181 protein-coding genes, 3 tRNA genes and 21 pseudogenes (2 of these 205 running past the window's edge) are annotated in these 230,686 nt (G+C 69.2%); 109 read left to right on the forward strand and 96 right to left on the reverse strand.

Annotated elements, in window-relative coordinates; translation table 11 throughout:
- The 5 genes from prsK to ACFJIX_RS26805 form a co-directional block, all read right to left on the reverse strand.
- Positions 1–1,491: the 5' portion of an XrtA/PEP-CTERM system histidine kinase PrsK gene (gene prsK / locus ACFJIX_RS26785; RefSeq protein ID WP_377155675.1), read on the reverse strand. Its footprint begins 648 nt before the window's first position; only the first 1,491 of its 2,139 coding nucleotides appear in the window; its start codon is at positions 1,489–1,491; the stop codon falls past the left edge of the window.
- A gap of 107 nt (positions 1,492–1,598) precedes the next feature.
- The gene (locus ACFJIX_RS26790) at positions 1,599–2,975 is read right to left on the reverse strand and encodes a TIGR03013 family XrtA/PEP-CTERM system glycosyltransferase (RefSeq protein ID WP_377155677.1); all 1,377 of its coding nucleotides are present in this window, start codon (positions 2,973–2,975) and stop codon (positions 1,599–1,601) included.
- Between the two features lie 546 nt (positions 2,976–3,521).
- On the reverse strand, positions 3,522–4,664 hold the full coding sequence (locus tag ACFJIX_RS26795) for a branched-chain amino acid ABC transporter substrate-binding protein (RefSeq protein WP_377155678.1): 1,143 nt from the start codon (positions 4,662–4,664) through the stop codon (positions 3,522–3,524).
- Between the two features lie 352 nt (positions 4,665–5,016).
- Complete coding sequence (locus ACFJIX_RS26800; RefSeq protein ID WP_377155679.1) at positions 5,017–5,445, reverse strand: DNA polymerase III subunit chi; 429 nt, start codon at positions 5,443–5,445, stop codon at positions 5,017–5,019.
- 55 nt (positions 5,446–5,500) lie between these two features.
- Entirely contained in the window at positions 5,501–6,961 is a 1,461-nt protein-coding gene (locus ACFJIX_RS26805; RefSeq protein ID WP_377155680.1) for a leucyl aminopeptidase, read from the reverse strand.
- 28 nt (positions 6,962–6,989) lie between these two features.
- Here ACFJIX_RS26805 and lptF point away from each other — a divergent pair, with 28 nt between their 5' ends.
- From lptF to ACFJIX_RS26830, 5 genes are all read left to right on the forward strand, one after another.
- Entirely contained in the window at positions 6,990–8,189 is a 1,200-nt protein-coding gene (gene lptF, locus ACFJIX_RS26810) for an LPS export ABC transporter permease LptF (protein ID WP_377155682.1), read from the forward strand.
- A complete protein-coding gene (lptG, locus tag ACFJIX_RS26815) occupies positions 8,186–9,349 on the forward strand; it encodes an LPS export ABC transporter permease LptG (protein WP_377155683.1) in 1,164 nt (387 codons plus the stop codon). Before lptF ends, lptG begins: the two co-directional genes overlap by 4 nt.
- A 61-nt stretch (positions 9,350–9,410) precedes the next feature.
- A complete protein-coding gene (locus tag ACFJIX_RS26820; protein WP_377155684.1) occupies positions 9,411–9,860 on the forward strand; it encodes a sirohydrochlorin chelatase in 450 nt (149 codons plus the stop codon).
- A gap of 7 nt (positions 9,861–9,867) precedes the next feature.
- A complete protein-coding gene (locus ACFJIX_RS26825) occupies positions 9,868–10,812 on the forward strand; it encodes a CysB family HTH-type transcriptional regulator (RefSeq protein WP_088408215.1) in 945 nt (314 codons plus the stop codon).
- Positions 10,813–10,820: 8 nt separating this feature from the next.
- Positions 10,821–11,990, forward strand: a complete 1,170-nt coding sequence (locus ACFJIX_RS26830; protein WP_377155686.1) for a pyridoxal phosphate-dependent aminotransferase — start codon at positions 10,821–10,823, stop codon at positions 11,988–11,990.
- Between the two features lie 10 nt (positions 11,991–12,000).
- Here the strand turns inward: ACFJIX_RS26830 and ACFJIX_RS26835 are convergent, their stop codons facing one another.
- The gene (locus tag ACFJIX_RS26835) at positions 12,001–14,100 is read right to left on the reverse strand and encodes a hypothetical protein (RefSeq protein ID WP_377155688.1); all 2,100 of its coding nucleotides are present in this window, start codon (positions 14,098–14,100) and stop codon (positions 12,001–12,003) included.
- A gap of 236 nt (positions 14,101–14,336) precedes the next feature.
- Between ACFJIX_RS26835 and ACFJIX_RS26840 the strand changes: the two genes are divergently transcribed.
- From ACFJIX_RS26840 to ACFJIX_RS26850, 3 genes are all read left to right on the forward strand, one after another.
- The gene (locus tag ACFJIX_RS26840; RefSeq protein ID WP_088408218.1) at positions 14,337–15,041 is read left to right on the forward strand and encodes a Crp/Fnr family transcriptional regulator; all 705 of its coding nucleotides are present in this window, start codon (positions 14,337–14,339) and stop codon (positions 15,039–15,041) included.
- A gap of 157 nt (positions 15,042–15,198) precedes the next feature.
- Positions 15,199–16,239, forward strand: a complete 1,041-nt coding sequence (locus ACFJIX_RS26845; RefSeq protein WP_377162006.1) for a phosphotransferase — start codon at positions 15,199–15,201, stop codon at positions 16,237–16,239.
- A 105-nt stretch (positions 16,240–16,344) separates the two neighbouring features.
- Positions 16,345–16,421 (forward strand) — tRNA-Pro (locus ACFJIX_RS26850).
- 55 nt (positions 16,422–16,476) lie between these two features.
- Here ACFJIX_RS26850 and ACFJIX_RS26855 read toward each other — a convergent pair.
- Positions 16,477–17,391, reverse strand: a complete 915-nt coding sequence (locus ACFJIX_RS26855) for a LysR family transcriptional regulator (protein ID WP_377155690.1) — start codon at positions 17,389–17,391, stop codon at positions 16,477–16,479.
- A gap of 180 nt (positions 17,392–17,571) precedes the next feature.
- Between ACFJIX_RS26855 and ACFJIX_RS26860 the strand changes: the two genes are divergently transcribed.
- Positions 17,572–18,675: an NADH:flavin oxidoreductase/NADH oxidase gene (locus ACFJIX_RS26860; RefSeq protein ID WP_377155692.1), complete on the forward strand. Its 1,104-nt coding sequence runs from the start codon at positions 17,572–17,574 to the stop codon at positions 18,673–18,675.
- 135 nt (positions 18,676–18,810) lie between these two features.
- Here the strand turns inward: ACFJIX_RS26860 and ACFJIX_RS26865 are convergent, their stop codons facing one another.
- Positions 18,811–19,377 (reverse strand): hypothetical protein, encoded by a 567-nt coding sequence (locus tag ACFJIX_RS26865; RefSeq protein ID WP_377155693.1) that lies wholly within the window; start codon positions 19,375–19,377, stop codon positions 18,811–18,813.
- Positions 19,378–19,985: 608 nt separating this feature from the next.
- On the opposite strand from ACFJIX_RS26865, the gene ACFJIX_RS26870 reads away from it, so the two are divergent.
- Positions 19,986–20,243 carry a hypothetical protein gene (locus ACFJIX_RS26870; RefSeq protein ID WP_377155694.1) on the forward strand — a complete coding sequence of 86 codons (258 nt, stop codon included), beginning with the start codon at positions 19,986–19,988 and terminating at the stop codon, positions 20,241–20,243.
- A 53-nt stretch (positions 20,244–20,296) separates the two neighbouring features.
- Here ACFJIX_RS26870 and ACFJIX_RS26875 read toward each other — a convergent pair whose 3' ends face one another.
- A complete protein-coding gene (locus ACFJIX_RS26875; protein ID WP_377162008.1) occupies positions 20,297–21,745 on the reverse strand; it encodes a putative bifunctional diguanylate cyclase/phosphodiesterase in 1,449 nt (482 codons plus the stop codon).
- Positions 21,746–22,138: 393 nt separating this feature from the next.
- On the opposite strand from ACFJIX_RS26875, the gene ACFJIX_RS26880 reads away from it, so the two are divergent.
- From ACFJIX_RS26880 to ACFJIX_RS26895, 4 genes are all read left to right on the forward strand, one after another.
- Entirely contained in the window at positions 22,139–24,124 is a 1,986-nt protein-coding gene (locus tag ACFJIX_RS26880; protein ID WP_377155696.1) for an OPT family oligopeptide transporter, read from the forward strand.
- A gap of 170 nt (positions 24,125–24,294) precedes the next feature.
- Positions 24,295–24,371 (forward strand) — tRNA-Arg (locus ACFJIX_RS26885).
- A gap of 265 nt (positions 24,372–24,636) precedes the next feature.
- On the forward strand, positions 24,637–25,515 hold the full coding sequence (locus tag ACFJIX_RS26890; RefSeq protein WP_377155698.1) for a hypothetical protein: 879 nt from the start codon (positions 24,637–24,639) through the stop codon (positions 25,513–25,515).
- Positions 25,516–25,736: 221 nt separating this feature from the next.
- A complete protein-coding gene (locus ACFJIX_RS26895; protein WP_377155699.1) occupies positions 25,737–26,264 on the forward strand; it encodes a phospholipase D family protein in 528 nt (175 codons plus the stop codon).
- Positions 26,265–26,280: 16 nt separating this feature from the next.
- On the opposite strand, the gene ACFJIX_RS26900 is transcribed toward ACFJIX_RS26895, so the two are convergent.
- The 8 genes and pseudogenes from ACFJIX_RS26900 to ACFJIX_RS26935 form a co-directional block, all read right to left on the reverse strand.
- On the reverse strand, positions 26,281–26,997 hold the full coding sequence (locus tag ACFJIX_RS26900; RefSeq protein ID WP_377155700.1) for a hypothetical protein: 717 nt from the start codon (positions 26,995–26,997) through the stop codon (positions 26,281–26,283).
- 153 nt (positions 26,998–27,150) lie between these two features.
- Positions 27,151–27,603 (reverse strand): hypothetical protein, encoded by a 453-nt coding sequence (locus tag ACFJIX_RS26905; RefSeq protein WP_377155702.1) that lies wholly within the window; start codon positions 27,601–27,603, stop codon positions 27,151–27,153.
- 39 nt (positions 27,604–27,642) lie between these two features.
- Positions 27,643–28,899 (reverse strand): RHS repeat domain-containing protein, encoded by a 1,257-nt coding sequence (locus tag ACFJIX_RS26910; protein WP_377162010.1) that lies wholly within the window; start codon positions 28,897–28,899, stop codon positions 27,643–27,645.
- A 135-nt stretch (positions 28,900–29,034) separates the two neighbouring features.
- Positions 29,035–29,352, reverse strand: a pseudogene (locus tag ACFJIX_RS26915) (hypothetical protein); the annotation flags it as partial.
- 184 nt (positions 29,353–29,536) lie between these two features.
- Positions 29,537–31,747: pseudogene (locus ACFJIX_RS26920) on the reverse strand (DUF6531 domain-containing protein); the annotation flags it as partial.
- Positions 31,744–33,294, reverse strand: coding sequence for a hypothetical protein (locus ACFJIX_RS26925; protein WP_377155703.1), 1,551 nt, complete (start codon positions 33,292–33,294; stop codon positions 31,744–31,746). The pseudogene ACFJIX_RS26920 and the gene ACFJIX_RS26925, both read right to left, overlap by 4 nt.
- A 13-nt stretch (positions 33,295–33,307) precedes the next feature.
- Positions 33,308–33,694, reverse strand: coding sequence for a hypothetical protein (locus tag ACFJIX_RS26930; protein ID WP_377155704.1), 387 nt, complete (start codon positions 33,692–33,694; stop codon positions 33,308–33,310).
- Positions 33,691–35,391, reverse strand: coding sequence for a type VI secretion system Vgr family protein (locus ACFJIX_RS26935; RefSeq protein ID WP_377155705.1), 1,701 nt, complete (start codon positions 35,389–35,391; stop codon positions 33,691–33,693). The genes ACFJIX_RS26930 and ACFJIX_RS26935 overlap by 4 nt, the downstream gene beginning before the upstream one ends.
- 270 nt (positions 35,392–35,661) lie before the next feature.
- Between ACFJIX_RS26935 and ACFJIX_RS26940 the strand changes: the two genes are divergently transcribed.
- Together ACFJIX_RS26940 and ACFJIX_RS26945 are read left to right on the forward strand one after the other, a co-directional pair.
- Positions 35,662–36,516, forward strand: coding sequence for a metallophosphoesterase (locus tag ACFJIX_RS26940; RefSeq protein WP_377155706.1), 855 nt, complete (start codon positions 35,662–35,664; stop codon positions 36,514–36,516).
- Between the two features lie 40 nt (positions 36,517–36,556).
- Positions 36,557–37,489: an SOS response-associated peptidase family protein gene (locus ACFJIX_RS26945; RefSeq protein WP_377155707.1), complete on the forward strand. Its 933-nt coding sequence runs from the start codon at positions 36,557–36,559 to the stop codon at positions 37,487–37,489.
- Between the two features lie 5 nt (positions 37,490–37,494).
- On the opposite strand, the gene ACFJIX_RS26950 is transcribed toward ACFJIX_RS26945, so the two are convergent.
- A complete protein-coding gene (locus ACFJIX_RS26950) occupies positions 37,495–38,307 on the reverse strand; it encodes a CPBP family intramembrane glutamic endopeptidase (protein ID WP_377155708.1) in 813 nt (270 codons plus the stop codon).
- A 137-nt stretch (positions 38,308–38,444) separates the two neighbouring features.
- Between ACFJIX_RS26950 and ACFJIX_RS26955 the strand changes: the two genes are divergently transcribed.
- The gene (locus ACFJIX_RS26955; protein WP_377155710.1) at positions 38,445–40,016 is read left to right on the forward strand and encodes a polyamine aminopropyltransferase; all 1,572 of its coding nucleotides are present in this window, start codon (positions 38,445–38,447) and stop codon (positions 40,014–40,016) included.
- A complete protein-coding gene (locus ACFJIX_RS26960; RefSeq protein ID WP_377155712.1) occupies positions 39,998–41,656 on the forward strand; it encodes a flavin monoamine oxidase family protein in 1,659 nt (552 codons plus the stop codon). The genes ACFJIX_RS26955 and ACFJIX_RS26960 overlap by 19 nt, the downstream gene beginning before the upstream one ends.
- On the opposite strand, the gene ACFJIX_RS26965 is transcribed toward ACFJIX_RS26960, so the two are convergent.
- Both ACFJIX_RS26965 and ACFJIX_RS26970 read right to left on the reverse strand, forming a co-directional pair.
- A complete protein-coding gene (locus ACFJIX_RS26965) occupies positions 41,653–41,868 on the reverse strand; it encodes a Fic family protein (RefSeq protein ID WP_377155714.1) in 216 nt (71 codons plus the stop codon). The genes ACFJIX_RS26960 and ACFJIX_RS26965 overlap by 4 nt on opposite strands.
- 168 nt (positions 41,869–42,036) lie before the next feature.
- Entirely contained in the window at positions 42,037–42,207 is a 171-nt protein-coding gene (locus ACFJIX_RS26970; RefSeq protein WP_377155716.1) for a hypothetical protein, read from the reverse strand.
- A 101-nt stretch (positions 42,208–42,308) separates the two neighbouring features.
- On the opposite strand from ACFJIX_RS26970, the gene ACFJIX_RS26975 reads away from it, so the two are divergent.
- Positions 42,309–43,121: an acyl-CoA thioesterase gene (locus ACFJIX_RS26975; RefSeq protein ID WP_377155717.1), complete on the forward strand. Its 813-nt coding sequence runs from the start codon at positions 42,309–42,311 to the stop codon at positions 43,119–43,121.
- Positions 43,122–43,215: 94 nt separating this feature from the next.
- On the opposite strand, the gene ACFJIX_RS26980 is transcribed toward ACFJIX_RS26975, so the two are convergent.
- The 5 genes and pseudogenes from ACFJIX_RS26980 to ACFJIX_RS27000 all read right to left on the reverse strand — a co-directional run bounded on the left by ACFJIX_RS26980 (position 43,216) and on the right by ACFJIX_RS27000 (position 48,747).
- Complete coding sequence (locus ACFJIX_RS26980; protein ID WP_297524171.1) at positions 43,216–43,467, reverse strand: MoaD/ThiS family protein; 252 nt, start codon at positions 43,465–43,467, stop codon at positions 43,216–43,218.
- A 26-nt stretch (positions 43,468–43,493) separates the two neighbouring features.
- Entirely contained in the window at positions 43,494–44,783 is a 1,290-nt protein-coding gene (gene glp, locus ACFJIX_RS26985; protein WP_377155719.1) for a gephyrin-like molybdotransferase Glp, read from the reverse strand.
- Complete coding sequence (thrC, locus tag ACFJIX_RS26990) at positions 44,776–46,185, reverse strand: threonine synthase (RefSeq protein WP_377155721.1); 1,410 nt, start codon at positions 46,183–46,185, stop codon at positions 44,776–44,778. Before thrC ends, glp begins: the two co-directional genes overlap by 8 nt.
- Positions 46,182–47,492: a homoserine dehydrogenase gene (locus ACFJIX_RS26995; RefSeq protein ID WP_377155725.1), complete on the reverse strand. Its 1,311-nt coding sequence runs from the start codon at positions 47,490–47,492 to the stop codon at positions 46,182–46,184. Before ACFJIX_RS26995 ends, thrC begins: the two co-directional genes overlap by 4 nt.
- A gap of 27 nt (positions 47,493–47,519) precedes the next feature.
- Positions 47,520–48,747 (reverse strand): annotated as a pseudogene (locus ACFJIX_RS27000) (pyridoxal phosphate-dependent aminotransferase).
- Positions 48,748–48,885: 138 nt separating this feature from the next.
- Here ACFJIX_RS27000 and ACFJIX_RS27005 point away from each other — a divergent pair.
- The 3 genes from ACFJIX_RS27005 (at position 48,886) to ACFJIX_RS27015 (ending at position 52,052) form a co-directional block, all read left to right on the forward strand.
- Positions 48,886–49,260: an Mth938-like domain-containing protein gene (locus tag ACFJIX_RS27005; RefSeq protein ID WP_377155726.1), complete on the forward strand. Its 375-nt coding sequence runs from the start codon at positions 48,886–48,888 to the stop codon at positions 49,258–49,260.
- A 194-nt stretch (positions 49,261–49,454) separates the two neighbouring features.
- The gene (locus tag ACFJIX_RS27010) at positions 49,455–49,934 is read left to right on the forward strand and encodes a peroxiredoxin (RefSeq protein ID WP_067270239.1); all 480 of its coding nucleotides are present in this window, start codon (positions 49,455–49,457) and stop codon (positions 49,932–49,934) included.
- A 384-nt stretch (positions 49,935–50,318) separates the two neighbouring features.
- Entirely contained in the window at positions 50,319–52,052 is a 1,734-nt protein-coding gene (locus tag ACFJIX_RS27015) for a PhoH family protein (protein WP_377155728.1), read from the forward strand.
- A gap of 95 nt (positions 52,053–52,147) precedes the next feature.
- On the opposite strand, the pseudogene mdtD reads toward ACFJIX_RS27015, so the two are convergent.
- Positions 52,148–53,612 (reverse strand): annotated as a pseudogene (gene mdtD / locus ACFJIX_RS27020) (multidrug transporter subunit MdtD).
- A 93-nt stretch (positions 53,613–53,705) separates the two neighbouring features.
- Here mdtD and ACFJIX_RS27025 point away from each other — a divergent pair.
- Positions 53,706–54,554, forward strand: coding sequence for an HAD family hydrolase (locus ACFJIX_RS27025; protein WP_377155730.1), 849 nt, complete (start codon positions 53,706–53,708; stop codon positions 54,552–54,554).
- On the opposite strand, the gene ACFJIX_RS27030 is transcribed toward ACFJIX_RS27025, so the two are convergent.
- Together ACFJIX_RS27030 and ACFJIX_RS27035 are read right to left on the reverse strand one after the other, a co-directional pair.
- Complete coding sequence (locus tag ACFJIX_RS27030; RefSeq protein WP_377155731.1) at positions 54,539–56,533, reverse strand: M3 family metallopeptidase; 1,995 nt, start codon at positions 56,531–56,533, stop codon at positions 54,539–54,541. The genes ACFJIX_RS27025 and ACFJIX_RS27030 overlap by 16 nt on opposite strands.
- Positions 56,534–56,645: 112 nt before the next feature.
- Positions 56,646–58,541 (reverse strand): propionate--CoA ligase, encoded by a 1,896-nt coding sequence (locus tag ACFJIX_RS27035; RefSeq protein ID WP_377155732.1) that lies wholly within the window; start codon positions 58,539–58,541, stop codon positions 56,646–56,648.
- A 291-nt stretch (positions 58,542–58,832) separates the two neighbouring features.
- Between ACFJIX_RS27035 and ACFJIX_RS27040 the strand changes: the two genes are divergently transcribed.
- From ACFJIX_RS27040 to ACFJIX_RS27050, 3 genes are all read left to right on the forward strand, one after another.
- Positions 58,833–59,987, forward strand: a complete 1,155-nt coding sequence (locus tag ACFJIX_RS27040; RefSeq protein WP_377155734.1) for a C40 family peptidase — start codon at positions 58,833–58,835, stop codon at positions 59,985–59,987.
- A gap of 165 nt (positions 59,988–60,152) precedes the next feature.
- The gene (locus tag ACFJIX_RS27045; RefSeq protein WP_377155736.1) at positions 60,153–61,553 is read left to right on the forward strand and encodes a hypothetical protein; all 1,401 of its coding nucleotides are present in this window, start codon (positions 60,153–60,155) and stop codon (positions 61,551–61,553) included.
- Between the two features lie 106 nt (positions 61,554–61,659).
- Positions 61,660–61,735 (forward strand) — tRNA-Ala (locus ACFJIX_RS27050).
- Positions 61,736–61,829: 94 nt separating this feature from the next.
- Here the strand turns inward: ACFJIX_RS27050 and ACFJIX_RS27055 are convergent.
- The 6 genes and pseudogenes from ACFJIX_RS27055 to ACFJIX_RS27080 all read right to left on the reverse strand — a co-directional run bounded on the left by ACFJIX_RS27055 (position 61,830) and on the right by ACFJIX_RS27080 (position 69,539).
- Entirely contained in the window at positions 61,830–63,125 is a 1,296-nt protein-coding gene (locus ACFJIX_RS27055; RefSeq protein WP_377155738.1) for an HD domain-containing phosphohydrolase, read from the reverse strand.
- Positions 63,122–64,027 (reverse strand): ATP-binding protein, encoded by a 906-nt coding sequence (locus ACFJIX_RS27060; RefSeq protein ID WP_377155740.1) that lies wholly within the window; start codon positions 64,025–64,027, stop codon positions 63,122–63,124. The genes ACFJIX_RS27055 and ACFJIX_RS27060 overlap by 4 nt, the downstream gene beginning before the upstream one ends.
- 9 nt (positions 64,028–64,036) lie before the next feature.
- On the reverse strand, positions 64,037–64,888 hold the full coding sequence (locus ACFJIX_RS27065) for an HDOD domain-containing protein (protein ID WP_377155742.1): 852 nt from the start codon (positions 64,886–64,888) through the stop codon (positions 64,037–64,039).
- Complete coding sequence (locus tag ACFJIX_RS27070) at positions 64,885–65,025, reverse strand: hypothetical protein (RefSeq protein ID WP_377155743.1); 141 nt, start codon at positions 65,023–65,025, stop codon at positions 64,885–64,887. Before ACFJIX_RS27070 ends, ACFJIX_RS27065 begins: the two co-directional genes overlap by 4 nt.
- Positions 65,022–67,901, reverse strand: coding sequence for an EAL domain-containing protein (locus ACFJIX_RS27075; protein WP_377155745.1), 2,880 nt, complete (start codon positions 67,899–67,901; stop codon positions 65,022–65,024). The genes ACFJIX_RS27070 and ACFJIX_RS27075 overlap by 4 nt, the downstream gene beginning before the upstream one ends.
- A gap of 166 nt (positions 67,902–68,067) precedes the next feature.
- Positions 68,068–69,539 (reverse strand): annotated as a pseudogene (locus ACFJIX_RS27080) (PLP-dependent aminotransferase family protein).
- A 640-nt stretch (positions 69,540–70,179) separates the two neighbouring features.
- On the opposite strand from ACFJIX_RS27080, the gene ACFJIX_RS27085 reads away from it, so the two are divergent.
- From ACFJIX_RS27085 to ACFJIX_RS27115, 7 genes and pseudogenes are all read left to right on the forward strand, one after another.
- A complete protein-coding gene (locus tag ACFJIX_RS27085; protein ID WP_377155746.1) occupies positions 70,180–70,632 on the forward strand; it encodes an Hsp20/alpha crystallin family protein in 453 nt (150 codons plus the stop codon).
- A gap of 37 nt (positions 70,633–70,669) precedes the next feature.
- A complete protein-coding gene (locus tag ACFJIX_RS27090) occupies positions 70,670–71,101 on the forward strand; it encodes an Hsp20/alpha crystallin family protein (RefSeq protein ID WP_377155748.1) in 432 nt (143 codons plus the stop codon).
- 508 nt (positions 71,102–71,609) lie between these two features.
- Positions 71,610–72,347: an endonuclease/exonuclease/phosphatase family protein gene (locus ACFJIX_RS27095; protein ID WP_377155750.1), complete on the forward strand. Its 738-nt coding sequence runs from the start codon at positions 71,610–71,612 to the stop codon at positions 72,345–72,347.
- Positions 72,344–72,748 (forward strand): annotated as a pseudogene (locus tag ACFJIX_RS27100) (phospholipase D-like domain-containing protein); the annotation flags it as partial. The gene ACFJIX_RS27095 and the pseudogene ACFJIX_RS27100, both read left to right, overlap by 4 nt.
- Positions 72,749–72,944: 196 nt before the next feature.
- A pseudogene (gene clsB, locus ACFJIX_RS27105) lies at positions 72,945–73,709 on the forward strand (cardiolipin synthase ClsB); the annotation flags it as partial.
- The gene (locus ACFJIX_RS27110) at positions 73,706–74,656 is read left to right on the forward strand and encodes a lysylphosphatidylglycerol synthase domain-containing protein (RefSeq protein ID WP_377155751.1); all 951 of its coding nucleotides are present in this window, start codon (positions 73,706–73,708) and stop codon (positions 74,654–74,656) included. The pseudogene clsB and the gene ACFJIX_RS27110, both read left to right, overlap by 4 nt.
- Positions 74,657–74,754: 98 nt before the next feature.
- A complete protein-coding gene (locus ACFJIX_RS27115; protein ID WP_377155753.1) occupies positions 74,755–75,867 on the forward strand; it encodes an alpha/beta hydrolase in 1,113 nt (370 codons plus the stop codon).
- A gap of 31 nt (positions 75,868–75,898) precedes the next feature.
- Here the strand turns inward: ACFJIX_RS27115 and ACFJIX_RS27120 are convergent, their stop codons facing one another.
- The 7 genes from ACFJIX_RS27120 to ACFJIX_RS27150 form a co-directional block, all read right to left on the reverse strand.
- Positions 75,899–77,221 carry an MgtC/SapB family protein gene (locus tag ACFJIX_RS27120; RefSeq protein WP_377155756.1) on the reverse strand — a complete coding sequence of 441 codons (1,323 nt, stop codon included), beginning with the start codon at positions 77,219–77,221 and terminating at the stop codon, positions 75,899–75,901.
- Positions 77,222–77,455: 234 nt separating this feature from the next.
- Positions 77,456–78,364: an ATP-binding cassette domain-containing protein gene (locus ACFJIX_RS27125; RefSeq protein WP_377162012.1), complete on the reverse strand. Its 909-nt coding sequence runs from the start codon at positions 78,362–78,364 to the stop codon at positions 77,456–77,458.
- Positions 78,365–78,384: 20 nt separating this feature from the next.
- A complete protein-coding gene (gene ssuC, locus ACFJIX_RS27130) occupies positions 78,385–79,215 on the reverse strand; it encodes an aliphatic sulfonate ABC transporter permease SsuC (protein ID WP_377155758.1) in 831 nt (276 codons plus the stop codon).
- A 1-nt stretch (position 79,216) separates the two neighbouring features.
- Positions 79,217–80,398 (reverse strand): FMNH2-dependent alkanesulfonate monooxygenase, encoded by a 1,182-nt coding sequence (gene ssuD / locus ACFJIX_RS27135; RefSeq protein ID WP_377155759.1) that lies wholly within the window; start codon positions 80,396–80,398, stop codon positions 79,217–79,219.
- 51 nt (positions 80,399–80,449) lie between these two features.
- Complete coding sequence (locus ACFJIX_RS27140; RefSeq protein ID WP_377155761.1) at positions 80,450–81,433, reverse strand: sulfonate ABC transporter substrate-binding protein; 984 nt, start codon at positions 81,431–81,433, stop codon at positions 80,450–80,452.
- Between the two features lie 92 nt (positions 81,434–81,525).
- Positions 81,526–82,137: an NADPH-dependent FMN reductase gene (ssuE, locus tag ACFJIX_RS27145; protein WP_377155762.1), complete on the reverse strand. Its 612-nt coding sequence runs from the start codon at positions 82,135–82,137 to the stop codon at positions 81,526–81,528.
- Between the two features lie 91 nt (positions 82,138–82,228).
- Positions 82,229–82,831, reverse strand: a complete 603-nt coding sequence (locus ACFJIX_RS27150) for a TetR/AcrR family transcriptional regulator (protein WP_377155763.1) — start codon at positions 82,829–82,831, stop codon at positions 82,229–82,231.
- A gap of 203 nt (positions 82,832–83,034) precedes the next feature.
- On the opposite strand from ACFJIX_RS27150, the gene ACFJIX_RS27155 reads away from it, so the two are divergent.
- Together ACFJIX_RS27155 and ACFJIX_RS27160 are read left to right on the forward strand one after the other, a co-directional pair.
- The gene (locus ACFJIX_RS27155; RefSeq protein WP_377155765.1) at positions 83,035–84,036 is read left to right on the forward strand and encodes an NADP-dependent oxidoreductase; all 1,002 of its coding nucleotides are present in this window, start codon (positions 83,035–83,037) and stop codon (positions 84,034–84,036) included.
- An 83-nt stretch (positions 84,037–84,119) separates the two neighbouring features.
- Positions 84,120–85,445, forward strand: coding sequence for an outer membrane protein transport protein (locus ACFJIX_RS27160; protein WP_377155766.1), 1,326 nt, complete (start codon positions 84,120–84,122; stop codon positions 85,443–85,445).
- A 145-nt stretch (positions 85,446–85,590) separates the two neighbouring features.
- Here the strand turns inward: ACFJIX_RS27160 and ACFJIX_RS27165 are convergent, their stop codons facing one another.
- From ACFJIX_RS27165 to ACFJIX_RS27205, 9 genes are all read right to left on the reverse strand, one after another.
- The gene (locus ACFJIX_RS27165) at positions 85,591–86,316 is read right to left on the reverse strand and encodes an ABC transporter ATP-binding protein (RefSeq protein WP_377155768.1); all 726 of its coding nucleotides are present in this window, start codon (positions 86,314–86,316) and stop codon (positions 85,591–85,593) included.
- On the reverse strand, positions 86,313–87,215 hold the full coding sequence (locus ACFJIX_RS27170; protein WP_377155770.1) for an ABC transporter permease: 903 nt from the start codon (positions 87,213–87,215) through the stop codon (positions 86,313–86,315). Before ACFJIX_RS27170 ends, ACFJIX_RS27165 begins: the two co-directional genes overlap by 4 nt.
- Positions 87,216–87,225: 10 nt before the next feature.
- A complete protein-coding gene (locus tag ACFJIX_RS27175) occupies positions 87,226–88,266 on the reverse strand; it encodes an aliphatic sulfonate ABC transporter substrate-binding protein (RefSeq protein WP_377155772.1) in 1,041 nt (346 codons plus the stop codon).
- Complete coding sequence (locus ACFJIX_RS27180; RefSeq protein WP_377155774.1) at positions 88,263–89,789, reverse strand: LLM class flavin-dependent oxidoreductase; 1,527 nt, start codon at positions 89,787–89,789, stop codon at positions 88,263–88,265. Before ACFJIX_RS27180 ends, ACFJIX_RS27175 begins: the two co-directional genes overlap by 4 nt.
- Positions 89,786–90,595: a MetQ/NlpA family ABC transporter substrate-binding protein gene (locus ACFJIX_RS27185; RefSeq protein ID WP_377155776.1), complete on the reverse strand. Its 810-nt coding sequence runs from the start codon at positions 90,593–90,595 to the stop codon at positions 89,786–89,788. Before ACFJIX_RS27185 ends, ACFJIX_RS27180 begins: the two co-directional genes overlap by 4 nt.
- A gap of 51 nt (positions 90,596–90,646) precedes the next feature.
- Positions 90,647–91,321, reverse strand: a complete 675-nt coding sequence (locus tag ACFJIX_RS27190; RefSeq protein WP_377155778.1) for a methionine ABC transporter permease — start codon at positions 91,319–91,321, stop codon at positions 90,647–90,649.
- Complete coding sequence (locus ACFJIX_RS27195; protein ID WP_377155781.1) at positions 91,314–92,207, reverse strand: methionine ABC transporter ATP-binding protein; 894 nt, start codon at positions 92,205–92,207, stop codon at positions 91,314–91,316. Before ACFJIX_RS27195 ends, ACFJIX_RS27190 begins: the two co-directional genes overlap by 8 nt.
- 14 nt (positions 92,208–92,221) lie before the next feature.
- Entirely contained in the window at positions 92,222–93,463 is a 1,242-nt protein-coding gene (locus tag ACFJIX_RS27200; protein WP_377155783.1) for an acyl-CoA dehydrogenase family protein, read from the reverse strand.
- A 210-nt stretch (positions 93,464–93,673) separates the two neighbouring features.
- A complete protein-coding gene (locus ACFJIX_RS27205; RefSeq protein WP_377155785.1) occupies positions 93,674–93,886 on the reverse strand; it encodes a hypothetical protein in 213 nt (70 codons plus the stop codon).
- 157 nt (positions 93,887–94,043) lie between these two features.
- Between ACFJIX_RS27205 and ACFJIX_RS27210 the strand changes: the two genes are divergently transcribed.
- From ACFJIX_RS27210 to ACFJIX_RS27240, 7 genes are all read left to right on the forward strand, one after another.
- Positions 94,044–94,748, forward strand: coding sequence for a response regulator transcription factor (locus ACFJIX_RS27210; RefSeq protein WP_377155787.1), 705 nt, complete (start codon positions 94,044–94,046; stop codon positions 94,746–94,748).
- 26 nt (positions 94,749–94,774) lie between these two features.
- Complete coding sequence (locus tag ACFJIX_RS27215) at positions 94,775–96,298, forward strand: sensor histidine kinase (RefSeq protein WP_377155789.1); 1,524 nt, start codon at positions 94,775–94,777, stop codon at positions 96,296–96,298.
- Between the two features lie 335 nt (positions 96,299–96,633).
- Entirely contained in the window at positions 96,634–97,833 is a 1,200-nt protein-coding gene (locus tag ACFJIX_RS27220) for a maltoporin (RefSeq protein WP_377155790.1), read from the forward strand.
- Positions 97,834–98,029: 196 nt separating this feature from the next.
- Complete coding sequence (locus ACFJIX_RS27225) at positions 98,030–99,283, forward strand: ABC transporter substrate-binding protein (RefSeq protein WP_377162015.1); 1,254 nt, start codon at positions 98,030–98,032, stop codon at positions 99,281–99,283.
- Positions 99,284–99,390: 107 nt separating this feature from the next.
- Positions 99,391–100,269: a carbohydrate ABC transporter permease gene (locus tag ACFJIX_RS27230; protein ID WP_067270156.1), complete on the forward strand. Its 879-nt coding sequence runs from the start codon at positions 99,391–99,393 to the stop codon at positions 100,267–100,269.
- Positions 100,270–100,285: 16 nt separating this feature from the next.
- The gene (locus tag ACFJIX_RS27235; protein WP_377155793.1) at positions 100,286–101,185 is read left to right on the forward strand and encodes a carbohydrate ABC transporter permease; all 900 of its coding nucleotides are present in this window, start codon (positions 100,286–100,288) and stop codon (positions 101,183–101,185) included.
- Positions 101,186–101,195: 10 nt separating this feature from the next.
- Positions 101,196–102,275: an ABC transporter ATP-binding protein gene (locus ACFJIX_RS27240; RefSeq protein WP_377155795.1), complete on the forward strand. Its 1,080-nt coding sequence runs from the start codon at positions 101,196–101,198 to the stop codon at positions 102,273–102,275.
- On the opposite strand, the gene ACFJIX_RS27245 is transcribed toward ACFJIX_RS27240, so the two are convergent.
- Entirely contained in the window at positions 102,190–103,059 is an 870-nt protein-coding gene (locus ACFJIX_RS27245) for a hypothetical protein (protein ID WP_377155797.1), read from the reverse strand. The two genes, ACFJIX_RS27240 and ACFJIX_RS27245, sit on opposite strands and share 86 nt — an antisense overlap.
- An 82-nt stretch (positions 103,060–103,141) precedes the next feature.
- Between ACFJIX_RS27245 and ACFJIX_RS27250 the strand changes: the two genes are divergently transcribed.
- From ACFJIX_RS27250 to ACFJIX_RS27290, 9 genes and pseudogenes are all read left to right on the forward strand, one after another.
- Positions 103,142–105,202 (forward strand): ATP-dependent helicase, encoded by a 2,061-nt coding sequence (locus ACFJIX_RS27250; RefSeq protein ID WP_377155799.1) that lies wholly within the window; start codon positions 103,142–103,144, stop codon positions 105,200–105,202.
- A gap of 234 nt (positions 105,203–105,436) precedes the next feature.
- Positions 105,437–106,480, forward strand: coding sequence for a serine hydrolase (locus ACFJIX_RS27255; protein WP_377155801.1), 1,044 nt, complete (start codon positions 105,437–105,439; stop codon positions 106,478–106,480).
- A 156-nt stretch (positions 106,481–106,636) separates the two neighbouring features.
- On the forward strand, positions 106,637–107,164 hold the full coding sequence (locus tag ACFJIX_RS27260; RefSeq protein WP_377155803.1) for a hypothetical protein: 528 nt from the start codon (positions 106,637–106,639) through the stop codon (positions 107,162–107,164).
- A 289-nt stretch (positions 107,165–107,453) separates the two neighbouring features.
- On the forward strand, positions 107,454–109,244 hold the full coding sequence (locus ACFJIX_RS27265; RefSeq protein WP_377155804.1) for an ABC transporter ATP-binding protein/permease: 1,791 nt from the start codon (positions 107,454–107,456) through the stop codon (positions 109,242–109,244).
- A gap of 104 nt (positions 109,245–109,348) precedes the next feature.
- Positions 109,349–109,916: pseudogene (locus ACFJIX_RS27270) on the forward strand (MgtC/SapB family protein).
- 1,150 nt (positions 109,917–111,066) lie between these two features.
- Positions 111,067–113,199 carry a hypothetical protein gene (locus ACFJIX_RS27275; protein WP_377155805.1) on the forward strand — a complete coding sequence of 711 codons (2,133 nt, stop codon included), beginning with the start codon at positions 111,067–111,069 and terminating at the stop codon, positions 113,197–113,199.
- Positions 113,084–114,706, forward strand: a complete 1,623-nt coding sequence (locus ACFJIX_RS27280; RefSeq protein WP_377155806.1) for a hypothetical protein — start codon at positions 113,084–113,086, stop codon at positions 114,704–114,706. The genes ACFJIX_RS27275 and ACFJIX_RS27280 overlap by 116 nt, the downstream gene beginning before the upstream one ends.
- Before the next feature lie 145 nt (positions 114,707–114,851).
- Complete coding sequence (locus ACFJIX_RS27285) at positions 114,852–115,088, forward strand: hypothetical protein (protein WP_377155808.1); 237 nt, start codon at positions 114,852–114,854, stop codon at positions 115,086–115,088.
- A 196-nt stretch (positions 115,089–115,284) separates the two neighbouring features.
- The gene (locus ACFJIX_RS27290) at positions 115,285–115,905 is read left to right on the forward strand and encodes a hypothetical protein (RefSeq protein ID WP_377155809.1); all 621 of its coding nucleotides are present in this window, start codon (positions 115,285–115,287) and stop codon (positions 115,903–115,905) included.
- Here the strand turns inward: ACFJIX_RS27290 and pdeM are convergent.
- From pdeM to ACFJIX_RS27305, 3 genes are all read right to left on the reverse strand, one after another.
- Positions 115,863–116,540: a ligase-associated DNA damage response endonuclease PdeM gene (gene pdeM, locus ACFJIX_RS27295; RefSeq protein ID WP_377155811.1), complete on the reverse strand. Its 678-nt coding sequence runs from the start codon at positions 116,538–116,540 to the stop codon at positions 115,863–115,865. The two genes, ACFJIX_RS27290 and pdeM, sit on opposite strands and share 43 nt — an antisense overlap.
- Positions 116,537–119,350 (reverse strand): DEAD/DEAH box helicase, encoded by a 2,814-nt coding sequence (locus ACFJIX_RS27300; protein ID WP_377162017.1) that lies wholly within the window; start codon positions 119,348–119,350, stop codon positions 116,537–116,539. The genes pdeM and ACFJIX_RS27300 overlap by 4 nt, the downstream gene beginning before the upstream one ends.
- Before the next feature lie 161 nt (positions 119,351–119,511).
- The gene (locus tag ACFJIX_RS27305) at positions 119,512–121,170 is read right to left on the reverse strand and encodes an ATP-dependent DNA ligase (protein WP_377155812.1); all 1,659 of its coding nucleotides are present in this window, start codon (positions 121,168–121,170) and stop codon (positions 119,512–119,514) included.
- A 1,236-nt stretch (positions 121,171–122,406) separates the two neighbouring features.
- Between ACFJIX_RS27305 and ACFJIX_RS27310 the strand changes: the two are divergent.
- Positions 122,407–123,699 (forward strand): annotated as a pseudogene (locus tag ACFJIX_RS27310) (ATP-binding protein); the annotation flags it as partial.
- Between the two features lie 935 nt (positions 123,700–124,634).
- Here the strand turns inward: ACFJIX_RS27310 and ACFJIX_RS27315 are convergent.
- Positions 124,635–125,688 (reverse strand): annotated as a pseudogene (locus tag ACFJIX_RS27315) (ligase-associated DNA damage response exonuclease).
- A 1,042-nt stretch (positions 125,689–126,730) separates the two neighbouring features.
- Between ACFJIX_RS27315 and ACFJIX_RS27320 the strand changes: the two are divergent.
- The 12 genes and pseudogenes from ACFJIX_RS27320 to ACFJIX_RS27375 all read left to right on the forward strand — a co-directional run.
- Positions 126,731–128,263: pseudogene (locus ACFJIX_RS27320) on the forward strand (ATP-binding protein); the annotation flags it as partial.
- A 154-nt stretch (positions 128,264–128,417) separates the two neighbouring features.
- Positions 128,418–128,723 (forward strand): annotated as a pseudogene (locus tag ACFJIX_RS27325) (response regulator); the annotation flags it as partial.
- A 312-nt stretch (positions 128,724–129,035) separates the two neighbouring features.
- Positions 129,036–129,740, forward strand: a complete 705-nt coding sequence (locus ACFJIX_RS27330; RefSeq protein ID WP_377162019.1) for an Hpt domain-containing protein — start codon at positions 129,036–129,038, stop codon at positions 129,738–129,740.
- 35 nt (positions 129,741–129,775) lie between these two features.
- Positions 129,776–130,891: pseudogene (locus ACFJIX_RS27335) on the forward strand (two-component system response regulator); the annotation flags it as partial.
- Between the two features lie 90 nt (positions 130,892–130,981).
- A pseudogene (locus tag ACFJIX_RS27340) lies at positions 130,982–133,603 on the forward strand (ATP-binding protein); the annotation flags it as partial.
- Positions 133,604–133,688: 85 nt separating this feature from the next.
- A pseudogene (locus ACFJIX_RS27345) lies at positions 133,689–133,994 on the forward strand (response regulator); the annotation flags it as partial.
- 36 nt (positions 133,995–134,030) lie between these two features.
- Positions 134,031–134,372 carry a hypothetical protein gene (locus ACFJIX_RS27350; RefSeq protein ID WP_377162124.1) on the forward strand — a complete coding sequence of 114 codons (342 nt, stop codon included), beginning with the start codon at positions 134,031–134,033 and terminating at the stop codon, positions 134,370–134,372.
- Positions 134,369–138,391, forward strand: a complete 4,023-nt coding sequence (locus ACFJIX_RS27355; RefSeq protein ID WP_377155813.1) for a response regulator — start codon at positions 134,369–134,371, stop codon at positions 138,389–138,391. Before ACFJIX_RS27350 ends, ACFJIX_RS27355 begins: the two co-directional genes overlap by 4 nt.
- A pseudogene (locus ACFJIX_RS27360) lies at positions 138,388–138,831 on the forward strand (response regulator); the annotation flags it as partial. The gene ACFJIX_RS27355 and the pseudogene ACFJIX_RS27360, both read left to right, overlap by 4 nt.
- Positions 138,832–139,024: 193 nt before the next feature.
- Positions 139,025–139,963, forward strand: coding sequence for a S1C family serine protease (locus ACFJIX_RS27365; RefSeq protein WP_377155815.1), 939 nt, complete (start codon positions 139,025–139,027; stop codon positions 139,961–139,963).
- Positions 139,964–140,116: 153 nt separating this feature from the next.
- The gene (locus ACFJIX_RS27370) at positions 140,117–141,121 is read left to right on the forward strand and encodes an LLM class flavin-dependent oxidoreductase (RefSeq protein WP_377155816.1); all 1,005 of its coding nucleotides are present in this window, start codon (positions 140,117–140,119) and stop codon (positions 141,119–141,121) included.
- Positions 141,122–141,286: 165 nt separating this feature from the next.
- Positions 141,287–142,744: a prepilin-type N-terminal cleavage/methylation domain-containing protein gene (locus tag ACFJIX_RS27375; protein ID WP_377155817.1), complete on the forward strand. Its 1,458-nt coding sequence runs from the start codon at positions 141,287–141,289 to the stop codon at positions 142,742–142,744.
- 82 nt (positions 142,745–142,826) lie between these two features.
- Here the strand turns inward: ACFJIX_RS27375 and purL are convergent.
- Together purL and ACFJIX_RS27385 are read right to left on the reverse strand one after the other, a co-directional pair.
- Positions 142,827–146,853 (reverse strand): annotated as a pseudogene (gene purL, locus ACFJIX_RS27380) (phosphoribosylformylglycinamidine synthase).
- 111 nt (positions 146,854–146,964) lie between these two features.
- Positions 146,965–147,261 (reverse strand): hypothetical protein, encoded by a 297-nt coding sequence (locus ACFJIX_RS27385; RefSeq protein WP_377155819.1) that lies wholly within the window; start codon positions 147,259–147,261, stop codon positions 146,965–146,967.
- Between the two features lie 278 nt (positions 147,262–147,539).
- Between ACFJIX_RS27385 and fusA the strand changes: the two genes are divergently transcribed.
- Complete coding sequence (gene fusA, locus ACFJIX_RS27390; RefSeq protein ID WP_377155821.1) at positions 147,540–149,642, forward strand: elongation factor G; 2,103 nt, start codon at positions 147,540–147,542, stop codon at positions 149,640–149,642.
- A gap of 139 nt (positions 149,643–149,781) precedes the next feature.
- Here the strand turns inward: fusA and ACFJIX_RS27395 are convergent, their stop codons facing one another.
- The gene (locus ACFJIX_RS27395; RefSeq protein ID WP_377155823.1) at positions 149,782–150,636 is read right to left on the reverse strand and encodes an SDR family oxidoreductase; all 855 of its coding nucleotides are present in this window, start codon (positions 150,634–150,636) and stop codon (positions 149,782–149,784) included.
- Between the two features lie 109 nt (positions 150,637–150,745).
- Here ACFJIX_RS27395 and ACFJIX_RS27400 point away from each other — a divergent pair, with 109 nt between their 5' ends.
- Positions 150,746–151,714 (forward strand): cupin domain-containing protein, encoded by a 969-nt coding sequence (locus ACFJIX_RS27400; protein ID WP_377155825.1) that lies wholly within the window; start codon positions 150,746–150,748, stop codon positions 151,712–151,714.
- Between the two features lie 2 nt (positions 151,715–151,716).
- Here ACFJIX_RS27400 and ACFJIX_RS27405 read toward each other — a convergent pair whose 3' ends face one another.
- Complete coding sequence (locus ACFJIX_RS27405) at positions 151,717–152,151, reverse strand: VOC family protein (protein WP_377155827.1); 435 nt, start codon at positions 152,149–152,151, stop codon at positions 151,717–151,719.
- Between the two features lie 291 nt (positions 152,152–152,442).
- Between ACFJIX_RS27405 and ACFJIX_RS27410 the strand changes: the two genes are divergently transcribed.
- Positions 152,443–153,075, forward strand: a complete 633-nt coding sequence (locus tag ACFJIX_RS27410; RefSeq protein ID WP_377155828.1) for an NAD(P)H-binding protein — start codon at positions 152,443–152,445, stop codon at positions 153,073–153,075.
- A gap of 49 nt (positions 153,076–153,124) precedes the next feature.
- On the opposite strand, the gene ACFJIX_RS27415 is transcribed toward ACFJIX_RS27410, so the two are convergent.
- From ACFJIX_RS27415 to ACFJIX_RS27425, 3 genes and pseudogenes are all read right to left on the reverse strand, one after another.
- On the reverse strand, positions 153,125–154,084 hold the full coding sequence (locus tag ACFJIX_RS27415; RefSeq protein WP_377155830.1) for a tetratricopeptide repeat protein: 960 nt from the start codon (positions 154,082–154,084) through the stop codon (positions 153,125–153,127).
- Positions 154,056–154,481: pseudogene (locus tag ACFJIX_RS27420) on the reverse strand (tetratricopeptide repeat protein); the annotation flags it as partial. The gene ACFJIX_RS27415 and the pseudogene ACFJIX_RS27420, both read right to left, overlap by 29 nt.
- On the reverse strand, positions 154,429–154,947 hold the full coding sequence (locus tag ACFJIX_RS27425) for a tetratricopeptide repeat protein (RefSeq protein WP_377155832.1): 519 nt from the start codon (positions 154,945–154,947) through the stop codon (positions 154,429–154,431). The pseudogene ACFJIX_RS27420 and the gene ACFJIX_RS27425, both read right to left, overlap by 53 nt.
- A 241-nt stretch (positions 154,948–155,188) precedes the next feature.
- Here ACFJIX_RS27425 and ACFJIX_RS27430 point away from each other — a divergent pair, with 241 nt between their 5' ends.
- Entirely contained in the window at positions 155,189–156,316 is a 1,128-nt protein-coding gene (locus ACFJIX_RS27430; RefSeq protein WP_377155834.1) for a TolB family protein, read from the forward strand.
- The gene (locus ACFJIX_RS27435) at positions 156,220–158,589 is read left to right on the forward strand and encodes an amidohydrolase family protein (RefSeq protein WP_377155836.1); all 2,370 of its coding nucleotides are present in this window, start codon (positions 156,220–156,222) and stop codon (positions 158,587–158,589) included. The genes ACFJIX_RS27430 and ACFJIX_RS27435 overlap by 97 nt, the downstream gene beginning before the upstream one ends.
- A 265-nt stretch (positions 158,590–158,854) precedes the next feature.
- Here the strand turns inward: ACFJIX_RS27435 and dut are convergent, their stop codons facing one another.
- The 13 genes and pseudogenes from dut to ACFJIX_RS27500 all read right to left on the reverse strand — a co-directional run bounded on the left by dut (position 158,855) and on the right by ACFJIX_RS27500 (position 170,031).
- A complete protein-coding gene (dut, locus tag ACFJIX_RS27440; RefSeq protein WP_377155838.1) occupies positions 158,855–159,304 on the reverse strand; it encodes a dUTP diphosphatase in 450 nt (149 codons plus the stop codon).
- Between the two features lie 60 nt (positions 159,305–159,364).
- Positions 159,365–160,594 carry a bifunctional phosphopantothenoylcysteine decarboxylase/phosphopantothenate--cysteine ligase CoaBC gene (coaBC, locus tag ACFJIX_RS27445; RefSeq protein ID WP_377155839.1) on the reverse strand — a complete coding sequence of 410 codons (1,230 nt, stop codon included), beginning with the start codon at positions 160,592–160,594 and terminating at the stop codon, positions 159,365–159,367.
- Between the two features lie 169 nt (positions 160,595–160,763).
- The gene (gene trmB, locus ACFJIX_RS27450; RefSeq protein WP_377155840.1) at positions 160,764–161,537 is read right to left on the reverse strand and encodes a tRNA (guanosine(46)-N7)-methyltransferase TrmB; all 774 of its coding nucleotides are present in this window, start codon (positions 161,535–161,537) and stop codon (positions 160,764–160,766) included.
- Between the two features lie 158 nt (positions 161,538–161,695).
- On the reverse strand, positions 161,696–163,015 hold the full coding sequence (deoA, locus tag ACFJIX_RS27455; RefSeq protein ID WP_377162021.1) for a thymidine phosphorylase: 1,320 nt from the start codon (positions 163,013–163,015) through the stop codon (positions 161,696–161,698).
- 154 nt (positions 163,016–163,169) lie between these two features.
- Positions 163,170–163,472 carry a hypothetical protein gene (locus ACFJIX_RS27460; RefSeq protein ID WP_377155841.1) on the reverse strand — a complete coding sequence of 101 codons (303 nt, stop codon included), beginning with the start codon at positions 163,470–163,472 and terminating at the stop codon, positions 163,170–163,172.
- Positions 163,472–163,933, reverse strand: coding sequence for a hypothetical protein (locus ACFJIX_RS27465; RefSeq protein ID WP_377155843.1), 462 nt, complete (start codon positions 163,931–163,933; stop codon positions 163,472–163,474). The genes ACFJIX_RS27460 and ACFJIX_RS27465 overlap by 1 nt, the downstream gene beginning before the upstream one ends.
- A 125-nt stretch (positions 163,934–164,058) precedes the next feature.
- Positions 164,059–164,568: a purine-nucleoside phosphorylase gene (locus ACFJIX_RS27470; protein WP_377155845.1), complete on the reverse strand. Its 510-nt coding sequence runs from the start codon at positions 164,566–164,568 to the stop codon at positions 164,059–164,061.
- Between the two features lie 395 nt (positions 164,569–164,963).
- Positions 164,964–165,410 (reverse strand): cytidine deaminase, encoded by a 447-nt coding sequence (cdd, locus tag ACFJIX_RS27475; RefSeq protein ID WP_377155846.1) that lies wholly within the window; start codon positions 165,408–165,410, stop codon positions 164,964–164,966.
- Positions 165,411–165,412: 2 nt separating this feature from the next.
- Positions 165,413–166,378: an ABC transporter permease gene (locus ACFJIX_RS27480; RefSeq protein WP_377155848.1), complete on the reverse strand. Its 966-nt coding sequence runs from the start codon at positions 166,376–166,378 to the stop codon at positions 165,413–165,415.
- Positions 166,371–167,528, reverse strand: a complete 1,158-nt coding sequence (locus ACFJIX_RS27485; RefSeq protein ID WP_377155849.1) for an ABC transporter permease — start codon at positions 167,526–167,528, stop codon at positions 166,371–166,373. Before ACFJIX_RS27485 ends, ACFJIX_RS27480 begins: the two co-directional genes overlap by 8 nt.
- Before the next feature lie 262 nt (positions 167,529–167,790).
- Positions 167,791–169,119 (reverse strand): annotated as a pseudogene (locus tag ACFJIX_RS27490) (ABC transporter ATP-binding protein); the annotation flags it as partial.
- A 25-nt stretch (positions 169,120–169,144) separates the two neighbouring features.
- On the reverse strand, positions 169,145–169,327 hold the full coding sequence (locus tag ACFJIX_RS27495; protein ID WP_377162127.1) for a hypothetical protein: 183 nt from the start codon (positions 169,325–169,327) through the stop codon (positions 169,145–169,147).
- Complete coding sequence (locus ACFJIX_RS27500; protein ID WP_377155851.1) at positions 169,249–170,031, reverse strand: BMP family protein; 783 nt, start codon at positions 170,029–170,031, stop codon at positions 169,249–169,251. The genes ACFJIX_RS27495 and ACFJIX_RS27500 overlap by 79 nt, the downstream gene beginning before the upstream one ends.
- 601 nt (positions 170,032–170,632) lie before the next feature.
- Between ACFJIX_RS27500 and ACFJIX_RS27505 the strand changes: the two genes are divergently transcribed.
- A complete protein-coding gene (locus tag ACFJIX_RS27505) occupies positions 170,633–170,953 on the forward strand; it encodes a ferrous iron transport protein A (RefSeq protein WP_377155852.1) in 321 nt (106 codons plus the stop codon).
- On the forward strand, positions 170,946–172,808 hold the full coding sequence (locus ACFJIX_RS27510; RefSeq protein ID WP_377155854.1) for a ferrous iron transporter B: 1,863 nt from the start codon (positions 170,946–170,948) through the stop codon (positions 172,806–172,808). Before ACFJIX_RS27505 ends, ACFJIX_RS27510 begins: the two co-directional genes overlap by 8 nt.
- Positions 172,809–172,814: 6 nt before the next feature.
- On the opposite strand, the gene ACFJIX_RS27515 is transcribed toward ACFJIX_RS27510, so the two are convergent.
- The 3 genes from ACFJIX_RS27515 to ACFJIX_RS27525 are packed head-to-tail and all read right to left on the reverse strand — an operon-like array spanning position 172,815 to position 173,786.
- Positions 172,815–173,036, reverse strand: a complete 222-nt coding sequence (locus ACFJIX_RS27515) for a hypothetical protein (RefSeq protein ID WP_377155855.1) — start codon at positions 173,034–173,036, stop codon at positions 172,815–172,817.
- Positions 173,033–173,437 carry a hypothetical protein gene (locus tag ACFJIX_RS27520; protein WP_377155857.1) on the reverse strand — a complete coding sequence of 135 codons (405 nt, stop codon included), beginning with the start codon at positions 173,435–173,437 and terminating at the stop codon, positions 173,033–173,035. The genes ACFJIX_RS27515 and ACFJIX_RS27520 overlap by 4 nt, the downstream gene beginning before the upstream one ends.
- Entirely contained in the window at positions 173,418–173,786 is a 369-nt protein-coding gene (locus ACFJIX_RS27525) for a helix-turn-helix transcriptional regulator (RefSeq protein ID WP_377155858.1), read from the reverse strand. The genes ACFJIX_RS27520 and ACFJIX_RS27525 overlap by 20 nt, the downstream gene beginning before the upstream one ends.
- Positions 173,787–173,922: 136 nt before the next feature.
- Here ACFJIX_RS27525 and ACFJIX_RS27530 point away from each other — a divergent pair, with 136 nt between their 5' ends.
- Together ACFJIX_RS27530 and ACFJIX_RS27535 are read left to right on the forward strand one after the other, a co-directional pair.
- Positions 173,923–175,770 (forward strand): DUF885 domain-containing protein, encoded by a 1,848-nt coding sequence (locus tag ACFJIX_RS27530; protein WP_377155860.1) that lies wholly within the window; start codon positions 173,923–173,925, stop codon positions 175,768–175,770.
- Complete coding sequence (locus ACFJIX_RS27535; protein WP_377155862.1) at positions 175,767–176,036, forward strand: SlyX family protein; 270 nt, start codon at positions 175,767–175,769, stop codon at positions 176,034–176,036. The genes ACFJIX_RS27530 and ACFJIX_RS27535 overlap by 4 nt, the downstream gene beginning before the upstream one ends.
- A 184-nt stretch (positions 176,037–176,220) precedes the next feature.
- On the opposite strand, the gene ACFJIX_RS27540 is transcribed toward ACFJIX_RS27535, so the two are convergent.
- A complete protein-coding gene (locus ACFJIX_RS27540) occupies positions 176,221–176,931 on the reverse strand; it encodes a glutathione S-transferase N-terminal domain-containing protein (protein WP_377155863.1) in 711 nt (236 codons plus the stop codon).
- A 100-nt stretch (positions 176,932–177,031) separates the two neighbouring features.
- Positions 177,032–177,712: a signal peptidase I gene (lepB, locus tag ACFJIX_RS27545; protein WP_377155864.1), complete on the reverse strand. Its 681-nt coding sequence runs from the start codon at positions 177,710–177,712 to the stop codon at positions 177,032–177,034.
- A 257-nt stretch (positions 177,713–177,969) separates the two neighbouring features.
- Here lepB and ACFJIX_RS27550 point away from each other — a divergent pair, with 257 nt between their 5' ends.
- The 3 genes from ACFJIX_RS27550 to ACFJIX_RS27560 all read left to right on the forward strand — a co-directional run bounded on the left by ACFJIX_RS27550 (position 177,970) and on the right by ACFJIX_RS27560 (position 181,557).
- Complete coding sequence (locus ACFJIX_RS27550) at positions 177,970–178,350, forward strand: DUF2946 family protein (RefSeq protein WP_377155866.1); 381 nt, start codon at positions 177,970–177,972, stop codon at positions 178,348–178,350.
- Positions 178,351–178,479: 129 nt separating this feature from the next.
- Positions 178,480–180,666: a TonB-dependent receptor gene (locus tag ACFJIX_RS27555; RefSeq protein WP_377155867.1), complete on the forward strand. Its 2,187-nt coding sequence runs from the start codon at positions 178,480–178,482 to the stop codon at positions 180,664–180,666.
- Between the two features lie 339 nt (positions 180,667–181,005).
- Positions 181,006–181,557 (forward strand): class I SAM-dependent methyltransferase, encoded by a 552-nt coding sequence (locus ACFJIX_RS27560; RefSeq protein WP_377155869.1) that lies wholly within the window; start codon positions 181,006–181,008, stop codon positions 181,555–181,557.
- A gap of 139 nt (positions 181,558–181,696) precedes the next feature.
- On the opposite strand, the gene ACFJIX_RS27565 is transcribed toward ACFJIX_RS27560, so the two are convergent.
- A complete protein-coding gene (locus ACFJIX_RS27565) occupies positions 181,697–182,746 on the reverse strand; it encodes an SRPBCC family protein (protein ID WP_377155871.1) in 1,050 nt (349 codons plus the stop codon).
- 106 nt (positions 182,747–182,852) lie between these two features.
- On the opposite strand from ACFJIX_RS27565, the gene ACFJIX_RS27570 reads away from it, so the two are divergent.
- The 3 genes from ACFJIX_RS27570 to ACFJIX_RS27580 all read left to right on the forward strand — a co-directional run bounded on the left by ACFJIX_RS27570 (position 182,853) and on the right by ACFJIX_RS27580 (position 185,259).
- Complete coding sequence (locus ACFJIX_RS27570) at positions 182,853–183,353, forward strand: MarR family winged helix-turn-helix transcriptional regulator (protein WP_377155874.1); 501 nt, start codon at positions 182,853–182,855, stop codon at positions 183,351–183,353.
- A gap of 149 nt (positions 183,354–183,502) precedes the next feature.
- Positions 183,503–184,486, forward strand: a complete 984-nt coding sequence (locus tag ACFJIX_RS27575) for an alpha/beta fold hydrolase (protein ID WP_377155876.1) — start codon at positions 183,503–183,505, stop codon at positions 184,484–184,486.
- A 179-nt stretch (positions 184,487–184,665) separates the two neighbouring features.
- A complete protein-coding gene (locus tag ACFJIX_RS27580) occupies positions 184,666–185,259 on the forward strand; it encodes a GNAT family N-acetyltransferase (RefSeq protein WP_377155877.1) in 594 nt (197 codons plus the stop codon).
- Positions 185,260–185,406: 147 nt separating this feature from the next.
- Here the strand turns inward: ACFJIX_RS27580 and ACFJIX_RS27585 are convergent, their stop codons facing one another.
- The 4 genes and pseudogenes from ACFJIX_RS27585 to ACFJIX_RS27600 all read right to left on the reverse strand — a co-directional run bounded on the left by ACFJIX_RS27585 (position 185,407) and on the right by ACFJIX_RS27600 (position 189,030).
- Positions 185,407–186,123, reverse strand: coding sequence for an ABC transporter ATP-binding protein (locus ACFJIX_RS27585; protein WP_377155879.1), 717 nt, complete (start codon positions 186,121–186,123; stop codon positions 185,407–185,409).
- Between the two features lie 24 nt (positions 186,124–186,147).
- On the reverse strand, positions 186,148–186,939 hold the full coding sequence (locus ACFJIX_RS27590) for an ABC transporter ATP-binding protein (protein ID WP_377155881.1): 792 nt from the start codon (positions 186,937–186,939) through the stop codon (positions 186,148–186,150).
- A gap of 22 nt (positions 186,940–186,961) precedes the next feature.
- The gene (locus ACFJIX_RS27595; RefSeq protein WP_377155882.1) at positions 186,962–188,095 is read right to left on the reverse strand and encodes an ABC transporter ATP-binding protein; all 1,134 of its coding nucleotides are present in this window, start codon (positions 188,093–188,095) and stop codon (positions 186,962–186,964) included.
- A 10-nt stretch (positions 188,096–188,105) separates the two neighbouring features.
- Positions 188,106–189,030, reverse strand: a pseudogene (locus ACFJIX_RS27600) (branched-chain amino acid ABC transporter permease).
- Positions 189,031–189,313: 283 nt separating this feature from the next.
- Here ACFJIX_RS27600 and ACFJIX_RS27605 point away from each other — a divergent pair.
- A complete protein-coding gene (locus tag ACFJIX_RS27605; RefSeq protein ID WP_377155884.1) occupies positions 189,314–191,200 on the forward strand; it encodes an ATP-binding protein in 1,887 nt (628 codons plus the stop codon).
- Positions 191,193–192,533, forward strand: a complete 1,341-nt coding sequence (locus ACFJIX_RS27610) for a sigma-54-dependent transcriptional regulator (RefSeq protein ID WP_377155886.1) — start codon at positions 191,193–191,195, stop codon at positions 192,531–192,533. Before ACFJIX_RS27605 ends, ACFJIX_RS27610 begins: the two co-directional genes overlap by 8 nt.
- Positions 192,534–192,767: 234 nt before the next feature.
- Here ACFJIX_RS27610 and ACFJIX_RS27615 read toward each other — a convergent pair whose 3' ends face one another.
- Entirely contained in the window at positions 192,768–193,142 is a 375-nt protein-coding gene (locus ACFJIX_RS27615; RefSeq protein WP_377155888.1) for a response regulator, read from the reverse strand.
- A 316-nt stretch (positions 193,143–193,458) separates the two neighbouring features.
- Between ACFJIX_RS27615 and ACFJIX_RS27620 the strand changes: the two genes are divergently transcribed.
- The 4 genes from ACFJIX_RS27620 to ACFJIX_RS27635 all read left to right on the forward strand — a co-directional run bounded on the left by ACFJIX_RS27620 (position 193,459) and on the right by ACFJIX_RS27635 (position 198,984).
- Positions 193,459–194,118: a biliverdin-producing heme oxygenase gene (locus ACFJIX_RS27620; protein ID WP_377155890.1), complete on the forward strand. Its 660-nt coding sequence runs from the start codon at positions 193,459–193,461 to the stop codon at positions 194,116–194,118.
- The gene (locus ACFJIX_RS27625) at positions 194,115–196,463 is read left to right on the forward strand and encodes an ATP-binding protein (protein ID WP_377155892.1); all 2,349 of its coding nucleotides are present in this window, start codon (positions 194,115–194,117) and stop codon (positions 196,461–196,463) included. Before ACFJIX_RS27620 ends, ACFJIX_RS27625 begins: the two co-directional genes overlap by 4 nt.
- Positions 196,464–196,527: 64 nt before the next feature.
- Positions 196,528–196,986, forward strand: coding sequence for a response regulator (locus ACFJIX_RS27630; RefSeq protein ID WP_377155894.1), 459 nt, complete (start codon positions 196,528–196,530; stop codon positions 196,984–196,986).
- A gap of 3 nt (positions 196,987–196,989) precedes the next feature.
- A complete protein-coding gene (locus tag ACFJIX_RS27635; protein ID WP_377155896.1) occupies positions 196,990–198,984 on the forward strand; it encodes a response regulator in 1,995 nt (664 codons plus the stop codon).
- Between the two features lie 175 nt (positions 198,985–199,159).
- Here ACFJIX_RS27635 and ACFJIX_RS27640 read toward each other — a convergent pair whose 3' ends face one another.
- Entirely contained in the window at positions 199,160–199,543 is a 384-nt protein-coding gene (locus ACFJIX_RS27640) for a type II toxin-antitoxin system RelE/ParE family toxin (RefSeq protein WP_377155898.1), read from the reverse strand.
- Positions 199,544–199,962: 419 nt separating this feature from the next.
- Here ACFJIX_RS27640 and ACFJIX_RS27645 point away from each other — a divergent pair, with 419 nt between their 5' ends.
- Positions 199,963–200,523, forward strand: coding sequence for a hypothetical protein (locus ACFJIX_RS27645; RefSeq protein ID WP_377155899.1), 561 nt, complete (start codon positions 199,963–199,965; stop codon positions 200,521–200,523).
- Between the two features lie 109 nt (positions 200,524–200,632).
- Here ACFJIX_RS27645 and ACFJIX_RS27650 read toward each other — a convergent pair whose 3' ends face one another.
- The 3 genes from ACFJIX_RS27650 to pmbA form a co-directional block, all read right to left on the reverse strand.
- Entirely contained in the window at positions 200,633–201,019 is a 387-nt protein-coding gene (locus ACFJIX_RS27650) for a hypothetical protein (protein WP_377155901.1), read from the reverse strand.
- Between the two features lie 150 nt (positions 201,020–201,169).
- Positions 201,170–202,252: a TRAP transporter substrate-binding protein gene (locus ACFJIX_RS27655; protein WP_067270047.1), complete on the reverse strand. Its 1,083-nt coding sequence runs from the start codon at positions 202,250–202,252 to the stop codon at positions 201,170–201,172.
- A 105-nt stretch (positions 202,253–202,357) separates the two neighbouring features.
- Positions 202,358–203,725 carry a metalloprotease PmbA gene (gene pmbA / locus ACFJIX_RS27660; RefSeq protein WP_377162023.1) on the reverse strand — a complete coding sequence of 456 codons (1,368 nt, stop codon included), beginning with the start codon at positions 203,723–203,725 and terminating at the stop codon, positions 202,358–202,360.
- Between the two features lie 122 nt (positions 203,726–203,847).
- On the opposite strand from pmbA, the gene yjgA reads away from it, so the two are divergent.
- From yjgA to ACFJIX_RS27675, 3 genes are read left to right on the forward strand one after another with little or no spacing between them, the layout of a single operon-like run.
- On the forward strand, positions 203,848–204,450 hold the full coding sequence (gene yjgA / locus ACFJIX_RS27665; protein ID WP_377155903.1) for a ribosome biogenesis factor YjgA: 603 nt from the start codon (positions 203,848–203,850) through the stop codon (positions 204,448–204,450).
- Positions 204,437–205,063: a molybdopterin adenylyltransferase gene (gene mog / locus ACFJIX_RS27670; protein WP_377155905.1), complete on the forward strand. Its 627-nt coding sequence runs from the start codon at positions 204,437–204,439 to the stop codon at positions 205,061–205,063. The genes yjgA and mog overlap by 14 nt, the downstream gene beginning before the upstream one ends.
- Before the next feature lie 58 nt (positions 205,064–205,121).
- Positions 205,122–205,625, forward strand: a complete 504-nt coding sequence (locus ACFJIX_RS27675) for a peptidylprolyl isomerase (protein WP_331617172.1) — start codon at positions 205,122–205,124, stop codon at positions 205,623–205,625.
- Between the two features lie 104 nt (positions 205,626–205,729).
- Here the strand turns inward: ACFJIX_RS27675 and cysE are convergent, their stop codons facing one another.
- Together cysE and ACFJIX_RS27685 are read right to left on the reverse strand one after the other, a co-directional pair.
- Positions 205,730–206,497 carry a serine O-acetyltransferase gene (gene cysE, locus ACFJIX_RS27680; protein WP_377155907.1) on the reverse strand — a complete coding sequence of 256 codons (768 nt, stop codon included), beginning with the start codon at positions 206,495–206,497 and terminating at the stop codon, positions 205,730–205,732.
- Positions 206,498–206,618: 121 nt separating this feature from the next.
- Positions 206,619–207,423, reverse strand: a pseudogene (locus ACFJIX_RS27685) (RNA methyltransferase).
- Positions 207,424–207,577: 154 nt separating this feature from the next.
- Between ACFJIX_RS27685 and ACFJIX_RS27690 the strand changes: the two are divergent.
- From ACFJIX_RS27690 to ACFJIX_RS27745, 12 genes are all read left to right on the forward strand, one after another.
- Positions 207,578–208,555 carry an inositol monophosphatase family protein gene (locus ACFJIX_RS27690; RefSeq protein ID WP_377155908.1) on the forward strand — a complete coding sequence of 326 codons (978 nt, stop codon included), beginning with the start codon at positions 207,578–207,580 and terminating at the stop codon, positions 208,553–208,555.
- A 163-nt stretch (positions 208,556–208,718) separates the two neighbouring features.
- Positions 208,719–209,204, forward strand: a complete 486-nt coding sequence (locus ACFJIX_RS27695; protein WP_377155909.1) for a Panacea domain-containing protein — start codon at positions 208,719–208,721, stop codon at positions 209,202–209,204.
- A complete protein-coding gene (locus tag ACFJIX_RS27700; protein WP_377155911.1) occupies positions 209,201–209,623 on the forward strand; it encodes a hypothetical protein in 423 nt (140 codons plus the stop codon). Before ACFJIX_RS27695 ends, ACFJIX_RS27700 begins: the two co-directional genes overlap by 4 nt.
- Positions 209,624–209,733: 110 nt before the next feature.
- Positions 209,734–212,334, forward strand: coding sequence for a DNA mismatch repair protein MutS (gene mutS, locus ACFJIX_RS27705; protein ID WP_377155913.1), 2,601 nt, complete (start codon positions 209,734–209,736; stop codon positions 212,332–212,334).
- Positions 212,335–212,369: 35 nt separating this feature from the next.
- Positions 212,370–213,197, forward strand: coding sequence for an alpha/beta fold hydrolase (locus ACFJIX_RS27710; protein ID WP_377155914.1), 828 nt, complete (start codon positions 212,370–212,372; stop codon positions 213,195–213,197).
- Between the two features lie 60 nt (positions 213,198–213,257).
- On the forward strand, positions 213,258–214,934 hold the full coding sequence (locus tag ACFJIX_RS27715) for a CTP synthase (RefSeq protein WP_377155916.1): 1,677 nt from the start codon (positions 213,258–213,260) through the stop codon (positions 214,932–214,934).
- A 52-nt stretch (positions 214,935–214,986) separates the two neighbouring features.
- The gene (locus tag ACFJIX_RS27720) at positions 214,987–215,274 is read left to right on the forward strand and encodes a DUF1330 domain-containing protein (protein WP_377155918.1); all 288 of its coding nucleotides are present in this window, start codon (positions 214,987–214,989) and stop codon (positions 215,272–215,274) included.
- Between the two features lie 201 nt (positions 215,275–215,475).
- On the forward strand, positions 215,476–216,762 hold the full coding sequence (eno, locus tag ACFJIX_RS27725; RefSeq protein WP_088405489.1) for a phosphopyruvate hydratase: 1,287 nt from the start codon (positions 215,476–215,478) through the stop codon (positions 216,760–216,762).
- Positions 216,763–216,815: 53 nt separating this feature from the next.
- On the forward strand, positions 216,816–217,124 hold the full coding sequence (locus ACFJIX_RS27730; protein WP_377155920.1) for a septum formation initiator family protein: 309 nt from the start codon (positions 216,816–216,818) through the stop codon (positions 217,122–217,124).
- 41 nt (positions 217,125–217,165) lie between these two features.
- Entirely contained in the window at positions 217,166–217,798 is a 633-nt protein-coding gene (gene pnuC / locus ACFJIX_RS27735) for a nicotinamide riboside transporter PnuC (RefSeq protein ID WP_377155922.1), read from the forward strand.
- Positions 217,799–217,862: 64 nt separating this feature from the next.
- Positions 217,863–218,534, forward strand: coding sequence for an AAA family ATPase (locus tag ACFJIX_RS27740; protein WP_377155924.1), 672 nt, complete (start codon positions 217,863–217,865; stop codon positions 218,532–218,534).
- A 113-nt stretch (positions 218,535–218,647) separates the two neighbouring features.
- Positions 218,648–220,420 carry a bifunctional metallophosphatase/5'-nucleotidase gene (locus tag ACFJIX_RS27745; protein WP_377155926.1) on the forward strand — a complete coding sequence of 591 codons (1,773 nt, stop codon included), beginning with the start codon at positions 218,648–218,650 and terminating at the stop codon, positions 220,418–220,420.
- 5 nt (positions 220,421–220,425) lie between these two features.
- Here ACFJIX_RS27745 and ACFJIX_RS27750 read toward each other — a convergent pair whose 3' ends face one another.
- Together ACFJIX_RS27750 and ACFJIX_RS27755 are read right to left on the reverse strand one after the other, a co-directional pair.
- A complete protein-coding gene (locus ACFJIX_RS27750; RefSeq protein WP_377155927.1) occupies positions 220,426–221,406 on the reverse strand; it encodes an Hsp33 family molecular chaperone HslO in 981 nt (326 codons plus the stop codon).
- 20 nt (positions 221,407–221,426) lie between these two features.
- Complete coding sequence (locus ACFJIX_RS27755; protein ID WP_377155929.1) at positions 221,427–221,972, reverse strand: gamma carbonic anhydrase family protein; 546 nt, start codon at positions 221,970–221,972, stop codon at positions 221,427–221,429.
- A gap of 29 nt (positions 221,973–222,001) precedes the next feature.
- On the opposite strand from ACFJIX_RS27755, the gene ACFJIX_RS27760 reads away from it, so the two are divergent.
- On the forward strand, positions 222,002–222,787 hold the full coding sequence (locus tag ACFJIX_RS27760) for a ferritin-like domain-containing protein (RefSeq protein WP_377155931.1): 786 nt from the start codon (positions 222,002–222,004) through the stop codon (positions 222,785–222,787).
- A gap of 118 nt (positions 222,788–222,905) precedes the next feature.
- On the forward strand, positions 222,906–223,799 hold the full coding sequence (locus ACFJIX_RS27765) for a DMT family transporter (RefSeq protein WP_377155932.1): 894 nt from the start codon (positions 222,906–222,908) through the stop codon (positions 223,797–223,799).
- Between the two features lie 10 nt (positions 223,800–223,809).
- Here ACFJIX_RS27765 and ACFJIX_RS27770 read toward each other — a convergent pair whose 3' ends face one another.
- The gene (locus ACFJIX_RS27770) at positions 223,810–224,283 is read right to left on the reverse strand and encodes an Lrp/AsnC family transcriptional regulator (RefSeq protein WP_377155933.1); all 474 of its coding nucleotides are present in this window, start codon (positions 224,281–224,283) and stop codon (positions 223,810–223,812) included.
- 154 nt (positions 224,284–224,437) lie between these two features.
- Between ACFJIX_RS27770 and ACFJIX_RS27775 the strand changes: the two genes are divergently transcribed.
- Positions 224,438–225,757, forward strand: coding sequence for an aspartate aminotransferase family protein (locus ACFJIX_RS27775; protein ID WP_377155934.1), 1,320 nt, complete (start codon positions 224,438–224,440; stop codon positions 225,755–225,757).
- 93 nt (positions 225,758–225,850) lie between these two features.
- On the opposite strand, the gene ACFJIX_RS27780 is transcribed toward ACFJIX_RS27775, so the two are convergent.
- Positions 225,851–226,291 carry a DUF3052 domain-containing protein gene (locus ACFJIX_RS27780; protein WP_377155936.1) on the reverse strand — a complete coding sequence of 147 codons (441 nt, stop codon included), beginning with the start codon at positions 226,289–226,291 and terminating at the stop codon, positions 225,851–225,853.
- Between the two features lie 37 nt (positions 226,292–226,328).
- On the opposite strand from ACFJIX_RS27780, the gene ACFJIX_RS27785 reads away from it, so the two are divergent.
- The 5 genes from ACFJIX_RS27785 to ACFJIX_RS27805 form a co-directional block, all read left to right on the forward strand.
- On the forward strand, positions 226,329–227,330 hold the full coding sequence (locus ACFJIX_RS27785; RefSeq protein ID WP_377155938.1) for a DMT family transporter: 1,002 nt from the start codon (positions 226,329–226,331) through the stop codon (positions 227,328–227,330).
- 205 nt (positions 227,331–227,535) lie between these two features.
- The gene (locus tag ACFJIX_RS27790; RefSeq protein ID WP_377155940.1) at positions 227,536–228,474 is read left to right on the forward strand and encodes a PIG-L deacetylase family protein; all 939 of its coding nucleotides are present in this window, start codon (positions 227,536–227,538) and stop codon (positions 228,472–228,474) included.
- Positions 228,475–228,604: 130 nt separating this feature from the next.
- On the forward strand, positions 228,605–229,600 hold the full coding sequence (locus ACFJIX_RS27795; protein ID WP_377155941.1) for a succinylglutamate desuccinylase/aspartoacylase family protein: 996 nt from the start codon (positions 228,605–228,607) through the stop codon (positions 229,598–229,600).
- 22 nt (positions 229,601–229,622) lie between these two features.
- The gene (locus ACFJIX_RS27800) at positions 229,623–230,315 is read left to right on the forward strand and encodes a DsbA family protein (RefSeq protein WP_377155942.1); all 693 of its coding nucleotides are present in this window, start codon (positions 229,623–229,625) and stop codon (positions 230,313–230,315) included.
- 301 nt (positions 230,316–230,616) lie between these two features.
- Positions 230,617–230,686 carry the beginning of a recombination-associated protein RdgC gene (locus tag ACFJIX_RS27805; RefSeq protein WP_377155944.1) on the forward strand. 977 nt of this gene lie beyond the right edge of the window, so 70 of the gene's 1,047 nt are visible here — the first part of the coding sequence; the start codon lies at positions 230,617–230,619; its stop codon lies beyond the right edge, outside the window.

A 230,686-nucleotide genomic window follows, 5' to 3' on the forward strand; every position in this document is an offset into this window, starting at 1 on the left:
CACGAAGGCCGACATGCGGTTGAAGGCCTCGAACTTGCGCGCCTCCAGCAGCGCTTCCGCCGCCTGCATCTGCGCGAGGTAGCTGGCGGCCTGCTGGGCGGCGGTGCGCAGCAGGTCGCGCACCTCCCAGTTCAGCTCCAGCCGGGTGCGCGGCTGGCCCAGGATCACCCAGCCCGTCAGCGCGCCCGCATTGAGCAGCGGGATCAGCAGCCAATGGCGGGCATCGCCGGCGATCGCCTCGGGCAGCGGCGCATGTTCGTAGGCGGCCGGGTCGCGGCGCCACTCGTCGAGGTCGACGATCCACGCGCGCTCCTGCAGCAGTCGCAGCAGCGGCTCGTCGGCGGTCAGCGGCTGGCGGTCGTCGTTGAGGTTCCAGCGCGCGGCCTGCTGGTACTCCGCGGCTGGCGCCGCCACCGGCGCGCGACGCAACCACAGCGCGCCGGCCGGGCTCTCCACCAGATGGGCCAGCCCGCGGATCACCGATTCGCCCAGCTCCGCCGGCGACGCGCTGGCCGAGAGCATCGCGGTGAAGCGCAGCCATTCCTGCCGGTAGTCGTAGCGGTAGCTGAAGAAATGCTTGCTGATGTAGACGCGCAGCTTGGCGCGCAGCGAGCCCGACAGGCCCATCGTCAGCAGCGCCAGCACGCCCACCGCGAGCAGCACCTGCTGCAGCGCGCGTCCCCATTCGCCGCCGGTGTAGCGGACGTAGTAGCCGATGCCCGACACGCCGAGCAGGTACACGCCGACGATCAGCAGCGTCGCCGAGTGGAAGGCCGCGGTGCGCGAGACATGCAGCTTGTCCAGCCACTTCTTGTGCCGGCGGCTGGCCAGCCACAGCAAGGGCACGGCCAGGCTGTGCACGGCGGCGCGCACGCTGAGGGCGTCGCCGTCGAACTGCGCGAACAGCGAGGCCTGCGAGAACACGAACACGTCGAACGCGAACACCGCGCCCAGGCCCAGGCTGACCGGCTTGGCGTTCCAGCGCGCGTCGCTGTCGATGTTGCGCAGCATCTGCTCGATCAGCACCAGCCCGAACACGCCCAGGCCCAGCCAGGCCATCGTCATCGGACGCTGCATCGTGACCAGCGGCGCGTCGCCCCAGTAGCGCCACAACGGCAACGCGACCGCGGTGACCACGCCGGCCCACGCGAGCCATTGCAGCGGCCGCGCGACGCCGGCGCTGCGCGAGCGGCCGTCGTCGTCGCGCGATTCGATCAGCGCCAGGATGAAGGAGAACCACGCGCCGTAACGCAGCGCGTCGCAGATGGGCAGGAGCACGAGGGCGGGCCACTGGTGGCCGCCGAGCCAGCCCTGCTCGACCGCGGCGTCAAGACCGGCCCACAGGGCCGTCAGCAGCAATGCGGCCTGCAGTCGCAGCGCGCGGCGCCGGTGCTGGCCGAACTGGGGCAACACCACGACCGCCAGGGCCAGATGCGCGAATACCGCGACGATCCCCGACGCGGCGCCGAGGCTCAGGGTGTTGGCCCACATGGATCAATGTCCCGACGCGCGGGCCGCGATCAGGAACGGCCGCGGACACCGGCGCAAAAATGGACGCAGAAACGGGACGCCGGGAGCGCAACGCTCCGCCGTCGCGCTCAGCGCGCCCCCCGGCCCGTCAGGACCACCGCCACCGTCTCGAGCATGATCAGCAGGTCGAGGAACAGCGTGTGGTTCTTGACGTAGTACAGGTCGTACTGGAGCTTCTCCAGCGAGTCCTCGATGGTCGAGCCGTATTCGTAGCGGACCTGCGCCCAGCCGGTCACGCCCGGCTTCACGCTGTGGCGCACCGCGTAGTACGGGATCTGCGCGACCAGCTCGTCGACGAAGAACGGGCGCTCGGGACGCGGGCCCACCATGCTCATCTCGCCGCGCAGCACGTTGATCAGCTGCGGCAGCTCGTCGATGCGGACCTTGCGGATGAAGTTGCCGACGCGCGTGACACGGGCGTCGTTCTTGGTCGCCCACTGGGGGCGGCCGTCCTTCTCGGCGTCGTTGCGCATGCTGCGGAACTTGATCACCTTGAAGGTCGCGCCGTTCAGGCCGACGCGTTCCTGCGTGTAGAAGATCCCGCCGGGCGATTCCAGCTTGATGAGCAGCGCGGTGACGGCCATGATCGGCGCGGTCGCGACCAGCAGCACCAGCGAGGACACGAGGTCGAAGGCGCGCTTGACGGCGCTGCGCAGCACGCCCTGGTTGAAGCCGTCGCCGAAGATCAGCCAGCCGGCGTGGACGTGGCTGATCTTGATCTGCGCCAGCGTCTTCTCGAAGTAGGTGGCCAGGTCCACGACGCGGATGCCGTAGAGCTTGCAGTCCAGCAGCTGGCGCAGCGGCATGCTGCCGCCGCGGCGCTCGGACAGCGCCACGACGATCTCGTCCACGCCCAGGCGCATCGCCGCGTCGGTCAGGCTCTCGGCGGCCAGCAGTTCATGCGCGGGCACCTGCGGGTCGATCTCGTTCGGGCCGGGCAGGAAGCCGACGATGTGCGCATGCGGATCGGCGGCGCGCAGGCTCTCACTGACGGCCAGCGCGGCATGGCCGCTGCCGAAGATCAGGATCTTGGTCCGGCCGGCGCCCTGCGCGCCGGAGTGCGCGGCGTACACGCGGTGCACCATGACCAGCGCGACGGCCAGCATGGCGGTCGTGGTCAGCAGGTCGCGGTGGGAGACGGTGGCGGGGATCAGGCTGAACAGGCCGTAGGCCAGCGGCAGGCCGATCAGCAGCGCGAAGAGCGCGCGGGCGCAGGACTGCGTCAGCGAGCGCTTGTGGGATTGGGAGTAGAGGCCGGACGCGGAGTTGATGACGAACATGCCGCCGGCCAGCGAGAGCCCGTAGGACGCGGCGAAGGTCACCATGTGCTCGCTGCTGCCCTGGCTCAACGCGACCGCGAACACCGCCGCCACGATCAGGCCCAGGTCGAAGAGCACCTGGACCAGGGTTCGACGATGGAGGTAATGGTTAAAAATTCGAATCATGCCCGTCCCCAAAGCTGGTCACGGCATCCTCTCGGGATGCTGTCGCCGACCCGGGTGAACCTCTCAGGACCGCTCGTCGCGAACACGTCCTCCGCCAGAGGAGGCCCCATTCGCTGCGGGGGGCATCATGCCTCCCACCCCCAGGCTTGAAAGCCCCCTGTTTGCAGGGGCGTTCGCCTTGCAATCCGGCTCGGTTGAACCCGTCTCGCCGACCGCCGCAGAATCCCCGAATCGACCCCTTGGCGCGTTGACCGGGGCCATTGTCTGTAGGCCCTGTTAGGTGCAAACCCCCTGACTGAATGCTTTGAGGGGCTCTCGTGCGGGAATGCACGTGAGTGAGGGGGGTGCCCCCTCGATCAAGGGACAGGCCCGCGTCGTCCCGACGTCGGCTTGTCAGAGAGGAACCGTGAAGGGACGACCAGGGAAACGACGGACGAAAAAAAACGCCCACCGAAGTGGGCGTCGTTTTGACGTCGCATGACCGTCGCATGACCGTCGTGTGACAGCCGGATCCCTCTCCCGAGGGCCCCGGCCTCGCGCCGACGATCAGCGCACGACGGCGATCTGCTCGCGGTTGCCGCCCTTGTACGTGTACAGGGTCAGCGCGCCGTTCTTGATGTCGCCCTTGGCGTCGAACGCGATCGTGCCGGTCACGCCCTTGTAGTCGGCCGTCTTGGCCAGCACCGGCAGGTAGACCTTCGGATCGGCGGACTTGGCCTTGACCATCGCGTCGACCATCACGTTGACCGCGTCATAGACGTACGGGGCGTAGATCTGGACCTCGACCTTGTACTTGTCCTTGAACTTGGTCTTGAAGGCGTCCAGCGACTTCTTCGACTCGCCTTCCACGCCGCCCGCTTCCGCGCAGACGACCTGGCTGTCGGCCAGCGTGCCGGCGGACAGCTTGGGCAGTTCGGCCGTGCAGATGCCGTCGCCGCCCATGAACTTGGCTTCGATGCCCAGCTGCTTCATCTGGCGCAGCATCGGGCCGGCGACGGCGTCCATGCCGCCGAAGAAGACGACGTCGGGCTTCTTGCCCTTCAGGGAGGTCAGGATGGCGGTGAAGTCCGTGGCCTTGTCGTTGGTGAATTCACGACCGACGACCTTGCCGCCGGCGGCCTTGACGCCCTTCTCGAATTCATCGGCGACGCCCTGGCCGTAGGCCGTGCGGTCGTCGATGACGGCGATGGACTTGCCCTTCAGCGAGGTCACCGCGTACTTGCCCAGCGTGCCGCCCAGGTGCACGTCGTCGGCCACGACGCGGAACGCCGTCTTGTAGCCGTTGCGGGTGTACTTGGGGTTGGTCGCCGACGGCGAGATCTGCGGGATGCCGGCGTCGCTGTAGATCTTGGACGCCGGGATCGTCGTGCCGGAGTTCAGATGGCCGATGACGCCGTTGACCTTCGAGTCGACCAGCTTCTGGGCGGCGGCGGTGCCCTGCTTCGGATCGCCGGCGTCGTCTTCGGCCAGCAGCTCGAACTTGACCTTCTTGCCGCCGATCGTCACGCCCTTGGCGTTCAGCTCGTCGATGGCCATCTTGGCGCCCAGTTCGTTGTCCTTGCCCAGGTGCGCGATGGCGCCGCTGGTGGGACCCACGTGGCCGATCTTGACCACCGCATCCTGCGCCAGGGCGGCGCCGCTTGCGGCAATGGCGATTGCGCCCACGATCACATTCAGCTTGGATTGCATCTAGGAACCTCCGACTCGGGAATATGTGGAATGACGTTGAGTTCTCAACGCGAGCGACCATACCCCGAAAGACGGAAGCGTTTCCATAGTGAAAATGCTGTGAACGCGGTCACGGCGCAGACGTTGTCGCGCCCCTGTCACCGGGGCAAACCCGGATGGTTTTCGCAGGAGTGCGACGGCGTGCACACAGGCCGCACGCGAAGTGCGGATTTCCGCCCAGTCGATCGCGCATCAGGGGGATTCGCGCCCTGCCCATGGGCTTCGCGGCACCACGACGGCGCAACGCGTCATCGGCCTGGCACCAGCCCGGCGCGGGCTTCGCCTGGCGACGAAATGACAAGAATCAGTCGGCTCAGGCCGACATGACGTGGTGATTCAGCGTCAGGCCGAGCGCCTTGTAGGCCTTGAATCGTCCGCGTCCCGCGGCGACCTGGTCGGCGTCGGTGGAGACCAGCTCCAGCACGCGCTCGAAACGCTCGAGGCCGGGCGGTACGCCGGGCTCGAAATTGAGCAAGACCTGGCACCCGGCCAGCGCATCGAGCTGGTCCGAGAGCAGGATCGGGGTGCGCGCCCGCAGCGCCGTCGGGGTGTCGGCGCGCAGCAGCAGGTGCGGGAGGAATTCGCCGGGCTCGAAGGTCCAGAGCGTCTGGTCCAGCCGCTCCAGCAATCGCATCGGGCCCCAGATGCCGACGGTCAGTCCCGCCGCCTGCGTCTTGCGCAGCAGGCGGCAGGCGTAGACCTGGCGGTCGGGCACGCCGGTATAGAAGTTGACTTCCGTCACCGGACCCGCCCTTCCCTCGTCAGCTTGCGGAAGTTCCGAAGAACGCCGACGGCGTTCAGCGGACCTGCGACAGCACGAAGTGCGTCAGCAGACCGACCGGCCGGCCGGTCGCGCCCTTGGCGCCGCCGCCCTTCCAGGCGGTGCCGGCGATGTCCAGGTGGCCCCAGCGGTACTTGGACGCGAAGCGCTGCAGGAACTTCGCGGCGGTGATGGAACCGCCCTCGCGGCCGGCGACGTTGGCGACGTCGGCGAAGTTGGTCTTCAGGCCGTCGGCGTAGTCGTCGTCCAGCGGCAGGCGCCAGCACGGGTCCAGCGCCGTCTCGCCGGCGGCGCTCAGCGCGGCGGCCAGTTCATCGTCGCTCGCGTACATGCCCGAACGCACGCCGCCCAGCGCGATCACGCAGGCGCCGGTCAGCGTCGCGACGTCGACGACGGTCGCGGGCTTGAAGCGCTCGGCATAGGTCAACGCGTCGCACAGGATCAGGCGGCCTTCGGCGTCGGTGTTCAGGATCTCGATGGTCTGGCCCGACATCGAGGTCACCACGTCGCCCGGCTTGACCGCGCGGCCGCTGGGCATGTTCTCGCAGGCGGCGATCAGCACGACCAGGTTGATCTTCGGCTTGAGCTCGACCACGGCGCGCAGCGTGCCCAGCACGGAGGCGGCGCCGCCCATGTCGAACTTCATCTCGTCCATGCCGGCGCCCGGCTTCAGCGAGATGCCGCCCGAGTCGAAGGTGATGCCCTTGCCGACCAGCACGACCGGTGCCTGGGTCTTGGCGGCGCCTTCGTACTTCGCGACGATGAAACGCGGCGGCACGTCGGAGCCCTTGGCCACCGACAGGAAGGAGCCCATGCCCAGCTTCTCGATGCCCTTCTGGTCCAGGACCTCGACCTTGATGCCGTGGCTCTTGGCCAGGGCCTTGGTCTGGTCGGCCAGGTAGGCCGGCGTGGCGACGTTGGGCGGCAGGTTGGCGCATTCGCGCGCGACGGCGATGCCGGCGCCGATGGCCTGGCCGCGGGTCAGGCCGGCCTTGACCGCCTTGACGTCGTCCTTGCCGTGCAGCAGGGCGATCTTCGTCAGCTTCGACGCGGCGGGCGCGCTGGGCTTGGTCTCGCGGTAGACGTAGGTCGCTTCCAGGGCGGCGAGCACGGTCTGCTCGGCCAGGGACTCGGTCAGCTCGGCACCGAAGCCGGCGTAGGCCACCGAGGCGCCCGTCGCGCCCTTGCCCTTGAGCTGGCCCAGCGCGGCGCCCAGCGCGCTGCGGGCGGCCTTGAGCGAGGCGCCGCTGGCGGCGACGATCAATCTGGGGGCCTTCAGGCCGGCGGGACGAACCAGGGACAAGACCTGACCCGCTTTCAGCTCGAAGTCGCCGAGCTTGACGGCATCCTTGACCAGGGCGGTGACGGTCTTGTCGAGCGAGGCCGGCAGGCTGTCGCCCGCGACGACCAGCACGAGGGCGTCAGCGCCGTGCGACGACAGGGCGTCGAGGGAAACGAGCTGAGAGCGGAAGTCCATAATGCCGAGAAGTAGATAAAGTGCCCGGATGTTATTCGATTCAACCGTACGCAAGGAACTGGCCCGCAGTTTCGGATTGGCCTTCGTGGTCATCCTGACCATCGTCGTCACGATGCTGCTGGTGCGCTCGCTCGGCATGGCGGCCAAGGGCACGGTGGCCCCGCAGCACGTGCTGCTGTCGCTGGGTTATCTGGCCCTCGCCCAGTTGCCGGTGATGCTGAGCCTGTCGCTGTTCGTCGCCGTCGTCATGTCGCTGGGGCGCATGTACAAGGAATCGGAGATGACCATCTGGTTCGCCAGCGGCCTGGGCCTGACGCGCTTCGTGCGGCCGGTGCTGACGATGGCCTCGCCGGTGCTGGTCGTCGTGACGGTGCTGATGACCATCGTCTGGCCCTGGAGCAACGAGAACAGCGTGCAGCTGCGCGAGCAGTTCGAACAACGCAGCGACCTCTCGCGCGTCGCGCCCGGTCAGTTCCAGACCTCCAACGACGGCTCGCGCGTGTTCTTCATCGAGCGCGACCCGGCCGATGAATCCGCCGCCCGCAACGTCTTCATCATGAACAACACCGAGCACCTGGAGTCGGTGACGACCTCGGCGCGCGGCGCGCTGCAGTACAAGGACAACCAGCGCGTGCTGGTGCTGGATCACGGCCAGCGCAACGACGTGGACCAGCGCAACGGCGACAAGTCGGTGGCGCGCTTCCAGCAGTACCAGGTCGTCGTCGACGACGAGGTGATGCGCGCCGGCGGCACGCGCCCGCCCAAGACCCGCCCGACGCTGGACCTGCTGGTCGACCGCACGCCCCAGAACGACGGGGAACTGGCCTGGCGCTTCGGCATGATCCTGGGCTGCGTCAACCTGGTGCTGCTGGGGATCGGCATCTCGGCGACGAATCCGCGTCGCGCCAGCAACTGGAACCTGCTGTTCGCGCTGCTGGCCTTCATCGTCTACTTCAACCTGATCAACCTGACCCAGACCTGGGTGGTGGGCAACAAGATGAAGCTGGGGCCGGCGCTGATGGCGCTGCACGGCGGCGCCTTCCTGGTAACGCTGCTGCTGCTGCTCTGGCGCGAACAGGGCGCGCGACTGGGCGCCCCGCGCAGCGGCGTGCTGCCGGCCCCGCCCGAGAACCCGGCGTACGCGGAGACGGTCTTCGCCGCGCCCCCGGCCGGCATGGTGATCGCGCCGGCGTCGATGTCCGGCTCCACGCCGGGAGTGCCCACATGAGAACCGTCCGGCGGCTGCTGTACCGCGACATCCTCAGCTCCTTCACCCTGGTCATGGCCGGGTTCCTGGCGCTGTTCTTCTTCCTGGACTTCATCGACGACCTGGACCGCTTCCAGCGCCTGGGCCTGGGCATCGGGCTGGCGGTCTGGTCCAGCGTGCTGAAGCTGCCGGGCCGCTTCTACGAGCTGATGCCCATCGCGGTGCTGATCGGCACCATCTTCAGCATGGCGCGGCTGGCGCAGTCCAGCGAGTTCACCATCCTGCGCACCGGCGGCCTGGGTCCGCAGCGGGCGCTGGGCCTGCTGAGCGTGATGGCGCTGGCCTTCGCGGTGCTGGCCTTCGTCGTGGGCGACTTCGTCAACCCGTGGGCGGACCGCCAGGCGCAACTGCTCAAGTCCAGCGCCAGCGGCGGCGTCACGAACGCCCAGGGCGCCTGGTTGAAGGACCGCATCGGCGACTACAGCTACGCGGTGCACGTCGGCCGGGCCCGCGCCAACGGGACGATGGAGGACGTGCTCGTCTTCGAGTTCGACAGCAAGGGTGCGATGGCCACGCGGATGACCGCGAAGAATGCGACCGTCGACCCGACCGGCCGCTGGCTGATGAACGACGTGCGGCTGATGCAGTGGTCGCGCGCGCCGACGCCGCTGAACCAGCCGGCCCTGGCCGCGCCGCAGCACGCGGACCCGGCGGCGCCGCAGGACAAGCTGGCCGAGAACCCGGCCGTGCGCGAGATCCTGCTGCCGAAGTATGAGTGGCAGAGCCAGCTCCCCTCGGGCGTGGTGGCGGCCGCGGTGCAGCCGACCTGGAACATGTCGACGCTGGAGCTCTACCGCTACACGCGCCATCTCTCCTCGCAGGAGCAGTCGTCGGCGCAGCCGGAGATCCAGTTCTGGCGCAAGGCCTTCTATCCGTTCGCCTGCATGGTGATGGTGGCGCTGGCGCTGCCCTTCGCCTACCTGCATTTCCGCTCGGGCGGCATCAGCGTGAAGGTCTTCGGCGGCATCATGCTGGGCATCAGCTTCGTGGTGCTGAATGCGATCACCGGTCACCTCGGCCTGCTGCGCGACTGGACCCCGTGGCTCGTGGCCTCGGCGCCGAGCCTGCTGTACCTGGGCATCTCGATGGGCGCCTTCTACTGGCTGGTGCGTTATCGATGAGCGGCGGGATCGCCGCCTGCCGGGCCCCACGCGGGCCCTGTCGCCTGAGGGAGAACCGCTGATGGACAGTCTGCTGCTCTTCGCCCACGGGGCCCGCGATCCGGCCTGGGCCGGCCCGTTCCAGGCCATCGCCGCGGAACTGCAGATGCGCTGCCCGGACCTGCCGATCGCGCTCGCCTATCTCGAGCTGATGACGCCGGACCTGGCCACCGCCGCCGGCGCGCTGGTCGCCGTGGGCGCCACGCGCGTCCAGATCGTGCCCATGTTCCTGGGCGCCAGCGGCCATGTGCGCCGCGACGTGCCGCCGCTGGTGGAGTCGTTGCGCGGCGCAGCACCCGGGCGTGCTGTTCGTGCTGCACGACGCCATCGGCGAACAGCCCTCGGTGATCCGCGCGATGGCGGGCGCGACGCTGGACCTGATCTCGTCCGTCACGCTCCCCGCCGATCCGCTCAACCCCGCCACGCCGACCGTGCTGGCCCAGTCCTGACGCTCCGACGAGCCCCGCACTGAACCCGCCATGAACCTCCACCAGTTCCGCTTCGTCCAAGAGGCCGCGCGCCGCAACCTCAACCTGACCGAGACGGCCAAGGCGCTGTACACCTCGCAGCCGGGCGTCTCCAAGGCGATCCTGGAGCTCGAGGAGGAGCTCGGCGTCGACATCTTCTCGCGCCACGGCAAGCGGCTGCGCAGCATCACCGAGCCCGGCCGCCAGGTGCTGAAGTCCATCGAGATCATCATGCGCGAGGTCGGCAACCTCAAGCGCATCGGCGAGGAGTACTCCAAGCAGGATGTCGGCACGCTGTCGATCGCCACGACGCACACGCAGGCGCGCTACGTGCTGCCGGGCCCGGTCACGCAGCTGCGCAAGCAGTTCCCGCAGGTCAACATCGGCCTGCACCAGGGCAGTCCGGACCAGGTCGCGAAGATGCTGATCGACGAGACGGCCGACGTCGGCCTGGCGACCGAGTCGCTGTCGCAGTTCGAGGAGCTCGTCACCCTGCCCGCCTACGAATGGCAGCACGTGCTGGTGATGCGCGCCGAGCATCCGCTGGCGCAGCTCGAACGCATCGACCTCGAGCACCTGGCCGCGCAGCCGCTGGTGTCCTACCACCCGAGCTTCACCGGCCGCACCCGCATCGACCGCGCCTTCGCGCAACGCCAGCTCAAGCCCAACATCGTGCTGGAGGCGATCGACTCCGACGTCATCAAGACCTACGTCCGGCTGGGACTGGGCGTGGGCATCGTGGCCGAGATGGCGGTGCGCGAGGACCCGCCCGGCGGGGAACTCGTCTCGCGACCGCTGGGTCACCTGCTGGGACAGAACGTCGCGCGCATCGCCTTCAAGCGCGGCGCCTACCTGCGCAACTACGTCTACAGCTTCGCCGAGCTGCTGTCCGATCGCCTGAATCGCACGCTGCTGCAGCGCGCGATGAGCGGCGAGGCCAGCGACTACGATTTGTGAGCCCCACCATGCGCATTCACACTCCCGTTCCCGCGAGCCGCCTGCCCCAGCTGGGCGTGACGGTCTTCAGCGTCATGTCGGCGCTGGCGCAGCAGCACCAGGCGGTCAACCTGGGCCAGGGCTTCCCTGATTTCGAAGGCGATCCGGCGCTGCTGGACGCCGTCGACGCCGCGATGCGCGCCGGCCACAACCAGTACCCGCCGATGCCCGGCGTGCCGGCGCTGCGCCAGGCGATCGCCGCGAAGATCGAGACGCTCTACGGGCACTCGTACAACCCGGACACCGAGATCACCGTCACCGCCGGCGCGACGCAGGCGATCCTGACGGCGCTGCTCGCGATCGTGCATCCCGGCGACGAGGTCATCGTGCTGGAGCCGGCCTACGACAGCTACGCGCCCAACATCGCGCTGGCCGGCGGCGTCAGGGTGCCGGTGCCGCTGGATCCGGCGAGTTTCCGTCCCGACTTCGACCGCCTCCGCGCCGCGCTGACGCCGCGCACCCGCGCGATCATGATCAACAGCCCGCACAACCCCAGCGGCGCCGTCTGGAGCGCGGACGAACTGCGCCAGCTCGCCGAACTGCTGGACGGCACCGACGTGCTGGTGATCAGCGACGAGGTCTACGAGCACATGGTCTACGACGGCCAGACGCACCAGAGCGTGTCGCGGCTGCCGGAACTGGCCGCGCGCAGCTTCGTCGTGTCGAGCTTCGGCAAGACCTACCACGTGACTGGCTGGAAGGTCGGCTACGTGACCGCGCCGGCGCCGCTGATGGCGGAGTTCCGCAAGGTCCACCAGTACAACGTGTTCACGGTGAACTCCGCGATGCAGCACGGCATCGCGACCTACATGCGTGACCCCGCGCCCTACCTGGGCCTGAGCGATTTCTACCAGCGCAAGCGCGACCGCTTCCGCGCCGGACTGGCGGGCTCGGCCTTCGTGCTGCGCCCCTGCCCCGGCAGCTACTTCCAGTGCGTCGATTACAGCGCGCTGCCGGCGCCGCTGGCCGCGATGGGCGACATGGAGATCAGCCAGTGGCTCACGCGCGAGATCGGCGTCGCAGCGATTCCACTGTCGGCGTTCTACGGCGGCGGCAGCGACGCGAAGGTCATCCGCTTCTGCTTCGCGAAGAAGGACGAGACCCTGGACCTCGCGCTGGAGCGCCTGAAGAAGATCTGAGCCAGGACGATCAGCGTCCCTTGGGCTCGCGTGGCGCGTCGTCCTCGACGAGCGACAGATCCAGATCCACCGACTGCGTGAGTGGCGTCCGCGACGCGGCTGGCGACTGCCAGACCATCGTGGCCATCTGGTCCGCCGGCGCGGTCGCATCCAGCGGCAGCACGACGTCGATGGACGACCCGTCGATCTCGTGCTCGGCGCGGTCCCGCGCCACCGCGTACAGCAGCAACAGGTCGCGATAGGCCGGCAGCCCCAGGTCCCCGCTGTACTCCTGGTGGTTGGACAGCAGGTCCTGCAACAGGCTCATGCTGCCCTCGGGATCGGACCAGGCGGCCTCGAGCCGCTCGATCAGTTCCCCGTGGGTCTCCAGCGCCTCGCCCTGGTTCAGGTCGTCGCTCCACGACGGCGCACGGGCGTGGAACTGCTCGGCGAAGCGCGCCCCGACGCGGTCGAAGGCCTCGCGGTCGCCGCGACGCTGATAGAGCTCCATCAGCTTCAGGAACGGCAGGCCGCTCGCCGCGTCGCGGTGGTTCAGGCGCGAGGACAGCAGCTCGATCGCCGCGTCGTCCTGGCCCAGCACCATGAAGAAGTCGACCTGCTGCTCGAGGTCGATGAGTTCCTCGACCGTCACGGTGACACCGCCGACGCCCAGGTCGGCCGACAGCGGTGCCGGCCGCGTATCGCCGCGCTCGAACTGCAGGCTCAGCGGCTCCAGCGCATCGAGCGCGGCCAGGGCGTCGAGCGCGTCGTCCGCCGCCGTGGTCGGCGCCCGGGCCGGCCGCTGGACGGAGGACGCGGGCGGCGTGGGCGACATCAAGGGCGCGGGACGGGTCGGCTCCTCGTTGAGGCTCAGCGGCATCGGGATCGTCGACGGCGCCAGGGACGCCACCGGACCGTCGCTCGACAGGTGCGACATCAACGGCACCGGCGAGCTGTGCGGATCGGTGGGCGTGAACGGGGACGGACCGGTCGGCACCGGCGGCAACACCGTCTCGGCCCCTTGCAGATCGTGGCGGGAGTCGCCCAGCCAATGCTGGCCCGCTTCACGCTTCTGCACGCGGTTGCTGCGCCACAGCAGCAGGCTGCTCGCGGCCAGCGCCAGGCTCAGCAGGCTCAGGCCCAGTACCCAGACGGACGACGACGCGTTGCCCCCGCTCGCGGCATGCTCGCGCGCGGCCTGCAACTCCTGGCGCAGCGTGGTCATCGCGGCCATCGTGCGCTTCTGCTCGGCCTGCATGTCGGCGAGCTGCTTCTGCATCGCCAGCATCTGCTGGCGCGCGTCCTCGGCGGCGCTCGCGGCACTGGCGGCGGCCTCGGCGGCCAGCAGCGCGGGTGCCGTCGGCTGCAGCGCTTCCATGGGTTCCAGCGACAGGCGCGGCGTCGGAGCCCGCACCACGCGGGCGTCGCGCGCCTGGGTGCGGTTCTGGCTCTGACGCGCCTCACGCGACGGGTTCGAACGGACGCCGTCGGTGCCAGGACTTGCCTCCGCCGTACGACGCTGGGGGCGACGTGGCCGCTCGGCCGTGCTGCCCGAGGCACCAGGCGTTGCCGCGGCGGCGATCGCCAGCTCACTGCCGACGCGCGGTGTCGACGGACGGGGGACCGGCGCCTCTGGCGGCCGTGCCTGCTGGTTCTCCTGCAGAGCCTGCAGCGCGGGCGACACGGTCGCCGCGGGCGGCGGGCCGGCGTCGGCCATCGGCTCGCCATTCAGGCCCGGCGGGTCGATGAAGGCGGTGTACTGGCGTGTCAGCCGCGCCGGACAACCCACGCTGAGCTGCACCGAGACGATGGGCTCGTCGATGCGTTGCGCGCTGCGCAGCCGCACGCCGGTGACGCGCGCGCCGTCGCCCTCGACCTGCCAGTGCAGGCCCGACGTGGCCAGCGCGTTCTCCCCGGCGCTGACTTCCGCGCGCACGCACTCGGGCGTGACGGTCTCGCCGGGGTTGAGCTGGACGGGGAACAGCAGGTTCAGCGGCTGGCCCAATGACGATGCCGCCTGGGGGCGGCCGACACCGAGGCTCCAGGCCGGCGCCGACATCATGAGGATGGCAAGCACGAGAACGCTGTGCGGCGGCAACGCGCCGCGCGGGTCGTGATGATCTCGATCCATTCCCGCTGTTGTTGCTGTTGGTGTGCGTTTCACTCTAGCACGGCGCTTACAGGGACAAACCCGGAAAAGCGCCCCTTCCTCCCCCGGATGCGCATCGCCCGCGCATCATGCGCGGATGGTCGCGGCGCCCACGGGCATGCCGCGGGTCCCTCACAATAAGCCGGAAGAAGCCGCGACGCACGCGGTCCATCCGCACATTTCAGGAGACCGCTGGCTTGTCACGCCAGCGACAAAGCATGAACAGCTCGGTTCTTACAATTTCCGAACGCAACAACATCGAGACGGGGCCGTGGTTTTCCAAACTGTCACTGCCGCTGCGCAGCGACATTCTGGCGCGCGCCACCGTGAGACGCCTCACCGACGGCGCACTGATGTCGGTGCGCGGCGAACCGGCCGAGGAATGGATCGGCGTGGCCAAGGGCGCGGTGCGGGTGAGTTCGGTCTCGCTGTCGGGCAAGCAGGTCACGCTGACCTACGTCGAGCCCGGCATCTGGTTCGGCGACATCGCCCTCTTCGACGGCCTGCCGCGCACGCACGACGCCAGCGCGCATGGCGAGACCACGCTGCTGGTGATCCGCAAGCCCGACTTCCGCGATCTGCTCCAACGCCACACCGAGCTCTACGAGGCGCTGCTGCGGTTGAACTGCCGCCGCCTGCGGCTGATGTTCGACCAGGTCGAGGACCTCAACACCCGACCCCTCGCCTCGCGGCTGGCCAAGCAGATCCTGCTGCTGGCGCGCAGCTACGGCGTATCGCAGGGCGAGGAGGTCCGCATCGGCCTGCAGCTGGCGCAGGAAGACCTGGCGCAGTTGCTGGGCGCCTCGCGGCAGCGCGTGAACCAGGAGCTCAAGGGCTTCGAGCGCGAAGGCGCGGTGCGCGTGGAGCCGACCCGGCTGGTGGTGTTGAGCAAGGAAAAGCTGCTGGCCATCGCCAACCGCTGAGCGTCGGGGGAACGTCGACACAATCGACACGGTCGACGGGGTCGACACGGTCGACGGGGTCGACCCGGTCTCCAGGACGCTCGGATCACGAATCACGACAACTTCAGGAGACCTTGTGGACGATGCTTTCACCGGCACCCGTGCCCCTTCGCAATCGATGGATGCCCAGGCGCTCGCCGCCTGGCTGGCGCGCGAGATCGACGGCTTCGCCGGCCCGCTGACGATCGAGCAGTTCAAGGGCGGCCAGTCCAATCCCACCTACAAGCTGATCACGCCGGGCGCGACCTACGTGATGCGCGCCAAGCCGGCGCCGGTGGCCAAGCTGCTGCCGTCCGCGCACGCGATCGAGCGCGAGTTCACCGTGATGCGCGCCCTCGCCGGCACCGACGTGCCGGTGCCGCGCATGCTGGCGCTGTGCGAGGACGAATCCATCGTCGGCCGCGCGTTCTACGTCATGGAGTTCATGCAGGGTCGGGTCTTGTGGGACCAGACGCTGCCGGGCGCGTCCACCGACGAACGCAGCGCGATCTACGAGGAGATGAACCGCGTCATCGCCGCGCTGCACCGGGTGGACTTCCGCGCGCTGGGGCTGGAGGGCTACGGCAAGCCGGGCAACTACTTCGAACGCCAGATCGGCCGCTGGAGCAAGCAGTACCAGGCGACGATCACCGGCCCGAACGAGGCGATGGACCGCCTGATCGAGTGGCTGCCGGCGCACATCCCCGAGTCGGCGCGCGACGAGCGCGAGGTCGCCATCGTCCACGGCGACTACCGGCTGGACAACCTCGTCTTCCACCCGACCGAGCCGCGCGTGCTGGCGGTGCTGGACTGGGAGCTGTCGACGCTGGGCCATCCGCTGGCGGACTTCAGCTACCACTGCATGTCGTGGCACATCCGCAAGAGCGGCGCGGCGCGCGGCCTGGGCGGCGTGGACCTGGCGCCGCTGGGCATCCCGAGCGAGCTGGACTACGTGCGCCGCTACTGCGAGCGCACCGGCCGCGGCGACGCGGCGACGGTGATGAAGGACTGGAACTTCTACCTCGCCTACAACCTGTTCCGCATCTGCGCGATCCTGCAGGGCATCGCCAAACGCGTCGAGGACGGCACCGCGTCCAGCCAGCAGGCCCGCGAGGCCGGTGCCGGCGCGAAGCCGATGGCGGAGCTGGGCTGGCAGTTCGCGCAGAAGCTGTCGGGCTGAGCGCGAAACGAGCGGCGGCGATCGCGCCTCGACCCGCTGCTTTGGGAGCAGAGGGTCACGAGTTCCGGAGCGGGCAGATTTTCAGGCTAGAATGCAAGGCTCAGTCGGGGCGTAGCGCAGCCTGGTAGCGCATCTGCTTTGGGAGCAGAGGGTCGCGAGTTCGAATCCCGCCGCCCCGACCAACCATCTCGAAAGCCGCGAGGAGTCCTGCTCCTTGCGGCTTTTCCTTTTGGCGAACTACTTCGACGACGTCCGCTTCGGACTCGCCAGCTTCGGCGCCATCGCGCCGACGGTCTTGCGCAGATGCTCGACCACGTGCTGCGCGCGCGCCGACAGCGGCCATTCGGCGCGATGGATCAGCCACAGCGTGTCCACCACCGGCGAGCCGCAATCGAGCACCCGGATCTCGTCCTGGCGAGGGAACGCGCGGCGCGCATGCTGCGTCAGCACCGTGAATCCAAGACCGCGCGCCACCGGCTCGAGCAGCAGGCCGATCTGGTTGCTGAAGCCACGCACCGGCAGGTCGCGCACGCCCGGCGAGCCGGGGAAGTGACGGCTCAACAGACGCCCGGCCATCGCCTGTCCGTCGGGATGATCGATGAAGCCGATGCGGCGCAGGTCGTCCCACTCCGCGCACTTCTCCGCCGCCGGCAGCACGAGTTCCAACGGCTCTTCCAGGAAGGCGCAGCTGGCGAGCCGCGCATCGTCCGGTCGCAGCGTCACCAGGCCCAGTTCATAGCGGTTGTCCAGCACCGCCTGCAGCACGTCGGGATCGGGCGCGAAGCGATGCCGCACCACCAGTCCGGGACGTTGCGCCTGCAGGTCCAGCAAGTGCGGGTACACGAACAGCCCGATGCCGCCCGGCGTGATCATGCCCACCTCGCCCTGGCAGGCGTCCTCGTCGGCCAGTCGGCCACGCAGGCGCTGGTCGGCCTCGTCCAGTTCGCGCCAGTAGTCCAGCGTCGCCTTGCCGGCCGGAGTCAGCTCGATCGCACGCGGGCGGCGGATCAGCAGCGGCCCCAGCGAGCTCTCCAGATGCCGCACGTGCTGGCTGACCGCCGCCTGCGTCAGGTCCAGCGCCTCGGCGGCGCGCGTGAAGCTGCCCAGCCGCGCCAGGGTGGCGAAGCTGCGCAGCCATTGGGGATTCAGCATGGGGTACTCGGCTCGAACATAAGAAAATCTTATCGCGGTGATAAGGCCGCAGTACTTTTCATTATGGGTCCGACTTTCTAGACTGCCGTCTCCGCAGGTCTTTCCCTGCGCCCTCTTCCCCCCTTTCCCCCCCTCCTCCCCCTCCCTCCGGCGGCTCCCGCTTTTCCGATCAAGGTCTCCATGTCCAGCTTGTTCTCTCCATTCACCCTCAAGGACGTCGTCCTGCGCAACCGCATCGCCGTGCCGCCGATGTGCCAATACAGCGCCACCGACGGCCTGGTCAACGACTGGCACCTCACGCATTACGCCGGCCTGGCGCGCGGCGGCGCGGGCCTGGTGATCGTCGAGGCCACCGGCGTTTCGCCGGAAGACCGTATCACGCCAGCCTGCCTGGGTCTGTGGAACGATGAACAAGCCACCGGCCTCGCCCGCGTGGCCGCGTCCATCGCCGCCGCCGGCGCCGTGCCCGGCATCCAGATCGGCCACGCCGGGCGCAAGGCCAGCGCCCACAAGCCCTGGGAAGGCGACGACCACATCGCCGCCGGCGATCCGCGCGGCTGGGCCACGCTGTCGCCCTCCGCCGTGCCTTACGGCAAGGGCCTGCCGCAGGTGCCCAAGGCCATGGACAAGGACGACATCGCCCGCGTTCAGGCCGACTTCGTCGCCGCCGCGGTGCGCGCCCGCGACGCCGGCTTCCGCTGGCTGGAGCTGCACTTCGCTCACGGCTATCTGGCGCAGAGCTTCTTCTCCGTCCACGCCAACCGGCGCGACGACGAGTTCGGCGGCAGCGCCGAGAACCGTGGCCGCTTCCTGCTGGAGACGCTGCGCGCCGTGCGCAAGGTCTGGCCCGAGCATCTGCCACTGACGGCCCGTTTCGGCGTGATCGAATACGACGGCCGCGACGAGCAGACACTGGCCGAAGCCATCGGCCTGACGCGGGCGATGAAGGCCGAGGGCCTCGACCTGCTGAACGTCAGCGTCGGCTTCACGACGCCGGAGGCGCAGGTCCCCTGGGGCCCGGCCTTCCTGGGCCCGATCGCGCAACGCGTGCGTCGCGAAGCCGCTCTGCCGGTCGCGGCCGCCTGGGGCTTCCACACGCCGCAACTGGCCGAACAGGCCCTGGCCGACGGACAGCTGGACCTGGTGATGATCGGACGCGCGCTGCTGGCCAACCCGCACTGGCCTTACCAGGCCGCGCAGGAGCTGAAGAAGGACAAGCCGACCTGGGTGCTGCCCGCGCCGTACGCGCACTGGCTGGAGCGCTATCAACCGCAACGCGGTTGAGTCCCCCTCGACGAACGCCCTGACGATCGTGCACGGAGCCGGGCATGCCGGTACCCCCGGGAGCGAATTCCGAGCGGCGAGGAGGAGATTGAGCGGACGGGGGTACCGGCATGCCCGGCGGGCGCTCGGTCCCCGTCAAAGCGGATACGAATACCCCTGCTGGATCGCGCGCTCATAGGTGCAGACCTCGATCGCGTCCCGGCGGCTGTCCAGGTAGTCCAGCAGCGCCGTGAACTTCGCGAACTGCGCCGCGTTGCCCGCCGGGATCACGTGGAAGACGAAGATGGCCAGCCCCCGGCTGGCCGCCGCATAGCTCGCGAAGTTGATCAGGTCGGCGCCGGTGTTGACGTTCAGGTCGATGCCCAACGCCGTCACGTAGTTCGGATCGGCGATCGGGAAGGTCTCCGGCAGCACGGCCTTGGCGGTGATGGAGCCGCTGGCACCGACGTTGAACCCGCGCATCCCCATCGGGAAGTTGGTCCTGCGCGCCGCCTTCCAGTCCAGCGCGTTGGGCGAGTTGTTGGAGAAGTAGGAGCCCATCCCTCCCCCGTTGAGCCCCAGCGCCACCCACAAGGCGCGTTGCGACGCCATCTCGGACATCGCCTGGCTGCCGCCGAACGAGGGGTTCTCCGTCGACCAGGCCTGGGACGCGACCTGCCAGCCGTGCAGCCGGCAGAGCTTCTGCATCTGCGCGACGCTCATCTGGAACTGGTCCGGGACCCGCGCGCAGCATCGCGGCGACCGCGCCCGGGAACAGCGAGCCCGGGAAGCCGCGCCTGGCCATCTCGAACGAGGCGTCGGTCCAGGTGTCGGCCCGGCAGTCGTCGAAGGCGATCACCGCGGCGGCACGGCCCAGCTGTTTGGGACAGATGAACAGCCCGCCCAGCGCGATCTGCGTGCTGACGGTGACACCGCCGAGTCGCGCGCCCGCATGCGTGATCGCCGTGATGTCGCTCAGCTGGGCGGCGCCCACGGCCACGAAGTCCTCGATCGCAAATCCCAGCACCTGCCATTCGAGCGTGGCGTTCCAGTTCACACGCGTGCATTGCAGGTAGTTCCCGCCGCTCGCGTTGACCGTCCCGCCGGTGTAGAGACGCACGCCCGCCGTGATGCTGCCCGGGCCGGACGCGCCGCCCGGCAGCACCTTGAAGGCGAGGTAGACGTTGCAGCCCGTCAGGTTGAGCGCGGTCAGCGGCACCGCGCTCGGGATCGCCGTGACGGCGCCGCCCGAGCCCAGGGTGATGAGCGGGCTCGTGCCCATGTTGGCCGGATAGGCGCTGGCCGCGGTGTTGCCGATGTAGGGATCGGCGGTGTCGTTGGTCTTGGTCGCGCCGCCGGTCAGCGCGGTCACCGCGGCGGCGGCCGTCGTGAAGAGCCCGAGGTTGCGCTTCTTCGGCCAGAACGTCGGCGGCGGCGCGGACGGGCCGGAGGTCAACGGCATCTCGAAGGCGCCGGCCACGACGTTCGGCGGCGTCAGCAGCGTTCCGGTCGACACCTCGGACTCGAGCGCGTTGGCGGTCGGCGCGGGGAACGGCATCAACGCGCGCTGCTGCACGCCCACGACCTGACCGAAATCATCGACGACGCATTGCAGTTGGCGATGGGTGTCGTCGGCCATGGTTCAGCGTCTCGCCACGTCCAGCGGCACCGCCGCGGTCTCGACGAAGATCGACGGCCGGAAGCCCTCGGTGTGACCGCTCGCGGCCTTGCCCGAATCCGAGGCCAGCACCTCGATCGCGAAGGCCGACATCGGCTTCGCGAACAGGAAGCCCTGCAGCTCGTCGCAGCCCATCGCGACGAGCTGGTCGCGTTGCGCCGGCGTCTCCACGCCCTCGGCGACGACTTTCAGGTGCAGGACCCGTGCCATCTCGATGACGGCGCGCACGATGGCCTGCGCCTCGACGCTGGTCGCCACGTCGGCGACGAAGCTGCTGTCGATCTTGAGCTCCTGCGCCGGCAACTGGCGCAGCGCGGCCAGGCTCGAGTACCCCGTGCCGAAGTCGTCGATGGACACATGCACGCCCAGCGCGCCCAGCCGCTTGAACGCGCGCCCGGTGACGGTGGCGTGTTCCATCGCGACGGATTCGGTGATCTCGCAGGTGAAGCGCTCGGGCCGCAGACGGTGCTTCTTGAGGCCCTTCTCGAGCCGGAGGATGAAGTCGTCCGAGCGCATCTGGTAACCCGACACGTTGATCGCCACGCGCATCCGCAGGCCCATCTCGCGCCAGCGCGCGGCCTGGGTCAGCGCGGTATCGGCGACCCAGTCGCCGATCGCGTCGATCACGCCGTAGCGCTCGGCGATCGGGATGAAGCGCGACGGGCTCACCATGCCCAGCGTCGGATGCCGCCAGCGCAGCAGCGCCTCCACCGCGGTGACCTGCATCGTCTTCGCGTCCATCTTCGGCTGATAGACCAGCTCGAGTTCCTTGTTCTTGATCGACTCGCGCAGCTCGCGCGCCATCGTCAACTCCTCGCGGAGTTCCTCTTCCTGCACCGCGTCGAAGAACGCATGGCCATTGCCCCCGAGGCGTTTCACCGAGCGCATCGCCGTCTGCGCGCGCCGGATCAGCCGGATCGAGCTGCCGTGCTCGGGCGACATCGCCACGCCCACCGACAGTCCCGTGCGCAGCGGCGTCGTGCCGATCACCACGGGTTGGCCCAGGCTTTCGAGCACCTGGCGCACCAGTGCATCGGTCTGCGACGGTGACACCTCGCTCCAGAGGGCGAACTCATCCCCCGCGAGCCGTCCGACCAGGGCCTTCTTGCCGCCGATCTGCCGCAGGCGCTCGGCGGTGCGGACCAGCAGGTGGTCGCCGAACTCCTTCCCGTGCTCGTCGTTGACGAGGCGGAAGCCGTCCAGTCCGATGTACAGCAGGCAGCCCTGCCCTTCGCGGCGTTGGAGGCCCTCGAGCATCGCGGCGAACTCATCCTCGAAGCGGCGCGCCAGCAGCAGGCCCGTGAGGCGGTCCCGCTGGCGCCGGCGACGGGCACGACCGAGCCGGCCCTGGACCGCCATCAGCAGGGCCAAGGTCAGCGCGACGCCCAGCAGGACGCCCAGGAGAACCCACATCAGCGTCAACAACGGCTCCGGAATCGGCGGGGGAAGTACGCATGCTAGGCGCTGAATGCGCTTCCGTGCGATCTCAGCACCGGAATGCGGGGGCAGGTCTGACCAGCGGCGACCGGAGGGCGTGACGAACTCGGCGGGGGCCGGGCCTTGCGCGCGAGAGGGGCCGGCGCGGCGCGGCGTTCGCGCGACACCCCACCCGCAGGGGCGATAGGCGCGATGGGCAAGCACCGATAGGTGGAAACCCCATGCGCACGGACCTGTCAGCACGATGTCAGGCAGAGACAATGCGCGCTGTTTTTTTGTTTCAAAACAGCGCCTTTTTCCTGTTCTCCTGGTCACGAGCCGGGAGGCGGGCGGGGCAACGGGAACGAACCCGGAAAGATCGAGCACAGCATGGCGCTACAGCATTTGACCGACGAGCAGGTGCAGACCTGGTCGCGCGCGCAGAAGGACGAGTGGTGGTTCAAGAACGTCTTTCGCGGCGACATGGCGCAGCTCTCGCTGCGCTCCGGCTTCACCGGCTTCATGCTGGGCGGCATCCTGGCGGCGACCTCGCTGTACATCGGCGGCAAGACCGGCATCAGCGTCGGCGTGGGGCTGACCTCGGTGATCCTGGCCTTCGCGATGTTCCGCATCTTCGCGACGCTGGGCTGGGCCTCGGACTACACGATCCTCGAGAACAACTGCACCCAGTCCATCGCGACGGCCGCGGGCTACGTGGTGTCGCCGCTGTTCTCGTCGCTGGCGGCGTACATGCTGGTGGTGGACCACATCGTGCCGTGGTGGCAGATGATGGTCTGGATGGTCGTGATCGCGATCCTGGGCGTGCTGGTGGCCTTCCCGATGAAGCGGCGCTTCATCAACGAGGACCAGCTCCCCTTCCCTGAAGGCCGCGCCTGCGGCGTGGTGCTGGACTCGCTGTACACCGGCGAGGGCGGCGAAGGCATGTACAAGGCCAAGCTGCTGGCCAAGGTCGCCGGCGGCGCCGCGCTGTACCAGGCCGTGGTGAGCGACGGCTGGATGAAGCTGCTGCAGTTCAAGATCCTGCGCATGGACCAGTGGGCCGGCATGACCGAGCCCTGGACCTTCCACGAGCGACTGGACCAGTACTACTACGGCCTGGCGGCCAAGGCCGAGATCTGGATCCCGAAGATCCTGGGCACCGACATCCGCGCGCTGGGCCTGCGCCTGACGCTGGACGCGGCGATGCTGGGCGTGGGCGGCCTGATGGGCATCGCGGTGGCGACGAGCTGCCTGCTGGGCGCTTTCGTCAACTTCGTGGTGCTGGCCCCGATCATGATCCAGGCCGGCGACATCGTGCAGCGCGTGGGCCCGACGGGCGCGCTGATCCCGATCTCGCGCGTGGAGATCGTCAACCAGTGGTCGATGTGGTGGGGCGTGGCGATGATGGTCGCAGGCTCGCTGACGACGCTGCTGGCCAAGCCCGACCTGTTCCTGGCGGTGTTCAAGGTCTTCAAGAAGAAGCCCGCGGGCCAGAGCGAAGGCAGCGACCTGCTGAACCACATCGAGGTGCCGCTGTGGATCTCTTACGTCGGCGTGCCGGTCTTCGGCGTGCTGGCGGCGTGGACCTCGCACGCGTTCTTCGGCGTGCCCTTCCTGATGGCGCTGATCTCGCTGCCGCTGATCTTCGTGCTGACGGTGATCTGCACGAACTCGATGGCGCTGACCTCGTGGACGCCCACGGGCGCGCTGTCCAAGATCACGCAGTTCACGATGGGCGCGATCGACCGCTCCAACCCGGCGTCCAACCTGGTGCCGGCGGGGATGACCGCCGAGATCGCGTCGAACGCGGCCAACCTGCTGAGCGACATCAAACCGGGCTACATGCTGGGCGGCAAGCCGCGCCACCAGGCGATCGGTCACATCATCGGCGTGGTGGCGGGCGTGCTGTTCTGCGTGCCGCTGTTCTTCCTGCTGTTCGTGCCGAAGAACGCCGAGGGCGTGCGCACGACGGCGACGATCATCTCGGACCAGTTCTCGATGCCGGCCGCGGTGCAATGGCGCGGCGTGGCGGAGATCATCGCCAACGGCCTGCACAGCCTGCCGGCGTCGGCGCTGATCACGATGGCGATCGCGGCGATCTGCGCGGTGGTGATCGAGGTGATCAAGATGGCGACCAAGGGCAAGTTCCCGCTGTCGTCGGTGGCGATCGGCCTGGGCGTGGTGCTGCCGCCGGAGTCGACCTTCGCGATGTGGGTCGGCGCCATGATGTTCTTCGTCATGGGCAAGCTCTACAAGACGCCGGGCACCAAGGGCTGGAAGCGCTGGGTCGACGGCTGCGAGCCGATCTGCGCGGGCCTGATCTCGGGCGCGGCGCTGATGGGCATCGGCAACGCGATCGTCAACGTGCTGATCTGAGTTTGAGCTTATCGACAGTCGATCGGACAAAGATCGATATCGAACCATTCCACGGGCGCCGGTAACGGCGCATCGCATGGCACAATTCGGGCCCTTCGGCAGGCGTGGGAACGCTTTCCGAAGGGCCCGACGTCATTCTGGACGCGGGCCGTCGGTCTACCGATTTAAGTCTGCCCGTAGCTCAACTGGATAGAGCAGCTGCCTTCTAAGCAGCAGGTCGGGGGTTCGAGTCCCTCCGGGCAGGCCATGCAGATCAAGCACTTGTGGCTCGAGACGTCAGCCGCCGAAGCCGCGAAGTTGGACAGCGTCCAACTCACCGTCCTGTCAGCGCGGCTGCACAGCCCGCATCGCACTGTTCGGCCAGTTCGCAGGCCTTGCTTTTGCAGCCCCCGTCCGAGTCTTCAGTGGCCGGCGTCCAAGGCGGACAGTTGGCGCAGACGGGTTCGCATGTCCAGCCAATCGTTCGCTCCTCACGGCCGAACTCACGGGAGGACCGCCGATATCATTTTCGAATGCAAAGCCGCCCCATCAACAACCCACCTGGCAGCGTCAACCCCGCGTTGTCTTCGGCCCCCGCCACAGCCGCAGATGCGCCTGCTCGAACTTCTGGCGAGAGCGTTCGATCCACCGGCAATCCCCATGGCCTGCCGACACGGGTCTCGCCACGATCAAGCCCGACCGGAAGTCGCGTCAGCCTCCCATCGTCGTCCAGGGCACCAGGCACAGGTGCCAGCGCTACGCCGAACCTGCGACAGGCTGCGAATTTTTTCGAGGGGATCGCGGAGAAGCCGAGCCAGGTAACGTCATTTGCAGCGGCCGCCCAAGGTGGTAACGCAGAGTCGCTGATGTTTGTCGCGCGGAACGTCAATCCGAATTACTACACTGGGGCGATTTCCAATGGGATTGGTGCATTGATGGGCGGTCCAAAGGCATTGAGGCAAAACTGCGTGTATTGTTCGAAGGCCGTTGATCAAAACCTCGAGGCACTCGCCTCTGGAACGCCAGCGAAATTCTGGGTGGCCACCGACACGTCTGCAGCCAACCTGCCGCACGAGAACAACGATCCCAAGGCCGTCAAAGCGCAAGTCAGCATTGAAGAGATGATCAAGGCGGAAATCGAGCCGGGTCGGCGCGGCATCATCAGCGTGCCGCAGCGCAAGGCAAAGGACAATCACGCGATGAATGTGGTGCGCGCGGATAGTGGGGCGATCCATGTGATCGACGGCCAGAATGGCAGGCTCTACGACCTGTCCAATCAGCTTGATCAGCAAGACTTCAACACCACCTTCGGCCACAACGGCGGTCCATGCATGGCACGGTTCTTCGACACGGGGGAAGCGCCCAAAGCGCCCACCCAGCAATCGTTGACCGAAGATTGGGTGAGGGTTTGAGCGATCTGCTGTCGCAATGCTTCTCCCCAATTGACTCTCAACTGTTTCACGCAAGCGGTGGGGCCGCGCCCGCCGCGCGACGTGTTTTCGCCGCTGCCCACCCGACAGTTCTTGCATTGCCTCGTCGCCGGTCGAGCTGCTGCCATCAGCGCGGCGCTGTCGCCATCTGAAGCAACGGGGGACCTCCCTTGACACCGATTCGATGCCTCGCGCTCGCAGCCTTGCTGAGCGTTTCCTTTGCCGCTCATGCCGAACCCGAGATCCAGGTCGGCTTCTCGCCCGAGGGTTCGGCGCGACAGCTCGTGCTGGAGACCATCAGCGGCGCAAAGGAGCGCATCCAGATCCTGGCCTATGCCTTCCAGGCGCCCGACATCATGCAGGCGCTGGTCGATGCCAGACAGCGCGGCGTTCAGGTGCAGGTGGTCGTGGACAGGAAGCGCAACCAGAACAAGCCGAGCAAGAGGGCCATGGACTTCGTGACGAGCAAGGGCGTGGAGCTGCGCACCAACGACCATTTCCACATCCACCACGACAAGACGATCATCGTGGACGGCCACACGGTGGAGACGGGCTCGTTCAACTTCGCGCCGTCGGCGGAAACGCTCAACTCGGAGAACGTCGTGGTGATCCGCAACGCGCCCGAGATCGTCCGCCAGTACGTCGCGCACTGGCAGTCACGGTGGGACCTCGGCAAGCCGTACGACGCCAAAGCGCTTCCCGACAAGGCACCTCCTCCGCCCATGCCCTGATGGTGGCTGCCAGCCGTCAGCGCGCCGCGCGATCCTGCGCCCATTCCGCGGCTCGCTCCGCCGCCAACACCATTGCCGCGCGGCGGTCGCTCACGATGCAATGGATGCCGGCACCTCGGTAAGCATCCACCTGGTTGGGTTTCGCGATCACGACGATCGGCGACCGCGCGCCACGGAACTTGTAGGTCCCGACCTGCAGATCATTTCCGTATTGATAGTCCAAGTCGGAGAGGTCGACGACCATGCCGTCCGGGTCGGTCATGACAGAGAACATGTTCAGGACACGTCCGATCAGTACCGCGTCATCCAGACCTTCCGACCCCGGTCGATAGATCCCGCGGAACCGGACGAACCCGATCTTCATGCTTCCCTCGCCGTGGATCTCGGCGGCGGACTGGATCGTCGGCGAATGGCTGTCCATCACAAAGACGCCAGCCGTCGAGTCCAGGTCCCGTGGATCGACAGGACGTCCCTTCTTGGTCCTGAGCTTTCGCTCGACACACACCTGCATCAAGCCTTGCCACTCGGCCGGGCTGACGGATGCGAATTCTTCTCCCGCCTCCACTACAACGCAATTCAACAGCCCGAATGGCTGACTGACGATTTCCGCCCGGCCGGCAGTCGAAAACTTCTTCGAAAAGGAAAGCGCGCCACCAGCGCGGTTCTCTGAAGAATCAAAGCATTCGCCCAGAGCCAAGTTCGCCAGCTTGGGAGCATCGTGGACGAAACTCATGTCGTCGACCTTCACCAGCGAGACGGATCGCCCATCTCCAAGATGGAAGTCCAACAGCGGTACTGAAAGCCTCGGAAAAACTACATAAGTCATTTCGATCACCCGCCAGTATCCGCACTTCGCGAGTCGCCCTGCCGAGATCAATCCTATTTGTCATGACGAGGACGAGCCGAGCGCCTCGGCCGTCAATTCCATGACTCGAATCATTTCGTAGGCCGTGATCTCGGTGATGAGCGGCGACATCTGCTCGGCTTCATCCCCAGGACTGACCTGACTGGCCAGATACAGCCGATTGCGGCGAGGAATCAGGAAGCTGAGTGACCCATCCGTGGTGGCTCCGAAGTCCAGGACGCGACATGCACTGAACAGCTCACCTTCATCCTGGGCAAGGAGCCGATACGCCTCCTCAATCGAATGATCGAAGAAGACAGCGTCGTACTTCGCGTAGTCGATTTTCTGCTTCAGTGCTTCAGAAGCCCGCCGGATGGACGTGACGAACTGAGGAATATAGACAGTATTGTCAAATTCACTGATGTTCGTCCCAGCCACATAGATATTCACCACACGCATCGATGGATTGACCGGATCAAACGACCCGACTTCCATCGAGAATCTCCGAATATCACCAATATTTTTCATGATCAATCACCCGCAACCTGCAAAGAGCGCTTTGACTTTCTGGTCAACAACCTTCCCCAGCTTTTTACCCTTCTTCGTCTCCCCATTGGTTGATCCGGCCCAATGGAAGTGGAAATCTCCGCTATCCTGGAACTGATGGAAGTTTCCATCGCTGTCCTTCGCCCATCGATTACCCTCAAAGAAGACACTACCCTGGAATAGCTCCACATGATTGGCCGGCAGGACGCTCTTGTTTGGATTGTAATCCACCGCCCCTCGGAGGGGGGCATTCCTATTTGGGTCATGATGACCCGGATTCTCATAATAATGCCATCCCACCAATCGTCCCTTCGTCGATGGTTTCGACCCCTCAACCAAGTACGAAATATTATCTCCATACTCAACCCTGGAGTTGATGGGATGCCCATGCTTGCCAACTTGGCCGATATCCAGGGGAGAGAGGCCGAGCGGGTCGATCCACACCAGCGCGTTGGGCGCAAACTTATATAAATTAAGCCCTGCAGCCAGCTTGAGCAGGTCGGGAGAGATAAAAGAACCGCTAATCGGATCGAAATAGCGGCAGAGGTTGTAATGCAGTCCGGTTTCGCGGTCCTCGTACTGCCCCTGCAGCCGTATTGGATTGTCGAGACGGTTGATCAGAACGTTCGCCCGCCCCCAAGCCTCGGAACGAGCTGCCCATACGACCTGCCCGTCATCCTTCGTCAGCCGCGTGGGGCAGCCATTTCTATCGGTGTGATAGCGATAGCTGTTCTTCCCATCCACCAAGGCCAGCGGTACGAAGCCACCGGGGTAATAGAGATACTCGCGCCATGACTCGGTCGAGCCCTCGGCAACCAGCGAATCGCCATCCCAGCCGAACCGAGTCGTCTGGTCGTTGGTGCGCTTGAAAACACGCCGCCCCAACGGGTCATAGCCGTAGACGGTTTCAACCGTTTCCGCTTCGACGCCGCCGAACGTCGGCCTCGCGCGACTGCGCACCAGGCGCTGGTTGGCATCCCACGCCAACGCGAGCGTCTTCGGCGCCTCCGCGGCTTGCGCAGTTTCCAGATCCCGCTCGTCACGCCGCTCGACCAGGTTGCCCGCCGCATCGAAGCGGTAATGCACGCCCTCGCACCAGCCTTCGCGCCGCCATGGGCCCTCTGCCTGCTTCACGCCGGTCGTCAGGCGATCCCCCGCCGGGTCGTGGAAGAAGCGCTTGAGCTTGCCCTGCGGATCGACATGCTCGACGATCTGCCCCAGCGGGTCGTAGCGGAACTGGTCCACCCCGTACTGGCTGTCCTTGCGATGCGTGAGGTTGCCCACCGAGTCGTAGGCGTACTGCGTGCTGAACAGCCACTCGGCCTCGCGTCTGACGCCCTGCCCCGTGAGGCGGCCTTCGCCGTCGTACTGGTACTGCCGCTCCAACGCCGGCGACAGCGTCTCCTTGACCACCTGCCCCGCCGCATCGCGCTCGATCGTGATCGGCGGCTCGTCGTTGATGCGGATGGCCGTCGGCTGCCCGAGCACGTCGTACTCGTAGGCGATCGTGTTGCCCGCGCTGGTCTCGCGGCGGATGCGGCGCCCCAGCGCATCGAAGTCGTTCCTGACGACGAAGTCGCCCTGCTTCTCTTCGACCAGACGCCCTTCGACATCGAGCGTCCGCTGCACCGTGACATGCTCGTTCGCGCATGCGGTGAGATTGCCGTTGGCATCGAAGTCGAAGGTCTCTTCGAACATCCGCCCCGCCGCGAACGGATGCTCGAATCGCTTGCGCCGGACACGCCCGAGTTTGTCCGTCGTGTACTCGATGACCCCGACCCAGTGGATCCACGCTCTGCTTCAGATGCCCGGAGAGATCGAAGCCGTAACGCGTGACCTGACCCCAGTAGTCCACCTCCTCGACCACCCGTCCGAGCGCGTCGCGCCTGAGCTCGTACATCTCGCCGCGCTGGTTGCTCACGCCGACGAGTTGCTCTTCCGTGTCGTAGTGGTACTGCACCACATGCCCGTCGGGCTGGTGGCGCCTGGCGATCAGTCCTTGCCCGAAGTACTCGAAGCTCGTGCGCGCGCCGTTCTCGTCCTCGTGGTGCGTCAAGTTGTCCTGCGCGTCGTAGGCACAGCGGATGCGCGTGCCCGCCGGCAAGCTCGCCTCGACGAGCCGGCTCTTGCGGTCGTAGCGGTAGCGCGTGCCGCGTCCCAGCGGATCGGAACGCCCCAGCACGTTGCCCAGCAGGTCGCGCTCGAGCCGGGTCACCTGCCCCAGCGCATTCCGCACGCTGACCAGATAACCGTCGGTGTCGTAGCCCAGCCGCGTGGTGGCCTTCAACGCATCGGTCACGCCCAGCAGAAGTCCGTCCCCGCTGTATTCGTAGCGCGTCACCGCGCCCAGCGGACTGATCTGCTCGGCCAGCAGTCCGCGCTCGTCCCAGCGCTGGCGCCAGCTCGCGCCGTTGGGATCGGTGATGGCCACGGGCTTGTCGCGCGCATCCATCTCGACCGCCATCGCGCTGCCGTCCGGGCGCGTGAGCCGCAGCAGGTTGCCGCGCTCGTCGTAGACGTACTCGGTGCGTCGGTTGGCCGCGTCCACCACGGCGGTGGTGCGGCCCACCTCGTCGTACTCGAAGATCGTGCGCCCGCCCAGCGGGTCGATCTCCAGGATGGGCAGGCCGTTCTCGTCGCACTGGACCGTGGACACCTGCCCCAGCGAATCGGTGATGCGCACCTCGTGGATCGCCGGCCAGTAGGCGAAGCGGTAGTCGTACAGCCCGCCGTCGCCCCACGCGTGGACCACCTGCCACGCGTCGCCGCTCTTGTCGTACTCGTAGTGGAACGAGAGCCCGGTGCGGTTGGTATGCCGCACCATGTGGCGGCCGTCGTAGGCGAAGCGGTAGGGGTGGTCCAGCTCGTCGCGGACCGCCACGAGGCAGCCCGCCTCGTCGTGCTCGTAGGTCACGAAGGTGTGGCTGAAGTCGGCCTCGGGCACGTACAGCGAGAGCGCCCGGATGAAGCGCCCCACGTACTCGACCAGCAGGTGGCGCCCGCCCGATTCGCGGATCGCGCTCAGCCGGCCTTCCACCCATTCGTAGAGCAGCCAGTTGCCGCACAGGTCGGTGACGCGGCCCAGCGGCACTTCCCGCACGTCCTCGGCCGTGAGGACGGCCAGCGACTTCGGGAAGTGATAGACCAGATCGCCCTTGGTGCGCACGCGCCACTCGTCGCCGTGATCGCTGAGCCGCGCGCCGTCCATCAGCTCCAGCACCGCCGCCGCGTCGCCAGGCTCGACGGGCAGCGCGGGGAAGAGCGCCGGTCCTTCGTCGGGATGCAGGAACACCACGCTGCCGTCGGCCGCGTCGATCTCCAGCCGCGCATCGGCGGGGCTCTCCCAGCCGACGCCGCAGGCGCCGACACGCTCGCGACCCGAGGCGTAGCTGCGCCCCCATTCCAGCGGGACGCGCCAGGGCAGGCGGAAGTCGCTCTGCTCGACGCTGACCTCCCCCGTCAGGATGTTCACCGGCTCCGCGCGCAGCACCTTGCACTTCAGGAAGCCGGGGTCCATGTTCTTGAACAGCTTCTGCCGGAACTTCTTGAAGCGGGCGCCCAGCGCCTTGCCGAGCCGGGACTTGGCCAGCTTGCCCAGTCCCGCGAAGGCGCCGCGCGCGATCATGCCCGCCATCGAGATGGTCGGCGCGCCGCCCACCTTCACCGTGTTGGGGATCGCCAGGTTGAAGCTCGTGGGCAGCAGGTTGGGCAGCTTGAGCTTTTTCTTCTTCGGCCGCAGCGGGCTGGGCATGCCGGCCACCTGGCAGCCCAGCACCGGCAGCGCCTGGTACGACATCGGATCGCCGTCCGCCACGACGGTGGCGCTGCCCATGAACAGCTCGTCGTCCTTCTCCGGAATCATCGGGGCGAAGGGGAAACCCGGCGGGATGTGCACGACGATGGCCGACGTGCCCGCCGTCGCCCGCTTCATGCCCATCACCTTCACCGTCGCGCCGATGAAGGGCAGGTAGTCGAAGGGATCGAACACCACCGACAGGTGGGGCGTGGGCAGCGGGATCGGTCCCGCCGGCGTCGTGCACAGGTGGATGTCGATGCCCAGTTGCGGGTCACCGTGCTTGGCGGAAAGGCTCATGCGGCGACTCCTTCGGCCTTTGCCGCGCCCGGTCCCGGGCCGGGTCCGATCGCGCCGTGCATGACGACCGGCCACGTCGGCCCGAACAGGCTGCGCGCCTGCGCGAACAGCGCGACGAACGCGGCGTCGCCACCGGCCGCCTCACGGTCCGCGCCTTCCTGGGCCTGCAGCGCCAGGGCCTCGCGCTCGTCCAGGTGTTGCTGCTCGACATGCCGCAAGGCCGCGACGTCGGACGACGCCTCCAGCGCCGCGGCCTGCGCGTCCAGGCGCCCTCGCCTGTGCGTCTGTTCGTGTTCGAGCGCATGACGGATCGCCTCGATGCGACCGGCGCGCTCGGGCTCGATGAGCCGCAGCATCTCGAAACAATGCAGCGGCAAGGTCGTCATCGGCCGCGATGCAGGCCGGAGCTTCTCTCCGACCGTCAGCGCCGATTGCCCGAACGCCAACGCGGCCTCGGTGTCCCCGGCGCGCGCGAGGCAGAACGTGCCCATGCGCAGCGCCTCGATGCGCATCAGCGGGTTCGGCAGGTCGGCGGCCAGTTGCTCGGCGGCCTGGTAGCACGGCGCGGCCGCCTGCGGCTGCCCGGCCGCGAGCAGGGCCGCGGCCTCGCCGAACCACGTCTGCAGCACCAGTTGACCGCCCGCCGGATGCCCGGCGGCACGCGCGGCCTCGGCGGAGGTCCGCGCATGCCGGTAGTGGTTGACGGCCTCGTCGCAGCGCCGCTCCTTGAGCATCACGCCGGCCGTCAGCAGCCGCACCGCCACCTCCTGGTCGGGCCAGCCCTGTCGATGCGCGAAGGCCAGGGCATCCCGCGCCTTCAGCAGCACCTGATCGGCCGAGCCCTTTTCGGCGAGCGCGAACAGGCCCGTCAGCAGATTGCGGAACACGCCGCCCGGCCCCACCGCGGGTTCCTGCGCGAAGGTCTCCTGTGCGATGGACCAGGCATCCAGCGACAGCGCCTGCACCAGCACCTCGGGGTGATCGGCTTCCGCCAGGCGCTCCAGGCGCGATGCGCCGTCGACGTCGGGCACGAGCAGGCGCACGCCCTCGGGCACGCCGGCCTCGAGCACCCGGGTCACCCAGGCGGCCCAGGCCTCGTCGTCGCTCACGCCCGCGGGCGACAGCACGGCCACCAGATGCCCGAACACCGCGTGATGCCCGGCCAGCGACGCCAGCGCCCGCACGAACGCGGCGGCGGTGTCGGGAACCTCGTCCGGCTCGAAACGCCAGTCCGGCACCTGCCCGGCCTTGCGCAGCTCGTCGTGGCTCGCGGCGTACTGGCCCGCGAGCGTCTCCTTGAGCGCACGCGAGTAGCCGATGGCCTGCTCGAAGGGCGCGTCGAAGACGATGAAGGTATCGCCGCTGGCGCCGCTCGTGGCGCCGCCGTCGGGGTCCTCGTGCCGCTGCATCTCGAAGAAGGCGTCCAGCATGCGCTGGCCGCCGTCCGCCACCTGCCACAGCAGCAGGCGCTTGTCCGGCAGGGCGATGAACGCCTGCCAGTGCTGCAGCAGCTCCGCGAGCCGGCGCTGCACCGGATTGATGGCCATGGCCACCCTTTCTTCAGCAGTTCAGGGAGATTTCGGTGCCGTTGACCGACACGCCGCCGGCATCGATCTTGATGACCGAGCCGCCGGCACTGATCGTGATGCTGCCCGCGTCGATTACGACGGTCGATGCGCCCACGCCGAGGGTCAGCGAAGCGGCCGAGGTGTAGGAGCCCGCCCCGGTCGCGTGCAGCGACATGGTCGCGGTCGCGCCCTGCGTCACCGCGCCGGTCGTCTGGACGTCCAGCGGGCCCGTGACGGCCTGCGTGTAGCCGCCGGTCACGGTCAGCCGCTTGCCGGCGCTGACGGTCTTCTCCTCGCCGGCGGTGACCGTCTCGACGAAGTGGCCGTTGACGGTGTTCTCGCGCTTGCCGTTGACGGTGTTGGTCAGGTCGCCGGTCACGGTGCGCGTCGTCGCTCCCGTGATCGTCTGGGTGTAGCCCCCGCGGTGACCGTCACCTCGTGCCCGGCGTTCACGGTCTCGGCCAGCTTGCCCACCACGCTCATCGTGCGGTCGGCGTTGACGGTCAAGGTGTCGTTCACCGACACGGTGGTGGTGCGGTTGTTGTTGACCGCGTTGGTCTGGTCGTGCAGCACCGTCGTCGACATGTCGTACTGCGCGTGCAGGGTCATCTGTTCCTGCCCCGCGGTGTCGTTCATGGACAGCTCGTTGTAGCCCGTGCCCTTGTGCGTCTTGGACTTGATGCCGCTGACCATCGCGCCGTCGGGCAGGCCGTACGGCGGCATCTGCTCGGCGTTGTAGAGACGGCCGACGATCAGGGGCTGGTCCGGATCGCCCTCGAGGAAGTCGACGATGACCTCCTGGCCGATGCGCGGGATGGAGACGCCGCCCCAGCCCTTGCCCGCCCAGGGCTGCGAGACGCGGATCCAGCACGAGCTGCGCTCGTCGCGGCGGCCGCGGCGGTCCCAGTGGAACTGCACCTTCACGCGGCCATAGGCGTCGGTGTGGATCTCCTCGCCCCCCGGCCCGGTCACCGTGGCGGTCTGCGGGCCCGCCACCAGCGGCTTGGGCGTGCGGCGCGCCGGCCGGAACTGCTGGGCCGCGGGGATCGCGACGAAGTCGCAGCGAAGCTCGGTCCGGCCGCTGCCGGATTCGCTCGCGGCCTGCCGCACCGACAAGCTGGTCGACGTGATCAGGTAGCGGCCATTCTGGTCGTCGCGCGGATGCCGGCTCAGCGACAGCAGCCGGCCCACGCACACGCCCTGGGCGTTGGTGCTGCCCGTGAGGACGTTGAAGGCGCTGTGCAGTTCGTCCAGGCGGTCTTCCGCGTATTGCGTGCCGTCGGCGGACTGGCGGTAGCCCCCGGGGAAATCGAAGATCTCGCCGTCGGACAGGTCGTAGCCGCGCACCCGCGACTGCTCGGTCTGCAGGGAGGTCGACGGCCGCTCGAAGTCATAGTCCGTCAGCACCACCTTGCCGGGCTGCAGGCGTTGCTCGCAGGTCCATCGGCTGATGTGCTCCAGCGCGGGCGGCGCCTGCTCGACGTTGCCGTAGAAGGGCAGCGACTCGCAGCCCGGCACGCTGTCGTGCGCGCCCGCCGCATCGCAGAGCACCAGCTTGTGGCCGCGTTCATCGTGCTCGAGGTACCAGTAGATGCCTTCCTGCTCCAGCAGGCGCGCGACGAAGTTGAAATCCGTCTCGCGGTACTGCACGCAATAGGTCCAGGGCCGGTACGGGCGCATCAGCTTGAACTCGAAGCGCGCCACGGGATGGTCCTGGAACACGGCCGCCACGATGTCGGGCACGTTCATGTCCTGGAAGATGCGGCAGTCGGCGGTGCGCGTGAGCAGCCACGGCCAGGGCTTCAGCGTCATCTCGTAGACGCCGTGGCGACCCTCGAACCCGCCCTGCACGAACCGGGCGACGTGGCCGCTCAGCCTGCGGGTGTCCGTGTCGCGCAGCGCGATGATCACCGACACGGGCTTGCCGAGCAGATCGTTCGGGGCGATGTCCATCTGCTCGCTGAGCAGCCGGAGCCGGATCTCGCCCAGTTCGCTCAACGATTCTGCGGCGTCGCACTCGTGCACGCGGAACGTGCCGTCGGGCAGCGGGGATTCAAGCCGGATTGAAGCGGTCATGTCACGCAATGCTCGGTGGGGCCTGCATTAGAGGCAGCACCCCCAGAGGGGTAAAGCGACGAAAGTCACCACCTTGGCAACGTGCCCGCGCGACGCGTCCGCCGGGCATGACCTTCCGCATGGGGGGCTCGTGTCGTTCCAGTTGCCGCAGGGTCCTCATGCGCGACGGCCCCTGTTCCGGGCCGGGTCACAGGGCTCGGGAGATCCGTCGATACTGCCTCGTCCCGATTCGATCCACGCCCGTTCCCGACACCTTTGCCCACGCCTCCGATGCTGCTGTCCGCGCTCCGCAAGTTTTTCAAGTTCCTCCTCTGCCTGCTGCTCGCCCTCGCCTTGCTGGCGGTCTGGGGCCTTCTGATCGAGCCCCGCTGGGTGGCCCGGCGCGACATCCCCGTGGAGGTGCCCGGCTGGCGCGGACCGCCGGGACTCAAAGTCGTGGTCGCCTCCGACTGGCACATCGCGCACGAGTTCAAGCGCGTCATGACCATCGCCCGCGCCAACGCCATCGTCGACGAGATCAACGCCGCCAGGCCCGACGTCGTGCTGCTGCCCGGCGACTTCATCTACGGCCGCGGCGAGGACGGCACGACGCCGGAAGACGTGGCCGCCGTGCTGGGCCGGCTGCGCGCCACGCGCGGCGTCTACGCCGTGCTCGGCAACCACGACTGGTGGACCGACGGCCCGAGGTTCAGTCGCGCGCTGGGCGCGGCCGGCATCCAGGTGCTGCTCAACGAGGCGGTGCCCTTGCCCGGCACTGACCTGTGGGTACTGGGCATCGGGGACAGGACGTCGATGCAGAGCGACCCGGTCCGCGCGGCGCGCCAACTGCCCGCCGGCGCCCAGGCGCTGACGCTGATGCATGACCCCGCCAGCGCACTCGCACTGCCGCCGGTGCCGGGTCTTGCCGTGGCCGCGCACACGCATGGGGGTCAGGTCTGGATCCCCTTCTACGGCTCCGCCGTCGCGCCGCACGGCTGGCCGAAGGACAAGACCCACGGGTGGGTGGACGTCGGCGGTCGGCCGGTCTACATCACCAGCGGCCTGGGCGTCAGCATCTATCCGGTCCGCATCAACATGCGGCCGGAGTGGGTGATGTTCAGCGTCAGGGGCACGGCCCGCGATTGAGGGAGGCCGTCGCCGCCATGCCGGCGCTAGCATCGCCGCCATGTGCTACAGCGCCCGCATCCGCCAGGAATGGAAGACCTTCTGCGCCCGCCTGGGCGTGAAGATCTCGCTGGCCGATTACATCGAGCTCTTCTGGGAACGCGCCGACGGCCGCAAGCTGCCGCTGCCCAAGACGATGGAGGCGATGTTCGCCGACCCGCGCACGGACGACGAGCAGCGCGCCTGGGACGCCGTCGTCCGCTACCGCGAATCACGGACCGGGGAGATCGAGCAGGAACTCTTCGAGCTGCGCCGCCGTGTCGCCGACGCCGAACGCAAGCTCGCCGCGAAAGCGACCAGGACCGCCGAGGACAGCCGGCGGATCGCCCTGAACAAGATCGACCAGCGCCTGCGCTGGCTCGGCGACCTGCGCCGCGATCTGCCGACCGAGGAACAGGACTCGCGCATCTACCCCGGCTGGTACGTGCCCGTCCTGGTCATGGAGAACGGCCAGCGCGTGCTCAAGCCGATGCGCTACCAGTGCCGCCCGGCCGGCAAGCCCGCGTTCTTCGACACCAAGTTTCCAGGCACCTACAACGCGCGCCGCGACGGACTCGACGGCTTCTGGAAGGGCCAGTTCGGTGTGAGCCACGGCGTGATGGTCGCGGACGCGTTCTTCGAGATCGTCGAGCGCGACGGCCGCAAGGTGGTGCTCGAGTTCCGACCGCAAGGCCACGGGGACATGCTGGTGGCCTGCCTGTGGTCACGCTGGGAATCGCCGGACGCGCCCGGCGAGCCGCCGCTCCTGTCCTTCGCCGCGATCACCGACGACCCGCCGCCCGAGATCGCGGCCACGGGACACGACCGCTGCGTGATCCCGATCAAGGAGGCCCACCTCGACGCGTGGCTGAACCCGCAAGGCGATGTGGCGGCCATGCAGCGCCTGCTCGACGACCGCGAGCGACCGTTCTACGAGCACCGGCTCGCGGCCTGATCAGCTCATCGCCGCCACAGACCGAGCAGCTTGTGCAGCGCCAGCGCGCCGATCACGGCCGCGATCAGGGCCGTCAGCCACAACAGCGAGCCCGCCGAGGCGCCCGCCGCGATCGCCGACCCGGCGTCCGACGTCCCCTCGCCAGGATCGCTCAACAGGAAACCCGTCGTGTTGAACGCCGCATGCAGCGCGATGCAGGGCATCAGCGAGCGGCCCCGCTCGTACAGCAGGCCGAGCAGCAGCCCCAGCAGGAAGGCCAGGCAGAACTGGTAGATGTTCAGGTGCGCGACGCCGAAGTACAGCGCGGAATAGCCGATCGCCAGACCTCTTGGATAGCGCTGCAGGAACCCGCGCAGCAGCACGCCCCGGAAGAGCATCTCCTCCACGACCGGCGCCACCACGCAGACCATGAGCGCCATCGACAGCGAGGGCTGATGGAGCTCGGTGAACGCCCGCGCCTCGTAGTCCGAGAGCGGCAGCACGGCCTGCAGGCCGGTGAAGAGCACCGAGTTCAGCAGCAGGAGCAGCGGGGTGAGCAGCAGCACCGCGGGCACGACCAGGACGAGCGTCGGCAGCAGCGACGACAGGTCGGGATGGACGACCTCCCGGTAACCGACGCCCTGCATCTGCATCGCCACGGCGATGACGATGCCGTCGGCCAGCACCGTGACGAGCACGGTCATCTGCTCGAGGCTCAGTCCCAAGGTCTCGCGGAAGTCGTAAAGCGCCGCGCCCACCAGTTGCTGGAGCACCAGCGTGGCCAGCAGGAGCAGGCCCGCCTGCAGGGCGGAAGGAAAGGGCGACTTGTTGTCCGGCATGGGATCCGGACTGTAGGGCCCGTTTGTTGCTGATCGGTATCGGGATCGAACGGGATTTCCCCCAGTGGGGGGAGGCGCGCCCGAGGCCGCGCGCCAAGGCTGAAACCACCCTCGCGCGCGTGATAGCCTCGCGCCCCATGTCTCAAGAGCCCACCGTCGACGACGCCCCCGCGCGCGCCTCGCTGCCCGAGGTGCTGCTGCTCGCCAGCGTCTTCGTCATCGCCGCCTGCGGGCTGGTCTACGAACTCGCGGCCGGCGCGCTCGCGAGCTACCTGCTCGGCGACTCCGTCCTGCAGTTCTCGACCATCATCGGCGCCTACCTCTTCGCGATGGGCGTCGGGTCCTGGCTGTCGCGCTACATCGACCGCCAACTGGTCGCGCACTTCCTGCGGCTGGAGCTGCTCGTCGGCGTCATCGGCGGGCTGATGCCCGCGGCGCTCTTCACCGCGCACAGCCTGCTGCCGCCGTCGCAGGTCGCCGCCTTCCGCGTGCTGCTGTACGGGCTGGTGCTGCTCGTGGGCATGCTGGTCGGCCTGGAGATCCCGCTGGTGATGCGCATCCTCAAGCGTCATTTCCGCCAGCGCTACGCGCTCAAGGAACTGGTGTCGCAGGTGCTGACCTTCGACTACCTCGGCGCGCTGCTGGTCGCCGTGGCCTTTCCGCTGCTGCTGGTGCCCCACCTCGGGCTGGTGCGCACGGGGCTGTTCTTCGGGCTGCTGAACGTCGCGGTCGCGGTGTGGGCGCTGTGGCTGTTCCGCGCGGAGCTGCGCGGCTGGCGCTCGCACGCGCTGACCTGCGCGGTGGCGATCGGCCTGCTCGCCGCGGCGATGGCGGGCGCCGACCGGCTCAGCACCTGGGCCGAGGACCGCTTCTACGGCGAGCAGATCGTGTTCAAGGAAAGCAGCAACTACCAGCGCATCGTCGTCACGCAGGGCGCGGCGGGCACGCGGCTGTTCCTGAACGGCAACCTGCAGTTCCACTCGCGCGACGAGTACCGCTATCACGAGGCCCTCGTGCACCCCGCGATGGCCGCGCAGGGCGCGCCACGCAAGGTGCTGGTGCTGGGCGGCGGCGACGGCATGGCGGTGCGCGAGATCCTGCGCTATCCGTCCGTCGAGCAGGTCACGCTGGTCGAGCTCGACCCGCACATGACGACGCTGTTCTCGACGATGCCGCTGCTCAAGGACCTGAACAAGGACGCGCTGCTGAGCCCGAAGCTGCACATCGTCAACGCGGACGCCTTCAGCTGGCTGGAGACGACCGACGAGATCTTCGACGTCATCGTCATCGACTTCCCCGATCCGAGCAATTTCGCGCTCGGCAAGCTGTACACGGCCAGCCTCTACAAGATGGTCGACCAGCATCTGAGCGCGTCGGGGTACGCGGTGATCCAGTCGACCTCGCCGCTGGTGGCGCCGCGCGCGTTCTGGACCGTCGTCAACACGGTGGAGTCGGTCGGCCTCACCGCGACGCCGTACCACGCCCACGTGCCGAGCTTCGGCGAATGGGGCTTCGTGCTGGCGAGCCGGCGTCCGTGGTCGATGCCGAGAAAGCTGCCGGACGGGCTGCGCTTCCTGAGCATCGACGGCATCCCGGCGCTGATGAGCTTCCCGCCGGACATGGCGCGGCCGGAACACCTCGAAGTGAACCGCCTGTCCAACCAGGTGCTGGTCCACGAGTTCGAGCGCGAATGGGGCAAGTTGCATTGAAGCGGCGTGACCTGCTGACGCGCACGCTGGCGGCCTCGCTGGCCACATCGCTGGTGCCGATGCTGTCGGCTTGCGGGCGCGATGCGCGGCCGCTCGCCGATCGGCTGGCCGAGCGCCTCGTGGAACTGCCCGGCGGCTGGACCGGCGCGAACTGGGAGCGCGGCCATCGGCTGCGCGGCGCCCGGCCCGTCTGGTCGGCGGCCACGGGCGCGCCCCAGCGCGCGCAGGTGCTGGTGCTCGGCGCGGGGATCGCGGGACTGGCCTGCGCGCGCCGTCTGCGACTGCAAGGCGTCGATGTCGCGCTGCTCGATCTGGAGGATGCCCCCGGGGGCAACAGCCGCGGGCATCGCATCGGCGCAGGCCCGGCGCTCGGCGAAGGGCTGCGCTGCCCGCTCGGCGCGCACTACCTGCCCACGCCGGGGCCGGAGGCCGTCGAGGTGCGCGCGCTGCTGGAGGACCTCGGCCTCGCCCGCCAGGAACATGGCCGCACCGTCTACGAGGAACGCTGGCTCTGCCACAGCCCACAGGAGCGGCTCTGGTGGCACGACCAATGGGTCGACGGGCTGCTGCCGCCGGCCGAGTCGCCGGAGGTGCAGGCGCAGTACCGCCGCTTCGGCGAGCTGGTCGACCGGGCGCGGCATGAGGTCGGCTTCGCCATGCCGAGCACCCATCGCGCATGGACGCCGGCGCACCAGGCGCTCGACGCGAAGACCTTCGCCGCGTGGCTCGACGAGCACCAACTGACCGCCGCGCCGCTGCGCTGGTACCTCGACTACTGCTGCCGCGACGACTACGGCGCCGATGCGACGCAGGTGTCCGCGTGGGCGGGGCTGCACTACTTCGGCAGCCGCCACGGCTTCATGAGCGGCGAGGAACGCGAGGCCGTGCTGACCTGGCCGCAAGGCAATGGCTGGTTGTCCGAGCGCCTGGCCGCGCCGCTGGCGGAGACCTTCCACGGCGGACGCACGGCGCTGCGCGTGCGCGAGGAGCGCCATGGCGTGCAGGTGCTCGTCTGGAACGACAAGGACCAGGTGGCGGAGCAGTGGGCCGCCGATCAGGTCGTGATGGCGATGCCACTGTTCATCGCGGCGCGGCTGCCGGAGCAGCCTCCGTCAGCGCTCATCGAGGCCGCGAACGGCATGCGCTACGCGCCGTGGCTGGTGACGAACCTGCTGCTCGACGCGCCGCCGCTGGAGCGGCTCGGCGCGCCGATGTCCTGGGACAACGTCGCCTACGGTGGCGAGGCCCTGGGCTACGTCAACGCGAACCAGCAGGACCTTGATCCGAGCCGTGGTCCGATGGTGCTGACCGCCTACCGCTCGCTGCGCGAGTCACAGCGCAAGGACCTGCTGCAGGACGACTGGCGCGCGTGGGCGGCGCGCGTGCTCGCGGACATGGCGCCGATGCACCCGGACCTGCCGGAGCGGCTGCAGCGCATCGAGTTGATGCGCTACGGACACGCGATGAGCATTCCGCATCCGGGGCTGCGCGGGTCACAGGCGCTGACCGCGCTGCGCGAGCGCCCGCAAGGGCGGCTTCATTTCGCGCATGCGGATCTGGCGGGGTACTCGGTGTTCGAGGAGGCGTTCACGCAAGGTGAGGTGGTGGCGGCGCGCTTGACGCGCCGACCTCCTCGCTAGAAGCGCGGTGCGTGATGCAGCGCTTGCAGAATTTCAGCAAACCCTTTTTCGTCCAAGGATCCCTCCGCAACGCAAACCATAGCCTCTTCAAGTTGAAGACACCTCTGCAGGTCGATTCCCTCCCTGCCCAGATAGGTCAACGCAGCGACGAGGCCGGTCCTCTTGTTTCCGTCATTGAAGACATGCCCCCGAGCGACTGCCACCGCATACATGGCTGCAATCTCTCAAAGACATCTCCGATCTCTCCGTACTGAAGCCGGTGGCTGACGCGTGCCAGCGCACCGTCCAGAGAACCGACATCGCGGTCACCTGGCAAGCCACCCTCATTCAACAGGATGGACTCATGAAAGTCGCGGACCTCTTGCTCGCTGAGCATGACGTCATCGCTTGGCAAGGGCGCGAAGAACGTCCCGATGCACTTCCATGACCTTCTTCGCCGCAGCCATCGTCTCCGGATCGATACCCTCCCGCGGCGTCATGTGCTTGGCGGGATGCATGATCCGTTCCTTCAATGCCGGAATGCCGATCCGCTTCCTGATCGCTTCATCCATCGTCGTCACTCCTGATGTCGTTGATGAGGGTCAGATCTTGCGTGAGGCCTCCTCGAGCGTCCATGACTCGGATCAGTAAGAATTGGCCTCAAGGAGCCCGCATGCCTCACGACCTCGACCAAGCCATCCTGCTCGCCCCTGCCGGCGGCCACCGCTTCGCCGGTGCGACGAATCCGGCCTACGCCAACATGGTCGGTCCGTTCGGCGGCACGACCGGTGCGGCGATGCTCAACGCCGCGTTGCTGCATTCGGAGCGCATCGGCGAGCCGATCGCGCTGACGATCAACTTCTGCAGCCCGCTGGCCGACGGCGCCTTCGAGGTCGAAGCCCGACCCGCCCGCACGAACCGGTCGACCCAGCATTGGGTGCTCGAGCTCACGCAGAACGGCGAGGTGGCCGCCACCGGCAGCGCCGTCTTCGCGCAGCGTCGGGAGACCTGGTCCGCGAAGGAGGCCGAACTGCCGGCGGGCATCCCGCCCGCAGCGGAACTGAAGCCGCTGCCGAAGGTCGGTTTCCTGCCCGCCTGGGTCTCGCGCTACGACATGCGCTTCCTGCCCGGCTTCGGTCCGGGGCCGTTCGACGGCCAGGAGCAGCCGCATTCGATCAGCCGCTACTGGGTCCGCGACGAGCCCGCGCGCCCGATGGACTTCCCGTCCCTCGCCGCGATCTGCGACAGCTTCTTCCCGCGCATCTTCGTCCGCCGCCGCAAGCCCGGCGCGATCGGCACCGTCACGCTGACGACCTACTTCCATGCGGACTCGGTCATGCTCGCGCAGCAGGGCGACCGGCATGTGCTCGCGATGGCGAAGGCGCTCAACTTCCGCAACGGCTACTTCGACCAGACCGCCGAAGTCTGGAGCGACGACGGCCACATGCTGGCCAGCACGCACCAGATGGTGTATTTCAAGGAGTGAGGCGGCACTCGCCGCTGCGGCGATCAACGGCCACGTTCATCCGCCGCCTGACCTTGAACGGCGGCCGAGCCCGTCCGCCGGATCGGTCACCGATTCAACCGCCCGTGACTGGCGGGAAGAACGCCACTTCCGCGCCGTCGTCGACGGGCGTGTCCTCGGGCAGGATCTGCTGGTTCAGCGCGCAACGGATCGCGCGTCCGCGCGCCAGCGCCTCCGCGTGCGCCGCGTCGCTGGCGATCAGCGCATCGCGGATAGAGCCCAGCGTCGCGCCGGCGTGGTGAGGGAAGCGTTCGTCTGTCCCCAGGGCCTCGCGCAGCGAGGCGAAGTAGCGCACGGTGATCGTCATCTCGGGTCGATTCGTCAGAACAGACGTCAGAACAGCTCGTTGAACGGAATGAAGCGCAAGACCTGACCCGGCGCCACCGTGCTGCCCGGCGGCAGGTCGATCAGGCCGTCGGCCCACGCCGCCGAACTCATCACGCCCGAACTCTGGTTGCCGAACAGCTGCAGCCCGCCCACGTCGCTCAGCTTCGCGCGCAGGAACTCCCGGCGCTTGTCGGCCTTCGTCCAGGTGAACTCCGCCCGCAGCGGCAAGGCGCGCGGCGTCAATTGCGTCGCGCCCTGCATCCGCAGCAGCACCGGCCGCACGAACAGGAGGAAGGTCACGAAGCTCGACACCGGGTTGCCCGGCAGTCCGATGAACCAGGTGCGCCCGCCGGTGCTGGTCACCTCGCCGAACGCCAGCGGCTTGCCGGGCTTGATCGCGATCTGCCACAGGTCCAGGCGGCCTTCGCGCTCGAGCGCGGGCTTCAGGTGGTCTTCCTCGCCGACGGACACGCCGCCGGAGCTGAGGATCAGGTCCGCATCCTTCGACGCCTCGCGCAAGGCCGCGCGGGTCGCCTCAAGCGAGTCGGGCACGATGCCCAGGTCGCGCACCTCGCACCCCATCGCCAGCAGCAGCGCGTGCAGCGTCGTGCGGTTGGAGTTGTAGATCTGGCCGGGGCCTAGCGGCTGACCCGGCAGCACCAGCTCGTCACCGGTCGAGAACAGCGCGACGCGGGGGCGCGCCGCCACCGTCAGCGCCGCCGCGCCGGCCGTCGCGGCCAAGCCCAGCGAGGCCGCATTCAGGCGCATGCCGGCGCTCAGCACCGGTTGACGGACGCGCAGGTCTTCGCCTCGACGGCGGATGTGCAGGCCCACCGTCAGCGGCCCGTTGATGCGCACCTGACCGAGACCGCCCGACGCGCCCGTGGCATCGGCGATCGCCTCGCACTGCTCCTGCATCAGCACGGAGTCGGCGCCCTCGGGCACGGTCGCGCCGGTGAAGATCCGCGCCGCCGTGCCGGGCTGCAGCGGCTGCGGCACCGATCCCGCCGCCACGCGCTGCGACACCGGCAATACCGCGCCCTCGCCGCCCAGCGCCGCGACGTCGGCCGCGCGCATCGCGTAGCCGTCCATCGCGCTGTTGTCGTAGGGCGGCACGTCCAGCGGCGAGACCAGGTCCTGCGCCAGCACACGACCGCGCGCCAGCGGCGTCGTCACCGACTCGGTCCGCCCCAGCGACGTGACCTGCGAGAGCAGGCGCTCCAGCGCCTCCTCCATCGGCATCATCGGCGCGCGCGGTGTGGCAGCGGCGCCCGGGACGTTCTTCGCGTCAGACATGGTCGACGATGAACTGCTTGACCTGTTCCACCGAGACCGGCATCACGCTGACGCGCTTCGGACGCGTCTCGAGATCGTCGAGCGCGGCCGGGCGCGGCGGCACGATGCCGAGCGCTTCCTCGATGGTGACGGCGAACTTGGCCGGCAGCGCCGTTTCCAGCACCAGCATCGGCACGCCCGGCTCGCGCTTCGCGAGCGCGACCTTCAAGCCATCCGCCGTGTGCGTGTCGATGACGACGCCGTACTGCTGATGGCACAGACGGATCGTCGCCACGCGATCCTCATGCGTGCTGCGCCCCGAGACGAAACCGTAGCATTCGCTGATGCGGGCGCGCTCCTCGGCGGTGATCTCGAAAAAGCCCTTCGAGGCCAGTTCCTCGCCGAACAGCCGCTTCACGCGCGAGGCGTCGCGGTCCAGCAGATCGAACACGAAACGCTCGAAGTTGCTCGCCTTGGAGATGTCCATCGACGGGCTGGAGGTCTCCAGCGTGTGCTCGGCGCCGCGCGGGCGATAGACGCCGGTGCGGAAGAACTCGTCGAGCACGTCGTTCTCGTTGGTCGCCACGACCAGGCGCTCGATCGGCAGGCCCATCCTGCGCGCCACGTGGCCCGCGCAGACATTGCCGAAGTTGCCCGACGGCACGGTGAAGCTCACGCGTTCGCCGTCGGTCTTCGTCGCCTGGAAGTACGCGGCGAAGTAGTAGACGACCTGCGCCAGCAGCCGCGCCCAGTTGATCGAGTTGACGGTGCCGATGCGGTGGCCGCGCTTGAAGTCGAGGTCGTTGGACACCGCCTTGACGATGTCCTGGCAGTCGTCGAACACGCCTTGCACGGCGATGTTGTGGATGTTGGGGTCCTGCAGGCTGAACATCTGCGCCTGCTGGAACGGGCTCATGCGGCCGTGCGGGCTCAGCATGAAGACCTGGATGCCGGCCTTGCCGCGCATCGCGTACTCGGCGGCGCTGCCGGTGTCGCCGGAAGTCGCGCCGAGGATGTTCAGCGTCTCGCCGCGGCGCTGGAGCTCGTACTCGAACAGCTGGCCGAGCAGCTGCATCGCCATGTCCTTGAACGCCAGCGTCGGGCCGTTGGACAGCGCGACCAGCGCCAGACCCGGCTCCAGCGGCTTCAGCGGCGTGATCTGCGGCGTGCCGAAGACGGCTTCGGTGTAGGTCCGGTGCGCGATCGCCTTCAGGTCGGCGGCAGGGATGTCGTCGATGTAGAGCGACAGGATCTCGAACGCCAGGTCGGCGTACGACAGGCCGCGCCAGCGGCCGAGCGTGGCGGTATCGATCTGCGGATACGCGACCGGCAGATACAGCCCGCCGTCGGGCGCCAGGCCCTCCAGCAGGATGTCGCAGAAGTGGCGCTCGGCCTTGTCGCCGCGGGTGCTGAGGTATTTCACGCCAGCTCTTCCTTGCGCAGCTTCACGATCGGCGCCAGCACGGTCTGCAGCGCCTGCATCTTCGCCAGCGCCTCGCTCATGCGGCCTTCCTGCGTGTCGTGCGTCAGGATGATCAGGTCGGTCTGGCTCTCGCCTTCGGCCGACTCGCGCTGCAGCACCGCGTCGATGCTGATCTCGTGCTCGGCCAGGATGGTCGTGATGCGCGACAGCACGCCCGCCTGGTCCGCCACCCGCAGCCGCAGGTAGAACGCCGTCTGCACCTGCGCCATCGGCAGGATCGGCGTGTTGTTCATCGCGTCCGGCTGGAAGGCCAGGTGCGGCACGCGGTGGTCCGGATCGGCCGTCGCCAGACGCGTGATGTCGACCAGGTCGGCGATCACCGCCGAGGCCGTCGGCTCCGCGCCCGCGCCCTTGCCGTAGTACAGCGTCGTGCCGACTGCGTCGGCCTGCACCAGCACCGCGTTCATCGCGCCTTCGACATTGGCGATCAGCCGGCCCGACGGGATCAGCGTCGGATGCACGCGCAGCTCGATGCCGTTGTCTCTTCTGCGGGCGATGCCCAGCAGCTTGATGCGGTAGCCGAGTTGCTCCGCGTACTTGATGTCGGTCGCCTGCAGCGCCGTGATGCCCTCGACATGCGCCTGATCGAACTGCACCGGGATCCCGAACGCGATCGCGCTCATGATCGTCGCCTTGTGCGCGGCGTCCACGCCCTCGATGTCGAAGGTCGGATCGGCCTCGGCGTAACCCAGCCGCTGCGCTTCCTTCAGCACCGTCGCGAAGTCCAGCCCCTTGGAGCGCATCTCCGACAGGATGAAGTTGGTCGTGCCGTTGATGATCCCGGCGATCCACTCGATGCGGTTGGCCGTCAGGCCCTCGCGCAGTGCCTTGATGATCGGGATGCCGCCGGCCACCGCCGCCTCGAAGGCGACCATCACGCCCTGCTCGCGCGCCGCGGCGAAGATCTCGCTGCCGTGCACCGCCAGCAGCGCCTTGTTGGCCGTCACCACATGCTTGCCGGCCTTGATCGCGTCCAGCACCAGCGTGCGCGCGATGCCGTAGCCGCCGATGAGCTCGACGACGATGTCGATCTCCGGGTTCGCGATCACGTCGCGCGCGTCGGCCACCACCGGGCAGGCGTCGCCGACGATGCTGCGGGCGCGCTCGACGTCCAGGTCGGCCACCATCGCGATCTCGATGCCGCGGCCGGCGCGGCCGCGGATCTCCGCCTGGTTGCGGCGCAACACCTGGAATGTGCCGCTGCCCACGGTGCCAATGCCCAGCAGGCCAACTTTGATCGGGTTCATCGTCTTGTCTTTCAGAAGGTCGGGAGGTCAGCGTGCGTGGCGTTTGCGGTATTGCGCCAGGAATCGCTCGATGCGGCCGATGGCTTCACGGAGATCGTCCGTGTTGGGCAGGAACACGAGCCGGAAATGATCGGGAGCTTTCCAGTTGAAGCCCGTCCCCTGGACGATCAGCACCTTCTTCTTCGGCCAGCAGTTCGTAGGCGAACTGCTGGTCGTCCTCGATCGGATAGATCTTGGGGTCGAGGCGGGGGAACATGTACAGCGCGGCCTTGGGCTTGACGACGCTCACGCCCGGGATCTGCGTCAGCAGCTCGTACGCGAGGTCGCGCTGGTGGCACAGCCGGCCGGTCGGCGCGACCAGGTCCTTGATGCTCTGGTAGCCGCCCAGCGCCGTCTGGATCGCGAGCTGGCCCGGCGTGTTGGCGCACAGGCGCAGCGAGGCCAGCATGTTCAGGCCCTCGATGTAGTCGCGGGCATGGCGCTTCTCGCCCGACACCACCATCCAGCCGGCGCGGTAGCCGCAGCTGCGGTAGTTCTTGGACAGGCCATTGAAGGTCACGAACAGCACGTCGTCGGCCAGGCTGGCCATGCTGGTGTGGGTGTTGCCGTCGTAGAGCGTCTTGTCGTAGATCTCGTCGGCGAAGACGATCAGCTCGTGGCGCCGCGCGATCTCGATGATGCCCAGCAGCACGTCGTCCGGGTACAGCGCGCCGGTCGGGTTGTTGGGGTTGCAGACCATGATGCCGCGGGTGCGCGGCGTGATCTTCGATTCGATGTCCTGCAGGTCCGGCAGCCAGCCGGTGCCCTCGTCGCACAGGTAGTGCACCGGGCGCCCGCCCGACAGGCCGACCACCGCCGTGTAGAGGGGGAAATCGGGCGACGGGATCAGGATCTCGTCGCCGTCGTTGACCAGCGCGTTGATCGCCATCTGGATCAGCTCGGACGCGCCGTTGCCCAGGTAGACGTCGTCCACCGACACGCCGCGGATGCCCTTCTCCTGCGTGTAGTGCACCACCGCCTTGCGCGGCGCGAACAGCCCCTTGCTGTCGGTGTAGCCGCCGGCGTCGGCCAGGTTGCGGATCATGTCCTGGACGATCTCGTCCGGCGGCGTCAGCCCGAACACCGCCGTGTTGCCGATGTTGAGCTTGATGATCTTCTGCCCCTCTTCCTCCATCTGCCGCGCCTTGTCCAGCACAGGCCCGCGGATGTCGTAACTGACGCTGGAAAGCTTGCTGGACTTGGCGACGGTTCTCAAGATGACTCCGGGCGAGGTAAGGTTCCGCAAGGGGAACACACAGGGGAAAATCGGGGCCATCGATTTAAACACAGGGTTATCGCGGGTAATCCCACGCCCGCGGGGAGACACCCTCCGTCGCTGCCAGAATCACCCTCAATGAAATTTCAACCCGACCAGCCGCTCGGCGGCAACATGATTTCGGCCCACGACCTGAACCACGTGTGGGTCAACGGCGTCGAGCAGGCCCACAGCGTGCTGGTGCCATGGCAAGGGCAGCCGGAGAACTGGGATGTCACCCGCTTCGAGGACCTCACCGAGGCGCACTTCGAGCGCATCCTGGCACTCAAGCCGGAGCTGGTGATCTTCGGCAGCGGATCGAAGCTGCGCTTCGCCAGGCCCGCGCTGTACCGGGGCCTGATCCAGGCCCGCATCGGCATGGAAACCATGGACATCGGCGCCGCCTGCCGCACGTACAACGTGCTGGCCAGCGAGGGCCGCGCGGTGCTGGCGGCCCTGCTGATCGAGCCATGAGCCCGGCGTGATCGCGTCCTGATCGCGTCCTGAACGCCCGCCCCGGCCCCCGCGAACCCTGCCGCCGCCGCGGCTTGCCTCCCTCTCTCTGGGAGGCTGCCTACTCGTCCATGTCAGAGGGGGCGAGGAACGACCCATTCAACGTATAATCGCTGGCTATGCCCACCCGGGCACATCTCTCTGAAGAACGCCACATGACGCCAGCGCTCAACAAACCCCTCCCGGACATTGAAGCTCTTGCCACGGGAGGCGTGAAGTTCACTCCCAAGGAATTCCTGGGTCGGGTCGTGGTGCTGTACTTCTATCCGAAGGACAACACCCCGGGCTGCACGACCGAAGCGATGCAGTTCCGCGATCACCACAAGGAATTCGTCAAGGCCGGCGCCGTCGTGCTGGGAGTTTCCCGCGACAACATGGCCTCGCACGACAAGTTCAAGCAGAACCTGGAACTGCCGTTCGAACTGATCGCCGACACCGAAGAGAAACTCTGCCACATGTTCGGCGTGGTGAAGAACAAGATCATGTACGGCAAGAAGGTCAAGGGCATCGAACGCTCGACCTTCCTGATCGACGCCCAGGGCATCCTGCGCGAAGAGTGGCGCGGCCTGAAGGTCGCCGGCCACGTCGAGGAAGTCCTGAAGGCCGTCAAGGCCCTCAAGAAGGAAGCCGCCTGATCGTCTGCGCGGCCCGCGCCAGGACGTCCTGAGGGCCGCGGAACTTCGCATCGGACCATCGAATCCGATCGCCGACACCTCGGGTTTGCGCTGAGCCGCGCACGGCGGCGTCTGACAGCAACGCCGCCATGCGTCCGTCACGGGCGGACGCCGCGAGTTGTGCATAATCAGCCGCATGCCCCTGTGCCTGATCGCAGCGAATGAATTCCCAAGGACGAGCCGCACCGCCCCCGGTGCGGCTTTTTGTCTTCTGGGATCCGCGTGCGAGTTCGAGGCCCCCGATGCCGCCGATACCTCCGGCATCGCCACCGCCCGTCAGGCCCGGGGCATGACCCCTGGTCCGCATCGACCCAGGCTCATCACGCAAGCCCGTCACCCCCGCACATGCCACTGCCCAAGCCTCCGACCAAGCGCGCCAGCCGCCTAGATTCCGACGCCTTCGCGACCGACCTGTCGCCCAGCAAACGGCTCCCCCAGAACGAGGCCAGACCGTCCGCCCCCCTCGCCGCCCCGATCGCGGCGACCCGGCACGAGCCCGAGGCCAGCCATTCCGCCGCCGCTCCCGCACAGCCGTCCGCGGCCAGCGCGCGTGCGCGCACGGAGCCCGTCGAAGCCCGCGGCGGCAATTCGCCGTCGCTGGCGCTGGTGTCGCCGGCCCCGTCCAGGGCCCCCGCGAAGAAAACCGCCCCGACCCGCGCCAAGGCGCGCAAGCCGGCCGGTGACCCCAAGCTGTTCGTGCTCGACACCAATGTGCTGATGCATGACCCGATGTCGTTGTTCCGCTTCGAGGAACATGACATCTACCTGCCGATGATCACGCTCGAGGAGCTGGACGGCCACAAGAAGGGCATGACCGAGGTCGCCCGCAACGTGCGCCAGGTCAGCCGCGACCTGGACGCGCTGGCCACCAGCCTCAAGTCGAGCACGATCGAGGAAATGTCCAAGGGCCTGCCGCTGGACCAGACCGGTCATCGCGAGGCCGGCGGCAAGCTGTTCTTCCAGACGACCCTGTTCGAGGCCCCGCTGCCGCAAGGCCTGCCGCAGGGCAAGGCCGACAACCAGATCCTGGGCGTCGTCCAGGCGCTGAAGCAGCAGCAGCCCGGCCGGGAGGTGGTGCTGGTGTCCAAGGACATCAACATGCGCATCAAGGCCCGCGCGCTGGGCCTGCCGGCGGAGGACTACCGCAACGACAAGACGCTGGAAGACTCCGACCTGCTCTACACCGGCGTGCAGGCACTGCCGGCGGACTTCTGGGAGCGCCACGGCAAGACGATGGAGAGCTGGCAGCAAGGCGGCACCACGTTCTACCGGATCAGCGGCCCGCTGGTGCCGACGCTGCTGGTGAACCAGCTCATCTACCTGGAAGCGCCGGGCGCCGCGCCACTCTATGCCAAGGTGCAGGAGATCACCGGCAAGACCGCGGTGCTGCGCACGCTGAAGGACTTCGGCCACCAGAAGCATTCGGTCTGGGGCGTCACCGCGCGCAACCGCGAACAGAACTTCGCGCTGAACCTGCTGATGGATCCGGACTGCGACTTCGTCACCCTGACCGGCTCGGCCGGCACGGGCAAGACGCTGATGACGCTGGCCGCGGGTCTGTCGCAGGTGCTGGACGAGCGCCGCTACACCGAGATCATCGTCACCCGCGTCACGGTCCCGGTCGGCGAGGACATCGGTTTCCTGCCCGGCACGGAAGAGGAAAAGATGGGCCCGTGGATGGGCGCGCTCGACGACAACCTGGAAGTGCTGGGACGTGGCGACAGCGCCGCCGGGGAATGGGGTCGCGCGGCCACCAACGACCTGGTGCGCAGCAAGATCAAGATCAAGAGCCTGAACTTCATGCGCGGGCGCACCTTCCTGAACAAGTACGTGATCATCGACGAGGCGCAGAACCTGACGCCCAAGCAGATGAAGACGCTGATCACGCGCGCGGGTCCGGGCACGAAGATCGTCTGCCTGGGCAACCTGGCGCAGATCGACACGCCCTACCTGACCGAGGGCAGCTCCGGCCTGACCTTCGCGGTCGACAAGTTCAAGGGCTGGGCGCACAGCGGGCACGTCACGCTGGCGCGCGGCGAGCGCTCGCGGCTCGCGGACTTCGCCTCCGAGGTGCTCTGAGCGGCGGGCCTGCCGGCCCTTCCCGCTCCCGCCAAGCCACCCTTCGGGGTGGCTTTTTCATTCCCGCGTCGACCCCGCTTTCGGGCGAGCGCGCCCTACTCTTCGGGGGTCAGTTTCGACTGGACGGTTTCCTCGGCGGCACCTTCGTCGCGGCGCAGCTGGTAGAAGATGAACGCCGCCAGCGCAGCCATGGCGCCGAGCGCAAGATAGGTGCCGTGGAAGGCGGGAACGATCGCGGCGCCCTCGGTGCGCGGCAGCCCGTGCGAGAACAGCAGCAGGAAGGCACTCGAGGTCGCCACGCCCAGGCTCATCGACAACTGCATCACCACGGCCAGCAGGCTGTTGCCGGGACTCGCGGTGCGTTCGTCGAGATCGCCCAGCGTCAGCGTGTTCATCGCGGTGAACTGCATGCTGTTGACCATCCCGAACAGCCCGAGGTGGATCGCCAGCCAGACATGCCCGACGCCGCGCGGGATCAGCGCGAAGCTCGCGATCAGCACGCCCAGCAGCAGCGTGTTGACGATCAGCACGCGGCGGTAGCCGGCACGCTTGATCAGGCGGATCGCCAGCGTCTTGGTGAACATCGCGCCGAGCACCGACGGGATCATCGACAGGCCCGCTTCGCTGGGCGAGAAGCCCAGCCCCACCTGCAGGAACAGCGGCGTCAGGAACGGCGTCGCGCCGCTGCCCAGCCGCGCGAAGACGTTGCCCAGCAGCCCGATGCGGAAGGTCGGCACGGCGAAGAGCGCGGGCGTAAAAGAGCGGCTCCTCCGTGCGCGTCGCATGCAGCCAGTAGGCCATCATGCAGGCCACGCCGGCGATCAGCATCACGAAGCACACGGCGACGCTGACCATGTGCTCGCCGAAGCCCTGCAGCGCCAGCGACATCAGCATCAGCCCCACGCTGAACAGCCCGTAGCCGCCCCAGTCGAAGCGCTTGCCGATGGGGCCCTTGATCTCCGGCATGAAGCGGCGGCAGGCGAAGGCGCCGGCCAGCCCGACCGGCAGGTTGATCAGGAAGATCCAGTGCCAGCTGACGAACTCCACCAGCACGCCGCCCAGCGTCGGCCCGAGCAGCGGTCCGACCAGCCCTGGCAGGCTGATGAAGGTCATCACCGCGAGGAACTCGGCCTTCGGGAAGGCCCGAAGCACGACCAGCCGTCCGACGGGCACGAGCAGCGCACCACCGACGCCCTGCACCACCCGCGACGCGACCAGCACGTGCAGGCTGGGCGACACCGCGCAGGCCAGCGAACCCAGGCTGAACAGCCCGATCGCCCACAGGAAAACGGTCCGCGTCCCGAAGCGGTCCGCCAGCCACCCCGACGCGGGGATCAGCAAGGCCACCGTCAGCAGGTAGGCGACGACGGCGGACTGCATCCGCAGCGGGTCTTCGCCGAGGTCGCGCGCCATGCCCGGCAGCGCGGTGTTGAGGATGGTCGTGTCCAGCGTCTGCATGAAGAACGCCAGCGCGACGACCCATGGCAGCCAGCGGCGGGTGGCGTCATCGAGGATCGGGCGACCGAGCACGTCGAGCGGCGTCGTCGAGGAGGAAGGCATGGGCGGCATCCGGCAAGTATCGGACCCCGGCGGCGTAGGATGTGCGCTTGTCGCGGCGCGCGGACGCGCCCCGGACCTCGCTGCCCAGGACCCATGCGCTTCTACGTTTCCGATCTCGACGGGACCCTGCTCGATCCGCAGGCCCGCCTCTCCGCCGCCACCCGCGCGGGCCTCACCGAACTGCTGGCCGAGGGCCTGGCCTTCACCGTCGCCAGCGCGCGGCACGTGGTGTCGATCGCCCGCATCCTCGAAGGGCTGCCCATCTCATTGCCGGTGGTGTCGTCCAACGGCGCCTACATCAGCGACCTGCGCACCGGCCGGCATGAGCTGGTCAACGCGATGGAGCCGGCGCTCGGCCAGGCCATCTTCGCGCTGGTGCGGCGGCACGGCCTGATGCCCTTCATCGCGACGCACGGCGCCAAGGGCGACCAGCTCTTCTGGCAGGAAGTGCAGAACGAAGGCCAGCAGCGCTTCGTCACCGAGCGTCAGCGCAACGCCGATCCGCGGCTGCGCCACGTCGACCGCCTGCAGGACCAGTTGGACGATCCGCTGGTCACGCTGCTGGTGGTCGGCCGCGCGGAGCCGCTGGAAGCGTTGCAGGCCGAGATCCTGAGCACCTGCGGCGATCTCGTCACGACGCACCTGGCCGAGGACCTCTACATGCCGGGTTGGCCCTGGCTCAACGTGCACGACCGCCGGGCCAGCAAGGACCAGGCGATCGCGACGCTGGCGCAGCGCTACGCGTTGCATGAGCGCGAACTCGTCGTCTTCGGCGACCAGGTCAACGACCTGACGATGCTGAAGGCGGCGCATCACGCCGTCGCGATGGCCAACGCCAGCGACGACGTGAAGCAGGCGGCGCACCGCATCATCGGCTTCCACCATGAGGACGCCGTGGTGCAGTTCATCCGCGACGACTGGCGGACCTACTTGCGCAAGTAGTCGTAGAACGCGTTGGCATTGGCATCGCGACCGAGGAAGTCGCGCACCAGTTCCGGCGCCGGTTTCTCCGCGCCGCGCGACAGCACCGCGTCACGATAACGGCGGCCCACGGCGGCATCGAGCTTGTCGGCCGCGAACGGCGTGCGCAGGTCCATCGCGACGACCAGGCTCCACAGGTAGCCGTAGTAGCCCGCGCCGTAGCTGCCCGCGATGTGCGCGAAGCGCGACGGGAACATCGTGCCCGCCACGTGGCCAAGCGGCGTGTCGCCTTCCATCCTGGCCCACAGCGCCAGCGGATCCTGGATCTCCGCGCCGTGCAGCGCGAGGTCATAACTCGCATACAGATGCTGGCGGCCGAACTTCGTGCCCTTGGCGAAGTCGCGCGCCTCGCGGGCCTTGCCGACGAGTTCGTCGGGCACCGGCTTGCAGGTCGGGCAGACCTCGGCCATCAGCTTGAGCACGCGCGGGTCGTAGACCCAGTCCTCGAGCATCTGCGACGGCGCCTCGACGAAGTCGTGCATCACCGCCCATTGCCCCAGCGACACGTCGCGCGTGTGGGCGAGGTTGTTGTGGACCGCGTGGCCGAGCTCGTGCAGCAGCGTCTCCAGCTCGTCGAGCGACAGCCCGCCGCGATCGAGGTTGACGACCAGCGCCGCCGCAGGATGGCGCCCCAGGCGCGTGCTGCTGGAGCGCAGCGGCCAGACCGCCGCGTGGTTGTACTTGCCGTCGCGCGGGAAGGGATCGACGTAGAGCGTGCCGAGCGCCTTGCCCGTGGCCGTGTCGCTGACGACGTAGGCCTTGACGTCGGGATGCCAGAGGCCGGGCAGCTTCACCGCGGTGTGCGTCACGCCGAGCAGCCGGTCGACGACGCGCAGCGTGAAGGCGAGGCTTTCGGCGGGCGGGAAGTACGGGCGGAAGGCTTCCTGGTCGACGGTGAAGCGCTGCTTGCGGATGCGCTCCGCGTAGTAGACGCCGTCCCATTGCGTCACGGTGGTGGACTCGACCGCGGTCCCGAGATGCGCGGCCTTCGCGCGCCGGAGCTCCTCCAGATCGGCGCGCTCGCCCTGCTGGACGGTGCCCTTGACCTCGCCGAGGAATCGCGTCGCCGTGGCCCCGTCCTTGGCCATCTGGCGACGCAGGTTGAAGTCGACGTAGTTGTCGTAGCCGAACAGCCCGGCGTACTCCTTGCGCAGCGTGATGATCTCGGTGAGCAGCTTGAGGTTGCCCTCGCCGCCCTCGTTGGTCTTGGCGCGCCAGATGCGCTCGCGCGCGGCGCCGCTCTCGGCGGTCTGCATCAGCGCGGTGTAGGTCGGGTTGTCGACGCCGAGCAGATAACGCCCCTGGTCGTCGCGCGGCTTGTCCTTCCAGACGCCGTCGGGCACGCCGCGCAGTTCCTCGGCGGTGAACGCGACGCGGATGTTGGCGTCGCGGATCGCCTTCGAGAACTGCTGGTCGAGCGCGGAGAGCCGGTCCAGGATCTGCTTGGCGCGCGAGCGCTTGTCCTTCGACAGGCCGACGCCGCTGTCCTCGAACAGCCCCAGCGCGTTGCGCTTGAGTTCGCGGTCGATCGCGTCTGCGGCGGGCGCGGTCTTCAGGCCGCGATAGATCTTCTCGTTCTGCGTCAGCGCGGTCTGGAAGTCGGTCCAGCGCAGCGCGCAATCCTGGGCGGCGTCGCGCACGGCCTTGTCGGCATGCACGTTCTGAACGAATTCGATCGGGAACCGCGCATCCTCGTGATGCGCGATCACCAGGTCGTAGGCGGCGAGCCAGCCCTTGTCGACCTTGCGCCTGGCCAACTGGGCGACCTCGCGGTTCAGCGCCTTCAGACCGGCATCACAGGCCCGGTCCACGGCCTTGCCGTCGACGAAGCTGGGAAACGCCGGCGTGGGCAGCGCGGGCGCCCGAGCCTCGGATTGAGCGAACGCCGGCGCGGACACGATCGCGCAGGCCGCCAGGATCAACGCATGCGTCGAGGCCATCGGAAACTCTCCAGGAATCGGAATGGCGGGGATTCTCGTCCCCGCCCTCACCCATCCCGAAAGTCGTGCCCGCATCCTGGGGCAGAGGAAACCCGACCCCGCGCTCGCTCCATCACGCCAACAGATCGCGGATCTGCTGCAGCGCGGCCGGATCGTCGAGGGTGATCAGGTCGCCGGGGTCGCGATGCTCGCAGACAGCCTGGATCGCGCGCCGCAGCAGCTTGCCCGAGCGCGTCTTGGGCAGCAGCGCCACGAAGCGCACCCGCGACGGCCGCGCCACTGCACCCAGGCGCTGGTCGACGCGCTTCAGGATCTCGCCTTCGAGTGCCAGCGCGTCCTGCGGCGTCGCGGCGCGCGCCGGGTCCTTCAGCACCGCGAAGGCCATCGCGACCTGACCCTTGAGCGCATCGGCCACGCCAACCACGGCGACCTCCGCCACCGCGGGATGGCCGGCGATGCATTCCTCGATCTCGCGCGTGCCGAGCCGATGACCGGCGACGTTGATCACGTCGTCGCTGCGTCCGAGGATGAAGTAGTAGCCGTCCTCGTCGCGCAGGGCCCAGTCGAAGGTCGAGTACACCTGCCGGCCCGGCACGCTCTCCCAGTAGGTGCGGATGAAGCGTTCGTCGTCGCGCCAGACGGTCTGCATGCAGCCGGGCGGCAGTGGATACGCGATCGTGAGCAGGCCCTTCTGGTTCGGCGCCTCCAGCACGTCGCCGGTGCGCTCGTCGAGGAGCTGGACGCGGTAGCCGAACATCGCCACGCCCGGCGAACCGAACTTCGGCTCGGCAGGCTCGACGCCGCGCGCCAGCGTCAGGATCGGCCAGCCGGTCTCGGTCTGCCAGTAGTTGTCGACGATCGGTTTGCCGATGGCATCGGCGATCCAGCGCGCCGTCGGTTCATCGAGCGGCTCGCCGGCGAGGAACAGCGCGCGCAGCGACGACAGGTCGTGCCGCGTCAGGCAGGCGGGGTCCTGCTTCTTGAGCACCCGCACCGCGGTCGGCGCGCTGAACATCACCGTGACACGGTGCCGCTCGACGAGCTTCCACCAGATCGCCGCATCGGGGCTCACCGGCGTGCCCTCGTACATCAGCGTGGCCATGCCCGCGATCAGCGGGCCGTAGACGATGTAGCTGTGGCCGACGACCCAGCCGATGTCGCTGGTGGAGAAGAAGGTCTCGCCCGGATGCCCGTCGTAGATGTGCGTCATGCTCGCGGCCAGCGCGACGGCGTAGCCGCCGACGTCGCGCTGCACGCCCTTCGGCCTGCCGGTCGTGCCGCTGGTGTAGAGCGTGTAGCTGATGGCATCGGAGGGCAGCCATTCGCAGGGCACGCGCGTGCCGACCAGTCGCCCACGTTGCTCCGCGTAGTCGAGGTCGCGGCCGTCGACGCGCTCGAACGCGCTGAGCCCGCGATCGACCATCAGCACCTTCGCCGGCTTGTGCGCCGCCAGACGGATCGCCTCATCGAGCAGCGGCTTGTAGGGCACGATCTTGCCGTTGCGACTGCCCGCATCCGCGCTGACGATCAGTACCGGCTCGGCATCGTCGATGCGGTTGGCCAGGGCGTGGCTCGCGAAGCCGCCGAACACCACCGAGTGGATCGCGCCGATCCGCGCGCAGGCGAGCATCGCGAAGGCGGCCTCGGGAATCATCGGCAGATAGATGAGCACGCGATCGCCGATGCCCACCCCCTGCTCGCGCAGCATCGCGGCCATGGCCTCGACCTCGTCCTTGAGCGCGGCGAAGCTGAAGACGCGTTCCTGGTCGACCTCGCTCGACACCCAGATCAGCGCCGCGTCGTCCGGCCGCGCGGCCGCGTGGCGGTCGACCGCGTTGTGGCACAGGTTGGTCCGCCCGCCGACGAACCAGCGCGCGAACGGCGGCCGGCTCGTGTCGCAGACCTGATCGAACGGGCGCTCCCAGTCGATCAACGCCGCCTGCCCGGTCCAGAAGCCGTCCGGGTCGTCGATCGAACGCCGGTACATCGCCGCGTAGCTGTCGGTCATCGGGGTCTCCTTGGATGTTGGTATTGAATGCGCGAATTCCGCACGGATCCTCGCATCGGCAGCTTTTCTGAAACTTTCGTTCACAGCCTTGCGTCATGGGGCTGTGGTCCAATCCGGGTTTTCCTGGGAACGGTCTCGCGGCCACGCCCGGACTTTCCCTAGCCAAGCGCGGTCCTGCGGGCATTCGCGCTTGACCGGTACGGAGATGGTGCCTAGTCTCCGCGCCCAACACCGATGAGTACTGTTCGTCCTTCCCGCTCCGCTCCCCGACACAAGAAGCTCCAGCGCGCCATGGCCGCACTGGGGCTGATCTGCGTCTTCGCGAGCGGTAGTTGCTGGGCGCAACAGTCGACCTCGTCCACCAACGAGTCGCACGACAAGCCCAAGGCGCAGGCCAAGGCGGCGCCGTCGAAGGCCGCCGCCAAGCCGGCCGCGAAGAAGCCCGCCGAGTCGAAGCAGGCCGCCAGGTCCTCGAAGGACGGCAAGGCCTCGAAGCCGGTCGCGGCCAAGGACACCGGCAAGGACCGCAGGGCCAAGGCCGATGAGGACAAGTCCCCGGCGACCGAGATCGCCGCCGACAAGCCGGCAGGCACCGACAAGATCGTATCGGCGAAGGCGGAAACGAAGGCCGAGACGAAGACTGAAACGAAGACCGCGGACAAGGCCGCGCCGGCGAAGGCCGACGCGAAGGTCGCGGACACGAAGACCGACGTCGCGCCGCCCGCCGGCACGATGATGGGCGCCTATGGGCAGAGCCTGATGCGCTCGCCCGCCGGCGCCGCGGCGGTCGCGACGACCGTCGCCGCCGCAGGCACGGCCGCCGCGCTGGTCGCGCCGGCCCTGCCCGCCACGAACACGACCGCCACCCCGACCTCCTCGCTGCCGCCGACCGCCCTGATGGGCGCCGCCGCCGGCAACACGAACGCCAGCGAGTCCGTCGCCCGCTTCCTGCAGCAGCGCGGCATCGTCGCGCAGGCCCAGCAGACGCCCGCCTCGCCCGGCGCCGATGCCTCCGCGCCCGGCCTGCTGAACCGGGTGCGCGACAACGCCTCGGACCTGGTGCTGTCGGCGATGAATTTCCTGGGCGTGCCGTACAAGCGCGGCGGCAACTCGGTCAACAACGGCTTCGACTGCAGCGGCTTCACGCGCCACATTTTCGAGATGAGCGTGGGCCTGGTCCTGCCGCGCCGCGCCGACGAGCAGGCCAAGCTCTCCAGCCTGGTGCCGATCAAGAAGGAAGACCTCAAGCCCGGCGACCTGGTCTTCTTCAACACGATGCGCGCGACCTTCTCGCACGTCGGCATCTATGTCGGCGAAGGCAAGTTCATCCACTCGCCGCGCGTCGGCGGCGCGGTGCGCGTCGAGGACATGCGCGAGGCGTACTGGGCCAAGCGTTTCACCGGCGCCCGCCGCGCCGATCTGAACCAGGCCAATCCTGGCACCTGAGCCACCACGCGAGCGGGTCCCTGCGCCCGCCGCCGACGCCCGCGATACGGGCGCCCCGCGCACCTTCCGGCGCGATCCTCCTGAAGACAAGTCCTGACACGGCAGCCCGGTGATCCCGGCTATGCTGCGCCCCAGCGCCGTCGCCGCGATCCTCCGCGATCCACCTTGTCCGCCGTCCTCGATCCCGCCCAGACACCGCTGCACCGAGTCTCCGACCAGATGGGTCAGGCCCTGCTGCTGGCCGTGCTGCTGCACGTGCTGCTGCTCGTGGCCATCGGCAACGCGCCCGGCGGATCGGCCAAGCCCGGCGAAGGCGCCTGGGGGCCGCTGAACGTGAGACTTCAGGGCGATCGCTACGAGCCGGGTTCGGGCGAGCCCGCCGTCGTGCTGCCCGAGCGCGGACCGATCGGCGAAGCGAAGCAGCCCCGCTCCGGCGGCGCGGTGCGGGAACGGCCGCCGACGCCGGAAGAACAACGGGCGCCTGGCGCCGCGCGCCAGGGGCAATGGCGGCAACAGCCCGGCGACGAACTGACCGGCGACGCGCCCGCCGACCGCAGCGCACCGCCGGCCACGACGGCTCCGGTGCCCTCGCCGACACCGACTCCGACTCCGATTCCGACGCCGGCTCCGCCAGCGCCGACACCCATTCCCGCGCCAACGCCGGCACCCACACCAGCCCCGCCGACGCCGACGCCTCCTCCAGCGCCCTCGCCCACGCCCGCCGTCGAGCCTGCGCCTGCGATCACGACGCTCACGACGCCTGTCGAAGCCACCGTGACGGCACCCACGCGCATCGCTCCCGCGCGAGAGGCGACGCCCGCGCGGCCGACAGCGCCGACGGATCCGCTGCAGGCGCCTTCGCCGCTGCAGTTGCCGGAGCGCCCCGCGCCCATCCTCAGCGAGACGCCCACGACGGTGAGACGCATCGACCGCACGCCGATCGAGCGGACACTGACACCCCCCGTGCCATCGGAACTGAAGGCGCCCGCCGAGCTGCCGCCGCTGACGCCAGCGCCTGCGCCGGCCCCTTTGCCCCAACCCGCGCCGACGCCCGTACCGACGCCGCCAACGCCCGCGCCGCAGGTGGCGCCGCCCGCTCCTGCGCCAACACCCACCGCCGCACCGACGCCGCCCGCGGCGGCCACGCCCGCGCCCAGCCCTGCCCCCACGCCGCAGCCGCGCGTGTCGACCACGCCTTCACCGACACCAGCCAGTCGGACATCGCTCGACGGCTCGACGACGCCCACGACGACCCAACCGAGCGTCGGCGCGCCGGACGCTGGCGCACGCACCGGCCATGACGTGGCGACCCCGGCCTCCACGCCCCCGAACGCGCCGAAGCTGAACCTCGACCTGAACGCCGCGCGGGGTCCGATGCGCCCGCGCGGGACGCCCTCGGGCGTGATCTCGGCGGTGCCGAAGCCGCCGGAGGACAAGGACGCCCTGGCCGAGAAGATGCGCGAGGCCGGCCAGCAGGAATGCCGCAAGGCGTACGCGGACAAGGGCCTGCTGGCGGTCGTGCCGCTGGTGCGCGATGCCGCGCGCGACAAGGGCTGCCGTTGGTGAAGGCCGCGAGCCGCGATGGCCGCACCACGTGTCGTGCGAACTCCGTTCCGGTTTCCGACGCAACGGCGAGCACCGTGAAATCTCTGCTATAGTCGATGTCTTCGTTGGGGGGGTAGCTCAGCTGGGAGAGCGTCGCGTTCGCAATGCGAAGGTCGGGAGTTCGATCCTCCTCCTCTCCACCAACAGATCCGAAAGGGTCGCACCGAAAGGCGCGCCCCGACTCATAAAGCTGCCTATATGGCAGCTTTATGTTTTTCTGGCCTATCAATCACCGTTTCATCGTCCGGCTTCCGCTGGCACTTGCACCGCCAGTGTCAGCGCCCGCCCATGCTTTTTCTCAAAGGCGACGATGCGGGTGATCAGGTCCTCATTCAGCCGCTGGCCGGAAGACAGCAGCAGCACGCCCTCCGGGGAGACGAAGTCCTGCAGGAGGACCTGACCGGCGCGCAGGTCCGCAGTGCGCAAGTGCTGCAGCGGCACTGCGGTCTCGGGTGACGCGATCGAGAACAGGCTCGCGAAGGCGTCGACGACGCTCGGGTCGAACTGGCTGCCGCGGCCGGCAAGCACCGCCCGGCGAGCCTCGGACGGACTCAATGCCTCACCGTCGATGCGACCGCCACGCAGGTCCTCGTAGGCGTCGGCCACGGCCAGGATGCGGGCGCCGAGCGGAATCGCCGTGCCGCGCAGGCCATCGGGGAACCCCTGCCCGTCCCAGCGCTCGTGGTGCGCGCGGATCAGTGGCGCCACGCCCTGCATGTCGTCGCAGGCCAGCAAGGCCTGCTCGCCGAGCACGGGGTGCTGCCGGTAGCGCCGCAGTTCGTCGGGATCGAGCCGATTCAGCGGCCGCGCCAGCAGCGCGTCGCTGAGGCCAATGTGGCCGATGTCATGCAGCAGCGCGGCAATCGGAAGATCGTGGGCAGTGCCCGCATCCAGCGTCATCGTCTGCGCGATCCGCCGCGCCAGGTCGGCCACCTGACGCGCGTGTCCGACCTGCGTCTTGCCACGCATCTCGATCAGCGCGGTGAACGCCTTGATCGACGTCAGGTAGTTGCGCTTGAGCCTGCCGTTGGCGGCAGCCAGCTCCTCGGTGCGCGAGGCGACACGGACCTCCAGTCCGGCGTTCAGTGTCTTGAGCTCGTCGTTCTGCGACTGCGTCAGCCGCTCGAGCGCCTGCTTGTCCGCTTCGAGCTGCTGCCTTTCCTCGACCTGACGCAGCGTCATCACCAGTTCGTCGTCGTTCCAGGGCTTGGCGATGTAGCGGTGAATGCCGCCGCGGTTGACGGCGGCGATCGTCGAACCCAGGTCGGCCTGGCCCGTCAGCAGCAGCCGCGCCGCATGGGGCCAGCCCTGGCTGATCCTTTCGAGCAATTGCACACCGTCCATTCCCGGCATGCGCATGTCCGACAGCACCGCATTGACGGGCTCGGCGGCGAGCAGCGACAGCGCCTCCTCGGCGTGCCCCGCCGTCAGGATGCGCCAGCCCGTGGCGCGAAACAGGCGCCGCAACGCGGCCAGGATGTTCGGCTCGTCGTCGATCGCCAGCAGCGTCCACTGCTGGATGTCCGTTGTCATGGCGCAGTCCCTTCGACGCCGGGACGTCGTACGGGCAGCGTGACGCGGAAGCAGGCGCCGTGGCCGGGTTCACTGCGCAGGTCGATGCGGCCCTGATGCTTCTGCACGATGCCATAGGCCAGCGACAGGCCCAGGCCGGTGCCGCGACCGACCGGCTTGGTCGTGAAGAAGGGGTCGAAGACACGCGCCAGATGGTCCGGCGCGATGCCGCAACCATCGTCCTCCACCTCGACCCAGACCCTGTCCCCGGCGTGGCCGCTGCGCACGACGATCAGGCCGCGCTCCGGGCCGACCGCATGGGCCGCATTGACGAGCAGGTTCAGGAAAACCTGGTTCAGTTCCGACGGCAGGCATTCGATGTCGGGCAGGTCGCCGTACTCGCGGCGGACCTCGGCCCGGTACTTGATCTCGTTGGCCACGATGTTCAGCGTCGAATCGATCCCCTGGTGCAGCGAGGCCCAGACCCATTCCCGGTTGGTGTCCACGCGCGAGAAGTCCTTCAGGTCCTGGACGATCTGCCGCACGCGCGACAGTCCCTCCTTCGACTCGCCCATCAGCATCGGGATGTCCTGCTTCAGGTAGTCCAGCTCGATCCGCTCACGCAAGGCCGCCAGCCGCGTCGCCACGGCGCTGCCCGCCAGCGCAGGCTCGGCCTGTTCGTAGGCTTCGAGCATCTCGAAGACGCGCTCCAGGTAGGCCTGCAGCGTGCCGAAGTTCGAGAAGACATAGCCGATCGGGTTGTTGATCTCGTGCGCCACGCCCGCGGCGAGCTGCCCGATCGACGCCAGTCGTTCGGACTGCAACAGCTGGTCCTGCGCGGCGCGCAGGCTGTCGTTCAGGGCGCGCAGCTCCTGGTTGGCACGTTGCAGCGAAATGAGTTCGGAGTTGGTCATGGTGGTCATGGTGGTCATTCAGTGAAGGATCGCCTCGCAGACGGTCTCGAACTGGGCCTCGGCGTGCGCGAACACCCGCATGCAGGCGGCGTCATCCAGACCGCAGGCGGCCCACAGCGACGGCACCAGGGTCGGCACCGCCTCGTCGGCGTCGCCGGCCAGACCCAGCGCATGGGCGATGGCATCGGCCACGTGAGCGATGCTCGTCAGCGTGAGCCCGGCCGCGGCCGGCGGTGCGTGGTGCTCGCGGATGGCGGCGACGATGGCCGGGGCGAAGTTCCAGTGGCTCGCGATCAGCCCGCCGACTTCGGCGTGATCAACGCCGAGCACGGCGCGCTCGGCTTCTCCGGCGGCGCAATCCTGATCGCGTCGCCACCGCTGCGCCTCGGCGTAGGCCGGTGCGAACGAGCAGGCCAGCGCCAGTTGGCCGACGTCGTGCAGCAGACCCACCGTGAACGCCAGGTCGGCGTCTTCGCGCCGCAGTTCACCGGCCAGCGCCTGGGCACACAAGGCGCTGCCTATCGAGTGGCGCCAGAAGACCTCGTGGTCGAAACCGGGGCTGCGGCGGAAGCTGCCGGCGAGCCCGGCGGCCGTGACGACACTGCGCACGGTACGCAGGCCCAGCACGCCGATCGCCTCCGCCACCGCCCCCACCTGCCGGCCTCGGCCGTAGAAGGACGAGTTGGCCAGGCGCAGGGTCTTGGCGGCCAGCGCCTGGTCTTGCGAGATCTGGGTCGCCAACTGCGTGGCGCCGAGTTCCTCGCGGCCGAGCGATTCAATCAGTTCAAGCACCACCGAAGGAAGCGGGGGCAGGTCACGCAGCCCCTTGAGCAGTTCGTCGTGGGTGATCGGTTGCAAGGCCGTGCTCATCGCGGTGACTCCTGACGGTAGCGCCGCACGAGGTGCAGCAGTGGATGGACCTGTCCGTCGCGCAGGCTGTGGCGGAACAGGTGCGCCAGCTCCGCCGGCGCCACGGGCGCCTTGTCGGGAACGGATGGCGTACTCATTGCGAGCCCCCTGCCTGCGGCAACAGCACCAGCAGCCGCCCCTGCGCGCTGCCGTTCAACAGCCGGCTCATCGCCCACCAGCGGCGCCCGGCCAGCCAGACCAGCATCGGATCGCCCTCCACCGCCTGCCGCAAGGCCTGCGGCAGTTGCTCGGACGCGGACGCACCGAGCAACTCCCCCGCCATGCCGCAAAGCGACAGGGCCGGCGCGTTGGCAAACGCCAGCAGGCCTTCCTCGTCGATGCCGAACACGGGCACTGGCATGGCATTCAGGAGCTCCTGCGCCGCCTCACGGCTGCCGATCTCGCGCAGGTTCTGTTCGCGCTGTGCGTTCAACAGCGTCTGGAGTCGCCGGTTCAGTTCGGCCAGTTCGCGATTGGCGGTCTGCACCTCGTGGTCGAGGCGCCGGTTCTGATCGGCCATCTCCTTGAGCGCGAAGGCCTCGCGCAGATGAGCCCGCAATTGCTCGTCGTCCCAGGGCTTGGCGAGGAACTTGTAGATCGCCCCCTCGTTGATCGCGTCGGTGATCGCCTGCAGCTCGGTGTAGCCCGAGAGCACCAGCCGGATCGTCTCCGGGCACAGCTGCCTGGCCCGGCGCAGCAGCTCGACGCCCGTCATGCCCGGCATGCGCTGATCGGACAGGATGACGTCGACCTCGTGTCGCGCCATCAACTGCAGCGCCTGTTCGGCGCTGGTGGCGCTGAGCACCAGCCAGTCCTCGACGCGCAGCAGGCGGCGCAAGGCGGCGATGATGTTTTCTTCGTCATCGACCAGCAACAAGGTGCGTCGACGCGAACGCCGGCCCAGGAGCGACGCATCGATCTGCCGGCCGTCGCGCAGCAGCGTTTCGATCGCTGCCGCCGGCACGGCGGCGCTGAACCAGTAGCCCTGCATCTGGTCGCACCGGTTGGCGGCGAGCAGGGCCGCCTGGCCTTCGCTTTCGACGCCTTCGGCGACCACCTTCATCTGCAGCTGATGCGCCATCGTGATGATGGCGCGCGTGATCGAGACGTCTTCCGCCGGCGCGCTGACATCGGGCACCAGGGAGCGGTCGATCTTGACCACGTCGACCGGCAAGCGCCGCAGGTAGCTCAGGCTCGAGTACCCGGTACCGAAGTCGTCGAGCGACACCTCGACGCCGAGCGCTCGCAGCGCCTGCAGATGTTGCACCGCCTGATCGAAGTTGGCGATCAGCATGCTCTCCGTGACCTCGACACCGAACAGCCTCGGGTCGAGGCCGGTGGCTGCCAGCAGGCCTTCGATGCGCCGGGCCAGGTCCGGCTGGAGCAGTTGGCGCGCCGACAGATTGACCGCCATGCGCAGCGGGGGAAGCCCGGCACGCTGCCATTGCGCGGCCTGCTCGATGGCGCGGCGCAGCACCCAGTCGCCGATGACGACGATCAGGCCGGTCTCTTCGGCGATCGGGATGAAGCGATCCGGCGCGATGCGGCCGAGCGTCGGGTGTTGCCAGCGCAGCAAGGCCTCGACGCCGACGATGCGGCCATGCCCGAGGTCGACCTGCGGCTGGTAGTGCAGTTCGAACTGCTCGTCGCGAAGCGCATGGCGCAGCGCGGTCTCCAGCGCCAGTCGCTCCGGATCGTCGTCGTGGTGCGCGCCGGCATAGACGCTGGCCTGGTTGCGGCCCGACAGCTTGGCCTGGTGCAGCGCGGCATTGGCGCGACGCAGCAGGGTGTCGGCGTGGTCGCCGTCATCCGGCGCCGTGGCGACGCCGATGCTGCAGGTGATGTGGATCTCGTGCCCCTCGATGCACATCGGTCGGGCGATGGCACCGAGCAGCGCCTGCGCCGTGTGCAGCTCCGGTATCGAAGGGGCCGGCATCACGATCACGAACTCGTCCCCGCCGCGGCGCGCCACCAGGTCGGTGCTCCGTACGGTGGCGGCGATACGCTGTGCCGCCTCGCGAAGCACCGCGTCGCCGATGTGCGTGCCGAGGCCGTCGTTGATGCGCTTGAAGCGATCGAGTTCCAGCACCAGCACCACGGTCTCGGTGCCGGCCTGCAAGATCGCGCTCAGGCGCTCGAAGAGCAGCTGGCGGTTGGGCAGTCCCGTCAGTTCATCGAACTGCAGCAATTGACGGATGCGGCGTTCGGCGGCGCGGCGTTCGCGTAGATCGTCGATGCAGACGTGGGCGAATGTCTCGGCGTCGGTCGTCACCAGGCTGACGGAGACGTCGGCCGGAATCTCATGGCCCTCCTGGTGGCGGATGCTGGTCTCGAAGCGCAGGGAACCGCGCTCGCACAACTCGCGCCAACGATGCGGCCACTGTGTGTCGTCGGTCTGCGTGTCGATGTCGGGCACCCGCAGCCGCAGCAACTGGTCGCGCTCCAGGCCCAGCAGTCGGCAGGCCGCCGCGTTGGCATCGCGGAAGGCCCCATCAGGCCCGACCTGCAACAGCGCGTCGTTGGCCTGTTCGACCGCATGGCGGGTCAGCAGCAGCTGATGCTGCGCCTGTTCCCGTTCGGTCACGTCGCGCGCCGAAGGGATCAGCCAGGCCACGCTGCCGTCCGCACCGTAGAGCGGCAACAGCGAAAAGTCCATCGCCAACGTCGCCCCCGAGCTCGTGGCCACGCGCACGTCGAAGCGCGAAGCCTCGCCGCGCAAGGCGCTGGCCAGCGCCTTCTGCAGCCGCTGCTGCGACAGCTCGCAGGCCTGCCACCAGGGGGTGGCATCGAAGCGCCTGCCCAGCACCTGATCCGACGTGCGGCCGATGGCCTGCAGCGCCGCCTCGTTGGCGTAGCGCAGCACACCGTCGGTGTCGAGCAGGCCGGCGAAGATGGAAGGCCCCAGCCGGTCCAGGACTTCACGCAGGACGTTCTCGAAGTCTGGTGGCGCAGGATTGACGACCGTCGGCGCCAACGCGGGGACGGGCGACCGTCGGCGACAACGCAGGACTGGCGACCGTCGGCGCCAACGCAGGACTGGCGTCGCAGCAGGAGTGGAGCAGGTGGGGCTTCGTCATGCCTGCAGTCTGCCGGGCAGCCCGCGGCAGCGGCGTGATCAGTTGCGGCCCCCGACGACAGGATCAGATGGCGGCAGGCGCAGGCAAGACGGCGCGCGCCGCGTCGTCGACCAGGCGCGCCAGCGTGCGCGTGGCGCGCTCGAGCGTCGCGTCCCAGGGCGTGCCGCAGGTCAGCCGGATGTGGTGCTGGAACTCGGCACGCGCCGAGAACATCGGCCCCGGGGCCACGCTGATGCCTTGCGCCAGCGCGGCGCGGTACAGCGCCATCGCGTCGACCCCGACGGGCAACTCGACCCAGATGAAGTAACCGCCGGCCGGCCGCATCAGGCGCGTGCCAGCGGGAAAGTGCCGGGTCACGGCCTCGAACAGGCTGGTCCGCTGCGCCTGCAACGACTGGCGCAAGCCTCGGAGGTGATGGTCATAGCCGCCCTCCTGCAGGTACTCCGCCACGGCGGCCTGGACCGGGATCGAACCGGACAGGCTGGTCATCAGCTTCAGCCGTCGGACCTCCTGCGCCCAACGACCGGGGGCTGCCCAGCCGACGCGGTAGCCCGGCGCCAGGCACTTCGAGAACGACGAGCAGTGCAGCACCAGACCGCGTCGGTCGTAGGCCTTGGCAGGCAGCGGCGCCACGTGGCCTTCATAGAGCTCCGCATACACGTCGTCTTCGATCATCGGCAGGTCGTGGCGGGCGAGCAGTTCGACCAGGTCTCGCTTCTTGACCTCGGGCATCAGGCTGCCGAGGGGATTCTGGAAGGTCGTCATCAGCCAGCAGGCCTTGGGACGGTAGAGCTCGATGACCTGCGCGAGGCGGCCGAGATCGATGCCTTCGCGGCTGTGCGTCGGCACCTCGATGGCATGCAGGCCCAGCCGCTGCAACGCCTGCAGCGCCACATAAAAGGTGGGGACTCCACCACGACCGCATCACCCGGCCTCGTGACCGCGTTCAGGCACAGGTTCAGCGCCTCCATCGCACCGTGGGTCAGCACGATCTCGTCGGCGGCAACGGCAAGACCCTGGCGCAGGTATCGCTTGGCGATCTCACGCCGCAGCCGCAGGTTGCCCGGCGGCAGGTCCTCGACCATGTGCCACGGCTCGAGCCGCCGGGTACTCGAGATCAGCGCGCGGCGCAGTCGATCCAAGGGGAACAGCAGCGGGCTGGGGAAAGCCGAGCCCAAGGGCACGATGTCGCGTGCCCGCGCCGAGCCGAGGATCCCATAGACCAGGTCGTTGACCTCGACGGTCTGCGAGCCGGCTGTCGGCTCCGAGGTCGCCGGCTCCGCGAGCAGCGCGCCGTCTGCACGCGCGGCAACGAAGTAGCCTGATCGGGGTACCGCGCGAATCAGTCCGCGGGACTCGAGCAGGTAGTAGGCCTGGAACACGGTGCTGGGGCTGAGGCCCCGGCTTGCGCGCGTCTGGCGCACGGAAGGCAGACGATCCCCGGGGCGCAGCACGCCGGCCGCGATCTGCTGCTCGAGTTCTCGAGCGAGCAGCTCATACCTCGCATCGGAGGCGGTGAGCGGAGGATCGCGCATGGGGTTGGCACCGCGCCTCGGTCGACTGCCGACTCCGTGGGGTGACGTTCAGGCAGTCTAAGGTTTGCGCGGTGCGATGCAAGCGCCGTCGCGCGGCGCGCGCAGGCCTTGGCCCGAGCCATGCGCCATGCGCCATGCGCCTGGCGTCGACGTCCGCCGTGGCGCCCAGTCGACCAAGGGTTTTCACCTAATCGATCCGCTCTTGAAGTCGCCCCTCCGAATTCCTAAATCCGTGTCGAACCGCCATCTATCGATTCGGATGAGGACTGGATCATGGCCCAACAGCAACCCGACACGTCCGGCGCTCCAGTGGAACGCGCTTCGCGACGCCCCCGGCTCCCATTGAGCCCATCGCAACTTCAAGCCTACCTGCTCGCACGCGAGACGCTGCGACGCCTGAAGTCTTCGACGCGCCCCTGTTTCGCGCGCGACCCCTCAGCGCTGCGGGGCGCCAGCAGGCGCCCGCCCGCCGAACGCTGACTGCTGACTGCTGACCGCTGCGCGGCCAGCACGTGCGCCGCTTGATCGTCGTCGGCGATCTGCAGCCCGCGCCGCGGAGCCACCCGTCAACGCTTCATCTCGATCGACGCGCGAGCGTCGACGTCCTCCATCGACCATCGACCAAGGAAAGGAGCTTCTGATGTTCGACACCGTGTTCCACCGTCCCCAGGGCTTGCTGGAGCAGCTCGCCCAACTGCAACAGGCGATTTCGCGATCCCGGTCGGCCGACGGATTGCCGGATGGCATCCGGTCCGCGGTGGCCGGGAGCTTTCCGCCGATCAACATCGGACGAACCGAGCGCTCCATCGAGGTCTATGCCTTCGCGCCGGGCCTGGAGGCGCAGGCCATCGACGTCACCGTCGAGCGCGGCGTCCTGCGGATCTCCGGCGAGCGTCCACCGACGGACCGCCGCGCCTCGGATGCCGTGCAGTGGTATGCGGCGGAGCGCTGGCACGGCCGCTTCAGCCGCGCGGTGACCCTGCCCGAAGAGGCCGATACGGGCAGCGTCGAGGCGCAATACCGCGACGGCGTCCTGCGCATCAAGGTGGGGCTGCGCGAAGCGGCTCAGCCACAGCGCATCAACGTCCAGTGAGCGGTCGAACCACGATTGGAAATTGGAAGGAACCATCATGTCTGATCACACCCAACTGACCCGCAGCGAGGCCGGCCGCGCACCACTCCCCACGTCCGATGCGAGTTCGCCGACGGCCAGACCGGGGCGTCACGCGCGCGACGTCGCGGAGCCCGCCGTTGAGATCTTCGAGGACGCGGGGGGCATCACCCTCCTGGCCGACATGCCGGGCGTCCCGCGGGACGGCCTGGATGTCCGGCTGGACGGCGAGACGCTGGTGATCGAAGGCGACGTGGCCGTCGTGGCGCCCGAGGGCATGCGCGGCATGTGGGCCGAGGTCAATGTGCCTCGCTACCGGCGTGCCTTCACCCTCAGTCGTGAACTCGATACCGCCCGGATCGAGGCCGGGGTGAAGGACGGCGTGCTGACGCTGCGCATTCCGAAACAGGCGCATGCGCAACCGCGGCGTATCGCCGTGTCCACCGCCTGAAGACGGAGCGCCAGACGACGGAGCGCCAGGCGACTGCCGCCCGTCGCGCCATGGCGTGCGATCGCATCCAGGGACCGCCGCGCGTGCGCCTGGCCTGGGGGGCCAGGCGGCGCCCTGCTCCGCGTGACCCGCTCCTCCTTGGCGGACGCGTACGGCACGCCGAATGCGCAGGACCGCCCCGGAGCACGCCCGGAAGGATTGCGCAACCCGGGCTCGGAATCCCCCCGAACGGGCGGTGGGTCACCGCCGTCCGCGATTGCGGCGGCGGCGCCGACAGGTCTAGTATCGATCGCTCCCACCCGGCATTCCGAGCCTTGCGCCCGGAGCGCCGGGAGCCCGCCGCGACGCGGCACCGCCACCAGGAGCACCCCATGCTTGAACTGATCGGCGCGATCCTCGTGGGCGCATTCGCCCTCACCTTCGGGGTCCTGTGCATCGGCCCCATGATGCTCAAGCCCGACGACCTCTGAGGCGATGACGGGCACAGGGCTTGCCGCTAGGGCAAGCCATGAAATTCACCGTCCTCACCGTCAATCTCCACAAGGGTTTCGGCTTCTTCAACCGCCGCTTCATCCTGCACGAGCTGCGGGAGGCGGTGCGAGCCGTCTCCGCCGATGTCGTCTTCCTGCAGGAAGTGCTGGGCGAGCATGAACTGCATGCGGCCCGGATCGCCGACTGGCCGCGGGGCCCCCACTACGAGTTCCTCGCGGACAGCCTGTGGACCGACTTCGCGTACGGCCGCAATGCGGTCTATCCGCAGGGTCACCACGGCAACGCGCTGCTGTCCAAGTTCGCGATCACGCGACACACCAACCACGACGTGTCCATCGAAGGTCCCGAGCGCCGCGGCCTCCTGCACAGCGTCCTGAAACTCTCCGACGGCCGCGAGCTGCACGCGATCTGCGTGCACCTGGGCTTGCGCGAGTCGCACCGCCAGCGCCAGGTCGAGCGCCTGTGCCATCTGATCGACAGCCTGCCCCCGGGCGACCCGGTGGTCGTCGCTGGCGACTTCAACGACTGGCGCCAGCGGGCGCACAAGATGCTGAGCCGCTGCGCCGGTCTCGCGGAGGTCTTCGTGAAGTCGTACGGCTCCGCGGCGCGGACCTTCCCGTCGCGCTTCCCGCTGCTGGCGCTGGACCGCATCTACGTGCGCGGCGCGTCGGTGCAGCATCCGATCGTGCTGCCGCGCCGGCCGTGGTCGCACCTGTCCGACCACGCGCCGCTGGCCGCGGAGATCCGGCTGTGAAGCGCCCCGACTGGAGCGCAGGCAACGACCTCGAGCTGCTCGAGAACGGCGAGGAGTTCTTCCCCGCCGTCTTCGCCGCGATCGAGGGTGCGAAGCACGAGGTTCTCATCGAGACCTTCATCCTCTTCGAGGACAAGGTCGGCCTGGCCTTGCGCGAGGTCCTGATCGCGGCCGCGAAACGCGGCGTGCGCGTGGACATGACGGTGGACGGCTTCGGGTCGCCGGAGCTGTCGATGAACTTCGTGAGCGGACTCACCGACGCGGGCGTGCGGCTGCACGTCTTCGACCCGCCGCCCAAGCTGTCGCGGCGGCTGAAGCCGTTCCGCAGGCTGCATCGCAAGATCGTCGTCGTCGACGGCGAGACGGGCTTCATCGGCGGCATCAACTACTCGGCGGATCACCTGATCGATTTCGGCCCCGAGGCCAAGCAGGACTACGCCGTGCGCGTGCGCGGGCCGGTGGTCGCGCAGCTGCGGCGCGTGACGGGGGAGATCCTCGCCACCGCGACGCCGGCAGACGCCGTCCGCCGGGTCGGCGGGACAGCGTCGCTGGTGGCCGAGCCGCGCGAAGGAACCGCGCAGGAGCACCCCCTCGACGGGTCGCCCGGACGCATCGACGGCCGGCCAGGCCAAGGCGGTCGTCGTCACGCGCGACAACCACCGCCACCGCGACGACATCGAGCGCATGTACCGCCTCGCGCTGCACGCGTCGCAGCGCGAGGTGATCATCGCCAACGCCTACTTCTTCCCGGGCTTCCTGCTGCTGCGGAGCATGCAGCGTGCCGCGCGCCGCGGCGTGGACGTCCACCTGATCCTGCAGGGCCAGCCCGACATCGCATGGGCGCGCTGGGCGGCGCAGCTCGTGTACGACCAGCTGATGCGGGCCGGCGTCCATATCCACGAATACTGCGAACGACCGATGCACGGTAAGGTCGCGCTGGTCGACGACCACTGGGCGACGGTGGGTTCGAGCAACCTCGATCCGCTGAGCCTGTCGCTGAACCTCGAAGCCAACCTGATCGTCGAGGACCGCGACTTCAACCGCGCCCTGCGCGACAAGCTCCTGCCGCTGATGAAGAACCAGTGCAAGCTGCTGAAGCTCGAGCACACCAATGCGCATCGCTGGTGGTGGCGCCTCGGCATGGGCACGCTGGTCTTCCACGTGCTGCGGCATTTCCCGCGCTGGCTGGCGCGTCTGCCGCGGCAGACGCAGCCGGTGATGCCGGCGGCGGAAACGCCGGTGGTGGTGAGCGCCTCGCAGACACCGGCTGCTGAAGCCTGGTCATGGCAAGACGGGACCGGCGAGCAGCGCGGGCAGGACGCTCACGGCGTGAAATGCATGAGCAAGGAGACGGCCGAGTGAGTGCCACGCCGACGCCGGACGCCGCGGGGCAACGCCCGGCGCGCTGGCGTTGGGGCCGATGGCTGAGCGGCGTGTTCGCGGTCGCCGTGGTGGCCCTGCTCGCCTGGGCGGCGCGGCAGGTCGACTGGGACGAGGTCGGCGACGCGCTGCGGCAACTGCCCCTGGGCGTGCTGATCGCCGGCGCGGCGCTGTGCGCGCTCAGCCACCTGATCTACAGCGGCTACGACCTGATCGGCAAACGCTGGGCGCATCACGCGGTGCCGACGCGGCGGGTGATGCTGATCACCTTCATCAGCTACGCGTTCAACCTCAACCTCGGCTCGCTGGTCGGCGGCGTCGCGATGCGATTGCGGCTGTATGCGCGCGAGGGGCTGAGGCACCCGGTGCCGGCGAAGATCCTCGCGCTGAGCATGGCCTCGAACTGGCTCGGCTACGGCCTGCTCGCGGGCGGGCTGTTCCTCTTCGGCTGGCTCGCGCCGCCGCCGGAGTGGCGGATCAGCGCCGCCGCGCTGCGCGGGCTGGGTGCGCTGATGTGGGTGATCGTCGCTGCCTATCTGGCGCTGTGCGCGTTCTCCAGACGCCGCGAGTTCCGGCTGCGCGGCCACGACTTCTTCGTCCCGAGCCTGCGCATCGCGCTGATGCAGCTGGCGATCTCGTCGGCCAACTGGCTGACGATGGGCGCGGTGCTGTGGGTGCTGCTGCAGCAGGGCGTCGACTACGGCCACACCCTGTCCGTGCTGCTGGTGGCCGCGGTGGCCGGCGTCATCGCGCACGTGCCGGCAGGCCTGGGCGTGCTCGAAGCTGTCTTCGTCGCCTTCCTGGGCCCGACGCTCGGCCACGGCCAGGTCCTCGCCGCGCTGATCGCGTACCGGGCGCTCTACTACCTCGCGCCGCTGTCGATCGCGGCCATCGCCTACTTCGTGCTGGAGGCGAAGGCGAGGACGTAGGAGGCTCAAGCGCTCCTCCGAACCCAGGCACCCGCCTTGCTGAGCCCTCCGCGAGCATCCGCATCGGATGCGCCGCACCGCTCTACAAGGATGTCGCCATGCTCCGCCTTCACTTCCAGGTCGCCGCGCTGAGCGCGCTGCTGTTCACCCTGCCCTTCGTCCACGCCGCCGACGACGCGGGCAAGGGCACCGGCAACGAGCAGCCCGGCAAGTTCAAGACCGCCATCGCGAAGACCGTGGGCAGGATCCGGCTGGATGGCGACATGCTCGCCGTGCTGAAGGCGCATGAAGGCCTGCGGCCCAAGGCGATCGAGAAGATCGACGTGACCGCCGCCCGCGCGAATCCCACCCTCGCCGACGCCGTCAACGCGCTGCTGCGCCAGAACGGCCGCAGCACCGATCCCGCGCAGCTCGTGCCCGGCGTGACCAGCATCGACGGCACGGTGCAGGGCGGCGCGGGCATGATCCCGGCGCGCTTCTACACGCCCGCCGGACCGGGCCCCTTCCCCGTCGTCGTCTACTTCCACGGCGGCGGCTGGGTCATCGCCGACAAGCAGGTCTACGACGCCAGCGCGCGCGGCATCGCCAGGCAGGCGCAGGCGGTCGTGGTCTCCGTCGACTACCGGCAGGCGCCGGAGAACAAGTTCCCGGCCGCCTGGGACGATGCGCTGGCCGCCTACCAGTGGACGCTGGCGAATGCCGCGAAGTTCAAGGGCGACATCAGCCGCGTCGCGCTGGCCGGCGAAAGCGCCGGCGGCAACCTCGCGCTGGCCACCGCCATCGCGGCGCGCGACGCGGGCCTGCAGAAGCCGGCGCACGTGCTGGCCATCTATCCGGTCACGCAGACCAGCCTCAACACCGAGTCCTACCTGGAGAACGCCGCCGCCCAGCCGCTCAACCGCGCGATGGTCGAGTGGTTCATCGACAAGCTGCTCGACAACAAGGAACAGTTGAAGGACTGGCGCCTGAACCTCGTCGACGCGAAGCTGACCGGCCTGCCGTCGGTGACGCTGATCAGCGCCCGCGTGGATCCGCTGCGATCGGACAGCGCCAAGATGGAAGACGCGCTGAAGAAGGCCGACGTGCTGGTCGAGCGCCGCGACTACGAGGGCGTCACCCACGAGTTCTTCGGCACCGCCGCCGTCGTCGAGAAGGCCCGCAACGCGCAGGCCTTCGCGGGCGAGCGGCTGCGCAAGGCGTTCGGGAACTGAGGGCGGTCCCCGCTGATGCCCAAACGAAGGATCAGCCGCCGTTGGGCAGCAGACTGGTGATCAACGGCGCGACCAGTTCACGCAAGAGCACGCCGAGTCCGCCGGCCACCGCGATGGCCACCATGGCCAGCGCCAGGCGGGCGATGAGCCGCCGGTGGCCCGTCTTCAGGATGAACGACAGGCTGAAGGCCAGGCTGGTCATCGAGGCCAGCACCGCGCCGTTGGCCGCGACGTCGAAACCGATCGCGCCCTGCGCCGCCATGCTCGCGGCCGCCGCCACCGCGCTGGCGCTGGAGAGCAGCCCGCCGATCACCGTGACCAGGTAGAAGCCGCCTTCGCCGAACTCGCGCTGCATCAACCGGCCCACGACATGCAGTGCCAGGAACAGCACGCCATAGCGCAGGGCCACGGGCAGCGAGAACGGCAGCTCCAGCTTGATGTCGGTGACGTCCTCGACGGCGGCGCCGTTGCGTCGCGCGATCAGGCTCAGCACCACGAAGCCCGCCGCGGACAGCACCATGAAGCCGAAGGCCGCCGCGGCGTTCACGAAGGCCAGCGGTGTGAGGATCAGCAGCAGCACCGCGTTGCGCATCACCATTGCGGCGACGGCCACCAGCACCGCGCGATACGCGCCTTCGGCGAAGCGGCCGGAGGTCTCGCGCACGCGCGTCGCCATCTCCACCACCGTGAAGTTGCTGTTGACCAGGCCGCCGAAGAACGCGGACAGCTCCGCGCCCTTGGAGCCGTAGAGCTTCCACAGGATGTAGTTCACGAAGCCGATGCTGGCGATCAGGATCACCGTCACCCAGGCGGCGCGGGGCTCGATCAGGTGCCAGGGTCCGATCGGCCCGGCGGGCAGCGCGGGGTAGATGACGATCGCCAGGATCGCGAGCAGCAGCGCGGAGCGCACCTCGCCCTCGGTCAGGCCCATCGACAGGCCGGAGAGTCGTTCCTTCCACGCGAGCAGCGCGGTCGTGCTGACCATCACCGCCGCAGGGGTCACGGTGTGCCCCAGGCCGCAGAGGATGCCCGCCATGCAGGTCACCAGCATCGCCGCGGAGGTGGTGAGTTCAGGACCGTGGCCGCCGCGCATCGTGTGGACGTTGAGCGGCACCGCCAGGCCCGCCGCGAGCAGCAGGCTCAGCAGCGCGTAATGCTCGCCGAGCGAGCCGCCGAGCGCGCCCAGCAGCGCAATGAAGCCGAAGGTCCGCAGGCCGGCTTCCTTGCCGCGCCGCTCTCGTTCCAGCCCGAGCAGCAGGCCCAGGGAGAGGGCCAGCGCCAGGCGGATCAGGATCTCGAGATAAGGCCACTCGGCATTGGGGAGTGGCGTCGACGTCGGAAGCACTGGAGTCATCTGCCCCAGGTTATCGCAACCCTTCGCACCGCGAAAGCCGCCGCCCCGATCGACCGCCTCTCTGATCGGCCGCCGCCCTGATTTGGGTGCGCGGCTAGGCGCGAACCGGAGCCATAGCAGCGCTATGGCGAGGATTCGCAACGACGCAGCGCGCCCAAATCAGGGCGGCGCGAGGCCGTCGGTGTGGTGGAAGGCCCCCCGGCCCTTCAACTACCGACGGCCCGCGCTGCACGCCTACACCGCCCAGCGCAACATCGGCGCGGCGACGGAAAGTGGAGCCGGCTGGTGAGCGACGTCGGGCTCGCGACCGGGCGTGCTCAGCACGCGGTCGAGCAGCCGCTGCTCCAGCGAGGCGAAGGCCGCGTCGCGTCGACGCGGACGCGGCAGATCGATGCGCAGGTCCAGCGCGAGCCGGCCGTCCTCGATCAGCAGCACGCGGTCTGCCAGCGCGACCGCCTCGGCCACGTCGTGCGTCACCAGCAATGCCGTGAAGCGATGGCGCGTCCACAGCGTCTCGATGAGGCGCTGCATGTCGATGCGGGTCAGCGCGTCCAGCGCGCCGAGCGGCTCGTCGAGCAGCAGCAGCTTGGGCGCATGGACCAGCGCGCGCGCCAGTGCGACGCGCTGCCGCTGACCGCCGGACAGGCGCGCGGGCCACTCGCCGGCACGGTCCGCGAGACCGACCTGCGCGAGCGCCTGTCGCGCCCGCTCACGCGCATCGGCACCTGCCAACCCCAGCGCCACGTTGTCCAGCACCCGCGCCCACGGCAACAGCCGCGCGTCCTGGAACATGAAGCGTGTGTCCTCACGCTCGCCCGCTTCGAGCGCGCCGGCGCTCGGCGTTTCCAGCCCCGCGAGCAGGCGCAGCAGCGTGCTCTTGCCGCAGCCGCTGCGGCCGATGATGGCGACGAACTCGCCGGGGGCGATGTCCAGGTCGATGCCATGCAAGACCTGGCGCTCGCCGAAGGCCTTGCCCAGGCTGTCCAGCGTCACGGCCTGCCCGTTGGCAGGGAGCTTCGCGACGGCCTCGCGTCGCACCGGCGCCGCGTGCTGTGACGCCGCATGCTGCGATGCCGCGGGTGGCAGCGCCGCGGGCTGCGAGTCCTGCCATTCGGTCAGGACGTCGATCTCGGTCACGCTCATCATGTCTCACCCATCCTGTTTCAGCCTCGGACCTGATAGCCCGGATGCCAGCGCAGCCACGCGCGCTCCAGCGCCTGCGCCGCGACGTCGGCCAGCTTGCCCAGCAGCGCGTAGATCAGGATGCCGACCAGCACCACGTCCGTCTGCAGGAACTCGCGCGCGTTCATCGTCATGTAGCCGATGCCGCTCTGCGCCGAGATGGTCTCGGCCACGATCAGCAGCACCCACATCAGGCCGAGCGAGAAGCGCAGCCCCACCAGGATCGACGCGATCGCGCCGGGCAGGATCACCTGCCGGTACAGCGACCAGCCGCTCAGCCCGTACGAGCGCGCCATCTCGATCAGGTCGCGGTCCACGCCGCGGATGCCGTGGAAGGTGTTCAGGTAGACCGGGAAGAACACGCCCAGCGCGACCAGGAACAGCTTGGCCGTCTCGTCGATCCCGAACCACAGGATCACCAGCGGGATCAGCGCCAGCGGCGGGATGTTGCGCAGCATCTGCAGCGTCGTGTCCAGCGCCGTCTCCGCCCAGCGCTGCGATCCGGTCAGCAGGCCCAGCAGCAGCCCGAGTCCGCCGCCGATCGTGAAGCCGATGAAGGCGCGCCCGGTGCTGACGGCCAGGTGCCGCCACAGCTCGCCTGAGAGCGCCAGCTCCCAAGCGGCCTTGGCCACCGAGGACGGCGCCGGCAGCACCCGCGTCGACAGCCAGCCCGCCTGCGCGCTCAGCTGCCACAGCGCCAGCACCGTCAGCGGCACGATCCAGGGCACGAGGCCCTTGAAGGCGACGATGCCGCGGCCCGGTGTCGCCTGGGAACTGGCCTGGGCCTGGGCCTTGATAGCGACGGTGCTCATCTCAGCTCGCCGCGGCCAGCTTGGCCGGACCGGGCACGAAGTTGTTGGCGACGATCTCGCCGAAGGGGCCGGTCAGTTTCGGTGCGCTGAGCTTCTCGCGCACGTCCAGCGGCAGCAGCGGGAAGACCAGCTCGGCGAAGCGGTAGGCCTCTTCCAGATGCGGATATCCGCTGAGCACGAAGTACTCGAGACCCAGCGCCGCGTACTCCTGGATGCGATCGGCCACCTGCTGCGGATTGCCGACCAGCGCCGTGCCCGCGCCGCCGCGCACCAGGCCCACGCCGGCCCACAGGTTGGGCGAAATCTCCAGGCCCGCGCGAATGTCGTTCTTGTCGAAGCGACCGCCGTGCAGTTCCGCCATGCGACGCTGGCCGACCGAGTCCATCGATGCGAACTTGGCTTGCGCTGCAGCGATGACGTCCTCGTCCAGATGCTTGACCAGATCGCCGGCGGCGGCCCAGGCCTCTTCCTCGGTCTCGCGCACGATGACGTGCAGGCGGATGCCGTACTCGAGCTTGCGGCCCTTGGCTTCAGCAGCCGCGCGCACCTCGTTGATCTTCTCGGCGACGGCCTTCGGCGGCTCGCCCCAGGTCAGGTAGGTGTCGACCTGGTCGGCCGCGAGGTCGATCGCCGGTCCCGACGATCCACCGAAGAACACCGGCGGATAGGGCTTGTTGATCGGCGGGTACAGCAGCTTGCCGCCCTTGACGCGCAGCTGTTCGCCGTCGAAGTCGATGGCCTCGCCCTCGTGGCTGGCGCGCAGCACGTCGCGCCAGACGGTCAGGAATTCGGTCGAGAGCGCGTAGCGCTCCTCGTGCGGCAGGAACAGGCCGTCGCCCGCGAGTTCATCGGGATCTCCGCCGGTGACCAGGTTGACCAGCAGCCGGCCGCCGGACAGGCGGTCGAGCGTGGCCGCCATGCGCGCCGACTGCACCGGCTGCACCAGCCCCGGCCGCAGCGCGACCAGGAACTTCAGCCGCCGCGTCGCGTCGATGAGACTGGCCGCGACGATCCAGCTGTCCTCGCAGCTGCGGCCGGTGGGCAGCAGCACGCCCTCGTAGCCAAGACTGTCGGCGGCGATGGCGATCTGGCGGTAGTAGTCGAAGTCCGCGACGCGCGCGCCCTTGGAGGTGCCGAGGTAGCGTGAATCGCCGTGGGTGGGAATGAACCAGAGGATCTTCATGGGGGGAAGCTCGTGTGAGGAACCGACGTCGCGGCGGTGGGCTTGCGGCGCTTACTTGGCGGCCGTGGTGATCGACTTCGGCAGCGCGTCGGCGATGCGGATCGGCCTGGGGATCAGCTTCAGCGCATGGAACGCGTCGGCGATCTTCTGCTGCTCGGCGGCGATGGCCGGCGTGATCGGCTGGATGCCGTAGGCGAAGCGCGCGGCGGCGACCTCGGTCGTCGCAAGGTCGAGCCCGATCTGCGGCGCGAGCAGCGCGGCCACGGCGGCGCTGTTGTTCTCGGACCAGCGGTCGAGTTTGGCAAGTTCCTCGATGATGGCCTGGACGACTTGCGGGTACTTCTCCGCGTAGCCGCGCTCGGCCAGGTAGAACTGATGGTTCGCGACGACGCCCTTGCCGTCGGCCACCACGCGCGCGCCGAGCTGACGTTCCGCCGCGGCCAGGAACGGATCCCAGATCACCCAGGCATCGACCGCACCGCGCTCGAACGCAGCGCGCGCATCGGCCGGCGGCAGATAGACGACGGTGATGTCGGTGTACTTCAGGCCCTGCTTCTCCAGCAGCTTGACCAGCAGGTAGTGGACGTTGGAGCCCTTGTTCAGCACGACCTTCTTGCCCTTGAGGTCGGCGAGCGTCCTGATCGCCGAGTCCTTCGGCACGATCAGCGCTTCGGCGGTCGGCGCGGGCGGTTGATTGGCGACGTAGACCAGGTCCGCGCCGGCGGCCTGCGCGAAGATCGGCGGCGCCTCGCCGACGGTGCCGAAGTCGATGGAACCGACGTTCAGCCCCTCCAGCAGCTGCGGGCCGGCGGGGAACTCGGTCCACTTCACGGCGATGCCCTGCGCGCTCAGGCGCTTCTCCAGGTCGCCCTTGGCCTTCAGCACGGTGAGCGTGCCGTACTTCTGGAAGCCGATGCGGACCTCCGTCGGCTTGGCCGCCGTCTGCGCGCTGGCGACACCGGCGAACAGGCTGAGCGAGGTGGTCAGCGCGGCGGCAAACGCGAGGGCCCCGCGGCGGTCGAAGAAGAACGTCATGGTGGTGGTCCTGGAGAGTGAAGAGTCGGGAGGAATCGGGAGGAATCGGAGGCGTCAGGCTCGCGGAGCGCGCGCGAAGCGTTCAGGGGTGCTCAGAGCACCAGCGCGGGACGCGAGACCGGCTCGACGGCCTGCGGCGTCGGCACGCGGTCCAGCACCTGCGACGCACCGACGAGCAGGCGGCGGGCGATGTCGTCGTTGATGCGGTAGTCGCCGACGGCGTCCTTGGCGATCTGCGCGTCGCAGGCGTAGACGCCGTCGACATGCGAGCGCGCGCCGAGCGCGGACAGGACGGGCAGCAGGCCGTAGTCCAGCGCCAGCAGATGCGCCATGCTGCCGCCGGTGGCCAGCGTCCACACGCTCTTGCCCGCGAGGCCGTCCTGCGGCAGCAGGTCGAGGAAGACCTTCAGCAGCCCGCTGTACGCGGCCTTGTAGATGGGCGTCGCGAGCACGACGACGCGCGCCTCGGCGACCGCGGCCAGCGCGGCGCGGATCTCGGCGTCGTCGAAGTCGGCGTGCAGCAGCGGCTGCGCCGGCAGATCGCGCAGACGCAGCGTGCGGGTCGCGAGTCCGTGGTGATGCAGCCGCTCCGCGGCGGCGCCGAGCAGCGCGCCGGAGCGCGATTTCACGCTGGGGCTCGCGGCGATGAGCAGGACGGGCGAGCCCGGAAGATCGGCGGTCGAGGCGGTGGCGGAGGCGGTCATGGCGGGGGGAGGAAGCAGGAACCGCCTCATTCTGCGAACCGCCCCGCCCTCGCCGAACGAAGGAGATCGTCGATGCTTAGGCGCTTTGCGGCTATCGCTTGCGCACGGGTGCCGACGGCTTCACGGCCGGCGTGAGCGACGCCAGGGCCTCGTTGCGGCAGGCGACCAGGATCTCGTCCGCCAGCGGCGAGTCGTCCGGACAGGCGCGCGACATCACCATCGCGCCGACTGCCCGCGCGAAGAGGTCCAGCGACTTGGCTCGCGCCTCGTCGGCGCTCGCGTGCTCCAGCACGGTCCCCTCGAGGTTCAGTGCCGCCAACAGACTCTCGATGCCGTTCGCAAACGTGGCGCGCACGGCGTCCGATTGACGCGCCGCATCGCCGCCGAGCGCCGCCATCGAGCACCCCTCGCCCCGCGCGTCGCGATGTTCGCGCGAGAGATAGAACCGGGCGAAGTCCGAGACCGTCACGCCGGCCGCCAGGGCCACCGTCTGCGCGATGCCGCAGGCCGCCGACTCCGCCATCAGTTCGGCCTTGGATTCGAACTGCTTGTAGAAGCCGCCGTGCGTGAAGCCGGCCGCGGCCATCAGATCGACGACGCCCACGCCGTCATAGCCGCGCTCACGGAACACCGTGGACGCCGTCTGCACGACGTGCTCGCGATTGGCCTGCGCCTGTGCCTTGCTGACCTTCATCTGTCGTCCATGCGCGTGGAGAGATCCACGGGCGTCACTATACATAGATGCTGATCATCATCAAAGTCTTGACTTTTTGGATTACAAACATAATCATTGCCATCGATCCTGCGGCGCCGTCGGTGGACGTAGTCCAGACGAAAGACGCCATGTCCACCGATTCAACAGGCCTTCCCGGTCCACCCCCAGTCATGAAGACGACGATGAAAGCATTTGTCCTGGAACGCTACGGCAAGCAGAGCACGCTCCAGCCGGTGGAGATGCCGACGCCGGAACCCCGGGATGACGAGGTGCTTGTCGAGGTCCATGCCGCTGGCGTGAACCTGCTGGATTCCAAGCTCAGGGATGGCGAGTTCAAGCTGATCCTGCCCTACCGCCTGCCGCTCGTGCTGGGACACGACGTGGCCGGCGTGGTGGTCCGGGTGGGCTCGCGGGTGCGCCTGTTCAAGCCGGGGGACGAGGTCTACGCGCGGGTGGACGATTTCCGGATCGGCACCTTCGCCCACTTCGTGCCGGTGAAGGAGTCGTCGCTGGCGCTCAAGCCCGCGAACCTCACGATGGAAGAAGCCGCCTCGATCCCGCTGGTCGGCCTGACCGCCTGGCAGGCCCTGGTCGAGAAGGCCGACCTGCAACGCGGCCAGAAGGTCTTCATCCAGGCCGGATCCGGGGGCGTCGGCACCTTCGCCATCCAGCTGGCCAAGCACCTCGGCGCGACGGTCGCCACGACGACGGGCACGACCAATGTCGCGCTCGTGAAGGGACTCGGCGCCGACGTCGTCATCGACTACAGGAAGCAGGACTTCGACGGCGTCCTGCGCGACTACGACGTGGTGCTCAACAGCCAGGATGGCACGACGCTTCAGAAGTCGCTGGGCGTGCTGCAGCGCGGCGGCAAGCTCATCTCCATCTCCGGCCCGCCGGACCCCGAGTTCGCCCAGGGGATCGGAGCGCCCGGCTTCGTGCGACTGATCGTGCGCCTGCTGAGTGCGGGCATCCGTCGCAAGTCGCGCCGCCAAGGCACCGGCTACTCGTTCCTCTTCATGCGGGCCGATGGTGCGCAGTTGCGCGAGATCACCCGCCTCATCGAGGCCGGCGTCATCCGGCCGGTGATCGACCGGGTCTTCCCCTTCGAGTCGACCAACGACGCCCTGGCCTACGTCAAGGCCGGCCGTGCCAAGGGCAAGGTCGTCATCAAGGTCAAGTAGATCCCGACCCCCCACACGCCTCCGCCAAAGGACGCGGCGGCGCCATCGACGGGCTCAGAGGCCCAACCACAGGAGACAAAAGAATGACATTGATCCCGGTCCATCGCCCCTCCCTGCTCGTGCTCGTCGCCGGCTTGGCCTGCGCCGGCCTGGCTCACGCCGCGGCCTTCAAGCTCAAGGAGCAGAGCGCCGCCGGTCAGGGACGCGCCTTCGCGGGGTCCATCAGCGAAGGCGGGGATGCCTCCGTGATCGCCAACAACCCCGCCGCGATGACCCTGCTCGATGGGCGACTCGTCCAGGCGGACGGTGCGGTCGTGGCCTATTCGGCCAAGTTCGACGGCTCGGGTCGTGACGCCCTGGGCCGCCCCCTGGCGGGCGGCAATGGCGGCGATGCGGGACAGACCGCGGTCATTCCCTCACTCTACTTCCATGCGCCGGTGACCGACCGGATCCATCTGGGTTTCTCCGTGACGGCACCGTTCGGATTCAAGACCGAGTACGACGACGGATGGGTCGGGCGCTACCAGGGCGTCAAGACCTCGCTGAAGGTGATCGACGCCGGCGTGTCGGGTGCCTACCAGGTCAATGACGTCCTGTCGCTGGGCGCCTCCGTGTTTGCGGAGCGCCTGGACGTCAAGCTGCGCAATGCCGTCGACTTCGGCGCGCAGCTGGCGGCCGCGCGCGTGCCGGGATTCCTGCCGACGAGCGCGGACGGGTACCTGGACGTCGAAGGCGACAACACCAAGGTCGGCTACACGCTGGGCGCGCTGCTGCGTCCCGTCGACGGGACGACGGTGGGCCTGGCCTACCGCTCCGAGGTCAAGCACAAGGCCAAGGGCGTGGACGCGCGCTTCTCGATTCCCGCCGCGGCGAACGCGGTGCTGTCGGTGGCGGCCCCCAACACCTTCGTGAACACCACGGTGGACACCGAGTTGACGATGCCGGCGTCGTGGACGCTCAGCGTCAGCCAGCGGCTGAATCCGCAATGGACGGTGATGGCCGACTACTCGCGCACCGCGTGGCACAAGTTCGACCAGGTGGTCCTGGACTTCGCGTCCAACCTGCCCAGCCAGACGCTGGACTTCGGCTATCGGGATTCGTCGTTCTACTCGGTGGGCGCGGAGTACCGGATGAACGACGCCTGGACCTTCCGCGGCGGCTTCGCCTACGACCAGACGCCGGTCACCGATGCGGTGCGCGATGTCCGCGTTCCCGACGTCAGTCGCCGATGGCTGTCGCTCGGCGCGACGTGGCGGGCCAGCAAGCAGCTGGCCTACAGCCTGGGGTACACGCATCTGTTCATCAAGGACACCAGCGTCAACCTGACCTCGCCCTCCGCGAGCACCCTGCAGGGCTCGTACAAGGTGGGCAGCGACATCCTGGCGGTGTCGGCGCAATACAGCTTCTAGGCGCGTCGACATCCGCGCCGGTTTGCGCCGATTCGCGCCGGCCTGCGTCGGTTCGCGCCGCAGCGAATCGCACGGTTCCAGGGGTTGTCGTGCATGGCTTTGCACACGACCCATTCGCCTCGGACGGCAACGTCCGGGGCGTTTTTTACGACAGGCGCTCCAGCTCCCTCAGCACCTCGCCCCGCAGGTCCGCCACCGCCGCGCTCCCGCGCCCGCGCGGATGCAGCAGCGGCACCTCGATGCGCCGCACGATGCGGCCCGGCCCGGCGCCGAGCACCAGCACGCGGTCGGCCAGCAGCACCGCTTCCTCCACGTCGTGCGTGACCAGGATCAGGCTGGTGCCATGTCTTGCCGCGACCTCGCGCACGAGGTCCTGCAGCCGCATCCGCGTGAAGGCGTCCAGCGCGGAGAACGGCTCGTCGAGCAGCAGCACGCGCGGCCGCGTGTAGAGCGCCCGCGCGATCGCGGCGCGTTGCGCCTGGCCGCCGGACAGTTGACGCGGCAGCGCCTCGCCGAGCTCGCCCAGGCCGACCTCGCGCAGCAGCGTGTTCACCCACGCTTCATCGTGGCCCTGGCCCAGGTCGAAGCCGACGTTCTCGGCCACCGTCAGCCACGGGAACAGCCGCGGTTCCTGGAACACGACGCCGATGTCGCGGTCCGGTCCGCGACGCGCGCGACCGTCGAGGCGCACTTCCCCGTCGAAGTCCGGATCCAGCCCGGCGGCGATGCGCAGCAGCGTGCTCTTGCCGCAGCCGCTCGCGCCGACGAGGCCGAGGACCTCGCCCGCGTTCAGGTCGAAATGGACGTCCTGCAGGATGGGCAGGTCGCGGGCGAAGCGCTTGGCGCGCACGGACACGGTCAACAGGCTCATGCGTGGCCTCCGAAGCTGTCGCGCCAGTGCAGCGCACGTTGTTCCACCGCGGCCATCAGGCTGTCGGTCAGTTTGCCCAGCAGCGCCAACAGCACGATCGCCGCCATCACCAGGTCCGCGCGGCCGGTCTCGCGGCCGTCGGTCAGCAGGTAGCCCAGGCCACGGCTCGCGGCGATCAGTTCCGCAGCCACCATGAACATCCACGCCAGGCTCAGTCCGTTGCGCAGACCCGTGAGCAGCGCCGGCAGCGCGGCGGGCAGCAGCACGCGGCGCGCGAGCGCCACGCGGCCGAGTCCGCGCAGGCGCGCAACCTCCACCAGCTTGCGGTCCACGTCGCGGAAGCCCGAGGACACGCCCATGTAGACGGGGAAGAAGGCCCCGATCGCGATCAGCGCGATCTTGGACGCCTCGTCGATGCCCAGCCAGAGCAGCAGCAGCGGCACCCAGGCGAGCGAGGGAATGGCGCGCAGCGCCTGGAAGCTCGGCGTCAGCACGGCTGCGGCCAGGCCCGAGAGGCCGACCAGCGCGCCGAACAGCACCGCCAGCACCGCGCCGAGCGCGAAGCCACCCGCCACGCGCAAGGTGCTCGCGAGAACGTGTTGCGTCAGTTGGCCGTCGCGCAGCATCTGCGCCAGCGCCGCGGCCACATCGCTCGGCGCCGGCAGCAGGTTGGGCGCGATCCAGCCGAGCCGCACCGCCGCCTCCGCAAGGGCGAGGACGGCCACGGGCGGCAGCGCGCCGAGGAGCCACGTCGGCCATCGCCACGCGACCCGCGTCTGCGTCTGCGTCTGCGTCTTCGTCTGTGTCTGCGTTGATCGCGATCGAGCCGACGCCTGCTCCGGCAAGACCGGCCCGAGCGACGAGACGGCGCGCGCGATGAGGTCGGGGTCGGCGCTCATCGCTCCGGACTCACGCCTTGATCAGGCCGTTGGCGAAGCGCGTGTCGACCAGCTCCGCGATCGTGCGGTTCAGGTCCACGCCCGGCTTCACCAGCTGCTCCGCGTTCAGGATCGGCGCCGCCGCCTGCAGCGCCTTCACATGCTCGTCCGACGGCTGCGGATGCGAGAAGTCGCTGCGCAGCTTCACCTGCAGCAGGGCCACCGGCAGGCTGACCTTGGCCTCTTCGGACAGGATCTTCGCGGCGTCCGACGGGTTGGCCAGCGTCCACGCACGCGCCCGCTCGTAGGCCGCGATCACGCGCTTGACCGTCTGCGGGTGGCGGTTCAGGAACTCCTCCCGCACGTTGAGGAAGCCGTAGGTGTTGAAGCCGACGTTGCGGTACAGCAGCTTCGATCCGGCATCGAGCTCGCTCGCCGCCATCAGCGGATCGAGACCGGCCCACGCATCGACGCGGCCCTGCTCCAGCGCCGCGCGTCCGTCGGCATGCTGGAGCGCGACATGCTCGATGTCGCCGCGCTTCAGGCCCACGGTGTGCAGCGCGCGCAGCAGGAAGAGATAGGGATCGGTGCCCTTGGTCGCGGCGATCTTCTTGCCCTTCAGGTCCGCGAGCGAGCGGATGCCCGAGTCCGGACGCACGACCAGCGCCGTCCATTCCGGCCGCGAGAAGATGTAGGGCGCGCGGATCGGATTGCCGTTCGCGCGCGCCAGCAGCGCGGCCAGGCCGGCCGTGGAGCCGATGTCGATGCTGCCGGCGTTGAGGTACTCCAGCGCGCGATTGCTGCCGGCGCTCAGCACCCAGCGGACCGAGGTGCCATCCTTGGCCAGGTCCTCCTCCAGCCAGCCGAAGCGCCGCAGCACCAGGCTGGTCGGCGAGTAGTAGGCGTAGTCGAGCTTGAGCTCCTTCGGTGCCGCCGTGCCTTGCGCCCGCAGCGGGCCGGCGGCCAGTCCGGCCGCAAGGCCCGCGCCCAGCACCAGGGCGTCGCGACGCGTCGGATGGCTGTTGTCGTTCTTGTCGTTCTTGTCGTTCTTGGAATCGATCTTGCGGGTCATGCGACGGGCTCCGTCAGGGGAATGTCCAGGGAAGTCAGCGTGGGGCCGCGACCGTCGGCGGTCGCTGAGGCAGGGGGCGCGGGTTCGGTCGGTTCGGCGGCTGCGTCGGTGCCCGGTTCGCCGAGGCGGACACGACGCCCCGCGTGCGTCGGCTTGAGCCCGTCGCCTTCACCGAACAGCCGCGCACGCAAGGTCTTCGGCGTGGCGTCGACGTCCGCGCCCTCGCCCTCGCCCGCTTCGGGCCGATAGTGACCGCGGCGGCGGAGTTCAGGCACCACGAGGTCCACGACATCGCGGAAGGTCTCGTGCGCCAGCGCGAAAGCCAGGTTGAAACCGTCGAGCCCCGTGGCGTCCTGCCAGGCGATCAACTGGTCCGCGATCTCCGATGGATCGCCGACGAAGACCGGCCCTCGACCGCCCAGGCCGATGAACGCGGCCGCCTCGCCCACCGTCCAGCGACGCGTCGGATCCGCGCTGCTGAACGAGGCCAGCGCCGTGCGCCCCGCCTGCGTGTCGAGGTAGTCGATCGTGGCGTCCAGCGGATAGCGGCTGAAGTCGACGCCGGTCCAGCCCGACAGCAAGGCCAGTGCGGCCTCGATGTCGACGTGGGACTTCAAGTCCTCGTGCTTGGCGTGGGCCGCGGCACTCGTCGGCGCGGTGACGATCAGCGCCTGACCGTAGATCAGCACGTCGTCGCGCGCGCGGCCCGACTCGGCGACCGCATCGCGCAGGCCGTTCACATAGCCCTTCACCACGGACGTGCTGGGACCGCTCACGAAGACGCACTCCGCATGCCGGCCGGCGAAGGCGCGGCCGCGGCTCGACGTGCCGGCCTGGAACAGCACCGGCGTGCGCTGCGGCGACGGCTCGCAGAGATGCACGCCGGGCACGCGGTAGTGCTCGCCGCGATGGTGGATCGCGTGGACCTTCGTCGGGTCCGTGAAGACACGCCCCGCCTTGTCGCGCTGGACCGCGCCGTCCTCCCAGCTCAGTTCCCACAGCTTGTAGACGACGTCGAGGTACTCGTCGGCCAGGTCGTAGCGCTCGTCGTGCGCGCGTTGCCCGGTGTGGCCGAGGTTGCGCGCCGCGCTGTCGAGGTAGCCGGTGACGATGTTCCAGCCGATGCGACCCCGCGTCAGGTGATCGAGCGTCGACATGCGCCGCGCGAAGCTGTACGGCGGCTCATAGGTCAGCGCCACCGTCACGCCGAAGCCGAGGTGCTTCGTCACCGACGCCATCAGCGGCACCAGCGCCAGCGGATCATTGAGCGGCACCTGCACCGCATGGCGCAAGGCCGCGTCGGGCGAGCCGCCGTGCACGTCGTAGACGCCCAGCACGTCGGCCAGGAACACGCTGTCGAAACCGCCGCGCTCCAGCAGCCGCGCCAGCTCGATCCAGTAGTCCGGGTCGGTGTAGCGATGCGACTCGTCGCGCGGATGCGTCCACAGCCCCGGCGACTGGTGCCCCACCGTGTTCATCGCGAAAGCGTTGAAACGGATCGGCTTCAACCCGCTGGCGCTCATCGCAGGAACGCCGGCCGCGCGTAGCCGGGGAACTTCTGCACCAGCACCGCCTTGAACTCCGGCGCGCGGAAGGCATCGGCCAGCGCCTTCGTCCACGGCTGCTGCTTGTCCTTGCCCTTCACCGCCAGCACCAGCATGTAGTGGTCGGGCGTCTTCTCCAGCAGCAGCGCGTCGGTGAGCTTCAGGCCGCTGGAGATCGCGAAGTTGCCGTTGACGATCGCGTACTCCGCGTCGTCGAGCGTGCGCGGGATCTGCGCCGCCTCGATGGGCTGCAGCTTCAGGTTCAGCGGGTTGCTGGCGATGTCCTTCTCCGTCACGCGGATCGGATCGGCGCCGGGCTTGAGCGTCAGCAGCTTCTGGTCGGCCAGCAGCGCCAGGCCGTGCGCCAGGTTGGCGGGATCGTTGGCCAGCGTGATGCGGTCGCCGGACTTCACGTCGGCCAGGCTCTTGCGCTTCTTCGAGTAGATCCCGAACGGCGCCATCGGCCCCTGCACCACCTCCACGATGTCCAGCCCGCGATCCTCGCGGAAGCGGTTGAGGTAGGTGATGTGCTGGAAGAAGTTGGCGTCCAGCGCGCCCTGCGCCAGCGCGATGTTGGGCTGCACGTAGTCGTTGAACTCGACCAGCTTGACCGTGTAGCCGCGCTTCTCCAGCAGCGGCTTGATGCCCTGGCGCAGCACCTCGATGTTGGAGCCGGCGGTCGCGCCGATGGTGATCTCCTTCTTGTCCTGCGCGTGGACCACGGGCGAGGAAAGCGCGGCGGCGGTGAGCGCGAGGGCCAGCAGGGTGCGGCGGGCAAGAGTCATCGGGAAGTCCTTGGAGGTCCGGAAGGGATGAAGAGGAAAGGAGTGCCGTGCTCAGCGCTTGTCGAGCCGTCGCGCCACGCGCTGACCGGTGAACTGGATCAGCTGCACGAGCACGACGAGGATCGCGACCGTCAGCACCATGACGTCGGTCTGGAAGCGGTAGTAGCCGTAGCGGATCGCGAGGTCGCCGATGCCGCCGCCGCCGACGACCCCGGCCACCGCCGAGTACGACAGGAAGCTGATCGCCAGCACCGTCAGCGCGCCCACCAGGCCGGCGCGCGCCTCGCGCACCAGCACGCGCAGGACGATCTGCGTCTCGGAGGCGCCCATCGCGTGCGCGGCCTCGATGACGCCGCGCGGCACCTCGCGCAGGCATTGCTCGACGAGACGCGCGAAGTACGGGATCGCGGCGAAGGACAGCGGCACCGCGGCGGCCAGCGGACCGATCGAGGTGCCCGCGATCACGCGCGTGATCGGCACCAGCGCGACCAGCAGGATGATGAAGGGGAAGCTGCGCACGGTGTTCACCACCGCGTTGATCAGGCGATGCAGCAGGCCCGCGCCGCGATGGCCCGACAGCGACTGGCCCGGGCTCAGCAGGAACAGCAGCACGCCCAGCGGGCCGCCGAACAGCACGGCCGCGCCGAGACCGATGGCGAGCATCAGGCCCGTCTGGCCGAGCGCGGTCCAGATCTCGGGCAGCAGCCCGATGAGGTTCTCAAGCATGGCGGACCTCCCGGCGTCCGATCGACGCGATCACTTCGGAGGTCGCCAGCGCCGAGGCGTCCAGCGCGGCAAGGTTCGCCGCCTGCCGCTGCAGCCGCGCGAGCTCCAGTCCCAACGGCGAGGTCGCCACGCGCGTCGCGTCGACGACATCGAACTGCTCGACCAGCTGGCCCTCCGCGATGACCGCGGCGCGTCGGCACAGCGCCTGCACGACCTCGAGTTCATGCGTGACGATCACGATCGTGACGCCCAGCCGCTCGTTGATGTCGGCCAGCGTGGCGAGCAGCTCGCGCGTGGTCTCGGCATCCAGCGCGGAGGTCGGCTCGTCGCACAGCAGCACGTCGGGTTGCGGCGCCAGCGCCCGCGCGATCGCGACGCGCTGCTTCTGCCCGCCGCTGAGCTGCGCCGGGTACTGGTCGGCCTTGTCGGTCAGCCCGACCAGCGCCAGGCACTCGGCGACGCGATCGGCGATCTCGTGGCGCGAGCGGCCGGCGTGCAGCCGCAGCGGGAAGGCGACGTTCTCCGCCGCGGTCGCGTTCTGCAGCAGGTTGAACTGCTGGAAGATCATCCCGAGCCGCTGCCGCTCGCGGCGCAACTCGGCCGGCTTCAGCGCGGTCAGCTCGCGGCCGGCGACATGCACCCGGCCCGCGTCGGGACGCTCCAGCAGGTTGATCAGCCGCAGCAGCGTGGACTTGCCCGCGCCGCTCTTGCCGATCAGGCCGAGGATCTCGCCGGGACGCACGGACAGGCTCACGTCGCGCACGGCCTCGAAACGCCGCCCGTCGGGCAACGCGAAGGACTTCGACACGCCGTCGAGGCGGATCAGCGGGTCGTTCTTTGGGGCGCTCTTGGGGATGCTCTTTGGGGTGCTCTTCTGGTCGCTCATCGGGAACTCCTCGATCAGGAATACGCCGTCGGATCGGGGATCCGGCCGTCGAGGAAGAAGCGGCCCAGGTCGCGCAGCTTGTAGTCGACCGGGTCGTGCAGCGTGTGCACCCGCGCGTTGCGCCAGAACCGGTCCAGGCCGAACTCGGCCGACGTGCTGCGCGCGCCGGTCAGCTCGAACAGCTGGCTGCCGACCTCGACGCCGGCGCGGTGCGCGAGCACCTTGGCCTCGGCGCCGGCGACCGCGACCTCGCCGCGTTCCTGCGCGGTCAGGGCCTCGCCGCGATCGAGCGCGCGGCGCAGGCGTTCGACGGCCTCGGCGGACACGGCCTGCGCCGCCCTCACCTTCAGCCACAGGTCGCCGTAGCGGTGCTGCACCAGCGGATCGTCGACCGCGCGCGACACGCCCGAGGCCGACCAGGCCCGGCCACGCGTCGCCGTGTAGCGGCGCGCCTCGTCGAAGGCGCCCTCGCCGATGCCCAGGTACAGGTGGGTCATGATCAGCTGAGCGATCTGCGAGCGCAGCGTCGCGCGCGGGGTCGGGCTCTGGCCCGGCACCTGCAGCAGTTCGTCGTCGTCCAGCCGCACCGCGTCGAAGCGCACCGTGCCGCTGTCCGTCTGGCGCTGGCCGAAGGCGTCCCAGTCCTGCTCGACGCGCACACCCTCGCGCCGCGTCGGCACGATGCCGATGAGGAAGCCGCCCTCGCCCGTCGTCGCCGAGACCGTCAGCCGGTCCGAGCCCAGCGCGCCGGAGCAGAAGCTCTTCACCCCGTCCAGGCGCCATCCGGCGCCGTCGCGCGCCGCCGTCAAGCGCGTGTCGGCGGGATTGAGCGCATTGCCCCAGAACAGGCGCTGCTCGGCGGTCTCGCGCAGATGGCGCGCGCCGTGCGCCGTCGCGGCCGGGCCCCCATACAGCGACACGCCGTAGAGCTGCAGATGGTGGAAGGCCAGCACATGGGCCAGCGCGCTGTCGACGCGGGCGAGCCGCCGCACGGCGTCGAAGAACTCGGGGATGCCGCCGCCCAGGCCGCCATGGGCCTCGGGAATCGTCAGCGCGAGCAGGCCGCTGGCGCGGATCAGCTCGCGCTGCTCGGCGGCGTGACCGCCCTCGCGGTCGCGCTGCACGGCCGTGGCGGCCAGCTGCTCCACGACGTGGTCAAGTCCTGACCCCAGGAGCTGGGCCAGCGGGGATGCGGCAGGGGTGGTGGAGGAAGTCGGGGAGGCGTCGTCGAGACGCCGCAGCACGGGAGCGGTCATTGGCGGGGAGACACTCGGGGGGCGGCAATGCGCGATGACGCCGAGTGTTCCTGTCCGGCCGCGCGGACCGAAGCGAGAAATTCGTCTGTGCTTATGCGGTGGCCGGTACCGCACCCGTACCGTGCCACGCGACCCCGGGGCGGGGTCGGCCGAGGTCGGCCGAGGTCAGCGGAGATCGGCCGAGTTCGGCCGAGTTCGGCTGACGTCGATTCAACTCGACCAGGTCGATTCGTTCTTCGCCGCCTGCGCGTTGCTCTGGATGCCGACGTCCTGCGAGAGCATCGCGCGCATCGCCTGCGCGCATTGTTCGACGTGTCGCTTGTCGGGATGCCACGGTCCCGCCGCATCGCCGTTGCTCTGCAGGTTGGCGCTTCTGACGTAGACGACGCGCCAGAGCGTCTGTTTGAGGTCGCTGGCTTGCATGTCGGGGAGTATTCCGAATCGACCGGGCCTTGCGCGAGACGGCATCGCCGTCACCGCCTGTCAGCCACTGCCCTACAGCGGGGCACGCAACCCCGAATCTACGCCTCGGGCTTGCCCCGAGTCCAGTGCAAGAGGCCGGGCTGTTAATCTTCCATTCATGAACCTGCTGCTCGCCGAAGACGACGCGATCCTGGCCGACGCCCTGTGCGAACAGATGCGCGCCAGCGGCTTCACCGTGGAGCACGCGCCCAACGGAGCGGTCGCGCAGTACCTGCTCGCCAAGCAGCAATTCGACGTGGTGGTGCTGGACCTGGGCCTGCCGATGGTGGGCGGCATCGAGGTGCTCAGACAGCTGCGCCAGACGGATGCGTCGCTGCCGGTGCTGATCCTGACCGCGCTGGACAGCCTGGAGGACCGCGTCGCCGGCCTGAACGCCGGCGCCGACGACTACCTGACCAAGCCCTTCGACTTCCCCGAGCTGGAGGCGCGTCTCCGCGCCCTGCTGCGTCGCAGCCGCGCGCTGAAGGCGAGCACCGAGCTGGGCCAGCTCAGCATGCAGCGCGAGACCCGCAGCGCGCAGGTGCGCGGCGAGATGCTGGAGCTCAGCCCGCGCGAGTTCGACCTGCTCGACCTGCTGCTCACGCACCAGGGCCGCGTGATCACGAAGGAGCAGATCAACCAGGCCTGGTCGGGCGACCGCAACGGGACCGCCGCCGGCGCCGCCAGCCCCGTGGATAGCGGCGCGGCGACCAACGCCGTCGAGGTCTACATCCACCGCCTGCGCCGCAAGCTCGAAGGCTCGCAGGTGGCCATCCGCACCGTGCGCGGCCTGGGCTATCTGCTGGAGCTGGAACGCGCCTGAGGGCGCGCGCCCTCCACGCCCTCCCCATGGCGCCGTCCCGCTTCTCGCTCAAGCGCCAGCTCCTGCTGTGGCTGCTGCTGCCGCAGGTCGTGCTGTGGCTCGCGGGCGCGGTGTTCAGCTACCGCCTCGCGGGCCGCTATGCCAACGAGGCCGTCGACGCCACGCTGCTGCAGGCCACGCGCTCGCTCGCGCGTCAGGTCAAGCCCATGGGCAACGGACTGCTGATCGACTTCCCGCGCGCGGCGCAGGACGTGCTCGAGGCCGACCCCAGCGACAAGCTGCTCTACACGGTCAGTTCACCGCCGGGCAAGTTCATCCTCGGCAACCGCAACCTGCCCAGCCCGCCCGCGGTGCCGGCCAGCGCGCCGCTGGGCCAGGCGCAGTTCTACGACGGGGAGATCGACGCGCAGGAGTCGCGCACCGCCTCGCCGGTGCGGGTCGCCGCGCTCTACCTGCAGTTCGGCGAGAACCCCAAGGCCCAGCAGACGATGCTGGTGCAGGTGGCCCGCTCCAGCGCCAACCGCGAGCTGCTCGCGCGCCGGCTGCTGATCGACACGATGCTGCCGCTGTCCATCCTCATCGTGCTGATGAGCATGATCGTGTGGGCCGGCGTCGGCGCCGGGCTCGCCCCGATCGCGCGGCTGCGCCGCCTGGTCGAGGGCCGCAAGCCCAACGACCTGCGCCCCATCGAGCTCGACGCCGCGCCGCAGGAACTGCGCTCGCTCGCGCAGGCGATCAACGACCTGCTCGAGGCCGTCCGCCACAACGTCCAGGGCCAGCGCCGCTTCATCAGCGACGCCGCCCACCAGTTGCGCACGCCGCTGGCGGGGCTCAAGAGCCAGAGCGAACTCGCGCTGGCCGAAGCGCCCCCCGGTCCGCTGACGGTGCGTCTCGCCCGCGTGCATGAGAGCGCCACGCGCAGCGCCCACCTCGTCAACCAGCTGCTGGCGCTGGCGCGCACCGAGCCGGAGTCGCTGACGCGGCAGACGCCGGTGCGCTTCGACCTCGGCCGGCTGGCCCGCGAGGTCACCGCCGAACTCGTGCCGCGCGCGCTCCAGCAGAACGTGGACCTGGGCTACGACGGTCCGGACAGCGATCCGGACTGCGCCTCCGCCTCGCAGCTCGAGGAGCCGCTCACCGTCCCCGGCCTCTCCCGCGAAGAGCAAGCGCAGAAAGAGGGGCGCGAACAGGGGCAGGAGGACCGCCCCGTCGAGGTCACCGGCATCCCGCTGCTGCTGCGCGAGGCGCTGGTCAACCTCGTCGACAACGCGCTGCGTTACGCCGGCCGCGGCGCCCGGGTCACCGTGCAGGTGCACGGCGACGCCGACCGCGCGGAGCTGGTCGTGACCGACAACGGCCCCGGCATCCCCGAGGACCTGCGGGAGCAGGTCTTCGAGCGCTTCTTCCGCGCCACCCATGAGGGCAACGGCTGCGGACTCGGCCTGGCGATCGTCAAGGAGATCGTCGAGCGCCACGGCGGCCGCATCGTCCTGTCGACCGCCCGGCCGCGCGGCCTGCGCGTCTCGATGAGCCTGCCGCTCGCCGCCTGAGCCCCCCGCCCGCCCTGGCGCAGGCACGACCTGGCCCCGGCCGGTCATCACACGTCCTTCCTCGCAGGACTTGCCACCGCGATCGCTTCCCCGGACCTGCGCGCTCGGCGCCGCCCCGCGCGCACCAAGACTGCGCCGATCACACGCCAGGCGCCCGACATTGCCGCCACGCGCCCGAACTCCCCGCCTTTCGTGCACCACAACGCTAGTGGTAAGCACCAATATAGATTCATTAATGAATTATTAAAGTTCAGCCCGCATGCAAGAAAGATAAACGTCCGATTAACGGCGGCACGCCCGGAGCACCGTTGCTCGGAGACAACCGGAGACTGAACATGACACGCACCTCGCGCTTGCGCACCACCACGCTGTCGACCCTGTCGACCGCCGCCGGCCTGCTGATGGCCGCCGGTTCCGCCCATGCCCTGGACTACACCGGCTACTTCCGCGCCGGCCCCGGCGGCACCACGGACGGCGGCGCCAGCCGCGCCTGCTACGCCCTCAACGGCGGCACCAGCGGCATGAAGTACCGCCTCGGCAACGAGTGCGACATCTACGGCGAGTTCCAGCTCGCCCAGGGCTTCAAGAAGGACGGCATCGACTACAAGGTCGTGCTGATGACGGACTACTTCAATCCGCATTCGGACGCGGACGACGCCAAGCACCTGCGCCTGGCGCAGATGTACGCCGAGGCCAAGGGCTTCGACTTCGCGCCGGAAGCCACCGTCTGGGCCGGCAAGGAACGCGGCCGCCGCGGCGACGTGCACATCGTCGACACCTACTTCACCGAGATGGCCGGCATCGGCGCCGGCTTCAAGGGCCTGAACGTCGGCCCGGGCAAGCTCGGCGTCGCGTACTACACCAACGACAAGGACAACAACCAGCGTCCGGCCCACCGCGGCAACGTCGAGTACGTCGACATCAACTCCAACACCGACGGCACGCTGGCCTTCTTCGGCACCGCCACCAAGTCGCAGTTCGCCGGCGGCACCAACGGCTGGGGCCTGACCGCCAAGCATGTCCAGGCCAAGCTGTTCGGCTCGGACTTCAACAACGTGCTGTGGGTGCAGTACGCGCAGGGCTCCACCGGCCTGAACTCCAACTTCGGCAACCAGACCGACACGTCCGCGGCCAAGAAGTTCCGCGTCGTCGAATCGGTGAACTTCCAGCAAGGCGCCTGGGGCGGCATGGGCATGCTGCTGTGGGCCAACGAAAAGGACAACGCCGGCAAGGCCACGGTGTCCACGTCGGTCGGCGGTCGCCTGTCCTACGGCGTCACCCGCAACTTCAAGCTGCTCACCGAAGCCGGCGTCTCGCAGTACAAGCCCGACGGCGGCCAGCGCGCCCGCCTGACCAAGGTGACCTTCGCCCCCACGCTGTCCACCGGCCCGGCGCTGATGGACCGACCCGAGTTCCGCCTCTATGTCACCCACGCCAAGTGGAACAAGGCGGCCGGCAACGTGACCGGCGTGGCCGGCTACGACGGCGAGACCTCGGGCACCAGCTTCGGTGCGCAAGTCGAAGTCTGGTTCTGACGCCCGGTTCCGATCGGACGACGACTGAGGGGCGCGACGCGCCCCGCCTCATCCGACATCCCATGACAACATCGCACCCACTCACCGCCCGGCGCGAGCCGGATGCGATGCCCGGAAGGTGATGCCGGACGCGACACGAAACGCGATGCGAACCGTGATTCGAAACCCAATTCCAGACGACATGGAGACCCCCCCGATGATGAAGCTCAAGCAACTGTCCCAGGCCGCCGCGCTGTGCGCGCTGATGGCCGCCGGCGCGGCGCAGGCCGGCGAGGTCGAAGTCCTGCACTGGTGGACCAGCGGCGGCGAGGCCAAGGCCGCCACTGCGCTGAAGGCCACCCTGCAGAAGCAGGGCCACACGTGGAAGGACTTCGCGGTGGCCGGCGGCGGCGGCGATTCCGCCATGACGGTGCTGAAGTCCCGCGTGGTGTCGGGCAACGCCCCGGCCGCGGCGCAGATCAAGGGCCCGTCGCTGCAGGAATGGGCGGCCGAAGGCGTGCTGACCAACGTCGACACCGTCGCCAAGGCCGGCAAGTGGGACGAGGTGATCCCGCCGGTCGTCGCCAACATCATGAAGTACCAGGGCCACTACATCGCCGCGCCGGTCAACGTGCACCGCGTGAACTGGCTGTGGGTCAACCCCGAGGCGCTGAAGAAGGCGGGCGCCAAGCTGCCCACGACCTGGGACGAGTTCTTCGTCACCGCCGAGGCGCTGAAGAAGGCCGGCATCATCCCCGTCGCGCACGGCGGCCAGAACTGGCAGGACTTCACCACCTTCGAATCGGTGGCGCTGGGCGTCGGCGGCGTGGACTTCTACAAGAAGGCGCTGGTGCAGCTGGACCCGGCCACGCTGACCGGTCCGCAGATGGAGAAGGTGCTGACGACCTTCAAGCGCATCAAGGACTACACCGACAAGAACGCGTCGGGCCGCGACTGGAACCTGGCCACCGCGATGGTGATCAAGGGCGAGGCCGGCATGCAGTTGATGGGCGACTGGGCCAAGGGCGAATGGGTCGCCGCGGGCAAGACGCCGGGCAAGGATGTGCTGTGCGCCGCCGCCCCGGGCACGCAGAAGGCCTTCACCTTCAACATCGACTCCTTTGCGCTGTTCAAGCTGAAGAACGCCGCCAATGAGAAGGCCCAGCAGGACCTGGCCACCGCGATCATGTCGCCGGAGTTCCAGGAGCTGTTCAACCTGAACAAGGGATCGATTCCCGTGCGCACCGGGATGAAGATGGACAAGTTCGACGACTGCGCCAAGCAGTCCGCGACGGACTTCGCCGCCGACGCCAAGTCGGGCACCCTGGTGCCGTCGATCGCGCACGGCATGGCGGTTCCCGCCGCGGCCGAAGGCGCGATGAAGGACGTCGTGAGCCAGTTCTGGAACAGCGACAAGATGACGGCCAAGGACGCGCAGACCAAACTGGCGGCCGCCGCGAAGACGAAGTAAGCCACCAGCGAACGCTGGCCCCGAAGGGGCGGACCGATCCCGGACCGCCCCCGATCCGTTTCTCCCGACGCGCCGTCCGCGGCGCGTCCTCAGGTCCGCTCCTCCGCATGTCCGCTTCCCGAGCCCCCCGCAGTCCCTGGCTTCCCAAGCTGGTGGTCGCGCCGACCTTCCTCGTCTCCTTCCTCTTCATCTACGGCCTGATGGCCTGGAACGGCTACCTGTCGCTGTCCGCGTCGCGGCTGCTGCCGAACTACGAGTTCGTCGGCCTGGACCAGTACCGCGCGCTGTTCGACAACGAGCGCTGGTGGCTGGCGCTGACCAACCTCGGCATCTTCGGCGCGCTGTTCATCGGCGGCGCGATGGCCGTGGGCCTGCTGCTGGCCATCCTGCTGGACCAGAAGATCCGCGGCGAAGGCGTGCTGCGCACCGTGTACCTGTACCCGATGGCGCTGTCCTTCATCGTGACCGGCACGGCGTGGAAATGGATCCTCAACCCCGGGCTGGGCATCGAGCACCTGATGCAGCAATGGGGCTTCGAGAACTTCAGCTTCGGCTGGCTGGTCGACCCGGACATGGCGATCTACTGCGTCGTCATCGCCGGCGTGTGGCAGTCCGCGGGCTTCGTGATGGCGCTGTTCCTGGCGGGACTGCGTGGCATCGACGACTCCATCATCAAGGCCGCGCAGGTCGACGGCGCGTCCCTGCCGCGCATCTACTGGCGCATCATCATCCCGACGCTGCGGCCGGTGTTCTTCTCGACGCTGATGGTCGTGGCGCACATCGCCATCAAGAGCTTCGACCTGGTGATGGCGCTGACCGCGGGCGGCCCCGGCTACGCCACCGACCTGCCGGCGACCTTCATGTACACGATGGCGTTCTCGCGCGGCCAGATCGGCCTGGGCGCGGCCAGCGCCACGGTGATGCTGGCCACGATCGCCGCCATCGTCGTTCCCTACCTCTATTCCGAGCTCCGCTCGAAGCAGTAACCGCGAGCGCCGCGACATGAGTACCCTCACCTCCCCTTCCGGTCCTCCCTCCTCGGGGGGATCCCGCAGCCTGACCGTGCAGCGCGTGCTGCTGTGGGCCGTGCTGCTGGTCTTCGCCTTCTTCTTCCTGCTGCCGCTGTACGTGATGGTCAGCACCTCGCTCAAGAGCATGGACGAGGTGCGCAACGGCACCCTGCTGTCCGTGCCGATGGCGCCGTCGCTGGCCGCCTGGTCCAAGGCCTGGACCAGCGCCTGCACCGGCACCGACTGCGGCGGGCTGAAGCCCTTCTTCATGAACTCGGTGCTGATGGTCGTGCCGGCGGTGCTGATCTCCACCGCGCTGGGCGCAATCAACGGCTACGTGCTGACCAAATGGCGTTTCCGCGGCAGCGAGCTGCTGTTCGGGCTGCTGCTGTTCGGCGTGTTCATGCCGATGCAGGTCGTGCTGCTGCCGATGAGCCAGGTGCTGGGCACGCTGGGCATCGCCAGTTCGGTGTGGGGCCTGATCCTGGTCCACATCCTGGCCGGCATGCCGTCCACGACGCTGTTCTTCCGCAACTACTACGCCGGCCTGCCCGACGAGCTGATCAAGGCGGCGACGCTGGACGGCGCCTCGTTCTTCCAGATCTTCTGGCGCATCGTGGTGCCGCTGTCGACGCCGATCCTGGTGGTGACGCTGATCTGGCAGTTCACCTCGATCTGGAACGACTTCCTGTACGGGGTGGTGTTCTCCGGGGCCGACAGCAAGCCGATCACGGTCGGGCTGAACAACCTGGCCAACACGTCCAGTTCGGTCAAGGAATACAACGTGGACATGGCCGCGGCGCTGATCGCCGCGCTGCCGACGCTCGTGGTCTACGTGGTCGCGGGCAAGTATTTCGTGCGCGGGCTCACCGCCGGCGCCGTCAAGGGTTAAGGAGTCAAGCATGGGCGCGCTCGCCATTTCTCAAGTCCGCAAGAGCTACGGATCGGCCGACATCCTCAAGGGCATCGACCTGTCGATCGATGCCGGCGAGTTCCTGATCCTGGTCGGCCCGTCGGGCTGCGGCAAGTCGACGCTGCTGGCGATGATCGCCGGCCTGGAGCACCCGACCTCGGGCGCGATCCACATCGGCGACCGGGACGTCACCTACCTGCCGAGCAAGGACCGCGACATCGCGATGGTGTTCCAGAGCTACGCGTTGTATCCGAACATGAACGTCGCGCAGAACATCGCCTTCGGGCTGGAGATGCGCAAGGTGCCGAAGGCGCAGCGCGAGCAGACCGTGCAGCGCGTCGCGAAGATGCTGCAGATCGACCATCTGCTCGATCGCAAGCCGGGCCAGCTGTCCGGCGGCCAGCGGCAGCGCGTGGCGATGGGGCGCGCGCTGGCGCGCGATCCGAAGCTGTTCCTGTTCGACGAGCCGCTGTCCAACCTGGACGCGAAGCTGCGCATCGAGATGCGCGCCGAGATCAAGCTGCTGCACCAGCGCACCAAGACCACGACGGTCTACGTCACCCACGACCAGGTCGAGGCGATGACGCTGGGCGACCGCATCGCGGTGATGCGCGACGGGCTCGTGCAGCAGTTCGGCACGCCGGAAGAGATCTACACGCGGCCGGCCAACCGCTTCGTGGCCGAGTTCATCGGCTCGCCGACGATGAACTTCGTCCAGGCCGAGCGCAACGGCGGCGGCGCGCTCGCCGCGCAAGGCGTGACCCTGCCGGTGAACGCGGCGCAGCAGGCCTCGATCGACGCGGCCGGTGGCGTGCTCTACGGCGTGCGTCCGGAACACATCCGGCTGGCCGAGACGACCGACGCGGACGCGGGCGGCATGCCGGGCGTGCTGAAGATGAGCGAGCCGACCGGTCCCGAGACCTACCTGCTGGTGGACACGCCGTCGGGCCCGATGACGGCGCGCGTCTCGGGCAACCCCCACCTCAATGTCGGTGACGCGGTTCGCCTGCAATGGGCGGCGGAGTCGGCCCACCTGTTCGACGCGAAGGACGAGCGCCGCCTGGCCTGAGACCGTCGGTGGGACCGGCAGGTCTCATCCGCAGCCAGAGGGTCTGCGCCGCGAGCACCGCGGCCAGCACCAGCGCGATCCAGGCGGAACCGTCCGAGCCGCTCATCGGCGAGGCGGTCTGCTTAACGTACACGCCCACCAGGCCCCACACCGCCGCGCCGGCATAACCAAGCGCGGCGGGACCGGTGCCCGGCGCGTGAAGACGCGCGTTGGCGACCAGCAGCAGCAACGCGGCCAGGGCCCACAGCACCAGCGTCCAGGGCAACTGGTCCTGCGTCGGCAGCATCTGCGCGGCGACGACCGTCTGCGCGGTGTCCAGGAACGCGGCCAGCGACAGCCAGCCCGCATGCAGCGCCAGCGGGAACACGGCGAGCCAGGACTGCGCACCGCGCGGCATCGCGCGCGCGACCAGCATCAGCGCCCACAGCAGGCTCGCCAGCGCGGCCCAGATGACGGCGAGCGCCAGACCGAACCATTGCTGCGAGAACACGATCATCCAGCTCGCGGTCAACGCGAAGCCGACGATGACCAGCCAGTGACAGCGATGCGAGTCGCGATGCCCTTCCCTGTCCGGGACCGGCTGGCCGCGCAGCAGCCAGGCGGCAAATACGAGATCGAGCAGGAAGATCACCCCCCAGATCGAGAACGCGTAGCCGTCGGCGACGAGCAGGGTCGGAAAGCGGTCGGAGATCGCGCCGTTGTCGGGCCCGAACACGCCGCGCTGGGACGCCCAGGCCACCAGGGGCATGGACAGCGCGCTGAGGATGACGAGGATCTGAAGCATGTCCCATCATGGGCAAGGCGCATTCCGCCTACCGCGAACGCGGGGAATGACTGGGTTTGCATACAGCTTATGATCCGGCGCCATGTCCACCGCCGACGTCTTCGCCGATCTGAATCCCGAGCAGCGCTCCGCCGTCGAGCACGGCCTGGATGAAGGCGCACAGGGCCACGGACCGCTGCTGGTGATCGCCGGTGCGGGATCGGGCAAGACGAAGACGCTGGCGTCGCGCGTGGCGCGCCTGATCCAATCCGGCGCGGATCCGCAACGGCTGCTGCTGCTGACCTTCTCGCGGCGCGCCGCCGGCGAGATGGAACGCCGCGCGGGCCGCGTGCTGCATCGCGCGCTCGGCCTGCGCGCGACGCAGGCGCCGCCGCGTTTCCCGTGGGCCGGCACCTTCCACAGCGTCGGCGCGCGGCTGCTGCGCGAGTACGCGCATCGCATCGGCCTCGCGCCCAACTTCACCATCCTCGACCGCGCGGATGCCGAGGACCTGATGGGCCTGCAGCGCCAGGCGCTCGGCCTGGCCGAGACCACCGACCGCTTTCCGCTGAAGGCGACCTGCCTGAACATCTACTCGCGCGTCGTCAACAGCGAGGCGCGGCTGGACCAGGTGCTGCAGGAGCACTTCCCCTGGTGCTTCGCGGTCCATGACGAGCTCAAGCGCCTGTTCAAGGCCTACGTCGAAGAGAAGCAGCACCAGCAGCTGCTCGACTACGACGACCTGCTGCTCTACTGGTCGGAGCTGATGAGCGACGACACGCTGGCCGCGGAGCTCGGCGAGCGCTTCCAGCACGTGCTGGTCGACGAGTACCAGGACACCAACCGGCTGCAGGCGACGATCCTCAAGCGCCTCAAGCCGCGCGGGGACCGGCTGACGGTGGTCGGGGACGACGCGCAGGCGATCTACTCGTTCCGCGCGGCGGAGGTGCGCAACATCCTGGAGTTCCCGGCGCAGTTCGACCCGCCCGCGCGCGTGGTCGCGCTGGAGCGCAACTACCGCTCGACGCAGACCATCCTGGATGCCTCCAACGCCGTCATCGCGATGGCGCGGGAGCGCCACGAGAAGCGCCTGTGGACCGACAAGACCTCGAGCGAACTGCCGCACCTGGTCACCGTCGACGACGAGGCGCGACAGGCGCAATGGGTCGCGGACAAGGTGCTGGAGCGCCGCGAGCAAGGGCTGAAGCTGACGAAGCAGGCGGTGCTGTTCCGGACCTCGAGCCACGCGGCGCCGCTGGAGCTGGAGCTGACGCGACGCAACATCCCGTTCGTCAAGTTCGGTGGCTTGAAATTCCTCGAGAGCACGCATGTGAAGGACGTGCTGAGCGTGCTGCGCTGGGCGGAGAACCCGCGCGGTCGGCTGACGGGTTTCCGCGTGGCGCAGTTGCTGCCGGGCTTCGGTCCCGCGAGCGCGAGACGGCTGCTCGATGCAATGACCCCCGCGACCGATCCGGCGCAGGCGCTGCGCGATTTCGAGCCGCCACGCGCCGCGGCGTCCTCCTGGACGGCGTTGCGCGAACTCATGCTGCAGCTGATCTCAGGCTCCAGTTGGCCGATGGATCTGGAAGAGGCGGTGCAGTGGTACGCGCCACATCTGGAGCGGCTCTACGACGATGCGCCGGTGCGTCTGTCCGACCTGGAGCAGATCACGCGCATTGCGCAGGGCTACGGGTCGCGGGAGCGGTTCCTGACGGAGCTGACGCTGGATCCGCCCGACGCGAGCAGCGACGAGTCGGGCGTACCGCTGAAGGACGAGGACTACCTGATCCTGTCGACGATCCACTCCGCCAAGGGCCAGGAGTGGAATGCGGTGTACCTGCTGAACTGCGTGGACGGCTGCATGCCGTCGGACCTGAGCACGGGCGCGCAGGCGCAGATCGAGGAGGAGCGGCGGCTGCTCTACGTCGCGATGACGCGCGCGAAGGACCACCTCGCGGTGATGGTGCCGCAGCGCTTCTACGTGACGCAGCAGACGCGCAACGGCGATCGGCACCTCTATGCGAGCGTGTCGCGTTTCCTGCCCGGCAAGGTGGTTCGCCACTTCGAGAAGGTCGGCCCCGCCAATCAGGCACAAGCACCGCTGCCGGAGCTCGTGAAGCCGGCGATGGACGTCGCCGCGAAGCTGCGCAAGGCCTGGGACTGAGCTCCCCCATCGGTGACTCAAGCTTTCATGACCTGCGAACACCGCGTCAGAGCTGCTGAAGACAGGCTGCAAACGTCGTGCAGTCGCCCGCGCGTAACGCACGTTACGGCAAGCCCGGATGGCGGTCCGACGCGAAGAACTTAAACTCCGCGACGGTCAAACCCTGACCCCGCGCTTGCCGGAAGATCTCCGGACAAGTTCCCGGACCCAGCCCGCCAGCCCCGCCCGACCGCCGTGACGATCCGCGACACCGTTCTCCGCACCCTCGCCCATACCAACTGGAAGCTGGCGCTGCCGGCGCTGATCCTCACCTGCGGTTGCCTGATCGTGCAGGCCGCCAGCGACGACCCCGAGGTCGTCGTCCCGACGACCGCCCCCACCACCGCGGCCATCAGCCCCAACGGCGTCGTGACGCCCGCACCGGCGCCGCCCGGGGGTTCGTCCGCCCCGTCGCCGACGCCGGCCGCCTCCTCGCCCCTGATCGCCAAGTCGCCCGGCACGGTCGTCGCGCCCACGCCATCCGACGAGCCGCTGATGAAGCTGCCCGTCAACGCCCGCCACATGCTGGTCGTCGACGACACCGGCCGCGTGCTGATGGCCAAGGAGCCGGACACCGTCGTGCCCATCGCCTCGCTGACCAAGCTGATGACGGCGATGGTCGTGCTGGACGCGAAGCAGGACATGAACGAGGAAATCAAGATCGACGACGCCGACGTCGACCGCCTCAAGCACAGCAAGTCGCGCGTGCGCGTCGGCGCCACGATGACCCGCGAAGCGGCGCTGGAGCTGGCGCTGATCTCGTCCGAGAACCGCGCCGCGTCGGCGCTGGCCCGCCACTTCCCCGGCGGCCTGCCGGCCTACGAGTCGGCCGTCGCCGCCAAGATCCGCGCGCTGGGCCTGTCGCACACGGCGCTGGCCGACCCGACGGGCCTGTCGCCCAACAACACCTCGACGGCCGCCGAGGTCGCACGCATCGCCGCCGCCGCGTCGCGCTACCCGGTGATCGCGCGCATCAGCAGCGACAAGTCCAGCGAGGTCGAGGTCAACGGCCGCCCGCGCGAGCTGCGCAACACCAACCACCTGGTCGGTGCCAAGGGCTGGGACATTCGCCTGTCCAAGACCGGCTACACCGAGGAAGCCGGTCGCTGTCTGGCGATGCGCATGAAGAGCGGCGGCCAGACCATCACGGTCATCCTGCTCGATGCCGACGGCTCCGCGCAGCGCCTGCGCGACGCGGCCGCGATCCGCAAGTCGCTGGCGAAGATCGCGGCGGCCTGACCCCCTCATTACGCCTGGAATCCCCCTCGCGGGGACGCGAGCAGGTTCTTTGAGGCTGGTCAAACAACCATCAGATTCGGCATTGGCGCCACGCCTTTGGTGTCCGATCACTCCTAGCATCTGCGGCTCCTCTCACCGCATGTCTGGAGTAGACGCATGCACCCTCACTCCCCGCAAATCACCAACGTCACGCCGATCCCGAACGCTCAGCCCGACCTCCATCACGTGATGTATCGGCTCGACCTGCTCTCCGCCGAGACTCACAAGCTCCGCCAGGAAATGCAGGAAGGCTTCACCTCGATTCGGAAAGATCAGGAAGTCTTCAGGAAGGAGCTCAACGACCAACGCCAGGACTTCACAAAGGAGATCAACACGGTGCGTCTCGAGATGAACGCCCAACGCCTCGAGTTCAAGGCTGAACTCAATGCTTGTCGGCACGAGTTCAAGCAGGAACTGCATGACATGCACGAGAAGTCCAGGAAAGAATTCGATGCCACGCTCGATCGCGCGAGGATCAACGTGAAGGAAATGCTCGACTCGGTGATCGCCACCGTCGACGATCGCATCAAGATGAGCGGTCAGGCCTCGGACCTCCGGCTGCTCAAGTGGTGCGCCCGCGCCGCGCTCAGCTCGTCCGCCGCCGCCGGCAGCCTCGCGTACGCGGTGTCGAAGCTCATGCCGTGACGGGCGCCTCAGGGAGGCGTCGCGTTCGCGCCTCCCTCCGTCACCCGCAGTAGGCCCCGTCCTACCCGCCCCATGAGCCACCGGAGCTACTGTCGAACCATCCTCGGCAGACTCGGTCCAGCCCTCATGGTTTCTCCCTCCTCCCCCGCGACGGACCTGCCGCCGTCCGCCTCTTCGGGCCCGCGCTCGTCGTCCTCGACCAGCCCGCCCGCGCCTCCGGTCGCCCCCCAGGAAGAAGCACAAGCGCCGCCGCCCGCCGCGCCTGTCCGCCGCCGCCTGGCGGCAGTTCATGCAGATCGCCAAGCCCTACTGGCTCGGCGACCAGCGCAAGGCCGCCTGGGGCCTGCTGCTGTTGATGATCGTGCTGATGCTGTGCGAGACCCAGCTCGCCGTCATGCTCAACAACAAGACCGGGGAGATGACCTCCGCGCTCGCCGAACGCAACCACGCGCGCTTCTGGCTCGCCGTGCGCGACAGCCTCATCGTGCTGGGCTTCGCGGTGCCGGTGTACGCCTTCTACTACTACATGCGCGACGCCTTCTCCAACCATTGGCGGCGCTGGCTCACCGGCAAGTTCCTCGACGGCTACCTCGACGGCCGGAAATATTACGAGATCGGTGCCGGCGCGGCGGGCGACATCGACAACCCCGACCAGCGCATCTCCGAGGACATCAACACCTTCACCGGCCGCTCCACCCACTTCATGCTGCTGATGCTGGGCTCCGCGATGCAGCTGGTGGCCTTCTGCGCGGTGCTGTGGTCGCTGTCCAAGCTGCTCGTCGCCTTCCTCGTCGTCTATGCCACGGTGGGCACCTTCCTCGCGCTCTACGTCTTCGGCTCGCCGCTGATCCAGCTCAACTTCTGGCAGCTGCGCCGCGAGGCCGACTTCCGCTTCGGGCTCATGCGCCTGCGCGAGAACGCCGAATCCATCGCGTTCTACCGCGGCGAGCCGCAGGAGCGCGCCCACATCGAGAGCCGCTTCGAGTCCGTCTACCAGAACTACTGGAAGCTGATCCGCAAGCAGCGCGCGCTCAACCTCTTCCAGCGCGGCTTCAGCCAGCTGACGCTGGTCGTGCCCGCCGTGATCCTGGCCGAGCGCGTGCTGTCCGGCGACCTGGAAGTCGGCGCGGCCGTGCAGGCCGCCGGCGCCTTTGCCGCGGTGCTGACCGCCGTCTCGCTGATCGTCGACAACTTCGAGAGCCTCAGCCGCTTCGTCGCCGGCATCGACCGGCTGCATGCGCTCTCCGAGGTCATGCACAAGCGCAAGCCCCGCGACGAACGCGCCCGCGAGAAGATCGAGACGAAACACGCCGACCAGCTCGCGTTGCGCGACCTGACGCTCTACACGCCGCAGTTCGACCGGCTGCTGATCGAGAAGCTCGACGTCGCGCTCAAGCCCGGCGAGAGCCTGCTGATCACCGGCGTCAGCGGCTGCGGCAAGAGCTCGCTGCTGCGCGCGATCGCCGGCCTGTGGCGCAGCGGCGAAGGCACGATCGAACACCCGCCGCTGGAGGACGTCTTCTTCCTGCCGCAGCGCCCCTACCTGCAGCCCGGCACGCTGCGCAGCCAGATGATCTATCCGGACACGACGACCGAGCTCGACGACGACGCGCTGCGCGCCATCCTCGACGAGGTCTGCCTGCCCGAGCTCGCCGACCGCGTCGGCGGCCTGGACGCCTCGCAGGACTGGGAGAAGCTGCTGTCGATGGGCGAGCAGCAGCGGCTGGCCTTCGCCCGGGTGCTGGTACGCACGCCGAAGATGGTCATCCTCGACGAGGCCACCAGCGCGCTGGACAGCTGCAACGAGCGCCGTCTCTACGAGCGCCTGTGCCGCGACGGCGTCACGCTGGTGAGCATCGCGCACCGCCACGCGGTGCTGCAGCATCACACGCATGTGCTGCGCCTCACCGGCGGCGGCGCGTGGCAGCTGCATGCGGCCGAGGGCTACGACTTCGACGCGGTCGAGGCGGAGGCCGAAGCGGCGCGCGAGGCGGCCCTGGAAAGCGCACTGGAAGCCAGGCACGCCACTGGCGCCGACACGGGACCGGTCGCGAAGCCCGCCGAGAAAGAGTCGCCATGAGCGCCGCCAGTGCCGCCGCCAGTGCCACCGCCACTGCAAGCGCAACGGCCAACGCCGCATCGAACGCCGCTTCGAACGCCGGAGCCTCCTGGACCGACGAAGTCATCGAGACCGTGCGGTCCGAGTTTTCCGACGTGCCCGACGTCGCGCAGATCACGCGCATCGCCGTGCGCCTGCTGCTGGCGGCGCTGCTGGGCGGGATCCTCGGCTACGAGCGCGAGCACCACGGCAAGGCGGCGGGCATCCGCACGCACATGCTGGTGTCACTCGGGGCGGCGCTCTTCGTGCTGGTGCCGCAGCAAGGCGGCATGGCGCTGGCCGACATGAGCCGCGTGCTGCAGGGCGTCATCGCCGGCATCGGCTTCCTCGGCGCGGGGGGCCATCCTCAAGCTGAAGGACGAGGAACAGGTCCACGGCCTGACCACCGCCGCCAGCATCTGGATGACAGCCGCCATCGGCATCGCCTGCGGGCTGGGCCGCGAGGCGACGGCCGTCTTCAGCATGCTGCTGGCCCTGTTGATCCTCGCGGTGCTGCCGCTGTTCACGCGGCCGCATCCCCGGACGGACGAGGACCTGACGGACCAGGGTCGGACGGACGAACATCGGAAGAGCGAGCCCCGGAACGAGGACGACCGGACGGCGGATGACCGGAAGGCGGACGCCCTGCGCTGATTCGCCTTTCCCACGCAGCGCCCCTGCCCATGGCACGCGAACCCGGCTGCTGCCGGAGCGACTGAGCCCGCCCCGACTGCAAGGACCCGCATGCTCCCCCTCCGCAGCCCCGCGAGCCTCGTCGCCGCATCGATTGACGACGCAACGATCGATGCCCGCTTCGACGGCGCGCGCCCCACCACGATCGATCCCACGCCGCTGGCGCGCCAACTCGCGACCACGAGGGACGCCCTCCTCCGATCGATGGCACGCGACCATCTCGCGCTCTGCCCCGAGGTCAAGGCGTTCCCCGACAGACCGGGAACGCACGAGTACGAAGCGCATTGCTTCAAGAGGCTCGTGGCCTATGCGAATGAGCGCCTGGCGTCGCCGTCGGCCGAGCCGCCGTTGGCTGCCACCGCATGGGAGCGGAAGCTGGATGCCCCCATGGAAGCCGAACGCTTCGTGAGCCGCGTGGCGCCGCGATTGACGGAAGCGGCGGTCTGCCGGGCGTTGGCGCGGCAGCTGCGGCGCGGCGCCGACGCCCACAGTGACGCCCACAGTGACGCCCACAGTGACGCCCACGGCGACGCGCACGGCGACGTCGTCCTGTCGGCCCGGTCGCTGTGGCGCGAGGCCCGAGCCACAGCGGGCGCTCCGCAGGCCGCCATCGTCATCGCGCCCCTGCCGGGGTCGCCGTCGCAGCAACTGCGCATCGAAGGCGATGAATGGGTCAGCATCACCGGACCCGCCCGCATGGAACGCTCGGTGCGCGTGGGCGATCTGGCGCTGATCGATCAAGCCGAGGGTGTTCGGTCCCGCCTGAGCGCCCATGCGCGCGAGCGCGTGGCGCTCACCGCCATCGACGCGTCGTCATCCGCCGACCTGCAGGCCTTTCCCGCCGCCTGGGTCTGCACGTCCGGTGTCGCAGCCGCATTGCTGGAGCGGCTGGACGACCACGAGATGTCGCAATGGATGGCGCGCCAGGCGTTGACGGAGCAACCGGAGATCGCCCGGCGGATTGCCGCGAGCGGCGTCGACGCCTGGCGTCATGGGCTCGTGGCCGTCAGCGCTGATCGACTCGGCAGGACGGTCGTCCTGGAGAGCCTGAACGCACGCGCCAGCGGCCACGCGGACAACCGATCCCTGACCGCGGCGCGTTCACTCGGCGATGCCGGGACGGGTCCGCGACCTCGTCGGCGGCGTGCTGGGCGGCATCGGCAAGGGGCTGACCGCGGACGAGGCCGTGTCCATCCTCTGGCGCGAGGACGACGTCGAGCCCTCACGGCCCGTTCTCCGGGGCGAGGAGGACGAGTGGCCCTCGCCGGCTCACCGGCACGGGCACCGGTACAACGCAGCCTTCCTCGACGCGCTGGCGCCTGCGTTGCGGGACGGCCGGCTGTCGGCCGTCCAGGCGACCGAACTGCTGGACAGCGGCACGCCGTCCCGGCCCATCGTGACGGGGTCGACCGCGGACATCGCCCACTGGTTCGGTGCGATCTTCAAGCTGTGGCGCGACGAGCGGATCAGCGCCGGACAGGCCCGGTCCTTGATGCTCGGTCTCGATCGCCGCGGATCCTCCGTGTGGCATGCGGCGCTGCGGCATCCCGTGGACACGTCGAATGTCTCCACCGTCCTGTCCCTGGTGCGGGCCTGGGACAGGGCCATCCGTGCGGGCCTCCTGCCGTGCGAGGCGCTGCGCGACGGGCTGCTCTCGCGAGCGCCCGACGGGGAACGAAGCGAACTCGCCCGCGCATCGGCCGCTCGCCATTCGCATTGCCTCTCCGCCGTGTTCAGGGAACTGGGTCGGCTTCAACGCCGAGGCGTCCTGCCGGAAGCCGACCTGCGCCTGATCCTCGACACCACGCTGGATACCGGAGGGATGGCGGAGGACGTGGCGGAGGAGCCTCTGGTCGACCTCATCCCGCACCCGGCACTCATCCGGTCGATTGCGCAACGTCAGTTGGCGACCTTCGAACGATTGATGAACCAGTGCCTCCACGCCCGGGTCATCGATGGCGCGTCGGCCGCACGGTTTCTCCTGGCGCGGCCCGACGGCCAGACCTCGCGATCGGTGCGGGCGGCGGGGTGCGCCGGTGGGGGACACCGACATTCATCGACGGATGCTCGACGACGCCGTGCACCGTGGCGACCTGTCCCCCGCGCAGAGGACCGAGGCCCTGCAGGCGGCCGGACGTCATGCCCTGGCGATCTACCCGCGACACGACTCGCCGCCGACGGCCGCCGGCGCCTGAGCCTTCCACCGAAGCGTCCAGGCCGGGCAGGCGGCGCGGCCCTCGCTCCTCGCCGTCGCATACCGCCACCGCATGCCGCCGCCGCATGCCGCCACCGCATGCTGCCTCCGCACGGCACCTCCACGTGCCACGCGAACCTGGCCCTCACCGGGACGACTGAGGCCTGCCCTGCCTCGAGGACCTGCATGCTCCCCACCAGCACCACCGCGAGCCAGATCGCCGCAGCGATCGACGACACGACGATCCCTGCGCCGCTGGACCTCGCGGGTCCCCCGGGCTCCGGCACCACGCCGCTTGCCGACGAACTCGCCAGCACCAGGCAGGCGCTCCTCGAGTCGATGGCACGCGAGCACCTCGCGCTCTGTCTCATGGTCAAGCGGTTTCCCGACCAGGTGGAGGACGTGGACGAGCATGAGGCGGACTGCGTCGCCCGGCTGGTGGCGTATGCGACCTCCGCGCTGGCCATGCTTCCCGGCAAGCCGCCGTCGTATCCGGCGTCATGGGACTGCTCCGCAGCGCACGACATGCGAGCTGCTCTTTTCCTTCATCGCGCGGCCCCGCAGGTGACGGAGGCCGCTGTCTGCCGGGCCTTGGCGCGCCGTCTGCTGAGCGAGATCGGTGCCGCCGGTCCGGACGGTCTCCCTGCCGACGCGGGCCTGCTGAAAGCGCGAGCGGCCGGGCTGGCACGGAGGCTGGGGGTGCGGATCCCCGAATCCTGCGTCCTTGCGCCGGACGCGGCGACAGGAACGGTCGGCGTGCGCGGCGACGCCACCCTGCTGGGTCAGACCTTGTGGCAAGCGGGACGTCCCGCCGACGGTGCGACGGAGGCCGCGCCGGTCACCATGCGGCTGCCGGGGCCGTCATCACGGCAACTGCGCATCGATGCGCAGGAATGGGTCCCGCATCGTCGGGCCCGATCGGCAGGAGACCTCGGTGCGCGCGGCCGATCTGGCGCTGATCGATCAGGCCGAGGGACGCCGCTCCCGACTGACGACCCGCGAGCGGGAACGGGTGGCGCTCACGGTCATCGAGTCGTCGCCTTCCGCTGAACTGATGGCCTTACCTGCCGCCTGGGTCTGCTCGTCCCGCGTCGCCGCCGCGTTGCTGCAACGGCTGGACGACGACGCGATGTCGCGCTGGATGGCGGACCAGGCCCTGACGCAGCAGCCGGACGTGGCCGCGAGGATCGCCGCCGCCTGCGTCCTGGCCTGGTGTCATGGGCTGGTGGCGGGCAACGTCGACAGCCTGGGCAAGGCGATCGTCTGGAAGAGCCTGACGGAGAAGCCCAGGCAATGGCACGACGAACGATGCCTGACCTGGGCCAGTTGCCTCGGCGATGCCGGGCGGGTCCACGCGATCGCCTCCGGCGTGCTGGGCGGCATCGGCAAGGGGCTGACGGCGGACGAGGCCCTGTCCATCCTCTGGCGCAAGGAGGACGTCCTGCCGCCGCTGGCCAACGGTCACGGGCATCGTTGCGCGGCGGCTTTCCTTGACGCGCTGGCGCCTGCGCTGCAGGACGGCCGGCTGTCGGCCGAGCAGGTGACCCGGCTGCTCGGCGGGGGTACACCGACTCGGGCCGGCCTCGGCCTGGGGCCGGTGTTCATCGACGGCTACTGCGGCGAGGCCAGACAGTTCCTCGCCGCACTCCGGCAATGCCAGGGTCCGGGTGGGCTGAGCGCGGAGCAGCAAGGCAGGATCATCACGGGGACGGTCCATGGCCGGCCGCCGCCTCGCCTGTCCTTCTCGCTACAGACCGTCATGAAGGGGTCGTCCACGGACATCGCGGACTGGTACGCCGAAATCCTCGCCTTGTGGCAGACACAGCGGATGCCCGACCAGGACGCCAGGCGCCTGATGCTCGGTCTCGACCGCGACGGATGGTCCGCGTGGCACGCCGCGTTGCGGCGCGAGCCGCGCGGGTCTGATGCCGCCGTGGTACTCGCCCTGGTGGAGGCCTGGGCCGTCGCCATCCAGGAGAACCTGCTGCCGCGTGGCAGCCTGCGCGACGGATTGCTCTCGCAGTCGCCGCGCACGAGGCAACGCGAACTCGCCCGCGCGGCGGCGAATACCGACACCCGTCGGCTCTCGGAGCTGTTCCGCCGGCTGGGCGAGCTGAATCGCCTGGGCGTCCTGCCAACCGCCGATCTTGTCGAGATCCTCGACGCGACGGTCGACGTCGATGGATTGACGCAGGCCGTCGCGGCGGAATATCCGCACCTGGACACCACGAGGCGCGCCGGCTGGCGCAGGATCGCCGCACAGCGCCAGCTGATGAGCTTCGAACGATTGCTGAACGAGTGCCTCGAGGCCGAGGTCCTCGACAGCGCGTCGGCGGCCCGCCTGCTCCTGGCCCGGCCCGACGGCCGGACCTCGAGATCCGTTCGCGCGGCCGGGATGGCCGGCGGTCACAGCGACAGCCATGTGCGCCTGCTCGACGACGCCGAACGCCGCGGCGACCTCTCCGCCGCGCAGAAGGCCGATGCCGTGAGCGCGGCCGGGCGCCTTGCACTGGCGAACCCGGAACATGGCGCCCCGCCGGTGGCGGAAGGCGGCTGAGGGGCGACTGAAGGGCGGCTGCCCCGTCCCATCGCCGTTTTACCCTGCGGCGCGACCTGTTCCGGCGACTTGGGCATGACAGTTGCCGTTCGATGCGCTAGGGTCGCCGATCCGGAGGCCACCCGGAGACGACCCGGAGCTCAGCATGGATCTCGATACCGTCTCATACGTTTTCCAGAGCCTGGACGGCACGTTCACGATCAAGCCGCGGCTGTCGCGGCGCTGGCGCGTGAAACACGACAGCATGCCGTGGGGGGATTCCTTTGCCTCGGCGGAGGAAGCCGCGAAGGCGCTGTCGGCGCGCTTCGCCGTGCCCGCCGACCTCAACGAGTGGACGGAAGTCGGTGACTTCCACACCGACGTCGGGGGCTTCAACCTCTGAATCCGCCCACCCCTCGGCACCCGTTTGACCAGGTACCGATGGCGCACATCGCGATGCACAGGGAACCCGTCGATCCTGGCGACAACTGAGGCTGTCCCTCGGATCGAAACGTCCAGACATGCCTGTGCATCACGCCTCTCCCGCCTTCTCCACCGCGCTGGTCTGCGCGGCCCCCTCGGCTTCGGCGCCCTCCCCTGTGGCTCAGACCGACTTCGAACGTCTGGCCGAGACGCTCTGCTCCGGCACGCTGACCCGCGATGACTTTCTGGAGGCCCTGCTGGCGCGCTCGCCCAACGGACAATCGTTCCTTGGCATGACAGCCACTCAAGCGGGAGGCCTCGATCGGCTCCTCGAAGGCTTCTCGCTTCTGGGTGACCTGTTTCATCGACAGCTGTTGGGCGAGGCTGACGTGGTACGACTCCTCCAGGCCACGTTGGATCGTCCCGACGAGCAAGGGCAGCGGGCGATGTCGCACGCCCGGTTGGCGGACATGGCGGCTGACCAGTTGGGGGCCTTTGCGAGCCTGCTGAGCGTGTTGGTCCACGACTCAGTCATCAGCCACAAGACGGGCCGCTTGATGCTCTTCGGAGAAGGTCGCGAACAGACGCGCTTCCAGCAGACGAAAGCGCTGGCGGAACGATCGGAGTTCAGCTATCTCCATCTTCGGCTGGCCGGGCTGCCGCGTGAACTCCTGGCCCCCGCTCCTCGGCAAGAAGGCTCGTCGACGCGACGTCCGTGGATGAGTCGGGTGTCAGAGGCCTTTCATGGCCTCGTTCAACGTCGCTCCGACCAGACCCGTCCGCCGCCGATCGCGTGACAGCGTGAGCCTTCGGGCAGCCCGGCCAAGGTGGTGCCGGTGAACGCGCCGAACGCGGGCAGGATCATCAATCCCTCGGATTCGCAGAAACACGGCAGCCGATGATGCTCGTGCGCCCGCCCGCGCAAGGTCATCGCCGGATGCAGATGCCCGGCGAGCACGTAGGCATCGGCCACGCGGCGCGGATGGTGGCAGGCGGCGAACGGTCCCATCGGATGCGGTTCGTCGACGATCTCGAAGCGCAGCGACGGCGGCGGATCGCCCGCGCGACTGTCGTGATTGCCGCGGATCAGCAGGCAGCTCACGTCCGCGTGCCGCTCGCGCCAGTGGTGCGCGGGATCGAGCACCAGCGGCTGCTGCGCCGCGGCCGCATGCAGGAAGTCGCCGAGCACGGCCAGCCGCGCGGCGCCCAGGGCGTCGATCAGTGCGCTCAGGCGGTCGAGGTTGTCGCGCGTCGTCCCGGACGGCACCGGCTGGCCCATCGCGCGGAAGCTCGCGGCCTTGCCGAGGTGCACGTCGGCGACGAACACCGTGCGCGTCGCCGGCCACCACAGCGCGCGCCCGGGCAGCAGGTCGACGCGCTCGTCCGCCAACGTCACCGTGAGCGCGCCCGACCGCGGATCGGCGTCCGTCATCGTCTTCTCCTGCGGCCGGTATCGCGTCGTTTCGCAGGGGCCTCGCCACGCGTCTCCAACGCGAGCGACTCCCGCACCGCCTCGACCGCAAACTGCGGTGAATCCTTCTTCGCGAACACCGCCAGCGCGCGCTCCGCGGGCTCGCGCGCGGTCCCGACCGCATCGCCGCCGGCGCTGCGTTCCAGTTCCGACACCATGCGCGCGATGCGGTCGCCGAGCGGCTCGTTGCTGAGCTTCTCGCGGAAGCGCTCCACCATCAGCGGAAACGCCAGCGGCGTCGGTTGCTTCAGCGCATGGATCTGGAGCGTCTGCCGGCCCATGCGCTCAAGCGCCGCGGCGAGCTGCCGCACATCCAGCTCTTGCGTCAGCAGCTCCCGCTCCGCCTGCGCCAGCAGGCGGTTGCCCGGATCGTGCTGCTGGAACACCTCGAAGAACAGCGTCGCCGAGGCCTGCAGCTGCCGGTTGCTGCGCCGCTCGCCTGGGTGGCTCTGGAAGATCAGGCCGGCGATGCGCGCGATCTCGCGGAAGCGCCGCCGCGCCAGCTCGGTGGCGTTCAGGCTCGCGAGCACCTCGCGCAGCAGCGTGTCGATCGGCGGCAGCGTCAGCAGCGACGGCAGCCGCTGCGCCCAGTCGATGGGCTTGGCGCTGAGCAGCTCGATGCCGTAATCGTTCAGCGCGATGGAGAAGGTGCCGGTCTCGGGCTGCGCCGCGCGCCACGCGATCAGCCCGGCCAGGCCCAGGTGCACCTGCCGGCCGGCGAAGGGATGGAGGAAGAGGTGCCAGCCCTCGCGCGACTTGAGCGTCTCCGCCACCAGCACGTCCGGACCGGGCACGCCGGACCAGCGGCGCTGGATGTCGATCAGCGGCCGCACGCACTGCATCTCGGGCGAGTCGAAGCGGCCGGCGTCGGCCGCGGCCAGTTCGTCCAGCACCGCGTCGGCGAGCGTGCTCGACAGCGGCATGCGGCCGCCGTTCCAGCGCGGCAAGGCGGCGCGGCCCGAGGTGGCGCGCCGCACCAGCGCCGTCATCTGCTCGACGCGCACCAGCTCCAGCAGCCGGCCGCTGAACATGAACGCGTCGCCCGGCTTCAGGCGCGCGATGAAGCTCTCCTCGACGCTGCCCAGCTTGCCGCCGCTCAGGTACTGCACGCTGATCGACGCGTCGCTGACGATGGTGCCGATGTTGACGCGGTGGCGCCGGGCCAGCCGCGCGTCGGGCACGCGCCAGACGCCCGTCTCGTCGGGCACGACGCGGTGGTAGTCCGGATACGCCGTCAGCGACGGCCCGCCCTGGCGGACGAAGTCCAGGCACCACTGCCAGTTCTCCAGGCCGAGGTCTTCGTAGGCGACGGTGCCGCGCACCTCATCGAGCAGTTCCTCCGGCCGGAAGCCGCCGCCCAGCGCCACGGTGACCAGGTGCTGGACCAGCACGTCCAGCGGTTCGCGCGGACTGCGCCGGGCCTCGATCCGGCCGGCGCGGACGGCATCGCGCGCGGCGGCGGCCTCGACCAGTTCCAGGCTGTGCGTCGGCACCAGCGTGATCCGCGACGGCCGTCCCGGTGCGTGGCCGGAGCGCCCCGCGCGCTGCACCAACCGGGCCACGCCCTTGGCCGAGCCGATCTGCAGCACGCGGTCCACCGGCAGGAAGTCCACGCCCAGGTCGAGGCTGGAGGTGCAGACGGCGGCCTTCACGCGGCCTTCCTTGAGGCCGAGCTCGACCCACTCCCGCACCTCGCGGTCCAGCGAGCCGTGGTGCAGCGCCAGCACGCCGGCCCAGTCGGGCCGCGCCTCCAGCAGCGCGCGGTACCAGCGCTCGGCCTGCGAGCGCATGTTGGTGAAGACCAGGCAGCTCGCGCTGGCCTCGATCGCCTCGACCACCTGCGGCAGCATGCGCAGGCCCATGTGGCCGGCCCAGGCAAAGCGCTCGGCGGTCTCCGGCAGCAGGGTGTCGATGACCAGCGTCTTGTCGGTCTCGCCCTGCACCATCACGGCGTCCGTGGCGGCGTCCGCGGTGCCCTGCAGGGTCCGCATCGCTTCGTCGAGATTGCCCAGGGTCGCCGACAGCCCCCAGATCATCAGCGTACTTCGCCGGCCGCTGGCCCTCACCCCTGCCCTCTCCTGCAAGCGGGAGAGGGCGTGCGCGGAACCGTCACCGGACTCGGAAGCGGCGCTTGAATCGCTCCCTCTCCCGCTTGCGGGAGAGGGCGGGGGTGAGGGCCTGCGCTCTCCGCAATGCTCCTGCCTGAAGCGGCGCAGCCGCGCCAGCGCCAGCTGCGTCTGCACGCCGCGCTTGTTGCCCATCAGCTCATGCCACTCGTCGACGACGACGAGGCGCACCTGGCCGAGCTGGTCGCGCGCATCGGCGCGCGACAGCAGCAGCGACAGGCTCTCCGGCGTCGTCACGAGCACGGTCGGCAGACGTCGATCCTGTGCGGCCCGCTGCGCCGACGTCGTGTCGCCGCTGCGCAGCGCGGCGGTCCAGCCGGGACACAGCGCCGCCATCGGCGTTTCGAGCGCCCGCAGCGTGTCGGCGGCCAGCGCGCGCATCGGCGTGATCCAGAGCACCGTCAATGGCGGTGCGATCGACTTGCCGGCGTGCACGCGCGCTTCGGCGCCGACCTCGTCGCGCAAGGCCGCGAGCGCGCCCAGCCACACCGCCAGCGTCTTGCCGCTGCCGGTGCTCGAATGCAGCAGACCGCCGCGGCCGCGCGCGATCTCCTCCCAGACGCGGCGCTGGAACGGAAACGAGGTCCACCCCTTCTCCGCGAGCCACGCGTCGATCGCCGCCACGCCGATCGCTGGTACGCCCATCGCCGGTACGCCCATCGCCGGTACGCCGATCGTTGTCACGCCGATCGCTGGTACGCCGATGGCGTCCCCACTTGGACTCCCTCTCCCGCTTGCGGGAGAGGGTGGGGGTGAGGGCCAGCGTCCGTGCCTGTCCGCCCCGTCGTCGCCGTCGCTCCCGCCGGTCACGCGCCCTCCTCCGGCAGCAGGGCCTGCAACGTCTGCAAGGTGTCGGCCTCTTCGACCGGTTTGTCCTCGCGCCGACGCAGCATGCGCGGGAACCGGACCGCAATGCCGCTCTTGTGGCGGCCGCTGCGCGCGATGCCTTCGAAGCCCAGCTCGAACACCATCGTCGGCGTGACGCTGCGCACCGGGCCGAAGGTCTCGGTCGTCGTCTTGCGGATCACCGCGTCGACATCGCGGATCTCGGCATCCGTGAGCCCCGAATACGCCTTCGCGAACGGCACCAGCTGCCGGGCCGGATCGTCCGGCGGGCCGTTCCAGACGGCGAAGGTGTAGTCGGTGTAGAGGCTGGCCCGCCGCCCATGGCCGCGCTGCGCGTAGATCAGCACCGCGTCGACCGACAGCGGATCGATCTTCCACTTCCACCAGACGCCGACGTCCTTGGTCCGGCCGACGCCGTATCGCGCGTCCCGGCGCTTGAGCATCATCCCCTCGACGCCGAGCGCGCGCGCCTGCTCGCGCTGCCGGGCCAAGTCGTCCCAGTCCGCGCCGGCGATCAGCGGACTGGGCTCGAGCCCCGCCAGCGGGTGCGCGGCGACGAGGCGCTCCAGCCGCGCGCGCCGCTCATGCTGCGGGCGATCACGCAGATCCTCGCCGCCCTCCTCGAGCAGGTCGTAGACGCACAGCGCCACGGGCAGCTCGCCGAGCAGCTTCGCGCTCAAGGTCTTGCGGCCGATGCGCTTCTGCAACTCGGCGAACGGCATCGCGCGGCCGTCGCGCCAGACGAGGATCTCGCCGTCCAGCACGACCCCGTCGGGCAACGCCTCGCCCATCGCGCGCAGCTCGGGAAAGCGGTCGGTGACCAGCTCCTCGCCGCGCGACCAGATCGCCACCTCGCCACCGCGTTTCACCAGTTGTGCACGGATGCCGTCCCACTTCCACTCAATGAGCCACTCCGACGCCGGCCCGATCGCGGCGTCGAACTGCCCGACAGCCAGGTTGAACGGATGCGCGAGGAAGAACGGATACGGCTGCAGCCCGCGACCGACGCCATCGGCGCCTTCGAGGTCCGCGGGCGCGATGAGCGCGGCATAGTCGGCGGCGGTCGGCGTCGCGCCGAGGTGGGTGTAGCCCATCAGCCGCTGCGCGACGAGCTTGGCGTCCAGCCCGCCGACGGCCGCCAGCGCCTGCGTCACCTGCAGCTTCGACACGCCGACGCGGAATGCGCCGGTGATCAGCTTGAGGTGGACGAAGCGCTGCTCGACCGCCAGCGCGGCCCACTGGCTCTGCAGCTGGACGGCGAGCGACTCCGGCGGCTGCCCGCGCAGCGGCAGCAGGTACTCCGTCATCCAGACGGACAGCGGCCGCTCGATCACCTGCGCGGGCTCGGGCAGGAGCAGCGAGATCGTCTCGGCCAGATCGCCGACGGCCTCGTAGCTCTCGTCGAAGAGCCACTCGGGCAGCCCGGCCACCAGGCGCGCCTGCTCGCGCAGCAGCCTGGTCGGCACCAGCTGGCGCGGCTTGCCGCCGGCCAGGAAGTACACGGCCCACGCGGCGTCCTCCGGCGGCGCCAGGCGCAGGTAGGCCTGCAGCGCGGACTGCTTCGAGAGGCTGGACGTCGAGGCGTCCAGGTCGCGGTACAGCGCGGCAAAGGCTCTCATGCGGGCGATGCTAGCGAGCGCCGCGGTCCGACGCTGTAGGACGCGGGCGCGTTCTCAGGTTGACAAGCGCCGGTCCGCCCTCCAACACTGGGCCGGCTCCCACGCGGCACAGGCACTCGGCGACGCATCGCCGAAGCAGTCCGGAGCGGCCCGGGCCCGCCCGGAAGAACTCAACCGGTCCGGGGGGAGATCGTGATGGCGCAACCGCCGCGGAGCAAGAAGTCGCAGGGCTGGCGGGGCGCCGTGGTGGACCGGCCGCGCCTGGCCTGGCTCCTCATCGGCGCCGCGACGGCGGCGGCCGCCTGGACCGCGCAGTTCGGCTACACGGCCTGGGCCGGATACGAGGCGCGGCTGGAGCTGGAGCGGTCCGCGCGCGGGCAGGCCTTCCTGCTGAACCGTGTGACGATCACCGGCCCCGGGTCGGGGGCTCTGCTCATGCTCGGCCGCCTCGGCGACGAGCTCAAGCACGCCGCCCGCCTCGAGCGCGTCGAGCGCCCTCCCGCCGAACCGCTTGCCCGCCGCACGCTCAGCGTCCTGGCCCAGAGCCCGGAAACCGAAGTGGCCTTCGTGGCGAACCGTCGCGGGCTCGTCGTCGAGAGCTGGAGCAATCCGGGGCAGGAATCGCCGCTCGGGCAGGACGTCGGCCTCAGCCCCTACTTCCGGCGCGCGATGACCGGCGAGATCGCGGTGAGCGTCGGCATCAGCGCGTCGAGCGGCCGGCGCGCGTTCTTCACGGCCGCGCCCATCTGGCCGGAGGAAGGCGGCCCCGGATCCGTCGCCGCGGTCAAGCCGCCGGACCGGCCGATCGGGGTCGTCGCCCGGCGCTTCTTCCTGGACGAGGTGGACCGCTTCCTGGCCGACCCGCAGTTCGATCACGGGCGATCGGTCTCGCCCGACGCCCGGTACGCCGGCGGCCTGCTGATCTCCCCCGACGGCGTGGTGCTGGCGGCCAGCGAAGCCGGCTGGCGCCTGGCGGTCGTCGGTCCCTTCGACACGGCACGCGCCGCGGCGCTGACCGCCAGCCGCCAGTACGGCAACGCCTTTCTCGACCCGGCGCGGACGCGCCGCCTGTCCTTCGATCCGGAGCAGCCGACGATCGAGGTCGGCCGTCGCCGCCTGCTGACGGGCCGCGCCGACGTGGACTGGGGCGATCCGCGCGGCCCGTGGCGGCTGGTGCTGCTGAAGGACGAGACCCTGGTCGCCCCGATGGGCGAGCGGCTCGCCGCGGCCGGCGTCATGGCGCTGCTCTGCGGGGCGCTGCTGATCGCGCTGCAGCGCGCGACCGCCCACGGCGTGGCCACGCGCCGCGCGAAGGAGGCCGCCGAAGAGGCCACGCGCGCCAAGTCCGATTTCCTGGCCAACATGAGCCACGAGATCCGCACGCCGATGAACGCCATCCTCGGCATGTCCGAGCTGGCCCTGCGCACCGGGCTTGATCCGCGCCAGCGCAACTACATCGAGAAGGTGCACCGCTCGGCCGAGCACCTGCTCGGCCTGCTCAACGACATCCTGGACTTCAGCCGCATCGAGGCGGGCAAGCTCCAGCTGGAGTCGGTCCCCTTCCGGCTCGACGACGTGCTGAGCCACCTCGTCGACCTGATCGCCCTGCGCATCGAGGACAAGGGCCTGGCCCTGCGGCTGAACGTCGCGCCCGACCTGCCGCCGCGGCTGCTCGGCGATCCGCTGCGGCTCGGGCAGGTGCTCGTCAACCTGGGCAACAACGCGGTCAAGTTCACCGACCAGGGTGAGGTCGTCGTGGCCGTGGAGCGCGCGGACGAGGCGCCGATGTCCCCCGGCGGCACGACGCCGGACCGCGCGGCGTCGGACGGCATGACGCACGATGGCACGAAGCGCGATGGCACGGCGCAAGACGGCACGATCGCGCTGCGCTTCGTCGTCCGCGATTCCGGCATCGGCATGAACCGGGCCACCCTGTCCCGGCTGTTCAGCAGCTTCAGCCAGGCCGACTCCTCGACCACCCGGCGCTACGGCGGCAGCGGCCTGGGACTGGCGATCTGCCGACAGCTGGTGGAGTTGATGGGCGGCCGCATCGAGATCGAATCGGCGACCGGCCTGGGGACGATCGTCCGCTTCACGGCACGGTTCGGCGTCGTCGCGGCCGCGGAGACCGCGCCGGCCACGCCTTCGCCGGGCAGACGCCGCGCCCAGGGCGAGGCGATGCGCCGCCTGGCCGGCGCACGGGTGCTGGTGGTCGAGGACAACGAACTGAACCAGGAACTCGCGGCCGAACTGCTGCGGGATGTCGGCGCGACGGTCACGCTGGCGGACCACGGCGCCCAGGCGCTGGCCTTGCTGGCGATGGCGCCGCAGGGATTCGACGCGGTGCTGATGGACTGCCAGATGCCGGAGCTGGACGGCTACGAGACCACGCGGCGGCTGCGCGCCGATCCGCGCTGGCGGACATTGCCCGTGATCGCCCTGACCGCCCACGCGATGGCCGGCGACAGCGATCGCATCCTGGCCGCGGGCATGAACGCGCACCTGGCCAAGCCGCTGGACATCGAGCTGCTGTATGCGACCCTGGCCCGCTGGGTGGCGGTGTCGCGCGGCAAGACGCCGCCGGTGGCGGACGACGGCGCGCCGGTGGCGGCGCCCCGGTCGCTCGACGATGGCGGCCCTCGCGGCCTTCACGACGCACGAGACATACACGACATACGCGACATACGCGACATACGCGACAAGCGTGGCGCACGCGACGAGCGCGGCACGCCCGACCGACGCGACGACCCGATGCCCGTCGAGGCCGGCGAGGCGGGCCTGTCGTCGCAGGACCTGCGCCTGATGCGCGCCGGCCTGGGCGGCGCGAACCGGCGGATGCCGCTGTACCGGCGGCTGGTTGCCACGTTCCTGCGCACGCGTGCCGACTTCGACGCGCAACTGGCGGCCGCGCACGAAGGCGACGACGCGCGGTCGACTGCGCTGCTGGCGCATGCGCTGCGGGTGCCGCGGGCGCGGTCGGCGCGCACGAGGTGGCGGAGGCGGCGGCTCGGCTGGAGCGCGCCTGCGACGCGGGCCTCCCGACGCAAGAACGGTCGGTGCTGCTGGCGCGGCTGCGGGAACAGCTGGGCGACCTGCTGCCGGCGCTGCGACGCATCCAGGCCTGGTCCAAGGCCCGGTTCGACGTCGGCTCCGAGGATGACGCCGCCCATGACACCGCCCATGACGCTGTCGCCGTCGGCGCCGCGGTCGACGCGGCCAGGCCTGACGCCGCGAAGCTCGACGCCGCGGATCGGGATCGACTCCTGCGCCTGCTCGACGCCGACGACGGCGCCGCCGTCGACCTGGCGGAGCGGATGCGCGGCGCGCTCGATCGTCGGACGGCACTGGACGACGATCAGCGCGCGCAGCGGGCCGCGCTGCTGGACGCGCTCGACGCCGTGCAGCGCTTCGACTTCAGCGACGCCCGCGATCGGCTGCGGAACGGGCGGCGCGCCGGTTGAGCCTCACGGCGGCGGCTCGGACGCCGCGGCGGCGGTCGTGTCGGCATCGCCGCCCGTTTCCTCGTCGCCGTACTCGGTCGCGAAACCCTGCGCCCGCAGGCCCTGCTCGCTGAGCCAGCGCACCATCGTCGCGACGCTGCCGTGCGTGACGAAGACGCGCTCCGCGCCGGTGCCCCGGATCGCCGCCATCAAGCCCGGCCAGTCGGCATGGTCGGACATCACGAAGCCGCGGTCGACGCCGCGCCGCCGCCGCGCGCCGCGCAGCTGCATCCAGCCGCTGGCGAAGGCGTCCGCGAGGTCCGGCCCGAAACGCTTCAGCCACGGCGAACTCGCGGCCGACGGTGGCGCGATCACCAGCGCGCGCGACAGCGCGGCCTTGTCCAGCGCCGGATCGCCGGCATGCCGGGGTGGGCGGCAGGCTGACGCCGGCCGCGCGGTAGACGGCGTTCAGCGGCTCGACGGCGCCGTGCGCCACGATCGGGCCGATGGACGCATCCACGCCGTGCAGCAGCCGCTGCGCCTTGCCCAACGCATAGGCGTAGAGCACCGAGGCGCGGCCCGCCTCGGCGTTGCGGCGCCACCAGGCGTCGATCTCGGCGAACAGCGCCGGCTGCGACGGCCAGCGGTAGATCGGCAGGCCGAAAGTCGATTCAGTGATGAAGGTGTCGCAGCGCACCGGCTCGAAAGGCGCGCAGGTGCCATCGGCCTCGAGCTTGTAGTCGCCCGACGCGACCCAGACACGTCCCCCGTGTTCGAGCCGCACCTGCGCCGACCCCAGCACGTGACCGGCCGGATGCAGCGACACGCGCACCCCGTGATGCACGATCGCCTCGCCGTAATCGAGCGTCTGCAGCGTGATGTCCTCGCCCAGCCGGCGCCGCAGGATCGCGGCGCTGTCGCGATGCGCCAGGTAGTGCGCATGGCCCATGCGGGCGTGGTCGCTGTGGCCGTGCGTGATGACGGCGCGGTCGACCGGCCGCCACGGGTCGATGTAGAAGTCGCCGGGCGGGCAATAAAGCCCCTCGGGCCGCGCGACGACGAGGTCGCCGACCGCCATTCCGCCGGCGTCCATGCCTGCCGTCCCCCGGGCGTTCACGATGTCCATGTCGACCGATGCTAGCCAGGGCGCGACGCCCTCCGTGTAGGACGAGCCCGCGTCCGGCGTCCGGCGCCGGGCGTCCGGCATCCGGCATCCGGCATCCGGTATCGCAATCGCAATCGCAATCGCAATCGCAATCGGCATCCAGCAATTCGATCGAACCGAAGCGCCGGGGGCGCAACAAAGTCAGGTCTACCCTCACCTCGCGACCTTGCCGCCTACGCGGGGCTTGCGCCCCGGGCCACCTCCCCTACACTGACCCGGCGTTCATCCACCATCACCCGGCGCACGTACGCCGGGGGTTCCAGGGAGGAAAGGGATGGGTCGTGTTTCCGACTGGCTGCTGGGACATCGCCGGATCGCGTGGCCGCTGGCCGCCGTGGCGGCGCTCGCGCTCGGTGTCGGCGCGAGCGAGCTGCACCGCCGCTCGCTCGAGCACGACTTCCTGCGCAACCTGGACAACGCCGCCCAGCGCGAGGCGCTGGCGCTGCAAGGCCTGACCCTCACCGGCAAGGGCATGGGCGCGGTCGTGCTCGCCGGCCAGCTCAATCCGGCGCTCAAGACCGTCGCCACCCTCACCGACGTCGACGAGGCCCGCCGCACGCGCCCCGCGGCCGACACGCTGGAAGTGATCGGCAGCAGCGTCGGCGCGCAGCTGGCCTATGTCGTGAACGCGCGCGGCCGCATCATCGCGGGCTGGGACGACGAGGGCTCGCCCCCGATCGGCCTGGACGTCGGCTTCCGCCAGTACTTCCACCAGGCGATGCGCGGCCAGCCCAACGTCTTCGCCGGCATCAGCATCAGCACCGGCCAGCGTGCGTACTGGCTCTCCGCGCCGATCTACCGCCAGCCCGGCCAGGAGGGCGAGATCGTCGGCGTGATCGCCGCCCGCCTCTACGCCGACGCGCTGGACCACTTCCTCGACACCCGCAGCTACGCGGGCGCCCTGCTGGTGTCGCCGTCGGGCGTGGTGCTGGCGGCCAGCCGACCCGGCTGGCGCATGAGCCTGGACGGCCCCGCCACGCCGCAGCGCGCGAAGACCATCACCGCGGCCGGCCAGTTCGGCAAGCTCTTCGAGGATCCCGCCCACTCCCACAGCCTGCCGTTCGCGCTGCGCGGCCCCACGGCCGAGATCGACGGCGTGCGCCATGCCGTCGCCCATGCCGCCGTGGCCTGGAACGATCCGGCCGGCCCCTGGCGCCTGGTGCTGCTGGGCGACCTGGACGCGCTGGAGCCCACCGCGACGCGGCTGGGGATCGCGGCGCTCGTGGCGCTGCTAGCCTTCGGGCTGCTGGCCGCGACCTTGCGCAGCCTGGCGCACGGCGCGTCGCGCGACCGCAAGGACCTCGAGCTGCAGGCGCAGCATCGCCAGCTGCAGGCGCTGCTCGCGGAACGCGAGCGCGCCCAGGACGCGCTGCAGCAGGCCAAGGACGACGCGGAAAGCGCCACCCGCGCCAAGTCCGACTTCCTGGCCAACATGAGCCACGAGATCCGCACGCCGATGAACGCGATCATCGGCATGTCCCACCTGGCGCTGCAGACCGGGCTGGACGCCCGCCAGCGCAACTACATCGAGAAGGTGCACCGCTCGGCGGAGAACCTGCTCGGCGTCATCGACGACATCCTGGACTTCAGCCGCATCGAGGCCGGCAAGCTCAGCCTGGAGTGCGTGCCCTTCCGGATGGAGGAGGTGCTCGACCACCTGGTCAACCTGATCGGTTTCCGCGTCGAGGACAAGGGCCTGGAGCTGCTGCTGAACGTGCCGCCCGACCTGCCCACGGCGCTGATCGGCGACCCGCTGCGCCTGGGCCAGGTGCTGGTGAACCTGGGCAACAACGCCGCCAAGTTCACCGACCACGGCGAGATCATCATCGGCATCGAGGCCGTGCCGCTCACGCCGCTTACGCCGGCCCTGGACGCCGACCCGCCGGGCGCGGCCTGCACGCCCGAGGTCGAGCTCCACTTCCAGGTCCGCGACAGCGGCATCGGCATGACGCCGGAGCAGCAGGCGCGGCTGTTCCGCAGCTTCAGCCAGGCCGACAGCTCCACCACGCGCAAGTACGGCGGCAGCGGCCTGGGCCTGGCGATCTGCAAGCAGCTGGTGGAGATGATGGGCGGCCGGATCTGGCTGGAATCGACGCCGGGCGAGGGTTCGACCTTCCATTTCACGGCCCGCTTCGTGCTGCAGTCCGAGGGCTCGGACCTGCCCGCGCGCCGCGCGCTGATGGCGCATGAGCTGGCGCAGATGCGCACGCTGGTCGTCGACGACAACCGCGCCGCGCGGGAGATCCTGTCCACGCTGGGCGCGGGCTTCGGGCTGGAGGTCTCCACCGCCGCCGACGGCGCCGAGGCGGTGCGCGACGCCGAGCGCGCGCAGGCCGACGGCCGGCCCTACGCGCTGGTGCTGATGGACTGGCAGATGCCGGTGCTCGACGGGATCGAGGCGACGCGCCAGCTCGTCGACGGGCGGCTGCGGGTGCCGCCGGCCGTCGTGCTGGTGACCTCGTTCGGGCGGGACGACTCCTTGACCGCGGCGCTGGCCGCCTCCGGGGCCGTCGCGCCGGCCGGTGCTGCTGACCAAGCCGGTGACCGCGTCGTCGATGCTCGGCGCCATCGGCGAGGCGCTCGGCCACGTCGACCTGCCCTCCCCGGCGGCGCAGCGCCGGCGCGACTCCGCGCGCGAGGCGATGCGGCAGGTCGCCGGCGCCCGGCTGCTGGTGGCGGAGGACAACGAGCTGAACCAGGAACTCGTCACCGCGCTGCTGGAGGACGCCGGGGTCCATATCACCCTGGCCTGCAACGGGCGCGTCGCGCTGGACCTGCTGGAAGCCTCGCCCGACGGCTTCGACGGCGTGCTGATGGACTGCCAGATGCCGGTCCTGGACGGGTACGCTGCCACGCGCGCCCTGCGCGCCTCGCCGCGCTGGGCGGACCTGCCCGTCATCGCGATGACCGCCAACGCGATGAGCGGCGACCGCGAGCGCGTCCTCGAGGCCGGCATGAACGACCACCTCGCCAAGCCCCTCAACGTCGACCATCTGTTCGAGATCCTCGCGCGCTGGGTGCACCCGGCGATGCCGGCGGCGGACGTGCCGATGGACACGCGCTCCGGCGCGGGGCGTCGCGTGGACACGCAGCAGGGGCGCAGCGAGGTGCTGGAGCCCGGCATCCTCGATGCACGCGATGCACGCGGCGGCGGGCCTGCCTCCACCGGCCCGAGGGATGGGGGGAGCGACGGTCAGACCGACTGGCCCCAGGGCGACGCCGGCAAGCCGGACGGCCTGCCGCAGATCGCCGGGCTGGATGTGCAGGCCGGTCTGGCGACGGCCGGCGGCCACCTGCCGCTCTACCGCAAGCTGCTGCGCACCTTCCACGACACGCAGACCGGCTTCGCCGCCGACTTCGCTGAAGCCGCCTCGGCGGGCGACGCGATCACGATGACGCGGCTCGCGCACTCGCTGCGCGGCGCGGCGGGCACGCTCGGCGCCCGACCGCTGGCGGCGGCGGCCGGCGCGCTCGAGCAGGCCTGCGCGCAGCGCGCCCCCGCCGCCGAGCGCGACCCGCTGCTGATCCGCGCGCAGTCGCTGCTGGCGACCTTGATGGTGTCGCTGGGCCGGCACCTCGCGCGCGAGGCGATGACACAGGGAATGACGCAGGCGATGGCGCAAGGGATGACGCAGGGGATGCCGGCGTCGCCGCCCCCGCCCGCTCCGCCCGCCCCAGCGGCCACCTGGCCCGGCGGCGGCGCCTCGCCGGCGCTGGACGACGCCTCGCGCGAGCGCCTGGACGCGCTGCTGGCGCGGCTGACCGCGCTGCTGCGGGACAGCGACTCCGCGGCCACCGACGCGGCGCAGGAACTGACCGAGCTGCTCGACCGCGTGCCGCTGCCGACCGCCCGGGCCCGCCTGCTGCGCCGCGCGGCGGACTCCGCGGCCCGCTTCGACTTCGACGGCGCGCTCGACTGGCTGCACGACGATGAACGCGCAACGTCCTCCGGGAGGCCCGCATGAGCGACCCCTTGTTCCCTGCCGGCACCACGCCTCCCATGACCCCCCTGGACCGCGCCGCCAGTCTTCCCGACCCCACCGACGGCGCCACCGTGCTGGTCGTCGACGACACGCCCGACAACCTCCTGCTGATGAGCGAGCTGCTGCGCGACCGCTATCGCGTGAAGATCGCCAACCATGGCGAGAAGGCCCTGGCCATCGCGCGCGCCGAGCACCGCCCCGACCTGATCCTGCTCGACGTCATGATGCCGGGCCTGGACGGCCACGAGGTCTGCCGGCGCCTGAAGGCCGACCCGGCGACGCGCGACGTGCCGGTGATCTTCCTGACGGCGAAGTCCGACGTCGCCGACGAGACCCGCGGCCTGGCGCTGGGCGCCGTCGACTACATCACCAAGCCGATCAGCCCGCCGATCGTGATGGCGCGGGTGCGCACCCACCTGCAGCTCAAGGCCAGCGCCGATTTCCTGCGCGACAAGGCGGACTACCTCGAGGCCGAGGTGGCCCGCCGCAGCGAGGAACTGGCCGCCATCCAGGACGTCACCATCCTGGCGATGGCCTCGCTGGCCGAGACGCGCGACAGCGACACCGGCAACCACATCCGCCGCACCCAGCACTACGTGCGGGCGCTGGCCGAGGCGCTGCGCGAGCACCCGCGCTGCCGCGAACTGCGCCAGCCCGGCGTCATCGCCACGCTGTTCAAGTCGGCGCCGCTGCACGACATCGGCAAGATCGGCATCCCCGACCGCATCCTGCTCAAGCCGGGCCGGTTCACGCCGGAGGAGTTCGAGGTCATGAAGTCGCACCCGGCGCTCGGGCGCGACGCCATCGAGCAGGCCGAGGCGCAGCTGGGCACGCCGGTGGCCTTCCTGTCGACGGCCAAGGACATCGCCTACTGCCACCAGGAGAAGTGGGACGGCTCGGGCTATCCGCAGGGCCTGAAGGGCGAGACCATCCCGCTGTCCGCGCGGCTGATGGCGCTGGCCGACGTCTACGACGCGCTGATCAGCCGGCGCGTCTACAAGGACGGCATGCCGCACGAGCAGGCGGCGGCGATCATCGCCGAGGGCGCCGGCACGCATTTCGACCCGGACGTCGTCGAGGCCTTCCTGCGCATCCAGCCGGAGTTCCAGTCGATCGCGCGGCGCTTCGCCGACGACGACGCGGCGCTCGCGCGCAAGCGGGCCTGGATGGAGACGGTGAGCCCGCCCGACCTCACGCCGCTGGGCGTCGAGCGGGGGGCGTTGATGCCTCGCCCGGGCGATCGCAGCACGCCGGGCTGGCGCGATCGACCGGTCATCTTCTGGAGCGTCGCCGCCGCCGTCGCGATCGCGGCGGGCTGGGGCCTGAGCACCGCGCAGCGCTGGTACCTGGAGGCGGACCTGCGCCGCGCCTTGCGCTCGGCCACCGACCGCGAGGGCGTCTCGCTGGTCCAGCTCACGCTGTCGGGCAAGGACATGGGCGCCGTCGAACTCAGCGGCCGGGTCGATCCGCTCGTCAAGGGGATGACGCTGGAGACGGACCTCGAGCGGGCGCGGCTGGTGCGGCCCGGCGCGGCGCACCTGCGGGCCATCGCCGACACCCTCGACAGCGAGGGCGTCGTCGTCCTCAACGGCAAGGGCGTCGTGGTGGCCGAATGGGGACCGGACGAGAAGAAGGAGCGCTTCATCGGCCGCGACCTGTCAATCCGCCCCTACGTCCAGCAGGCGCTGAAGGGCCGGCCGTCGATCTCCACCGGGCTGAGTCCCGACCTGCGGCGCCGGTCCCTCATCTTCTGCGCGCCGATCTTCGGGAGCCGGGAGTCCACCAGCGTCGTCATCGGCGCCATGGTCGCGCGCAACTCGTCGGCGGTGCTGGACCGCTTCTTCGAATTCCGGGGCCATGCGGGCGGGCTGCTGATCTCGCCGCAAGGCGTGGTCTTCGCGGCGAGCCGGCCCGACTGGCTCATGGCGCTCGTGGGCCCGCTCAACTCGGAGCGCGCCGCGTCGCTGACGGCGACGCACCGCTTCGCGGACCTCTTCCAGGATCCGGACCGCTCGCGCGCGCTGCCGTTCGATCCCGTCGACGGCGCGGTCGTCGAGGTCGACGGCCGGCGCATGGCCGCCGCGGAGACCCCGATCGAGTGGAACGATCCCGAAGGCCCCTGGCGACTGGTGCTGCTGGAGGACCTCTCCGGCGCGATGGGCGCGCGGTACCCGCTGGGGGTGGCGGCGCTGACGGCGGCGCTGCTGCTGGGGGGCTGCGCGCTGCTGCGGCTGATGGCGGCCCATCGCCGCCTTCGCGCGCGCAACAGCGCCGAGATCGCCGCCCGCGCCGACCAGGTCCGCACCATGTTCCGCATGGCGCCGATCGGCGTCTGCCTGATCGTCAACGACCGGATCGAGTTCCTGAACCCGGTGCTGGCCGAGCAGCTGGGGACGGCGCTGTTCCAGGACTGGCCGCATCGCTACGCGGACGAGGCCAGCCGCGATCTGGTCGACGCGGTGCTGCGCGAGCGGCGCCGCACGCTGGACGTCGAGGTCGGCCTGCTCGACGCCCGGGGGGAGGCGCGCAGCTTCGCGCTCTCGTCGATGCCGTTCGACTACGAGGGCGACAAGGCCGCCGTGGTGCTGTGGCTGGTCGACATCACGCGGCGCCAGGAGGCCACGCGCGAGGCGCGCCGGGCGATGGAGGCGGCCAAGGACGCGGCCCGCGCCAAGTCCAGCTTCCTGGCCGGCATGAGCCACGAGATCCGTTCGCCGATGAACGTGATCGTCGGCATGTCCGACCTGGCGCTGCAGACCGGCCTGGACGCGCGCCAGCGCAACTACCTGGAGAAGGTGAACGGCGCCGCGCTCAGCCTGCTCGACCTGATCGACGACATCCTGGACTTCAACAGCATCGAGTCCGGCCGGATCGCGCTGGAGCGGGTGCCCTTCCAGCTCGACCAGGTGGTGGACCGCCTCATCGACCTGATCGGACTGCGCGCCGAGGACAAGGGCCTGGAGCTGCTGATCCATCGCCCCGCCGACGTGCCCAACGCGCTGATCGGCGATCCGATGCGGCTCGGCCAGGTGCTGATCAACCTGGGCGCCAACGCCGTGAAGTTCACGGACAGCGGCGAGGTCATCGTCGCCGTGGAGCGCGTGCCGGCGGGCACGGCCGGCCAGGGCGCCAGCAACGGCAACGGCAACGGCGGCGATGGGCGGGACGCCGACGTCGGCGACGACGTCGACCTGCGCTTCAGCGTCACGGATTCCGGCATCGGCATGACGGCGGAGACGATCTCGCGGCTGTTCCACAGCTTCAACCAGGCCGACACGTCGACGACGCGCCAGTACGGCGGCAGCGGGCTGGGTCTGGCGGTCAGCCGCCAGCTGGTCGAGATGATGGGCGGACGCATCCAGGTGCGCTCGCGCCCGGGCGAGGGCTCGACCTTCTCCTTCACCGTGCGGCTCGGTCTGCGGCCGGGGAGTCGCACGGTGGCGACGGCCACCTCGGCGGCCTCCGCGGCCATGGCCGACCTGTCGAGGCTGCGCGTCCTGGTGGCCGACGACAACCGCGCCGCGCGGGACATCCTGGGCGCGCTGTGCGCGGGCTTCGGCATGCGCGTGGACACGGCGGTCAACGGCGCGAACGCCGCGCAGTGCGTGCTGGAGGCCGAGGCGGAGAAGCGCCCCTACGACCTAGTGCTGATGGACTGGCAGATGCCCGTCCTGAACGGCCTGGAGGCGACGCGGCTGATCGCGGCCGGACGGCTCGCCTCGCCGCCGGCGATCCTGCTGGTCACCGCCTTCGGCCGCGACGCGACGCTCGCCGCCGCGCTGGTCGATTCGGACCCGCGCCACCGGCCGCAACTGCTGAGCAAGCCGGTCACCGCCTCGGCGCTGCTGTCGGCCATCGGCGAGGCCACCGGGCGGGCGGTGCTCCCCCACCCTCGCCGCCCCGCGCCGCGGCGGCGCGACGCGCGCGGCGATGGCACGGCTGACCGGGACGCGGCTGCTGGTCGTCGAGGACGATCCGGTCAGCCGGGAACTGGGCGCCGAGCTGCTGCGCGCCGCCGGCCTGGACGTGACGCTGGCCCCGGACGGCCCGACCGCGCTCGACCTGCTGGCGCTCGCGGATCCCGGCATCGACGCGGTGCTGATGGATTGCCAGATGCCGGGGATGGACGGCTACGAGACCACGCGCCGCCTGCGCCAGGACCCGCGCTGGCGCGAGCTGCCCGTCCTCGCGCTGACCGCCAGCGCGACGCTGGAGGCGCGCGAACGCATCCTCGCCGCCGGCATGAACGGCTGCCTGAGCAAGCCGCTGAGCGTGGACCGCCTCTTCGAGGCGCTGGCCCGCTTCTCACGCGGCGGCGCGCCCGATCCGGCGGCCACCGGCGACGGCGCCGCGACGCCGCCCGCCGACGCGGCGCCGGACGCCGCCCTGGAGGCGCTGCTGTCGCGCCTGGCCCAGCTGCTGCAGGACAGTGATGCGACGGCGATCGAGGTCGGCCGCCTGCTGGCCGAGACGCTCGATCGGCGGCCGCCGCCGCCGGCCCGGGCCCGCCTGCTGCGCCGCGTGGCGGCGGCGGCCTCGGGATTCCGCTTCGAGGAAGCGCTGGCGCTGCTGAGCTGGGACGCCGGCGCGCCGGCCGGAGGGCCGACGCCATGATGCGCGCGGCGCTCCGGCTGTCGCGTCATGCGACGGCGGCGTGGATCGTGGCGGCGATGCTGTCGCTGCTCGTCGGCGCGCTGGTCGCCCGGCAGGCCCGGAGCGTCCTCGAGGAGCGCTTCCGTGCCCGCATGACGAGCACGATCGACCGGGAGGTCCTGCAGTTCCGCGGCCTCACGGAAGAGAGCAAGGCGATGGGCGCGCTGCGGCTGGCCGGGCGCCTGGATCCGGACCTGAAAGCGGCGGCGCTGCAGACCGACCTCCCGGTCGCGCTGCGCATGCGGCCGGCCGCCGAAATGCTGTCCGCGATGAACGACCAGCTCGGCGCGGACGTCAGTTTCGTGGTCAACCGCCACGGCACGATCGTCGGGGAATGGAACCGCGGCCTGCAACGCTCGCCCCTGGGGCAGGACATCAGCCATCGCGAGTATTTCCGCGAGTCCATGGCCGGACGCACCGCGGTCTCGATGGCGATCAGCCAGGCCACGTCGCGCCGCGCCCTGTACCTGAGCGCGCCGGTCTTCCGGGACGTCGACGCCCGTGGCCCCGTGATCGGCATCGTCGCCACGCAGTTCTACGGCCCGTCGCTGGACCGCTTCCTGACCGAGCGCGCCGACATGGCGTCGCTGGTCCTGTCGCCCGAAGGCGTGGTGATGGTGTCGTCACGGCCCGAATGGCTGCTGATGGTCGCGGGTCCCGCGTCGGCCGAACGCAGCCGCCGGCTCACCGAGGGGCTCCGCTACGGGCGCCAGTTCCTGGATGCGACGCGCGTGCCGGTGCTGCCCTTCGACCCCGGCGCGAGCGTCGCGGCGATCGACGGACACCCGCATGCGCTGGTGGCGCGCGACCTGGGCTGGCGCGACAGCGCCGGCGTCTGGCGGTTGGTCCTCGTGGCCGATATCTCGGCCGCGCTCAGCGGACCGGCGCAGGCGGGCATCGGCCTGCTGACCGCGCTGCTGTGCTTCGCCGCGCTTGCCGCGCTGCTGCGCGGCCTGCTGCTGCGCGCCGCGAAGCACGCGCAGGAGACGGCGCTGCAGCGCCAGGGCGAGCGCTTCATGACGCTCATCGAGCACACGCCCGCGGGCATCGGGCTGATCACGGACGGCGTGGTGGGCATCGCCAATCCGGCGCTGCGGCGCCTGGTCGACGTGCGGATCGGTCAGCCCTGGCCCGACGTCTACGCGGACGACGCGAGCCGCGCGCGTGCGCAGGCCCTGCTGCAAAGCAAGAGCAGCAGCAGCAGCAACAGCAACAGCAACGGCACCAGTGACGGTGACGGCGGCGGCAGCAGCAGCACCGGCACCGGTGACGGCAGCGGCAGCGATGTCGAGCTGCAGATCGTCGATCGCGAGGGGGCGCACCATGCCTGCCTGGCGACCTTCCTGCCGGTGGCCTTCGGCCAATCGGGGACGCTGATCTGGCTGACGGATCTGACCGACCGCCTGTCCGCCGAGAACGAGATCCGCGCGGCGCGCGAGTCCGCGGAGGCCACGACCCGCGCCAAGACCGACTTCTTCGCCAACATGAGCCACGAGCTGCGCACGCCGATGAACGCGATCATCGGCATGTCCGAGCTGGCGCTGCAGACCGAGCTCGACGCGCGGCAGCGGAACTACGTGGACAAGACCTGCCGTGCCGCGGAGACCCTGCTCGGCGTGATCGACGACATCCTCGACTTCAGCCGCATCGAGGCCGGCCGGCTCGCGCTCGAGCACATCCCGTTCGAGCTCGACGAGGTGCTGGCGCATCTGGTGCAGGTGATCGGTCTCGGCCTGGAGGAAAAGGGCGTGGAGCTGCTGCTGAGCGTGCCGGCCGGCCTGCCGCGGAGGCTGGTCGGCGACCCGTTCCGCCTCGGCCAGGTGCTGGCCCATGTCGGCAAGCATGCGGCGCGGCGCAGCGAGCAGGACGAGGTCGTCGTGGCCGTGGCGGAGGACCACCGTCCGGGCGACGACGAAATCATGCTGCGCTTCAGCATCCGCGACAGCGGTCCCGCGCTGTCGCCGACGGAGCTGGCGCGGCTGGGCCGGCGACCGGCGGAGGTCGACGCGGACACCCCCGATCGCGGCGACCTGGCGCTGGCCGTGTGCCGGATGCTGGTGGAGATGATGGGCGGCACGCTGCGCGTGGACTCGATGCCCGGCGCGGGCCTGACGCTGCATTTCACCGCGCGGCTGGGCATCGGGCGGGACGAGGATGACGACGAGAGTGGCGGCGAAACGGACGGCGAGACGGACGACGACATCGACGGCGATATCGACGGCGACATCGCCGCCGATGAGGGCCATCAGGGTCATGAGCGCCATGCGGCAGACGGGAGCGCCGACGACGATGAAGGCGCCCAGGACGATCACGACACGCGGCCGGCGGCGCTTCGCGGCCGGGTGCTGATCGTCGACGACAACCGCGTCGCCCGCGAGGTCCTCGCCGCCCTCTGCCAGGGCCTGGGCCTGCAGGTCGAGCAGTGCGTCGACGGCGCACGCGCGCTGCGGGCGGTGCATGCGGCGACGCGGGAACACCGTCCGTTCGACTGGGTGCTGATGGACTGGAAGATGCCGTCGCTGGACGGCGTGGGCGCGGCGGCCCGGCTGCTCCAGGAGGCGACCCCGGTGCCGCGCATCGTCATGGTGACCGCCTTCGGCAACGACGACGGGCTGTACGAGGCGATGACGGCGCTGCCCACCGGGCACGCGCTGCCGGTGCTGGCCAAGCCGGTGACGGCCGCCACGCTGGTGGGCGTCCTGGACGGCTCGGGCGCGTCCGGCGCGCACCCGGACGCGCAGGCCCGCCGCGCCGCGACGACGGCGATGATGCAGTCCCTGGCGGGGGCGCGGCTGCTGGTCGTGGAAGACAACCCGGTCAACCAGGAACTCGCCGGCGAGCTGCTGACCAACGCCGGCATCGCGGTCACCATCGCGGGCAACGGGGCGATCGCGCTGGAGCTGCTGCGGCAGTCCCCCGACGGCTTCGACGGCGTGCTGATGGACTGCCAGATGCCGGTGATGGACGGCTACGACGCGACCCGTTGCCTGCGCCAGGACGCCCGCTGGCGCGAGCTGCCCGTCATCGCGCTCACCGCCAACGCCACCGGCGCCGACCGCGCGCGCATCCTGGCCACCGGCATGAACGACCACGTCGCCAAGCCGCTGAACGTCGACACGCTGTTCGAGGTCCTGGCGCGCTGGATCCGCCCCGCCGGGGGCGCGGCGGTGGCGCCGGCCGGGCTGGCCGGCGGACCGCGCGCCGCGGCGGGGATGCCCCGCTCGTCCGGCACGCCGGCCCCGCCGCCCTCCTCCACCGGCTCGCCCAGGGCGCGTCCGGAAGTCCCGGCGGTGCCCGTCGTCGACGGCCTGGAGGCGCGCTCCGGCCTGGCCTCGGCCTCGAACAACGCCGAGCTCTACCTGCGCCTGCTGAAGATCTTCCTGCACTCCCAGCAGGAGACCGGCGCGCGGCTGGACCAAGCCGCCGCGTCGGACCAGGCGCAGGTGATGGAGAAGATCGCCCACTCGCTGCGGGGCTCGTCCGCGACCATCGGCGCGCTGCCCTTGAGCGAGGCCGCCGCGGCGCTGGAGAGCGCCTGCCGCTCGCCGGAGACGGCCGCCCGACGCCGCGAGCTGGCGCAGGCCGTCCGCGTCGCGCTGGACCGCCTGTTGCACGCGCTGGCGGAGACGCTCGCGGACGACGCCCCGCCGACGCTGCCGAGCCCGCTGGACGATCTGTCGCCGCCTGGCATCCCGCAGCTGGACGAGCGCCTGGCGCGTCTGCGCCGGCAGCTGGACGAGGACGACGCCGCGGCGGTCGACACCGCCGAGCGGCTGAAGGAGGAGATCGACCGGGGTCGGCACGGCCTGGACGACCGGCGCGCCGCCGCCCTGCGCGAGGTCCTGGCGGCCGCGACGCGATTCGACTTCGAGACCGCGCGCCGCAGGCTGGAGAATGAGGGCGCCAGTGCACCGCCCCCGCCCCCGCCCCCGTCCCCGCCATCTCCCGGCGCCCGATCGTTGGAGGACCCCCTGCCATGAGCATCTCGAACGGAGATTCGCGCCCGACGATCCTGATCGTGGACGATTCGCCCGAAGTCCTGTCCCAGCTGTACGAGCTGCTCAAGGAACGGCATCGCGTCAAGGTGGCGACCACCGGCGACCGCGCGCTGCGCATCGCGGCCGAGTCGCCGCGGCCCGACCTCATCCTGCTGGACGTGCTGATGCCCAACATGGACGGCTACGAGCTCTGCCGCTGGCTCAAGGCGGACGCGGCCACGCGCGACATCCCGGTGCTCTTCCTCACCGCGCGCTCCGATCCCGCGGACGAGAGCCACGGCCTGTCACTCGGCGCGGTGGACTACATCACCAAGCCGATCAGCCCGCCCATCCTGCTCGCGCGCGTGCGCACCCACCTGCAGCTCAAGGCCACCGCGGACCTGCTGCGCGAACGCGCGGCGCACCTGGAAGCCGAAATCGCCCGATGGGCCGGCGGCGCCGACGGCTGAGCTTTCATAATCGTCCGGTCCTCTCCGCTTCTGTCCTCGTCATGCAATTCCGGCCCTGGTCCCTCGCTCTCATCGCCCTGCTCGTCGGGTCGGGCAACACCTGGCCCCAGCCGCGGCCGGTGACGCCGCGCGGTCCGCTCGACGCGCAGGAGCAGACAACATCGCGGTGTTCCGCAAGGTGTCGCCGTCGGTGGCCCACATCACGACGCTGGCGCAGCAGCGGGACTTCTTCTCGCGCAACGTGACGGAGGTGCCCAGCGGCACCGGCAGCGGCTTCCTGTGGGACGAACAGGGCCACATCGTCACCAACTTCCACGTGATCCGCGGCGCCTCGGCGGCGAAGGTCACGCTGTCGGACCAGAGCGCGTACGACGCGAAGCTCGTCGGCGTCGATCCCGACCGCGACCTGGCCGTGCTGCGCATCGTCGCGCCGCGCGAGAAGCTGACCCCCGTCCCGATGGGCAGCAGCCGCGACCTGCTGGTCGGGCAGACGGTCTATGCGATCGGCAACCCGTTCGGACTCGACCAGACGCTGACGCGCGGCATCGTGTCGGCGCTGAACCGCGAGATCGAATCGATGACGCAGCGCACGATCCGCGGCGCGATCCAGACCGACGCGGCCATCAACCCCGGCAACTCGGGCGGCCCGCTGCTGGACTCCGCGGGCCGGCTGATCGGCGTCAACACGTCGATCTTCAGCCCGAGCGGCGGCAGCAACGGGATCGGTTTCGCGATCCCGGCCGATGAGGTGAACCGCGTCGTGCCGCAACTGATCAAGCACGGCCGCGTCATCCGGCCGGCGCTGGGCCTGACTGCCGGCAGCGAGCAGCTGCGCCAGGTGCTGCGCCTGCCCAAGGGCGTCGTGCTGATCGGCCTGCAGCCCGGCGGCGGCGCGCAGCGCGCGGGGCTGCAGCCGTTCATGCGCGGGCGCGACGGCCGCATCGTCGGCGGCGACCTCATCACCGCCGTCAACGGCAAGCCGGTGGCCGACCTCGACGAGCTGCTCGGCGAACTCGAGGAACGCCAGGTCGGCGACAAGGTCACGCTGACCGTCTGGAACGGCGGCAAAACGCGGCAGGTCCAGGCCCAGCTCACCAGCGACTGATCACCAGCGAATGATCACCAGCGAATGATCACGAGCGAATGATCACGAGCGACTGATCGCCAGCAGCGGATCGCCAGCCACCGATCGCCTACTCCATTCCGCGATAACCCTCCCGGGACCCCGGTCCGGACGGCGCGCCTAGACTCGGCGCCCATGCAAGCCCGACTTTCGATCCTCGACCTCGCCCTCATCGTCGAAGGCGGTTCCGCCGCCCAGGCGCTCCACGAGAGCATGGCGCTGGCGCAGCACGCCGAGCGCCTCGGCTACACCCGCTACTGGGTCGCCGAGCACCACAACATGGACGGCGTCGCGTCGTCCGCCACGGCCGTGCTGATCGGCCAGATCGCCGCCGCCACGTCGACGATCCGCGTCGGCTCGGGCGGGATCATGCTGCCCAACCATGCGCCGCTGACCATCGCCGAGCAGTTCGGCACGCTGGCCACGCTGTTCCCCGGGCGCATCGACCTCGGACTGGGCCGCGCGCCGGGCACCGACGGGCCGACGATGCGCGCGCTGCGCCGGCACCTGGCGACGGCGCACGAGGACCGTTTCCCCGAGGACGTGCTGGAGCTGATCAGCTACCTCGCCCCCGCGCAGGAGGGTCAGGTCGTGCGTGCCGTGCCCGGCCAGGGCACCGAGGTGCCGGTGTGGCTGCTCGGGTCCAGCCTGTACGGCGCCCAGCTGGCGGCCTACCTGGGGTTGCCGTTCGCGTTCGCCTCGCATTTCGCGCCGGCGATGCTGATGCAGGCGCTGGAGATCTACCGCGCCCAGTACCGGCCCAGCGTCCGGAACCCGCAGTCCTACGCGGCCGTCGGCCTGAACGTGGTCGTGGCCGACACCGACGCGCAGGCGCAGCGCCTGTTCACCTCCATCCAGCAGCGTTTCCTCGGCATGCAGCGCGGTCAGCGCGGCCTGCTGCCGCGGCCGATCGACAGCATGGACACGCTGTGGACGGCGGGCGAGAAGCTCGGCGTCGAGCGCATGCTGTCCGAGTCCATCGTCGGTTCACCGCGCACGGTGCGCGAGGGGCTGCTGGCGACGCAGGAGCGCACCGGCGCCGACGAGTTCATCGTCGCCTGCGCGGTGCACGATCCGGCGGCCCGCCGGCGCTCGTACGAATTGCTGGCGGGGATCGCCGCGGGCACGGACGCCGGCTGACCGCCGGCCCTGGCGTGCGGCTGGCGCAGGCCGCTGACGGAAACAGGGGAGCCGCCTGCCGCGAATCGATGAGCGCCGACCGCTGGGCGCTCAACTTCGCGGATTGGCACGAACACCGCGGGCGGGGACCATGACGGCCCTCACCGCCCAGGAGTTCCTCCCGCAATGTCCGCCCGCGCCCGCTCCCTCTCCAACACGCCCGCAAGATCCGCGACCCGACAGTCGGGCTTCAGCCTGATCGAAGTCTCGATGGCGCTGGTGCTCCTGGGTGCGATGTCGCTCGGCGCGCTGCAGGTCCAGCAGTTCCAGCAGACCGTCGCGGGCGGACGCCAGGCTGGATTGCGGCTGGCTGAACTGCGCGACGGCGTCGCGCGTTATGTGCGCGATCACAGCGCGGAGCTCCTGAAGGTGCAGGCCGCCCCCCAGTCGACCTGCGCGAACGTCGCCTTGTCGTTGGCGCCCTCGACGGGGACGCCGCCGCCCAAAGACTGCGAACTGAAGGCGACGGCCGGCGGCAAGCCCCTGGCCGTCAACGCGCTCCAGCCCTCGCTGCAGGAGTTGCAGGACCTCGGCTACGTCACCTTCAGCGACACCTTGCCCTTCCCTCACGGGACCACCATCGTCGACGGCCGCACCGGTGAGATCGCCCGGGCGCGCTGGGCGGTCTCCGTGAAGTGCAAGGCGAAGTGCCTGACAGTCGACGGCCAGCGGCCAGCGGCGACCTTCGAGGTGATGCTCTACAACACGCAGCCCTTCTTCGCGCAGGCCGATCTTCCCTTCGGCTACGGCGCGCAGTTGAAGGCGGCCCTGCAGGCGCTGGGGCCCGATGCGATGGTGTCGCTGCCGGGCGAATCTCCGCGGGTGGCGGCGCAGTTGCGCGGCAAGGGCGCCCTGCCCGTCGACAACCCGCTGCGGGGAGACAGCGCCGATACCGGCGTACCGGGCGTGCTGGCGTCGTTCCGGTTGATCCACCTGGACGGCGGCGCCACGACGGCCGGCGTCGCCTGCGGCGTCCCCACCGGCGCCACCGGCCGCGGCGCCAGCGGGTCGGCCTGCCTCGACGGCTCGGCGAAGCTGACGGGACGATGGGACTTCAACGGCCATGGCCTCGTCGGCGTCGACGATCTGGAGGCCGCCAAGGCGAAGATCGCCGGCACCCTGCAGGTCGACGATACCGTCCACGCCAACGGCGGACTGGTGGTCCGGCATCCGCAGGGTGGCCGGAGGACACAGCAAGGAGCCGGGGCATCCCGCGACGTCGTGGATCCGGTCATCGACATCCACGGCCACGCTGTCGTGCGCAAGCGCCTCATCGTGGGCCACAACAGCCCCTGGGACTTCGCGGGTCAGGACCAGGACGGCATGTCGCTGTCGGGCGTCCTGATGACGTCCAACGGCTACATCGACACCGCGTCGGGCCAGGCGGGCGGCCCCGGGTTCGACTCCCGTCTGAATGGCATCCGCATCCCCCGCCGCGACCCGGACACGCCTTGCAATGCGCAGGACGTCAACCCGAGGACCTCCGGCGGCAACATTGCCCTGTACCAGCCCCACCGGGGCCAGCAGGTCTACGTGATGGCCTGCAACCGGGAGGGCAAGTGGGTCAAGGCCACGGGCGGATGAAACGCGAAGGGCCGCTTGCGCGGCCCCTCCTCAGCGATGCGCCCTCATCGACGCATCACGGCGCGGCGCGCGCCGCCCGATCTCACCCCACCCACTTGCGCGCGTTGCGGAACATGCGCATCCACGGGCTGAACTCGCCGGCGTCGCCGCCGGTCCAGCTCATCTGGATGTTGCGGAACACGCGCTCCGGATGCGGCATCAGCGCGGTGAAGCGGCCGTCGGCCGTGGTCACCGCGGTCAGGCCCTGCGGACTGCCGTTGGGGTTCAGCGGGTACTGCTCGGTCGGCTGGCCGTCGCCGTCGACGTAGCGCATCGCGCGCAGCACCTGGTCCGGGTTGCCGCGCTGCGAGAAGTCCGCGAAGCCCTCGCCGTGCGCGACCGCGATGGGCAGGCGGCTGCCGGCCATGCCGGTGAAGAAGATGCTCGGCGACTCGACGATCTCGACCTGCGCCAGGCGGGCCTCGAACTGCTCGCTGCGGTTGCGCACGAACTTCGGCCAGTGCTGCGCGCCGGGGATCATCGGCGACAGCGCGGCCAGCATCTGGCAGCCGTTGCACACGCCCAGCGCGAAGCTGTCGGCGCGCGCGAAGAAGGCCTCGAAGGCCGCCTTCAGCACCGGGTTGAAGAGGATGGAACGCGCCCAGCCCTCGCCCGCGCCCAGCGTGTCGCCGTAGCTGAAGCCGCCGCAGGCGACGAAGCCCTTGAAGTCCTTCAGGTCGACCGCGCCGGCCTGCAGGTCGCTCATGTGCACGTCATAGGCGTCGAAGCCGGCCTGCGCCATCGCGTAGGCCATCTCGACATGCGAGTTGACGCCCTGCTCGCGCAGGATCGCGACCTTCGGACGGACGCCGCCGGCGATCAGCGAAGCGGCGACGTCGTCCTTCACGTCGAAGCTCGGCGACCAGTGCAGGCCCTGGCCCGGCGCGCCGGCCAGCGCGTGTTCCTGGTCCGCGCAGGCGGGGTTGTCCCGCTCGCGGGCGATGCGCCACGAGACCTGGTCCCACTCCTGCTGCAGTGCGCTCAACGGGGCGGCGAAGACCTTCTTCGCGTCGCGCCAGACTTCCGCCTGCTTCGTGTCGTTGGTCTTGCCGACGACGTGCGAGATCTTCGACAGGCCGTGCGCGCGCAACGTCTGCAGCACCGCGTCGCGGTCGCCGGTCGCGACCTGGAGCACGACGCCCAGTTCCTCGTTGAACAGCGCCTTCAGCGTCAGTTCTTCGCGGCGGGCGCTGACCTGCGAGGCCCAGTTCTTCGAGTCGCCCATCTCGGCGCGGCTGTCGCTGATGCCGTCGCCTTCGGTGACCAGCATGTCGACGTTGAGGCTGACGCCGCGCTGGCCGGCGAAGGCCATCTCCAGCGCCGCGGCGAACAGGCCGCCGTCGCTGCGGTCGTGGTACGCCAGCAGCTTGCCTTGACCGCGCAGCTCGTTGACCGCGGCGACCAGCGCCTTCAGCAGCGCGGGATCGTCGAGGTCAGGCACCTCGGGGCCGAACTGGTTCAGCGTCTGCGCCAGGATCGAGCCGCCCATGCGCATGCGGCCCTGGCCGAGGTCGACGAGGACGAGCGTCGTGTCGCCGGCCTGCAGCTGCGGCGTCAGCGTGCCTCGCACATCGGCCAGCGAGGCGAAGGCGGTGATGATCAGCGAGACCGGCGCGGTGACCTGCTTCGTGGTGCCCTCATCGCTCCAGCGCGTGCGCATCGACAGCGAATCCTTGCCCACCGGGATCGAGATGCCCAGCGCCGGGCACAGGTCCATGCCGACGGCCTTGACGGTGTCGTACAGCGCGGCGTCCTCGCCGGGTTCGCCGCAGGCGGCCATCCAGTTGGCGGAGAGCTTCACGCGCGACAGCTCGATCGGCGCGGCCAGCAGGTTGGTGATGGCCTCGGCCACGGCCATGCGGCCCGACGCGGGCGCGTCGACGGCAGCCAGCGGCGTGCGCTCGCCCATGCTCATCGCCTCGCCGGTGAAGCCCTTGAAGTCGGACAGCGTGACGGCGACGTCGGCCACCGGCACCTGCCACGGGCCGACCATCTGGTCGCGGTGGTTCAGGCCGCCGACGGTGCGGTCGCCGATCGTGACCAGGAAGCGCTTGCTGGCCACCGTCGGGTGGCGCAGCACGGTGCGCGCGGCCACGCCCAGGTCCACGCCGTCCAGCGTCAGCGCACCGCCCGAGCGGGCCACGCGCGTCACGTCGCGGTGCATCTTCGGCGGCTTGCCCAGCAGCACGTCCATCGGCATGTCGATGGCGCGTTCACCGTCGGTGCCGTCCTCGAGCACCAGCTCGCGCTGCTCGGTCGTCACGCCGACGACGGCGAACGGGCAGCGCTCGCGCTCGGCCATCGCGGTGAAGAGCTCGAGGCTCTCCGGCGCGATCACCAGGACGTAGCGCTCCTGGCTCTCGTTGCACCAGATCTCCTTGGGGGCCAGGCCGCTCTCCTCGAGCGGGACCTTGCGCAGGTCGAAGATCGCGCCCCGGCCGGCGTCGTTCACCAGTTCCGGGAAGGCGTTGGAGATGCCGCCCGCGCCGACGTCGTGCACGGCCAGGATGGGGTTGCGCTCGGCCAGGCCCCAGCAGTGGTTGAGGACTTCCTGCGCGCGGCGCTGGATCTCGGGGTTGCCGCGCTGGACCGAGTCGAAGTCCAGGTCGGCGGTATTGGTGCCGGCGGCCATCGAGCTCGCCGCGCTGCCGCCCATGCCGATGCGCATGCCGGGACCGCCCAGCTGGATCAGCAGCGAGCCGGCGGGGAAGGCGATCTTCTTCGTCAGGTCCGAGCGGATCGCGCCCAGGCCGCCCGCGATCATGATCGGCTTGTGATAACCGCGGCGGATGCCGTCGACGTCCTGCTCGAAGACGCGGAAGTAGCCGCCCAGCGCGGGCCGGCCGAACTCGTTGTTGAAGGCGGCGCCGCCCAACGGCCCCTCGGTCATGATCTGCAGCGCGCTGGCGATGTGCGCGGGCTTGCCGACGGGGTTCTGTTCCCAGGGCTCGGACAGGCCCGGCAGGTGCAGGTTGGAGACGGAGAAGCCGGTCAGGCCCGCTTTGGGCTTGGCGCCACGGCCGGTCGCGCCCTCGTCGCGGATCTCGCCACCGGCGCCGGTGGAGGCGCCCGGGTGCGGGGAGATCGCCGTCGGGTGGTTGTGCGTCTCGACCTTCATCAGCACGTGGGCGGTTTCGGCGCGGGCCTCGTACTTCGGCGCGCGGCGATCGCCGGTCGCCATCCAGCGCTCGATCACGTGGCCTTCCATCACCGCCGCGTTGTCGGCGTAGGCGATCACCGTGTGCTGCGGGTGCAGCTTCTCGGTGTTGCGGATCATGCCGAACAGCGACAGCGGCTGCGCCTCGCCGTCGATGGTGAACTCGGCGTTGAAGATCTTGTGGCGGCAATGCTCGCTGTTGGCCTGGGCGAACATCATCAGCTCGACGTCGCTGGGGTCGCGGCCCAGCTTCGTGAAGGCGGCGACCAGGTAGTCGATCTCGTCGTCGGACAGCGCCAGGCCCCAGGCGCCGTTGGCTTCTTCCAGCGCCGCGCGACCGCGGCCCGACACGTCCACGTGCGCGAGCGGCTGGGCCTGCTTGTCGTCGAACAGGTGCGCGCCGGCTTCGCGCGACAGCAGCACGCTCTCGGTCATGCGGTCGTGCAGCAGGTCGGCGCAGGCGAGGATCTCGGCCTCGGTCAGCGGCTTCGCGCCGCCGGTCAGGCCGGCCGTCAACTGGTTCGAGCAGGCCCGACTTCAGCGTCAGGCGGAATTCGGTGACGCGCTCGACGCGGTGGATCGCGAGACCGCAGTTGTGGGCGATGTCGGTGGCCTTGGAGGCCCAGGGGCTGAGCGTGCCCAGGCGCGGGGCGACGACGATCAGCGCGCCCTCCGTGGGGCCTGACGGGCCTTCGTAGGCATCGCCGTAGTCGAGCAGCGCGGCCAGCTTGCCCCGGCCTTCGGCGTCGATGGCGGCGTCGGTCCAGACCCAGTGGACGTGGCGCGCGTGCACCGCGGCGATGCGGTCGCTGACGGCCTGCAGACGCGCCAGCAGCGCCGCGGCCCGGAAGGACGAGAGGGCATTGCCCCCCTCGAAGTGAATCAGATGCTTGGAGGAGGTGGTGCTGGCCATGGGGTCCCAGGGGGTTTGCGCCGCGCGCGCCGCGACGGTGAGCCCGCCATTCTAGCCAGCGCGCTCACGCGGCCCGGGTTTACCCCCTCCGCCGGCCGTCCCCGCCTTGCGTCAGCGGCAGTCCGTGAGGCGCTCCAGCGCCAGATGGAACTGATGGTCGGACAGCTTGCCGCGCTGCGGCTGCACCCAGACGCCGGGCGTGCCGGTGGTCAGCGGCTTGAGGGCCACCACCTTCACCGGCTCCGGCTGCAGGGGACGTTCCCGGTCCAGCGACCACCAACCGTCCGACACCGTGCAGGTCATACCGACGTCGACGCTGGTCGGGGCCGCCACGGCACCCGTCGCATCGACGGCCAGGACGCACAACCCGATGACAGCGGGCAATACGCGGGCAACTACATGCAACATCACACCAACTCCCTGGAACATTCTTTGAGTTTCCGAATGTATCGACGTCCCGCGACGTAATCGCCCGGGGATGTCGACATTCGCCCAAATTACTGTCCCTCATTCAGGGGGTGGCAGCGCATTGCCCGTCCTGGCTCAGCCCCCTGGTGCGCCGGGCTCTTCCAACCGGCGTATGGCGGGGGTCATGGCTTGTCGCTACATTGGTCGGCTCTCGGACCCGGCGCGCGCCTCCAACGAAGCTGGCGCGCGCGGGTCGTCCATCGCCACTGGAGACCACCATGTCCCGCAAGACCCCCATCGAGCTCTACCGCAACATCGGCATCTCGGCGCACATCGACGCCGGCAAGACGACGACGACGGAGCGCATCCTGTTCTACACCGGGGTCAATCACAAGATCGGTGAAGTGCACGACGGCGCCGCGACGATGGACTGGATGGCGCAGGAGCAGGAGCGCGGCATCACCATCACCTCCGCGGCCACGACCTGCTTCTGGAAGGGCATGGACCGCTCGTACCCGGAGCACCGCATCAACATCATCGACACCCCGGGGCACGTGGACTTCACGATCGAGGTGGAGCGTTCCATGCGCGTGCTGGACGGCGCGGTGATGGTGTACGACTCGGTCGGCGGCGTGCAGCCGCAATCGGAGACGGTCTGGCGCCAGGCCAACAAGTACAAGGTGCCGCGGCTGGCCTTCGTGAACAAGATGGACCGCGTGGGCGCGGACTTCTACCGCGTGCGCCAGATGATGGTGGACCGGCTCAAGGCCAACCCGGTGCCGGTGGTGCTGCCGATCGGCGCGGAGGAGCATTTCAAGGGCGTGATCGACCTGCTGAAGATGAAGGCCATCCTGTGGCACGACGCCACGCAGGGCATGACCTTCGATTACCAGGAGATCCCGCCCGAGCTGAAGGCGCAGGCCGACGAGTGGCGCGAGAAGATGGTCGAGGCGGCGGCCGAGGCCGACGAGGAGCTGATGAACAAGTACCTCGAGACGGGCGAGCTCGACGAGGCCGAGATCAAGCGCGCGATCCGCCAGCGCACGATCGCCGGCGAGATCCAGCCGATGCTGTGCGGCACGGCGTTCAAGAACAAGGGCGTGCAGCGGATGCTGGACGCGGTGATCGACTTCATGCCCTCGCCGGTGGACATCCCGCCGGTGCACGGCATGGACGACGACGACCAGGACACGACGCGCGCGGCCGACGACAGCGCGAAGTTCAGCGCCCTCGCCTTCAAGCTCATGACCGATCCGTATGTGGGCCAGCTGACCTTCGTGCGGGTGTACTCCGGCATCCTGAAGTCGGGGGATTCGGTCTACAACCCGACGCGCGGCAAGAAGGAGCGCATCGGGCGGATCCTGCAGATGCACGCCAACCAGCGCGAGGAGATCAAGGAGATCCTGGCCGGCGACATCGCCGCCTGCGTGGGCCTGAAGGACGTCACGACCGGCGAGACGCTGTGCGACCCCGAGGCCATCATCACGCTGGAGCGGATGATCTTCCCGGAGCCGGTGATCTCGCAGGCGGTGGAGCCCAAGACCAAGGCGGACCAGGAGAAGATGGGCATCGCCCTCGGGCGTCTCGCGGCGGAGGACCCGTCCTTCCGCGTGCGCACGGACGAGGAGTCGGGCCAGACCATCATCTCCGGCATGGGTGAACTCCACCTGGAGATCATCGTGGACCGGATGAAGCGCGAGTTCAGCGTCGAGGCCAACGTCGGCAAGCCGCAGGTCGCGTATCGCGAGACGGTGCGCAAGGCGGTGACGGACGTGGAAGGCAAGTTCGTGCGCCAGTCCGGCGGCAAGGGCCAGTACGGGCACGTGGTGTTCTCGCTGGCGCCGCAGGAGCCGGGCAAGGGCTTCGAGTTCGTCGACGCGATCAAGGGCGGCGTGGTGCCGCGCGAGTTCATCCCGGCGGTGGAGAAAGGCGTCATCGACAGCCTGCCCAATGGCGTGCTGGCCGGGTATCCGGTAGTGGACGTGAAGGTCACGCTGACCTTCGGCTCGTACCACGACGTGGACTCGAACGAGAACGCGTTCAAGATGGCGGCCTCGCTGGGCTTCAAGGAGGCCTGCCGGCGTGCGAATCCGGTGATCCTGGAGCCGATGATGGCGGTCGAGGTCGAGACGCCCGAGGACTACGCCGGCACGGTGATGGGCGACCTGTCCAGCCGCCGCGGCATGGTGCAGGGCATGGACGACATGGTCGGCGGCGGCAAGATCATTAAGGCGGAGGTGCCGCTGTCGGAGATGTTCGGGTACTCGACCTCGCTGCGCTCGGCGACGCAAGGCCGCGCGACCTACACGATGGAGTTCAAGCATTACTCCGAGGCGCCGAAGAACGTGGCGGACGCGATCATGACGTCGCGGGCGAAGTGATCGACCGTTGTTGATCGACGCTTGAGACGTCACACATGGAATGGGCCGCGAGAGCGGCCCATTGGCGTTTGCGAGAACGGCATCGGGCGGCTTGGAGACGCGAGGCCCGGTGCCCTGCCCACACTACGCGCGGTGACTCTCAGGCGAGCGCCGCGCCCACGGCGACATCCAGCGTCGTCGTCGGTCGGCCGATCAACCGCGCCAACGCGCCGCCGTCGTCCTGCAACGCGCCCTTGGCGGCTTGCTCGTCCGAATCGGCAAGCAGTTCAGCCAACGGCGCCGGCAGACCTGCATCCAGCAGCACGCGCTCGTAGTCCGCGCGAGGCAGGTCCTTGTACTGCACGGGCTGGCCGCTCTGGCGGGCAACCTCCGCGGCCAGTTCCGTCAGCGTGTGCCCGCGGTCGCCCGCCAGCTCGAAGACTACGTGGCCGTCGACGGGTCGCGTCAGCACGGCAGCGGCGGCATCTGCGTAATCGGCGCGAGTTGCCCACGAGATGCTCCCCTCACCCGCCGAGCCGAGGAAGGCGCCGTGCTTCAGCGCCATCGGCAGCGCAGCGAGGTAGTTCTCGACATACCAGCCGTTGCGCAGCAGCACGTGCGTGAGGCCGGCGGCCTTGATCAGCGCCTCCGTCTCGCGGTGTTCCCCGGCCAGGCCCAGCGGCGAGCGGTCGGCGTGCAGCACGCTGGTGTAGACGAGCTGGCTCACGCGAGCGGCCTTGGCCGCGTCGATGACGGCGCGATGTTGCGGGATGCGCTCGCCAATCTCGTTCGAGGAGATCAGCAGCACGCGTTCCGCGCCGACGAAGGCGGCGGTCAGCGTGTCGGGCCGCGTGTAGTCGGCCTCGCGCACGACGACGCCACGCGCGGCCAGGTCCGCGGCCTTCGATGGGGTGCGTACCGCGGCGACGATGCCGGCGGATGCAACGCCCAGGCTCAGCAGGCGGTCGATGACAAGGCGGCCCAATTGGCCAGTGGCGCCGGTGACAACAATCATGATCAGGACTCCGGATCGGTGAAGAGGAATTCATGCTAGGGACGGCATCCCGGACTCGGAATGGACAAAGATCCATAATTCATGTCTCCGCGTTCCGGTATCTCCATTCATGAGCATCGATCTGTTGAGCGCTGTTTTGCGCGACACGGGCCTGTCGCGGCGCTTGCTCGACCTCAGCGAGCTGTCCGACGACTGCGCGCTGCGCTTCCCCTGCGACCGCAGCATCGGATTGCACGTCGTGCTGCGCGGCAGCGTGATGCTCCATGCGCCGGAGCTGGAGGAGCCACTGCAGTTGAGCGGCGGCGACATCGCCGTGATGGCGCGCGGTCATCCGCACGTGCTGAGCCTGCGCCCGTCGCTGAAGGGGCAGCGCGTCGACGACATCGACATGCAGCGGTCTTCGTCGTCCAGCGCGATCGGCGCGTTCGGGACGCCAACGGGCATCGATGCCGCCGTGCTCAGCGGCGCGTACCAGTTCTGGCATGCACCGGTGCATCCGTTCTTCGCGGAGCTGCCGACCTGGGCGGTGCTGCGTGCGGCCGACATGCCGCGGCTGGGGCCTCTCGCGCTGGCAGGCGGACTGCTGGTCGAGGAACTGCGCGAGGCCGAGCCCGGCGCGGAGATCATCACGCATGGCCTGCTGGACCTGCTGTTCACCTACGCGCTGCGCCAGCTGATCGCGAAGCGCGCGGCGACGAGCGTCGGCTGGAGCCTGGCGGTGCACGACCCGATGGTGGGTCGCGCGGTGGCACTGATGCATGGCGACCCGGCACATCCGTGGACGCTCGACGAGCTGGCGAAGCGGGCCGGCCTGTCGCGCACGGCGCTGGCGGAGCGCTTCCGCGAAGCGATGGGCGACACGCCGTTGAATCACCTGCGCGTGGTGCGCATGCAGCGCGCGATGCAGTTGCTCGCGCAGACGCGGCATAGCCTGGAGGCGGTCGCCGCGGCGGTCGGTTACCGCGACGCGTTCGGGTTCTCGAAGGTATTCAAGCGGACGGTCGGACTCTCACCCAAGGCGTTCCGCCAGCAGGATGCTGCGGAGCGACAGGATCCGTGGCGCTTGTCGGCGGGGTGAATTCAGCCGAGCTGTTCGGCCAGCCCGACGATGATGCCCTCGGGCCCGCGGAGATAGACGAGCCGGTAAGCGGTCCCGAACTCCATCCGGCCGATGAGTGCCGCGCCATGCGCGAGCATCCGTTCCACGACGGCATCGATGTCCTCCACGGCGAACATGATGCGACGAAGACCCAGTGCGTTCACCGGCGTGTCGATGGGCCCGAACCTGACGGCGTCCGGCGTGTGGAACTTGTCCAGTTCGATGCCCTGTCCATCGGGCGTCCGCAGCATCGCGAGCGTGGCCCGCACGTCGCCGAGCCCGATGAGGCGCCCGACATCGGGACCTTGCACGTCGGTCTGGCCCTCGAGCTCGAGGCCCAGTTCGATGAAGAACGCCTTCACGGCCTCGAGATCGTCGACAACGATCAGGACGTTGTCCATTCGCTTGATTGACATGTCCTTGGCTCCACTTCAACGATGTCGCTCATTTTGAGCCCCCCGTAGACTGCGACCTCCGCCCGGATCGTTCGTGGCTGATCTACGCCTGCACCTCCGAGGTCGGGCCGCGCTGGCTGCGATGGCTGCTGGAACCGCCCGTCGTGTGGATGTTTGATTGGCGGACGCACCGCTGCTTCGAAGGGCTGCGGGCGTACATTCAGCGCCATCGGCCAGAGGTCGAGCGGTGGCACAAGGAACACTCCGCATGACACCCCACCATTGCGGCTACGCGTGCGAGGAGATTCGACGATGAGACTGCTGCTGCTCGGTGCCACAGGTCTGGTGGGAAGCAAGGCGCTGGAGCTTGCGCTTGCCAGTGATGCGGTTTCCGAAGTCATTGCGCCAACGCGCAAGCCTTTGGCGCCCGCCGGGAAGCTCGTGAACCCGGTGGTCTCACGCCTCGAAGACCTGATTCCGCAGTTGGCGTCGTTCAGGCCTCAAGCGGTGATCTGCGCGTTGGGCACGACCCAGGCCAAGGCTGGCTCGAAAGAAGCGTTCCGACACGTCGACCACGAACTTCCCGTCGCGTTCGGAAAGGCCGCGCACGCAGCGGGCGTCGAGACCTTCGCCCTCGTGAGCGCGGTCGGCGCGTCAGCGGACTCCCGGTTCTTCTATACGAGGACCAAGGGCGAAGTGGAACGGGACATTCAGGCCATCGGTTTCCGATCGCTGACGATCTGCAGACCCAGCCTTATCGGAGGAGAGCGCCAGGAAACCAGGCGTGCCGAAGGCGCGGCCATGACACTGATCCGGCTCCTGACGCCAGTATTGCCGAAGAGGTTCCGCATCAATCCGGCGAGCAGCATCGCGGCGGCGTTGCTCAAGGCCGTCATGGAGGCAAGACCTGGACTCCGATGGATCTCGTCGGACGAGATGAACTGATTGCCTGTCGCTTGCACGCCCAAGACGCATCGGTCCGACCGGATGCAGCTCAGAGCGACTTCGGCGTCTCGTCGCCGAATCGGAGCGCGCCCTCGGGACCACTCGCCAAGGTGTCCTTGGCCTTGGGCACGCTCAGTTCGGCCTCCAGCCCGGTGAGCTTGAGCCGGCTGAGCCAGGGCAGCAAGCACGCGACCACCAGCAACCCCAGCAGGAGCGGCAGCAGCGCCGCGAAGACAGTCGCACTCACACGATCACTGGCAATGAACAGCCACCACAACGCACCCAGGTGCGCCAGCAGTACCACGCACAGGAACACGCTCGCGACGCGGCTGGCGCCAGTCGGTTTTCGTTCCTGGCGCAGCAGTGCCGCGACCTGTTGTCGATTGAGCTCGGCCTGCAGGTGATGTCGGTCCAACGCGAGGACCTGTTGAAAGCTCTGCAACGCACCGCGCAGGTCACCCAGCTTCGCTCGGATCAGACCGCGCTGGAACAGCGCGGCGCAGCTTCTCGGCTGACGTGTCAGCGCCAGGCCAACTTCCTTCAGCGCCTCTTCGATCAGCTTGTTGTCCGAGGCGTTCTCGCCCTGGCGCGCCAGCAACTGTGCCAAGGTGAGATGCAAGGTGCCGCTCTTTGCCACATCCACATCACGCAGGCCACGCCTCAGGATGAGTTCGGCCTCGTCCAACCGGCCCAGCTCGATCAGTCCGACGGCCATCGCGCGGTGGGCGTCCGGATTGCGAGGCGCCAAGGCCAACGCCTGATTGAACTCCGCGATGGCCAGCTTCGCCTTGTCCTGCGTCAGCAGGAGGCTTCCGAGTTGCAGGTGTGCAAAGACGTCGTCGGGGTCGATCTCGATCGCGCGGCGGAAGTACCTCTGCGCGTCTACGGTCCCGCCCCATGCGTGCCAGCACCGTTCCAAGATCCGCGCAGCGCCCGGACACGGGATCCAGCTCCGCCGCGCGCCGGAACTGGCGCTCGGCTTCGCTCCACCGTCCGCGCTGGAAAGCAATCTGCCCGAGACAACCGAACGCGTCGGCCAGATCGGGCTCCTGCTTCAGGGCCTCGCGGCACAAGGCTTCGGCCTGGACATGATCATCCTCCGTCCGCTGGCACACCAGCGCCGCCGCCAGGCACACCTTGAGCCGGGGGTCCGCGGGCGCGCGCCGCACCGCCGTGGCGAACGCCCGCTCCGCGGTCTCCAACCACCCCTCGTCAAAGGCGGTCCAACCCTTCTCCACCAGCAGGCCCACGGCATCGGGACAACTCGTCATGCCTTGAGCCACGACTTCCCGCGCCTCGGCAAAACGCTCCAGCTTGCGCAGGCTGGCAATGCGCCCCTGCCAAGCGGACGCATCATCCGGGACGGCTCTTGAGCACCTCCTCGAAGCGACGCAAGGCTTCCTCATGGTCGCGTCGATGGAAACTGAGCCACGCAGACTCGGTATTCAATCGCGTAGCACCGGGCAGACGAGCGCGGGCCAGCGAGATCATCGCTTCGGCCTCCTCGAACCGGCGCTCACGCCGCAAGAGTTCGACCTTCCACAAGTAGTGCCCTTCGTCTGCACGGCCCGTGGCGATGATCTCGTCCAGTCGTGTCGAGGCCTCCGCATCCCGTTTCTGGTCGAGGGCACACCAGACGCGCTCCGCGAGCAGGCCGAGGGCATCGGGGTGGCGCCGCAGCGCGGCATCGAGCACGCGCGCCGCCGCATCGAAATCCCGCTGCTTGCGCAGGGTCGCCACGAGTCCCTGGGCGGCACCCAGGCTGTCCGGCTCCCGGGCCAACACAGCCGCGAACCGTGCGTTCGCGGCGGCCCAGTCTCCGCTGTCGAGCAAGGCCCAGCAGGCCGCCTCGTCAGCGTCGACGACCAGCATCGCGGGCGTGGCGATGGCAGGGGTGGAGGCGCGCTGGACCGGCTTCGGACTCATGCCTGAGAGGATTCGCCGGCCTGACGCGCGGGGCAATCCCTATGTCGGCGATCGCCGAGCCAGTCCAAGCTTGCGCCGGGACCTTGCACGCCACTCGCACGGCCATTCGTCATGCCCTCGCAAACCCGGTCGGGTTTGCGCGTAGGCGGCCTCTATGCTGCCGGCACTCTTCATCCCAGGGTGCCCCATGACGAACAAGATGCTCACGAAGCAGTCCTCGCTGACGACCGCCTCCAATGGCGCCAACGCCTTCGCCGTCACGCCCGCCCGCGCGGGCGTGCTCGCTTTCGCGCTCGCGCTGCAGGCGGCCGCCTTCGCCGCTGATGCCCCGGTCGCGGCGCCCTCTCCGGCCACAGCCGCCTCCGCGCCCGCCGCGAAATGGAACGTCAACCAGCCCCCCGGCGAGAAGAAGATCGCCAACATCGACGTGCGCACCGGCACCTGGATGTCGGTCGACGTCAGTCCCGACGGCCAGCAGATCGTCTTCGACCTGCTCGGCGACCTCTACGTGATGCCCGTCGGCGGTGGCGAAGCCAAGGCGCTGACACACTCGATCGCCTGGGAGATGCAGCCCCGCTTCTCGCCCGACGGCAAGCAGATCGCCTTCGTCTCCGACGCCGGCGGCGGCGACAACATCTGGGTCATGAACGCCGACGGCACCAACGCCCGCGCGATCTCAACCGAAGACTTCCGCCTGCTCAACAACCCGGTCTGGCATCCCAGCGGCAAGTACATCGCCGCCCGCAAGCACTTCACCGGCACGCGCTCGCTGGGCAGCGGCGAGATCTGGCTCTATCACCTCGACGGCGGCAAGGGCCAGCAGCTCAACGAGAAGCCGAACTGGCAGAAGGACCTCGGCGAGCCCGCGCTCTCGCCGGACGGCAAGTACCTGTACTACTCGCAGGACAGCACGCCGGGCCGCCAGTTCGAATACAACAAGAACAGCACCGGCGAGATCTTCCGCATCTACCGCCAGGACCTGACCGATGGCACCAACGAGCCCTTCGTCACCGGCCCCGGCGGCGCGATCCGGCCGACGCCCTCCCCCGACGGCAAGTACCTCGCCTTCATCCGCCGCCTGCGCGACGCCTCGGGCAGCCGCACGACGCTGTTCCTCAAGGACCTGAAGACCGGCCGCGAATTCCCCGCCTGGACCGGCATGGAACGCGACCTGCAGGAGTCCTGGTCCGTGCACGGCGTGTACCCGGCATCGCGTGGATGCCCGATTCCAAGCAGGTTGTGGCATGGGCGCAGGGCAAGCTCTGGCGCATCGATCCGTTCAAGTCCAGCGCCGCGGAGATCCCCTTCCACGTGAAGGACGAGCGCCAGATCACGCCCGCCCTGCGCTTCGCGCATGAGGTCGCGCCCGCGACTTTCGACTCGAAGATGCTGCGCTGGGTCAAGGTCTCGCCGGACGGCCGGCGCGTGGTGTTCTCGTCCGCCGGCTATCTCTACACGAGCGAGCTGCGCGACGGCCAACCGGTCGGCGAAGCGCGCCGACTCACGTCGCAGACGGAACGCTTCGAGTACTTCCCGGCGTTCTCGCGCGATGGCAAGCAACTCGTCTACGTGAGCTGGACCGACGCGGACCAGGGCCGCGTGCGCGTGCTCGACCTCGCCGGCGGCCGCGACACGATCGTCACGCCGGAGCCCGGCAAGTACCTGTCGCCGGCGTTCTCGCCGGACGGCAGGACCGTCGCGTATCAGAAGGCCAAGGGCGGCTTCCTGACCTCGCCCTGGAACAGCCTGGAGCCCGGCGTCTACGTCGCCGCCGCCGACGGCAAGGGCCAGCCGCGCCGCGTCACCAAGGACGGCGAGGCGCCCCAGTTCGGCGCCGACAACGACACGCTCTACGTCACGCGCAAGCAGACGACGGGCGAGGTCGATTCGAATCACCAGCTGGTGCGCCTGAACCTGGTCGAGCGCAGCGAGTTCGCCGTCGCCAAGAGCGAATTCGCGACGCGCTTCACCGTATCACCGGACGGCCAGTGGCTCGGCTTCACCGAGCGCTTCCACACCTACGTCACGCCGCTCGCGCCCGCGGGCAAACTGCAGACGGTCGGCCCGAAGGCCGAGGCGATGCCGGTGAAGAAGCTCGACGTCAACGCGGGCGACGACCTGCAGTGGTCGGGCGACGGCAAGTCGCAGCCGTATGCACTGCACTACGCGCTGGGCAACGAGCTCTTCACCGTGCCGCTGACACAGGCGCTGCAGCCGGGCTTCAAGCCCGCGGAACGCGGCGCGCCGATCAAGCTGACGCTGACCGCCGACAAGCCCAAGGGCCGCATCGCGATCGTCGGCGCGCGCATCGTCACGATGAGCGCGAGCAAGCCCGATGAAGTGATCGAGGACGGCGCGATCCTCGTCGACGGCGACCGCATCGCGGCGATCGGGCCGCGCGCGTCGGTGACGATCCCCGCCGGCACGGAGACGATCCAGGCGGCCGGCAAGACGGTGATCCCGGGCCTGATCGACGCGCACTGGCACGGCACGATGGCCGAGAGCGAAATCGTCCCGCAGCAGAGCTGGATCAACTACGCGTCGCTGGCCTTCGGCCTGACGACGCTGCACGATCCGTCCAACCGCACCAGCGACATCTACACGCAGTCGGAGATGCAGCGCACGGGCCGCGTGGTCGGGCCGCGGATCTTCTCGACGGGCACGGTGCTGTACGGCGCGAAGGCCGATTTCTCCGCGGTGATCAACAGCCTCGAGGACGCGCAGACGCATCTGAAGCGCTTGAAGTCGGCCGGCGCGATCAGCGTGAAGAGCTACAACCAGCCGCGGCGCGATCAGCGCCAGCAGGTGCTCGAAGCCGCGCGCGAGACCGGCATGATGGTCGTGCCGGAAGGCGGCTCGCTGTTCCAGCTGAACATGTCGATGGTCGTCGACGGCCACACCGGCGTGGAGCACGCGTTGCCGGTGGCCAAGGTCTACGACGACGTGAAGCAGCTGTGGCCGCAGACCCAGGTCGGCTACACACCGACGCTGAACGTCGCCTACGGCGGGCTGGACGGCGAGCACTACTGGTACGCGCGCACGGACGTGTGGCGCCATCCGATCCTCAGCAAGTTCGTGCCCAAGGCCGTGCTGGAGCCACGCAGCGTGCGCCGCGAGACCGCACCAGAGGAAGACTTCAACGTCATCCAGGTCGCGAAGACCGCGACCGAGCTGCAGCGCGCCGGCGTGCCGGTGAACATCGGCGCGCACGGGCAGCGTGAAGGGCTCGGCGCGCATTGGGAAATGTGGATGATGGGCCTGGGTGGAATGACCTCGTTGGAGGCGATCCGCACCGCGACGCTCAATCCGGCGCGTTACCTCGGCCTGGACAAGGACATCGGCTCACTGGAGTCGGGCAAGCTCGCGGACCTGGTGATCATCGACGGCGACGTGTTGAAGGACATCCGCCAGAGCGATCGCATCAGCCAGGTCATGCAAGGCGGGCGGGTCTTCGACATCCCGTCGATGAACGAGGTCTGGCCAGCGAAGAAGGCGCGCAAGCCGTTCTTCTTCGATGGGGCGAATGCGAGCGCGCCGGTGGATGCGATGGCCGCAGGTGTCGAAGAAGGACACGGGCACGGGGATTGATCCCGGTCGGCCGAGCGCGGGCAGACCCCGGTCGGCCAGCGCGGCTGGACCCCGGTCAGCCAAGCGCGGGCTCTCCACGGGGCATGGGGCATCCCTCCGGGAACCCCAAGCCCCATTCCGGCCCCACTCACACTCGCTGACTCCAGCCTGCGATTGACCGGTCCGACTGCAAAGTCGGACTCGGTGTCGGTGTCGGTGTCGGTGTCGGAGTCGACTTCGACGTCTGAGTCCGAGTCCGAGTCAGCTTGGAGTGGGGTGAATGGGGTCAGGCCTTGCCGGTCGATCCGAAACCGCCCTCGCCGCGCGAGGACACGTCGAAGTCGTCGACGACACGGAAGGTGGGCTGCACCACCGGCACGATCACCATCTGCGCGATGCGCTCCATCGGCTGGATCGTGAACGTGTCCTTGCCGCGGTTCCACACGCTGACCATCAACTGGCCCTGGTAGTCGGAGTCGATGAGGCCGACCAGGTTGCCCAGCACCACGCCGTGCTTGTGGCCCAGGCCCGAGCGCGGCAGGATCATCGCCGCCAAGCCCGCATCGCCGATGTGGATCGCCAGGCCCGTGGGCACCAGCACCGTGTCGCCAGGCGCCAGCGTGATCGCCTCGTCGAGGCAGGCGCGCAGGTCCAGGCCGGCGCTGCCGGTCGTCGCGTAAGCAGGGAGTTGCTCGGCCATGCGGCGGTCGAGCACCTTCAGATCGATGGTGGTCATGGAATCAGTCGAGATGGAAATCGAGGGCGTCTGAAGGGAGCGCAAAGGACTGCGACGGCCTCAGGCGCCGTAGGTGGTCAGCCGCTGCGCGATCTCGCGCACCAGCTCGCGGGCCAGCGTCAGCTTGTCGGCGCGCGAGAGTTCGCGTTCGCCGCGCGCGTCCACCAGCGTCAACGCGTTGTCTTCCTGGCCGAAGGCGGCCGGGCCGATGTTGGCCACGATCAGCGGCACGTTCTTGCGCTGGCGCTTCTCGCGCGCGTGCTTGATCAGGTCCTGGCTCTCCGCCGCGAAGCCGACACACAGCGGCGGATGCGGCAGCGCGGCGACCGTCGCCAGGATGTCGGGGTTCTCCGCCAGCGTCAGCGCGGGCGCGACCGCCTCGCCGGCCTTGGCGTTCTTCTTGATCTTGTGTTCGGCCGTCTGCGCCGGCCGCCAGTCCGCGACCGCCGCCGTGGCGACGAAGACCTGGTGCGTGGCCGCGCGCGGCAGCACCGCGTCCAGCATCTCGCGCGCGCTCTGCACGTCGATGCGGGTCACGCCCAGCGGCGTGGGCAGGTGCACGGGGCCGGCGACCAGCGTCACCTCGGCGCCCGCCTCCGCCGCCGCGCGCGCGATGGCGAAGCCCATCTTGCCGCTCGAGCGGTTCGTGATGCCGCGCACCGGATCGATCGCCTCGTAGGTCGGCCCGGCCGTGATCAGCAGCTTGCGTCCGGCCAGCACCTTCGGCTGGAAATGCGAGACCACGTGCGCCAGCAGCTGCATCGGCTCCAGCATGCGGCCGTCGCCGACTTCGCCGCAGGCCTGGTCGCCGGAACCGACACCCAGCACCAACGCGCCGTCCGCCTGCACCTGCGCCAGGTTGCGCTGCGTGGCCGGATGCGCCCACATCTCTCGGTTCATCGCCGGGGCGAGCAGCAGCGCGCACTTGTGCGCCGGACGCGCCAGCGCCGTCAGCGACAGCAGATCGTCCGCGCGGCCTTGCGCCAGCTTGGCGATGACATCCGCGCTGGCGGGCGCGATCACCATCACGTCGGCCTCGCGCGTCAGGTTGATGTGCGCCATGTTGTTGTCGGGGCGCGCATCCCATTGGCTGGTGAAGACGGGGCGGTTGGAGAGCGCCTGCATGGTCACCGGCGTGATGAAGGACTCGGCGGCCTCCGTCATGATGACCTGCACCGTGGCGCCGGCTTTCACGAGCAGCCGCGTGAGCTCGGCGATCTTGTAGCAGGCGATGCCGCCGGACAGGCCCAGGAGGACGTGCCGACCGGCGAGGGAGTTGGATTCGGACATAGGAAGGAACTCTACCAGCGCGACCTTTTCGCGATGCCTGAAAGCCCTTGCAGGTCCTTGCGCGCCTGACCTTCGTCACGCGCGTGCCCGCCGCGCCGGGCACGGTGGGGAACTCGCCCCGACGGGCCCGATGAGTGACTTGCCTCGACGGACGGGAGCAGTCGACGGGTCAGACCTTGCGCTTGAAGACCAGGTCCCACACGCCGTGGCCCAGCTTCAGGCCGCGGTTCTCGAACTTCGTCAGCGGGCGGTACTCGGGCTTGTCGGCGTAGCCGTCCGCGCGGGTCGAGGTGTTCTCCAGATCCGGATCGGCGCGCAGCACCTCCAGAATCTGCTGGGCGTAGGGCTCCCAGTCGGTGGCCAGGTGCAGGTAGCCGCCGGGGGCCAGGTGTTGCACCAGCTTGGCGACGAACGGCGGCTGCACGAGCCGGCGCTTGTTGTGGCGCTTCTTGTGCCAGGGATCGGGGAAGTAGATGTGCACGCCGGCCAGCGAGCCCTTGGGGATCATGCCGTCCAGCACCTCGACGGCGTCGTGCTGGAAGATGCGGATGTTGGGGATGTCCTGCTCGCCGATCAGCTTGAGCAGCGCGCCGACGCCGGGTTCGTGGACCTCGCAGCCGATGAAGTCGACGCCGGGCAGGGTCTGAGCGATCTGGGCGGTCGGGCCGCCCATGCCGAAGCCGATCTCGAAGACGACGGGCGCCTTGCGCCCGAAGGTGGCCTCGTAGTCCATCGCTTCAGGCTTGAACGGCAGCACGAACTTCGGTCCGAGTTCCGCGAGCGCCTTGACCTGTCCGGTGCCCATGCGACCGGCGCGCACGACGAAGCTGCGGATGCGGGCCTTCGGATGGTTGACGCCCTCGCCCGCCGCCGGCGTGCCGGCCTTGTCGCTGGCGTCGTCACTGTCGATGGGATCGTCGATGGGGTCGATGGAATCGGACATGTCGGGAATCAGGAATCGAGGGCCGGGATTCTACCGAGCCCCATGGCCCGATCACCTGACTCGTCCGGTCTGCGGGGCCCGGTGCCGGCCGACCGATTTGCGGAACATGTGCAGCGTATGAGGGCGGCCGGCACCGGGTCCCGCAGACGTGCTCGGTCTCAGCCGAGTTCCGCCATGACGAGCGGTGCTGGCGTCCAGGACGGCGCGTCGCCGATGGAGACGGCGGCGAGCACCTGCGCGATGGCGCGATCGGCCGAGGCCTCGTCGGCGGCGTGGACGAAGGCGATGGGATCGCCTGCGGCGACGACATCGCCGAGCTGCGCGAAGCGGTCGAGGCCGACGCGCATGTCGAGCGCATCGCCAGGCAGGCGGCGGCCGCCGCCGAGCTCGACGATGACGAGCCCGAGGTCGCGGGTGTTCATGCCGACGATGCGGCCGGCGCGCGGCGCCGGGATCGGAAGGACGACCGGCGCTGCCGCGAGGTGAACCTCGGGCCTCTCCAGCAGATCCGCCGGACCACCGAGCGCCGCGACCATCTTCGCGAAGCGTTCCGCCGCCGCGCCGCTGTCCAGCGCCGCCAGCAGCTTCACGCGCGCCGAGGCCGTGTCGGCCGCGATGCCGCCCAGCACCAGCATCTCGGCGCACAGGGCCAGCGTGAGTTCATGGGTGCGGGCCTCGCGCGGCCGGCGTCCGGTCAGATAGTCGATGGCGCCGCGCACTTCCAGCGCGTTGCCGACTTCCTGTCCCAACACCTGGTTCATGTCGGTGATCAGCGCCCGGGTCCGCAGGCCCGCGCCGCCGGCCACGTCGACGATGCTCTGCGCAAGCTCGCGTCCGAATTCCGGCGTGGACGCGAACGCGCCGTTGCCGCACTTGATGTCCATCGCCAGGCCCTGCAGCCCGGCCGCGAGCTTCTTGGACAGGATGCTCGCGGTGATCAGCGGCACGCTCTCCACCGTGGCCGTGATGTCGCGCACCGCGTAGAAGCGCTTGTCGGCCGGCGCCAGATCGCTGGTCTGGCCGATGATGGCGCAGCCCAACGTGCGCACGATGCGGTCGAAGTCGGCCGGCGCCGGCGTCGTCGTGTAGCCGGGGATGGCCTCGAGCTTGTCGACGGTCCCGCCCGTGTGCCCGAGCCCGCGTCCCGCGATCATCGGCACATAGCCGCCGCAGGCCGCCACCATCGGCGCGATCATCAGGCTCAGCTTGTCGCCGACGCCGCCGCTCGAATGCTTGTCCAGCACCGGGCCCGGCATGTCCGGCCAGCTCAGCACGCGGCCGCTGTTCATCATGGCGCGCGTCAGCGCGACCGCCTCGTCGCGCCCCATGCCCCGCAGGAACACCGCCATGCCGAGCGCGGCCACCTGGCCCTCGCTCCAGCTGCCGTCCACCAGACCGCGCACGAAGTGCCCGATCTGGGTCTCGTCCAGCGCGCGCCCCTCGCGCTTGGTCCGGATGATTTCCTGCGCCAGCATGATCGCCGCGTCCCTTCGATGTGTTGTCGTTGTGCGCCCGCCCCTCGTCGGTCGGGGTGGGGCTTCGCGGCTTGCGCGCTGCTTGAGCGCTTCCTGTGCGCTTGTGGAGCGCTGCTTCAGTACTGCTTAAGTGGTGCTTCAGCGCTTCTTCGGCGCCTCAGTACGCCGCGCTGACCGCCGCGCTGTCCTGTCCGGCCAGCACCGCCTCGATGTCGCCCAGCAGCCCACTCGCGCCGAAGCGCAGGCGCTGCGGCGTCAGCGCGGTGGCGCCGAGCGCCTCCGCCGCCAGTTGCAGATAAGCGCGGGCATCCACCACCGAGCGGATGCCGCCCGAGGCCTTGAAGCCCGCGTTGCCGAGCCCGCTGCCGGCGATCTCGCGCAGCATCGTCGCGGCCGCTTCGGGGGTCGCCGACACCTTGGTCTTGCCGGTGCTCGTCTTGACGAAGTCCGCCCCCGCCATCAGCGCCTGGCGCGTGGCCTCGGCGATGCGCGCGGCGAACCGAGTTCGCCCGACTCGATGATCACTTTCAACGTCAGCGGCCGCGTCGCGTGCCGGACTTCGGACAGGAATTCGCCGACCTCGGTCGACTGCCCCGCCATCAGCGCGCGGTACGGCAGCACCACGTCCACCTCCTGCGCGCCGGCCTGCGCGATCGCGTCGATCTCCGCCAGCACGCGCGGCAGATCCAGGCTGCCATCGGGGAAGTTGGCGACCGCGGCGACGCGGATGTCCTTGGGCAACGCGGCGCGCGCCTGCGCGACGAACTTCGGCCACACGCACACGGCCGCGACGTGGCCGCGCTCCGGCGCGCCGATCGCGCGCGTGCACAGGACCTCGATGTCGGCGGCGGTATCGCCGTCGTTCAGGCTCGTCAGGTCCAGGCATTGCAGCGCCAGGCGCGCCGCTTGTTCGAGACTCATCTCCGACTTCATCGACTACTCCTACTGCTCTACCCTGAAGGTCGCGCGCGACCGCCGCCGCCCGTCACGTCCGTGGACACGGGGCCACCGGGACGCGCCGCGTCCCGATCTTCGCTCCCGGCCGCTCAGGCCTTGAGCGATTCCAGCGTCGCCAACGAGGCCAAGTAGTGGCCCAGGTAGGCCGCCGCGCGGTCGCCCGAGACCTTCGCCTGCTGCAGCGTCAGCGCGTGCGTCAGCGCCTCGTCGGACATGCCCGCGGCCATGTTGGTGATCAGCGCCAGGCCGGCAACGCGCAGGCCCGCGTGACGCGCCAGGATGGTCTCCGGCACGGTGCTCATGCCGACCGCGTCCGCGCCCCAGGCGGCGAACATGCGGATCTCGGCCGGCGTCTCGAAGTGCGGGCCGACGGCCCACACGTACACGCCCTCGGTCAGCACCATGTTGTGCTCGCGGGCGATCTTGAAGCCCTGCTGGCGCAGCTCGGCGTCATAGGCGACGCTCATGTCGCAGAAGCGGTCGCTGCCCGGCAGGCCCGTCAGCGGCGAGCGCTGCGGCGCATTGATGTGGTCCGAGATCAGCATCAGGCTGCCCGGCGGCTGATGCGAACGCAGGCTGCCCGACGCGTTCGTCAGCACCAGCACCTTCACGCGCCCAGGCCTTCAGGCTGCGGATCGCGCCGGCCATGCCGGTGCAGTCGCCGCTCTCGTAGGTGTGGGCACGGCCGCGCAGCATCGCCACGCGTTGCTGGCCGACGCGGCCCACGGCGATCTCGGCCACGTGGCCTTCGACCTTGGGCTGCGGGAACGCGGGCAGCTTCGCGTACGGCAGATGCTGCACGTCCTGCAGCTGGTCGACGGCGCCGGACCAGCCGGAGCCGAGCACGACGGCGACTTCAGGGCCTTGTTCGCCGAAGGTCGACTTCAGCGTGGCGATGCTGGCGGTGATGGCGGCGTCGAGCTCGGCGCCTTGCAGGGGGATGGACATGGTCGTTCTCCTGTCGCGGCCACGGCGGCCGCGTCGATTGGGATGTTCAGGGCTTCAGGTGATCCGGACCGAAGCTGGCGGGCAGCAGCTGCTCCAGCGTCCAGTGCGCGCGCACGCCGGTGGCGTCGCCCGCGATCACGATGAGGTCGTCGGGCCGCGCGAACTCGCGCAGCTTCTGGCGGCAGCCGCCGCAGGGGGTGATGATTTCCGAGCCCGCGCCGGTGACCATCACCGCGCGCGCCACGCGCCCGCCGCCCATGATCATGTGGCCCAGCGCGTTGGTCTCCGCGCACCAGCCTTGCGGGTAGGCGGCGTTCTCGATGTTGCAGCCGGCGTGGATGCGGCCGTGCTCGTCGAGCACCGCGGCGCCGACGAAGTACTTCGAATACGGCGCATGAGAATGCTGCCGCGCATCGAGCGCGGCCTTCAGCAGGCGTTCGATGACGTCGGCGGGCAGCGGGATCGCCGCGATCAGGCTTTGGTTCGCGCTCATGATCAGCGCTCCTTCACGTAGGGCTTGCTCAGCGCCTTGGGCGCGATCGCCTGGCCGATGAAGCCGGCCAGCAGCACCACGGTCAGGATGTAGGGCAGCGCCTGGATCAGTTGCACCGGCACCTCGCCGATGCCCGGCAGCGACACGCCCTGCAGGCGGATCGCGACGGCGTCCAGGAAACCGAACAGCAGGCAGGCGCACAGCGTCGGCACCGGCTTCCACTTGCCGAAGATCATCGCGGCCAGCGCGATGAAGCCGCGGCCCGCGGTCATGTTGGGGGAGAACGAGGCGTTCTGCGCCAGCGTCAGGTAGGCGCCGCCCAGGCCGCACAGGATGCCGTTGAGCGCCAGCGCGGTGTAGCGCAGCCGCGGCACGGAAACGCCGGCCGCGTCGACCATCGCCGGGTTCTCGCCGACCGCGCGCAGGCGCAGGCCAGGGCGGGTGCGCTCCAGGAAGAACCACACGACGACGACCAGCGCGAAGGCCAGGTAGACCAGCGCGTTGTGGCTCAGCAGGCCGTGGCCGATGACCGAGGCCACCCAGCTGCCGGGCGTCGGCTCGGCCCACTGCGGCAGCAGGCCGGTGATGCGCTGCTCGGCGCCGATCGGCGGCGTCTGGCCGCCCTGCGCGAACCACGCGATGCCCAGCACCACGGTCAGCCCGGCGGCCACCATGTTCAGCGCCACGCCGGAAACGACCTGGTCGCCGCGGTGCGTCACCGTCGCGAAGCCGTGGATCATCGACATCGCGATGGCCACGCCGATCGCGGCCAGCAGGCCCAGCGTCGTCGAGTGCGACACGCTGGCCACCGCCGCCGCGGCGAACGCGGCGGACAGCATCTTGCCTTCCAGGCCGATGTCGACGACGCCGGAGCGCTCCGACAGCAGGCCGGCGAGCGCGGCAAACAGCAGCGGCGTGGTGACGCGCAGCGTCGACGCCAGCACGGAGCCGATCAGGACCTCATCCATTCGACTTCCCTCCAGCGACGCCTGCGCCGCCTGCAACGCCTGCGCCGCGCTTGCGGGCCACGGCCGCATACAGCTTCGCGAACATCGGCGCGCTCACCATCGCCATCGCGCCGGCGAACAGCACGATCAGGCCTTGCACCGTCACGACCATCTCACGGCTGAAGCCGGGGACTTCGAACGAGACCTCGACGCCGCCTTGATACAAGGTGCCGAACAGCAGCGAGGCCAGCACGATGCCGACCGGATGGTTGCGCCCCATCAGCGCCACCGCGATGCCGGTGAAGCCCGCGCCTGCGACGAAGTCCAGCGTCAGCTTGCCTTGCACGCCGGCGATCTCGTTGACGCCGACCAGCCCGGCCAACGCGCCCGACAGGCCCATCGCGGCCAGCACCTGCCAGCGCGGCTTGATGCCGGCATAGTGCGCGGCACTCGGGTTGGAGCCGACCGCGCGCAGCACGTAGCCGGCGCGGCTCTTCCACAGGAACCACCAGACGAAGACGCAGGCCGCGACGGCCAGCAGGATCGACAGGTTCAGCGGCGAGGACGGCCATTCGATGCCGACCTTCGCCAGCAGCTCATGCACCGCCGGCATGCGCGCCGAGTCGGCGAAGGCATCGCTCTCGACCGACATCGAGCCGTTCGGGCGCAGCCAGTTCACGAGCAGGTAGCCATTGAGGCTGGCCGCGAGGAAGTTGAACATGATGGTCGTGATGACCACGTGGCTGCCGCGCCAGGCCTGCAGGTAGCCGGGCACCGCGGCCCACACCATGCCGAACAGCGCCGCCGCGACGATCGCCAGCGGGATCATCACGAACCCGGGCAGCTTGGGCGCGAGCCACAGCGACAGCAGCGCCACGCCGATGCCGCCCAGCGTCGCCTGCCCTTCCCCGCCGATGTTGAACAGGCCGCCATGGAAGGCGACCGCGACGGCGAGGCCGGTGAAGATGAAGGTGGTCGTGTAGTACAGCGTGTAGCCGAGGCCACGCGCGCTGCCGAGCGCGCCTTCCAGCAGCACCGACAGCGCCTGCATCGGGCTCGCGCCGATCAGCAGCACCACGCCGCCGGCCACCGCCAGCGCGATCAGCAGGTTCCACAGCGGCAGGAGGACCAGGTCCATCCAGCGCGGCATCTGCAAGGCTTGGCTGCTCATGGGGCCACGGCCGCGCCAGCGGCCTTCTCGTGAGTGGGGAAGCGGACATCAGCAGGCCCAGGTTCTTCTCGGAGCACTCGTCGATCGCGAGCTCCCCGGTGATGCGCCCGGCGTTCATGACGATCACGCGATCGGCCAGCGCCAGGATCTCGTCGAGCTCGCTGGAGACGACCAGGATCGCGCAGCCGGCGTCGCGCAGGCGGCGCAGCTGGTTGTGGATGAATTCGATCGCGCCGATGTCGACGCCGCGCGTCGGCTGGCCGACCAGCAGCACCGCGGGACTCTGACCGATCTCGCGCGCCAGGATCAGCTTCTGCTGGTTGCCGCCGGAGAACTTCGACGAGCCCAGCTCCGCGTTGCGCGGGCGGACGTCGAAGCGCTCCATCATCTCCGCGGTCTGCGCGCGGAGGTGGCGCTGGTTCATGCCCAGGCCCATCGGGCCGGCGCGATAGGCGTCCTGCTCGTGATAACCGAGCGCGGCCGTTTCCCACGCGGGGAAGCTCAGCACCATGCCGAGCGCGTGGCGGTCCTCGGGCACGTGCGCGAGCTTGAGCTCACGCGCCGTGCGCGGATCCATCCATGACGTCGGGCGGAAGTCGCGGCCCGCGACGTGCAGCGTGCCGGCGTCCGGCGCGCGCATGCCCGCCAGGACTTCCAGCAACTCGCTCTGGCCGTTGCCGGAGACACCGGCCACGCCGACGATCTCGCCCGGACGCAGCGCCAGCGTCGCATGGCTCAGCAGGTGCACGCCGGAGCCGCTGTCGCCGGCGACGGTCAGGCCTTCGGCCTTCAGCACCGGCTGGTCCGACGGCGGCTTCACGGCACCGCCGTCGCGGCCCAGGTTGACCTTGCGGCCGACCATGCTCTCGGCCAGGTCCTCGGGACTGGTCTCGCCGATCGCGCAGGTCTTGATCACCGCACCCGCGCGCATCACCGTCACGGCGTCGCACAGCGCCATCACCTCGCGCAGCTTGTGCGTGATCAGCAGGATGGTCGTGCCGCGCTCGCGCAGGCGGCGCAGGACCTCGAACAACTGGTCGGTTTCCTGCGGCGTCAGCACCGCCGTCGGCTCGTCCAGGATCAGGATCTTCGCGCCGCGGTACAGCGCCTTCAGGATCTCCAGCCGCTGCATCTCACCGACCGGCAGGTCGGCGACGGTCGCGTCCAGGCGCACCGTCAGGCCGGTGTCGCGCATCAGCGCCTCGAGCTCCTGGCGCACCTGGCGCTTCGCGCGGGACAGGAAGAACGCCGGCTCCGCGCCGAGCATCACGTTGTCCAGCGCGGACAGCGTATCCACCAGCATGAAGTGCTGATGCACCATGCCGATGCCCAGCGCGATGGCCTGCTGCGAACTGGCGATGGTGACGCGCTGGCCGTCGACCTCGATGTGACCCTCGTCGGCGTGGTAGTAGCCGTAGAGGATGGCCATCAGCGTGCTCTTGCCGGCGCCGTTCTCGCCGACCAGGCCGTGCACCGTGCCGCGCTCGACGGCCAGGCTCACCGCCCGGTTGGCCTGCACCGCGCCGAAGCGCTTGGAGATCTCGCACAGACGGACCGCGGGCGCGGCGGCGCCGCGTGGGGACTGTGTCATGTCAGGAACGCTCGCTCGCGAGGGGTCAGTTCTTGCAGGCGTTGTCCGCCATGTAGTCCGCGACCTTGATCTTGCCGGCGATGATGTCGGCCTTGTACGCGTCCAGCCTGGTCTTGATCGCGGGAGCGATCAGCTTGGCGTTGTTGGCGTCGACGGCGTACTGACGCCGCCTTCCTTCAGGCCCAGCACGCTGATGCCGGGCTTCCATTCCTTGAGCACGTTGTAGACGGCGACGTCCACGCGCTTGACCATCGAACTCAGCATCGTGCCGGGCTGGATGTGGTTCTGGTTGCTGTCGACGCCGATGGCCAGCTTGCCGGCATCCTTGGCCGCCTGGTAGACGCCGACGCCGGTGCCGCCGGCCGCGGCGAAGACCACGTCCACGCCCTTGGCGAACTGGGCCTTGGCCAGCTCGCCGCCGCGGGTCGGGTCGTTCCAGGCCGAAGCCGTCGTGCCGGTCATGTTCTTGAAGACCTCGACCTTGGCGTTGGCCGCCTTGGCGCCCTGCTCATAGCCGCACTCGAACTTGCGGATCAGCGGGATGTCCATGCCGCCCACGAAGCCGACCTTGCCGGTCTTGCTGGTCAGCGCGGCCAGCGCGCCGACGAGGAAGCTGCCTTCCTGCTCCTTGAACAGCACCGACTGCACGTTGGGCTGGTTGACCTTCTCGTCGATGATGACGAACTTCGTCTTCGGGAAGTCCTTGGCCACCTGGTTCAGCGCCGAGGCCTGGGCGAAACCCACCGAGATGATCGGGCTCGCGCCGCGCTCGGCCATGCGGCGGATCGCCTGCACGCGCTGGGTCTCGTTGCTGATCTCGAACTCGAGATACTTGCCGCCCGTGTCCTTCTTCCATTGCTCGACGCCACGGTACGCGGCCTCGTTGAACGACTTGTCGAACTTGCCCCCCACTGTCGAAGATCACCGCCGGGGTGGTCTGCGCGGCCGCCGCGCCAGCAGTCAGGGCCAAGGCCAAGCCAGCCGCGATGGGGGAGAACGACAGGAAGGACTTCATCATTTGCGGTCTCGATGCGAAGGTGAGGAGCAGCCGGGCATTCTAAGAAGGCGCGAGTGTAAGCCACCTCAAGGTAAACGCTAAACGTTTGCGGGGTCGTCAATTCCAGGAGGTGGCTCCCTCGCCGGAGCCATTGCGCCGCCCAGGAAATGCCGCTATCGAGTAGCACGTCTTGTGCCTACGTTGCTCGACTCCGATCTGCCAGGCGCGGGCTCTCCACGACTCAGGGGGCATCCCTCCGGGACCCCCAGAGTCATTCCGGCCCCGCCCCCACTGGCTGACCCCGGTCCGACTGGCGCTCGTTGACTTCGGGCGAGGCGACGTCGCCTCGTCTCGCTGCGGTCGCACCCTTTCGAGGGACCGCGTTTTGGGCGAATCGCAGTGCGCCCTCGGGTTGACCGAACCCTCACCCCCGTTCGGCGAGAGAAGTTGAGAATCACTATCATTTAGAATCTTTCGCTTCGCAAGCCCGCAGGCTCCTCCCGAGATCCCTACGACATGAGCGCCGTTCTCCAAGTCCCCACCCTCGCGCAGGCCACCATCGGTCAGGCGCACCGCGTCAAGGCGCTGCAGGCACCGGCGCATGCGCCGGAATGGAAACAGATGCTGGAGGAACTGGGCTTCGTCGCCGGCGAGCACGTCGCCGTGCTGGCCCGCGCCATGCCCGGCGCGGACCCGCTCGTCGTGCGCATCGGGCAGTCGACCTTCGCGCTGCGCCGTGCGGAAGCGGAATGCGTGGAGCTCGAAGGCGCCGCGCCCGGCGGCCTGACGGCGGCGGTCGACGCGGGCGCGGGCCAGGCGGGAGCCGCCCATGCGTGAGTCCATCGTTCACATCCACCCGGCCGGGCCGCTGCTGGCGTTGGTCGGCAATCCGAACTGCGGCAAGACCGCCCTGTTCAACCGCCTGACCGGCAGCCGGCAGAAGGTCGCCAACTACGCCGGCGTGACCGTGGAGCGCAAGGAAGGCCGCCTGAAGACCGCCGCCGGCAAGCTGCTGCGCGTGCTGGACCTGCCGGGCACCTATTCGCTGTATCCGCGCTCGCCGGACGAGCGCGTCACCGTCGACGTGCTGGCTGGTCGTGCGCAAGGCGAGAAGCGCCCCGACCTGATCGTCTGCGTGCTGGACGCGACCAATCTGCGCCGCAACCTGCGGCTGTTCCTGTCGGTGCAGCGCCAGGGCCTGCCCTGCGTGGTCGCGCTGAACATGGCCGACCTGGCGCAGCGTCGCGGCATCGTGGTCGACACGCAGAAGCTCAGCACGCTGCTCGGCGTGCCGGTGATCCGCACCGTGGCCACCGACGGCGAAGGCATCGACGACCTGCGCGCGGTGCTGGACGAGCCGGAGCGCTGGCGCACCGAGTCCGTCACCGCCGAGGGCGAGGACACCGCGCGCATCAACCACATCCTGAAGGAGCTGGGCCTCGACGCGCTGCAGGGCGAGCTGCCCAGCGACAAGGTCGACCGCTTCGTGCTGCATCCGGTGCTGGGACCGATCCTGCTGGCGGTGCTGCTGTTCTTCCTGTTCCAGGCGGTGTTCGCGTGGGCCGAGGCGCCGATGGGCTGGATCGAGGCCGGCACCGCCTGGCTCGGCGCGCAGGCCGGCGCGCTGCTGCCCGAAGGCCACCTGCGCAGTCTGGTCGTGGACGGCCTGATCGCAGGGGTGGGCGGCGTGCTGGTGTTCCTGCCGCAGATCCTGATCCTGTTCTTCTTCATCCTGCTGCTGGAAGAGTCCGGCTACCTGCCGCGCGCGGCCTTCCTGCTGGACCGGCTGATGGGCTCGGTGGGCCTGTCGGGCCGCAGCTTCATCCCGCTGCTGTCGAGCTTCGCCTGCGCGATCCCCGGGATCATGGCGACGCGCTCGATCGCGAATCCGCGCGACCGGCTCGTCACCATCCTGATCGCGCCGCTGATGACCTGCTCCGCGCGGCTGCCGGTGTACGCGCTGCTGATCGGTGCCTTCATCCCGCAGCGCGAGCTGTGGGGCGGCATCGAGCTGCAGGGGCTGGTGCTGTTCGTCCTGTACTTCGCCGGGATCATCGCGGCGATGGCCGTGGCCTGGCTGCTGAAGCGCTTCACCGACGCGGGCCGCCAGGTGCGCCCGCTGATGATGGAGCTGCCCAGCTACCACTGGCCGCATGCGCGCAACGTCGCGATCGGGCTGCTGCAGCGCGCGGAGATCTTCATCAAGCGCGTGGGCGGCATCATCCTGGCGCTGACGTTGCTGCTGTGGGTGCTGTCGACCTTCCCCGGCGCGCCCGAAGGCGCGACCGGCCCGGCGATCGAGTACAGCTTCGCCGGCTACCTGGGCCGCGGCCTGGCGACGATCTTCGAGCCGATCGGCTTCAACTGGCAGATCAGCCTGGCGCTGGTGCCGGGCATGGCGGCGCGCGAGATCGCGGTCAGCGCGCTGGGCACGGTGTACTCGCTGTCGGCCACCGGCGACGAGGCCGCGCAGGCGCTGACGCCGCTGATCGCCTCGACCTGGGGCCTGCCGACGGCGTTCTCGCTGCTGGCCTGGTTCGTCTTCGCGCCGCAGTGCCTGTCGACGATCGCGGCGGTCAAGCGCGAGACCGGCGGCTACAAGATCCCGGCCGTCATGCTCACCTACCTGTTCGTGCTGGCCTACGTCGCCTCCTGGCTGACGTTCCACATCAGCCGGTGGTTGCTGACCTGAGGTCGTCTACTCGACAGCCGCATCCTTCGCCCATCGACGGATTCGAGCCAGGAGCGACCTCGCTGTAAGTCCGAATTCGGGCCTCGACTCGACCATGGAGGCAGTGAACACGGCCGCCGGATTCGGATCGGCACCGAGGATCGCCTGGCTGCCGAAGATCATGATGTCGTACTGATTCGTGATCGCCGCGCTTGCGCGGATGATGTGTTCAAGCTGCTCGCGCGTCATGGCTGCTTGGGCCCTCGTGCTGACCTGCCGACAATGCGGACTTCTTCGACAGCAGGCGCCTGCTGCTCGTTGAGCCGGCCCACCGTTTCCGAGACTGGACTCTGGAATTGCAACCCATTCTTGAGTTCTGCCATCTGGTTGAGGACGCGCTGCCTGGTCTGCTCCGGCACCAATGCGCCGAGCGGCGATGTCTGGCGCAATTGCTGGGCGAGTGCTGTCTTGGCAAGCACCTTGCTCCACGCCTTGGACTCCACAATCTTGAGCCACTCCTGCCAAAGGGGAAATGACCTCGATGCGGGATTCGTCCTCATCCACTGCGTCAGCGTTTCGCGAGCGAGTTGGACCAGTTCCGGCTTCTTGCGCAACAGACGCACCGCCTCTTCATGCAGAGAGAGGCTCAAGAGATCCTGGAGCCGATGCTTGGCGGGGTCGGTGGATATCTCCAGCTTCACCGGCGTCGGCAGCAGCCGTGAGCGGGCCGCAGCGGACCCTGGTGTGACAGGGGGCGAACGTGTCTCCCGCAAGCATCGCGATTTCCTGGTTGACGCCCAGGACAGTCATGACGGACAGGTAGATCCCGATCGACGTCCTGGGGTCGCCAGACTCCACGGCGCGCAGCGTCATGCGGCTGACGCCCACCTTCGCCGCCATCTCCAGCGCCGTCATCCCGCGCGCAATGCGCAAAGCCCGCAGCCGCTCACCCAGCTGAAGGAGGAGATGACGGTTCAGTACGCTGTGGTCGGCGCTCATATGGCAAACATACTAGCCAATTTATAGGCAAATGGCCAGTATGTTTGCCATCCGATCAGGGGCGAAGAACTTTGCTCCCCTTTGCTTTTGGCATGCTGTCCCGACGGGTCGCGCAAAGCTATGCTCGCGCCCCATGATGAATCGCCCCACCCGTCACACCCTCTCTGCGCTGGCCGTGGCCGCGCTGACCAGCTTCGGCGCGCTGTCCGCCGGCATCGCCTCCGCCGCCGACGCGCCCCAGCCGACGCGCGGTGTCATCAAGCTCGCGCCGGACCAGACCCTGGACGCCGACACGCGCTTCCAGCGCCTGGCCAACGACTACATCGAGGCGCTCTGGCGCCTGGACCCGGACGCGGCCATCGGCGCCGGCCGCTATGAATTCGCCGCGGAGCTGCCCGCGCCCGACCGCACGATGCGCGCCCGCTCGCTGAGCTTCACGACCGACTGGCTCAAGCGCTTCGAGGCCGTCGACGTGAAGACGCTGAGCGCGGCCTCGCGCACCGACCTCGGGCAACTGCTCAACAAGCTGCGCAGCGACCGCTTCCAGCTGACCGAGCTGCGCGAGTACGAGTGGAATCCGTCCTTCCTCAACATCGCCGGCCCGATCGACTACATCCTCGCGACGGACTACGCGCCGCTGCCGGTGCGGCTGAAGACGATCTCGGCGCGACTGGCGCAGGTGCCGGCGTATTACCGCGCGGGCGCCGCGCTGCTGAAGCAGCCGACGCTGGAGCACACGCAGCTCGCGATCGACCAGGCGCCGGGCGTGCTGAGCGTGCTCGATGAAGTGGCCAAGGCCGCGCAAGGCGCGGACGCCGCCTCGCTGACCGACGCGGAGCGCAAGCAGCTGGCCGATCGCATCGCGGGCGCGAAGGCTGCCGTCGAGGGCTATCGCGCGCAGCTCAAGCAGTTGCTGGCCGACGGCAAGGCCAGCGGCAAGGCGCGCAGCTTCCGCCTGGGCAAGGCGCTCTACGAGCAGAAGTTCGGCTACGACATCCAGTCGGCGCATTCGGCCGAGCAGATGTACCAGCGCGCGTTGGCGGCGCGCGAGACGCTGTTGAAGCAGATGGCGCAGATCTCCGACCAGTTGTGGACGCAGACGATGGGCGACGCGCCCAAGCCGGAGGACCGCTTCGCCCGCATCGGCGCGGTGATCGGCAAGCTGAGCGAGCAGCACGTCAAGCGCGAGGACTTCGTCCAGGAGATCCGCGCGCAGATCCCGCAGCTGGAACGCTGGATCACCGACCACGACCTGCTGACGCAGGACGCGAGCAAGCCGCTGATCGTGCGCGAGACGCCGGTCTACCAGCGCGGCGTGGCCGGCGCCGGCATCGAGGCGCCCGGCCCCTACCGGCCGCAGGACCGCACCTACTACAACGTGACGCCGCTGGACGACCTGACGCCCGAGCAGGCGGAGAGCTCGCTGCGCGAGTACAACCGCTGGATCCTGCAGATCCTCAACATCCACGAGGCGGTGCCGGGCCACTACACGCAGCTGGTGCATGCGAACAAGTCGCCGTCGCTGGTGAAGACGCTGTTCGGCAACGGCGCGATGGTCGAAGGCTGGGCGGTCTACGGCGAGCGGATGATGCTGGAGTCCGGCTACGGCGGGAATGCGCCGGAGATGTGGCTGATGTGGGGCAAGTGGAACCTGCGCAGCGTCACCAACACGATCCTGGATTACAACGTGCACGTGCTGGGCATGACCGAGGCGCAGGCGCTGGACCTGCTGCAGCGTCAGGCCTTCCAGACCGAGCGCGAGGCGCGCGAGAAATGGCGCCGCGTGCAGCTGACCTCGGTGCAGCTGACGAGCTACTTCAGCGGCTACAGCGACATCATGGAATTGCGCGATCAGCGCAGGGTGGCGATGGGCAAGGACTTCAAGCTGAAGGACTTCCACGAGCAGTTCCTGAGCTACGGGAACGCGCCGGTGTCGGTGATCGCGGACCTGATGTCGCAGCCGGTCGCGAAGGCGGCGCCATGAGCGGGAGTCAGGGCGAGACCGGCAACACCGACGGCAGCGATGCGACGGCGCCGGAGGTCCGCATCCTCGAGGCCCGCGTCACGGAGCTGGAAATCAAGGCCAGCTTCGCCGAGGACCTCGTCGACCACCTGAACGCGCAGGTCGCGAAACAGCAGGAGCAGATCGACGCGCTGGTGCGCGAGGTCATGCAGTTGCGCCGGCAGGTGCCGGAAGGCCGCGGTGACGGCACCGGCGGATTGCGGGACGAGTTGCCGCCGCATTACTGAGTGAGGCCGCGGGCCCTCACCCCTGCCCTCTCCCGCAAGCGGGAGAGGGCGCAAGAATGATGGTGGGATGGCTCTCCTTTCCGCTTGCGGAAAAGACGCAGGAAGGGCGCCGGTCGGACTCCCTCTCCCGCTTGCGGGAGAGGGTGGGAGTGAGGGCCAGCAGCGGTGGAAGTACTGAGCCTTTTCAGGCCGCCGGGCGCGCCGGGATGTTCAGCCCGCGCTTGACTGCGTCGCGCGCCAGGAAGGCCTCCAGCACGCGCTGGACGTTCTTGAACTCGCTGAAGCCGACCAGGTCGCCCGCGCCGTAGAAGCCCACCAGGTTGTTGACCCAGGGCCAGATGGCGATGTCGGCGATCGTGTACTCGTCGCCCATGATCCAGCCGCGGCCGGTCAGGCGCTGTTCGAGCACGCCCAGCAGGCGCTTCGATTCGTTGAGGTAGCGATCACGCGGACGCTTGTCCTCGAAGTCCTTGCCGGCGAATTTGTGGAAGAAGCCGACCTGGCCGAACATCGGCCCGATGCCGCCCATCTGGAACATCACCCACTGCAGCGTCTCGTAGCGGCGTGCCGGGTCTTGCGGGATCAACTGGCCGGTCTTCTCGGCAAGGTAGACCAGGATCGCGCCGGACTCGAACAGCGGCAGCGGCTCGCCGCCGGGGCCATCGGGATCGATGATCGCGGGGATCTTGTTGTTCGGGTTCAGCGACAGGAACTCGGGCGTGAGCTGGTCGTCGGTCTGGAAGCTGACCAGGTGCGGCTCGTAGGCCAGGCCCAGTTCCTCGAGCGCGATCGACACCTTCACGCCGTTGGGCGTCGGCAGCGAGTACAGCTGCAGGCGTTCGGGGTGCTGCGCGGGCCACTTCTTGGTGATGGGAAAACTGGACAGGTCCGTCATGAAAGTTCCGTCTGGATGTTGTGAAGGCTGGATGGACGGACCATTCTCTTCGGCGCCCGAGAGACCTTGCGCGCGACGGGTCAATGCGATCCGTGTCTGCTCAACGCAGCGGCGCCGCGAACCGGTCCCAGCGCGGCGCCCAGTGCCCGGTGATGTCGGCCGAGACCAGCACGCGATGCGCCTGCCCGATGATCAGCCGCCGCGGCACGAGGCCGATGAAGCGCGAGTCCTCGCTGTTGTCGCGGTTGTCGCCCATCATGAAGAACTGGTCGGCCGGCACGACGATCGGGCCGTAGTCGCGCCGCGCGCGGACCTCGGGCAGGAACTGCACGACGCGGCGCTGGCCGCCCCAGTGCTCCACCGCGCGCACGCCGCGGACCTCGACGCCGGGCGCGAGCGCCTCGGCCACCTCCTCCACCGGCGCGTAGTCCGCCGGTTGCCCATTGAGGATGAGCCGGTCCGCGCGCAGCTCGACGGTATCGCCGGGCACCGCGACGATGCGCTTGATCAGCCGCGTGCCGTCGCGCGGCGAGCCGAAGGTGACGACGTCGCCCCGCTGCGGCTCGCCGACGCGGCGCAGCGAGATGTCGGTCAGCGGCAGCTTCCAGTCGTAGGCGACGCGCTCGACGAAAACGACGTCGCCTTCGAGGATCGTCGGCCGCATCGAGCCGCTGGGCACCGGGTTCCAGTCCGCGATCGCGGTGCGGAAGAACAGGAAGCCGGCGAGGAACAGCAGGAAACTGCGGTTCTCGCGGAACCAGACGGCGACGGGGATCTTCATGGCAACACTCCAGGGTCGGGCGACGATGCGCCAGTGTGTCCAGCACCCGCGCCCCATGGCGAACGCGTGCGGCGATTGGCGGGAATCCGCGCCTGAGTGGCGGCATGCCCGGCGTCTGCCCGGCATTCACCGGCGGCTTGCCTGCTCTTCGCCCGCGCTTCGCCTGCATTCGCCCACAGTTCGCCCCCGGCATGACGACAGCTTCGCGACAGCCTGACGTTCGGCCGGACGCCTCGCGACCCTCATAATTCCGCGCCATGCGCAAGCACCTCCTGCACTTGCTGCTCCCGCTGTTCATGCTGCTCTCGCAGCAGGGCGCGGTGTGGCACGGCATCGGTCACCTGACCGGTGCGCGGGGGCATGCGCCCGCAGGGTCCGTCCTGGCGCACGCGCCCACGACGACCACCGCGCAGGACGGGCACGACGACGTCGCCCACGCTGATCCGGACGATCTGTCCACCGATCAGCTGTGCGAGGTCTGCCTGGCCTTCGACGACCTGGCCGCGTCGGCCCGCGCCGAAGCGCCGGTGCTCGCACTGGCCGAGGCCGTCCACGTCCAGGCGACCGCCGTCGAGCGCGCCACGCGCTCGCTGCCCGCGCCGCCGCCGCGCAGCCGCGGCCCGCCGCTGGCGATCTGAGCTCGACCTCCTGACCGCAACGCCGTCCGCCCGCGCCTGAACGCTTCGAACGCTTCGTCGAAGCCTTCGGCGCCCGGGCCTCGATGGCCGGCCTGCGTTCGACCGATTTCAGATTTCCAGAGTCTCACCATGACCCATCCTCCTCTGCGCGTGCTCGCGCTGTCCCTGTCGCTCGCCTATCCGCTGCTGCACGCGCTGCCGGCACGCGCCGACGACACCGCCACCACCACCTCCTCCGCCGTCGCGACCAGCACCGTCGAAGCGCCCACCGCCGCCGGCGGCACGCCGCTGCCCACGGTCCAGGTCCAGGGCGCGCGCAGCCGCCTCGACGCGGCGCGCAACGGCCTGTCGCCCGACACCGGCAGCACGATCTACAAGTTCGACAAGAACGACATCGCCCGCCTGCCGCAAGGCGACGACACGCCGCTGAACCAGGTGCTGCTGCAGACGCCAGGCGTCGTGCAGGACTCCTACGGCGGCCTGCACGTGCGCGGCGACCACGCCAACCTGCAGTACCGCATCAACGGCGTCGTCATCCCCGAGGCCATCAGCGGCTTCGGCCAGACGCTGGAGACGCGCTTCGCCGACAGCATCAGCCTGCTGACCGGCGCGCTGCCGGCGCAATACGGCTACCGGACCGCCGGCATCGTCGACATCACGACCAAGGGCGTCGGCGACGACGACAAGCCCTTCGCCGGCAGCGCCGGCATCACGCTGGGCACGCAGCGCTCGCGCGAGCTCGACCTGTCGGTGCACGGCACGCAGGGCCGGCTGAGCTACGAGTTCAGCGGCTCCTTCCTCGGCAACGACCTGGGCATCGAGAATCCGACGCCGTCGCGGGACGCGCTGCACGACCGCACGCACCAGGGCAAGGGCTTCGGCCTCGTCTCCTACCTGCTCGACGACGACAGCCGCATCACCGCGATGGCCGGCGTCACCGACAACCGCTTCCAGATCCCGAACTCGCCGGGGCAGTCGGCCGCCTTCACGCTCGACGGCACGCCGGACAAGGACTCGAGCACGCTGGACGCGCACCAGCGCGAGCGCAACCGCTTCGCCGTCGTCAGCTACCAGAGCGTGATCGGCAGCGACGTCGACTACCAGGTCTCGCTGTTCCACCGCTACACCGACGTCCACTACTCGCCGGACCAGACCGGCGACCTGCAGTACCTGGGCGTCGCCGCCAACATCCTGCGCCGCAACGAGGCCAACGGCGTGCAGGCCGATGCCAGCTGGCGACTCGACAGCGCGCACACGATCCGCACTGGCCTCTTCGCGCAGCGCGAGCACGCCAGCACGGTCAACGACGCGCTGGTCTTCCCGGCCGACGACGACGGCAACCAGACCAGCGGCACGCCGGTCAGCATCGCCGACAGCGGCCGGCTGAGCGGCCACCTGTGGGGCGCCTACCTGCAGGACGAATGGAAGCTGGATCGCACGCTGACGCTGAACTACGGCGCGCGTTACGACGAGGTCGACACGGTCACGAAGGAGCACCAGTTGAGCCCGCGCATCGGCCTCGTCTGGGACGCGACGCCGACGGTGCGCCTGCATGCGGGCTACGCGCGCTACTTCACGCCGCCGCCGACCGAGAAGATCGACACCACCTCGGTGGCGGCATTCGCCGGCACGACCAACGCGTTGCCGACCGACGCGGACACGGCGGTGCGCTCGGAGCGCTCGAACTACTACGACGCCGGCGCGGCCTGGCAGGTCACGCCCAAGCTGACGCTGGGCATCGATGGCTACTACCGCGCGGTGCAGCACCTGCAGGACGAGGGTCAGTTCGGCAACGCGCTGATCTATTCGGCCTTCAACTATGCGAAGGGCCGCATCTACGGCGTCGACCTGTCGGCCAGCTACAAGGAGAAGACCTGGTCCGCCTACGCCAACCTCGGCACGACGCACGCCCGCGCGCAGCAGGTCGAGACGGGGCAGTTCAACTTCGAGCAGGACGAGCTGGACTTCATCGCCAACCACTGGGTGCACCTGGACCACGAGCAGAAGCTGAGCGCCTCGGCGGGCGTCAACCTGCGGCTCGACGACGGCTACGCGGTCGGCGCGAGCGCGCTGTTCGGCAGCGGCCTGCGCAACGGTTTCGCCAACACGACGCACCTGCCGTCGTACACCAGCGTCAACGCCGACGTGAGCAAGAAGTTCGACCTCGGCGGCGGCGGTCCGGTGGAAGCGCGCCTCTCGGTGCTCAACCTCTTCGACAAGGGCTACCAGCTGCGTGACGGCTCGGGCATCGGTGTCGGCGCGCCGCAGTACGGCCAGCGCCGCACGGTCTACGTCAGCCTGACGAAGGAGTTCTGACGCACCGGCAGCGGCATCGCCGTGCGTTGTCCTGTCGCCTGTATCGGGCGACGGTGGGACAGCGCACGGCGAAGGCGATCGGCTCGCGGTAGGCTGCGACGCATGAGTGCCGAGCCGACCGCCCCACCGCCCCGCCCTGACGCCGAATCGCTCGCTGCCTCGCAGCCGGAGGCGCCGGGGCCCCTTGGAGCGAATGCCGAGCGTGAGGAGGCGATTGAGCGGAAAGGGGCCCCGGCGCCTCCGGCTGACGCTCAGTCCGCGCCTGCCGACGTCCCCTCGCCCACCGACGTCTGGAACCGCCGCTACGCCGCGCAGCCGCTGAGTCGCGACGAAGCCTGGTTGAGCAACTGGCAGCACCGCCTGCCCGGGGTGCGCCGCGCGCTGGACATCGGCTGCGGCGACGGCTGGGAGACGGCTGCGTTGCTGGAGCTGGGCGTCGACGTCACCGGCATCGACATCTCCGCCGAGGCGCTCGCGCGCTGCCGACAGCAGTCGCCGCGGGCGCGACACGTGCTGGCCGACGTGCGCGCGATGCCGATGCTGGCCGACGGCGAATTCGACCTGGCCGTGGCGCAGCTGTCGCTGCACTACTTCGACCGCGACGACACGCGCCGCGCGCTGTGCGAGATCGCCCGCGTGCTCGCGCCGGGCGGCCGGCTGATCGGTTGCGTCAACGCCGAGGACGACTGGCACTACGGTGCGCCGGACGACGCGTCGTCCTGGGCGCTGACGGTCGTCGACGGCGTCGCCAAGCAGTTCTTCACCCGCGAGAAGATCGAGGACGCGCTCGCCGCGTGCTTCGACATCGAACACCTCGACAAGCGCACGCTGAGCCGTTACGGCAAGCCGAAGTCGGTGTGGGAATTTTTCTGCACGCGCAAGGCGGAGTGAGCGGGGGCCGCGTGCCCTCGCCGTCCGCGTCGCGCGGCTTCAGCCCTTGTAGAGCCGGAAGTACTGCAACTTCATCGAGCCCTGGTTGGTGCAGCCGCTGATGGCGACCGTCACCGTCGTTCCCCTGACGACAGGACGCTCACGCCTCGCTCCGGCGCTTGTACAGCACCAGCAGGCCGTCAACGAAATCGCGCCCCAGGAAGTCGGCGACCGGCACGGCGTAGATGTTGACGCTCGACGTGACGCGATAGTGGGCCTCGATGTCCAGCCGCGTGTGGACCGCATCGATGGGCGTCAGCGTGAACCGTGTTTCGCCGAGATCGAAGTAGCGTCCGCCGATGACGACGTGATCGTCCATCGTGCCGGGCGGAAAGGAGTCCGGCGAGAACTCGTAGCGCCACGCGATGCGGCGTCCCTCGACGCGCTCGGTGACTCGGCCGAGGAAATGGACGCCCCGCTCCCAGCGCGACTCGCGGACTTCACCCTGCGGCGTCGCATGGTTGACGCCTTCGACGGGACGCGGCACCCCGATGAGGTGGATCCAGGTGCGCGGAAACTCCTCTCGTCGGATGTCCCGCGCCGCGACGATCTCGGACCAGAGACGTTCCGGCGTCGCCTCGACGACCACGGAACGATCGATGCGCTGCCACTGCTCGACGGTCAATGGTCCTTCGACGATGGTGAACAGCAGCGGCAACGTCGCCAGCACCCCCACCTGCAAATTTCCGATGCGTGTGGTTCGCAGGACAACGTTCATCACCACGCCGCCGACCGACGCCAGCGCCAGGAACAGAGGCGACAGGATCACGACGCAGATGGCGCCCTCGAGGAGCGTCAGCATCGCGCCGATCATCATCAACCCCGTCGCGCCCCAAGGCGCGAAGACCGCCTGCGTCCAGGTCGGGCCTGGGCGGCCAGGCTCTGCCCGCATCAGGTACACCGTGATCGCTCCGAGTACCAACGGCGTCATCAGGACAAAGCCCGTGCTCATGACGAGGCTGGTCTGTTCAGCAATGCCCAACCAGGACGACGCTTCGCGCAGCCCGCCGAACACGACGCGCATCAGCAAGCCATATGCCGCGCCTGCCAGCACCGGTGTCCAGGCCCTCATTCCGCGGCGGCGAGGTTCAGCCATCACCGCCGGAATGGCCCTTTCGTCTTCACTTCGTGGGGTGTCCTTCTCGTTCATGTTCCCGTCCCTGTTTTGCGGCGCATTCTGCCCACATCCGCGCGCGCCCCCCGACTTTTCAATTTTTCGCTTGCAATTCATTCGCACACTAATTAAAGTTCACCCCATGGCACGCACCACCACCCCCAAGCAGCAGAAGGCGCCCGGCACAGCCGCCAACGCCAGCGCCGTCTGCCCGCCGCTGGAGATCGATCAACAACTCTGCTTCGCGATCTACTCGACGATGCTGGGGATGAACAAGGTCTACCGCGAACTGCTGAAGGACCTGGAGCTGACCTACCCCCAGTACCTCGTGATGCTGGTGCTGTGGGAACGCGACGGCCTCACCGTCGGCGAGATCGCCGACCGGGTGTTCCTCGACTCCCCTACCGTGACCCCGCTGCTGAAGCGGCTGGAGACCGCGGGCCTGGTCAGCCGCGACCGCTCGCCGCAGGACGAGCGCCAGGTGCTGATCACGCTGACCACCGCCGGCCGCGCGCTGCGCAAGCGTTCGACACATCTGCCGCAGTGCATCGTCGACGCCTCGGACTCGGACCTGTCCGAACTGATCGAACTCCGCGATCGTCTGCTCGTGTTGCGCGAACGGATGGCCCGCAAGGCCGGTTGAGTGCCGACCGACGAACTCGAACACCGCTTCCTCGTACCATTTACTTCGCACACAAACAATTAGCAAGCAATTCGAATCCCTGACACCTGATCCCGCAGCACCAACCCACCTTTCCACCCCCTCTCACCCCACCCAAGAAGGAGCCCACCATGAACGCCATCGCCACCCTCGCCCGCCAATCGCGTCGTCAACTGCTGGTCCTGTCGACGCTGGCCGTCGCCGCCGCCGGCGCGATCGCCACGCCGGCCCTCGCCGCCAACGCCAAGTCCTCACCGGCGCCGGTTGTCAGCGCGCAGCCCTCGGGCTCCTACATCACGACCAAGGACGGCGTGCAGCTCTACTACAAGGACTGGGGTCCGAAGAACGGCCAGCCCATCGTGTTCAGCCACGGCTGGCCGCTGAACTCGGACAGCTGGGAATCGCAGATGATCTTCCTGGCCGACCAGGGCTACCGCGTGATCGCCCATGACCGCCGTGGCCATGGCCGCTCCAGCCAGCCCTGGGACGGCAACGACATGGACCACTACGCCGACGACCTGGCCACCGTCATCGAGACGCTGAACCTGAAGAACGCCGTGCTGGTCGGCTTCTCCACCGGCGGCGGCGAAGTCGCCCGCTACATCGGCCGTCACGGCACCTCGCGCGTGGCCAAGGCCGTGCTGGTATCGGCCGTGCCGCCGATCATGGTCAAGTCCGACAAGAACCCCGGCGGCCTGCCCATCGCGGTCTTCGACGGCATCCGCAAGGCCCAGCTCGACAACCGGTCGCAGCTGTACAAGGACATTCCCGCCGGCCCGTTCTACGGCTTCAACCGTCCCGGCGCCAAGGTCTCGCAGGGCCTGATCGACAACTGGTGGTTCCAGGGCATGCAAGGCGGCCACAAGAACACCTACGACTCGATCAAGGCGTTCTCTGAAACCGACTTCACCGAGGACCTGAAGAAGTTCGACAAGCCCACGCTGATCATCCACGGCGACGACGACCAGATCGTGCCGATCGACGCCGCGGGCCGCGCCTCGGCCAAGCTGATCAAGGGCTCGGTGCTGAAGGTCTACGCGGGCGCCCCCCACGGCCTGACCGACACCCACAAGGATCGCGTCAACGCCGATCTGCTGGCCTTCATCCGCCAGTAACGCCCTGCAACTCCGGAGCCCCGGCCGCCTTCCATGGGGGCCGGGCGACCGGGTAGCAAGACCCGTCCCCCACCTTCGGGGGAAGTCAGACGCGGGGTTTCGCCAGTCGCTTCGTTTGGTACGCTTGGTGATCTTTCCGATGGCCGGCGTCTCGACGCGCCGGCGCGTGGACCCCGCCGATGCCGACCCCCCTCCCGCCCTCTTCTTCGCTGCCGAATGTCCGCGTGTTCGAACTCCAGGCCAGCGATGAGGACCTGCTCCAACGGTTCTACGAGCGGAATCCGCTGTACTTCGAGCAGGTGAACGGCGCCCCGCCCCGTCCCGACGAAGCCCGCGAGGAAATCCGCGACCTGCCGCCCGAGGGCTGGAGTTTCAGTGCCAAACGGTTGCTGGGTTACGCCGACGACGCGGGCGAACTGGTCGCGATGGCCTCGATGGTCTCGGACCTGATGGCACCCCGGGTGTGGCTGGTGGGACTGTTCATCGTCGCCACGTCCCTGCACGGCTCGCCGGCCGCGCGCGAGATCTACGGGGAACTGGAGCGCTGGATGCAGCGCAACGGGGCCCAGTGGGTGCGGCTGGGGGTCGTCGTCGGCAACCAGCGCGCGGAGCGCTTCTGGGAACGCCAGGGCTTCACCGAGGTCCGCCGTCGCGACGGGCTCACGATGGGGCAGCGCGTCAACGAGTTGCGCGTGATGGTCAAGCCGTTGGCAGGCGGCCGGATCGACGACTACCTGGCGCTGGTCCCTCGCGACCGCCCCGGGGAGCCCTGATCAGCCATCCCCCGCCAGAGGGGCGTCAAAGGAACGAAGGGTCCTCACGGACCCTTCGTCGTCATGCCTGCCGGCATGCACATCATCACGGGGCGCCGGCCGTGACCGGCGCCGCGGCGAGGCTTGCTCGCCGACTTACTCGCCGACTTACTCGCCGAGATAGGCCGCGCGCACCTTCGGGTCGTTCAGCAGCGTCTTGCCGTCGCCCTCCATCGTGATCGCGCCCGACTCCATCACGTAGCCGCGGTTGGCCAGTTCCAGCGCGCGGCTGGCGTTCTGCTCGACGAGCAGCACGGTCACGCCCTGCTGGTGGATGTCGTTCACGACCTCGAAGATCTTGTCGACCATGATCGGCGACAGGCCCATCGACGGCTCGTCCAGCAGCAGCAGCTTGGGACGCGCCATCAGCGCGCGGCCCATGGCCAGCATCTGCTGCTCGCCGCCGGACATCGTGCCCGCGAGCTGGTTGCGCCGTTCCTTGAGCCGCGGGAACAGGCCGAAGACCTTCTCGATGTCGGCCTCGATCTCCTTGTCCTTGCGGATGAAGGCGCCCATCTGCAGGTTCTCGGTGATCGTCATGCGCGTGAAGGTGCCGCGGCCTTCGGGCACCATCACCAGGCCCTGCTTGGCCAGGTTCCAGGCGCCCTGGCCCTTGATCGACTGGCCCAGGAACTTCACGTCGCCGACGTTGAGCGGCTGCAGTCCGGTGATGGCCTTGAGCGTGGTGGTCTTGCCCGCGCCGTTGGCGCCGATGAGCGAGACGAGCTCGCCCTCGCGCACGACGAAGTCCACGCCCTTGACTGCCTGGATCCCACCGTACGCGACCTTGAGGCCCTCGACCTGGAGGAGGTTGTTGTCTGCCATCTTTTCGATTTCCTTGGGTCGCGATCAGGGAGCCGCGTGGACTTCTTGCGCCGCATGGGCGCCGAGGTAGGCCTCGATCACCTTGGGGTTGCGCTGCACGTCGGCCGGCGTGCCTTCGGCGATCTGCTTGCCGTAGTCCAGCACCGAGACACGGTCGCACAGGCCCATCACCAGCTTCACGTCGTGCTCGATCAGCAGGATCGTGCGGCCGTCGTTGCGGATGCGGTCAATCAGCTCGCGCAGCACGACCTTCTCGGTCGCGTTCATGCCGGCGGCGGGCTCGTCCAGCGCGATCAGCTTCGGATCGGTGGCCAGCGCGCGCGCGATCTCGAGGCGACGCTGGTCGCCGTAGGACAGCGTGCGCGCCTTGAAGTCGGCGTGCCGGCCGATGCCGACGTAGTCCAGCAGCTCGCGGGCGCGGGCGGTGATCTCGGCCTCTTCCTTCTTGAAGCCCGGCGTGCGCAGCACCGCGCCGATCAGGCCCGAGTGCGTGCGCACATGGCGCCCGACCATCACGTTCTCCAGCGCGGTCATGTCGGCGAACAGCCGGATGTTCTGGAAGGTCCGCGCGATGCCGGTCTTGGCGACCTGGTGCACCGCCTGCGGCTTGTAGGGCTGGCCGCCGAGTTCGAAGGTGCCGCCGTCGGGCACGTAGAGCCCGGTGATCACGTTGAAAAAGGTCGTCTTGCCGGCGCCGTTGGGTCCGATCAGGCCGTAGACCTGGCCCTGCTTGATCTCGATGCCCACATCCGACAGCGCCTGCAGACCGCCGAAGCGCTTGGAGGCGCCGGCCACTTTCAGTACGGTTTCAGTCATTGGTTCTTGCTCCTGGCGCGGGTCAGGTGGCGTTGATCGCATTGCCGGCATTCGCGGGCGGCTGCGCGCCCGGCGGCAGCGGCCGCGACTTGCCGTGCTCCGGCGAGGGCCACAGGCCGCGCGGACGGATCAGCATGATCACGATCATGGCCAGCGCCACCAGCAGCTGGCGCAGGATGGACGCGTCCAGGCGGCCGTCGGTCATCTCCTGCAGCGGACCGGCGACGTAGCGCAGCACTTCCGGCAGCGCGGCCAGCAGCAGCGCCCCCAGGATCACGCCCGGGATGTGGCCGATGCCGCCCAGCACCACCATGGCGACGATCATGATCGACTCCTGCAGGCTGAACGATTCCGGCGAGACGAAGCCCTGGAACGCGCCGAACATCGAGCCCGACACGCCGCCGAAGGTGGCACCCATGCCGAAGGCCAGCAGCTTCATGTTGCGGGTGTTGATGCCCATGGCCTTGGCGGCGATCTCGTCCTCGCGGATGGCCATCCAGGCGCGGCCGATGCGCGAGTTCTCGAGCCGGTAGCAGATCAGCACCGAGCCGACCACCAGCGCCAGGAACAGGTAGTAGTACATCGACACCGAGTTGACGGCGAAGCCGAGGATCTCGTGGTTCTGGCTGAACTCGAAGCCCCAGAAATGGACGCCGTCGATCTGGCCGATGCCGCGCGGGCCGTTGGTGATGTTCAGCGGATATTCCATGTTGTTCAGGAACACCCGGATGATCTCGCCGAAGCCCAGCGTCACGATGGCCAGGTAGTCGCCGCGCAGCTTCAGCGTCGGCGCGCCCAGCAGCACGCCGAACAAGCCCGCCAGCAGCGCCGCCAGCGCGATCGCCAGCAGCAGCGGCAGATGCAGCCCGTTGGGGAAGGCGGCGGCGATGTGCTCGAAGTTCTCCGCCAGGTGCGGGCTGTTGAGCAGCGCGAACAGGTAGGCGCCCACCGCGTAGAACGCGACGTAGCCCAGGTCGAGCAGGCCGGCGTAGCCGACGACGATGTTCAGGCCCAGGGCCAGCAGCACGTACAGCAGGGCCAGGTCGATGATGCGGACCGGGCCGTTGCCGAACTGCTGCGCGAACAGCGGCAGCACCAGCAGCAGCGCGCCGGCGACCAGGAAGGTGATCAGCTTGGAGGATTTGGTCTGGAACATGTACGGCTCCTCAGGCGCGGTCGGCGACGCGTTCGCCCAGCAGGCCGGACGGCCGCAGCGTCAGCACCAGGATCAGCGCGATGAAGGCGAAGATGTCGGAGTAATGGCTGCCCAGCACGCCGCCGGTCCAGTCGCCGAGGTAGCCGGCGCCGATGGCCTCGATCAGGCCCAGCAGCACCCCGCCGACCATCGCGCCGGCCAGGTTGCCGATGCCGCCCACCACCGCGGCGGTGAAGGCCTTCAGACCCGGCAGCACGCCCATGGTGTGCTGCGCGGTGCCGTAGTTGGCGGCCCACATCAGACCCGCCACCGCGGCCAGCGCGGCGCCGATGATGAAGGTCAGCGAGATCACCGCATCGGGCTTGACGCCCATCAGCGAGGCGACGCGCGGGTTCTCCGCGGTGGCGCGCATCGCGCGGCCCATCTTCGTGTGGTTCACCAGGAACAGCAGGCCGCCCAGGATCACGACCGTCGTCACCAGGATCACGATCTGCGTCACCGTGATCACGGCGCCGCCGAGGTGGATCGGGTCAGCCGGCAGCAACTGCGGGAAGGGCTTGGGATTCGGCTTCCAGATGATCATCGCCAGCGTCTGCAGCAGCAGCGACATGCCCATCGCGGTGATCAGCGGCGCGAGTCTGGGCGCGCTGCGCAGCGGCCGGTAGGCGATCTTCTCGATCGTGTAGTTGAGCAAGGTGCAGATCACGACCGCGCAGACCAGCGCGATCAGCATCAGCGCCCAGCCGGGCAGGCCCAGCGACGCCAGCGCCGTGACCACGGTCCAGCTGACGAGGGCCCCCCACCATCAGCACGTCGCCGTGCGCGAAATTGATGAGGTTGATGATGCCGTAGACCATCGTGTAGCCCAGCGCGACGAGGGCATACATGCTCCCCAGCACCAGGCCGTTGATGATCTGCTGAAAAAGTATCTCCATAAGGCCCCAGCATGTAGTTGGACGCGGCTCGCACCGCGTGACGGCGCTTCGGGGTGCAACCCCCGTGCCAAGCGCTGCGTTTCAAGGGTATTCACCGACAAGGTGACATCCGTGCGTACGAGGCGACGTTGTGTTCCCAGTCTCGGCGACGCAACGAGGTGCGGAAATCCGCACAAACCGCCTAGCCAGCCGGGCGATTCCTCGCCAGTCACAAAAAAGCCGCCGCGCCGGGTGCAAGGCGTGCGCCAAGTTGGGCACACTGGGCGTCGATTTTTCGTCTCCCATGCCCTCGGTCGCCTCCTCCTCCTTCCCCTCGACATCGGTCCGCCAGCGGCTGGCGCATTTCCTCGGCCGGCCGACCTTCTACCTCTACCTGACCGGCGTGCTGATGCTGCTGGGCCTGCTGCTGGGCCACCGCTTCAGCGAACGCGCCAGCCTGGACCAGCTCAGCGCGCTGGCCACCGAACGGCTGGAGCTCTACGCGTCCAACCTGCAGACCGAACTCGGCCGCCACGCCTATCTGCCCAGCCTGCTGGCCATCGACGGCGACGTGTCGCGCCTGGTCGAGCATCCCGAGGACGAGGCCCTGCGCAAGGCCGCCAGCCTGCTGCTGGCGCGGGTCAACGTGCGCGCGGGGACGACGCAGATCTTCGTCGCCGATCCGGACGGCCGCGTGCTCGCGGCCAGCGAGCCGCTGACCCCGCCGCTGCGGCTGCAGCAGGCGATCGAGCAGGACCGGCACCACTTCTTCGCCTCCGACGCCGGCCAGACGGGGCTGAGCGGCTCGACCAACTTCTTCCTGCTGCATCCGTTGCGGCGCAACCAGCAGTTGCAGGGCGTGATCGTCGTGAAGCTGAACCTGGCGCCGCTGGAGTCGACCTGGGTGGACCTGGGGCTGCGCTCGCAGGGGGAACGGATCCTGGTCTCGGACGACCAGGGCGTGGTGATCATGAGCTCGGTCGAGGACTGGCGCTACGCCGTGCTGAACCGCGCCGACGCGTCCGAGCGCGACCGCCTGCAGGCCAGCGCGCGTTACCCCAAGGTCGGGCCGGACCTGGGCCTGCCGGGCGCGCTGGAGGCCTACAACAGCCTGCTGGTGCGGGCGCCGGCGCCGGCCAGCGCGACGCTGCTGGCGCAGGAGCGGCAGCTGCTGCCGCTCGGTCTGCGGCTGCTCGCCCTGTCCGACCTGTCGGAAGTGCGGCGCCAGGCACGCCTGGCGGCCTGGAGCGGCGCGGCCTTCGGCGCGGCGATCGGCATGCTGCTGCTCTACCTCGCGTCGCGGCGGCGCGCGCTGCGGCAGCTCTTCCACGCGAAGACCGAATTGCAGAACGCGCATGCGCAGCTGGAGCTCATCGTCGATGAACGCACGGCGGAACTCCGCCAGACCAACGAAGAATTGCTCGACCAGATCGCCCAGCGCCGACAGGCCGAGGGCGAGCTGCTGCAGACCAGCAAACTGGCGGTGCTGGGGCAGATGTCGGCGGGCCTGTCCCATGAAGTGAACCAGCCGCTGACGGCGCTGCGCGCGCTGGCACGGAATTCGCAGAGGTTGCTGGAGGCCGGCCGCACGCAAGCGGTCGCGGACAACCTGCAGACGATGGACGACATGGTCGAGCGGATGGGTCAGATCACGCGCCAGCTCAAGAGCTTCGCCCGCAAGGCGGAGCCCTCGCGCACGGCGGTGTCGCTGCTGGCGAGCGTGAACAACGCGAGACTGCTGCTGGAGCACCGCACGCGTCAGCTGGACCTGCCCGTGGAGGTCGACGTGCCGCCGGGGCTGCGTGTCAGCGCCGAATCCAACCGGCTGGAGCAGGTGCTCGTGAACCTGCTGGCCAACGGCATCGACGCGATCGCGTCGGAGCCGGCGCACGATGGCCACGAACGGCGGCTGCGCGTCGCGGCCGTGCCGACGGACGACGGCCGGCGCGTGCTCGTGCAGGTGCAGGACACGGGACCGGGGCTCAGCGAATCGCTGCTGCCGCGGCTGTTCGAGCCGTTCTTCACCACCAAGCCCGCCGGCGAAGGCCTGGGGCTGGGGCTGGTGATCTCGTCCAAGATCGTCCACGAGTTCGGCGGCGCGCTGCGGGCGCACCGCCTGGACCATGGCATGTGTTTCGAGTTCGACCTGGAGGTCGACACCTGGCAGGCCGAGGAGGGGCAGTATGTTTGAAGGCTACAAGGTCGTGTTCGTCGAGGACGACCTGCCGGTGCGGGTCAGTCTGACCCAGACGCTGGAACTCGAAGGGCTGGCCGTGGTGCCGTGCCGCTCGGCGGAGGAGGCGCTGCCGCATGTGCAGCCCGGCGCGCAGGTCATCGTCATCACCGACGTGCGCCTGCCCGGCATGGATGGACGCGCGCTGCTGGCCCACGTGCAGGCGACCGATCCGCAGATCCCGGTGATCCTGATCACCGCGCACGGCGACGTGAACATGGCCGTGCAGGCGATGCGCAACGGCGCCTACGATTTCATCGAGAAGCCCTTCGCGCCGGAGCGGCTGCTGGACACGGCGCGGCGCGCGCTGGACCTGCGCCTGATCCGCCACTCGGCCGACGAGTTGCGCGCGCAGCTGTCGGCGGCCAGCGGCATCGAGGCGGCGCTGCTCGGCAAGTCGGCCGCGATGCAGCAGTTGCGGCGGCAGGTGCTCAACCTGGCCTCGACCTCGGCCGACGTGATGATCCTTGGCGAGACCGGGACCGGCAAGGAACTGGTCGCGCGCTGCCTCCACGACCAGAGCCCGCGGCGCGATCGCAACTTCGTCGCGATCAACTGCGGCGGCTTGCCCGAAGCGCTGTTCGAGAGCGAACTCTTCGGCCATGAGTCCGGCGCGTTCACGTCAGCGGGCAAGCGCCGCATCGGCAAGATCGAACACGCCAACGGCGGCACGCTGCTGCTCGACGAGATCGAGACCATGCCGGTCGCGCTGCAGATCAAGCTGCTGCGCGTGCTGCAGGAACGTCGTGTGGAACGGCTCGGCTCCAACGAGGAACAGGTCATCAACGTCCGCTTCATCGCGGCGAGCAAGGCCGACCTCAAGGAGATGGGCGAACGCGGACAGTTCCGCAGCGACCTCTACTACCGGCTCAACATCGCCACGCTGGTGCTGCCGCCGCTGCGCGAGCGCCGCGAGGACATCCCGCTGCTGTTCGAGCACTTCGTCGCCCAGGCCTGCAAGCGCTACGAGCGCGACGCGCCCGAACTCACGCCCGAGAAGCTGCGCGAGCTCATGGCCCACGACTGGCCGGGCAATGTGCGCGAGATCCGCAACGCGGCCGACCGCTTCGTGCTGGCCCTCGATGACCTCGATTCATCGGCCGCGATCCAGGCCGTGCCCAACCTGGCACTGGCGCGTCAGATGGAAATGGTCGAGAAAGCACTCATCGAACAGGCGCTGCGGCGATCAGGCGGCAAGGTGCCGGCAGCGATGGAGCTGCTGGGGACACCGCGCAAGACGCTCTACGACAAGCTGCATCGGCACGGGATCCAGCTCGACGATTTCCGCTGAACGCGGACCGCGAGCCCGCTCTTCTTCCCCCTCTCCCGCTTGCGGGAGAGGGCAGGGGGTGAGGGCCAGCGGCGGGGGAAGTACGGAACCCCTCTTCCTTCACACTCTCTGCGTCCGCATGGGAGAAAGATTTTCCCGGCTCCGCCGCGAAAACCCTTCCCCCATACACCGACACAGCACCGCCCTTCGACGGGCGCGCACCGAGGACTTCGGAAGACGTTGTGCGTTCGGCCTTCAGGCGGCCTGACGCGAGGCGAGCGGCGCAGCATCCAGCACCGCCTTCAATTGATCGATCGTCGCGGGCTTGACCAGGTAGGCGCTCGCGCCGCGACGGATCGCCTCGGCAGCATCACCGGGGTCGGACGTGCCGGTGAGCATCACCACCGTCATCGGTCCCTGCAACAAGGCCTCGGTCAGAAAATCCATGCCCTGCCCGTCCGGCAGCGCCCGATCCAGGATCAGGACGTCCGGTCGGTGCTCGGCGATGCGCTGGCGCGCCTCGCGCAAGCTCCCGGCAGTGGCGGCGGAGTAGCCCTCGAGTTCGAGGAGGATGCCCAGCGTTTCGCTGGACTCGAGGTTGTCGTCGACGATGACGGCGTGGGGAGGCATGGCAAACCCTGCGGCAAGAGGTCCACGGAACAAGCCGGCGGGCGCGGCGCGAGCCGGCGCGCGACAAGCGTGCGATGAGGGGAATCGGGGCGACTCGGCAAATGGCGTGCCTCCCTCGGCGACATCCCTCTGGCGGACGGTTCGACATTCTTGCCGCGGTCGCGCGCGGGCATGGGACCCCTCGTCCGTAGGGGGCGGGGACGGATGTTTGCCCTGGGCCTTTCTGACCATAATCCGCGCCTTCGCGGAGAGGGGTTGCGGCAAGTCCGCAACGTGCCCGACCCGCAGTGCGCGCCCGCCTTGTTTGCCGAGCTTCATGACGACGACCGACGCCACGATCGAGACCGACCTGCTCCCCCGCCTGCGCCGCAGCACCGGGCCGCTGCATGACGACATCGAGGCGCTGCTCCGGCTGGAGGCGCCGATGCCGCTCGTGCGCTACGGCCGCATCCTCCGCGGGTTCCACGAATTCCTGCAGCTGTGGGAACCGCGCGCGCGCCAGGCGTTGCCGGAGCGCCTTCGCCCCTGGTTCGACGCCCGTGTGCGATCACCGTTCGCCGCGCGCGACCTCGCCGCGCTGGAGCTGCCCGAGGACGCCGCGGACACCGCGATGCGCGCGTCGGCGCTCGCGGCGCTGCACGGGCTGCGGTTGGATTCGCCGGCGGCGGCCTTGGGATCGCTGTACGTCATCGAGGGCTCGGCGCTCGGCGGCCAGGTGCTGACGCCGAAGCTGCTGGCCGCGCACGGCCTGACCCCCGAGCACGGCGCGGCCTACTTCCACGGCTTCGGGGCCCGGACCGGCGCGATGTGGCGCGAGTTCCGCCAGCTCGCCCAGGCCGAAGCCGGCGGCGCGGAAGACGATCGCATCGCCGCCTGCCACGCGGCGGTGGAGACCTTTCGTGCGCTGATCGCGACCTTCGGGGCGCTGGACGCGCCAGCAACGCCCGCAGCGCCCGCAGCGCCGCCGAGGTCATGATGAATACCGACACGCTGGCCACGTCGCCGACGGACCTGCAGGTCGCGCAGTGCGCGAGCGAGCCGATCCGCATTCCCGGCGCGATCCAGCCGCACGGCTGGTTGGCGGCGGTGGACTGGCGCAGCGGCGGCCTGGTCGCGTTCAGCGAGAACTGGTCGGCCTTGCTGCAGTCCACGCCGGACATGCTGGCCGCGCGCATCGAAGGCGCGCTGGACGCGGTCAGCGGTGTGCGGCCGGGGCTGATCGACGGCGAAGGCCCCGTGTCCTGCGGCACGTTGACGATCGGCGGACGGCGCCTGCACGTGTCGGGCCACCGGCTCGGCGGGCTCGCCTACTTCGAGCTCGAAGCCGACACCGACGACGCCGGCAACCGCGCGCCGATCTACAGCCTGGCGCGACACCTCGTGCCGATGATGCAGCGCACCGACGCGGTGAGCGAACTCTGCCGCATCGTGGTCGCGGAGATGAAGCGGCTGACCGGCTTCGGCCGCTGCCTGGCCTACCGCTTCGACGCGGACGGCCACGGCGAGGTGCTCGCCGAAGCGATCGACCCCGGCTACGACGCCTACGCCGGCCACCGGTTCCCGGGTTCGGACATTCCGCCGCAGGCGCGCGAGCTCTACCGCATCAACCACATCCGGCTGATCGCCGACGCGCACTACGAGCCGGTGCCCGTGCGCTTCGTCGACGGGCGCGACGGCACGGCGCTGGACCTGTCGCAGGCCGCGCTGCGCAGCGTGTCGCCGGTGCACCTCGAGTACATGCGCAACATGCGGACGCTGGCGTCGATGTCGGTGTCCATCATCGTGGACGGGAAGCTGTGGGGACTGGTGTCCTGCCACGACCACGCGCCGCGCCAGTTGTCCTGGCAGGCGCGCATGGCCTGCGAGCACCTGGGCCAGCTGCTGTCGCTGCAGATCGAGGCCAAGGAAGAGAACGAGCAGGTCACCGAGCAGTTGCGGCTGCGTCAGCAGACGCTGGCGATCGTGGCGCACCTGTCCGACAGCGACGCCACGCTGCAGCGCCTGGTCGAAGAACCCGGCCCGCTGCTGCGCCTGGCGCGCGCCACCGGCGCCGCCGTGATCCTCAACGACAGCTGCTGGGCCGTCGGCGAGACGCCGGACCACGCCACGCTGCTGGCACTCGGCCAATGGCTGGGCAACCGCATCGACCAGGTCTGGCACAGCGACCGGCTGCCGGTGGAAGCGGCGTCGCTGGGCAACGAGGCAGACAACCGGGCAGACAACGAGGCAGACAACGAGGCCGGGAACAAGGTGGGCAACCCGCTGGGACCGACGGCGGGGCTGCTGGCGATCTCGATCTCCAAGCTGCATCGGCATCACATCGTCTGGTTCCGGCCCGAGATCGTCCAGACCATCCTCTGGGCCGGCGACCCGCGCAAGGAATCGGCCATCGGCGAAGACTCGCGGCTGCATCCGCGCCGCAGCTTCGCCAGCTGGAAGCAGCAGGTGAGCGGCCGGTCCCTGCCCTGGACGCCGGGCGAGATCCACGCGGTGCAGGAACTGCGGCAGGCGCTGATCGGCATCGTGCTGCGGCGCGCCGAGGAGATGGCCGAGGTCGCGATGGAACTGGGCCGCGTCAACAAGGAGCTGGAAGCCTTCTCCTACACCGTGTCGCACGACCTGCGCGCGCCGATGCGCCACATCGCGGGCTTCGTCGACCTGGTGCTGGAGATGGAGGGCGGCGCGCTGTCCGAGCGTTCGCGGCGCTACCTGGCGCATGTGAAGGAAGCCTCCGCGCATGCCGGCCAGCTGGTGGATGCGCTGCTGGACTTCTCGCGCATGGGGCGCTCGGCGATCAAGCCCGGCTCGATCAACACGGACCACCTGATCGACGACCTGATCGCGGAGCAGAACACGCTGAACAAGGACCGCCGCATCGAGTGGGCCGTGTCACGCCCGCTGCCGCGGCTGTGGGGCGATCCGATCCTGCTGCAGGTCGCCATCCGCAACCTCGTCACCAATGCCGTCAAGTACACGCGGCCGCGCGATCCGGCGCGCATCGAGATCACCGGCTTCGAGACCGGAGACGGCGTCGGACTGAGCATCTCGGACAACGGCGTGGGTTTCCAGATGAAGTACGTGAACAAGCTGTTCGGCGTGTTCCAGCGCCTGCACCAGACCGAGTCCTTCGAAGGCACCGGCATCGGCCTGGCGAGCGTGCGACGCATCGTCGAACGGCACGGCGGCCACGTCGAAGCCTGGGGCGAGGCCGACCGCGGCGCACGCTTCCGCTTCACGCTGCCCACCCGCGAGATGGCGGAAGCGCAAGCCATCGATCCCGCCCCCGGCCACGGGGCATTCCCCCTGACGATGCCGCCGTGACCGCCTTCGAGCGATCGGTCGGCACCGGCAACACCCTTCTCTGACCCCCAGCCCCCCGAACGCCATGCTCAAGCCCATCCTGCTTGTTGAAGACGACGCCCGCGATCTTGAACTGACGCTGGTTGCCCTCGAACGCAGCCAACTCGCCAACGAAGTGATCATCGTGCGCGACGGCGCCGAGGCGCTGGACTACCTGAACCGCGAAGGCGTCCACGCGGACCGCGCCGAGGGCAATCCGGCCGTCATCCTGCTGGACCTGAAACTGCCGAAGGTGAACGGGCTGGAGGTGCTGAAGGCGGTCCGCGCCACGGAACGGCTCAAGAGCATCCCGGTGGTGATGCTGACCTCGTCGCAGACCGAGTCGGACGTGGTGCACAGCTACGAGCTCGGGGTGAACGCGTATGTCGTGAAGCCGGTGGAGTTCAAGCAGTTCGTCGCGGCGATCGCGGACCTGGGCGTGTTCTGGGCCGTGCTGAACGAACCGCCGCCCGGATCGCTGCGCGCCACGCGCCGCTACGAATGAACCATGACTGAGACGTCACCGCCGCCCGACGACGCGGGTTCGCCGCCGCTGGAGATCCTGCTGCTGGAGGACTCGACCTTCGACGCGGAGCTGCTGCTCGCGTCGCTGGAGACGACGCATCCCCGCGCGCGGGTGACCTGGGTGAAGGACGAGCCTCAGCTGCTGGGCGCGCTGGAGACGCAGCGCTTCGACCTGATCCTGTCGGACTACCAGTTGCCGGGCTTCACCGGGGCGGAGGCGCTGACGCTGGCGCAGCAGCTGGTGCCGGAGACGCCGTTCATCTTCGTGTCGGGCGTGATCGGCGAGGAGAACACGGTGGAGCTGCTCAAGCGCGGCGCCACCGACTACGTGATGAAGGGCCGGCTGACGCGGCTGCCGGTCGCGATCGACCGCGCGCTGCGCGAGGTGCGCCAGCGCGAGGCGCAGATCCAGGTCGAGGCGCAGCTGCGCGAGGCCGACGCGCTGTATGCGCGGGTCGTCGATTCGCTGCAGGACCACGCGGTGATCCTGCTGGACACCGAGGGCCGCATCCGCGACTGGAACCGCGCGGCGGGGACGATCTTCGGCCACGCGCTGGACGACGTGCTCGGCATGTCGGCGGAGATCCTGCTGACGCCGGAGGACCGCGCGGCAGGCGTGCTGGAGAACGAGCTGGCGCTGGCCCTGACGCAGGGCGCGGCGCGCGACGACCGCTGGCTGATGCGGCAGGACGGCACGCGGCTGCGCGCCGAGGGCGTGGTGACGCCGCTGTTCAGCGCGGCGGGCGTGACGACGGGGTTCTCGAAGATCATCCGGGACACGACGCCGGCCTACGAGGCGCAGCAGGCGCTGCGACAAGGCAAGGAAGAAGCGGAGCGCGCCAACGAGCTCAAGGACCAGTTCCTCGCGGTGCTGTCGCACGAGCTGCGCTCGCCGCTGAGCGCGATCACGGGCTGGGCGGACATCCTGACCAATTTCTCCGACGCCCATCCGCTGCTGGGCAAGGCCTCGACGGTGATCCGGCGCAACGCGCAGCTGCAGGCGCGGATGATCAACGACCTGCTCGACATGAGCGCGGTCGTGGCCGGCAAGCTGATGCTGCAGACGACGCCGATGGACCTGGCGGCACTGGCAGCGGACTCGGTGCTGGGCGCGCTGCACGAGGCGCAGGGCAAGGGCGTGGCGCTGAACTGCCATGCGGCGGCACCGGTGTGGATCCCGGGCGATGCGCAGCGCCTGTCGCAGGTGATCACGAACCTGATCGGCAACGCCATCAAGTTCACCGAGAGCGGCGGCAGCGTCGACGTGCAGGTCGAGGTCGAGGACGGCTGCGCGCTGCTGCGCGTGCGGGACACGGGCCGCGGCATCTCGCCGGAGTTCCTGCCCTTCGTCTTCGATCGGCTGCGGCAGGAGGACGGCTCAAAGACGCGCAAGGTCGGCGGCCTCGGCCTGGGCCTGGCGATCGCGCGCGCGATCGCGCAACTGCACCAGGGCCGCATCAGCGCCGACAGCCCGGGGCCGGGCCGCGGGGCGGTCTTCGAGCTGCGCCTGCCGATGCTGGCGGAGCAGGCCCTGGCGCCCTCGCCATGCGCGGAGCCGGTGGAGTTGTCGGAAGACACGCTGTCGGGCGTTCGGGTGCTGCTCGTCGACGACGAGGAGGACGCGCGCGAGGTCGGCCAGGTGGCGCTGAGCCGCCTGGGCGCGAAGGTCAGCGTGGCGACGAGCGCGGCGGAGGTGCTGTCGCGCCTCGAAGAAGGCGAGGAGCACTACGACCTGCTGGTGTCCGACATCGGGATGCCGGAGATGGACGGGCGCTCGCTGATCCGCGCGGTGCGGCAGCTGCCGGGAGGCAGCCCCGACAAGCTGCCGGCGGTGGCGCTGACGGCCTTCGCGATGGTTGCGGATCGCCAGGAAGGCCTCGCGGCCGGGTTCCAGGGCTACGTGGCCAAGCCGATCGAACTGGCCGCGCTCACGCGCGCAGTGCAGGAGGCGCTGGGGCGCAAGGCGGGCGGGGATTGAGGGTCAGCGTCGCGGGCCGGCTGCGCTGAGCGCCCGCTGCCTGCGGGGACGGACGGGCTCCGAGGGTCGACGCGGCTGCAACGTGGGGCGGCACAGCGCTTGCACCGCCATGTACTTGGCTCCAGTCACCCTACCCGCTCGCTTGAGCATGAAGTAGAGGTCGAGAAGCGTTCGATCAAATGGAGACACGGATTTGTGCATGGCAATTCACTTTGAAAAGACGACCGTCCTCGATCTCCGTCTCGCGTTGATCGAGGCTCAATGACAGAAATTCTTTGACGGCGTCTCGGCAATGCAGCTCCCTCGCGGTGCTGATGTTGCTCAGATCGCTCTTCGCGAAACCGTAAACGAAGAGCCAAGTCTCGAATTCCGGTTTGGCGACGATCGTCCGGAAACCGCCACGCTTTCCTTGACCGTTTCGGGCAATGCGCTTCTTGAACAGCGCGCCCCCGAGGTTCGCGTCGATCAAACCCTGTGTCATCTCCAAAACGGCCCGACAGAGATCGTCATCTTTCCAACCCTTGATCTCGCATCCAACGGCGAAACCTGCGCGCGACATACACCGTCACATCGACCTCCACGCAGCACTGCGATGAACCTCAGTGCCGGGTCTTGCGTGCGAACGATTCGTTCTGAAGGCGGCCCACTCATGGGGGGTGGGTGCGCACCCATGTCGAGCCTCTTGAGCGTCTCGACAGGTTCCAGTCTGCGCACCTACTGGAACCAGTTGCGTTTGCCTCCACGAGTACTGATTTAGCGGATCGCGCTTTTTCCGGCGGAGGCAGAGACTACGTCCCAGGTGCTCGAAAACACCTTTGCATGAGACGGGCGGCCGCTCCGATAAGCGGTCAACTCATTCCTTCTCGGGCTCGATTCCGAGGGCGAGATGGGTCGTTCCGTGAGGGCGGCCGCACGTGTCTCATGCCGTGTTTTCGACATCTCGCCCACCCCGATGGCACATGGACATGAGCCTTCCCGGTGGATCCCTCTGCCCTCCGAAAGGAAGACGTCATGTCTGTTGAAGTTACCCATCAGCAAATCGCGACCACGGGCCATCTGCTATCCCGTGAAATCGCTTGGCGCGCCGTTGAGAAGGCGTGCGAGCTCCCGCCGTCGGACCCTCCGGGCGACAGCATCCGCGTGGCGCCGTTCTGGCCCGAACGCGCGCCGATCCTCGATCGCCGCCCGCTGGAGAACGAGTTCGACGTGATCCTCGAGCTCATCTCGGACCACGCGTCGGTTGACGGTCCGCACGAAGTGCAACGCCCCGACCGCGTCGGCGCTCGCTGCTTCCTCGCGAACCGTCGCATGACGACGCGCTCTGCGCTGATCAGCCTGCGCGAGCGCCTCATCCAGATGTCGGCGTTGAGCAAGGCGACTCAGGTGCCGCTGGGCGCCGCCAACTCGGAGGCTGGTCACCTCAATGCGATGACCGCGGACATGGTCCACGAAATGTCCACCCTGCTGACCGTCCTGGAAGTGGCCATCCATGAGGAGCACTTCTTCCAGGTCCTGACCATGGAAGGACCCGAGCACTGAGAGCGAACCCCGGCCGCCGCTCGACCGCGTTTGAGATCGCAGATTGCGATCTCAAACATCGGCGGCCGGTATCGGCTGCGCGATTGACTATTCGATTGACTGCTCGAACTCAGAACTTAGATCTCGGCCGCACCAGGCTCGGCACGGCCAGCAGGACGATCAACACCGCCTCGAAGAGATCGAAGGCGAACGGCCCTTCTGACGCGTACAGCTCCATCACGTGGCGCCAGCCGAAGAAGGCGATGCTGAGCGCATACAGCACCAGCAGCAGCACCGCGCCAACACGGCGCACCGGTTGCGGCACGAGCAGCATGATCAGCAGCCCCGCCAGCACACCCGCCGGCACGAGCGCCCAGAACGGCGGCGACGCATACGTGAACGCGTAGGCAAAGAGCCGGAAGCAGATAACGGCGATGACTGTCAGCGTCAGCAGCACCGTGAGCAGCACGCGAAGGGCCTTGAGGAGCGCCTCGAGCGACTGCGTTTCCTGATTCATGAACTCATCCTGATGCCGATTGATCGAGCACCGATTGTGACGCCACGGCCCCTGCCCTCGGCTCAAGGGCACGCCACAAGCGGAACGGGCCGCGCCCCTTTCGAAGCGCGGCCCGCGATCAGCGGATGTCGTTGCGGACGTCGGTCCCGATCAGAACCGCTGCGACTGCATGTAGTCGTCGAAGCCCGCTTCCGCGAAGCGGAACCACAGGTTCTGGTCGCGCCGGAAGTTGGCGTAATCCTCGTAGACCTTCTTCCAGTTCGGGTTCTTCGCCGACAGCTCCGCGTACAGCGCCATCGACTCCTTGAACGCCAGGTCCATCGTGTCCTTCGGGAAGCGCATCAGCTTGGTCTTGGCCGCCACCAGCTGCTTGAGCGCCTGCGGGTTCAGCACGTCGTACTTGGCCTGCATGTCCACGTGCACGTACGCGGACGCCGCTTCCACGATCGCCTTGTACTCGGGCGACAGCCCTTCATAGGCCTTGGTGTTGATGAAGAAGTCCACCTGCGGGCCGCCCTCCCACCAGCCGGGGTAGTAGTAGAACGGCGCCACCTTGTTGAAGCCCAGCTTCAGGTCGTCGTACGGTCCGACCCATTCCGCGGCGTCGATCGTGCCCTTCTCCAGCGCCGAATAGAGCTCGCCGCCCGGCAGGTTCTGCGGCACGCCGCCCATGCGCTCGATCACCCGGCCGGCGAAGCCGCCGATGCGGAACTTCAGGCCCTTGAAGTCCGCCGCCGACTTGATCTCCTTGCGGTACCAGCCCGCCATCTGCGCGCCGGTGTTGCCGCCGGGGAAGTTGATGATGTTGTAGTTCCGGTAGAACTCGCGCATCAGCTTCAGGCCGTTGCCGTGGAAGGTCCACGCCGTCATCTGCCGCGAGTTCAGCCCGAACGGGATGGACGCGCCGATCGCGAAGGTCTCGTCCTTGCCGAAGAAGTAGTACGGCACCGTGTGCGCGATCTCGACCGTCGCGTTCTGCACGCCGTCGACCACGCCGAAGGCCGGCATCAGCTCGCCGCCCGCGTGCACGCTGATCTGGAACTTGCCGCCGCTGAGCTCGCTGACCTTCTTGGCGAAGACCTCGCCGCCGCCGTAGATCGTGTCGAGCTGCTTGGGGAAGCTCGACGCCATCCGCCACCGGATGTTGGCCTGCGCATGCACGATGGCCGGGGCCGCACCCGCGGCCAGCACGCCGGCCAGGCCGGCATTCTTGACGAACGAACGACGCTCCATGAAGTCTCCTTTTTCGTTGGTATGGAGCACCCTCCTGGGTGCCCGAGCGAAAGCAGGATTAACTACTGGAGGGCTGGCGTCAACCTGACAAGCCCTGGGGAAGCCTCAGGCGCCAGCGAGCTTCATGTTCTCCAGCAGGATCGACCCCACCGTCTTGCTGCCCAGCGTGTAGGTGTCGGCGCCGATGCCCACGATCTGCTTGAACATCTCCTTGACGTTGCCCGCGATCGTGATCTCGTTGACCGGGAAGGCGATGACGCCGTTCTCGACCCAGTAGCCGCTCGCGCCGCGCGAGTAGTCGCCGGTCACGTAGTTGACGCCCTGACCCATCAGCTCGGTGACGAACAGGCCGGTGCCGAGGCGGCGCAGCATCGTCGGCAGATCGTCGCCGGGTGCCGTCGCCTTGCTGCGCATCGTCAGGTTGTGCGAGCCGCCTGCGTGGCCCGTCGTGCGCAGGCCCAGCTTGCGCGCCGAATAGGTCGACAGGAAGTAGCCCTTGAGCACGCCCGCCTCGACCACGGTGCGGGCCTTGGTGACCACGCCTTCGTCGTCGAAGGGCGAGCTGCCCTTGCCCTTGACGATGTGCGGATCCTCGACCACCTCCACATGCGGCGACAGGATCTGCTGGTCCAGGCTGTCGAGCAGGAAGCTCGCGCGGCGGTAGAGCGCGCCGCCGCTGGTGGCCTGCACCAGCGCGCCCAGCAGGCCGGCCGCGACCGGGGCCTCGAACAGCACCGGCACGCTGGCCGTCTTGACCTTGCGGCCCTTCAGCCGCGCCAACGCGCGCTCGGCGGCGTAGCGGCCGATCGATTCCGCGGACGAGAGATCCGCCGCGTCGCGCATCGAGCTGTACCAGGCGTCGCGCTCCATGCCCGCGCCACGGCCGGCGATCGGCGCCACCGACACGGAATGCCGCGAGCTCGCATACCCGCCGCGGAAACCGCGCGAGTTGCCCGAATAGAAGTGCGACTGCTGCGCCGAGACCGCCGCGCCTTCCGAGTTGGTGATGCGCGCGTCCGTCTTCAGCGCGGCGTCCTCGCAGCGCAGCGCCAGCTCGGCGGCCTGCTCGGCGGTGATCGCCCACGGATGGAAGAGGTCCAGCGACGGCCGCGCCGCTTCGTCGAGCGACAGGTCCTGCTCGTCCGGCAGGCCGGCGAATTCGTCCTCGGCCGTGAAGCGCGCGATGTCGTAGGCGGCGCGCACGGTGTCCTTCAGCGCCTGCGGCGAGAAGTCCGAGGTGCTCGCGTTGCCTCTGCGCTGGCCCAGGTAGACCGAGATGCCCAGCGACTTGTCGCGGTTGCGCTCGACGTTCTCGAGCTGACCACGCCGCACCGACACCGACATGCCGCTGCCTTCGGAGACTTCCGCGCCGGCGTCGCTGGCGCCCTGGCGTTTGGCCTCGGCGAGCACGTCCTCGATCAACTGGCGGAAATGGTCCTGGCTGTAGGCGAATCCTTGCTCGGCTTGACTGATGAATGCGGTCTCTTTGGAAAGCAGCGCGGCCTGGGGGAATCCGAGGCCGCGGCGGGGTGGCGACTATCATACGGGCGCTGTGCCCCGCCCTTCCGGTCGGGGCTTCTCGCTTTCTTCCCCTCATGAACGCCGACCACGACGACCACGACGACCGCGCGGACTTCGACGACTTCGAAGACGACCGCCCCAGCAAAAGCCAGCTCAAGCGCGACATGGACGCGCTGCAGGCGCTGGGCGAAGAACTGCTCACGCTGCCCGAGAAGCGCGTGGCCGCGCTCGACCTGCCGGAATCGCTGCTCGACGCGATCAAGGAAGGTCGCCGCATCGTCGCCGGCACCGCCCGCAGCGGCAAGAAGCGCCACCTGCAGCTGATCGGCAAGCTCATGCGCCAGGTCGATCCCGAACCGATCCGCGAGGCGGTCGCCGAGTTCAAGCTCGGCCGCGCGCAGGACTCGCTCGAACTGCACCAGGCCGAGCGCTGGCGCGTGCGACTGGTCGAGGACGACAACGCGCTGCAGGGCTTCCTCGACGCCTTCGACGAGGTCGATACCCAGCAGCTGCGCAGCCTGATCCGCGCCGCCCGCAAGGACCGCGCCCTGGCGCCCGAGCAGCGCAACGGTCGCGCCTGGCGCGAGCTGTTCCAGTTCGTGAAGGGCCACGTGCTGGCGGGCAAGGGCGACGCGGCCGGCGACACGGAAGCGGCCGGCGAGGATGACGATGAGTGAGCCCGCGGCCCTGCCGGCCGACGGCGCGGCGCTGCCGCCGCCGGAGCCGGTGCGCATCGGCATCGTCTCGATCAGCGACCGCGCCTCCAGCGGCGTCTACGAGGACAAGGGCCTGCCCGCGCTGCAGGACTGGCTGCGCTCGGCGCTGATCAACCCGATCGAGTTCCAGCCACGGCTGATCCCCGATGAACGCGAACTCATCGCGCGCACGCTGCGCGAGCTCGTCGACGAGACGCGCTGCGACCTCGTGCTCACCACCGGCGGCACCGGCCCCGCGATCCGCGACGTCACGCCCGAGGCGACCGTGGACGTCGCCGACCGCGTGATGCCGGGCTTCGGCGAGCAGATGCGGCAGATCTCGCTGCGCTTCGTCCCGACCGCGATCCTGTCGCGCCAGGTCGCGGTGATCCGCGGCCAGGCGCTGATCATCAATCTGCCGGGCCAGCCCAAGGCCATCGCCGAGACGCTGGCCGGCCACGAGGCCGCCAGCGGCATCTTCGCCGCCGTGCCGTACTGCATCGACCTGATCGGCGGCCCCTACCTTGAAACACGCGACGCGATCTGCGCCGCGTTCCGTCCCAAGACCGCCCAACGGCCCAAGCGCCCGGGCTGACCACCCCCGCGGCCTCCACGAGGGGCCTCCACAAGAAGCAAGCACTGAGCAACACCCCATGAAGATCACCAAGGACACCATCGCCACCGTCGAACTGAAGGTCGCGAACAAGCTCGGCCAGATCATCGAGAAGACCGATGAGCCGATGGCGCTGCTGATCGGCGGCTACGGCAACACGCTGCCGGTCGTCGAAGCCGCGCTGGAAGGCCAGGAGAAGGGCTTCGCCACCACGATCGAGCTGACGCCCGAGACCGGCTTCGGCGAGCGCGACGAGAGCCTGCTGATCACGATCCCGAAGAAGGACTTCCCGCCCGGCGTGAAGGTCGGCGGCCAGATCCAGATCCGCCAGGCCAAGGAAGGCGAGGAAGAGCCGGCGGCCGACGACGGCTTCCATGTCTTCACGGTCGTGAAGGTCAAGGGCGACACCGTGCACCTGGACGGCAACCACCCGCTGGCCGGCCAGCACCTGAAGATCAGCGTCAAGGTCACGGACGTCCGCGCCGCGTCGCAGGAAGAGATCGAGCACGGCCACGCGCACGGCGCGCACGGGCATCACCACTGATCGCCATCCAAGCCCTCACGATGGGGGCACTCTGAAGAACGAAGGGCGCCATCGGCGCCCTTCTGCGTTTCCGCCCGGAGCGGAAGCGAATCAGCTTCCGCTGATCACTTCACCAGCCGCGACAACTCCGCCGCGTCGAAGTGCTCGCCCTGCTGCGCGCCTTGCGGCACGCAGTCCTTGCGCTCTTCCTCGGACAGCTTCGCGATCGCCTGCCACAGCAGCGCGATCTGGTGCTCCTGGGTTGCGGCGTTGTCGATCAGGCCCTTCATGGCCAGCGCCACCGGGTCGTCGCCCTGCGTCACGCCGTAAGCCGAGAAGCCCATGCGCGCCGCCGCCTCTTCGCGTCTGGCATCGAGCTTGGCCTCGATGACGCGGGCCGGATTGCCGACCGCCGTCGCGCCCGGCGGCACCGGCTTGGTGACCACCGCGCCGGAGCCGACGCGCGCGCCCTCCCCGACCGTGAAGCCGCCGAGGATGCAGGCATTCGCGCCGACGATCACGCCGCGCTCCAGCGTCGGGTGCCGCTTGGCGCCCTTCACCAGCGAGGTGCCGCCCAGGGTCACGCCCTGGTAGATCGTGACCTCGTCGCCGATCTCGGTCATCTCGCCGATGACGACGCCCATGCCGTGGTCGATGAACACGCGCCGGCCGATGGTCGCGCCGGGGTGGATCTCGATGCCGGTCAGGAAGCGGCCGACGTGGGAGGTGAACCGTCCCAGCCAACGCAGGCCACGGAGCCAGAACCAGTGCGCACAGCGATGCACCACCAGCGCGTGCAGACCCGGATAACAGGTCAGCACCTCCCAGGCCGAGCGGGCGGCGGGGTCGCGTTCGAGGATGCAGGCGATGTCTTCGCGAAGACGCTGGAACATGGTGGGGGGACCCGATGGCAGCCCGCGAGGGGCTGGAGCTGAGGGTCGGCCAGTTTAGCGGCGGGTCCCGACCTTGCCGGCCGCAGGCTTACTGGCCTGCCGCGCGGGCGCCACGCCGGGCCTACTCGTCTCCCCCGAGTGCGGGGGGCGTGCCGGCGGCGGGGTGGGTCTTCTCGATCGCACGGGCGATGCCGCGCAGGATGTGGACCTCTTCCTTCGTCAGCCCGGCGCGGTTGAAGAGCTGGTTCAGCCGCGGCATCAGCTTCTTGGGCGAGGCCGGATCGAGGTAGCCCAGGTGGACGAGGCTGCCTTCCAGATGCGTCAGCAGCCCCTGGACCGCCTGCGCGTCGGCCAGTTGCGGATCGGCCGTGCGCGGCGCCACCGCGTAGCCGCCCAGCGCCTGGCGCCAGTCGTAGGAGATCAGTTGGACCGCCTGCGCCAGGTTCAGCGAGCCGTAGTCCGGATGCGTCGGGATCGACAGCACCGCGTGCGCGCGGTAGACGTCCTCGTTGCTCATCCCGTAGCGCTCGGAGCCGAAGAGGAAAGCCACCTGATGGGGGAGCGGCTCCCCCATCGCCAGTTCGGCGAACAGCGATCTGGGCTCGCGCGTCGGCGGTCCGAAATCGCGCGGCGTCATCGCCGTGGCGCAGACGAAGGTGCAGCCGTCGAGCGCGTCCTCGACGCGGTCGACGATCGCGCGCGCGGGCGAGGATGTCGGCCGCGCCGCTGGCCATGGCCACCGTCTCCTCCTGGCTCAGCACGTCGGCGAAGCGGGGCCGCACCAGCACCAGGTCGCGGAAGCCCATCACCTTCATCGCCCGCGCGGTCGAGCCGACGTTGCCGGGGTGGCTGGTCTCGATCAGCACGAAACGTGTCGGATCCGACGTCGGAGGGCGGGCGGTCGTGCCGGAGTCAGCCGGGGGCATAGGGGAAACCACGAGTCTGTGTCAAAATGGTCGATTATCCGCGCCGGTCCCCTCGCTCGCGATTCAATTCGCCCCCGAGGTTCTGACCACAGGCCCCAGGGCCGACGCACGCTCTTTCCTTTCGCCAGTCCACTTCCCACAGGAACCGTCCCGCATGACGCAAGCCGCTCACCATCCCATGCTCAACGTCGCCATCAAGGCGGCGCGTACCGCCGGCGCGATCATCAACCGCGCGTCGATGGACCTGGACATCCTGAAGATCAACACCAAGTCGCCCAACGACTTCGTGACCGAAGTGGACCAGGCCGCCGAGCAGGCGATCATCGAGACGCTGCTGCAGGCCTACCCCGACCACGGCATCCTGGCCGAAGAATCCGGCCGCGAATACGGCGCGAGGCACTCCGAGTACCAGTGGATCATCGACCCGCTGGACGGCACGACCAACTTCATCCACGGCCTGCCGTTCTACTGCGTGTCGATCGCGCTGGCGCACCGCAACATCGTGCAGCAGGCCGTCGTCTACGACCCGACCCGCAACGACCTGTTCTACGCGACCAAGGGCCGCGGCGCCTACCTGAACGACAAGCGCATCCGCGTCAGCAAGCGCACCCGCATGAGCGACGCGCTGATCGGCACGGGCTTCCCGTTCCGCCGCGGCGACAACTTCAAGCGCTACCTGAAGATGTTCGAGGACGTCATGACCCAGGTCGCCGGCGTGCGCCGCCCGGGCGCGGCCGCGCTGGACCTGTGCTACGTGGCCGCGGGCCACTACGACGGCTTCTTCGAGACCGGCCTGAACCCGTGGGACGTGGCCGCGGGTTCGCTGATCATCCAGGAAGCGGGCGGCCTGGTCGGCAACTTCACCGGCGAACCCGACTTCCTGCATCAGCGCGAGATCGTCGCCGGCACGCCGCGCATCTACGGCCCGCTGGTGCAGATCCTGGCGCCGTACACCCGCGTGATCACGCAGGACGCGCTGGACGCGGACGCAGACGCAGCCGCGGGCGGCGAGCCCGCTGACAAGGCAGCCCCCCGGAAGAAGGCCGCGGCCACCACCGAAGGGGGAAGCGAAGCGCCGAAGAAGCGCGCGCCGGTCCGCATCAAGAAGAACGACGGCGGCGCGGAAGCCTGATTCCATCGGCATTCCCGACGATCCGCGGCGTCCTTGACGCCGATCAACGAAGCCCTCCCCTTGGAGGGCTTTGTCGTTTTTGGCGCGAACGGTTGAAGCGCGAGCCGCTGGAGCAGACCTAGCATGGCTCCATCCGATCACTGGCATCGCCCGCTTCAGCGCCATGACTACGCCTCCCTGCTCTGCCCAATCAGTTGCCGATTACATCCTCTACTTCTTCCAGTGGAAATGTGACCCGATCAACAACTACAAGCTGCAGAAGCTTCTCTATTACGTCCAGGGCTGGCACTTGGCGGAATACGACGAGCCCGCGTTTCCTGACCGGATCGAAGCCTGGATTTCAGGACCGGTCTGCCCTGCCATCTTTGAACGGTATGCGCAGTACACCTGGCGTCCGATATCGGAAGAGACGCAGGATCCCACGGGCCTTCCCGAACGTTTGACCAGGTTGATCGACGAGGTCGTTGATCTCTATGGCTTCGATACGGGGTGGTCCCTGGAGTACCGTGTGCACCGGGAACCCCCGTGGCTGGAGGCCCGCAAGGGCCAAGATCTCATCGACACGCGCCGCGAGGAGATCACGCACGAATCCATGGCGCGATTCTTCAAGGCGGAATCGGCGGCCGCCGAGGTGGAGGCGGGGTCATGACACTTCGCAAACGTGCCGAGCGGCGTCCCGCCGTCCCCGCCTCGACATTCCACGCTCTTCCGGACGGCATGCTGCACTTTTCGTTTCGGCTGCTGCACTCGACCGGCAAGTTCGGCCACGAACAGGTGACTGCTGCTGCCCCCTACCTGTCGACGCTACTCGACAGGCTTCGAGGACTGTCGACCATGCGGCCCGACGAGTTCCGACGCAACAGGGATCGTGCGTGGCGAATCCACCCCGTGCAATGGTCCGAAACGACGGAGAAGAATGGTTTCAAACATCTGCCAAGCGAAATGCAGCAGTACGTCGCCTGGCAGTTCCAGCTGACAGCGAACGAACACGGCCGCGTTCATGGAATCCTGGTGGAGGATGTCTTCTACATCGTCTGGCTCGATCCCGAACACCGTCTCTACCAGTGATACCGGCAGCCCCGATCATGTCCAGCCATGCCCTACACTCATCCCCCAGTCAGCCACCACAGCGCCCTCCGCACGAGGGCGTTGTCCATTTCCCGTCCGTACCGCTCCCGATGACCAGCGCCGTCCCTGCCGATTTCAGCCACCACACGCCGATGATGCAGCAGTATTTCGGCCTCAAGGCCGAGCATCCGGACACGCTGCTCTTCTACCGGATGGGGGACTTCTACGAGGTCTTCTTCGACGACGCCCGCAAGGCCAACGCGCTGCTGGACGTCACGCTGACCACCCGCGGCCAGAGCGGCGGCGAACCGGTCGTCATGGCCGGCGTGCCGGTGCACTCGCTGGAGTCCTACCTCGCCAAGCTGCTCAAGCTCGGTGAGTCCGTCGCGATCGCCGAGCAGACCGGCGAAGTCGGCGCCACCAAGGGGCCGGTCGAACGCAAGGTCGTGCGTGTCGCCACGCCCGGCACCGTCACGGAATCCGAGCTGCTCGCCGACAAGCAGGACTCGATCCTGCTGTCCATCGCCACGCAGGGCAAGACCTTCGGCCTGGCCTGGCTGTCGATGACGCAGGGGCAGATCGGTCTGGCGCAGTGCGGCGAACGCGACCTGCCCTCGTGGATCGCCCGCCTGTCGCCGGCGGAGGTCCTGGTCGATCGCGAGAAACATCCGCAGGCGGTGCTGGGCGCCAAGCTGCCAATCACCAACCGCCAGAGCTGGCAGTTCGATACGAACCTGGGCAGCCGCAAGCTCTGCGAGCAACTCGGCGTCGCGAACCTGCAGGGCCTCAACGCACAGGACCTGCCCGCCGCGCATGCGGCGGCCTCCTGCCTGCTGTCCTATGCCGAGAGCACCCAGGGCAGCCGCGCGCTGAGCCACGTGAAGAGCCTGCGCGTGCTGCGCGCGTCCGACCTCCTGGACCTGCCGCCCGCCACCCAGCGCAACCTGGAGTTGACGCAGACGCTGCGCGGCGAGACCTCGCCGACGCTGCTGTCGCTGCTGGACACCTGCCGCACCGGCATGGGCAGCCGCGCGTTGCGTTTCTGGCTGCTGCACCCGGAGCGCGAACGCACGGTCGCCCGCGAACGTCAGGCGGCCATCGCCGAACTGATGAGCACCGGCTTCGAGCCGCTGCGGGAAGCCTTCCGGCAGGTCTCCGACGTGGAGCGCATCGCCGCGCGCATTGCGCTGCGCCAGGTGCGTCCGCGCGAACTCGCCGGCCTGCGCGCGACCTTGCTGATCCTGCCCGAACTTGCGCAGACGGTCCCGGCCGGCGCGAAGTTGCTCGACGAGTTGTCCGAAGGCCTGCGCGCGTCGCCGCACATCGCGGAGCTGTTGAGCCGCGCGATCGCGGAAGAGCCGCAGGCGCTGATCCGCGAAGGCGGCGTGATCGCCAAGGGCTTCGACGAGGAGCTCGACGACCTGCGCGCCGTGCAGACCGACTGCGACCAGTTCCTGCTCGCGATGGAAGTCCGCGAACGCGCGCGCACCGGCATCGGCAACCTGCGGGTCAAGTTCAACAAGGTGCATGGCTTCTACATCGAAGTCACGAACAGCGGCCTCGAGAAGATCCCCGCCGACTACACCCGCCGCCAGACACTGACGAACGCCGAGCGCTTCATCACCCCCGAGCTGAAGGCCTTCGAGGACAAATCGCTGTCCGCGAACGAACGCGCCCTCGCCCGCGAGAAGATGCTCTACGAGATGGTCATCGACCAGCTCACCGAGGAGATGCCGGCGCTAGGCCGGCTCGCGCGCTCGCTGGCGTCGCTGGATGTGCTGGCCGCGCTCGCGGAACGCGCAGCGACGCTGAACTGGAGCCGTCCCGAGTTCGTCCCGCATCCCTGCATCGACATCCAGGGTGGCCGCCATCCGGTGGTCGAGGCCCGCCTGCGCGAGACCGGCGCCGGCGAGTTCATGGCCAACGACTGCCGGCTGGACGCCCGCACCAAGCTGATGGTGATCACCGGCCCGAACATGGGCGGCAAGAGCACCTTCATGCGTCAGGTCGCGCTGATCGCGCTGCTGGCGGCGATCGGCGCCTATGTGCCGGCGACCGCCTGCCGGCTGGGGCCCATCGACGCGATCCACACGCGGATCGGCGCGGCGGACGACCTGGCCAACGCGCAGTCCACCTTCATGCTCGAGATGACCGAAGGCGCCGCGATCCTGCACAGCGCGACCGAACAGTCGCTGGTGCTGATGGACGAGATCGGCCGCGGCACCTCGACCTTCGACGGCCTGGCGCTGGCCGGCGCGATCGCCACCCACCTGCACGACAAGTGCCGCGCGTTCACGCTGTTCGCGACGCACTACTTCGAGCTGACCGAGTTCCCGGCCAAGCACCCGCAGGCGGTCAACATGCATGTCTCGGCGGTCGAGAGCGGCGAGAACATCGTCTTCCTGCACGAGATCCAGCCCGGTCCGGCGAGCCGCAGCTACGGCGTGCAGGTGGCGCGGCTGGCCGGCATGCCGGGTCCGGTCGTGCGGCAGGCCCGCGCGGCGCTTGAAGCCCTTGAAGCCCGCGCCACCGAGGGCGAGTCGCAGATCGACCTGTTCGCCCCGCCGCCGGAGCCCGCGCCGGGCGCGGTGGCCGAGGAGCCGTCCGAGCTGCTGGACGCGCTGCGGGACCTCGATCCCGACGCGCTGAGCCCGCGCGAGGCCCATGCGGCGCTGTACCAGCTCAAGCTGCTGGCCGCCGGCCGGCACTGAACCCTCCGCCGATCCGACGCGCCAGACCTGACCCCATGGACTCGACCAAGACCCTCGTCTTCTCGCATGCCAACGGGTTTCCGGCGGGCTGCTACCGGGTGCTCTTCGACCGCTGGCGCGATGCGGGCTGGACCGTGCACGCGCTGCCGCGCATCGGCCACGACCCGCGTTATCCGGTGACCAGCAACTGGCCGCACCTGCGCGACGAGCTGCTGCACTTCATCCAGGACGAGGTCCAGCCGACCGCGCCGGTGATGCTGGTCGGACATTCGCTCGGCGGCCTGCTGTCGCTGCTGGTCGCCTGCCGCAAGCCGTCGCTCGCGCAGGGCCTGGTGATGCTGGACTCCCCGGTGATCGACGGCTGGCGCGCGCACAGCCTGCGCGTGGTGAAGTCCGCCGGCCTGATCAAGCGCGTCTCGCCGGGCAAGGTCTCGCACCAGCGGCGCTACGAATGGCCCAGCCTCGAAGAGGCACACGCGCATTTCGCCGCCAAGAACAAGTTCGCACGCTGGGATCCCCGCGTGCTGAAGGACTACATCGCCAGCGGCTTCGACGCGCACGAGGACGGTCAGGTGCGCCTGGGCTTCACGCGCGAGATCGAGACCCGCATCTACAACACGCTGCCCCACAACCTGCCGCGCATCCTGCACGGCCACGCGCCGAAGTGTCCGGTGGCGTTCATCGCGGGCACGCAGTCCGAAGAACTGCGGCAGGCCAACGCGGCCGGGTCCAAGGCGCTCGCCAAGGACCTGTTCCGCTGGTTCGAGGGCACCCACCTCTACCCCTTCGAAAGACCGGACGACACGGCGGCGCTCGTCCTCGAATTGATGGGCGAGATCGAGGCCAAATCGGCATCGCTATAATCTCCTTTTACCACCACGGCGTTTTTGGTTTCCTGCTCGGAAAACCGGCGCTGCAAGACAATGACCAAGTACGTCTTCGTCACCGGCGGTGTCGTGTCCTCTCTCGGCAAGGGCATCGCATCGGCCTCTCTCGCGGCCCTTCTCGAGTCCCGCGGCCTCAAAGTCACCCTCATCAAGCTGGATCCCTACATCAACGTGGATCCGGGCACGATGTCGCCGTTCCAGCACGGTGAAGTGTTCGTGACGGACGACGGCGCCGAGACCGACCTGGACCTGGGTCACTACGAGCGCTTCATCACCACGCGGATGAAGAAGAGCAACAACTTCACCACCGGACAGATCTACATGTCGGTGCTGGAGAAGGAACGCCGCGGCGACTACCTCGGCAAGACCGTCCAGGTGATCCCGCACATCACCAACGAGATGCAGGACTTCATCCGTCGCGGCGCCGGTCACGGCACGGCGGACGCGGTGGACGTGGCGATCGTCGAGATCGGCGGCACGGTCGGCGACATCGAGTCGCTGCCCTTCCTGGAAGCGGCGCGTCAGATGAGCCTGAAGGCCGGTGCGAACAACGTCGCGTTCGTGCACCTGACCTACGTCCCATGGATCGCCGCCGCCGGCGAACTCAAGACCAAGCCCACGCAGCACACCGTGCAGAAGCTGCGCGAGATCGGCATCCAGCCCGACGCGCTGCTGTGCCGCGCCGACCGCCGCATCCCGGACGACGAGCGCGAGAAGATCTCGCTGTTCACGAACGTGCCCGAGTACGGCGTGATCTCCATGTGGGACGTCAACACGATCTACAAGGTCCCGCGCATGCTGCATGAGCAGGGCTTGGACCAGATGATCTGCACCAAGCTGCAGCTCAACACCAAGTCCGCGGACCTGAAGCGCTGGGACACGCTGGTCAACGAGGTCGAGAACCCGAAGACCGAAGTGACCATCGCCATGTGCGGCAAGTACACCGACCTGTCGGACAGCTACAAGTCGCTCAACGAGGCGCTGCGTCACGCCGGCATCCACAACCACGCCCGCGTCAACATCGAGTATGTCGACTCGGAGACGCTGGACGCCGAGCACTCGCAGCAGCTCGACAAGTACGACGCGATCCTGGTGCCGGGCGGCTTCGGCAAGCGCGGCGTCGAGGGCAAGATCCTCGCCGCCCAGTACGCCCGCGAGCACAAGACGCCCTACCTGGGCATCTGCCTGGGCATGCAGGTCGCGACCATCGAATACGCGCGCCACAAGGCGCACCTGGACGGCGCGAACTCGACCGAGTTCGAACCCGACGCGCCGCACAAGGTGATCGCGCTGATCGACGAATGGCAGGACGCGGACGGCTCGATCCAGAAGCGCAACGCCCAGTCCGACCTCGGCGGCACGATGCGTCTGGGCGCGCAGAGCTCCGACGTCAAGCCGGGCACGCTGGCCTACGAGATCTACGGCCCGGTCGTGAACGAGCGTCACCGCCACCGCTACGAGGCCAACGAGCAGTACCTGGACCAGCTGCAGGACGCCGGCCTGGTGATCTCGGCGATCACGCAGCGCGAGAAGCTGACCGAGATCGTCGAGCTGCCGCGCAATGTGCACCCGTGGTACATGGGCGTGCAGTTCCACCCGGAGTTCAAGTCGACCCCGTGGGACGGCCACCCGCTGTTCATCGCGTTCATCAAGGCCGCGCTGGAACACAAGGCCAAGGCCGGCCACGAGGTCAGCGCGCCCGCGGCGGCCTGAGCCCCGTCGGGGTCCGGGACGACTTCAGACACCAACGACAGAGACACCGCCCATGCCCGCCTTCATCATTGCCGACGTGACCGTGACCGACGCCGACCAGATGGCCAAGTACCGTGAATGGAGCACCAAGGCGATGCAGGAGCACGGCGCGGAAGTGCTGGTCCGCGGCGGTGAGATCGAGGTGCTGGAAGGCCCCTGGACACCGAGCCGCCTGGTGGTGCTGAAGTTCCCCGACCGCGCCGCGGCCAAGGCCTTCTACGACTCGGAGACCTACCAGCATGCGAAGTCGCTGCGCGAGCACGCCGGCGTGATGCGCATGATCGTCGTCGACGGCGTCTGATCCCCCGCCATGCCCTGCACGAGCCATCGCGCCGCCAGCCTGTCCAGATGGACGGCCAGCGGCCCGGTGGCTTTTTTTCGCCTCCGTATTTCATCCCCCGTTTCGTCCCCCAATATCCGGACGCAGGTTGTTCAGCCAAGGTAACCCGTTGCTGGCACCATGCGCGCCGACCGCGTTTTTTCACTTCTGGAGACTGTTCCCATGAGCGCCATTGTTGACATCGTCGGCCGAGAGATCCTCGACAGCCGCGGCAACCCCACCGTGGAATGCGACGTGCTGCTGGAGTCCGGCGTGATGGGCCGCGCCGCCGTGCCGTCGGGCGCGTCGACCGGTTCGCGCGAAGCCATCGAGCTGCGTGACGGCGACAAGTCGCGTTACCTCGGCAAGGGCGTGCTGAAGGCCGTCGAGCACATCAACACCGAGATCTCGGAAGCCGTGCTGGGCCTGGACGCCTCGGAGCAGGCCTTCCTGGACAAGACCCTGATCGACCTGGACGGCACCGAGAACAAGAGCCGCCTGGGCGCCAACGCGATGCTGGCCGTGTCGATGGCCGTGGCGCGCGCCGCCGCGGAAGAATCGGGCCTGCCGCTGTACCGCTACTTCGGCGGCATGAGCGGCAACCAGCTGCCGGTGCCGATGATGAACGTCATCAACGGCGGCGCGCACGCCAACAACTCGATCGACCTGCAGGAACTGATGATCATCCCCGTGGGCGCGCCGTCGTTCCGCGAGGCGCTGCGCTGGGGCGCGGAGGTCTTCCACGCGCTGAAGAAGATCATCGACGCCAAGGGCATGTCGACCGCCGTCGGCGACGAAGGCGGCTTCGCCCCGAACGTCGAGAACCATGAAGCCGCGATCCAGATGATCCTGGAAGCGATCGACAAGGCCGGCTACACCGCCGGCGAGCAGATCGCGCTGGGCCTGGACTGCGCCGCCAGCGAGTTCTACAAGGACGGCAAGTACGTGCTGGAAGGCGAAGGCGGCATCCAGCTGACGGCCGAACAATGGACCGACATGCTGGCCACCTGGGTCGACAAGTACCCGATCATCTCGATCGAGGACGGCATGGCCGAAGGCGACTGGGACGGCTGGAAGCACATCACCGAGAAGCTCGGCGACAAGGTGCAGCTGGTGGGCGACGACCTGTTCGTCACCAACACCAAGATCCTGAAGGAAGGCATCGACAAGGGCATCGCCAACTCGATCCTGATCAAGATCAACCAGATCGGCACGCTGACCGAGACCTTCGCCGCCATCGAGATGGCCAAGCGCGCCGGCTACACCGCCGTGATCTCGCACCGCTCGGGCGAGACCGAGGACTCGACGATCTCCGACATCGCCGTCGGCCTGAACGCCGGCCAGATCAAGACGGGTTCGCTGTCGCGCTCGGACCGCATGGCCAAGTACAACCAGCTGCTGCGCATCGAGGAAGACCTGGGCGACGTGGCGGTGTACCCGGGCCGCGCCGCGTTCTACAACCTGCGCTGACCCCACGCGGACGTCCGCTGGGCGGGCGCTCCCCGCGTTCGAAGGGCAGGCCCATGGGCCTGCCCTTTTTCGTTGCAGCTAAACTCGCGGCCTGTGAAAGCCCTGGCCATCGTCCTCACCGCGTTCCTTGTCGCCATCCAGGCCCAGCTCTGGTTCGGCAAGGGCGGCCTGGCCCGCGGGTCCAGCTGCGCGCCGAACTGCGCGAGCAGGACGAAGCCAACGAGAAGGCCCGCGCGCGCAACACCCAGCTGCAGGCGGAACTGCTCGACCTGCGCGAAGGCCTCGAGATGGTCGAGGAAAAGGCCCGCATGGAACTGGGCATGGTCAAGCCGGACGAAGTCTTCGTCCCGCTGCGCCGCTGAATCACAATTCCGCCTCCCGCCACTCCTGCATGCGCTCGCAGATGGATGCCTTGCTCGCCTGGGCGCTCTCGCCCGCCTTCCACGCCCTCGGCAGCCCGATCAGTTGGCTGGAGCTTGTCGCGTTCGCGTTGGCGATCTGGATGGTCGTCTGCAACATGCGCGTTCAGGTGCTGGCCTGGCCGCTGGCGCTGACCAGCTCGCTGCTCTACTTCCTGCTGTTCTGGAGCGGCAAGCTCTACGGCGAGGCCTCGCTGCAGCTGCTGTTCGCCGCGCTCGCGCTGTGGGGCTGGTGGCAGTGGATGCGCGGCCGCACGGCCGATGGCCACACGCTGCATGTGCGCACGCTCGGTCCGAAGGGCCGCGTCACCGCGCTGCTGTTCACGCTGGCGGCCTGGCCGCTGCTGGGGATGTTCCTGCAACACCGCACCGACTCCCCCCTCCCCTATTGGGATGCCCTCCCGACGGTGGCCAGCATCACCGGCCAGTGGCTGCTCGGCCGCAAGTACCAGGAGAACTGGCCCGTCTGGGTGATGGTCAACCTGGTCAGCATCGGGTTGTTCGCGCTCAAGGGCTACTGGCTGACGGTCGTGCTGTATGCGGTGTTCGTGCCGATGTCGGTGGCAGGCTGGCGCGCGTGGCAGCGCCAGCTGCGGCCGGCAGCGATGGCCGCTTGAGCGATCGCTCTCATAGCGCACTTCGTCTGACGCCCCTGCGCGGCGCCCTGCCATCATTCCCACCATGACGCTGCACATCGCCCTCGTCGGCGCCGAGAGCACCGGCAAGAGCCGCCTCGGCGTGGCGCTGCTGGAGCACCTGAGCGCCCAGACGCGGCTGCGCTGCGCGCTGGTCGGCGAATACCTGCGCGAGTGGTGCGAGCGCGAGGGCCGCACCCCGCGCCCGGACGAGCAGCGCGCGATCGCCGAGGAGCAATGGCGCCGCGCCGAAGCCGCCGCCGTCGATCACGACCTCGTCCTGCACGACACGACGCCGCTGATGACCGCGGTCTACAGCGAGCAGCTGTTCGACGACACCAGCCTCTACCCATTCGCGCTGCAGGTCCAGGCCCGCATGGACGCCACGCTGCTGATGGCGCTGGACCTGCCCTGGGTCGCCGATGACATGCGCGACGGCCCGCATGCGCAACAGCCGACGGACCGCCTGGTACGCCGCGCGCTGCGCGAGGCCGGCCTCGGCTACAGCCTGGTCTCAGGAGCCGGCCCGGAGCGCCTGCAGCAGGCGCTCAACGCGCTTGGTCCGCTGCTCAGACCGCATCTGGGCCGCGAGGACGGCCTGTTCGGCCGCCTGCTGCAGCGCGAGGAAAGCCTGGGCGGCGACTGGCGTTGCGAGCTCTGCGACGACCCCGCCTGCGAGCACGCCAGCCGCACCGCCGAGCGCCTGCCGCGCGCCTGAACGCGGCGCTCACGGCCCGGCCACACAGCCGAGGCACAATCCGCCGCTTCGCCGTCGCAAACATTTGCGGACGTCGCGAATTTCGAGATCACGGCGTTCCTGGAGCCTCCCCGATGAACCGTTCTTCCGTCCGCCCGCTGGGCGCTCTGTCGATGCTGCTGAGCGCGGCACTGCTCGCCGCCTGCGGATCGTTGAGCTCCTCCGGGCCGCAGGCGCCTCTGCCGCCCTCGCTGGAGACATCGGCCGCGGCCGCGAAGACCGCGACGCCGACCAGCGGCTCGGTCGCCGTCAAGGTGCTGGCGATCAACGACTTCCACGGCAACCTGCTCCCGCCGGCCGGCGGCATCAAGCTGCCCGATCCGCAGAACCCCGACAAGACGATCACGCTGGAGGCCGGCGGCGCGGAGCGCATGGCGACGGTGGTCGCGCAGATCAAGGCGAAGAATCCCAACCACGTGTTCGTGGCCGCCGGCGACCTGGTCGGCGCGAGCCCGCTGCTCTCGGCGCTGTTCCATGACGAGTCGACGATCGAGTCGCTGGGCATGATGGGACTGGACATCTCCTCGGTCGGCAACCACGAGTTCGACCAGGGCATCGACGAGTTGCTGCGCAAGCAGCGCGGCGGCTGCCACCCGAAGGACGGCTGCAAGGGCCCGACCGAGTTCAAGGGCGCGAAGTACCAGTACCTCGCCGCCAGCACCATCGACGAGAAGACCGGCCAGTCCGTGCTGCCGGCCTACGCGATCAAGCGTTTCGACGGCGTGCCGGTGGGCTTCATCGGCCTGTCGCTGAAGGGCACGCCGGAGCTGGTCAGCCCGACCGGCATCAAGGGCCTGCGCTTCGACGACGAGGCGCAGACGATCAACCGCCTGGTGCCCGAGCTGGAACGCCAGGGCGTGCACGCCTTCGTCGTGCTGATCCACGAAGGCGGCTACCCCAGCGGCGGCATCAACGACTGCCCGGAGATCTCCGGGCCGATCGTCGACATCGTCAAGCAGTTGGACAAGCGCGTCGGCCTGATCGTGTCCGGCCACACGCACCGCGCCTACAACTGCCGCATCGACGGCCGTCTGGTCACCAGCGGCGACAAGTACGGCACCCTGATCACCGAGATCGACCTGACCCTGGACCGCGCCACCGGCACGATGACCGAGGCGCGCGCCAACAACGTCGTGGTGCGCCCGGAGACGGCGAAGGACCCGCGCCAGACCTTGCTGATCAGCAGCTACCAGCACGTCGCTCAACCGTTGATCGAGCGCCAGGTCGGCTTCCTCGCTCAGGCGCTGAGCAAGGAAGGCGACGACAGGAACGAAGGCGGCGGCTCGACGATGGGCCAGCTCGTGGCCGACGCGATGCTGGCCGCGACGCGCGCGTCAGAGAACGGCGGCGCGCAGGTCGCGTTCCAGAACATCGGCGGCGTGCGCACCGGGCTGATCCATCGCGCGGACGACACCGTCACCTTCGGCGACCTCTTCGCGGCGCTGCCGTTCTCGAATGCGCTGGTGGTGGTCGAGATGACCGGCACGCAGTTGCAGGCGGTGCTTGAAGAGCAATGGTGGGCCAGCGATGCGAAGAAATTTCTGCCGCTGCAGACCTCGCAAGGCTTCAGCTACCGCTGGGACAAGCGCCGGCCACTCGGCTCGCGTGTGGTGCCCGGCAGCATGACGCTCAATGGCCGGGCGATCGCCCCCGATCAGAAGGTCCGCGTCGTCATCAACAACTTCCTGCAGGTCGGCGGCGACAGCTTCAATACCTTCACGACCGCGCGGCTCGTGCAGACCGGACCGATGGACGTGGACGCGCTGGAGGCCTACTTCAAGGCCCATGGCACCCAGCGCGTGAAGGCCACGGCGCTGGATCGGGTCGTGCGCGTCGATACGCCCTGAGCCCCTTACTGGACCTGCTTCGATCCCGGGGCCTGGTTTTGCGGGTCGGTGAAGAGCTCACCGACATCCACCGGGTCGAAGACATAGTGGTTGCCGCAGAACTCGCAGCCGATCTCGACGCCGCCCAGCTCCGCCAGGATCTCGTCCACTTCCTGTCTGCCCAGACCCAGCAGCATGCGGCCCACACGCTCGCGTGAGCAGGTGCAGGCAAAGCGCGGGTACTGCGGGTCGAAACGGCGGACGTTCTCCTCCCAGAACAGACGGCGCAGGATCGTGTCGCTGTCCAGCGTCAGCAACTCTTCCGCCGTCAAGGTGGCGGCCAGCATGCTGATGCGGTTGTAGGCGTCCTCCATCTCCTCGCGCGCGACGCCCGAGCTGGCACCCGGCTCGAGGTTGCCCTCGCCTTCAATCGGCAGGCGCTGGATCAGCAGGCCGGCGGCCAACTGGTCGTTGGCGGCGAGCACCAGCGTGGTCTCGAGCTGCTCCGACTGCCGCATGTAGTGCTGCAGCACGTCGCTGAGCTTCTCCAGCGGCTGGCCCTGCGGGCCGCTCAGCGGCACGACCCCCTGGTACGGCTGCTGGCCCGGCAGGCGGTCCTTGGGATCGAGCGTGATCGCGACGCGGCCCTGGCCGTGCACGTTGAGCATCTGCTGCAAGGTCGCATCGTCCACCACCGTCTCGCGCGTCTTGGCGGTGGAGCGGAAGCTGGCGTCCGGCTGCACCTCGACGACCGCCAGCTTCAGCGGTCCGTCGCCCATCACCTGGAAGATCAGCGCGCCGTTGAACTTGATGTTGGCCTGCATCAGCACGCCGGCCGCGGTCATCTGGCCGAGCAGGTCGCGCACCGCCGGCGCCAGCGGCTCCTTGCGGCGGCCGAGCAGTTCCTTCCAGCTGTCGTCGAGCCGGACCAGCATGCCGCGCACGGGCAGCCCTTCGAAGAGGAATTTGTGGAGCTCGCTCGGAGCGGGTTTGATGGACGTGGCCATGGGCTTCCTTTGAATTCGAGTTATCTGGGGACGGATTGCGGATCGTCAATGCGGACGAGTTCCTCGGCATACCGCCGCCCGTTCTGGACGTAGTGGGCGGCGCTCATCGCCAGGCCCTGGATCTGCTGCGGCGTGAGCTCGCGCACGACGCGGGCCGGTGAGCCGACGATGAGGCTGCCGTCCGGGAACTGCTTGCCCTCGGTGACCAGCGCGCCGGCGCCGACGAGGCAGTTGGCGCCAATGCGCGCGCCGTTGAGCACCACCGCGCCGATGCCGATCAGCGCGTTGTCGCCGACGGTGCAGCCGTGCAGCATGACCTGGTGTCCGACGGTGACGTTGCGGCCGAGGACCAGCGGCATGCCCGCGTCGGCGTGCAGCACGCTGCCGTCCTGGATGTTGCTGCCGGCGCCGACGGTGAGGTGCTCGCTGTCGCCGCGCAGGACGGCGTTGAACCAGACGCTGACGTCGTCCTCCAGCGTGACGCGGCCGACGACCTGCGCGCTGTCGGCGATCCAGACGCCGGTGCCGAGTTCCGGCGTGTGTTCGCCAAGGCGGTAGACGGCCATGCGATTCTCCAAAAGGGATAATTCTACGAATGGAACTTCGAACCCGCGCGCTGCAGGTGCTTCTGATCGCCGATCCGCAGGCCAAGGCGCGGGCGGCCCGTGAGCTGTACGGCGCGGCCGATGCCGCTGAGCTCGACACCGCCGCCCTCCTCACGCCCGACACCGAGCCGCCCGGCCGCCCCGAGCGCCCCCACCTCGTCGCGGCGCTGCAGGTGGCGTCGCGCTCGCCGTTCACGCCCGAAGGTCGAGCAGCGCTGATCCACGCGATCGCGCACATCGAGTTCAACGCGATCAACCTGGCACTGGACGCGGTCTGGCGCTTCCCCGGCATGCCGCGCGCCTACTACTTCGACTGGCTGCAGGTCGCCGCCGAGGAGGCGTTGCACTTCACGCTGCTCGACGAGCACCTGCGCAGCCTGGGCCGCGCCTACGGCGACTTCGACGCGCACGACGGCCTGTGGACGATGGCGATGCGCACGGCCGGCGACGTGCTCGCACGCATGGCGCTGGTACCGCGCACGCTGGAGGCGCGCGGGCTGGACGCGACGCCGCCGCTGCAGGCCAAGTTCGCCAAGGCCGGCGACGCGCGCGCGGTGGAGATCCTCGACGTGATCCTGCGCGACGAGGTCGGCCACGTCCGCATCGGCAACCACTGGTACCGCCACCTGTGCCGCGAGCGCGGGCTGGATCCGCTGACGCTGTATCCCGAGCTCGTCGAGCGTTTCGAAGCACCGCGGCTGCGGCCGCCGTTCAACGTCGAGGCGCGCAGCGCCGCCGGCTTCAGCGACGAAGAGATCGCCTACCTGAGCAGTTGATGGCCGAGCTCCTCTGAGCTCCTCGCCGACGCTCCGCAAGCCTCCCCTGCCAGCCGAAGAAGGCTGACCCGCCCGTGCCATCCGGCGCGGGCGTCGAGATCCCCGACACTCCCTCCCCATGACCCGCATCCAAGCCAACCTGCTGCTGACCCTCATCGCGATGATCTGGGGCTCGGCCTTCGTCGCCCAGGCCCATGGGATGGAGAGCATCGGCCCGATGATGTTCACCGGCATCCGCTTCCTGATCGGCGCGCTGGTCGTGCTGCCGCTGATCGTGCGCGAGCGGCGCGCCCCGGGCGCGACCGTGCTGCGCGGCAGCGACGCGCTGAAGATCATGGGCCTCGGCGCGCTGCTGACGACCGGCGCGGCGCTGCAGCAGATCGGCATCCAGTACACGTCGGTGACCAACGCCGGTTTCCTGACCGCGCTGTACGTGCCGCTGGTGCCGCTGCTGGGCTGGCTGGTGCTGCGCCACCTGCCGCACTGGTCGGTGTGGCCGGGCGCGCTGGCCTGCCTGATCGGCGCTTTCCTGCTGTCGGGCGCGCATGAGCTGGACATCGGCGTGGGCGACGCCTGGGTGATCGCCTCCTCGCTGCCCTGGGCCGTGCACGTGCTGCTGGTCGGCATGGTGGCCGACCGGATGAATTCGCCGTTCACCGTGGCCGGCGGGCAGTTCCTGTTCTGCGGCATCGTCGCGCTGGCCTGGGCGCTGGGCTTCGAGTCGTGGAGCTGGGCCGGCATCGAGGCCGCGGCCGGACCGATCCTCTACACCGGCGTGCTGTCGGTGGGCGTGGCCTTCACGGGCCAGGTCGTCGCGCAGCGCTACGCGCACGCGGCGGACGCCGCGATCATCCTGTCGTCCGAGACGCTGTTCGCCGCCGTGTTCGGCTACCTGATGATGGGCGACCGCCTCAACGGCGCGGGGCTGCTGGGCTGCGCGCTGATCCTCGGCGCGATGCTGCTGATCCAGTTGCTGCCGATGCTGCGCGTGCTGCGGCCGCGCACGGCCTGACCCTCGGCGCTCAATCCAACGGGAACGCACTCGTCTTCTTGACGGTGCGCAGCACCAGCATCGAGTTCGCCTTCGCCACGCCCGGCAGTTGCATGAGCACGTGGGTGTGCAGGCGTTCGAGGTCCTCGGCGTCCTTGTAGGCGAAGCGCAGCAGGTAGTCGTTGCTGCCGGCGACGTAGAAGCAGTCGAGGATGTCCGGCGCGTCCTTGACCGCCTGTTCGAACTCGGCCAGCGCGGCGGGCGTCATGCGCTCGACGTTGACGATGGTCCAGCTCGTGCCGGGCTTGCCGATCGCCTTGGGGTTGAGCAGCGCGACGACGCGGTCGATCACGCCGGAATCCTCCAGACGCTTCACCCGGCGCAGACACGCGGACGGCGACAGATGGACCTGCTGCGCGAGGTCCTGATTCGAGATGCGCGCGTCACGCTGCAAGACCGCGAGGATCGCGCGGTCGATCGCATCCAGTTGCACTTCCTTGATCATGGGCGGCATTCTGTTCGAAGAATCCACCCACAGGCCGCATCCGATTGCGCCGATGCGGGTTTTCCCGCCGCCGGAACGCTCACCGATTGCGCGTCCGCTTGCCTAGACTGGCCGGATCGATCACGCGCGCCGAACGCGCTCCGGGAGCTCCACCATGTCCACCCCCACCCGCCCCGACCTCGACGCCTACTGGATGCCGTTCACGGCCAACCGCCAGTTCAAGCAGTCGCCGCGCCTGCTGACGCGCGCCGACGGCATGTTCTTCACCGACGACCAGGGGCGGCAGATCCTGGACGGCGTCGCGGGCCTGTGGTGCGTGAACGCGGGCCACAACCGGCCGCGCATCGTGAAGGCGATCCAGGAGCAAGCGGCGGAGCTCGACTTCGCCCCGCCCTTCCAGATGGCGCATCCGAAGGCCTTCGAGCTCGCGTCGCGGCTCGCGGAGATTTCGCCCGAGGGCATGAACAAGGTGTTCTTCACCAACTCCGGATCGGAGTCGGTGGAGACGGCGCTGAAGATCGCGCTGGCCTACCACCGCGTCCGCGGCGAGGGCCAGCGCACGCGCCTCATCGGTCGCGAGCGCGGTTATCACGGCGTCAATTTCGGCGGCATGTCGGTGGGCGGCATGGTCGCCAACCGCAAGATGTTCGGCACGCTGCTGTCGGGCGTCGATCACCTGCGCCACACGCACGACATCGCGTGCAACGCGTTCAGCGTCGGCCTCCCTGCGCATGGCGCGGAACTGGCCGACGACCTCGAACGCATGGTTGCGCTGCACGACGCGTCGACGATCGCCGCGGTGATCGTGGAACCGGTGGCCGGCTCGGCCGGCGTGCTGATCCCGCCGCAAGGCTACCTGCAGCGCCTGCGCGAGATCTGCGACAAGCACGGCATCCTGCTGATCTTCGACGAGGTCATCACCGGTTTCGGCCGCACCGGCAGCCCCTTCGCGGCGCAGACCTTCGGCGTGACGCCGGACCTGATGACGGTCGCCAAGGGCCTGACCAACGGCTGCGTGCCGATGGGCGCGGTCTTCGCGCAGCAGCGCATCCACGACACCTTCATGACCGGGCCGGACCACCTGATCGAGTTCTTCCATGGCTACACGTACTCGGCGCATCCGCTGGCCTGCGCGGCGGGCCTCGCGACGCTGGACACCTACGCGGAGGAAGGCCTGCTGACGCGCGCTTCGGAGCTGCAGGGCTACTTCGCCGAGCAGCTGCATTCGCTGCGCGGTGAACCCAACGTCATCGACGTGCGCAACATCGGCCTGGTCGGCGGTGTCGAGTTGGCACCGCGTGCCGGCGAGCCGACCAAGCGCGCCTTCGAGACTTTCCTCGACTGCTGGCAACAGGGCGTGCTGATCCGCACCACGGGCGACATCCTCGCGCTGTCGCCGCCGCTGATCGCGGAGCGCGAGCACCTCGACCGAATGATCGATGCGATCCGCGTGGCGCTGCGGCGACTGAAGTAAGTTCGCTTTCCACCTGCCCCGGCTCAGGCGTTGGCCGCCAGGTCGCAGGGCCCTGGCGTCAAGCGCCAGAACCCCGCGACCAGCCGTCCCCAATCACTTGCTGACTGCTCTCAGTTCTTTGCGCACGACGAGCTTGAGCCCCGACCACACCTCACTGACGGCGCAGACCTTCACGTCGACCCAGCCCAGCGGCAGGCACTCCTCGCGGATGACGTCCTCGGTGATCGTGGTCGGCACCTTCGAGGCCTTCTTCGGCCACGAGATCCACAGCGCCGCGTCGTCGCGCAGCTTGGCGCGCAGCGCCTTGAGCTGATGCGCGAGGTCCTCGCGTTCGACAAGGAATGCGTGTGCGACGTCGACCTTCGTCGACGGCTGCTTCGCGCGCGTGACGCCCTCGGGCATCGGCGCGAGCCAGTCCTCGTAGCCCTCGGGCGCATTGAACGTCCACACCGTGCTGCCCGCCTGGATCCCGAGCTTGCGTGCGAGGGGCGTTCCCGAGTAACCCGCCGACGTCGCTCCCACCCCTGTCGCCATGTCTGATCCCTCCCTGCGTCGGGCATCATCACCCACCATGTCCAGCGCCACAACCGACCGGAAACCCGCGTCCTCCGCCACGGCCCCCACCACGTCTTCCGCGGCCTCCGACGCAGCGTCCGGGACGATCGGCACACACGGTCACCACGTCCCGTGGCTCTCGTACCTGAGCCTGGCCGCCAGCACCAGCGTGATCGGCAGCTACGTCGGGCTGTCCAAGCTGCTGGTCGTCGTCTTCCCGATCTTCCTGCTGGCCTTCCTGCGCTTCGGCATGGCCGCCGTGTTCATGCTGCCTTGGCTCAGGCGCGGCCCGGCCGAGAAGCCCCTCACCGGCCGCACGCGCTTCCTGCTCTTCCTCGAATCCTTCTTCGGGAACTTCCTGTTCTCGATCTGCCTGCTGTTCGGGATGAAGCACAGCTCGGCCGTCGTGGCCGGCGTGATCATGGCCGGCATCCCGGCCACGGTCGCGCTGATGAGCTGGATCTTCCTGCGCGAACGCATCGCGCCGCGCACGCTGTTCGGCATCGCGATGGCGGTCGGCGGCATCGTGATGGTGGCGCTCGACCGCCACGGCGGCGGTGAACACCTCGGCGACACCTCCGCCTGGGGCGCGCTGCTGCTGGTCGGCGCGATGTGCTGCGAGGCCAGCTACGTCGTCATCGGCAAGCGCCTGACCGCCGACCTGCCACCGCGCCGCATCAGCGCGCTGATCAACCTGTGGGGCCTCGTCCTCGTCACGCCGCTGGGCCTGTGGCAGGCCGTCGATTTCGACTTCGGCACCGTCGCCATGAAGGACTGGGGACTGCTGCTCTTCTACGCGATCGCCGCCAGCACCGTCACGGTCTGGTTGTGGATGAAAGGGCTGCAGCACGTCAGCGCCGCCAAGGCCGGGGTCTTCATGGTGTTCCTGCCGATCTCCACCGCGCTCGTGGGCCTGGTGCTGCTCGGCGAGCAGATGAGCGGCATCCAGTTGCTCGCCTACGCGCTGGCGCTGGGCGGAGTGGTGCTGGCCACCTGGCCGGGCCGCCCCACGGCTTGACGCCGGCCGGCGGGCCCCGCTGGCAGGCTCCCCGGGAAGGGCCGCCGGCGAGGTCGCGGACGATCCCGACCGGCCCGCTCCGGGAATACACCGGTCTTCATCCAGTTTTACTACCAATGTAATACCATTTCCCGATTCGGCCCGCTAAGATGGGTCGATCGAACTTGCCTTGGCGCCTGCCGTCCGGGCCGCCAACTTCCCGCCGATGAACGCGACCGCCCCTTCCCCGGCCTCCACGCCTGGTTTTCCGACAGCCGTCAGCCCCGCCGCCAGCCAGGCCGACTGGGAATCCTGGATCGCCAGCTGGTATGCCGTCCTGCGGCAACCCGTGCGTACCGGTGTGAGTCCTTTGGCCTCGGATGGTTCCGGTACCACACCAGGCATCCCACCCCAGCGCGCGCCGCACGTGCTGGTGTTCGCTCCACATCCGGACGATGAATGCATCGTCGGCGCGCTGCCGCTGCGGCTGCGCCAGGAAGCCGGCTGGCGCGTCACCAACATCGCCGTGACGCTGGGCAGCAAGCAGGACCGCCGCGCCGAGCGCTGGACGGAACTGGGCGCCGCCTGCGACGTGCTGGGCTTCGACCTGCGCCTGCTGGCCGCCGACGGCTTCGAGCAGGTGAAGCCCGAAGCCGCCGCCGCGCGCACGCCGCTGTGGCAGGAGCAGGTCCGGCTGGTCGCCGAGCTGCTGGTCGCCGAGCAGCCCGCGCTGATCCTCGTGCCGCACGCGGGCGACGGCATCCCGACGCACATCGGCGTGCACCTGCTCGTGAGCGAGGCGCTCGCGCAGGCGCGCATCAGCACCGTCTTCGCGCACACCGAGTTCTGGGCCACACAGCCCTCGCCGACGACGCTCGTCGAGACCGGCCAGCGCGACACCGCGCTGCTGGTGCGCGCCCTCGCCTGCCACCATGGCGAGATCGCCCGCAATCCGTATCACCTGCGCCTGCCGGCCTGGATGGCCGACAACGTGCGCCGCGGCGGCGAGCTGCTCGCCGGTCCGGGCGAAACGCCGCCGGACTTCGCCTTCGGCACGCTGTACCGCTTGACACGCTGGATCGATGGCGCCGCCGCCGAGGAACTGCCGAACACGCACTGGTCCTGCGACGCACTGCTCGACCCGGCCGCGCTGCTCGGCGGCTGAACGGCGCCACCCCCACTTCAACTCATCGCTGCCCACGCTTTCGGCATACGCGCCGCGCACGCGAGGGCGGTGCGCGGGCTCGTGCGGGCCTATGCTTCGGGTTCCCTTTTTCGAGCCCCTCCGCCACGCCATGAGCGACGCCCGCACCGATCACCCGACCCACCTCCGCGTCCACCAGTTCGCCGGCCTGAAGCCCGGCCCCAAGCTGCTGGTGACGGCCGCCGTGCATGGCAACGAGGTCGCCGGTGTCGGCGCGATCCAGCGGGTGATGGCGATGCTGGACGAGGGCGCGCTGACGCTGCTCAAGGGCACGCTGACGATGATCCCCATCGTCAACCCGCTGGCCCACCGCCTGCAGCGTCGCGAGGGCGAGCGCAACCTGAACCGCAACCTGCGCGTCAACCCGATCCCGCAGGACTTCGAGGACCGCATCGCCAACCGCCTGTGCCCGTGGATCGCCGCCAGCGACGTGCTGCTGGACCTGCACAGCTTCAACAACCCCGGCCCGGCCTTCGCGATGATCGGCCCGCGCGACAACGACGGCGAGCTCGAGCCCTTCCGCCACCAGGCCGCCGAGAGCGCGCTGGCGATGGCGGTGGGCACCTCGCGCATCGTCGAGGGCTGGCTGTCGACCTACGCGCTCGGCCTGAAGCGCCGCGCGGAGAAGGCCGCGGACGGCTCCCGCAAGATGGCGCTGCAGCAGGACCCGCATTACGGCGTCGGCACCACCGAATACATGCGCAGCACCGGCGGCTACTGCATCACGCTGGAATGCGGCCAGCACGCCGACCCGCAAGGCCCCGACGTCGCGTTCAAGGCGATCCTGCGCACGCTGGCGCTGCTGGGCATGATCGCCGCCGAGGGCGTCGAGCTCGCGGACCCGAAGCGCCCCGTCGAGCTGCTGCAGCTCTACGAGGTCGTCGACCGCGAGCGCATGGACGACACCTTCACCCGCGCCTGGGCCAGCTTCGACCCGATCGCGGAAGGTGAGCGCATCGGCACCCGCGCGGACGGCACGCCGGTGCTGGCGCCCTTCGGCGGGCGCATCGTCTTCCCGAACAACAACGCGGAACCCGGCCACGAGTGGTTCTATCTGGCAAAGCCCAGCGACCGCGTGTTGACTTGAGCTTCTGGCTAGAGTCGGCGGCATGAACGACACCACCGCTTCCGCCGCTGCCGCCACGAGCCCGCTGCAGCCTTTGCGCATCGATTTCGTCTCCGACGTCGCCTGCCCCTGGTGCGCCGTCGGACTGAAGTCGCTGGAGACCGCCCTCGCCCGCGTGCCGGACGTGCAGGTCGACATCCACTTCCAGCCCTTCGAGCTGAACCCGCAGATGGTGCCCGAGGGCGAGGACATCGAGGAGCACCTGACGCGCAAGTACCGCTCGACGCCCGAGCAGCGCAAGGACATCCGCGCGCACCTGAAGCAGCGCGGCGCCGACGTCGGCTTCACCTTCACCGAAGGCGCGCGCAGCCGCATCTGGAACACCTTCGACGCGCATCGCCTGCTGCACTGGGCGGGACTGCAGTCGGCGCAGGCGCAACGCGACCTGAAGCTCGCGCTGCTGACCGCGTATCACACCCACGGCAAGAACCCGGGCGACCGCGAGACGCTGCTGGAGACGGTGCGCGAGATCGGCCTCGATGCCGCCGAAGCGGCGCGTGTGTTCGACAGCGGCGAGTTCGCCGACGACGTGCGCGAATCCGAATCGCTGTGGCAGAGCCGCGGCATCAGCTCGGTGCCCGCGGTCGTGATCAACGAGAAGTACCTGATCTCGGGCGGCCAGCCGCCGGAGGCCTTCGAACAGGCGCTGCGCCAGATCGCCGCCGAACAGGCATGAGGAAGCCCCGGCCACCGAGCGGCCCTGAGCAGAACTCGGTCGGCAGGCAGCGAGTGCTGCTGGGGCCGGAATGGTGCTGGGGGTCCCTGGAGGGGCGCCCCCTGCACCGTGGAGTGCCCGCGCCAGGCTTCCCGAAGTCCCTCGAGTGACGTAACGGTTCCAAACGCAAGGGGGTTGTTCCGCTGCCGACAGGACCGCCAGACCTGAGACAATCACGCCATCGTTTGAACGGGGCCCGCGTCGTCCGCGTGGCCCCGTTTTCATTGCTGTCGCTGTATCGTTGTCGCGAGTTGTCGTCCGTATGTTCAAGAACCTGATCGTTTACCGTCTGGCTGCTGACTGGCAGCCCAATGTCGAGAAGCTCGAGGATG

The sequence above is a fragment of the Roseateles sp. UC29_93 genome, assembly GCF_042695725.1.
Classification (GTDB): Bacteria; Pseudomonadota; Gammaproteobacteria; order Burkholderiales; family Burkholderiaceae_C; genus Roseateles; species Roseateles noduli_A.

Coding starts and splice junctions, on each gene's coding strand:
- ACFJIX_RS27405 (WP_377155827.1), bottom strand. CDS start 152,151: ATGTCAATCAAGCGAATGGACAACGTCCTGATCGTTGTCGACGATCTC.
- ACFJIX_RS27300 (WP_377162017.1), bottom strand. CDS start 119,350: ATGGGCGTACCAGCGATCGGCGTGGCGGCGATCGACGCGTGGCTCGCG.
- ACFJIX_RS27515 (WP_377155855.1), bottom strand. CDS start 173,036: ATGACGCGCGAGCAGCTTGAACACATCATCCGCGCAAGCGCGGCGATC.
- ACFJIX_RS27150 (WP_377155763.1), bottom strand. CDS start 82,831: ATGAAGGTCAGCAAGGCACAGGCGCAGGCCAATCGCGAGCACGTCGTG.
- ACFJIX_RS27540 (WP_377155863.1), bottom strand. CDS start 176,931: ATGACGGACCTGTCCAGTTTTCCCATCACCAAGAAGTGGCCCGCGCAG.
- ACFJIX_RS27285 (WP_377155808.1), top strand. CDS start 114,852: ATGGATCTCGATACCGTCTCATACGTTTTCCAGAGCCTGGACGGCACG.
- ACFJIX_RS27235 (WP_377155793.1), top strand. CDS start 100,286: ATGAGTACCCTCACCTCCCCTTCCGGTCCTCCCTCCTCGGGGGGATCC.
- ACFJIX_RS26925 (WP_377155703.1), bottom strand. CDS start 33,294: ATGGCCATCAATCCGGTGCAGCGCCGGCTCGCGGAGCTGCTGCAGCAC.
- ACFJIX_RS26975 (WP_377155717.1), top strand. CDS start 42,309: ATGCCTCACGACCTCGACCAAGCCATCCTGCTCGCCCCTGCCGGCGGC.
- ACFJIX_RS26965 (WP_377155714.1), bottom strand. CDS start 41,868: ATGTATGCGGTGGCAGTCGCTCGGGGGCATGTCTTCAATGACGGAAAC.
- ACFJIX_RS27370 (WP_377155816.1), top strand. CDS start 140,117: ATGCAAGCCCGACTTTCGATCCTCGACCTCGCCCTCATCGTCGAAGGC.
- ACFJIX_RS27395 (WP_377155823.1), bottom strand. CDS start 150,636: ATGATTGTTGTCACCGGCGCCACTGGCCAATTGGGCCGCCTTGTCATC.
- ACFJIX_RS27495 (WP_377162127.1), bottom strand. CDS start 169,327: ATGGAAGCCCGGCATCAGCGTGCTGGGCCTGAAGGAAGGCGGCGTCAG.
- ACFJIX_RS27750 (WP_377155927.1), bottom strand. CDS start 221,406: ATGGCCACGTCCATCAAACCCGCTCCGAGCGAGCTCCACAAATTCCTC.
- ACFJIX_RS27710 (WP_377155914.1), top strand. CDS start 212,370: ATGGACTCGACCAAGACCCTCGTCTTCTCGCATGCCAACGGGTTTCCG.
- ssuC (WP_377155758.1), bottom strand. CDS start 79,215: ATGAGCACCGTCGCTATCAAGGCCCAGGCCCAGGCCAGTTCCCAGGCG.
- glp (WP_377155719.1), bottom strand. CDS start 44,783: ATGTCTGACGCGAAGAACGTCCCGGGCGCCGCTGCCACACCGCGCGCG.
- ACFJIX_RS27580 (WP_377155877.1), top strand. CDS start 184,666: ATGCCGACCCCCCTCCCGCCCTCTTCTTCGCTGCCGAATGTCCGCGTG.
- ACFJIX_RS27485 (WP_377155849.1), bottom strand. CDS start 167,528: ATGAGCAGCCAAGCCTTGCAGATGCCGCGCTGGATGGACCTGGTCCTC.
- ACFJIX_RS27085 (WP_377155746.1), top strand. CDS start 70,180: ATGTTCGACACCGTGTTCCACCGTCCCCAGGGCTTGCTGGAGCAGCTC.
- ACFJIX_RS27240 (WP_377155795.1), top strand. CDS start 101,196: ATGGGCGCGCTCGCCATTTCTCAAGTCCGCAAGAGCTACGGATCGGCC.
- ACFJIX_RS27430 (WP_377155834.1), top strand. CDS start 155,189: ATGACGAACAAGATGCTCACGAAGCAGTCCTCGCTGACGACCGCCTCC.
- ACFJIX_RS27185 (WP_377155776.1), bottom strand. CDS start 90,595: ATGACTCTTGCCCGCCGCACCCTGCTGGCCCTCGCGCTCACCGCCGCC.
- ACFJIX_RS27035 (WP_377155732.1), bottom strand. CDS start 58,541: ATGACCGACAGCTACGCGGCGATGTACCGGCGTTCGATCGACGACCCG.
- ACFJIX_RS27025 (WP_377155730.1), top strand. CDS start 53,706: ATGCGCTTCTACGTTTCCGATCTCGACGGGACCCTGCTCGATCCGCAG.
- ACFJIX_RS27790 (WP_377155940.1), top strand. CDS start 227,536: ATGAACGCGACCGCCCCTTCCCCGGCCTCCACGCCTGGTTTTCCGACA.
- ACFJIX_RS26795 (WP_377155678.1), bottom strand. CDS start 4,664: ATGCAATCCAAGCTGAATGTGATCGTGGGCGCAATCGCCATTGCCGCA.
- ACFJIX_RS27155 (WP_377155765.1), top strand. CDS start 83,035: ATGAAAGCATTTGTCCTGGAACGCTACGGCAAGCAGAGCACGCTCCAG.
- ACFJIX_RS27655 (WP_067270047.1), bottom strand. CDS start 202,252: ATGGAGCGTCGTTCGTTCGTCAAGAATGCCGGCCTGGCCGGCGTGCTG.
- ACFJIX_RS27170 (WP_377155770.1), bottom strand. CDS start 87,215: ATGAGCGCCGACCCCGACCTCATCGCGCGCGCCGTCTCGTCGCTCGGG.
- ACFJIX_RS27615 (WP_377155888.1), bottom strand. CDS start 193,142: ATGCCTCCCCACGCCGTCATCGTCGACGACAACCTCGAGTCCAGCGAA.
- ACFJIX_RS26845 (WP_377162006.1), top strand. CDS start 15,199: ATGGATGCCCAGGCGCTCGCCGCCTGGCTGGCGCGCGAGATCGACGGC.
- ACFJIX_RS27385 (WP_377155819.1), bottom strand. CDS start 147,261: ATGTTGCATGTAGTTGCCCGCGTATTGCCCGCTGTCATCGGGTTGTGC.
- ACFJIX_RS27180 (WP_377155774.1), bottom strand. CDS start 89,789: ATGAGCGCCAGCGGGTTGAAGCCGATCCGTTTCAACGCTTTCGCGATG.
- ACFJIX_RS27740 (WP_377155924.1), top strand. CDS start 217,863: ATGACGCTGCACATCGCCCTCGTCGGCGCCGAGAGCACCGGCAAGAGC.
- ACFJIX_RS27040 (WP_377155734.1), top strand. CDS start 58,833: ATGGCCGCACTGGGGCTGATCTGCGTCTTCGCGAGCGGTAGTTGCTGG.
- eno (WP_088405489.1), top strand. CDS start 215,476: ATGAGCGCCATTGTTGACATCGTCGGCCGAGAGATCCTCGACAGCCGC.
- ACFJIX_RS27650 (WP_377155901.1), bottom strand. CDS start 201,019: ATGAATCAGGAAACGCAGTCGCTCGAGGCGCTCCTCAAGGCCCTTCGC.
- ACFJIX_RS27590 (WP_377155881.1), bottom strand. CDS start 186,939: ATGACTGAAACCGTACTGAAAGTGGCCGGCGCCTCCAAGCGCTTCGGC.
- ACFJIX_RS27785 (WP_377155938.1), top strand. CDS start 226,329: ATGTCCAGCGCCACAACCGACCGGAAACCCGCGTCCTCCGCCACGGCC.
- ACFJIX_RS27410 (WP_377155828.1), top strand. CDS start 152,443: ATGAGACTGCTGCTGCTCGGTGCCACAGGTCTGGTGGGAAGCAAGGCG.
- ACFJIX_RS27030 (WP_377155731.1), bottom strand. CDS start 56,533: ATGGCCTCGACGCATGCGTTGATCCTGGCGGCCTGCGCGATCGTGTCC.
- ACFJIX_RS27060 (WP_377155740.1), bottom strand. CDS start 64,027: ATGACCACCATGACCAACTCCGAACTCATTTCGCTGCAACGTGCCAAC.
- ACFJIX_RS27690 (WP_377155908.1), top strand. CDS start 207,578: ATGACGCAAGCCGCTCACCATCCCATGCTCAACGTCGCCATCAAGGCG.
- ACFJIX_RS27760 (WP_377155931.1), top strand. CDS start 222,002: ATGGAACTTCGAACCCGCGCGCTGCAGGTGCTTCTGATCGCCGATCCG.
- ACFJIX_RS27250 (WP_377155799.1), top strand. CDS start 103,142: ATGTCCACCGCCGACGTCTTCGCCGATCTGAATCCCGAGCAGCGCTCC.
- ACFJIX_RS27755 (WP_377155929.1), bottom strand. CDS start 221,972: ATGGCCGTCTACCGCCTTGGCGAACACACGCCGGAACTCGGCACCGGC.
- ACFJIX_RS26880 (WP_377155696.1), top strand. CDS start 22,139: ATGGCGCTACAGCATTTGACCGACGAGCAGGTGCAGACCTGGTCGCGC.
- ACFJIX_RS27175 (WP_377155772.1), bottom strand. CDS start 88,266: ATGACCCGCAAGATCGATTCCAAGAACGACAAGAACGACAAGAACGAC.
- ACFJIX_RS26865 (WP_377155693.1), bottom strand. CDS start 19,377: ATGAGCGTCGCGCAGATGCAGAAGCTCTGCCGGCTGCACGGCTGGCAG.
- ACFJIX_RS27010 (WP_067270239.1), top strand. CDS start 49,455: ATGACGCCAGCGCTCAACAAACCCCTCCCGGACATTGAAGCTCTTGCC.
- cdd (WP_377155846.1), bottom strand. CDS start 165,410: ATGAGCGCGAACCAAAGCCTGATCGCGGCGATCCCGCTGCCCGCCGAC.
- ACFJIX_RS26855 (WP_377155690.1), bottom strand. CDS start 17,391: ATGCTGAATCCCCAATGGCTGCGCAGCTTCGCCACCCTGGCGCGGCTG.
- ACFJIX_RS26955 (WP_377155710.1), top strand. CDS start 38,445: ATGTCTCAAGAGCCCACCGTCGACGACGCCCCCGCGCGCGCCTCGCTG.
- ACFJIX_RS26995 (WP_377155725.1), bottom strand. CDS start 47,492: ATGAACCCGATCAAAGTTGGCCTGCTGGGCATTGGCACCGTGGGCAGC.
- lptF (WP_377155682.1), top strand. CDS start 6,990: ATGTTATTCGATTCAACCGTACGCAAGGAACTGGCCCGCAGTTTCGGA.
- ACFJIX_RS27195 (WP_377155781.1), bottom strand. CDS start 92,207: ATGAGCGACCAGAAGAGCACCCCAAAGAGCATCCCCAAGAGCGCCCCA.
- ACFJIX_RS27070 (WP_377155743.1), bottom strand. CDS start 65,025: ATGAGTACGCCATCCGTTCCCGACAAGGCGCCCGTGGCGCCGGCGGAG.
- ACFJIX_RS27605 (WP_377155884.1), top strand. CDS start 189,314: ATGCCCTCGGTCGCCTCCTCCTCCTTCCCCTCGACATCGGTCCGCCAG.
- ACFJIX_RS27720 (WP_377155918.1), top strand. CDS start 214,987: ATGCCCGCCTTCATCATTGCCGACGTGACCGTGACCGACGCCGACCAG.
- ssuE (WP_377155762.1), bottom strand. CDS start 82,137: ATGACCGCCTCCGCCACCGCCTCGACCGCCGATCTTCCGGGCTCGCCC.
- ACFJIX_RS26900 (WP_377155700.1), bottom strand. CDS start 26,997: ATGAGTTTCGTCCACGATGCTCCCAAGCTGGCGAACTTGGCTCTGGGC.
- ACFJIX_RS27230 (WP_067270156.1), top strand. CDS start 99,391: ATGTCCGCTTCCCGAGCCCCCCGCAGTCCCTGGCTTCCCAAGCTGGTG.
- ACFJIX_RS26875 (WP_377162008.1), bottom strand. CDS start 21,745: ATGTGGGTTCTCCTGGGCGTCCTGCTGGGCGTCGCGCTGACCTTGGCC.
- ACFJIX_RS27595 (WP_377155882.1), bottom strand. CDS start 188,095: ATGTTCCAGACCAAATCCTCCAAGCTGATCACCTTCCTGGTCGCCGGC.
- ACFJIX_RS27745 (WP_377155926.1), top strand. CDS start 218,648: ATGAACCGTTCTTCCGTCCGCCCGCTGGGCGCTCTGTCGATGCTGCTG.
- ACFJIX_RS27125 (WP_377162012.1), bottom strand. CDS start 78,364: ATGAGCGTGACCGAGATCGACGTCCTGACCGAATGGCAGGACTCGCAG.
- ACFJIX_RS27585 (WP_377155879.1), bottom strand. CDS start 186,123: ATGGCAGACAACAACCTCCTCCAGGTCGAGGGCCTCAAGGTCGCGTAC.
- ACFJIX_RS27140 (WP_377155761.1), bottom strand. CDS start 81,433: ATGACGTTCTTCTTCGACCGCCGCGGGGCCCTCGCGTTTGCCGCCGCG.
- ACFJIX_RS27570 (WP_377155874.1), top strand. CDS start 182,853: ATGGCACGCACCACCACCCCCAAGCAGCAGAAGGCGCCCGGCACAGCC.
- trmB (WP_377155840.1), bottom strand. CDS start 161,537: ATGTCCGATTCCATCGACCCCATCGACGATCCCATCGACAGTGACGAC.
- coaBC (WP_377155839.1), bottom strand. CDS start 160,594: ATGTCCGAATCCAACTCCCTCGCCGGTCGGCACGTCCTCCTGGGCCTG.
- ACFJIX_RS27400 (WP_377155825.1), top strand. CDS start 150,746: ATGAGCATCGATCTGTTGAGCGCTGTTTTGCGCGACACGGGCCTGTCG.
- ACFJIX_RS26790 (WP_377155677.1), bottom strand. CDS start 2,975: ATGATTCGAATTTTTAACCATTACCTCCATCGTCGAACCCTGGTCCAG.
- ACFJIX_RS26830 (WP_377155686.1), top strand. CDS start 10,821: ATGCGCATTCACACTCCCGTTCCCGCGAGCCGCCTGCCCCAGCTGGGC.
- ACFJIX_RS27765 (WP_377155932.1), top strand. CDS start 222,906: ATGACCCGCATCCAAGCCAACCTGCTGCTGACCCTCATCGCGATGATC.
- ACFJIX_RS26950 (WP_377155708.1), bottom strand. CDS start 38,307: ATGCCGGACAACAAGTCGCCCTTTCCTTCCGCCCTGCAGGCGGGCCTG.
- ACFJIX_RS27245 (WP_377155797.1), bottom strand. CDS start 103,059: ATGCTTCAGATCCTCGTCATCCTCAGCGCGCTGTCCATGCCCCTGGTG.
- ACFJIX_RS26935 (WP_377155705.1), bottom strand. CDS start 35,391: ATGACCGCTTCAATCCGGCTTGAATCCCCGCTGCCCGACGGCACGTTC.
- ACFJIX_RS26940 (WP_377155706.1), top strand. CDS start 35,662: ATGCTGCTGTCCGCGCTCCGCAAGTTTTTCAAGTTCCTCCTCTGCCTG.
- ACFJIX_RS27205 (WP_377155785.1), bottom strand. CDS start 93,886: ATGCAAGCCAGCGACCTCAAACAGACGCTCTGGCGCGTCGTCTACGTC.
- ACFJIX_RS27575 (WP_377155876.1), top strand. CDS start 183,503: ATGAACGCCATCGCCACCCTCGCCCGCCAATCGCGTCGTCAACTGCTG.
- ACFJIX_RS27610 (WP_377155886.1), top strand. CDS start 191,193: ATGTTTGAAGGCTACAAGGTCGTGTTCGTCGAGGACGACCTGCCGGTG.
- ACFJIX_RS26825 (WP_088408215.1), top strand. CDS start 9,868: ATGAACCTCCACCAGTTCCGCTTCGTCCAAGAGGCCGCGCGCCGCAAC.
- ACFJIX_RS27225 (WP_377162015.1), top strand. CDS start 98,030: ATGATGAAGCTCAAGCAACTGTCCCAGGCCGCCGCGCTGTGCGCGCTG.
- ACFJIX_RS27005 (WP_377155726.1), top strand. CDS start 48,886: ATGAAATTTCAACCCGACCAGCCGCTCGGCGGCAACATGATTTCGGCC.
- ACFJIX_RS27265 (WP_377155804.1), top strand. CDS start 107,454: ATGCAGATCGCCAAGCCCTACTGGCTCGGCGACCAGCGCAAGGCCGCC.
- ACFJIX_RS27190 (WP_377155778.1), bottom strand. CDS start 91,321: ATGCTTGAGAACCTCATCGGGCTGCTGCCCGAGATCTGGACCGCGCTC.
- ACFJIX_RS27260 (WP_377155803.1), top strand. CDS start 106,637: ATGCACCCTCACTCCCCGCAAATCACCAACGTCACGCCGATCCCGAAC.
- ACFJIX_RS27770 (WP_377155933.1), bottom strand. CDS start 224,283: ATGATCAAGGAAGTGCAACTGGATGCGATCGACCGCGCGATCCTCGCG.
- cysE (WP_377155907.1), bottom strand. CDS start 206,497: ATGTTCCAGCGTCTTCGCGAAGACATCGCCTGCATCCTCGAACGCGAC.
- ACFJIX_RS27535 (WP_377155862.1), top strand. CDS start 175,767: ATGAGCGGGAGTCAGGGCGAGACCGGCAACACCGACGGCAGCGATGCG.
- ACFJIX_RS27640 (WP_377155898.1), bottom strand. CDS start 199,543: ATGTCGCGCGCAGGTTTCGCCGTTGGATGCGAGATCAAGGGTTGGAAA.
- ACFJIX_RS26945 (WP_377155707.1), top strand. CDS start 36,557: ATGTGCTACAGCGCCCGCATCCGCCAGGAATGGAAGACCTTCTGCGCC.
- ACFJIX_RS27775 (WP_377155934.1), top strand. CDS start 224,438: ATGTCCACCCCCACCCGCCCCGACCTCGACGCCTACTGGATGCCGTTC.
- ACFJIX_RS27210 (WP_377155787.1), top strand. CDS start 94,044: ATGAACCTGCTGCTCGCCGAAGACGACGCGATCCTGGCCGACGCCCTG.
- ACFJIX_RS27115 (WP_377155753.1), top strand. CDS start 74,755: ATGCTCCGCCTTCACTTCCAGGTCGCCGCGCTGAGCGCGCTGCTGTTC.
- ACFJIX_RS27275 (WP_377155805.1), top strand. CDS start 111,067: ATGCCGGGACGGGTCCGCGACCTCGTCGGCGGCGTGCTGGGCGGCATC.
- mog (WP_377155905.1), top strand. CDS start 204,437: ATGACGATGAGTGAGCCCGCGGCCCTGCCGGCCGACGGCGCGGCGCTG.
- ACFJIX_RS26835 (WP_377155688.1), bottom strand. CDS start 14,100: ATGGATCGAGATCATCACGACCCGCGCGGCGCGTTGCCGCCGCACAGC.
- ACFJIX_RS27425 (WP_377155832.1), bottom strand. CDS start 154,947: ATGCTGGTCGTCGACGCTGACGAGGCGGCCTGCTGGGCCTTGCTCGAC.
- lepB (WP_377155864.1), bottom strand. CDS start 177,712: ATGAAGATCCCCGTCGCCGTCTGGTTCCGCGAGAACCGCAGTTTCCTG.
- ACFJIX_RS27675 (WP_331617172.1), top strand. CDS start 205,122: ATGAAGATCACCAAGGACACCATCGCCACCGTCGAACTGAAGGTCGCG.
- ACFJIX_RS27090 (WP_377155748.1), top strand. CDS start 70,670: ATGTCTGATCACACCCAACTGACCCGCAGCGAGGCCGGCCGCGCACCA.
- ACFJIX_RS27555 (WP_377155867.1), top strand. CDS start 178,480: ATGACCCATCCTCCTCTGCGCGTGCTCGCGCTGTCCCTGTCGCTCGCC.
- ACFJIX_RS27695 (WP_377155909.1), top strand. CDS start 208,719: ATGACTACGCCTCCCTGCTCTGCCCAATCAGTTGCCGATTACATCCTC.
- ACFJIX_RS27215 (WP_377155789.1), top strand. CDS start 94,775: ATGGCGCCGTCCCGCTTCTCGCTCAAGCGCCAGCTCCTGCTGTGGCTG.
- ACFJIX_RS27160 (WP_377155766.1), top strand. CDS start 84,120: ATGACATTGATCCCGGTCCATCGCCCCTCCCTGCTCGTGCTCGTCGCC.
- ACFJIX_RS27620 (WP_377155890.1), top strand. CDS start 193,459: ATGACGACGACCGACGCCACGATCGAGACCGACCTGCTCCCCCGCCTG.
- pnuC (WP_377155922.1), top strand. CDS start 217,166: ATGGATGCCTTGCTCGCCTGGGCGCTCTCGCCCGCCTTCCACGCCCTC.
- ACFJIX_RS27200 (WP_377155783.1), bottom strand. CDS start 93,463: ATGACCGCTCCCGTGCTGCGGCGTCTCGACGACGCCTCCCCGACTTCC.
- ACFJIX_RS27015 (WP_377155728.1), top strand. CDS start 50,319: ATGCCACTGCCCAAGCCTCCGACCAAGCGCGCCAGCCGCCTAGATTCC.
- ACFJIX_RS27375 (WP_377155817.1), top strand. CDS start 141,287: ATGTCCGCCCGCGCCCGCTCCCTCTCCAACACGCCCGCAAGATCCGCG.
- ACFJIX_RS27480 (WP_377155848.1), bottom strand. CDS start 166,378: ATGGATGAGGTCCTGATCGGCTCCGTGCTGGCGTCGACGCTGCGCGTC.
- ACFJIX_RS27465 (WP_377155843.1), bottom strand. CDS start 163,933: ATGAGTCTCGAACAAGCGGCGCGCCTGGCGCTGCAATGCCTGGACCTG.
- mutS (WP_377155913.1), top strand. CDS start 209,734: ATGACCAGCGCCGTCCCTGCCGATTTCAGCCACCACACGCCGATGATG.
- ACFJIX_RS27795 (WP_377155941.1), top strand. CDS start 228,605: ATGAGCGACGCCCGCACCGATCACCCGACCCACCTCCGCGTCCACCAG.
- ACFJIX_RS27120 (WP_377155756.1), bottom strand. CDS start 77,221: ATGACTCCAGTGCTTCCGACGTCGACGCCACTCCCCAATGCCGAGTGG.
- ACFJIX_RS26980 (WP_297524171.1), bottom strand. CDS start 43,467: ATGACGATCACCGTGCGCTACTTCGCCTCGCTGCGCGAGGCCCTGGGG.
- ACFJIX_RS27435 (WP_377155836.1), top strand. CDS start 156,220: ATGCCCGATTCCAAGCAGGTTGTGGCATGGGCGCAGGGCAAGCTCTGG.
- ACFJIX_RS27510 (WP_377155854.1), top strand. CDS start 170,946: ATGCGTGAGTCCATCGTTCACATCCACCCGGCCGGGCCGCTGCTGGCG.
- ACFJIX_RS27505 (WP_377155852.1), top strand. CDS start 170,633: ATGAGCGCCGTTCTCCAAGTCCCCACCCTCGCGCAGGCCACCATCGGT.
- ACFJIX_RS27460 (WP_377155841.1), bottom strand. CDS start 163,472: ATGGCGGGGGCGGACTTCGTCAAGACGAGCACCGGCAAGACCAAGGTG.
- ACFJIX_RS27635 (WP_377155896.1), top strand. CDS start 196,990: ATGACTGAGACGTCACCGCCGCCCGACGACGCGGGTTCGCCGCCGCTG.
- ACFJIX_RS27630 (WP_377155894.1), top strand. CDS start 196,528: ATGCTCAAGCCCATCCTGCTTGTTGAAGACGACGCCCGCGATCTTGAA.
- ACFJIX_RS27305 (WP_377155812.1), bottom strand. CDS start 121,170: ATGAGAGCCTTTGCCGCGCTGTACCGCGACCTGGACGCCTCGACGTCC.
- ACFJIX_RS27055 (WP_377155738.1), bottom strand. CDS start 63,125: ATGACAACGGACATCCAGCAGTGGACGCTGCTGGCGATCGACGACGAG.
- ACFJIX_RS27565 (WP_377155871.1), bottom strand. CDS start 182,746: ATGAACGAGAAGGACACCCCACGAAGTGAAGACGAAAGGGCCATTCCG.
- ACFJIX_RS27625 (WP_377155892.1), top strand. CDS start 194,115: ATGATGAATACCGACACGCTGGCCACGTCGCCGACGGACCTGCAGGTC.
- ACFJIX_RS26820 (WP_377155684.1), top strand. CDS start 9,411: ATGGACAGTCTGCTGCTCTTCGCCCACGGGGCCCGCGATCCGGCCTGG.
- ACFJIX_RS27780 (WP_377155936.1), bottom strand. CDS start 226,291: ATGGCGACAGGGGTGGGAGCGACGTCGGCGGGTTACTCGGGAACGCCC.
- ACFJIX_RS27550 (WP_377155866.1), top strand. CDS start 177,970: ATGCGCAAGCACCTCCTGCACTTGCTGCTCCCGCTGTTCATGCTGCTC.
- ACFJIX_RS26840 (WP_088408218.1), top strand. CDS start 14,337: ATGAACAGCTCGGTTCTTACAATTTCCGAACGCAACAACATCGAGACG.
- ACFJIX_RS26805 (WP_377155680.1), bottom strand. CDS start 6,961: ATGGACTTCCGCTCTCAGCTCGTTTCCCTCGACGCCCTGTCGTCGCAC.
- ACFJIX_RS27715 (WP_377155916.1), top strand. CDS start 213,258: ATGACCAAGTACGTCTTCGTCACCGGCGGTGTCGTGTCCTCTCTCGGC.
- pdeM (WP_377155811.1), bottom strand. CDS start 116,540: ATGACGGACGCCGATCCGCGGTCGGGCGCGCTCACGGTGACGTTGGCG.
- dut (WP_377155838.1), bottom strand. CDS start 159,304: ATGACCACCATCGATCTGAAGGTGCTCGACCGCCGCATGGCCGAGCAA.
- ACFJIX_RS27525 (WP_377155858.1), bottom strand. CDS start 173,786: ATGAGCGCCGACCACAGCGTACTGAACCGTCATCTCCTCCTTCAGCTG.
- ACFJIX_RS27800 (WP_377155942.1), top strand. CDS start 229,623: ATGAACGACACCACCGCTTCCGCCGCTGCCGCCACGAGCCCGCTGCAG.
- fusA (WP_377155821.1), top strand. CDS start 147,540: ATGTCCCGCAAGACCCCCATCGAGCTCTACCGCAACATCGGCATCTCG.
- ACFJIX_RS27065 (WP_377155742.1), bottom strand. CDS start 64,888: ATGAGCACGGCCTTGCAACCGATCACCCACGACGAACTGCTCAAGGGG.
- ACFJIX_RS27095 (WP_377155750.1), top strand. CDS start 71,610: ATGAAATTCACCGTCCTCACCGTCAATCTCCACAAGGGTTTCGGCTTC.
- ACFJIX_RS26860 (WP_377155692.1), top strand. CDS start 17,572: ATGTCCAGCTTGTTCTCTCCATTCACCCTCAAGGACGTCGTCCTGCGC.
- ACFJIX_RS27220 (WP_377155790.1), top strand. CDS start 96,634: ATGACACGCACCTCGCGCTTGCGCACCACCACGCTGTCGACCCTGTCG.
- ACFJIX_RS26905 (WP_377155702.1), bottom strand. CDS start 27,603: ATGGAAGTCGGGTCGTTTGATCCGGTCAATCCATCGATGCGTGTGGTG.
- yjgA (WP_377155903.1), top strand. CDS start 203,848: ATGAACGCCGACCACGACGACCACGACGACCGCGCGGACTTCGACGAC.
- ACFJIX_RS26960 (WP_377155712.1), top strand. CDS start 39,998: ATGGGGCAAGTTGCATTGAAGCGGCGTGACCTGCTGACGCGCACGCTG.
- lptG (WP_377155683.1), top strand. CDS start 8,186: ATGAGAACCGTCCGGCGGCTGCTGTACCGCGACATCCTCAGCTCCTTC.
- ACFJIX_RS27165 (WP_377155768.1), bottom strand. CDS start 86,316: ATGAGCCTGTTGACCGTGTCCGTGCGCGCCAAGCGCTTCGCCCGCGAC.
- ACFJIX_RS26970 (WP_377155716.1), bottom strand. CDS start 42,207: ATGGATGAAGCGATCAGGAAGCGGATCGGCATTCCGGCATTGAAGGAA.
- ACFJIX_RS27730 (WP_377155920.1), top strand. CDS start 216,816: ATGGGCCTGCCCTTTTTCGTTGCAGCTAAACTCGCGGCCTGTGAAAGC.
- ssuD (WP_377155759.1), bottom strand. CDS start 80,398: ATGAAGATCCTCTGGTTCATTCCCACCCACGGCGATTCACGCTACCTC.
- ACFJIX_RS26890 (WP_377155698.1), top strand. CDS start 24,637: ATGCAAAGCCGCCCCATCAACAACCCACCTGGCAGCGTCAACCCCGCG.
- ACFJIX_RS27530 (WP_377155860.1), top strand. CDS start 173,923: ATGAATCGCCCCACCCGTCACACCCTCTCTGCGCTGGCCGTGGCCGCG.
- ACFJIX_RS27355 (WP_377155813.1), top strand. CDS start 134,369: ATGATGCGCGCGGCGCTCCGGCTGTCGCGTCATGCGACGGCGGCGTGG.
- ACFJIX_RS27700 (WP_377155911.1), top strand. CDS start 209,201: ATGACACTTCGCAAACGTGCCGAGCGGCGTCCCGCCGTCCCCGCCTCG.